Source organism: Corynebacterium meridianum, assembly GCF_016342265.1.
Classification (GTDB): Bacteria; Actinomycetota; Actinomycetes; order Mycobacteriales; family Mycobacteriaceae; genus Corynebacterium; species Corynebacterium meridianum.
Genome location: NZ_JAEIOS010000015.1, coordinates 1 through 230,686, shown reverse-complemented (window position 1 = coordinate 230,686; position 230,686 = coordinate 1). Strand labels below are relative to the sequence as shown.

The 230,686-nt window shown below is 65.8% G+C and carries 183 protein-coding genes, 1 tRNA gene and 1 pseudogene (1 of these 185 cut by a window edge); 79 read left to right on the top strand and 106 right to left on the bottom strand.

Going from position 1 to position 230,686, the window contains the following annotated elements; all coding sequences use genetic code 11:
• Positions 1–2,091 carry the 5' portion of an alkaline phosphatase gene (gene phoA / locus JDV75_RS11025; RefSeq protein WP_198739292.1) on the bottom strand. Its footprint begins 1,173 nt before the window's first position, so only the first 2,091 of its 3,264 coding nucleotides appear in the window; its start codon is at positions 2,089–2,091; the stop codon falls past the left edge of the window.
• Positions 2,092–2,352: 261 nt separating this feature from the next.
• On the bottom strand, positions 2,353–3,825 hold the full coding sequence (locus JDV75_RS11020) for a helix-turn-helix domain-containing protein (protein WP_198739291.1): 1,473 nt from the start codon (positions 3,823–3,825) through the stop codon (positions 2,353–2,355).
• 246 nt (positions 3,826–4,071) lie between these two features.
• Here JDV75_RS11020 and fepB point away from each other — a divergent pair, with 246 nt between their 5' ends.
• Genes fepB through JDV75_RS10995 form a run of 5 tightly spaced genes read left to right on the top strand, consistent with a single transcriptional unit; the run spans position 4,072 to position 9,109 of the window.
• Complete coding sequence (gene fepB / locus JDV75_RS11015; RefSeq protein WP_198739290.1) at positions 4,072–5,112, top strand: Fe2+-enterobactin ABC transporter substrate-binding protein; 1,041 nt, start codon at positions 4,072–4,074, stop codon at positions 5,110–5,112.
• A 16-nt stretch (positions 5,113–5,128) separates the two neighbouring features.
• Positions 5,129–6,190 (top strand): FecCD family ABC transporter permease, encoded by a 1,062-nt coding sequence (locus JDV75_RS11010; RefSeq protein ID WP_232958466.1) that lies wholly within the window; start codon positions 5,129–5,131, stop codon positions 6,188–6,190.
• 29 nt (positions 6,191–6,219) lie between these two features.
• Positions 6,220–7,245, top strand: a complete 1,026-nt coding sequence (locus tag JDV75_RS11005; RefSeq protein WP_336244337.1) for a FecCD family ABC transporter permease — start codon at positions 6,220–6,222, stop codon at positions 7,243–7,245.
• Positions 7,246–7,295: 50 nt separating this feature from the next.
• Positions 7,296–8,213, top strand: a complete 918-nt coding sequence (locus JDV75_RS11000) for an ABC transporter ATP-binding protein (RefSeq protein ID WP_198739289.1) — start codon at positions 7,296–7,298, stop codon at positions 8,211–8,213.
• Positions 8,210–9,109, top strand: a complete 900-nt coding sequence (locus JDV75_RS10995) for a siderophore-interacting protein (RefSeq protein ID WP_248097189.1) — start codon at positions 8,210–8,212, stop codon at positions 9,107–9,109. The genes JDV75_RS11000 and JDV75_RS10995 overlap by 4 nt, the downstream gene beginning before the upstream one ends.
• Positions 9,110–9,246: 137 nt before the next feature.
• On the opposite strand, the gene JDV75_RS10990 is transcribed toward JDV75_RS10995, so the two are convergent.
• Both JDV75_RS10990 and pta read right to left on the bottom strand, forming a co-directional pair.
• Positions 9,247–10,455 carry an acetate kinase gene (locus JDV75_RS10990; RefSeq protein WP_198739288.1) on the bottom strand — a complete coding sequence of 403 codons (1,209 nt, stop codon included), beginning with the start codon at positions 10,453–10,455 and terminating at the stop codon, positions 9,247–9,249.
• Positions 10,455–11,834, bottom strand: coding sequence for a phosphate acetyltransferase (gene pta, locus JDV75_RS10985; protein WP_418884403.1), 1,380 nt, complete (start codon positions 11,832–11,834; stop codon positions 10,455–10,457). Before pta ends, JDV75_RS10990 begins: the two co-directional genes overlap by 1 nt.
• Positions 11,835–12,304: 470 nt before the next feature.
• Here pta and JDV75_RS10980 point away from each other — a divergent pair, with 470 nt between their 5' ends.
• Both JDV75_RS10980 and JDV75_RS10975 read left to right on the top strand, forming a co-directional pair.
• Positions 12,305–13,669: an FAD-dependent oxidoreductase gene (locus JDV75_RS10980; RefSeq protein WP_198739286.1), complete on the top strand. Its 1,365-nt coding sequence runs from the start codon at positions 12,305–12,307 to the stop codon at positions 13,667–13,669.
• Between the two features lie 102 nt (positions 13,670–13,771).
• Positions 13,772–14,302, top strand: a complete 531-nt coding sequence (locus tag JDV75_RS10975; protein ID WP_418884402.1) for a GNAT family N-acetyltransferase — start codon at positions 13,772–13,774, stop codon at positions 14,300–14,302.
• A gap of 38 nt (positions 14,303–14,340) precedes the next feature.
• Here the strand turns inward: JDV75_RS10975 and purT are convergent, their stop codons facing one another.
• On the bottom strand, positions 14,341–15,564 hold the full coding sequence (gene purT, locus JDV75_RS10970) for a formate-dependent phosphoribosylglycinamide formyltransferase (RefSeq protein ID WP_198739285.1): 1,224 nt from the start codon (positions 15,562–15,564) through the stop codon (positions 14,341–14,343).
• A 192-nt stretch (positions 15,565–15,756) separates the two neighbouring features.
• On the opposite strand from purT, the gene JDV75_RS10965 reads away from it, so the two are divergent.
• The 3 genes from JDV75_RS10965 to JDV75_RS10955 all read left to right on the top strand — a co-directional run bounded on the left by JDV75_RS10965 (position 15,757) and on the right by JDV75_RS10955 (position 18,801).
• Positions 15,757–16,269 carry a phosphoribosyltransferase gene (locus tag JDV75_RS10965; protein ID WP_198739284.1) on the top strand — a complete coding sequence of 171 codons (513 nt, stop codon included), beginning with the start codon at positions 15,757–15,759 and terminating at the stop codon, positions 16,267–16,269.
• A 97-nt stretch (positions 16,270–16,366) separates the two neighbouring features.
• Positions 16,367–17,227, top strand: coding sequence for an ABC transporter ATP-binding protein (locus JDV75_RS10960; RefSeq protein ID WP_198739283.1), 861 nt, complete (start codon positions 16,367–16,369; stop codon positions 17,225–17,227).
• Positions 17,224–18,801, top strand: coding sequence for a hypothetical protein (locus JDV75_RS10955; RefSeq protein ID WP_198739282.1), 1,578 nt, complete (start codon positions 17,224–17,226; stop codon positions 18,799–18,801). Before JDV75_RS10960 ends, JDV75_RS10955 begins: the two co-directional genes overlap by 4 nt.
• 62 nt (positions 18,802–18,863) lie before the next feature.
• On the opposite strand, the gene JDV75_RS10950 is transcribed toward JDV75_RS10955, so the two are convergent.
• Both JDV75_RS10950 and JDV75_RS10945 read right to left on the bottom strand, forming a co-directional pair.
• Positions 18,864–19,298, bottom strand: coding sequence for a DoxX family protein (locus tag JDV75_RS10950; protein ID WP_198739281.1), 435 nt, complete (start codon positions 19,296–19,298; stop codon positions 18,864–18,866).
• A gap of 216 nt (positions 19,299–19,514) precedes the next feature.
• A complete protein-coding gene (locus tag JDV75_RS10945) occupies positions 19,515–20,804 on the bottom strand; it encodes an adenylosuccinate synthase (protein ID WP_198739280.1) in 1,290 nt (429 codons plus the stop codon).
• A 106-nt stretch (positions 20,805–20,910) separates the two neighbouring features.
• Here JDV75_RS10945 and JDV75_RS10940 point away from each other — a divergent pair, with 106 nt between their 5' ends.
• Positions 20,911–21,813, top strand: coding sequence for a diacylglycerol kinase catalytic domain-containing protein (locus tag JDV75_RS10940; RefSeq protein ID WP_198739279.1), 903 nt, complete (start codon positions 20,911–20,913; stop codon positions 21,811–21,813).
• 16 nt (positions 21,814–21,829) lie between these two features.
• Here JDV75_RS10940 and JDV75_RS10935 read toward each other — a convergent pair whose 3' ends face one another.
• The 12 genes from JDV75_RS10935 to JDV75_RS10880 form a co-directional block, all read right to left on the bottom strand.
• Positions 21,830–22,021: a hypothetical protein gene (locus JDV75_RS10935; protein ID WP_198739278.1), complete on the bottom strand. Its 192-nt coding sequence runs from the start codon at positions 22,019–22,021 to the stop codon at positions 21,830–21,832.
• A 188-nt stretch (positions 22,022–22,209) separates the two neighbouring features.
• Complete coding sequence (locus tag JDV75_RS10930; protein WP_198739277.1) at positions 22,210–23,364, bottom strand: FUSC family protein; 1,155 nt, start codon at positions 23,362–23,364, stop codon at positions 22,210–22,212.
• 175 nt (positions 23,365–23,539) lie between these two features.
• Positions 23,540–24,331 carry an ABC transporter permease gene (locus JDV75_RS10925; RefSeq protein WP_198739276.1) on the bottom strand — a complete coding sequence of 264 codons (792 nt, stop codon included), beginning with the start codon at positions 24,329–24,331 and terminating at the stop codon, positions 23,540–23,542.
• A gap of 3 nt (positions 24,332–24,334) precedes the next feature.
• A complete protein-coding gene (locus tag JDV75_RS10920) occupies positions 24,335–25,414 on the bottom strand; it encodes an ABC transporter substrate-binding protein (protein WP_198739275.1) in 1,080 nt (359 codons plus the stop codon).
• Positions 25,411–26,088 (bottom strand): ATP-binding cassette domain-containing protein, encoded by a 678-nt coding sequence (locus JDV75_RS10915; protein WP_198739274.1) that lies wholly within the window; start codon positions 26,086–26,088, stop codon positions 25,411–25,413. The genes JDV75_RS10920 and JDV75_RS10915 overlap by 4 nt, the downstream gene beginning before the upstream one ends.
• Positions 26,089–26,315: 227 nt before the next feature.
• A complete protein-coding gene (gene fbaA, locus JDV75_RS10910) occupies positions 26,316–27,350 on the bottom strand; it encodes a class II fructose-bisphosphate aldolase (RefSeq protein WP_198739273.1) in 1,035 nt (344 codons plus the stop codon).
• A gap of 335 nt (positions 27,351–27,685) precedes the next feature.
• Complete coding sequence (locus JDV75_RS10905; protein ID WP_198739272.1) at positions 27,686–28,885, bottom strand: glycoside hydrolase family 76 protein; 1,200 nt, start codon at positions 28,883–28,885, stop codon at positions 27,686–27,688.
• 73 nt (positions 28,886–28,958) lie between these two features.
• Complete coding sequence (locus JDV75_RS10900) at positions 28,959–29,657, bottom strand: TrmH family RNA methyltransferase (protein WP_232958465.1); 699 nt, start codon at positions 29,655–29,657, stop codon at positions 28,959–28,961.
• Positions 29,650–30,198, bottom strand: coding sequence for an orotate phosphoribosyltransferase (pyrE, locus tag JDV75_RS10895; protein ID WP_198739271.1), 549 nt, complete (start codon positions 30,196–30,198; stop codon positions 29,650–29,652). The genes JDV75_RS10900 and pyrE overlap by 8 nt, the downstream gene beginning before the upstream one ends.
• A 6-nt stretch (positions 30,199–30,204) precedes the next feature.
• Entirely contained in the window at positions 30,205–31,590 is a 1,386-nt protein-coding gene (locus JDV75_RS10890) for a type III secretion system chaperone family protein (protein ID WP_198739270.1), read from the bottom strand.
• A 150-nt stretch (positions 31,591–31,740) separates the two neighbouring features.
• Entirely contained in the window at positions 31,741–44,499 is a 12,759-nt protein-coding gene (locus JDV75_RS10885; protein ID WP_198739269.1) for a DUF7507 domain-containing protein, read from the bottom strand.
• 600 nt (positions 44,500–45,099) lie between these two features.
• Entirely contained in the window at positions 45,100–45,933 is an 834-nt protein-coding gene (locus JDV75_RS10880; protein WP_198739268.1) for a sulfurtransferase, read from the bottom strand.
• A gap of 447 nt (positions 45,934–46,380) precedes the next feature.
• Between JDV75_RS10880 and JDV75_RS10870 the strand changes: the two genes are divergently transcribed.
• Positions 46,381–47,640 carry a sporulation-delaying protein SdpB family protein gene (locus JDV75_RS10870; protein ID WP_198739267.1) on the top strand — a complete coding sequence of 420 codons (1,260 nt, stop codon included), beginning with the start codon at positions 46,381–46,383 and terminating at the stop codon, positions 47,638–47,640.
• Between the two features lie 827 nt (positions 47,641–48,467).
• Positions 48,468–48,647, top strand: a complete 180-nt coding sequence (locus JDV75_RS10865) for a hypothetical protein (RefSeq protein ID WP_198739266.1) — start codon at positions 48,468–48,470, stop codon at positions 48,645–48,647.
• Positions 48,648–50,048: 1,401 nt separating this feature from the next.
• Here JDV75_RS10865 and clpB read toward each other — a convergent pair.
• The gene (clpB, locus tag JDV75_RS10860) at positions 50,049–52,610 is read right to left on the bottom strand and encodes an ATP-dependent chaperone ClpB (protein WP_198739265.1); all 2,562 of its coding nucleotides are present in this window, start codon (positions 52,608–52,610) and stop codon (positions 50,049–50,051) included.
• Between the two features lie 379 nt (positions 52,611–52,989).
• Here clpB and JDV75_RS10855 point away from each other — a divergent pair, with 379 nt between their 5' ends.
• Positions 52,990–53,772, top strand: a complete 783-nt coding sequence (locus JDV75_RS10855; protein ID WP_198739264.1) for an L-threonylcarbamoyladenylate synthase — start codon at positions 52,990–52,992, stop codon at positions 53,770–53,772.
• A 92-nt stretch (positions 53,773–53,864) separates the two neighbouring features.
• The gene (locus tag JDV75_RS10850; RefSeq protein ID WP_198739263.1) at positions 53,865–55,019 is read left to right on the top strand and encodes an FAD-binding oxidoreductase; all 1,155 of its coding nucleotides are present in this window, start codon (positions 53,865–53,867) and stop codon (positions 55,017–55,019) included.
• Positions 55,020–55,023: 4 nt separating this feature from the next.
• On the opposite strand, the gene JDV75_RS10845 is transcribed toward JDV75_RS10850, so the two are convergent.
• Positions 55,024–55,848 (bottom strand): carbon-nitrogen hydrolase family protein, encoded by an 825-nt coding sequence (locus tag JDV75_RS10845; RefSeq protein ID WP_198739262.1) that lies wholly within the window; start codon positions 55,846–55,848, stop codon positions 55,024–55,026.
• A 208-nt stretch (positions 55,849–56,056) separates the two neighbouring features.
• Here JDV75_RS10845 and JDV75_RS10840 point away from each other — a divergent pair, with 208 nt between their 5' ends.
• On the top strand, positions 56,057–56,317 hold the full coding sequence (locus JDV75_RS10840) for a hypothetical protein (RefSeq protein ID WP_198739261.1): 261 nt from the start codon (positions 56,057–56,059) through the stop codon (positions 56,315–56,317).
• Positions 56,310–57,599, top strand: coding sequence for an alpha/beta hydrolase (locus tag JDV75_RS12250; RefSeq protein ID WP_198739260.1), 1,290 nt, complete (start codon positions 56,310–56,312; stop codon positions 57,597–57,599). The genes JDV75_RS10840 and JDV75_RS12250 overlap by 8 nt, the downstream gene beginning before the upstream one ends.
• 111 nt (positions 57,600–57,710) lie before the next feature.
• Here the strand turns inward: JDV75_RS12250 and adhP are convergent, their stop codons facing one another.
• From adhP to JDV75_RS10795, 8 genes are all read right to left on the bottom strand, one after another.
• The gene (gene adhP / locus JDV75_RS10830; protein WP_198739259.1) at positions 57,711–58,745 is read right to left on the bottom strand and encodes an alcohol dehydrogenase AdhP; all 1,035 of its coding nucleotides are present in this window, start codon (positions 58,743–58,745) and stop codon (positions 57,711–57,713) included.
• 194 nt (positions 58,746–58,939) lie between these two features.
• Positions 58,940–60,457 carry an acetaldehyde dehydrogenase ExaC gene (exaC, locus tag JDV75_RS10825; protein ID WP_198739258.1) on the bottom strand — a complete coding sequence of 506 codons (1,518 nt, stop codon included), beginning with the start codon at positions 60,455–60,457 and terminating at the stop codon, positions 58,940–58,942.
• Positions 60,458–60,865: 408 nt separating this feature from the next.
• Positions 60,866–61,321, bottom strand: coding sequence for a heat shock protein transcriptional repressor HspR (locus JDV75_RS10820; RefSeq protein ID WP_198739257.1), 456 nt, complete (start codon positions 61,319–61,321; stop codon positions 60,866–60,868).
• A gap of 51 nt (positions 61,322–61,372) precedes the next feature.
• Entirely contained in the window at positions 61,373–62,554 is a 1,182-nt protein-coding gene (gene dnaJ / locus JDV75_RS10815; protein WP_198739256.1) for a molecular chaperone DnaJ, read from the bottom strand.
• A gap of 124 nt (positions 62,555–62,678) precedes the next feature.
• Positions 62,679–63,362: a nucleotide exchange factor GrpE gene (gene grpE / locus JDV75_RS10810; protein ID WP_198739440.1), complete on the bottom strand. Its 684-nt coding sequence runs from the start codon at positions 63,360–63,362 to the stop codon at positions 62,679–62,681.
• A 20-nt stretch (positions 63,363–63,382) separates the two neighbouring features.
• A complete protein-coding gene (locus JDV75_RS10805) occupies positions 63,383–63,559 on the bottom strand; it encodes a hypothetical protein (protein WP_198739255.1) in 177 nt (58 codons plus the stop codon).
• Complete coding sequence (dnaK, locus tag JDV75_RS10800) at positions 63,560–65,398, bottom strand: molecular chaperone DnaK (protein WP_198739254.1); 1,839 nt, start codon at positions 65,396–65,398, stop codon at positions 63,560–63,562.
• Positions 65,399–65,454: 56 nt separating this feature from the next.
• On the bottom strand, positions 65,455–65,601 hold the full coding sequence (locus tag JDV75_RS10795; RefSeq protein ID WP_198739253.1) for a hypothetical protein: 147 nt from the start codon (positions 65,599–65,601) through the stop codon (positions 65,455–65,457).
• A gap of 676 nt (positions 65,602–66,277) precedes the next feature.
• On the opposite strand from JDV75_RS10795, the gene JDV75_RS10790 reads away from it, so the two are divergent.
• Both JDV75_RS10790 and JDV75_RS10785 read left to right on the top strand, forming a co-directional pair.
• The gene (locus JDV75_RS10790) at positions 66,278–69,754 is read left to right on the top strand and encodes a proline dehydrogenase family protein (RefSeq protein ID WP_198739252.1); all 3,477 of its coding nucleotides are present in this window, start codon (positions 66,278–66,280) and stop codon (positions 69,752–69,754) included.
• A 113-nt stretch (positions 69,755–69,867) separates the two neighbouring features.
• A complete protein-coding gene (locus tag JDV75_RS10785) occupies positions 69,868–71,283 on the top strand; it encodes an AI-2E family transporter (RefSeq protein WP_198739251.1) in 1,416 nt (471 codons plus the stop codon).
• Positions 71,284–71,351: 68 nt separating this feature from the next.
• On the opposite strand, the gene JDV75_RS10780 is transcribed toward JDV75_RS10785, so the two are convergent.
• Positions 71,352–71,993, bottom strand: a complete 642-nt coding sequence (locus tag JDV75_RS10780) for a nucleosidase (protein ID WP_198739250.1) — start codon at positions 71,991–71,993, stop codon at positions 71,352–71,354.
• A 98-nt stretch (positions 71,994–72,091) separates the two neighbouring features.
• On the opposite strand from JDV75_RS10780, the gene JDV75_RS10775 reads away from it, so the two are divergent.
• From JDV75_RS10775 to JDV75_RS12010, 3 genes and pseudogenes are all read left to right on the top strand, one after another.
• Positions 72,092–72,745, top strand: coding sequence for a hypothetical protein (locus JDV75_RS10775; protein WP_198739249.1), 654 nt, complete (start codon positions 72,092–72,094; stop codon positions 72,743–72,745).
• Between the two features lie 547 nt (positions 72,746–73,292).
• Positions 73,293–73,385 (top strand): annotated as a pseudogene (locus JDV75_RS12015) (DUF3887 domain-containing protein); the annotation flags it as partial.
• Positions 73,386–73,415: 30 nt separating this feature from the next.
• Positions 73,416–73,781, top strand: a complete 366-nt coding sequence (locus tag JDV75_RS12010; protein ID WP_232958507.1) for a DUF3887 domain-containing protein — start codon at positions 73,416–73,418, stop codon at positions 73,779–73,781.
• A gap of 124 nt (positions 73,782–73,905) precedes the next feature.
• Here the strand turns inward: JDV75_RS12010 and JDV75_RS10765 are convergent, their stop codons facing one another.
• From JDV75_RS10765 to JDV75_RS10735, 7 genes are read right to left on the bottom strand one after another with little or no spacing between them, the layout of a single operon-like run.
• Positions 73,906–74,856 carry a sulfite exporter TauE/SafE family protein gene (locus tag JDV75_RS10765; protein ID WP_198739247.1) on the bottom strand — a complete coding sequence of 317 codons (951 nt, stop codon included), beginning with the start codon at positions 74,854–74,856 and terminating at the stop codon, positions 73,906–73,908.
• A complete protein-coding gene (locus JDV75_RS10760; RefSeq protein ID WP_198739246.1) occupies positions 74,844–75,584 on the bottom strand; it encodes a CbiX/SirB N-terminal domain-containing protein in 741 nt (246 codons plus the stop codon). Before JDV75_RS10760 ends, JDV75_RS10765 begins: the two co-directional genes overlap by 13 nt.
• Positions 75,577–76,887: a sulfate adenylyltransferase subunit 1 gene (locus JDV75_RS10755; RefSeq protein WP_198739245.1), complete on the bottom strand. Its 1,311-nt coding sequence runs from the start codon at positions 76,885–76,887 to the stop codon at positions 75,577–75,579. Before JDV75_RS10755 ends, JDV75_RS10760 begins: the two co-directional genes overlap by 8 nt.
• Positions 76,887–77,840 carry a sulfate adenylyltransferase subunit CysD gene (cysD, locus tag JDV75_RS10750; RefSeq protein ID WP_232958464.1) on the bottom strand — a complete coding sequence of 318 codons (954 nt, stop codon included), beginning with the start codon at positions 77,838–77,840 and terminating at the stop codon, positions 76,887–76,889. Before cysD ends, JDV75_RS10755 begins: the two co-directional genes overlap by 1 nt.
• Complete coding sequence (locus JDV75_RS10745) at positions 77,837–78,616, bottom strand: phosphoadenylyl-sulfate reductase (RefSeq protein WP_198739243.1); 780 nt, start codon at positions 78,614–78,616, stop codon at positions 77,837–77,839. Before JDV75_RS10745 ends, cysD begins: the two co-directional genes overlap by 4 nt.
• Positions 78,613–78,870 (bottom strand): hypothetical protein, encoded by a 258-nt coding sequence (locus JDV75_RS10740; RefSeq protein ID WP_198739242.1) that lies wholly within the window; start codon positions 78,868–78,870, stop codon positions 78,613–78,615. Before JDV75_RS10740 ends, JDV75_RS10745 begins: the two co-directional genes overlap by 4 nt.
• A complete protein-coding gene (locus JDV75_RS10735; RefSeq protein ID WP_198739241.1) occupies positions 78,867–80,543 on the bottom strand; it encodes a nitrite/sulfite reductase in 1,677 nt (558 codons plus the stop codon). The genes JDV75_RS10740 and JDV75_RS10735 overlap by 4 nt, the downstream gene beginning before the upstream one ends.
• Positions 80,544–80,898: 355 nt before the next feature.
• Between JDV75_RS10735 and JDV75_RS10730 the strand changes: the two genes are divergently transcribed.
• The 4 genes from JDV75_RS10730 (at position 80,899) to JDV75_RS10715 (ending at position 87,585) form a co-directional block, all read left to right on the top strand.
• Positions 80,899–81,321 carry a hypothetical protein gene (locus tag JDV75_RS10730; protein WP_198739240.1) on the top strand — a complete coding sequence of 141 codons (423 nt, stop codon included), beginning with the start codon at positions 80,899–80,901 and terminating at the stop codon, positions 81,319–81,321.
• 279 nt (positions 81,322–81,600) lie between these two features.
• Positions 81,601–84,984, top strand: coding sequence for a heterodisulfide reductase-related iron-sulfur binding cluster (locus JDV75_RS10725; RefSeq protein ID WP_198739239.1), 3,384 nt, complete (start codon positions 81,601–81,603; stop codon positions 84,982–84,984).
• Positions 84,985–85,123: 139 nt separating this feature from the next.
• On the top strand, positions 85,124–86,182 hold the full coding sequence (locus tag JDV75_RS10720; RefSeq protein WP_198739238.1) for an ABC transporter substrate-binding protein: 1,059 nt from the start codon (positions 85,124–85,126) through the stop codon (positions 86,180–86,182).
• 128 nt (positions 86,183–86,310) lie between these two features.
• On the top strand, positions 86,311–87,585 hold the full coding sequence (locus JDV75_RS10715) for a pyridoxal phosphate-dependent aminotransferase (RefSeq protein WP_198739237.1): 1,275 nt from the start codon (positions 86,311–86,313) through the stop codon (positions 87,583–87,585).
• Between the two features lie 261 nt (positions 87,586–87,846).
• Here JDV75_RS10715 and JDV75_RS10710 read toward each other — a convergent pair whose 3' ends face one another.
• Positions 87,847–88,248: a hypothetical protein gene (locus tag JDV75_RS10710; protein ID WP_198739236.1), complete on the bottom strand. Its 402-nt coding sequence runs from the start codon at positions 88,246–88,248 to the stop codon at positions 87,847–87,849.
• Positions 88,249–88,375: 127 nt separating this feature from the next.
• On the opposite strand from JDV75_RS10710, the gene JDV75_RS10705 reads away from it, so the two are divergent.
• Both JDV75_RS10705 and JDV75_RS10700 read left to right on the top strand, forming a co-directional pair.
• Positions 88,376–88,981 carry a DUF8175 domain-containg protein gene (locus tag JDV75_RS10705; protein ID WP_198739235.1) on the top strand — a complete coding sequence of 202 codons (606 nt, stop codon included), beginning with the start codon at positions 88,376–88,378 and terminating at the stop codon, positions 88,979–88,981.
• Between the two features lie 102 nt (positions 88,982–89,083).
• Positions 89,084–90,403: a YibE/F family protein gene (locus JDV75_RS10700; RefSeq protein WP_198739234.1), complete on the top strand. Its 1,320-nt coding sequence runs from the start codon at positions 89,084–89,086 to the stop codon at positions 90,401–90,403.
• 140 nt (positions 90,404–90,543) lie between these two features.
• On the opposite strand, the gene JDV75_RS10695 is transcribed toward JDV75_RS10700, so the two are convergent.
• From JDV75_RS10695 to dcd, 7 genes are all read right to left on the bottom strand, one after another.
• Complete coding sequence (locus JDV75_RS10695) at positions 90,544–91,866, bottom strand: UDP-glucose dehydrogenase family protein (protein WP_198739233.1); 1,323 nt, start codon at positions 91,864–91,866, stop codon at positions 90,544–90,546.
• A gap of 105 nt (positions 91,867–91,971) precedes the next feature.
• Positions 91,972–92,103, bottom strand: coding sequence for a hypothetical protein (locus tag JDV75_RS12135; protein WP_255520546.1), 132 nt, complete (start codon positions 92,101–92,103; stop codon positions 91,972–91,974).
• 183 nt (positions 92,104–92,286) lie between these two features.
• Positions 92,287–93,267 carry an ABC transporter substrate-binding protein gene (locus JDV75_RS10690; RefSeq protein WP_198739232.1) on the bottom strand — a complete coding sequence of 327 codons (981 nt, stop codon included), beginning with the start codon at positions 93,265–93,267 and terminating at the stop codon, positions 92,287–92,289.
• Entirely contained in the window at positions 93,264–93,938 is a 675-nt protein-coding gene (locus JDV75_RS10685) for an ABC transporter permease (RefSeq protein ID WP_248097234.1), read from the bottom strand. Before JDV75_RS10685 ends, JDV75_RS10690 begins: the two co-directional genes overlap by 4 nt.
• A 7-nt stretch (positions 93,939–93,945) precedes the next feature.
• A complete protein-coding gene (locus tag JDV75_RS10680) occupies positions 93,946–94,584 on the bottom strand; it encodes an ABC transporter permease subunit (RefSeq protein WP_198739230.1) in 639 nt (212 codons plus the stop codon).
• On the bottom strand, positions 94,581–95,387 hold the full coding sequence (locus JDV75_RS10675) for an ABC transporter ATP-binding protein (RefSeq protein ID WP_198739229.1): 807 nt from the start codon (positions 95,385–95,387) through the stop codon (positions 94,581–94,583). The genes JDV75_RS10680 and JDV75_RS10675 overlap by 4 nt, the downstream gene beginning before the upstream one ends.
• On the bottom strand, positions 95,384–95,947 hold the full coding sequence (gene dcd, locus JDV75_RS10670; protein WP_198739228.1) for a dCTP deaminase: 564 nt from the start codon (positions 95,945–95,947) through the stop codon (positions 95,384–95,386). The genes JDV75_RS10675 and dcd overlap by 4 nt, the downstream gene beginning before the upstream one ends.
• 149 nt (positions 95,948–96,096) lie before the next feature.
• Between dcd and JDV75_RS10665 the strand changes: the two genes are divergently transcribed.
• From JDV75_RS10665 to JDV75_RS10655, 3 genes are all read left to right on the top strand, one after another.
• Positions 96,097–96,960, top strand: coding sequence for an ATP-binding cassette domain-containing protein (locus JDV75_RS10665; RefSeq protein WP_232958462.1), 864 nt, complete (start codon positions 96,097–96,099; stop codon positions 96,958–96,960).
• Entirely contained in the window at positions 96,957–99,104 is a 2,148-nt protein-coding gene (locus JDV75_RS10660; RefSeq protein WP_198739227.1) for a YhgE/Pip domain-containing protein, read from the top strand. The genes JDV75_RS10665 and JDV75_RS10660 overlap by 4 nt, the downstream gene beginning before the upstream one ends.
• A 77-nt stretch (positions 99,105–99,181) precedes the next feature.
• A tRNA-Gly gene (locus JDV75_RS10655) sits at positions 99,182–99,255 on the top strand.
• A 459-nt stretch (positions 99,256–99,714) separates the two neighbouring features.
• Here the strand turns inward: JDV75_RS10655 and JDV75_RS10650 are convergent.
• Complete coding sequence (locus JDV75_RS10650; RefSeq protein WP_198739226.1) at positions 99,715–100,359, bottom strand: hypothetical protein; 645 nt, start codon at positions 100,357–100,359, stop codon at positions 99,715–99,717.
• A 10-nt stretch (positions 100,360–100,369) separates the two neighbouring features.
• Positions 100,370–101,335, bottom strand: coding sequence for a YcaO-like family protein (locus tag JDV75_RS12405; RefSeq protein WP_418884405.1), 966 nt, complete (start codon positions 101,333–101,335; stop codon positions 100,370–100,372).
• A 413-nt stretch (positions 101,336–101,748) separates the two neighbouring features.
• On the opposite strand from JDV75_RS12405, the gene JDV75_RS10640 reads away from it, so the two are divergent.
• A complete protein-coding gene (locus tag JDV75_RS10640) occupies positions 101,749–101,898 on the top strand; it encodes a hypothetical protein (protein WP_198739225.1) in 150 nt (49 codons plus the stop codon).
• Positions 101,899–102,145: 247 nt separating this feature from the next.
• On the opposite strand, the gene JDV75_RS12400 is transcribed toward JDV75_RS10640, so the two are convergent.
• Together JDV75_RS12400 and JDV75_RS12395 are read right to left on the bottom strand one after the other, a co-directional pair.
• Positions 102,146–102,556: a DDE-type integrase/transposase/recombinase gene (locus JDV75_RS12400; RefSeq protein ID WP_198739224.1), complete on the bottom strand. Its 411-nt coding sequence runs from the start codon at positions 102,554–102,556 to the stop codon at positions 102,146–102,148.
• A gap of 437 nt (positions 102,557–102,993) precedes the next feature.
• Positions 102,994–103,242 carry a transposase gene (locus JDV75_RS12395; protein WP_418884401.1) on the bottom strand — a complete coding sequence of 83 codons (249 nt, stop codon included), beginning with the start codon at positions 103,240–103,242 and terminating at the stop codon, positions 102,994–102,996.
• Positions 103,243–103,665: 423 nt separating this feature from the next.
• Between JDV75_RS12395 and JDV75_RS10625 the strand changes: the two genes are divergently transcribed.
• Positions 103,666–104,748, top strand: a complete 1,083-nt coding sequence (locus JDV75_RS10625; RefSeq protein WP_198739222.1) for a DUF3039 domain-containing protein — start codon at positions 103,666–103,668, stop codon at positions 104,746–104,748.
• A gap of 888 nt (positions 104,749–105,636) precedes the next feature.
• Here JDV75_RS10625 and JDV75_RS10620 read toward each other — a convergent pair.
• Positions 105,637–106,068 carry a helix-turn-helix domain-containing protein gene (locus JDV75_RS10620; protein ID WP_198739221.1) on the bottom strand — a complete coding sequence of 144 codons (432 nt, stop codon included), beginning with the start codon at positions 106,066–106,068 and terminating at the stop codon, positions 105,637–105,639.
• A gap of 1,024 nt (positions 106,069–107,092) precedes the next feature.
• On the opposite strand from JDV75_RS10620, the gene JDV75_RS10615 reads away from it, so the two are divergent.
• A complete protein-coding gene (locus JDV75_RS10615) occupies positions 107,093–107,359 on the top strand; it encodes a helix-turn-helix transcriptional regulator (RefSeq protein WP_198739220.1) in 267 nt (88 codons plus the stop codon).
• A gap of 7 nt (positions 107,360–107,366) precedes the next feature.
• On the opposite strand, the gene JDV75_RS10610 is transcribed toward JDV75_RS10615, so the two are convergent.
• A complete protein-coding gene (locus JDV75_RS10610; RefSeq protein ID WP_198739437.1) occupies positions 107,367–109,013 on the bottom strand; it encodes a VanW family protein in 1,647 nt (548 codons plus the stop codon).
• Positions 109,014–109,182: 169 nt separating this feature from the next.
• Positions 109,183–110,415 (bottom strand): glycoside hydrolase family 3 N-terminal domain-containing protein, encoded by a 1,233-nt coding sequence (locus tag JDV75_RS10605; RefSeq protein ID WP_198739219.1) that lies wholly within the window; start codon positions 110,413–110,415, stop codon positions 109,183–109,185.
• Positions 110,416–110,599: 184 nt separating this feature from the next.
• Between JDV75_RS10605 and JDV75_RS10600 the strand changes: the two genes are divergently transcribed.
• The 3 genes from JDV75_RS10600 (at position 110,600) to JDV75_RS10590 (ending at position 114,578) form a co-directional block, all read left to right on the top strand.
• On the top strand, positions 110,600–111,085 hold the full coding sequence (locus JDV75_RS10600) for a universal stress protein (protein ID WP_198739218.1): 486 nt from the start codon (positions 110,600–110,602) through the stop codon (positions 111,083–111,085).
• A 70-nt stretch (positions 111,086–111,155) separates the two neighbouring features.
• Positions 111,156–111,353 (top strand): DUF2613 domain-containing protein, encoded by a 198-nt coding sequence (locus JDV75_RS10595; RefSeq protein WP_198739217.1) that lies wholly within the window; start codon positions 111,156–111,158, stop codon positions 111,351–111,353.
• A gap of 3 nt (positions 111,354–111,356) precedes the next feature.
• Positions 111,357–114,578, top strand: coding sequence for an alpha-(1->3)-arabinofuranosyltransferase domain-containing protein (locus JDV75_RS10590; RefSeq protein WP_198739216.1), 3,222 nt, complete (start codon positions 111,357–111,359; stop codon positions 114,576–114,578).
• 25 nt (positions 114,579–114,603) lie between these two features.
• Here the strand turns inward: JDV75_RS10590 and JDV75_RS10585 are convergent, their stop codons facing one another.
• Both JDV75_RS10585 and JDV75_RS10580 read right to left on the bottom strand, forming a co-directional pair.
• Entirely contained in the window at positions 114,604–114,930 is a 327-nt protein-coding gene (locus JDV75_RS10585; RefSeq protein ID WP_198739215.1) for a hypothetical protein, read from the bottom strand.
• A 496-nt stretch (positions 114,931–115,426) separates the two neighbouring features.
• Positions 115,427–116,581 carry an acyltransferase family protein gene (locus tag JDV75_RS10580; protein WP_198739214.1) on the bottom strand — a complete coding sequence of 385 codons (1,155 nt, stop codon included), beginning with the start codon at positions 116,579–116,581 and terminating at the stop codon, positions 115,427–115,429.
• Between the two features lie 73 nt (positions 116,582–116,654).
• Here JDV75_RS10580 and pgfA point away from each other — a divergent pair, with 73 nt between their 5' ends.
• Positions 116,655–117,845 (top strand): cell envelope lipid trafficking protein PgfA, encoded by a 1,191-nt coding sequence (gene pgfA, locus JDV75_RS10575; protein WP_198739213.1) that lies wholly within the window; start codon positions 116,655–116,657, stop codon positions 117,843–117,845.
• 10 nt (positions 117,846–117,855) lie between these two features.
• On the top strand, positions 117,856–119,352 hold the full coding sequence (locus JDV75_RS10570) for an MmpA family trehalose lipid delivery protein (RefSeq protein WP_198739212.1): 1,497 nt from the start codon (positions 117,856–117,858) through the stop codon (positions 119,350–119,352).
• Here the strand turns inward: JDV75_RS10570 and JDV75_RS10565 are convergent.
• Positions 119,300–120,415 (bottom strand): glycosyltransferase family 4 protein, encoded by a 1,116-nt coding sequence (locus tag JDV75_RS10565; RefSeq protein WP_198739211.1) that lies wholly within the window; start codon positions 120,413–120,415, stop codon positions 119,300–119,302. The genes JDV75_RS10570 and JDV75_RS10565 overlap by 53 nt on opposite strands.
• Before the next feature lie 84 nt (positions 120,416–120,499).
• On the opposite strand from JDV75_RS10565, the gene JDV75_RS10560 reads away from it, so the two are divergent.
• Entirely contained in the window at positions 120,500–121,237 is a 738-nt protein-coding gene (locus JDV75_RS10560; RefSeq protein WP_418884404.1) for a class I SAM-dependent methyltransferase, read from the top strand.
• Between the two features lie 192 nt (positions 121,238–121,429).
• On the opposite strand, the gene JDV75_RS12005 is transcribed toward JDV75_RS10560, so the two are convergent.
• From JDV75_RS12005 to JDV75_RS10540, 5 genes are all read right to left on the bottom strand, one after another.
• Positions 121,430–121,570: an LPXTG cell wall anchor domain-containing protein gene (locus tag JDV75_RS12005; RefSeq protein WP_336244334.1), complete on the bottom strand. Its 141-nt coding sequence runs from the start codon at positions 121,568–121,570 to the stop codon at positions 121,430–121,432.
• Positions 121,567–122,910 carry a DUF5979 domain-containing protein gene (locus tag JDV75_RS12000; RefSeq protein ID WP_336244333.1) on the bottom strand — a complete coding sequence of 448 codons (1,344 nt, stop codon included), beginning with the start codon at positions 122,908–122,910 and terminating at the stop codon, positions 121,567–121,569. The genes JDV75_RS12005 and JDV75_RS12000 overlap by 4 nt, the downstream gene beginning before the upstream one ends.
• A gap of 39 nt (positions 122,911–122,949) precedes the next feature.
• A complete protein-coding gene (locus JDV75_RS10550) occupies positions 122,950–123,336 on the bottom strand; it encodes an Ig-like domain-containing protein (RefSeq protein WP_336244341.1) in 387 nt (128 codons plus the stop codon).
• Between the two features lie 2 nt (positions 123,337–123,338).
• Positions 123,339–123,557: a hypothetical protein gene (locus tag JDV75_RS10545; RefSeq protein ID WP_198739207.1), complete on the bottom strand. Its 219-nt coding sequence runs from the start codon at positions 123,555–123,557 to the stop codon at positions 123,339–123,341.
• 429 nt (positions 123,558–123,986) lie between these two features.
• Positions 123,987–125,822: a phosphoenolpyruvate carboxykinase (GTP) gene (locus JDV75_RS10540; RefSeq protein WP_198739206.1), complete on the bottom strand. Its 1,836-nt coding sequence runs from the start codon at positions 125,820–125,822 to the stop codon at positions 123,987–123,989.
• Between the two features lie 326 nt (positions 125,823–126,148).
• On the opposite strand from JDV75_RS10540, the gene trmB reads away from it, so the two are divergent.
• Genes trmB through JDV75_RS10520 form a run of 4 tightly spaced genes read left to right on the top strand, consistent with a single transcriptional unit; the run spans position 126,149 to position 131,115 of the window.
• The gene (gene trmB / locus JDV75_RS10535) at positions 126,149–126,916 is read left to right on the top strand and encodes a tRNA (guanosine(46)-N7)-methyltransferase TrmB (protein ID WP_198739205.1); all 768 of its coding nucleotides are present in this window, start codon (positions 126,149–126,151) and stop codon (positions 126,914–126,916) included.
• Positions 126,917–126,968: 52 nt separating this feature from the next.
• Positions 126,969–127,655 (top strand): PIN domain-containing protein, encoded by a 687-nt coding sequence (locus JDV75_RS10530; RefSeq protein WP_198739204.1) that lies wholly within the window; start codon positions 126,969–126,971, stop codon positions 127,653–127,655.
• A 47-nt stretch (positions 127,656–127,702) separates the two neighbouring features.
• Positions 127,703–130,024, top strand: coding sequence for an MMPL family transporter (locus JDV75_RS10525; RefSeq protein WP_198739203.1), 2,322 nt, complete (start codon positions 127,703–127,705; stop codon positions 130,022–130,024).
• Positions 130,021–131,115: a lysylphosphatidylglycerol synthase transmembrane domain-containing protein gene (locus JDV75_RS10520; RefSeq protein WP_198739202.1), complete on the top strand. Its 1,095-nt coding sequence runs from the start codon at positions 130,021–130,023 to the stop codon at positions 131,113–131,115. Before JDV75_RS10525 ends, JDV75_RS10520 begins: the two co-directional genes overlap by 4 nt.
• Positions 131,116–131,460: 345 nt before the next feature.
• Here the strand turns inward: JDV75_RS10520 and JDV75_RS10515 are convergent, their stop codons facing one another.
• From JDV75_RS10515 to JDV75_RS10495, 5 genes are all read right to left on the bottom strand, one after another.
• Complete coding sequence (locus tag JDV75_RS10515; protein WP_198739201.1) at positions 131,461–132,927, bottom strand: hypothetical protein; 1,467 nt, start codon at positions 132,925–132,927, stop codon at positions 131,461–131,463.
• A gap of 195 nt (positions 132,928–133,122) precedes the next feature.
• A complete protein-coding gene (locus JDV75_RS10510) occupies positions 133,123–133,872 on the bottom strand; it encodes a sugar isomerase domain-containing protein (RefSeq protein WP_198739200.1) in 750 nt (249 codons plus the stop codon).
• A gap of 117 nt (positions 133,873–133,989) precedes the next feature.
• Positions 133,990–135,324: a PTS ascorbate transporter subunit IIC gene (locus JDV75_RS10505; protein ID WP_198739199.1), complete on the bottom strand. Its 1,335-nt coding sequence runs from the start codon at positions 135,322–135,324 to the stop codon at positions 133,990–133,992.
• A gap of 39 nt (positions 135,325–135,363) precedes the next feature.
• Complete coding sequence (locus tag JDV75_RS10500) at positions 135,364–135,648, bottom strand: PTS sugar transporter subunit IIB (RefSeq protein WP_198739198.1); 285 nt, start codon at positions 135,646–135,648, stop codon at positions 135,364–135,366.
• Between the two features lie 56 nt (positions 135,649–135,704).
• A complete protein-coding gene (locus JDV75_RS10495) occupies positions 135,705–136,148 on the bottom strand; it encodes a PTS sugar transporter subunit IIA (RefSeq protein WP_198739197.1) in 444 nt (147 codons plus the stop codon).
• 595 nt (positions 136,149–136,743) lie between these two features.
• Here JDV75_RS10495 and JDV75_RS10490 point away from each other — a divergent pair.
• From JDV75_RS10490 to JDV75_RS10465, 6 genes are all read left to right on the top strand, one after another.
• Positions 136,744–137,640, top strand: a complete 897-nt coding sequence (locus JDV75_RS10490) for an SIS domain-containing protein (RefSeq protein WP_198739196.1) — start codon at positions 136,744–136,746, stop codon at positions 137,638–137,640.
• Between the two features lie 31 nt (positions 137,641–137,671).
• The gene (locus tag JDV75_RS10485) at positions 137,672–138,631 is read left to right on the top strand and encodes a PfkB family carbohydrate kinase (RefSeq protein WP_198739195.1); all 960 of its coding nucleotides are present in this window, start codon (positions 137,672–137,674) and stop codon (positions 138,629–138,631) included.
• Between the two features lie 26 nt (positions 138,632–138,657).
• Positions 138,658–139,494, top strand: a complete 837-nt coding sequence (locus JDV75_RS10480; protein WP_198739194.1) for a class II fructose-bisphosphate aldolase — start codon at positions 138,658–138,660, stop codon at positions 139,492–139,494.
• 137 nt (positions 139,495–139,631) lie between these two features.
• Positions 139,632–140,468 (top strand): DeoR/GlpR family DNA-binding transcription regulator, encoded by an 837-nt coding sequence (locus tag JDV75_RS10475; protein WP_198739193.1) that lies wholly within the window; start codon positions 139,632–139,634, stop codon positions 140,466–140,468.
• A gap of 108 nt (positions 140,469–140,576) precedes the next feature.
• Entirely contained in the window at positions 140,577–141,743 is a 1,167-nt protein-coding gene (nagA, locus tag JDV75_RS10470) for an N-acetylglucosamine-6-phosphate deacetylase (protein ID WP_198739192.1), read from the top strand.
• 90 nt (positions 141,744–141,833) lie between these two features.
• Complete coding sequence (locus JDV75_RS10465; RefSeq protein WP_248097275.1) at positions 141,834–142,313, top strand: DUF3054 domain-containing protein; 480 nt, start codon at positions 141,834–141,836, stop codon at positions 142,311–142,313.
• A 719-nt stretch (positions 142,314–143,032) separates the two neighbouring features.
• Here JDV75_RS10465 and JDV75_RS10460 read toward each other — a convergent pair.
• Positions 143,033–143,260, bottom strand: coding sequence for a helix-turn-helix transcriptional regulator (locus tag JDV75_RS10460; protein ID WP_336244332.1), 228 nt, complete (start codon positions 143,258–143,260; stop codon positions 143,033–143,035).
• 3 nt (positions 143,261–143,263) lie between these two features.
• Positions 143,264–143,719 carry a hypothetical protein gene (locus JDV75_RS10455; protein ID WP_198739191.1) on the bottom strand — a complete coding sequence of 152 codons (456 nt, stop codon included), beginning with the start codon at positions 143,717–143,719 and terminating at the stop codon, positions 143,264–143,266.
• 623 nt (positions 143,720–144,342) lie between these two features.
• Here JDV75_RS10455 and JDV75_RS10450 point away from each other — a divergent pair.
• On the top strand, positions 144,343–144,612 hold the full coding sequence (locus JDV75_RS10450) for a hypothetical protein (RefSeq protein ID WP_198739190.1): 270 nt from the start codon (positions 144,343–144,345) through the stop codon (positions 144,610–144,612).
• A 119-nt stretch (positions 144,613–144,731) separates the two neighbouring features.
• Here the strand turns inward: JDV75_RS10450 and JDV75_RS10445 are convergent, their stop codons facing one another.
• From JDV75_RS10445 to JDV75_RS10400, 10 genes are all read right to left on the bottom strand, one after another.
• Complete coding sequence (locus JDV75_RS10445) at positions 144,732–146,282, bottom strand: carboxyl transferase domain-containing protein (RefSeq protein WP_198739189.1); 1,551 nt, start codon at positions 146,280–146,282, stop codon at positions 144,732–144,734.
• Positions 146,283–146,305: 23 nt separating this feature from the next.
• Positions 146,306–151,150 (bottom strand): polyketide synthase Pks13, encoded by a 4,845-nt coding sequence (gene pks13, locus JDV75_RS10440; RefSeq protein WP_232958461.1) that lies wholly within the window; start codon positions 151,148–151,150, stop codon positions 146,306–146,308.
• A 168-nt stretch (positions 151,151–151,318) separates the two neighbouring features.
• The gene (locus JDV75_RS10435; RefSeq protein WP_198739188.1) at positions 151,319–153,163 is read right to left on the bottom strand and encodes a FadD32-like long-chain-fatty-acid--AMP ligase; all 1,845 of its coding nucleotides are present in this window, start codon (positions 153,161–153,163) and stop codon (positions 151,319–151,321) included.
• Between the two features lie 109 nt (positions 153,164–153,272).
• Positions 153,273–154,253: a cutinase family protein gene (locus tag JDV75_RS10430; RefSeq protein ID WP_198739187.1), complete on the bottom strand. Its 981-nt coding sequence runs from the start codon at positions 154,251–154,253 to the stop codon at positions 153,273–153,275.
• 5 nt (positions 154,254–154,258) lie between these two features.
• A complete protein-coding gene (locus tag JDV75_RS10425; RefSeq protein ID WP_198739186.1) occupies positions 154,259–154,819 on the bottom strand; it encodes a DUF732 domain-containing protein in 561 nt (186 codons plus the stop codon).
• Complete coding sequence (locus JDV75_RS10420) at positions 154,819–156,807, bottom strand: alpha/beta hydrolase-fold protein (protein ID WP_198739185.1); 1,989 nt, start codon at positions 156,805–156,807, stop codon at positions 154,819–154,821. Before JDV75_RS10420 ends, JDV75_RS10425 begins: the two co-directional genes overlap by 1 nt.
• Before the next feature lie 456 nt (positions 156,808–157,263).
• Positions 157,264–158,289 carry an alpha/beta hydrolase gene (locus JDV75_RS10415; RefSeq protein ID WP_198739184.1) on the bottom strand — a complete coding sequence of 342 codons (1,026 nt, stop codon included), beginning with the start codon at positions 158,287–158,289 and terminating at the stop codon, positions 157,264–157,266.
• A 151-nt stretch (positions 158,290–158,440) separates the two neighbouring features.
• Positions 158,441–159,421: a decaprenyl-phosphate phosphoribosyltransferase gene (locus JDV75_RS10410; RefSeq protein WP_198739183.1), complete on the bottom strand. Its 981-nt coding sequence runs from the start codon at positions 159,419–159,421 to the stop codon at positions 158,441–158,443.
• Entirely contained in the window at positions 159,418–159,930 is a 513-nt protein-coding gene (locus JDV75_RS10405; protein ID WP_198739182.1) for a phosphatase PAP2 family protein, read from the bottom strand. Before JDV75_RS10405 ends, JDV75_RS10410 begins: the two co-directional genes overlap by 4 nt.
• Positions 159,923–161,950, bottom strand: a complete 2,028-nt coding sequence (locus JDV75_RS10400; protein WP_198739181.1) for a glycosyltransferase — start codon at positions 161,948–161,950, stop codon at positions 159,923–159,925. The genes JDV75_RS10405 and JDV75_RS10400 overlap by 8 nt, the downstream gene beginning before the upstream one ends.
• Positions 161,951–162,160: 210 nt before the next feature.
• Between JDV75_RS10400 and JDV75_RS10395 the strand changes: the two genes are divergently transcribed.
• Positions 162,161–163,570, top strand: coding sequence for a DUF5129 domain-containing protein (locus JDV75_RS10395; protein ID WP_198739180.1), 1,410 nt, complete (start codon positions 162,161–162,163; stop codon positions 163,568–163,570).
• A 1-nt stretch (position 163,571) separates the two neighbouring features.
• Here JDV75_RS10395 and glf read toward each other — a convergent pair whose 3' ends face one another.
• The gene (glf, locus tag JDV75_RS10390; RefSeq protein ID WP_198739179.1) at positions 163,572–164,774 is read right to left on the bottom strand and encodes a UDP-galactopyranose mutase; all 1,203 of its coding nucleotides are present in this window, start codon (positions 164,772–164,774) and stop codon (positions 163,572–163,574) included.
• Between the two features lie 373 nt (positions 164,775–165,147).
• Between glf and JDV75_RS10385 the strand changes: the two genes are divergently transcribed.
• Positions 165,148–167,274 carry an N-acetylmuramoyl-L-alanine amidase gene (locus JDV75_RS10385; protein WP_198739178.1) on the top strand — a complete coding sequence of 709 codons (2,127 nt, stop codon included), beginning with the start codon at positions 165,148–165,150 and terminating at the stop codon, positions 167,272–167,274.
• An 89-nt stretch (positions 167,275–167,363) separates the two neighbouring features.
• On the opposite strand, the gene JDV75_RS10380 is transcribed toward JDV75_RS10385, so the two are convergent.
• The 4 genes from JDV75_RS10380 to serS form a co-directional block, all read right to left on the bottom strand.
• A complete protein-coding gene (locus tag JDV75_RS10380; RefSeq protein WP_198739177.1) occupies positions 167,364–168,008 on the bottom strand; it encodes a TetR family transcriptional regulator in 645 nt (214 codons plus the stop codon).
• 301 nt (positions 168,009–168,309) lie between these two features.
• Positions 168,310–169,134: an HAD hydrolase family protein gene (locus tag JDV75_RS10375; protein WP_198739176.1), complete on the bottom strand. Its 825-nt coding sequence runs from the start codon at positions 169,132–169,134 to the stop codon at positions 168,310–168,312.
• Positions 169,131–170,099 (bottom strand): lysophospholipid acyltransferase family protein, encoded by a 969-nt coding sequence (locus JDV75_RS10370; RefSeq protein ID WP_198739175.1) that lies wholly within the window; start codon positions 170,097–170,099, stop codon positions 169,131–169,133. Before JDV75_RS10370 ends, JDV75_RS10375 begins: the two co-directional genes overlap by 4 nt.
• A 93-nt stretch (positions 170,100–170,192) precedes the next feature.
• Complete coding sequence (gene serS / locus JDV75_RS10365; RefSeq protein ID WP_198739174.1) at positions 170,193–171,452, bottom strand: serine--tRNA ligase; 1,260 nt, start codon at positions 171,450–171,452, stop codon at positions 170,193–170,195.
• Between the two features lie 100 nt (positions 171,453–171,552).
• On the opposite strand from serS, the gene JDV75_RS10360 reads away from it, so the two are divergent.
• The 9 genes from JDV75_RS10360 to JDV75_RS10320 all read left to right on the top strand — a co-directional run bounded on the left by JDV75_RS10360 (position 171,553) and on the right by JDV75_RS10320 (position 182,261).
• Positions 171,553–172,320 carry a GntR family transcriptional regulator gene (locus JDV75_RS10360; protein WP_198739173.1) on the top strand — a complete coding sequence of 256 codons (768 nt, stop codon included), beginning with the start codon at positions 171,553–171,555 and terminating at the stop codon, positions 172,318–172,320.
• Positions 172,321–172,399: 79 nt separating this feature from the next.
• On the top strand, positions 172,400–173,419 hold the full coding sequence (locus JDV75_RS10355; protein ID WP_198739172.1) for a septum formation family protein: 1,020 nt from the start codon (positions 172,400–172,402) through the stop codon (positions 173,417–173,419).
• Positions 173,420–173,449: 30 nt separating this feature from the next.
• A complete protein-coding gene (locus JDV75_RS10350; RefSeq protein ID WP_198739171.1) occupies positions 173,450–173,794 on the top strand; it encodes a metallopeptidase family protein in 345 nt (114 codons plus the stop codon).
• Positions 173,795–173,985: 191 nt separating this feature from the next.
• Entirely contained in the window at positions 173,986–174,789 is an 804-nt protein-coding gene (locus JDV75_RS10345) for an ATP-binding cassette domain-containing protein (protein ID WP_198739433.1), read from the top strand.
• Positions 174,786–177,278 (top strand): FtsX-like permease family protein, encoded by a 2,493-nt coding sequence (locus JDV75_RS10340; protein ID WP_198739170.1) that lies wholly within the window; start codon positions 174,786–174,788, stop codon positions 177,276–177,278. The genes JDV75_RS10345 and JDV75_RS10340 overlap by 4 nt, the downstream gene beginning before the upstream one ends.
• Positions 177,279–177,621: 343 nt before the next feature.
• A complete protein-coding gene (locus JDV75_RS10335) occupies positions 177,622–178,896 on the top strand; it encodes a glycosyltransferase family 4 protein (RefSeq protein WP_198739169.1) in 1,275 nt (424 codons plus the stop codon).
• A complete protein-coding gene (locus tag JDV75_RS10330; protein WP_198739168.1) occupies positions 178,893–180,500 on the top strand; it encodes a glycosyltransferase in 1,608 nt (535 codons plus the stop codon). Before JDV75_RS10335 ends, JDV75_RS10330 begins: the two co-directional genes overlap by 4 nt.
• Positions 180,497–181,393 carry an ABC transporter permease gene (locus JDV75_RS10325; RefSeq protein ID WP_255520545.1) on the top strand — a complete coding sequence of 299 codons (897 nt, stop codon included), beginning with the start codon at positions 180,497–180,499 and terminating at the stop codon, positions 181,391–181,393. Before JDV75_RS10330 ends, JDV75_RS10325 begins: the two co-directional genes overlap by 4 nt.
• Positions 181,380–182,261, top strand: a complete 882-nt coding sequence (locus JDV75_RS10320) for an ABC transporter ATP-binding protein (protein ID WP_198739166.1) — start codon at positions 181,380–181,382, stop codon at positions 182,259–182,261. Before JDV75_RS10325 ends, JDV75_RS10320 begins: the two co-directional genes overlap by 14 nt.
• Positions 182,262–182,915: 654 nt before the next feature.
• Here JDV75_RS10320 and JDV75_RS10315 read toward each other — a convergent pair.
• From JDV75_RS10315 to wecB, 6 genes are all read right to left on the bottom strand, one after another.
• A complete protein-coding gene (locus tag JDV75_RS10315; RefSeq protein ID WP_198739165.1) occupies positions 182,916–184,745 on the bottom strand; it encodes a LamG domain-containing protein in 1,830 nt (609 codons plus the stop codon).
• Positions 184,746–185,517: 772 nt separating this feature from the next.
• Positions 185,518–187,281 (bottom strand): heparinase II/III domain-containing protein, encoded by a 1,764-nt coding sequence (locus tag JDV75_RS12245; protein WP_198739164.1) that lies wholly within the window; start codon positions 187,279–187,281, stop codon positions 185,518–185,520.
• Positions 187,282–187,411: 130 nt separating this feature from the next.
• On the bottom strand, positions 187,412–189,610 hold the full coding sequence (locus JDV75_RS10305; protein ID WP_198739163.1) for a glycosyltransferase family 4 protein: 2,199 nt from the start codon (positions 189,608–189,610) through the stop codon (positions 187,412–187,414).
• Positions 189,610–190,599, bottom strand: a complete 990-nt coding sequence (locus JDV75_RS10300) for a hypothetical protein (protein WP_198739162.1) — start codon at positions 190,597–190,599, stop codon at positions 189,610–189,612. The genes JDV75_RS10305 and JDV75_RS10300 overlap by 1 nt, the downstream gene beginning before the upstream one ends.
• Before the next feature lie 62 nt (positions 190,600–190,661).
• The gene (wecC, locus tag JDV75_RS10295; RefSeq protein ID WP_198739161.1) at positions 190,662–191,921 is read right to left on the bottom strand and encodes a UDP-N-acetyl-D-mannosamine dehydrogenase; all 1,260 of its coding nucleotides are present in this window, start codon (positions 191,919–191,921) and stop codon (positions 190,662–190,664) included.
• Positions 191,922–191,973: 52 nt separating this feature from the next.
• Positions 191,974–193,125, bottom strand: a complete 1,152-nt coding sequence (gene wecB / locus JDV75_RS10290) for a non-hydrolyzing UDP-N-acetylglucosamine 2-epimerase (RefSeq protein ID WP_198739160.1) — start codon at positions 193,123–193,125, stop codon at positions 191,974–191,976.
• A gap of 502 nt (positions 193,126–193,627) precedes the next feature.
• Between wecB and JDV75_RS10285 the strand changes: the two genes are divergently transcribed.
• The gene (locus JDV75_RS10285; RefSeq protein WP_198739159.1) at positions 193,628–195,622 is read left to right on the top strand and encodes a glycosyltransferase family protein; all 1,995 of its coding nucleotides are present in this window, start codon (positions 193,628–193,630) and stop codon (positions 195,620–195,622) included.
• A gap of 2 nt (positions 195,623–195,624) precedes the next feature.
• On the opposite strand, the gene pheA is transcribed toward JDV75_RS10285, so the two are convergent.
• Positions 195,625–196,485, bottom strand: coding sequence for a prephenate dehydratase (gene pheA, locus JDV75_RS10280; protein ID WP_198739158.1), 861 nt, complete (start codon positions 196,483–196,485; stop codon positions 195,625–195,627).
• Positions 196,486–196,544: 59 nt separating this feature from the next.
• Here pheA and JDV75_RS10275 point away from each other — a divergent pair, with 59 nt between their 5' ends.
• The 3 genes from JDV75_RS10275 to JDV75_RS12420 are packed head-to-tail and all read left to right on the top strand — an operon-like array spanning position 196,545 to position 199,929.
• The gene (locus tag JDV75_RS10275) at positions 196,545–197,783 is read left to right on the top strand and encodes an amidase family protein (RefSeq protein WP_198739157.1); all 1,239 of its coding nucleotides are present in this window, start codon (positions 196,545–196,547) and stop codon (positions 197,781–197,783) included.
• A complete protein-coding gene (locus JDV75_RS10270; protein ID WP_232958459.1) occupies positions 197,783–198,544 on the top strand; it encodes a CPBP family intramembrane glutamic endopeptidase in 762 nt (253 codons plus the stop codon). The genes JDV75_RS10275 and JDV75_RS10270 overlap by 1 nt, the downstream gene beginning before the upstream one ends.
• 20 nt (positions 198,545–198,564) lie before the next feature.
• Complete coding sequence (locus JDV75_RS12420; protein ID WP_198739156.1) at positions 198,565–199,929, top strand: LCP family protein; 1,365 nt, start codon at positions 198,565–198,567, stop codon at positions 199,927–199,929.
• An 81-nt stretch (positions 199,930–200,010) separates the two neighbouring features.
• Here the strand turns inward: JDV75_RS12420 and JDV75_RS10260 are convergent, their stop codons facing one another.
• From JDV75_RS10260 to JDV75_RS10240, 5 genes are all read right to left on the bottom strand, one after another.
• On the bottom strand, positions 200,011–200,925 hold the full coding sequence (locus JDV75_RS10260; RefSeq protein ID WP_198739155.1) for a DUF5926 family protein: 915 nt from the start codon (positions 200,923–200,925) through the stop codon (positions 200,011–200,013).
• A gap of 35 nt (positions 200,926–200,960) precedes the next feature.
• Positions 200,961–201,704 carry a glycerophosphodiester phosphodiesterase gene (locus tag JDV75_RS10255; RefSeq protein ID WP_248097364.1) on the bottom strand — a complete coding sequence of 248 codons (744 nt, stop codon included), beginning with the start codon at positions 201,702–201,704 and terminating at the stop codon, positions 200,961–200,963.
• Between the two features lie 99 nt (positions 201,705–201,803).
• On the bottom strand, positions 201,804–202,757 hold the full coding sequence (locus tag JDV75_RS12130; RefSeq protein ID WP_198739154.1) for a CHAP domain-containing protein: 954 nt from the start codon (positions 202,755–202,757) through the stop codon (positions 201,804–201,806).
• 296 nt (positions 202,758–203,053) lie between these two features.
• Positions 203,054–204,013 (bottom strand): L-lactate dehydrogenase, encoded by a 960-nt coding sequence (locus JDV75_RS10245; protein ID WP_198739153.1) that lies wholly within the window; start codon positions 204,011–204,013, stop codon positions 203,054–203,056.
• Between the two features lie 198 nt (positions 204,014–204,211).
• Positions 204,212–204,808, bottom strand: coding sequence for a DUF6891 domain-containing protein (locus tag JDV75_RS10240; protein ID WP_198739152.1), 597 nt, complete (start codon positions 204,806–204,808; stop codon positions 204,212–204,214).
• Between the two features lie 127 nt (positions 204,809–204,935).
• On the opposite strand from JDV75_RS10240, the gene JDV75_RS10235 reads away from it, so the two are divergent.
• Positions 204,936–205,601 (top strand): HAD family hydrolase, encoded by a 666-nt coding sequence (locus tag JDV75_RS10235; RefSeq protein WP_248097372.1) that lies wholly within the window; start codon positions 204,936–204,938, stop codon positions 205,599–205,601.
• 11 nt (positions 205,602–205,612) lie between these two features.
• On the opposite strand, the gene msrA is transcribed toward JDV75_RS10235, so the two are convergent.
• A complete protein-coding gene (gene msrA, locus JDV75_RS10230; protein ID WP_198739150.1) occupies positions 205,613–206,290 on the bottom strand; it encodes a peptide-methionine (S)-S-oxide reductase MsrA in 678 nt (225 codons plus the stop codon).
• A gap of 257 nt (positions 206,291–206,547) precedes the next feature.
• Here msrA and JDV75_RS10225 point away from each other — a divergent pair, with 257 nt between their 5' ends.
• Positions 206,548–207,156 carry a superoxide dismutase gene (locus JDV75_RS10225; RefSeq protein WP_198739149.1) on the top strand — a complete coding sequence of 203 codons (609 nt, stop codon included), beginning with the start codon at positions 206,548–206,550 and terminating at the stop codon, positions 207,154–207,156.
• 96 nt (positions 207,157–207,252) lie between these two features.
• Here JDV75_RS10225 and JDV75_RS10220 read toward each other — a convergent pair whose 3' ends face one another.
• On the bottom strand, positions 207,253–208,164 hold the full coding sequence (locus tag JDV75_RS10220; RefSeq protein WP_198739148.1) for a LysR substrate-binding domain-containing protein: 912 nt from the start codon (positions 208,162–208,164) through the stop codon (positions 207,253–207,255).
• Positions 208,165–208,251: 87 nt separating this feature from the next.
• On the opposite strand from JDV75_RS10220, the gene JDV75_RS10215 reads away from it, so the two are divergent.
• Both JDV75_RS10215 and JDV75_RS10210 read left to right on the top strand, forming a co-directional pair.
• Positions 208,252–209,496 (top strand): MFS transporter, encoded by a 1,245-nt coding sequence (locus JDV75_RS10215; RefSeq protein ID WP_198739147.1) that lies wholly within the window; start codon positions 208,252–208,254, stop codon positions 209,494–209,496.
• 9 nt (positions 209,497–209,505) lie between these two features.
• Positions 209,506–210,876 carry a hypothetical protein gene (locus JDV75_RS10210; protein ID WP_198739146.1) on the top strand — a complete coding sequence of 457 codons (1,371 nt, stop codon included), beginning with the start codon at positions 209,506–209,508 and terminating at the stop codon, positions 210,874–210,876.
• Here the strand turns inward: JDV75_RS10210 and JDV75_RS10205 are convergent.
• Positions 210,866–212,395, bottom strand: a complete 1,530-nt coding sequence (locus JDV75_RS10205) for a TM0106 family RecB-like putative nuclease (protein WP_198739145.1) — start codon at positions 212,393–212,395, stop codon at positions 210,866–210,868. The genes JDV75_RS10210 and JDV75_RS10205 overlap by 11 nt on opposite strands.
• An 84-nt stretch (positions 212,396–212,479) precedes the next feature.
• Here JDV75_RS10205 and JDV75_RS10200 point away from each other — a divergent pair, with 84 nt between their 5' ends.
• Together JDV75_RS10200 and JDV75_RS10195 are read left to right on the top strand one after the other, a co-directional pair.
• Entirely contained in the window at positions 212,480–213,118 is a 639-nt protein-coding gene (locus JDV75_RS10200; RefSeq protein ID WP_198739144.1) for a DUF6474 family protein, read from the top strand.
• 543 nt (positions 213,119–213,661) lie between these two features.
• Positions 213,662–214,000, top strand: coding sequence for a histone-like nucleoid-structuring protein Lsr2 (locus tag JDV75_RS10195; RefSeq protein ID WP_198739143.1), 339 nt, complete (start codon positions 213,662–213,664; stop codon positions 213,998–214,000).
• Between the two features lie 246 nt (positions 214,001–214,246).
• On the opposite strand, the gene JDV75_RS10190 is transcribed toward JDV75_RS10195, so the two are convergent.
• The gene (locus tag JDV75_RS10190; RefSeq protein ID WP_198739142.1) at positions 214,247–214,885 is read right to left on the bottom strand and encodes a LuxR C-terminal-related transcriptional regulator; all 639 of its coding nucleotides are present in this window, start codon (positions 214,883–214,885) and stop codon (positions 214,247–214,249) included.
• Positions 214,886–214,976: 91 nt separating this feature from the next.
• Positions 214,977–216,266 (bottom strand): sensor histidine kinase, encoded by a 1,290-nt coding sequence (locus JDV75_RS10185; protein WP_232958458.1) that lies wholly within the window; start codon positions 216,264–216,266, stop codon positions 214,977–214,979.
• Between JDV75_RS10185 and JDV75_RS10180 the strand changes: the two genes are divergently transcribed.
• Positions 216,265–216,867, top strand: coding sequence for a DUF2020 domain-containing protein (locus JDV75_RS10180; RefSeq protein ID WP_198739141.1), 603 nt, complete (start codon positions 216,265–216,267; stop codon positions 216,865–216,867). The two genes, JDV75_RS10185 and JDV75_RS10180, sit on opposite strands and share 2 nt — an antisense overlap.
• Here the strand turns inward: JDV75_RS10180 and JDV75_RS10175 are convergent.
• Entirely contained in the window at positions 216,864–217,016 is a 153-nt protein-coding gene (locus JDV75_RS10175) for a hypothetical protein (protein WP_198739140.1), read from the bottom strand. The genes JDV75_RS10180 and JDV75_RS10175 overlap by 4 nt on opposite strands.
• 1 nt (position 217,017) lies before the next feature.
• A complete protein-coding gene (locus JDV75_RS10170) occupies positions 217,018–217,863 on the bottom strand; it encodes a class E sortase (RefSeq protein WP_198739139.1) in 846 nt (281 codons plus the stop codon).
• Between the two features lie 132 nt (positions 217,864–217,995).
• Between JDV75_RS10170 and yidC the strand changes: the two genes are divergently transcribed.
• The gene (gene yidC, locus JDV75_RS10165) at positions 217,996–219,309 is read left to right on the top strand and encodes a membrane protein insertase YidC (protein ID WP_198739138.1); all 1,314 of its coding nucleotides are present in this window, start codon (positions 217,996–217,998) and stop codon (positions 219,307–219,309) included.
• Here yidC and JDV75_RS10160 read toward each other — a convergent pair.
• The 5 genes from JDV75_RS10160 to JDV75_RS10140 all read right to left on the bottom strand — a co-directional run bounded on the left by JDV75_RS10160 (position 219,297) and on the right by JDV75_RS10140 (position 222,951).
• A complete protein-coding gene (locus tag JDV75_RS10160) occupies positions 219,297–219,857 on the bottom strand; it encodes a TetR/AcrR family transcriptional regulator (RefSeq protein WP_232958479.1) in 561 nt (186 codons plus the stop codon). The genes yidC and JDV75_RS10160 overlap by 13 nt on opposite strands.
• Positions 219,858–220,175: 318 nt before the next feature.
• Complete coding sequence (locus JDV75_RS10155; RefSeq protein ID WP_198739137.1) at positions 220,176–220,427, bottom strand: GlsB/YeaQ/YmgE family stress response membrane protein; 252 nt, start codon at positions 220,425–220,427, stop codon at positions 220,176–220,178.
• A 267-nt stretch (positions 220,428–220,694) separates the two neighbouring features.
• Positions 220,695–221,621 carry a universal stress protein gene (locus tag JDV75_RS10150; protein ID WP_198739136.1) on the bottom strand — a complete coding sequence of 309 codons (927 nt, stop codon included), beginning with the start codon at positions 221,619–221,621 and terminating at the stop codon, positions 220,695–220,697.
• Positions 221,622–221,742: 121 nt separating this feature from the next.
• Entirely contained in the window at positions 221,743–222,759 is a 1,017-nt protein-coding gene (locus tag JDV75_RS10145; protein ID WP_198739135.1) for an LLM class flavin-dependent oxidoreductase, read from the bottom strand.
• On the bottom strand, positions 222,760–222,951 hold the full coding sequence (locus JDV75_RS10140) for a hypothetical protein (protein ID WP_198739134.1): 192 nt from the start codon (positions 222,949–222,951) through the stop codon (positions 222,760–222,762).
• Between JDV75_RS10140 and JDV75_RS10135 the strand changes: the two genes are divergently transcribed.
• The 5 genes from JDV75_RS10135 to JDV75_RS10115 all read left to right on the top strand — a co-directional run bounded on the left by JDV75_RS10135 (position 222,950) and on the right by JDV75_RS10115 (position 229,980).
• Positions 222,950–223,945 carry a pseudouridine synthase gene (locus JDV75_RS10135; RefSeq protein WP_198739133.1) on the top strand — a complete coding sequence of 332 codons (996 nt, stop codon included), beginning with the start codon at positions 222,950–222,952 and terminating at the stop codon, positions 223,943–223,945. The genes JDV75_RS10140 and JDV75_RS10135 overlap by 2 nt on opposite strands.
• Positions 223,946–224,111: 166 nt before the next feature.
• Entirely contained in the window at positions 224,112–224,885 is a 774-nt protein-coding gene (locus tag JDV75_RS10130) for an ATP-binding cassette domain-containing protein (protein ID WP_198739132.1), read from the top strand.
• Positions 224,886–224,893: 8 nt separating this feature from the next.
• Positions 224,894–227,491: an ABC transporter permease gene (locus JDV75_RS10125; RefSeq protein ID WP_198739131.1), complete on the top strand. Its 2,598-nt coding sequence runs from the start codon at positions 224,894–224,896 to the stop codon at positions 227,489–227,491.
• A 678-nt stretch (positions 227,492–228,169) separates the two neighbouring features.
• Positions 228,170–229,249, top strand: coding sequence for a type IV toxin-antitoxin system AbiEi family antitoxin domain-containing protein (locus tag JDV75_RS10120; RefSeq protein ID WP_198739428.1), 1,080 nt, complete (start codon positions 228,170–228,172; stop codon positions 229,247–229,249).
• A complete protein-coding gene (locus JDV75_RS10115) occupies positions 229,246–229,980 on the top strand; it encodes a nucleotidyl transferase AbiEii/AbiGii toxin family protein (protein ID WP_198739130.1) in 735 nt (244 codons plus the stop codon). Before JDV75_RS10120 ends, JDV75_RS10115 begins: the two co-directional genes overlap by 4 nt.
• Positions 229,981–230,686 lie beyond the last annotated feature (706 nt).

The following is a 230,686-nucleotide window of genomic DNA, read 5'->3' as shown; positions in this document are numbered from 1 at the left end:
GGTGGTGACGTTACCGGTCTTCAGTCCCCTCGCCTTGGCCAGCTCGATGATGTTGGGCACCGGGGTGCCGTCGACCCTGATGCCGAGTCCACCGTTGTAGGTCTTGGTGCCGGTGGCCCAGCCGGTGGCCGACGCCGCGGAATCGGTGACGTAGGTGGGGCCGCCGAGCTCGGGGTCGAGGGCGAAGGTTGTGTAGTAGCCGGTATAGGGCAGCGCATCGATCCCGGGCAGCCGCCCGTTCGCGCCGTGGAGGTAGTCGCGGGCCGAGGTGATCTCACTGTCCCCCATGCCGTCGCCGATGAACAGGATCACGTTCTTCGCCTTCTCGTCGTCGAGCCCCTGTCCTTCTTTCGCGAACTGGGCGCAGTCGCCCGGGCCGGAGACGAACCCGTTGTCGCCGACCCTGTAGCAGGTGGCGAGGGGGTCCGCCGGCTCGTTGCGGTCGCCTGTTCCCGGCTTGTAGGTGGTGGCGGATTTTCCGGTGGGAACGGACGCCTCGATCGTGGTGACGTCATTGATCTGCAGGGCGTTGGCGACGGTGAAGAAGAGGTCGGTCTGGTCCGTCTGCCCGATCACGTTCTCCTCGCCGGGGCCATAGGCGGCGACGCGGAGCTGCGAGCCGTTGTGCTGCTGAGAGGCTTTCGGGTTGTCCGCGAGCTCCTGCATCGGGAGACTGCCGTAGGCGATGGTCTGCGAGGAGCCTTCCCCGGTGCGCAGGCGTGTGGTCGCGGCGACGGAGTCCTGTCCGTCGTAGATGATCTCGGTGGAGTGGGCGTGGTCGGCGGTGACGACGACGAGGGTGTTGCCGTCCTTCTTCGCGAAGTCGAGCGCGGCTTTCACGGTCTCGTCGAGGCGTTCGACCTCACCGATCATGCCGCAGGCGTCGGCGGCGTGGGAACGCTTGTCGATGGAGGCGGACTCGACCTGGAGCAGAAACCCCTTGTCAGAGCCCGGATCATCGAGGAGCTCGATGGCCTTGGTCGTCATGTCGACGAGCTCGGGTTGCCCCTCGGTGTCCTGGGCCTCGCACTCGAGAGGTCGGCCGGACCCGCCGTCGGTCGTGGCCTTGGAGGGGGCGTAGCGGGTGATCATGTTTCCGTCGTCGAACAGTCCGAGCACCGGGGCGTCCTGGCCGGCGGCGGTGACGGAATCGAGTTCCGCTGCCGTACGGATGACGGTGAAACCGTTGTCCTTCGCGTTGTCCAGCACCGTTTTCCCGGCGGTCCAGGTGGTCGTGGTGGGCAGGAACGGTGATTTACCCTCCCCCTCGTGGATGACCTCCTGTTCGAAAGCCTCGAGGCCGCCGCCGAGGGTGACGTCGGGCCGGGCGTCGATGATCTGCTCCGCGATGGACCCGAGTCCGCCGTTGTGCCGGTACTGGGCGGCGAACGCCTCTCCCTGGCAGGCCTTGGAATTCTTCTCCTCCTGCGGGCCGTAGCACTTCCGGTTGAAGGCGTGGGCGACGAATGCGGCCGGGGTCGCGTCCTCGATCTCCGAGGTGCTGACGTTACCGGTACGCATCCCGGCCTTCTTGGCCTTTTCCAGGAGGTTCTCCACCGGCTTCTGCTCCAGGTCGACGCCGATGGCACCGTTGTAGGTCTTGATGCCGGTCGTCCAGGAGGTCGCCGATGCAGCGGAGTCGGTGACGTAGTTGAAGGAACCGTCCCGGTCCACGGAGTGGTGGGTGTAGGCACCGGTGGAGGTGAAGGCGTCGAGCCCCTCGAAACGGCCGGCTGCACCCTTGAGGTAGTTGCGGGCTGCGGTGATCTCCTGCTGACCCATACCGTCACCGATGATGAGTATGACGTTCCTGGCGTGATCCTCGGTCCGCTTCTGTCCGACGGTGCCGAACTGGGCGCACTCGCCGGGTTTGAGTGCGCGGACCGTACCGTCGTCCGCGATGGGGTTGCACTTCTCCGGACCGTTGTACTGACCCCCGGGTCCGGTGACCGGGGCTTTCTCGGCGGCGGGGACCCGCTCAGGGTCTGCACCCGCGCTGACGGGGAGGACGACTGCGAGGGCCGTGGTGAGGAGGGCCCCCACGGCGGCACGTGTCGCTTGTTTCTGTGTTCGGCGTTCCTTGGCGGTCATGTGTCAGGCTTTCCGTGTCGGAGATGGCGGAACTGAGGGACGTTGCGAATCTCTCGTCGTTTCGGGACTCCATCAGTCGACCACCCCAGGGTTAACCGACCGTAAAAACGACCGGATCCGGGTGCCCAACATCACGTGAACAGCAGCAGAACTCGTGCCCCAGCGGACCACCATCGGGACACTGTTGAAAACACTACCCGATAATTCCCCACATGGCCACGCCCGGGGACCCGGCGCGGCACGTGCGGACCGGGACGACGGCTACGGGTTCATCCACCCCGGAACAACCTCCGGCCCTGGATGACCGGGAACCTCGGTGCGTTCGTCCATCAGGAAGGATCCCGGTCGGGAACCCGTCAATTGCGCGTACTGCTTGGGCGTCATACCGTGCTCGGCGAGGAACGCCCTGGTGAACGCGGCGGCATGGGAATAGCGGAGGGTGCGCGCCGTTTCCGTGGGACTCCTGCCCTGCGCCAGGAGTATGCGGGCGAGGGTCATCCGACGGACATAGCTGTGGCGCTGACGGCTGACCCCGTCGCCCCGGGCACGCACCCGCCCGCCGGATTGGTCGATCTCCCCTACAGGTGACTCCTGTCGGACACCGGGGACATTCCGGAAGATGTCGTCGTGACGGGCGCCCTCGACCGCTATGTGCGTGTACGTGGAGACCGCCGTACGCACCAGTTCGACGGGATCGAAACCGGAGAAATCGACGATGGTGGGCACCCGTGCCGCACCGTCGTATTCACCGGTGCCGGGGTACCGGAACCCGAGCGGGAGCAGTACCGTGCCCGCCTCCATCGCCACATGGACCGCGACACCGGCGGGAAGTACCACCCCCTGCCCCGCCACGATGCCGATGGTGCGCCGGTCCGTGGTGACCGTGGCCCGCCCGGTTACCGACCAGACGACGATGTCACCGCGATTGATGTTGAGCCAGGTCTCGTTTTCCGGCACACCGGGGTCGTCGATCCTGATTTCACCGACGGGGGCCCGTCCGGCCCCGGAGATCGCGGCGACCGGGGTGGTTCCCGTCTCGGCACGGTAGGCACGGATGAGTTCACTCGTGCCCGGGTATCCGGTGGCGTGCGCCGCGAACTGCAGGCCACGACCACGGGCTATGAGGGCGACCGCCTCGTTGAGCCGGACGCGGGTGATCCAACGGCTGACACTCAACGTGGTTTCCGCGCGGAATCTCCGCTGCAGTGTCCGTACGGACACACCGGCGATGTCCGCGAGTTGCGCGACGCTGTGGTTGACGGAGAGATCGGCCATGACCTTCTCCGCCACGGCTGACGCCTCCTCCGAGAGCGGTTGTGGAGCCACTGGCACCGGCACTGCACCGGACTGGGCGGCGATGATCTCCGCGACGAGGCTCCGCAGGAAATCGGTGCGTTCCAGGACAGGCCTCAGATATCCCAGATTCTGGGCGAACTCGAACAACAGACGGAGCCGGAGCTGCTCCGGCAGAGCGGCGACGGCGGTCCGGGTGGACACCGCGACCGCAAGCTCCCCCGGAAGCTCGACGGGAATGACCACAGCATCCTCGCCACCACGGATCCGATAGCGCAGACCGGCGGCGATGAGCATCACCTGCCCGGCCGACAGCCGGGTCGTCCCTGCCGCCGTGCCCACACCGGCCGTTCCGGCGCAGACCCACACGATGAGCGCGCGTCTGGCACGCCGGGAGGCCCCCTCGACCGGACCTCTACGGATCCGCTGTGGGACCGTCATCGTCCACCTCCTCTCCTCCGTCTGCCGCCGCACTCACCGCCTGCCGCGGATCGCCCGACGGTGATGTTAAAAACTTGACGCTTCGAGCCAACCAAAGCACGACACCCCATCCTAAGGTTAGGCCAACCTTCTGTTCACCTCCTGCCGTCCGCCTCCCGTACCGACACATTCCCTGTCGCCGGTGCGGACCTCAGTGGGTGACGACCACTTCGACAACGACAGGGGTGTGATCAACCAATGGTGAAGATGGCAAGGCACGCGACCACCGTGCTCACCGTGGCGGCACTGGGTGTGGCCACCATGACCGGATGCTCCGGTGGGGACGGAGCCACGACGCCCGACACGACATCAACGGCCTCGGGGACGACGGACAGTGCCGGTGGTTCCGGTGCTCCCACCGCAGAGACTGCGGCGGTGTTTCCCCGCACGGTGACCGACGCCAAGGGTGAGGTCACCATCGAGGAGAAGCCGCAGCGCATCGTGTCCACGTCCCCGTCGATGACCGGGACGCTGCTTGCGCTGGGGGTTCCGGTAGTGGCCACCGCCGCGGCACCCGTCACGGATCTGACCGACGACGACGGGTTCTTCATGCAGTGGGCGGAGGTCGCCCACGAGCGTGGGGTGGAGGTCGCCTACCCGCGGCTCGACATCAACCTGGACGCCGTCGACTCGTTCAGCCCGGATCTGATCATCGGTTCGGTCGTCGGCGGTGACGCCGTGAACGACGAATATGCGCAGCTGCAGGACATCACGACGACGGTGATGGTCGACTACATCGACATGTCCTGGCAGGAGCAGACCCGCATGCTGGGGGAGGCCACCGGAACCGAGGAGAAGGCCGAGGAGCTCATCGCCGACTACGAGGAGAAGGTGAAGCGGGCCGCGGCGGAGATCACCCCGCCCACCCAGCCCGCGATCGTCGGCTTCTACCGCGCGGCGGAAGGGCTCGCGGTCCCGGGCCCGGACACCCAGCACGGTCAGATCCTGCAGGACCTGGGCATCACCGTCACGGACGTCCCCGAGGAGACGTCGACGCAGGTACGACCCGACATGCGCATGGTCAGCCGGGAGAACATGGCGGCGGCACTGGCCGACGTCGGCAGCGTATTCCTCATGCAGACCGGAACCGAGTCACCGGTGACCGCGTTCGCCGGGGACCCGCTGGTTTCCACGGTCCCCGCCGTCGAGAAGGAAAACGTCTTCGTCTTCGGCGAGTACTCCTGGCGCCTGGACTACTACTCGGCTCTGCTGACCGTCGACTCCCTCGTCGAACAGCTGACCGGCTAGATCAGCACAGTTCACGATGCCGATTCCCCGGAACAGTGCCCCCACCGCCGATCCACGGAACCAGCAGCGGGCAGTCCACCACCGCGGCCGGATGTGGGCGGTGATCGCCGGGAGCCTCGGCGTGGTGCTCACGGCGACCCTCGCCGGGCTGTTCACCGGTTCGCATCCGGTTGAACCGTCGGTGGTCATCGGGGCGATCACCGCCTTCGACCCGACGAATCCGGACCATCTCATCATCGTGAGGTCACGGCTGCCCCGGATCGCGCTGGGGATCGTCGTCGGTCTGTGCCTCGGCCTCGCCGGCGGCCTGATCCAGGCCCTGACCCGCAACCCCCTCGCCGATCCGGGCATCCTCGGAATCAACGCGGGGGCGTCACTGGCCGTGTGCATCGCCATCGGATACGCCGGGGTCAGCACCGTGTCCGGGTACGTGTGGTGGGCGTTCGCCGGAGCGGCCATCGTGTCCGTGGTGGTGTACCTGCTGGGTTCGGTGTCCCGGGGTGCGGCGTCCCCGGCGCGGCTCGCCCTCGCGGGAGCTGCGTTCACCATGGCGTTGAGCTCCGTCATCTCGATGATCCTCCTCAGCAACTACACCGTCTTCGAGCATTTCCGGTTCTGGGCTATCGGTTCCCTGCAGGGCAGGAGCCTCGACGTACTGACGGCCGTGCTGCCATTCATTGTCGTCGGTTGTCTACTAGCCCTCCTCCTGGCCCGTCCCCTCAACGCGATGGGGCTGGGGGAGGAATCGGCGGTGGGCCTCGGTGTCCGGATCGGCCTGGTCCGGCTGAGCACCGCGGTCGCGGTGGTCATGCTGGCCGGCGCGGCCACCGCCGCGGCGGGCCCGATCTCCTTCGTGGGGCTCGCGGCACCGCACCTCGCCCGACGACTGACCGGACCGGACAACCGGGTGCTCATGCCGGCGATCATGGCGATCGGAGCTGCGCTGCTGGTGGCCACGGACGTCGCGGGCAAGGTGATCATCGCCCCCGCGGAACTGCAGACGGGTATCGCCACCGCACTGCTCGGCGGGCCGGTGTTCATCGCGCTGGTGCGCTCGCGGAGGGCGGTGAACCTGTGAATCCCGGAAACCGGAGGATAAGTGGCTCGGTGATCCACGCAGTACGCGTCGGGCCGGCGTCCGTCACCTATTCCCCGAGGGGCACGGTCATGGGTGTCCTCGGACTGGTCATCCTCGTCGGCGTCGTTTTTCTCGCTCTGCTGTCGGTCCGCGCCGAGCTGTCACCCGAGCAGACCCTGCGGGCGGTCGTCGGCGACGGTGACGCGCGCAGCGTCCGGTCCATCCAATCGCGGGCGCTACCCAGGGCGCTGACGGCGACGTGTGTCGGCGGCCTGCTCGGCGTGTCCGGTGCGGTGTTCCAGTCCCTGAGCCGCAACGTCCTCGGTTCACCGGACATCATCGGGTTCACCGCCGGCGCAGCCACCGCCGCCGGACTGACCATCCTGTTCGTGTCCCCCGACGTGTTGCCCGTCGCGATCGCCGCGACGGCGGGTGGCCTGCTCACGGCCGCGGTCGTCTACACGCTCGCCCGAACCCGCGGTTCCGCGAACGGGATCCGGTTGGTGCTCGTCGGAATCGGGGTCGCGGCGACGGTGTCGGCGGTCCTGGACTTCATGCTGCTGACCTCGGAGCTCAGCCTCGCGACCCAGGTCCAGGACTGGCGGGCAGGATCCCTGTCCGGTCGTGGCTGGGAACACGCCCGATCGGTGTTTCTCGCCGCCACCGTCCTCCTCCCCGGTCTTGCGGTGCTGCGGCGTGCCGTGGACACGATCGAGCTCGGTGACTCCGCGGCGTACGGTCTCGGTGTGCCGGTGGAACGAACCCGGCTCGCCGCGATCATCCTCGCGACGCTGGCGGCCTGCATCGCAACGGCGGTCGCCGGCCCCATCGCGTTCATCGCCCTGGCCGGCCCGCACATCGCACGATTCATCACCCGCATCCCCGGGGTCACGATCCTCCATTCGTTCATCACCGGCGCGGTGCTGCTCCTGCTCGCCGACCACGCGACCCAGCACATCGACATCGGCCTGCGTACCCCTGTCGGTCTCGTCACCGGTGTACTCGGCGGCGGGTATCTCCTGCTGCTGCTCACCCGCCCGAACACTAGGACCTGACAGATGCCACCCACCCGCCCCACACCGAAGACAGGAGACGGCAACCGAGGATGACGGAGAAGACACGACACCACAGGTCCGCCGACGGACGGTCACCGGATCCCGCGGAACCGGTCCGCCTCGCGCTGGAGAACGTCACCGTCGGCTACGACGGGGACCCCATCATCCGTGACCTCACCCTGGATCTCCCCCACCTGGAGTTCACCGCGATCATCGGCCCCAACGGTTGCGGCAAATCGACGCTGCTGAAGACCTTCTCCCGCATGCTCAGACCCAGTCAGGGCCGCGTTCTCGTCGACGGCAGGGACATGTCGCGGATGTCGACGAAGCGTATCGCGCGCGCCGTCGGAGTCCTGCCACAGTCCCCGATCAACCCGGAGGGCATCACCGTCGCCGATCTGGTCAGTCGGGGCCGCTACCCGCACCAGCACATCCTTTCCCAGTTCTCCGCCGCGGACGAACGTGCCGTCGATGACGCGCTCATCCACACCGGTCTGGCGGAACTCGCTGGGGCACGGCTCGACGAGCTCTCCGGCGGGCAGCGGCAACGCGCCTGGATCGCGATGGTGCTGGCCCAGGACACCCGGGTGATGCTCCTCGACGAGCCGACGACCTTCCTGGACGTCTCCACCCAGGCGGACGTCCTCGATCTGTGCGCCTCCCTGCACGCCCGGGGCCGGACCCTCGTCGCGGTGCTGCACGACCTGAATATGGCCGCCCGCTACGCCACCCACGTCATCGCCATGAAGAGCGGCAGCGTCATCACCCGGGGGCATCCGGAGGACGTGTTCACCCTCGACATGCTCCGCGAGGTGTTCGACCTCGACGCCCGGATACTGCGGGATCCGGACACCGGCAGGCCGCTCATCGTGCCCCGTACCCGGCGTGGCGCCGCACGCCGAGATGGGCCATCGACGGCCCACGATCCATCGGATAAACCGGACAATCCCCGAGAGGAACAGCCGTGACGAATGACCAGACCACCGACGCAGAGAGCCATGTCACCCCGGGCGCGGCGAACCGCTTCGACACCGGGCGGCCCCCGGTCCACCTGCGCAACAGTGAACACGACCGGGACATCGACGACCACACCGCGGTGATCACCTCGGTGTCCGGACCCTGCCCGTCGATCGTGCGGATCACCGCGAAAATACCCGGGTCGAGCGCCAATCCGGCGTGGAACAGCGCCAACGTCGCGATCCGGCTGTATCTGTCGGAACGGTACGGAAACCACACCCGCGTCTACACCGTGCGTGACTATCTCGCGGACACCGAGGAAATCGTCGTCGACATCGTGCAGCACGAACACGACTCCCCGATGATGCTGTTCAGCCGCGACGCCCACACCGGCATGGAGTTCTCGCTCACCGGTCCCAGGGTGCACTTCGGCGTCCCGCAGCACGACCCCGGTGAGCCGGTGGCACTGTTCGCCGACGCCACCGCCATCCCCGCGCTCGTGAGCATCTTCGACCACGCCGACGGGGAACTCACCGGCGAGCTGTATCTCGCCACCGGGGACAGTGCCGCCGTCGACGAGATACCCATCCCTGGCGGCCTCCGGTTGACCCACATCGATCCGGCGGACACCGACGACCCCCGGCCGTTGGAGACTCACGCGAGAGAACTGCCGGAACCCACCTCGTACGTCGTGTGGGCGGCCGGGGAGCGCGCGGAGATGGCCTCGATCCGCAGCTACCTGCGCAAAGAGGTCGGCATGGACAAATCCCGGGTTGCCGTCGCCGGCTACTGGCGCATCGGCGTGGGCAACGACGAGATCGACCGGGCCCGCAAGAGGTTCTACGAGAAGAGGCTCGCCGAGGGCGCGAAACTGGAGGACTTCAACGACCTCGACGTGGGTATCTGACGCCGGGAACAGGTGCCGCGTGCGGGATCGCGGGGCTCCCCGGGTGTCCTCCTCACGGAACGGTGTCTGCGCACCATCAGATCGAGCACGGTGGGGGACGGTGATGCACCGTCTCCCACCCACCGTGCCGCGTGGACTCAACGGCTGCGGTTGGCGAGCTCGACCGCGTAGCGGGCGATGGCCAGCTCCTCGTTCGTCGGGATGACGAATACCTTGACCGGGGAGTCGTCGGTGGAGATCTCCCGGGCGAGGCTGCTGCGTTCGGCGTTGCGCTCCGGGTCGATCCGGATGCCGAAGTTCTCCAGGTTCGCCATCGCGTCCGCGCGCACGTTTGCGGCGTTCTCGCCGACACCGGCGGTGAACGTGATCGCGTCGACCCGCCCGAGGGCGATCATGTAGCTGCCGATGTAGCGGCGCAGCTGGTGGATGTAGACGTTGTAGGCGAGGAACGCGTCCTCGTTGTGCTCCTCGATGAGCTCACCGAGTGCGCGGAAGTCGTTGACCCCGGAGATGCCCTTCACACCGGAGTCGCGGTTGAGCAGGCGGTCGATCTCGTCGATGGACATGCCCGCGGAGCGGTGCAGGTGGAAGACGATACCTGGGTCGATGTCGCCGGACCGGGTCCCCATGACGAGGCCCGCGAGCGGCGTCATGCCCATGGAGGTGTCGATGGCGCGGCCGCCGCGGACCGCGGTCGCCGATGCCCCGTTGCCCAGGTGCAGGGTGATCTGGTTGACCTCCTCGGCGGGCCGACCGAGCATCTCCGGGACATGCCTGGAGACGTACTCGTGGCTGGTCCCGTGGAAGCCGTAGCGTCGGATGCCGTGCTCCGCCGCGACGTCCTTGTTGATGGCGTAGAGCGCGGCCGCCGGTGGCATCGAGTGGTAGAAGCCGGTGTCGAACACCGCGACGTGCGGGACGTCGGGGAGGATCCGACGGGCGACCTCGATGCCGTTGATGTTCGCGGGGTTGTGCAGGGGCGCGAGGGGGATCAGGTCCCGGATCATGCCGAGGATCTCGTCGGTGATGATCTCGGGTGAGGAGAACAGGATGCCGCCGTGGACGACGCGGTGGCCGACGGCGGTGATCTCCACCTCTGCGGGGCCGCAGCCGTGTTCGTTCATCAGCTCGAACGCCATGTCCAGACCGACGTTGTGGTCCGGAATCGGCGCGGTGGTGGTGTGGGTCTCCCCCGCGTACTTCAGGGTGACCCGCCCCTCCGGTTCGCCGATCTGCTCGACGAGGCCGGAGGCGAAGGGCTCATCGGTGGCGTGGCGCTCCGGATCGACCAGCTGGAACTTGATCGACGACGACCCCGAGTTGAGGACGAGTGCGAGGTCGGACATTACTTTGCTCCTGCCTGGATCGCGGTGATGGCGACGGTGTTGACGATGTCACGCACGGTCGCGCCACGGGAAAGGTCGTTGACGGGTTTCTTCAGGCCCTGCAGCACGGGGCCGACGGCGAGTGCGTCGGCGGTGCGCTGGACCGCCTTGTACGCGATGTTTCCGGCCTCGAGGTCGGGGAACACGAGGACGTTGGCCCGACCGGCGACGGCGGATTCGGGCATCTTCTTCTTCGCCACCCCGGGGTCGATGGCGGCATCGAACTGGAGGGGCCCGTCGACGGCGACGGACGGATCGAGTTCCCGGGCGGCGGCGACGGCCCGGGCCGCGCGGTCGACGTCCTCGCCGCTGCCGGAGCTGCCGGTGGAGTACGACAGCACGGCGACCTTCGGGTCGATACCGAACTGTGCCGCCGTGCGGGCGGAGACCACGGCGATCTCGCCGAGCTCAGCGGCGGTGGGATTGGGCATGACGGCACAGTCGCCGAAGGACCACAGCTTGCCCTGCAGCACCATGAGGAAGATGGAGGACACGAAGCTCACGCCCGGCGCGGTCTTGATGATCTGGAGCGAGGGCTTGATGGTGTGGGCGGTGGTGTGGGCGGCACCGGACACCATGCCGTCGGCGCGGCCGGTGTGGATCATCATGGTGGCGTAGTAGGAGATGTCCCGCATGGTCTCGCGCGCCTGCTCGAGGGTGACGCCCTTGGCCTTGCGCAGTTCGGCGAACTCCTCGGCGAAGACCTCGGCGTCGGGGTCGGTCAGGTGGTTGACCAGGTGTGCGGCGGAGAGGTCGAGCCCGAGATCCGCGGCCCGACGTCGGATGTCCTCCACATCGCCGAGGATGGTCAGCTCGCAGACGTCCTGCGCCAGCAGCTGATGCGCAGCGGTCAGGATCCGGTCATCCTCGCCTTCGGGCAGGACGATGTGGGTTCGCTTCGCGCGCGCCTGGCCGAGCAGCCAGTGCTCGAACAGTGCGGGGCTCATCACCGGTTCCGGGGTGCTCTCCCCCAGCTCGGTGGCGATGGCGTCCAGCGCGGAACCGTCCGCCGGGTCGGCGACGGTGATGACGGTCGCGCCGTGTTCCTCCGCCTCTGCGACGGCGAGGTCCGCGAGCGTCGAATCCGGTCCCGTGGCGATGAGCAGAGGTACCCCGAGTGCCGCGGCACACCGGGAGTCGAAGGAGACGCTTCCGGTGCCGACGAGCAACGGGGTGCCCGCCCCCAGCGGATCCGAACCGATGACGCCGGACACCGTCACGTCTCCGGCGATGAGCGGGCGGACCTCCAGACCCAGGCGCTCTGCGAGGGATTCGGTGTCGATCTCGTTGAGGTTGCGGCCTGCTGCGGTGAGCAGCACGGGGCGGGGTGAGGAAGTCACGTGGAGTCCTTTCTGTGTGTCGCGCGGGCGCATGCGGCCACAGCGTGACGCGTCATGCGGCCGGGACACCTGCATTGTGGCACAGGCTGGCCTCTGTCATTGTCTGTGATTCACTACATAGTTTAGACGCGGAAACTCCGCCCGACACCCGTTACCGGGGACCCGGGCCGATTCGGAACGGCACGGCGCGGAGAAAGTCCCGGAAACACCCCTGCACACAGCCCCGTTTTCCCCGGGCGTGAGGTTCCACACCTTCCGGCCGCGAGGCACCCCTATCCCCCGCCGCCCGACCCTTGAGAAGCCCATCAGGTCTCCGATACGCACAACTGCGGTAAAAAAGTGACCCGGACTACCGCCATCGGCGGCCGTGAAGGATATCCTGGCATGATTCCGCACCGACCGCGTACAGTAGTCAGAGCTGTCTATTTTCCGTTCTGTCCTCGACGATTTCACCAAGGATGTCCACTGATATGTCTCGTCCCCTCCGGGTAGCCGTGATCGGAGCCGGCCCAGCCGGCATCTACGCCTCCGATCTGCTGATGAAGTCCGACACCGATGTCACCATCGATCTATACGAGCGCATGCCCGCGCCGTTCGGTCTGATCCGCTACGGCGTCGCCCCCGACCACCCGCGCATCAAGGGCATCGTCATGTCACTGCACAAGGTGCTGGACAAGCCGGAGCTGCGACTCCTCGGCAACGTCGACATCGGCAGGGACGTCACCGTCGAGGAGCTGAAGGAGTACTACGACGCCGTGGTCTTCTCCACGGGTGCGACGGGCGACCGGGATCTCGACATTCCCGGCTCCGATCTCCCCGAGCACTACGGCGCCGGAGAGTTCGTCGGTTTCTACGACGGCAACCCGGACTTCTCCCGCGAGTGGGACCTGTCCGCGAAGTCCGTCGCTGTCGTCGGTGTCGGCAACGTCGCACTCGACATCGCCCGCGTCCTCGCAAAGACTGGCGACGAACTCCACGTCACCGAGATCCCGGACAACGTCTACGAGTGCCTGAAGAACAACCAGGCCACCGAGGTCCACGTCTTCGGCCGGCGCGGCCCCGCCCAGGCGAAGTTCACCCCGTTGGAGCTCAAGGAGCTCGACCACTCCGACACCATCGAGGTCGTCGTCGACCCCGAGGACATCGACTACGACGAGGCCTCGATCGAGGCCCGCCGCAATTCGAAGACCACCGATCTCGTCTGCTCCGTCATCGAGCAGTACGCGATCCGCGACCCCAAGGGCGCTCCGCACAAGTTGTTCATCCACTTCTTCGAGTCCCCGGTCGAGATCGTCGGTGAGGACGGCCACGTCGTCGGGTTCACCACCGAGCGCACCGAACTCGACGGAACCGGCAATGTCCGCGGCACCGGCAAGTACACCACCTGGGACGTCCAGGCCGTCTACCGTGCCGTGGGTTACCGTTCCGATCCGGTCACCGACGTCCCGTTCGACACCGTCCGCAACGTCATCCCGAATGACGGCGGACACGTCCTCGACCCGGAGTCCGGCGCACCGATCGCCGGCTACTACGCGACCGGCTGGATCAAGCGCGGTCCGGTCGGTCTCATCGGCAACACCAAGGGGGACGCCAAGGAGACCACCGAGATGCTGCTGGCCGACTGGGCGAACGGCACCCTGACCCCGGCCGCCAACCCGGATGAGGATGCCGTCCTCGAGTTCCTCAGCGGCAGGGGCATCGAGTACACCACGTGGGATGGCTGGCACCGCCTGGACGCCGCGGAGCGTAAGGCCGGCGAGGCCGAGGGCCGCGAACGCAAGAAGATCGTCGAGTGGGAGGACATGGTCGCCCACGCCAAGGCGAAGCAGGACTAGCCTCACGCACACCGACTCCGCGTCCCGTCGCCACCCGTGCCCTCCGCGGGGAACGGGGCTTCGCGGTTTTCGGGGCATCCCACCGGGACCGGGGTGACGCGGGTGGCTGACAGTATGCTCGAGGGAATGAACACCTACTTCACCGTGTCCAATCTGAACCAGATGAGCGCCCTCGAGGTGCACCGCATCTACAAGCTGCGGGTGGATGTCTTCGTCAACGAGCAGCAGTGCCCCTACGCGGAGATCGACGACACCGACGCGCTACCGGACACGTTCCACATCCGGGCCAACGACCGTGCCGGCGCCCTGGCCGGCTACGCCCGCATCCACCCGGACACCGGTGCCGGGTTCCGGGCGAAGTGCGGCGGCGGGGTCGACATCGACGATGACCGCGTTCTCTGGCAGTTCGGACGGTTCTGCCTGGCCCCCGGCTCACGCGGTACCGGGCTGGGCGCCGCGATCATGAAGGATGCGCTGAAGCTCGCGAAGGAGCAAAACCCGGACGCAGATGTCGCGCTGACCGCGCAGACCCCGCTCCGGGACTACTACGAGAGCTACGGGTTCCGGGTCTGCGGTGACGAATTCGACTGGGACGGGATGATGCACCTGCCGATGGTGCGACCGGCGGGCTGAACGACCCCCTCCCCTCCGGAGCCCTCCGGGCTCCCGGCTCAGTACCGGTCGGAGGTGGCGTGGACCTCGACGGCCGCGGCCGCGGCGGTGGCCCGCTCGCGGGCGGTGGAGGTGTCCTCGGCGGTGGCCAGCGCGACGCCCATCCGGCGACGGGTGAACGCCTCCGGCTTGCCGAAGAGCCGGACGTCCGCCTCGGCCACGGCGAGTGCGGCCCCGAGGCCGCTGTAGCTCACGGCCGGGGCATCGACGCCGCCGTAGATGACGGCGGAGGCACCGGGTGAGATGAGGGTGACGTCGATCGGCAGGCCGAGGATCGCGCGGGCGTGGAGATCGAACTCGGAGAACCGCTGGGACGCCATGGTGACCATGCCGGTGTCATGGGGTCGGGGTGAGACCTCCGAGAAGTAGACGTCGTCACCCAAAACGAACAGTTCCACGCCGAACACCCCGCGCCCGCCGAGGGCGTTGGTGATGCGCGCGGCGACGGATCGGGCGTTGTCCGCGGCGGCGGAGCTCATCCGCATCGGCTGCCAGGACTCGACGTAGTCGCCGTCCTGTTGGCGGTGGCCGATCGGCTCACAGAACCAGGTCGCCGGTTGGCCGGTCGCCGGATCGATGGAACGCACGGTGAGCAGCGTGATCTCGTAGTCGAAATCGACGAACCCCTCGACGATGACGCGCTCGCCCGTGACCCGGGCCCCGGCCCGCGCATGCTCCCAGGCACCGTCGACGTCGTCCGCGGAGCGGATGACGCTCTGGCCCTTCCCGGAGGAACTCATGACGGGCTTGACCACGCACGGGTAGCCCATCTCCCCGACCGCCTCGACGAACTCCGCGTGGGTGGAGGCGAAGGCGTATGTGCTGGTGGGCAGGCCGAGCTCCTCGGCAGCCAGGCGACGGATACCCTCGCGGTTCATGGTGAGCCGGGTGGCGCGCGCGGTGGGGACGACCGTCGCGAGTCCCTCCTCCTCGATCCCGACGAGGGCGTCGGTGGCCAGGGCCTCGATTTCGGGGACGATGAAGTGCGGACGGATCTCGTCGACGAGTGACCGCACAGCCGTCGCATCGGTCATGTCCAGGGTGTGGTGGGAGTGGGCGACCTGCCCCGCAGGCGCACAGTCGTACCGGTCCGCCGCGTGCACCTCGACCCCGAGACGCTGGAAGGCGATCGTGACCTCCTTGCCCAGTTCACCTGCCCCGAGCAGGAGAACGCGGGTGGCTGAGCCGGTCTGCGGTGTGCCGATCATCTCGGGGGTGTACATGTGCCGTGTCCTCACGTCGCTCGGGGTCTTTCTCGTGGTGCAGTATCGCACAGGGACGGACGCCGCGGGGTGAGACGGCGCGCGCCCGCATCCCGTGCCGGTCGACCACCGGGTCCTCGGGCACACCGGTACCACCGTCCGGTGGAGCACCGGTGTGCGGCATCGCGGGACCGGAACCGCTACCATCAACCCATGGCCTACCATGCAGACTCGACCGATCTCGAGACCAAGGAAATTCTGACCTGGGAGGGCTTCGGTGCAGCCTCCCGGGAACTCGCCCAGATCGTGGTGGACAGCGACTTCGATCCGGAGATCATCATCGCCGTCGCCCGCGGCGGCCTTCTGCCGGCGGGCGCGCTGAGCTACGCGATGGGGGTGAAACTCGCCGACACGATGAACGTCGAGTTCTACACCGACGTCCACGAGACCCTGCCCGACCCGGTTCTGCTGGAACCCCTGCTGGACACCTCCGCGATCGCGGGTAAGAAGCTGCTCGTCGTCGACGATGTCGCCGATTCGGGTCGGACGCTCGCACTCGTCCTCGAGATCCTCCAGAAGGCCGGCGCGGAGTGTCGTTCCGCCGTGCTGTACGGGAAGTCGCAGTCGGTGATCCGTCCCGACTTCGTGTGGAAGCACACCGACGAGTGGATCGTGTTCCCGTGGTCGGCCGAGCAGCCCGTGGTCCCGTCCACCGAACAGGATTAGCCGTTCGCTGCGGGCGGACCGCGCCTCCCGTCAGCCCACGGGTTGATTCCGACGGGAACCCTTGCGTCCCCGTTCCGGAGAGACGCACACTGTCTCCATGACCCTTCCCACCGATTCAGCCCATCTCGATCCACTGAACCCGGATCCCACGTTGGTGGCGCTCGCCTGGCGCGGTGTCACCAAGCGCTTCGGGGACAACCCCGCCGTCGCGGATCTTTCCCTCGACATTCCCCACGGGAGTTTCTACGGGATCGTCGGCCCCAACGGCGCCGGGAAGACCACCGCGATCACCATCGCCACGGGCCTGCTCCGCCCGGACACCGGTGCAACCTGGGTGTGCGGCGCCGATGTCTGGGGTGGCGGCGCCCTCGAGGCGAAGCGGGCCTACGGCCTGCTCGCCGACGGCCTGCCGACGTTCGACCGGCTCAGCGGAGCCGAGTACCTCGAGTATCTCGGGCGACTGCGGGGGATGGACCCGGAAACCATCGCCGAGCGCGCCCACGGCCTGTTGGACGCCCTGGCCCTGACCGACGCCGGGGAGAAGCTCATCGTCGACTATTCGGCCGGTATGACGAAGAAGATCCTGCTCGCGGGCGCGCTGCTGCACCGTCCACGGATCCTGATCCTGGATGAGCCCTTCGAGGCGGTCGACCCGGTCTCCGGCCGGGTGATCCGCTCGATCCTCAACGCCTTCGTGCGCGGCGGCGGCACCGTCGTGATGAGTTCCCATGTCATGGAGCTGGTGGAGGGACTCTGCGACCATGTCGCGCTGATCGCCGGTGGCCGCGTGGTCGCCTCCGGGACCGTCGATGACGTCCGGGGCGGAGGATCACTGAGTGACGCGTTCATCAACCTGGTCGGCGGCGGCGAACTCGACGAGGGGTCCCTCGGCTGGCTCGGATCGACCGAGGCCCAGGAGGGGCCCGGCGCCGGGGATGACCCGGGTGATGCCCGGTGACCCGCACACTGATCCAGCTCCACCGCACCCTGCGGAAACGGTCCCTGAAGGCGCAGCCGTCGCAGTGGTTCATGATCATCTTCATCTGGCTCTACGGTGTGATCGGGGCACTGTCCCTCGGCGGGCTGACCCTCAACGAGCAGCTGACCGGGAACCAGTCCGCGCTCTCCCTCTCACTCGGTGTGGGTGTGCTGGCGTACTGGGTTCTCGCGTTCATCTACCCGTCCAGCGAGAACCAGCTGACCCCCGGCTGGTTCGCCCCGCTGCCGGTGGCGGCCCGGGAACTGCTGCCGGGTTTCATTCTGGCCGCGTTCCTCCAGTCCCGCGGTTACCTCGCGGTACTCAACTCGGTGATCACGTTCGGCTTCGGCACCGCCGGGCTGGTGCTCACGGGCCACGCGTGGGTCATTCTGTTCTGGTTCCTCGCCGTCGTCGCGGCTCTCGCGTTGAGCATCTGCGGCGCCGAGGCGTGGATCGTGCTCGGTGTACTGTCCGGTGGCCGCTCGCGGCGGGAGAAACTGTCCATGGCCAGCGGCGTGGTGTTCATCCTCATCATCATCGGCTTCAATCTGGTGGTGAACTCGGCGATCGGGGTGGACACCGCGAGGATCACCCGGATTCTCGGCTACACGCCCTTCGGCGGGGCGGGCGGTGCCGCGGGCAGCCTCGCGGACGGCGCCTGGGGAACCGCCGTACTGCAGGCGGTCATCGGCGTCGTTCTGCTCCCGATGCTCTGGGGGGCGTGGCACCGGGCCCTGACCAGATCGTTCACCCAGGTGACCGAAACCGGTTCCGGTGCCCAGACCCGGCCGCGGGGCCGGCTGATGCTGCCCGGAGTTCCGGCGACCGTCGGCGGAGCCGCCTACTCCCGCGCACTCCTGTACTGGGTACGGGACTCGCGGTTGCTCTACAGCCTGGTGTCCCTGCCGTTGTTCTCGGTGTTCTTCCTCGTTCTCGGGGCGACGAACGAGGACAGCAGCATGGAGTGGTTCGGGGCGTACATGATGGCCGCGGCAGCGACCCAGTACGTCGCCAACGCCTACGGCTACGACGGACCGGCGAACTGGGTGCACATGACCACCGGTGTCCCGGCTCGGGCGATGGTGCGGGCCCGGGCTGCGGTGGCGGCGACCATCTCCGTCCCCGCGGTGGTGCTCTACGACACCGCGCTCGGGGTGATCAGCGGGTTCTCCCCCCTGTGGGTGCTGACGACGGTGACGACGATCGGTGCCGTCCCCGCGGCGCTCGGCTTCGGGTCACTGCTCAGCGTGTTCAATCCGTTCCCCGCGGCCCGGCCCGGGACGAACCCGATGAAGGACCGGTCCGGGTATTCCGGTGCCGCGTTCATCGCGGCGTTCGGTGGTCTGCTCGGTGTCTGGCTGCCGCTGGTGCCGGGGATCATCATGATGGTGATCGGCCGGGGTGACGGCGTCGCGTCGCCTTTGTTCCTCGGCGGTGTCGCCTGGATCGCGGTCGTCACCACCGTCGTGTACGTGGTGGGTACCGGGGTGTCGGCCCGGAAGTTGGACAGGTCATGGCCGGAGATCTTCGCGAAGGTCCGCAGCTACGCCTGAGAACGTGAGGGCCCCGATCCGGCTACCGGATCGGGGCCCAAAACGTTTGGCGTGTGCCGTCGTCAGATGCGGTCTGCGGGGGTGCCACGTCCCGTGCGCCCGAGTGCGGCATCCAGGCTGTACCGTCCCGCGCCGGTCACGGCGAGGGCGACGCCGATGGCAGACAGCATGAGGGTGTACTCGATGCCGCCGTCGGTGTTGAAGAATCCGTTGGCCAGGTGCACCGTGACCATCGCACCCGCCATGACGACGGCGGCGGCGATCGCCGCGATGCGGGTCGCGATACCTGCGATGAGCGCGAGTCCGCCGAGGAGCTCGACGATGATGGCGATCCACGCCATGATTTCGGGGGCGGGGAGGCTCGACATGTTCGCGAATGCGGCGCCGGTCTGGCCGGGCCCCATCAGGAAGAGCTTCTGGAAGCCGTGCGCGGTGAGGATACCGCCGAATACGAGGCGGATGATCAGCAGACCGATATCGGTCGGGGTACGGGTCATGGTTGCTCCTTGGTTGGGTTGTCCCATCCCGGCATCCCGGAATGGGTGATGCTGTTCTTTTTTCACATCTTGTTGACACAACCACAAAACGGCGAGATCTATTCCCGCCTCCAGGGGATCCCTGAAAAAATACCCTGTGACCAGTCGCGGACACCGGACACGGACACGAAAGAACCCCGCGCCCGAGGGTGCGGGGTTCTTCCAGCGGAGTGCCGGTCAGGACTCCATCACGTCGTTGATCACGATGGTCTGGTCACGACCCGGGCCGACACCGACATAGGAGATACGGCAGCCGGACAGCTCCTCCAGGCGGTTCAGGTAGTCCTGCGCACGCTGCGGCAGCTCCCCGAAGGTCCGGCACCCGGTGATGTCCTCGTCCCACGCGGGCATCGTCTCGTAGATGGGCTCGGCGTGGTGAAAATCGGACTGGCTGGTGGGCATCTCGTCGAAGCGCCTGCCGTCCACGTCGTAGGCGACGCAGATCGGGATCTCCCCGATACCGGTCAGCACGTCGAGCTTGGTCACGAACAGGTCGGTGAAACCGTTGACCCGGCTGGCGTAACGCGCGACGACCGAGTCGTACCAGCCGCAGCGGCGCTTGCGTCCGGTGTTGACGCCGACCTCGCCACCGGTGGTCTGCAGGAACTCGCCCCACTTGTCGAACAGCTCCGTCGGGAACGGGCCCGCACCGACGCGGGTGGTGTAGGCCTTGATGATGCCCAGGGAGGAGGTGATCCGGGTCGGGCCGATACCGGACCCGACACACGCCCCACCGGCACTCGGGTTCGAGGACGTCACGAAGGGATAGGTGCCGTGGTCGACGTCGAGCATCGTCGCCTGGCCGCCCTCCATGAGCACGTGCTTGCCCTCGTCGAGGGCGCGGTTGAGCTCCAACTCCGCCTCAATGACCATCGGGCGGAGACGATCAGCATAGGACAGGAAGTAGTCGACGATCTGCTCCGGGTCAATGGCCTTGCGGTTGTACATCTTGACCAGGATCTGGTTCTTCACGTCCAGCGCCGAGGTGACCTTCTGGCGCAGAATCGACTCATCGAAGATGTCCTGCACCCGGATACCGACGCGGGAGACCTTGTCCGCGTAGGTCGGGCCGATGCCACGCCCGGTGGTGCCGATGGCACGCTTACCCAGGAACCGCTCCTGCACCCGGTCAAGGACCTGGTGGTACGGCGCGACGACATGGGCGTTGGCGGAGATCCGCAGCCGGGAGGCGTTCGCCCCGCGGGCCTCGAGACCGTCGATCTCGTCGAACAGGGCCTCCAGGTTGATCACGACGCCGTTGCCCAGGACGGGGACGGCGTTCTCGCTCAGGACACCCGCGGGCAGGAGCTTCAGCTCGTACTTCTCACCGCCGACGACGACGGTGTGACCGGCGTTGTTCCCGCCGTTCGGCTTGACCACGTAATCGACCTGGCATCCGAGGATGTCGGTGGCCTTGCCCTTACCCTCGTCGCCCCACTGGGCGCCCACTACAACAATTGCGGCCATGTTCTAACACGCCTCTTCCGATAGCTCGACAGCTTCGCCGCGGCGAGCGCGGCACAGACGTCTCACAATCCTACCCCTCACGTCCACGCGCGTATCATCTTTGACCATGCGAGTGCTCTTCCTGGTCTGTGGCGGCTCCGACGATCTTCCGGTCAACCGGTCCGTGCTCGACGACGTCCGGGGGCTCCACGGTGTCGACGCCCTCGAGGTGCTGGAACTCCCCGACGTCCCGACGCGCAGGGATCTCACCCCCCTCGACGAGGCGGCGCGCGCCGTTCTCCCCGTCGACCCCACCCCGAGCCTGGACGAGATCGCGAAACGGCCCGACGTCGACCACCTCGGGACCCCGGAACGTGCCCCCCAGGAGCCGGAGGAGGTGCTGCGGGTGGTCGTCTGCGGCACGGATGCGGCCCTGTCGGCGGTGCTGACCCGGTTGATGCGCTCGGACCGGATGTGGGTCGAGGTCGGGTACGTCCCGGTCGATCCGGGTTCCCCGGCGGCGGCCAATTTCGGGCTTCCCTCCGATCCCCTCGACGCCCTCGCCCTGGCGCTGGGCGGGCACGTCCACCCGGCTCCGCTGATCCGGGACGATTCCGCGGTCGCGGTCGCCGGCAGCGCGACGGTCTCCTGTTTCGATCCCGCGGCGGAGATGACCGGGGAGGTCATCGTCGACGACGACACCCTGCTCAACCACCGGGCGGGTCGGAGAGCTCCCCGCACCGGCCGCTACGGCGCCCGGCTCGTCCCCATGCTCGACGCCCCGGGGATCGCCGCCGTGGTCGCCGACACCCCCCTTGAGCCGGTGCGCGGCGGCTTCGCCGACCGGATCCTCCGGCGGGCGCGGCCGTCGGGGACGGTGGATCCCACCACCCTGCGCACGGGCCGGGCACTGCAGGCCGGCGGGCCGGACCTGCGGATCACGGTGGACGGTGTCTCCCGGCCCCGCCCCGCGGAACGGGTGACGTTCTACCGGCACCTGCGGGACCTGCAGATCGTCCGGCAGCCCTGACCCGTTCCGCCGGCACTCAGGAGGCCGGGTCCCCCTGCTTCTTCGCACGGGCGATGATCGCGACGAGCACGATCGCCGTGCTGACCGCCAGAACGGCGAATCCGCCGGTGAGCTGCCAGCCGTTGACCAGCAGGTTGGTGACGAGGACGAGCACCAGTGCGGCGGAGGCCGCCCACACGGGACGTGACTGGAGGACGTTCCGGTCCATGATCGTTGCACTTGCCTCTCTCCCCTGCACGGGGCACGGTGGGTTATTTCTGACCACGACAATAATCCGGCTGTCCCAGGCTTTCGAGGGTTTCATTCCCGCCGCGGAACGGACGCCGGCGGGCGGGTGGCGTAACCGGCTGGACCCCGTACAGCAGGTTTCCCGGCGCTCCACGCAGCCGGGTGGGGCTACACCTCGGGATCGACGTGCGGGTGCGCGCTGGTCGGTGCCAGCGCGGCCTGCGCCGACTTGCGGGACATGCCGCAGATCTGCAGAAGATCGACGATGATCGAGCGGGACTGGCCGAGGATCATCTGCGCGGAAAGCACCTTCTTGTCGGCGACCTCCGGACCTGTCATCGCGCCCAGCACGCGGAGCCGCCGGACGAGCTGGGGGATCCGCTCGGATGTGCCGACCCGCTCGCCGCGGGCGAACAGGTCCCCGAGCGCCGTCATGACGTCCGCGATCTCCTCGAGGACCGCTATCTGTCGGGCGCTGACGTCGTCCCCGTCCTCGGTGAGCACGAGCGCCCGGCGCGCGAGAACCCGCGTGTTCCGCATCGCGTTGTCCACCGGGTTGAGGATCCGCATGAGTGACTTCACCCGGCGCCGGTTCCGCCAGTGCAGCGGGGAGACCGTCGCCGCCTCCCTGCCGGTCTTCGCGGCGGCGATGAGATTGTTGATGTTCGCCTGGGTGCCACGCGCCTCCTGCAGTGCGGCGTTGATCCCCTTCGTGTTGCCGTCCGCAAGGTCGACGGCGACCTCCTTGAGGACGTGGCCGGCGATGGTGAGGATGGTGGCGATCTCCTGCCGTCCCCCGCGCAGCGGTGAGTTCGGGATCAGCGCGATGACGATGATGCCGACGGTGCCGCCGATGAATGCGTCGAGCATCCGGTCGATCCCGCCCGAGGTCCCGGGCGGGAAGATCGTGGCGATGAGCACGACGCCGATGGCCGCCTGCGTGGAAACGAGGGGGGATTTGTCCACGAGCACGGCCACCGTCAGCGCGAGGAGCACGATGAACGTCATCTGCCAGGTGCCTGTGCCGAGCCACGTGACCAGGAGGTCACCGATCCCGACGCCGAGGGGCACGCCGATGTTGAGTTCCACCGCGCGCCGCAGGCGGTCGCCGCCGGTGAGCCCGATGACGATGATCGCGGCCATCGGCGCAAAGAACACCGACTCGTGGCCGAAGAGGTTCACCGCGACCCACCAGGACAGGCCAGCGGCTATGCCGCCCTGCAGGATGGAGACCCAGCTGAGTCGGAGTCGTTGGATACCGGGGCGCAGCAGTTCCTTCACCGCGGTTGCCGGGTTGGGCACGGAGGATGTTCGCCTGGCCATCTGTTCAGGATAGTTTCTTTCGGGTCGACGGTGTCCCGGTCGGATCCCGTCGGGTGGGGCGACGGCGGGGCGGAGTGTCGGGGTCGGTCGTGGAACGGCCGATTGTACTCTACGCCACCGCCCCCACGGCGGCCACCGGGTGCACGACCGCTGACCGGCACCGGTGTCCGCACCGTCAGACGGCCGCCCCGGAGCCGGCGCGGTAGCTGTTGGCGCGCTCCCGCAGCGGCTGGACCACCAGCCTGTCGAGGGCGAAGGTGACGGCCGTGAGCACCACCGCGTAGGCGAAGATGGTCGGCGTGTCGATGTTGATCTGCGCCATGCGCACGGCACCACCGACGCCGGATGCGGTGGAGAGGAGTTCCGCCATGACGGCGACCCGGATCCCCTGCCCCAGCGCCACCGTCGTCGACGCCAGTACCGGGGGCGTGACCATCGGCTGGATCACCCGGGTGACGATCGCCGCGCGGGAGAGACCGAATACGCGGGCCATCTCGACGAGATCGTGGTCGATGCCCCGGATCGCCTCCTCCGTCGTGGCGGCGATCAGCGGTGTCGTCACGAGCGCCACGACAAGCACGGCGACCCACCCGTTGGCGCCCAACCAGGTGAGCCCGAGGATCACGAGAATGATCGGTGGGGTGGCCAGGAGTACCTGGAGCAGAGGCTGGCCGAACCAGGAGGCCCGGATCCACACCCCGCCGAGAACACCCCACGCGAGACCGACGCCGACACCGCAGATGAGACCTCCCGCGGCCCGCGCCATGGTCAGACCGAGCGCCGCCCAGAAATCCGTGTCCGCGATAAGCCCGGCCAGCGCCCGGGCGGTACGTACCGGGCCCGGCAGAACGTACTCGAGCTGACCGATGCTCACGGCGTGCCAGCAGAGGAGCAGTGCGGCGGCACCGGCGAGGATCCAGGCGGCCGCGTGGCGCGACCCTGTCGGTGGGGACGTGTCCGGGATCATCACCTACTCGGCGTAGAAGCTGTCATCCGGCAGGGTTCCGCCGTAGACGTCCGGGTTGACCGTGGCGAGGACCTCAAGGAACTCCTCGTACTGCTTCCGTGACTCGGACGCGGGGACGACCTCGAGGTTGAGGCGCGGGATGATGTCCCGGACGAGCGGCTCGGGCATATCGTACTGTTCGGCGATAGCCCTGATCGTGGCATCGTCACCGTCGTTGACCTTGGCGGTGGTGTCGGCGACCTCCTCGAGGACCGCCGCCGGGAGCTCCGGATGGGCGTCGACGAGCTCGCCGGGCATGATCAGGCCGGCCATCGGGAACCGGGCCGGCCCGCCGGTGGCCCTGCCGTACTCCTCCTGGAGGTTGAATACGCGCTTGAGGTTCTTCCCGGACTCCGCGGTCTTCTTCAGCGCGACGGTGGCGAGGTGCTCCGGAAGCACGGCCCAGTCGACCTCCCCCTTGGCGAGCATGCCGACCGCCTGCCGCGGATCGTTCACCGGCACGTAGGTGATGTCGGTTTCCTTGTCCAGGCCGTTCTCGGCCAGGAGGTAGCTGAACACGAGGTCGACCATCTCCCCCGGCATGACGACCGCCACCTTCTGTCCCTTCAGCCCGTCCCAGTCGCCTTCTTCGGCGGTGTCGGGGCCGAGGACGTAGAGCATCCCCCACACGACCTGCCCGATGAGACGGACGTCGACCCCCTTGTTGTAGAGGTTCGCGGCGGTGTAGGCGGGGGTGGCCGCCACCTGGGCGTCGCCCTGCATCATCGCGGCACGCAGCTGGTCGACGCTGTCCCAGTAGTCGACGTCGACCTCGTCGGCGTACTCCTCAAGTTCACCGTCCTTGTCGAAGTTGATCATCGGTGCGCCGAACGCCATTGTGCTGTGCAGGTAGGCGCGCAGGCGCGGGATCTTCGTCCGGTCGGTGTCCGTGGCGTCCCCGGAAGCCGCGGTGGACGCGGTGGCCGCGGACGTCGCGGATGTGCCGGCGTCGCCGGTGGGCTCCGGGTCCGATGAACAGCCGGCGAGCGTGAGCGCGGCCAGTGCGGCGACCGCCGTGACGCGTGTCCTGATTTTGTGGCTCATGGTGTTCCGCTTCCTTCTGTGGTCGGTGGATGGACTTGTACGGAGATCTCCCCCGGAGGATCGAAGGCCAGGCGCGCGGTGGACACCTCGGCGATCTCTTCGGGATCGTGGGTCACCCAGACGGTGACGGTGTCCCGGGTGATCACGTCGAGCAGCAGTCGCCGGAGGCGTCGGGCCAGCGGCTTGTCGAGTGCCGCGAACGGTTCGTCGACGAGCAGGAGCGCCGGTCCGGTCGCCATCGCGCGGGCCACTGAGACCCGCTGGCGCATCCCGCCGGACATCGCGGCGGGGAGAAGCTCCGCCGCCTCGCCGAGGCCGACGCGATCGAGCCAGGAGTCCGTGGTCGCGGCGCGTTCCCCGCTGGAGAGACCCGGGAGCACGAGTTCGATGTTGTCCCGGGCGGTCAACCACGGCAGGAGGCGCGGTTCCTGGAACACCATCCCGATACGCCCCTCCGGCCTGGCTACGTCACCCGAGAAGTCCTTGGTGAGCCCGGATATGACGCGCAGGAGGGTGGTCTTCCCGCACCCCGAGGGGCCGGACACACCGAGCACCTCCCCGGGGCGGACGTCCAGGCTCAGGTCCTCGATGAGGACGGTACCGCGGCGGGCCACGGTCACGCCGGCCAGGCGCAGACAACCGTCGTCCGACCGGGCGTGCACTGGTGCGATCACCGCTGGTCTCTTTCTCTCCGTGGGCGGGATGTACCCATCAGAGGCTACGCGGATCACGGCCAGTTTGTAAGGGTAGCGTTACCAGATGCACACCGGAACGTGTCCGACACCCACCTCCTGAACCGGTTCCGGGAACGCGGAAAGGCCCCGCCCGAACGGATGATGCCGTTCGGGCGGGGCCTTCGCAGACGGGGTGAACCGCCTACCGGGGTGTTTCCTGCGGGGCCTTACTTGGAGAGGGAGGTCCCGACGGAGTGCAGGTCCTGGCAGGTCTCTATGACGCGCTCGGACATGCCCTGCTCGGCCTTCTTCAGGTAGGAGCGGGGGTCGTAGACCTTCTTGTTGCCGACCTCGCCGTCGATCTTCAGCACGCCGTCGTAGTTGCTGAACATGTGGCTGACGATCGGGCGGGTGAACGCGTACTGCGTGTCGGTGTCGACGTTCATCTTGATGACGCCGTAACGCAGGGCCTCCTCGATCTTCTCCTTCTCGGAGCCGGAGCCGCCGTGGAAGACGAAGTCGAAGGGCATGGCGTTCTCGTCCAGGCCGAGCTTCTTCGCTGCGGTGCGCTGACCCTCCAGCAGCACCTCCGGACGCAGCTTCACGTTGCCGGGCTTGTACACGCCGTGGACGTTGCCGAAGGTGGCGGCCAGCAGGTAACGGCCGTTCTCACCGGTGCCGATGGCGTCGACGGTCTTGGCGAAGTCCTCGGGCGAGGTGTAGAGCTGGGCGCCGGCCTTGGCCTCGACACCGTCCTCTTCACCGCCGACGACACCGATCTCCAGCTCCAGGATGATGTGGGCCTTGCGGGCCTTCTCCAGCAGCTCCTGGGCGATCTCGAGGTTCTCGTCGATCGGGATGGCGGAGCCGTCCCACATGTGGGACTGGAACAGCGGGGCCTCGCCGCGGTCGACGCGCTCCTGCGAGATGGCGATCAGCGGACGCACGTAGGTGTCCAGCTTCTCCTTCTGGCAGTGGTCGGTGTGCAGGGCGACGTTGATGCCGTAGTTCTTGGCGGCCTCATGGGCGTAGGCCGCGAGGCCGACGGCACCCCTGACCATGTTCTTGACGGCCAGGCCGGAACCGAACTCCGCACCACCGGTGGAGAACTGGATGATGCCGTCGGACTCCGCCTCGGCGAAGCCCTTCAGCGCTGCGTTGATGGTCTCCGAGGAGGTGCAGTTGATGGCCGGGAAGGCGAAGCCTTCCTTCTTGGCCTTGTCCAGCATCTCGGCATAGACCTCTGGGGTTGCGATGGGCATGTGCTCTCCTTTACGTGGTGCGACGTTCTTCGTGTCGATCACACCGTGGGGCCACGACCGCGGTGTCGCGGTCCGCGACCGCCGGTGCGGTCGTCCTGCCCTCAATTATGCCCCCACCGGCGATTTCTCGCCGCCCCTCCGTGCCCGATTTTGTGATTTCGTGCCCGATTTCTTGTTTTCCATCCTGCGTTTCAGACAAATTCGCAGGTAGTGAGACTGACACCCTCACCCCGTTCGGGACGTGAGATCGACCACTGTCCGAACAGGCGACCGGCCGGACAGATCCACCGGCCGGACACGGGCCGACCGCGACCGCCGGGCCGGCCCGGTAACACTCAACCGTTGTAGGTGTACCCGGCCGCGGACACCCTCGCCGCGGCCTCGATGAGCATCCACCCGGACAACTGCACCGACAGATCCCGCTCCGGGATCTCGGAGCTGCGGACCGCACCGGCGATTGAGGTGCCCACAACCCCCGCGTTACGCGGGAGATTCGCATCCGTCGTCCAGTCCGCCCCGAACACGGGCAACCCGTCGATCTCGAGCCGGTGATTCCACACCGATTCCGCGGACGCTAGCACCAGGCGCGCGGCGATCTTGCGCGTCGCCCTGTTCAACGGCGTGTCCTCCGACAGCCGCAGGGCGATCTCCGCGAGGTAGCGCACCAGGATCCCCTTGAACAGGCCACCGTCCCCGCCGCCGGTGTGGGCGTCGATCACCCCGGCGGGCGTCGCCATGTCCTTGGCCACCGCGTGCACCAGCTCGCGCAGACGCGTGACCCAGAGCATGAGGTGCTCGACCTTCTCCGCGTCATCGATTCCGGTGATCGACTGCCCGGGTTCCAGCCCCGCACGTTCCCGCAGCTTCTCGGAGATCTCGAGACATGCCCCCAGGGTGACCCCCTGGCAGTAGGGATGGATGTCGCGGACGATCTCCGGCCCGTGCATCCGAAGTCGAACCCCGTCCATGACCAGACCCTGCTCGTTGATGAGGTTGTCGAAGATCCAGTCGGTGAGGTCGATCGCCTGCTCGAGACGGTCAGTCCGGGCCATCATGATCGCGGCCGGGCCGTTGGTGGGGACGTTGTAGAAGGTCTCGTTCGTACGCCAGGGCAAAACGCCGGTGAGATTGTCCGCGCCGGCGATGATGTTGTTCTCCAGCGGCCTGATCGCCTTCGGCACGCGGAACTTCCTGACCTCCTGCACACGCGCACCCGCCAGAGCCAGCCACGCCTTGTCGTCGTAGTACCGGTTCGCGGTTAGTCCCCGGAGATTGCGGATCCGCATCCCCCGCAGGGTCTGCCTGATCCGCTGCTGCCGGGTCGGCGTGGGACGCCGGACCGCGGCATCGACGAGGCAGTCCAGGTAGTGGGCCTGCCACCAGTAGTGCCAACGGAGGAAGATCTTGTCCTTCGTGGTCGGGGGCCACGCGACCACGGCCAGGTTGGTGCGGGGAAGCAGCCAGAGTCGACTCGCGTGCCGCTCATTGATCGCAGCTTCCGCGAGGTCAGCGCGGTGGGCCCATTTTTCTTGCACGTCAGGGTTAATCTCTCGGGGTCGGCGGCATGTTACTTGTCCCACTTCAGGTACCGTATCTGCGGTCACACAGCTACCAGGCGCGTTCCAGGTCCGCGTGTTGCGTGACCCACCTGTGCATGGCGATACCCGCAGCGACGCCCGCGTTGATCGAGCGCGTCGACCCGAACTGCGCGATGGAGCAGGTCATGACGGCTCCCCTCCGCGCGGCCTCGGTGATACCTGGGCCCTCCTGTCCGAACAGAAGCAGGCACCGCTCGGGCAGCCTGGCGGTTTCGAGCGGAACCGATCCGGGTGTGTTGTCGACGGCCACAACGGTGATGTCCCGGGCCTGAGCCCACGCGAGGAGGGTGTCGACGTCCGGGTGGTGCAGCAGGTGTTGATACCGGTCGGTCACCATCGCGCCGCGCCGGTTCCACCGGCGCCGCCCGACGATGTGCACGGTGTCCACGGCGAAGGCGTTGGCCGTGCGCACGACGGTCCCGATGTTCGCGTCGTTCTCGAAGTTCTCGATCGCGACGTGCAGCGGGTGCCTGCGGGTGTCGATATCCGCGACGATCGCCTCCCGGGTCAGGTACCGGTAGGCGTCGACGACGTTGCGCCGGTCCCCCTCCGCGAGGAGTGTCGGATCGAATCGGGGATCCTCCGGTACCGGTTCGCCCGGATGTTCCTCGTCCCAGGGGCCGACGCCGACGCGCCCGGCCCCCCACTCGGTCGGTCCGGGCCGCTCTGCGTCTTGTCCTCCCCGGGTGTCGGTCAGTTGGTCACTCAAGGCCGAGATCCGACAGGCCGAGCAGGTAGCGGTACTCGAGTCCGGCGTCGGCGATGACCTTGTCCGCACCGGTGGCGCGGTCGACGACCGTGGCAACCCCCACGACCTCGGCACCGGCCTCACGCAGCGCCTCCACGGCGGTGAGCGGCGAATTGCCGGTCGTGGTGGTGTCCTCGACGACGAGGACCTTCTTCCCGACGATGTCCGGCCCCTCGATCCGACGCTGCATGCCGTGCTTCTTCGTCTCCTTGCGGACGACGAACGCGTCGATCGCCCGCCCCTCGGCGTGCATGACGGCGGTGGCCACGGGATCCGCACCGAGCGTCAGGCCACCGACCGCGACGTAGTCCCAGTCCGCGGTGAGTTCACGCAGCAGCTGGCCTATCAGCCGTGACGCCCGGTGGTGCAGCGTCGCCCTCCGGAGGTCCACGTAATAGTCGGCCTCCCGGCCGGATGAGAGGGTCACCCGGCCGTGGACCACGGCGAGTTCCTTGACCAGTTCGGCTAGTTCTCCACGGGCTTCGGCGGACGAAAGGGTCACGGGTGTTCAGCGCTCCTCGGGGGTAGTCGGGTTGTCGGTGTCCGGGGCTTCGGCGTCGGCCCCGGAGTCGGTGAAGATGCTCGGACCGGTTCGGAAGGTCCGCGGTACGCGCACCCCGCCGGGCTGGGGGGCCGCGTCCCGTCCGTCGGCGATGGCGTCGATCTCATCGCCACCGACGGCGCGCGGTTCCACGGTACCGCGCTGCTCGGCACGGAAGCGGCTGGGCAGTTCCACCGGCTCGTCCGGGCGGTGCACCAGCGGCTGCGCGGGCGAGACGTCCGTCTCCTCCGCATCGTCTCCGGTGCGTTCCTGGTCCCGGTGCGGTGGCGGCAGCGGCCGGGAGGGATCCAGTCCCCCACTGTCCCGGAGCGGGGTCTCCCCGGCCCGGGGCGGAAGGGTGCACGCGGCGTCGGCCAGCAGTGCCATCGGCTCGAGGGCGGCCTCCCAGTCCTCCGGGGAACTCCGTCGGACAAGCTGGGCGATCACCCAGCGTGACTCCGTCCAGATCATCGTCACCGCGGCGGGCACCGCCTCCATCGCTGCGGTGACCCGCTCGTCGACGAACCGGCGTGCGACATCGGGCTCCGCGCAGAACACCGCGAAGTCCCCGAGCCGGAAGGAGGTGTCCCGGTCGTCCGCCGTGCGCGACATCTCGACGACGGCAGCACTCCCGCTGACGCGCCGGAACGCGAGGACCGTCTCCGGCCCGAGGTCCACGAGGTGGAACTCGTGTCCGGAGGTCATGCCGCTGACGACGTCCCTTGCCGCGGCTCCGGCACCCGCGGGACCGAAGCTCCATTCATCGGTGAGGAACGCGTCGCCCTTGCTGTAGTCGTAACCGTTGGCCGCGGCCCACCGGCGTCGGGTCCGGCGCGCGGACCCGGGCAGGTGCAGACCTCCGTGCGCATTCACGGCGCTGGAGACCCGGTTCCTTCCGGTGGGGGCATCCGCGGCCTTCTCCCGGCCCGGCGGGGCATCCTCCGGGACATCTGCTTCGCGTAGGTGTTCGTCCCGTTCCTCCGGGGTCAGGACCGGGACGTCGCGCAGCTGATCCTCAACCTCCACGTCGATCACGTCCATCCCGTCTCCGGTGTGGCCGGGTTCTCCGGGTTCGTCGGTCACCGGATCCACGATCTCCGCGCGGTCCGGCTCGGGGTCCCGGTCCCGGGCCGTCGGGTCCTCGCCGTGCTTCCCGTCCCGCACCGGCTCGGGTGCGGTGACGGACACCGCCGGTTCGGCGCCGGAGGTCTCGGAATCGGCGTCGGGCGCGGTGTCGGCACCGGCGGGAGCGTTCCGGCGTGCCAGGGCGTCGCGGCGGTTCGCGGCGAGCGTCAGGGCGACGGCACCGGCGGCGGACGCACCGGCAAGCAGGAGGAGAGTTTCGCTTAACATTTGGCTCCGAGTCTAGCGCCCCGGAGGCCCCGCCCCGTGCACATCCGCCGTTGTTTCCGGTGACGGATACGCCGGTGGGCCACGCTCCCCCGGAACGACGGGACCCGCCGCACCTCCGGGTGGAGGTGGGCGGGTCACTGTCGGACGGTGCTACCGCTCGTCGCGGCGCCTGCGGCGGGCCGCGGCCACGAGGCCGAACCCGGCCAGTGCGAGCACGCCGCCCACACCGAGGGCGACCAGAACGTTAGCTCCGGTGACGGGCAGCCCCTTCGTGGTGCCGCGACCCTTCGCCGCGTCGTCCGTGGCACCCGAGGTACCCGATGTTCCATCCGAGGTACCTGAGGTCCCAGTCGTGCCCTCAGGCGCGGTCGCTGCCGTCGGTGCCGTCGGATCCTGCGGTCCGGTGCTCGGCTTCGCGCCGGGTACCGGTATCGGGATCGGGATCGGGATGATCCCGCCGCCGGAGGACGTTCCCGAGGAACCGGTCTCCTTCTCCACCTTCACCTCGGCGAAATCGGTGGCCGAGACGGTGCGGTCGTCCCGGTCCGGATCAATCGATTCGGGGATTGTCCCCGTCGCGGTGGCCGGACCACCGTAGGTCCCGGTCGTCGCGTCCTCCTCGGTGATCACGTGGGGCGCCGAGGTGCACGTCATCGACTCGCCGGGGGCGAGCGTCGTGGCGGGGCAGCTGACACCCGGGACCGTGGAATCCACCACGGTCACACCGGTCAGGGGAACCGTTCCGGTGTTGGTGACCGTGTAGGTGAAGGTGACGGTGTCCCCGACCCGGTAGGTGTCCTTCGGGTCCACGACATCCTTGGTCACGGTGATCGCCGCGTCACGCTTCAGCGTCACGGTGGCGGTGGACTCGTTGCCCTGGACGGGGCGTCCGCCGACCGAACCGGCCGCTGTCGCGGTGTTGACGAGGTCGCCGCTCGCCGCGAGATCGGCGTCGGTGACGGTGATCTCCGCGGTGCAGGACTTCTCCTCACCCGCCGGCAACGTCAGTCCGTCACCGGTGAGCGCCTCGGCATCCCCGCAGTCGAGGGTGACCCCGCGGTCGGTCAGCCACCGGTCGGTGATCTTCAGATCCTCGATCGCGGCGTTGCCTTCGTTGCGGACCGACACCGTGAAGGTGACGGTGTCGCCCGGTGCGACGGGCCCGGTAGGCTCGGCGGACTTGGCGACGACGAGGCGCGGATCGGCCGCGGGGACCGACACCCCCGACTCCTCCGAGGTGACGTTGATTCCCTTCGTCGGGGTCACGCCGTTGACGGTCGCCGTGTTCACCACGGTGCCGGCCTCAGCCTGCTCCGGGGTGACGGTGTAGGCACCGGAGGTGCACACACGCGTCTCGCCGGGCTTGAGCGGCGTGGAGTTGTCACAGGTGATCTCCACACCCGCGGCGGCGAGCTGGGCGTCCTCCACGACGATGTCCCGCAGGGAGACGGCGCCCGTGTTGGTCACGGCGAACTGGTAGGTGATCTCGTCACCGGCACGGTACACCATCCCGTCCTCGTACCCGACGACGCTCTTGGCGACGGTCAGGCCCGAGCGGGCACTGACCGGTGTCGTCGCCTTCGCGGTGAGTTCACCGATCTTGAAGTCACCGAATTCTCCGGTGACCGTCGCGGTGTTGACGATGCCGCTCTCGGCGTCGACCTGTTCCTGGGTGACGGTGGTCTCGGCGGTGCATTCCACGACCTGGCCGACGGCGAGGCGTGACCCGTTGGTCCAGGCCTCTCCGCCGCGGACGCAGGTCAGTTCAGCGCCGCCGAGCATCGGATCGTTGAGCCGGACGTTCTCGACCGGGGTACCTCCACTGTTGCGCACGCGGATCGTCCAGGTGATCGTGTCACCCTTCTCGACGCCCTCCTCGGTGGAGGAGGACTTCGCAATGACGAGTCCCGGTATACCGGTAAGAACACTGACACTGTCGGTGGCCTCGACGGGCGTACCGGCGCGGGTTTCACCCCGGACGGTCGCGGTGTTGAGCAGAACCCCCTTGCGGGCGGTCTCCTCGTCGACCTCGAGTGCGTCGGCCCTGCAGTCCATGCTCTCGCCGCGACCGAGCTCGGTCTCCGGACAGCTGATGTTCTTCAGCTTCGGATCGTCCAGCGTGATGCCGGTGACGTCCACGGTTCCGGTGTTGGTGACGGTGAAGCCGTAGACCACCTCGGAACCGGGGGTGTACTGGCGGTCAGGCTCGGCGACCTTCTTGGCCAGGGTGAGTTCCGGCCGGACATCCAGCTTCGTGGACACCGTGGCGGATCCGGGTACCTTCCGACCGTGGTAGGAACCCTCGGCGGTGACGGTGTTGACCAGCGTGCCGTCGGTGGCCAGGTTGAGGTCGTCCTGCGTGACCTTGACCGTGGCCGTGCACATCACCCGTTCGGACACGGCCAGGTTGACGCCACCCGAGGTGATGTCACCGCGGTCGCCGCAGTCGAGGGCCACGTTCCGGGCGTCGAGCATCGGATCGGACAGCGTGACTCCCTCGACAGGAGTACCACCGGAGTTGGTGACGAGGATCGCGTAGGTGAGCTCGTCGTCGACCTTGAGCGGGCCGGAACTGTCGGCGGTCTTGAGCACCGTGATCCCCGGCTCCCCGACGGTCACCGTGACGGTGTCGGGCAGGGAGTCCACGCTGCCACCGGTGGGGGTGGTGGCGTGGGCCGTGGCGGTGTTGACGATCTTTCCGGTCTCGGCCAGTTTCACCGGTCCGGCGGTGCAGACGTGCTTCTCCCCGGGATTCAGGACCGTGTCGGTCCCGCAGTCGACGGAGAGGCTCCGGTCCGCGAGGACCTGATCATCGACGGTCGGGGCGGTGACGGTGACGTCGCCGGTGTTCTCGATCTCGAACTCGTAGGTGATCTCGTCGCCCGGGACGTAGGGACCGGCGGCATCCTTCACCCGCTTGTCCAGGGTGATAGCCGCACGGTCGGAGACCGTCCGCCCGACCGAAGCTTCGTCGGTGACCGGCGGATTGTTCTCGTAGTGGCCTTCCGCGGTGACGGTGTTGACGAGCTCGCCACCGGCGTTGATGTCCTCCTGGGTGACGGTCATCGTTCCGGTGCAGGTCCGGGAGGACCCCTTCTCCAGTCGGATTCCGTCGCCGGTGAGACCCGCCGCATCGACCCCGCAGTCGAGGTCGGCGCGGTGATAGGCGAGTACCTGATCGGTGAGGTGGACCCCGTCGAGGTCCGTGGAACCGTTGTTGGTCACGGTGACGGTGTAGTCGATGACGTCTCCGGCGACGACCGGAGCGGCGGCGGACTTGCCGCGAACCACCGCGGTCTTGGTGACGTCGATGGAGGACCGGCCCACATCGACGGAGGCCTCGGCGTCATCGGTGATGGCGCGGTCCGGGGAGGCCGGGATGGACCCGGTGACGCTGGCGAAGTTAGTCATGATCCCGCCGTCGGCCGGAACATCGTCGGCGGTCACTGTGTAGGTGACCCGACAGGTGCGGACCCCGCCCGGTGCGAGCGACGCGGTGACGTCGTTGCACGGGATCGTCCCACCGGCGGCGGCCACCCGGTCGTCGGTGATGTGGACGTCGTGGAGGGTGACGTCACCGGTGTTGATGACCTTCAGGTCGTAGGAGACGGTGTCGCCGATGACGTAGACGTGGCCGGGATCGCCGACGACTGTCTTGGTCAGTGTCATGCGCGCGTCATCGGACACCGGCACCTTGGCGCTCGCCGAGGGCGGCGTGAGCGATTTCGTGCCCGCGGTGCCGGTGACGGTCGCGGTGTTGATGATCTCCTCCTGCCTGTCGACGTCCTCCTGGTTCACCGTCGTCGTGACCGTGCAGGTCACGGACCCGGCGGGACGCATGCGGGCGCCGGCGTCGCTGACGATGGCCGGATCGGAGCAGACGAGCTTTCCGTCCGCGACCGCGGCGGCGACGTCGTCCCCGATGAGGTCGTCGGACAACCGGACTCCGGTGACCTCGGTGTTTCCGGTGTTGGTGACCATGATCGTCCAGACGACCGGGTCTCCGTCCACGAATCCGGTGCCGTCGGCGTTCGTCGTGCGTTCGGCACGCTTCTCCACCCTCAGATCCGGGGATCCGATGGTGACCGATTCGCCGTCGGACGCCGGGGTGACGGGGGTGCCGCCCGGAAGATCCGCGGTGACGGTTGCGGTGTTCAGCAGCTGCTGCGCGGTGTCCGCCGCGGAGACGGAACCGTCGTCGACGGTGTAGGCCTCGGTGACGGTGCAGTTGACGCTCGCTCCGGCTGCCAGATCGCCGTCGGGGCAGTCGACCGTGCCGTCGCCGAGCAGCGGATCACTGATCCGCACGTTGTGCAGGGTCACGTCACCGGTGTTGGTGACGGTGAAGCGGTAGTCGACGGTGTCTCCGACGACGTAGAACGGCCGCTTGGCGGGGACGATCTTGTCGATGCTGATGCCGGAGTTCTTCGAGACCTCCACGGTGGCGTCGTCGCTGTCGGTGACCGGGATGTTCCGGAACGTGCCTGCGACGGTGGCGGTGTTGACCAGAGGTTTTCCCGGATCAACGTCGCGGGGACCGTCCACCGTGAGTACACCGGTGCAGGTGATCTCCTGGTTCGGGGTCATGGCGATGCCGGTGTCCCCGGTCAGGTCCGTGGCACCGGGGCACCGCAGCTCGACGCCGCGGTCGGCGAGCCAGTCGTCGGTGAGTGTGACGCCCTCCAACGGGGTGGATCCGGAGTTGGTGACTGTGACGGTGTAGGTCAGTACGTCGCCCGGTGCCGCGGGATCGGGTCCGGCGACGGTCTTGTCCACCGTAATGCCGGGGACACCGGTCCGCGCGGTCACGTTGGCCTCCGGGGAGGTGACGGGGTCGTCACCGGAGGTCGGGGTACCTGAGGCGGTCGCGGTATTCACGATCGTCCCCGCGTCCGCCTCTGCCTCGGTGACGGTGTGTGTCGCGGTGCAGGTCCGTGGTTCGGAGCCCACCGCGAGTGGCTGATCAGCGTCCTCGCAGACGACGGATTCACCCGCGGAGAGGCGGTCATCGGCGACGGTCACACCATCGAGCCGGACGTTTCCGGTGTTCTGGACCTTGAAGACGTACTCCACCTTTTCACCGGCGAGGTAGATGTGCTCACCGGTGGCACCGTCCACGGGTCTGACGCTCTTGGTCAGACCGATGGCGGGCTCACTCACCAGTTTGACGCTCGCCGTGGCTCTGCCCTGGGTCTTCTTCCCACCCCAGTCGCCGGTTATCTCGACGAAGTTGGTGTAGGTGGAATCGTGGTTCATGTCCTCCTGTTTGACCACGGAGTACATGGAGCATGTCACGGACTTGCCGATGCCGAGGACGAGTTTCCCGTCCAGGATGGACAGGTCCTCACAGTCGATCGGATCATTGAAGTGGTGGTCCGGAACCCCTTCGACGAGCTGAAGGTTCTCGAGCGGGGTGTTTCCCGTGTTCCTGACGGTGATGGTCCAGGTCACGTTGTCGCCGATACGACGCGGGGTGTCCGGGTTGTCGGCGGACTTGTTCATGGACAGTTCCGGCACGCCTGCACTGATCTGTACCTTGGACTGCTGCTGCAGTTGGGCACCGTTGTCGCCGCGGAGCGCGGTGACCGTCGCGGTGTTGTCGATGCGCCCGGCCTTCGCTTCATCCCCGGTGACCGTGTGGGTCGCCTCGCAGAACTTCTCGGAGCCCGGTGCCAGGGTGAACGATTCGGTGGATGTGTAGGCCCCGTCGACGGTGTCCGCGCAGGTGATCGCCGGATCCGCACCAAGCAGGGGGTCGCTGATCCTGATGTCCGCCAGGGTCAGGTTTCCAGTGTTGCGCACCCGGAAGGTGTAGGTGACGTCATCGCCCTCGACATAGTAGGCTTTTTCGTCGCGGACGCCCTTCAGGAACGTGAAGCTCGCGTCATTGGCGACGGCAGCGGTCGCCTCCGCGAAGGCCGGGTCGACGGGTCGACCGTCTAGTTGGGCCCTCGCCTGCACGGTGTTGTCGAGATTGTTGCCATTGTCGACATCATCCTGGGTGGCGGTCACCGTCGCGGTGCAGGTCCGGCTGTCGCCCCGTGGCAGTGTGATGCCCTGGTCTGTGGTCAGGCCCTCGGCCCCGGAGCAGCTCAGCTTGGTACCGTGGAGTTCGAGGGGGGTGTCGATCAGTCGGACGTTCTCCAGAACGGTGGTTCCGGTGTTGGACACGGTGACAGTGAAGGTGACTGTGTCGCCGGCCCTCACCCCGGATTCCGGTGACGCGGTCTTGGTGACCGCGATTGCGGGTTCACCGGCAGAGAGGGTGAGCGGTGATTCCGGGGATGTGACCGCGGGGTCGCCGTTGAGGGGCGTTCCCGTCGCTGTGGCAGCATTGTCCACTCTTCCATCCTCGACGTCTTTTTCGGTGACGGTGTAGTCGCCTGCCGTGCAGAGCCTCGAGTCTCCGGGAGCGAGCGCACCGGTACCGCAGTCGATGGCCACACCGGCGTCGGTCAGCTTCCGGTCGACGATGGCGATGTCGTCCAGGCTCACGGCACCGGTGTTCGTCACCGTGAAGGTGTAGTTGACGGTGTCACCCTCGCGGTAGACGGAAACTCCGTCATCGGTCTTGCCCTTGACCAGGGCGAGCGAGGCCGCCCGGGAGAGGGTGACCGTTCCGCTGGCGGACTGGTCCGGGTTGGTGGCGTGCAGATCGACGGACTGGAATGAGCCGCTGACGGTGGCGGTGTTGGTCAGATCGTCACCGGAATTCACGTCCGTCTGGGTCACTCTGGTGACCGCGGTACAGGTCTGCCTGCCGCCCACGGGCAGGGTGGCGGTACCGTCGAGGAATCCCGCGGGGCAGCTGATGGTGTCGTCCGGCCGGCCGGCGATGAAGTCGTCGGTGACGCGTACGTTGTCCACCGGGGTGTCTCCCGTGTTGGTGACCGTGATGGTCCAGGTAACCGTCTGGTCCGCGACGAGCCCCGTGGTGGGATTCGCGGACTTCTCGATGCGCAGCCCGGGCGAACCGACCTTCACATCGGCGGTGTCCGTCGTAGTGTGCCTCGACCCGTCGGGGGCGGTGCCGGTTGCGGTGGCGGTGTTGGTGAAGATCCCACCGGTGTCCGTTCTCGCGGTGTCAACTTCCTCGGGGGTGAGGACGTGTCCTGTCGCCGAGCATTCTGTCGATGCGGTGGGTGCGAGCCTGGTCTCTTTACAGTTGACCTCACCGAGTGCGGCGTCCTCGACCGTGATCGGGTCGAGCGTCACCTTTCCGGAGTTGACGAGGGTGAACGTGTAGTCGACGGTGTCGCCGGCGACGTAGACGCTCTTCTCATCCACCACGGTCTTGGCCAGGGTGAGGCCCGCCTGAAGGGTGATCGGGACCGCTGCGGAGACCGGCCCGGCGGGAACGGTCCGATCATTGAAGGTGCCTGCCGCGCTCACGGTGTTGGTGATGGAATCGGCACCGTAGTTGGCGTCGATGGCCGCCTGATCGAGGGTGATCCGGGCGGTGCACACCGCGTTGCTCCTGCTGTCCATGCTGATACCGGTGCCGTCGACGAGGCCCTGGTTCGCGGGGCAGGTGATGCTTCCGTTGTAGTCGGCCACGAGTTTGTCGGTCAGGGTGACGTTCTCCAGCGCGGTGGTTCCGTCGTTGGAGACGGTGATCTTCCACTCGACGTCCTGGGTGCCTCTGATCGCCTTGGTGATGTTCTCCTTCTCAACCGTCAGGTGCGGGATACCGACGTTGACGGTGGCGTCCGAGCCATCCGGATCAGCGACTGCACGTCCCTTGGCCGGAGTCAGTGCCGAGACGTCGACGTGATTGACCAGCTTGTTCTTGCCGTCACTGACGTCATCGGCGGTGATCGTGTACTCGTCTGATTCGCAGTCTATGTCGCTGCCGGGATCCAGATCGGTGGTGGCGCAGTTCAGGTTGACACCGGCCTGCTCGAGCATGGGGTCGGTGACCTTGATGTTCTTCAACGTGACGTCACCGGTGTTCCGGATGACGAACCGGTAGCGGATCCTGTCACCGGAGGTGTACTCCGGCTTCGGGTCGATGACCGACTTCGTGACCGTCATGCCGGCGAGGTCGCTGACCTCCACCTCGGCTGTCGCGGTCGGGCTGTCGTCCCAGGTGCCGTAGCGTCCACTGGTTCCAGCGGTGTTGACGAGGGTCTTCTCGGCGTCGATGTCCGCCTGGGTGATCTTGTCCTGCCCGGTGCAGACGATCTGCCCGCCGTTCGCCGCGAGCGTGATGCCTGCCGCCGGAACAGCTGGGGTGCACTCGAGATCCACTCCCCGCACCTTCAGCACTTTATCTGTCACCGTGACGTTATTCAGTGGGGTGTTGCCGGTGTTGGTCACGGTAATCGTCCAGACAACGGGGTCATCCTTGCGGAGCTTCTTGCCGGCCGGGATGTCGTTGGTCTTCTCGATCTCGATCCCGGGTTTCCCGACCCGGAGCGTGACGGAGGAATCGTCGGTGACGACCTCATTGTCGCCGGGTTTCTTGCCGGTCACAGTCGCTGTGTTGTCGATTCTTTTCGCCGTGACATCGTCTTCGGTGACGGTGTACGCCTTCTGTGCGGAACAGGTCACCTCCTGGCCGGGAGCGAGCGTGGACGGACAGTCGTTCGGGGTGTCCCCGAGAAGCGGATCGGTCACGGCGACGTCGTGGAGGGTCAGCGATCCGTCGTTGCGGAGCGTGAACCGGTAGACGATCTCGTCGCCGGCGATGTACGGCTCGTGCTGGTCCTCGACGGACTTCTCGATCGAGATCGCCGCGTCATCGGGGAGGGTGACGGTGACGGTGTCCTCGACGGGGCCGACCGCAGTTTCCTTGTAGTTCGCGGCGATGGTTGCGCGGTTTGTCAGGGTCCGGCGGGCGTCGATGTCCGGCTGGGCCACTGTATGGGTGGACGTGCAGGAGTAGGTGTCGCCCGGGTCCAGGGTCGCGCCATCGGCGGAGAGGAGATCTCCGCGTGCCGCTGCGGCGTCACCGGTGTAGGGCGTGCCGGCCGCGTTCTCGATGACGCAGGTCAGGCCCAGATCCCCGGCACTCCAGTCGTCTGTCAGCTTAACGCCGGTCAGGACCGTGTTACCGGTGTTCTCACCGGTGACGGTGAATGAAGCCCTGTCGTTGACGACGAGAGCCGCGGTGTCGCCACCGTTGACGCTCTTGTCGAGGGTGATCTCCGGACGCGGAGCGAAGAGCCCGAAGTCGATGTTGTCGATCAGCACCCGCCGATCCGCGGGAACGGTGAGACCGGTGACCTCAATGCTGCCGTTGTTGGACGGGTTGCGTCCTGACTGGGTCACCTCCATCCCGTTCGGGACGACGATCTGGACCGTGTAGTTTCCGGGGACGAGATTGTCGAAATCGTAGTTTCCCTGCTCATCGGTCACGGCAGTGGCGATGACGGTGTCACCATCAAGGAGTCGGACGGTGACACCCGCACGTGGATCATCGTCGGGGGCCCTGCCGCCGGTGTTCTCCACGTCGTTGTACACGATTCCGGTGATCTGCCCGGAGTAGACCTCGGCGTGGACTGGGTCCGGTGCCGGAATCGGCGGATTCGATGTACCCTCTGCGGGGAGAACGGTCATCCCCATCCTGTTTACGTAGATGTCCCGATTGTGGTTCCCCTCAGTTTGGAGGACGACCTTGATCTGGGATGATTCACCCGATTCCAACTTCCCTCCTCGGTACTTCAACGCCGTTATCCGCTTGCCGCCGGGCGCATGCTGCGCCTCGATGGCCTCAGGGCTGAGTACCTTCCAGGTGGTCCCGGCGCTCGGATCGGCATCGATAGGCCGTCCACCGTCCTGGCGCGAGAAGGCACCACAGGCGGCACGTTCGTCGTCGTGGGTCGCCGATTCGGGACACGCTGAGACGGTTGCCGGATCATCGGTGGTGTAGTAGATTTCCACTTCCGGCTGCCCCTCAGCGAGCCGTGCCGCGGATTTCAGGGTGTATGTGCCGTGGTATCTGCTGCCCCGCCCATCGCCGTCGTACGGTAGAACATCGATGTACTCAAATGCCGGGTAGGACAACGCACTGTCGTTCGACACCGTCGTGATGAACGCCACGTCCGAGTTCAGTGGAACCTCATCTTCCACCACGGATTTGTCCGCGCTGAGGACATCGATCCGCGGCACGACGATCGTGCCCCGGATCGAGTTCCCGTTCCAGGGGTAGTACGCCTCCGGATCGACGTATCCCCTGTCTATCCAGCGATCTTCTGCCCCGGCGGAAGGGTCCTTCAGGTGTCCCATACCGGTACCGAAGGATTCCACCAGGATGGGGAACTCCTGTCCGGGAAGTGCCCAGGCGGGGGTCTCGACCTCTGCCGAGAACACCGGTGGTTCATTGTTCCGCCAGACAAGCCAGTCGGACTCCCGTTTCACGCGTTCCGCAAAACCCACGGGCAGAGCGGGATCGTTCAATGGGTCACCGGAGGTGTTCTCCTTGTCACCGAACAGCCAGGAACGTTCAAGATAGTGGTCTTTGCTGACCCCGCAGTCGTTGTAGTCCTGGGACAGTTCCGTCCCACGGACGTAGGTCACCCCCGGGGGAAGATCGTCAGCATCGACGTTGAGACACTTGGACAGGAATACGCGGGTGTAGAAGCGGTTGGGTTCTCCACTCTCGTCGGTCCCGTTGAGCGCAGATGTGACACCATCCGTGAATTTGATTCTCGGGTAGGACCGGACCTCGACCGATTGCCTGCCCCGTCCGGGTGTGTTCTTCTTCGTGTTGTTGTACGGACCGTACCAGCCGGGCATATTCATCTGTCCGACGGATACCGTCGGTTTCGTCGGCTGGTAGATGACGTCACTGACCGCGGGCGAGTATTCCCCGTCACCGGATGCCACCCGCATGTAGTTCCGTGTCACATAGTATCGGCCATCGTTGATCTTCTCTTCATTTCCCGAGATCTTGTCCGGGTTGAATCCATCGACATCGTAGGTGAGAGCTGTAGGGTTGGTGAATATCCCGTCACCGTCAATCTCGATGAGGAACCCGCTGATGTCACGGTAGTCGGTTCCCGGTCCGAACACATTCGCCAACCGCCAGGACCCCAGGGCCTCGTCACCGGGGAGAACGAAGTTGTCCTTCGAGCAGTCCGGTTCACCGTTGCCGTCGCCGACCAGGTCCCTGTTGGTGAAGTACACCCGCGCATTCGGATACACCTCGTTCAGCCGAGGGCGGCCCTTCGTGTTCCAGCCGACATGGATCCTCTTGTCGCCCCCGAAGATCTGGTAGCCAGGTTTCCATGCCACACAGATCCGCGGGTTGTCCCGGGCCTGCAGAGGATTGATCTTGAGCTGGACAGGCGCCCGACGGAGTGCACCCCGCTTACCGGTGGCTTCATCCACCGGGCCACGACCGTAATTCTGGTCGACCTTGGTCGAGATGCAGTCCTCGCCCTCAGCGCACTCATATTCACTGAGATTCAGTGTATGCCTGACCCAGTTGTTGTTGGGGTAGTTCGCGTTCGACCCCTTTTTGAGTCCCGCTTCAGTGTTCTGGGTGGAGAAGTCTCTTCCCATGTTGGATCCGGGATCAACCTCGTCGTCACCGAAGTCGGCGTTTCCCGCGAATTCGGGAAACGCCGACTCTTCACCGGAGGGGCCCCTGACCTTCATGGGGTTGTGTTCGCCGTCGATCGCAAGGAACTTCGAGGAGATCTCGATGCCGTCCTCCTTGGGCAGGTTCTCTGTGGGGATGAAGAACCGGAAGGAGGGGTACCGGGAGTAGGAGACGCTGGGCAGGAAGTAGGAACCGCTGATCTCACCCACGACGTAGGGGCTCCCGCCATCCAAGTCCGCGCGAACCGGATCACCGCCGTCGAAGGAGGCCAGTACCTGACCGGGATCCACGCCCTCCGGAAGCGAATCGGCATCGAGAACGTACTTCAGCAGCTGTTTCGGGAGCTTCGCCCCGTTCTTACCATTCAGACCCGCCGCGCTGTATCCGGGGTAGTAGAGATGGGTAATGCCGGGCTGCGCGCTGATCGCCCGGTAGGATCTGCCGTTGATGACCACGTCGGAGGGTGCGACACTGGTGTCTGCCACACCGAGGTCGAAGCGCTCGATCCTGAGGATGTTCAGGTCCTTGTCGGAATCGAGGGGGACCGGATCGGTGGAAATCGGCGGAACGGCGGAGTCATCGTCCGAAACGACCGGCGTGACCGTACCGCTCAGGTGGAACTTACCCTTCAACCTGTAGGTCTCCGTGTAATCGAAGGGACTCGCACTGACGTTGACCGGTACCGTAACCGAATAGGGTTCACTGTTTTCGAAGGTGACCTCCACCTTGCTCGAGGAGATGGGTCTGATGACAACTCCGTTCTGTCCCGAGGTCGTCACTATCTGGGTCGGTATGTTCCGCATCGATGCGGGTTCACCTGTTCCGACATCGATCCAGTTCAGGTTGATGAGGAACGTCGCGGGACCGTTCGATGCCGTCTTGCTCAGCGTGAGAGAGTACTGCGCGGAGTCACCGGCGCATACGTTTCCGTCGGTCGTCGTCTCATCGGACTCCTCCTCGGGAAAACCGTGTTTCACGTTGATGCCGCAGGGGTACGAAACATCAGGCCCCTGCCCTTTTCCTGCGGAGACCTGGGTGAGGGTCACACCGAGAGCCGAGCCGTTCTCCCCGGGGACGACGGTATTTCCTTCCGGTAACGCTGTAGCCGCGAGCGGTGCGACCACCGGTGCGTCGACATCCGAAGGCTCGAGAAGCAAGTCGGGGACTTCGAGGACATTATCGTCTCCGACCGTTGAATCACTGTCGCCAGCCGGGACTGCCTGAGGTTCGGCTGGCGACGACGGACCGGCGGTCTCCACCGGCTCTGCTTCGGATCTGGCGGGCATCGCCAGTAGCGCGAGCATCACGCAGATAACCGCGATCAGAGCGGCGATGCTCCGCACAGCGTGACGAATGGGCATGCTTAGCCCCGGCGATCCAGTGAACGATGGATGCAACGTTGACATAGATAAGACCCCTGATCTTTATCGAGTGAGACTCCCGGGCACCGGATTCTTCGGTCACAGGATGAGGAAGAAAACAGATAGAAGACCCTTATTCAAGGACTACTTTATCCACAGGAATGCCACAGGCGACAAACCCAATACCCCTCAAAACAATATCTCCCAGAATAATTGTGAAGTCGGGAGAGCCGAAAAATCCGATCACCTGCACCGAATGCCTCAGAAGAATCCCAGAAAAAGGCTATCTCCGTTCACTCGCCTCCACTAGGATCACCAATTCCGAGACACGGACAGCCCGGCATATGGAAAACGAGGGCCCCAATCAGTACCACGGCCGACGCTCCATTTTCTTCCCCCGGGATGGACGACCTCCACACATCCGACAACCACCATGCGGGTGGAACATCTGCGCCCCTTCTCCCCGTTCCAATCGCTTCACCGCCCCTGGGCCCGCGGACCTTACGCGCTGCCGTCCCCTACCCATGCACGACCCGGAAACAAAAAGTACCCCATCCGATCAGCGAGGATCGGATGGGGCACTCAGATTTCCAGAGAGAATCAGACCGTGGTCGCCACGGGGTTGGACGGCGTTGCACACCACTGCGACCAGCCACCGATGTACACCGCGGCCCCCGGCATACCGGCATGATGCATCGCTTCGACCGCCAGGGCGGAGTGAAGGCCCGATCCCGAGTAGATGATCACCTTGGTCGGATCATCCATTCCGACGGCCTCGAACTCCGCACGGATCTCCTCCGGACTACGCAGAGTATGATCCTCGCGGGTAAGTCGGCGGGTCGGGAGGTTCACCGCTCCCGGGATGTGACCGGCCTTGAGGTCGAGGCGCTCCTTACGACCCTGGAACCGGTTCTCCTCCCGTACATCGAGCAGCAGGCCGTCGAAATTCTTCACCTCATCAATGGTCGCCACGGGCAGCTGTCCCGGGTTCACCCGGAGTGTGCACTTCTGCGGCAGGTTTCCCGGACCGCCGGCGTGTCGGCGCCCCTCTTTGATCCACGCCGCGAGACCACCGTCGAGGATCCGGACGTCCGGCACACCGGCCCAGGTGAGGATCCACCATGCACGCGCCGCCATGAGACCGCGGCCGCCGTCATAGACGACGACGCGGTGCTTGTCGTTCAGACCCCACCTTTCGAACCACTTCTGCAGGACCACCGGATCGGGCAATGGATTCCGGCCCAGTTTGCTCGACGGGGCAGCGGCCAACGCACGCGCCGGATCACAGAAGATCGAGTTCGGAATGTGCTTACCGCGGTAGTACTCGAAGCCGGCATCTTCGGGGCCGGGCAACCACATCGACGCCAGGAGCGTCGTCTTGATTCCGGTCTGCATTCCATCGGCGAGTTCAGTGGGCGTTATCAGAAGACTCATACCACCCAGGGTAGTCAAGTTCCGGTGTCGGGGGATGGGGTGCGGAGGTGGAGCCGGGCCGGCGTAAGAGCGGGAATAGTGAGGTACGGGGTACGACGGGTGGAGGGGCCGGGATCTGTCTGATGGTGGACCCGGCGCTCAGATCGTTGGAGTCACCACTGGAGCACTAGTGGTATATCTGGGAATCAACGCACCCAAGGGCCTGAGATTGCCAGAACTGTCTCACAGATCCGAGATGGCGGACGACGGGACTGCGTCTATGGTTTTTCGTCGTGCCTGAAAGCTGCGCAACAGATAACGCCTGAACAATTTGGGAACATGTCGTCAATGTAAACAATATGTGGAGACGGGTAATTACCTCGCCCCACATCATCCTTCGGGCACATCGATCAATAATTACAGATCAACACCGGATCGAGGAAGCTGCGAAGGTACGGGCGATATGAGATGATTGATAAAGATGCGACAATGATCAAAGTAAAATCATCGGCAAGGCTAGACGCGATAATTCAATCTGCGAATATCCAATCCAGGTTCATTTCAATTGGCAGAGCAATCATCGCTGTCACACAATTGATCTTCGTTCTCTTTACCTCACAAGAGGCACGGTTTGCGGCGATTGGTCCACAACCGTTCGGCCCTCACTGCCAAAGTTGGAGTCAGGCCGGTCTGTACTGTGTGGTTGGTAAGGAGCATTTGTCCCTGGCTGACGTGGTGATTGCGTTTGGGCTGATCCTGGTGATAAGTGGCTTCTATCCGCGTTGGACCGGAATCCTACATCTCTACATCACCTACACAATATCGACTGCAATCACGCTTCCGGACAGTGGAGAATCTGTAGCTCTCATTTTTGTTGGCGTTCTTACGGTTGTGAGTTTAAGTGACAAAAGGCGCAATTGCTACCTCACAAACCTTGATATCGACAGCATTCCGCCCCACTTACAGGGAATCAGCAGAGGCGCGATCATTTTCGGGCGCATCCAGTTGTGTTTTCTTTACGCCGGTGCTGTGTTTGCCAAGCTCGGTATTGCCGACTGGGAAAATGGAACCGCTCTCCACGATATAGTGAATAATGCTTCTGCTGGTGACTGGTTCCAGGTTCTCGAAACATCTGGAACCTTCGAGAAAGGCTGGGTTTTGGCAGTGGCTACATGGATGCCTACGGTACTGGAATTGTTGATTGCGATCAATGTTATCGGCACCGCCAATATGCGGCGATCCGCATTCACCTTAGTTGTTACCCTGCAAGGCGGCATTATCCTTAGTATGGGTCTCGTCAGTTTTTCTCTAATTATGATTGGCTGCTGCCTAGCCATAATTACACCGCCTCCTCGCTACAGTCACATTTCAGTTCTCTCCACACCTACGGAGCCCGCTGTCCTGGATGATTTCGTGGCGGTCAAGGCCGACATTCGCCCGAACCGCTTCATCTCTATCTTCGGATTCCATCAGGCATTCACTCGCCCCGTGGTGTGCTGTGACGGGGTGGTGACACAAGGCCGTTGGGGAGGTGATCTGGCTCTGGTGAAGATCGGCGAACCACTAGCCGTACGGATGCGTTACAAGTTGACGAAGAAACTACTCGGCCACAGTACAGAGGTAGTGGTTCATGACGGAAGCGATAAGATTTGTGCACGTTTGGGCCCACTGAACGGGTCGCCGTTCGAAGTCGAGGTCATCCCTGGCGGCAGCTCGGCTCCCGGATAGTTTCAACCTACCGATTGCCTGGCGGGAGACCACTGCAGCAAGCGCTTCACCGTATGGTTGAATTCGGAAATAACATTCTCGCGGCCGCGGAATAGGGGTGAGGTCGTCATTCGAACAGCAGGGCGTCGGAGAGTCATCTTGCTTTTTAAGTCTTGCTGCGTCGCCCAAGATAACTGTTTTCATCGGGATCCTCCCGATGAATAGAGGACCTTAGTCTTTAGTAAGGCTGGCCCTACTTTTATATGTAATAACATTTGTAGTCCCACCTACTACGTACGATAGGTGGGACTTTCATTTCTATGTTGCCCGAAGTGCATACGAGAAGGGCCCGGACCATCGCTGAACTGCTCCCCTGAGGCGGCACGATTCTGGCGAAAAATAGCACGCGCGCTGTGGCGGCAAGTGACTCATCGACCAGGAACCCACCGGGAACAGGCACCCACGAATTCGACCGGTTTACACCTCCCCCAACCATCGTAGACCGGCTGCGGGTTCTTACGGACCATGATCGTGCCCCGGTGTGAATAGGTGCAAAAGCCTCTCTCGTAAAATGCCGATTGACTGATACCTCGAGAAGGTCTGCGCCGTGAAGAATCGCACTAGCCCTACAGCCGTCTGCCCCCTGCCCTGCACCACGAGCTGACCGAATTCTTTGGTGCTGACCGCCACTTCACCCACGGCATACCGCGGTGGCCATTTTACGCGGGTGACGATATGACCAACCACCACTGGCACAATCAACACCACACCGTAGTCAACATGTGCAGCATGGTCAGAAAAGGTGCGCATCATCATGGGTAAAACCCGCCACAGCACCCACCGAAAAAATGGACGAAAAGCAGTACAGTTCAGGCTGGGAGCGGATCGAAACGGTACGTGCGTCGGCAGCACAGGCCCGGATGTCGGCGGAACTTGATCGGGAGCTGCTGAGCGCTGATGACGTGACAAACGACCTGATCAACGATGGTGCGGGCGCGATGGATCGTTCCTGGACGCGCCACTCCTGACGAACCCGCGTTTATACACGCACTTGCCGAAGGCCACCTGCTACATCGAGCGGAAAAATCCATGAAGGATAACTTGCTTATTGATGTTCCGGCTCCGGATCATCAACCGGTTTCATGCCTTCAGCTTCCGGATCGAAACCTTCGGGGAAGATCATGAGCGGACTGTGGATCGCATCCCGCCATTGGGTGACGCCGTCAAAGGTGCAAGGTGCGAGAGCGGCTCCCTTTAAGTGAGCACCCCAAAGGATCGCCACGCAGATCCGCCCCCCCCTCCGAATGGGCGCCCCACAGCTTCATCCCTTTCAGACGAGCATCGGGCGCATGATCTTCCGGAACCACCATCCCGGAAAGATCCACACCAGCGAAACAACCCTGATCACCATCTACCAGACACGGTCCTGCTCCCCCGTTCTCACCTCTGAAACTGGCTTCCACGGAGATCCGATCGGCATGCAAGATGGAACATCTCCTGGCATCGTCGGCGATTCTCACCTTCCAGTTCTGCGATCTTAGATTCTTCTCCGGAATCGTGAGTGGCCGCAACCACTTCCTTTTCGGACTTTTCGAGGAAAACCATTAATCAATCCGGAAAACCATCTCGGACACTGCGACCGCTCGAACCGTAACGTCATTATGCGAAAGATGCCGATCGAGACCGCGAGTTTCTGTGAGAGGTCATGTCGTTGCTGAACCGACAACTGCTGACTTTCACGAAGTGATTCCGCCTCCAGCCTCTCGTACTCGCGAACCAACTCGGATTCCAATCTCCGGTTCTGCCGTCGATCCTCCCGCTCCTGTTGTTCAAGGGATCGGCGATGGGTCGCCCAGACGGATGGTGCAACTCCACCGCCGGTGAACAAACCCGCGGCAAGCTCCCCCGAAACATGGTTCAGAACAGCCGCCCTGCTTTCTCCGCCGCATCCTGGGCAGCTGTTTTCAACGGAATCGTCGTGCGAAACACGACACAGATACCGACGACGAAAGGTATTCCCCCGGCAGCGTATCCCCCCAAAAAACGCCACCACCGGCCCTGCTTCATTTCGCGGAAGATGCTCTCTCTCCCCCCCCGTTGCCGATCAGCGCTGCTGAAAGAAGCGCGAAAGGAAGTCCCAGCCAGAGGTTACGCCGACTGCGGTAATACTCCCAGTGCGTGATCCTCCTTCACGTTGAGTCACGATCATCAGCGGAGTTCGTTACGCCGGGCCGTTCCCCCTGTGGTAAAGGATTTCACTTTAGTCGCACAGTAGACCTGCTCACCCACCATCCGGGTAGGTAAGGACCACTGCCGATGAAGTCGGTCCCCTCCTATCGCCACGGGCTGACCAGCCGTACACCGGCCCGGATGCACAGATGCCCCGCCGGCCCCTGTGGGGCGGGCGGGGCATCACATACGGCGTTTGGTCAGCGTACCGGAGCGACGTCCAGCGTCTCGCCGTCCTCGGCGAGGGTGACCTGCACGGTGTCGCCGTCGACGATGGTGCCGGCGAGGAGTTCCTTCGCGAGCTGGTCGCCGATGGCCTGCTGGATCAGGCGGCGCAGCGGGCGGGCACCGTAGGCGGGGTCGTAGCCGCGCTCGGCGAGCCACGCCTTCGCCGGGTCGTCGACCTCGAGGACGAGGCGGCGGGCGGCGAGTCGTGCGGCGAGCTGCCGGACCTGGATCTCCACGATGTGGGTGAGCTGTTCCTCCGAGAGCCGGTTGAAGGTGACCACATCATCGAGGCGGTTGATGAACTCGGGTTTGAAGGTGTGCTTCACCGCGTCCATCATCTGTTCCTTCGTGCCACCGGCACCCAGGTTGGAGGTGAGGATGAGCAGCGTGTTGCGGAAGTCCACGGTACGGCCCTGGCCGTCGGTCAGCCGACCCTCGTCGAGGACCTGGAGCAGCACGTCGAACACGTCCGGGTGCGCCTTCTCCACCTCGTCGAACAGCACGACGGTGTAGGGGCGACGGCGGACGGCCTCGGTGAGCTGGCCGCCCGCGTCGTATCCGACGTATCCGGGAGGTGCACCGACGAGCCGGGCGACGGAGTGCTTCTCGCCGTACTCGGACATGTCGATGCGGACCATGGCGCGTTCATCGTCGAAGAGGAACTCGGCCAGCGATTTCGCCAGCTCCGTCTTACCGACGCCGGTGGGGCCGAGGAAGAGGAACGAGCCGGTGGGCCGGTTCGGGTCGGCGACCCCGGCCCGGGAGCGGCGCACGGCGTCACTGACGGCCTCGACGGCCTCGGACTGGCCGACTACGCGGTTCTCCAGGACGCTCTCCATGGCGAGGAGTTTCTCGGTCTCGCCCTGCATCATCTTGCCCGCGGGGATACCGGTCCACGCGGAGACGACCTCGGCGATGACGTCGGGCGTGACCTCCTCGGTGAGCAGCTGGTTCTCACCGGGATTGTCCACGCCCTTCTCCGCTTCGGCGACCTCCTTCTCCAACTCAGGGATGCGCCCGTATCGCAGTTCGGCGACGCGACCGTAGTCGCCGTCGCGTTCGGCGATCTCGGATTCCTGGCGCAGGCGCTCCAGTTCCTCCTTCGCACCGCGGACCTTGTCGATGGCGGACTTCTCGTTGGTCCAGCGGGCCTTCAACTCGTTCAGTTTCTCGCGTTCGTCGGCGAGTTCCTGCCGGAGCTTGTCCAACCGGTCCCTCGAGGCGTCATCCTTCTCCTTGGACAGCGCCATCTCCTCGATCTCGAGGCGGCGGACGACGCGCTCGAGGGCGTCGATCTCCTGCGGGGAGGAGTCGATCTCCATGCGCAGGCGGGACGCGGCCTCGTCGACGAGGTCGATGGCCTTGTCGGGGAGGAATCGGGAGGTGATGTACCGGTCGGACAGGGTCGCGGCGGCGACGAGCGCGGAGTCCTGGATGCGGACGCCGTGGTGCACCTCGTAGCGTTCCTTCAGTCCGCGGAGGATGCCGATGGCGTCCTCGACGGAGGGTTCGCCGACGTAGACCTGCTGGAAGCGGCGCTCGAGGGCGGCGTCCTTCTCCACGTACTTGCGGTACTCCTCGAGAGTGGTGGCGCCGACGAGGCGCAGTTCACCGCGGGCGAGCATGGGCTTGATCATGTTGCCTGCGTCCATGGCGGAGTCGCCGGTGGCTCCGGCGCCGACGATGGTGTGCAGCTCGTCGATGAAGGTGATGATCTGTCCGTCGGAGTTCTTGATCTCGTCGAGCACCGCCTTGAGGCGCTCCTCGAACTCGCCGCGGTACTTCGCGCCGGCGACCATGGATCCCAGGTCGAGGCTGACCAGGGTCTTGCCGCGCAGGGACTCGGGCACGTCGCCGGCGACAACGCGGCGGGCCAGGCCCTCGACGATGGCGGTCTTGCCCACGCCGGGTTCGCCGATGAGCACCGGGTTGTTCTTGGTGCGGCGGGACAGGACCTGCACGACGCGGCGGATCTCGGAGTCACGGCCGATGACGGGGTCGATCTTGCCTTCGCGGGCGAGCCTGGTCAGGTCGGTGGAGTACTTCTCCAGGGCCTGGAACTGCCCCTCGGGATCCTCGGTGGTGACCTTGGTGGAGCCGCGCACTGTGGTGAAGGCGCCCTTGATGGCGTCGTAGGTCGCGCCGTGCTTCTTCAGCAGGTCGGCGGCTTCGCCGGCGCCGCGGGCGATTCCGGCGAGCAGTACCTCGGTGGAGACGTATTCGTCGCCGAGTTCGCCGGCGAGCTCCTGGGCCGCGGTGAGCGCGTTGAGGGCGTCCCGGTTGAAGTTCGGGTTCGCCAGGTTCGCACCCTGGGCCTTCGGGTAACCGGCGACGAGGGTCCTCGCCTCGGCGAGGACGGTGTCGGGGTCGGTGCCCGCGGCCTTGAGGACCGGGGCGGCGATGCCGTCGGTCTGGTCGAGGATGGCGACGAGCAGGTGGGCGGGCCGGATGTCCGGGTTGCCGTTGGCGGAGGCGGCCTGCAGGGCGGCCTGCATCGCCTCCTGGGTCTTGGTGGTGGGGTTGAAAGAACTCATGTTCTCCGTCTGTCCCTTCTTTTTCCGTGTCGTTTTGTCGTGAGCTTTTTCTGTCGCCGGTCGACCCTGGTCTATTTCCCGGGGACCGGCCTTTCACTCCGTACAACGTCACAAGGGTTGAGTCTGTTCCACTCAACTCAAACTTTTTTCGGCTCGCCACCTTTATAGTCGAGGACTCAACTTTGCGCCGCCCGCCCCACGCCGGCCCGCCACTCGCCCCACAGGAACGACCCGCACCTCCCCTCCTCCGATCCCCCACATTGCCCACCGAGCATCAATCCCATATAGTAGGAATCACATTCCACATATTGAAACACCGGCGCGGTCGCGACCACCGCCGCGCCCATCGCAGTGGCCCGAAGAAAGGACACCGAAGAAAATGGCAGAAGCAACGCCCAAAACCCAGTGGACCGGCGAGATCATCCCCGAGGCCTTCGAGGCGATCTCCGTCGACGGCGGTCTGATCGTCTGCGCCACCAAGGTCGGCTACATCCTCATGGCCACCGACGGCGAGGGCCTGGAGCGCAAGTTCGACGCCAAGCAGCGCAAGCGCAACAAGCCCGCCGTCGTTCTGTGCGCGAGCATCGACGAGCTGAAGGAGCTGGCCCAGGTCAACGACGAGGTCATCGCGTTCTACGAGCGCCACTGGGAGCAGGACATCCTGCTGGGCTGCATCCTGCCCTGGCGTGAGGACGCCATCGCGAAGATGCCCGACGACACCGTGCGCGAGCTGGCCCGTGACGGCCGCGGCACCAGCTGCTTCGTCATCCGCTTCGGCCGTCCCGCCGAGCAGATCGCGGCGAAGAACTGGGAGCAGGGCAAGGTCACCTTCGCATCCTCCGCCAACCCCTCCGGCATCGGCAACCGCGGCCAGGTCGCGTTCATCGGCGAGCGCATCGAGTCCAAGGCCGACTACATCGTCGCCGCCGACGACTACGTCGCGTCGATCCAGCCCGACAAGGACGAGGACTCCCGCCACGAGCAGGGCGTCATGGTCTCCCTGGTGGACAAGGACGGCAACCTCGTCCCCGAGCAGAAGGGCGAGCGCTCCGTCACCCCGTGCCCGGTCCTGATCCGCAACGGCCTGGACGGCGACCGCATCATGAACAACCTCTCCGAGTTCTTCCTGAGCTGGGACTACCGCCAGGGTGAGTACTACTAGGCCACCCCGCACGCACTCCCCGCACCACGGATCCCACCGAAAAATGGGTGACCGGTGCGGGGACACGTGTTTTCTGGGGCACAATGACACGTGTGCACCATGAGACCCTGAAGCCGGTGGCGATCCGGCTGCGCATCCACGCGGAGAGCTTCCGCGAGGGGGTCAACGCGCGTTTCTTCCGGGAGCACCCGAGCGACCGGGAGCTGTTCCCGGTCGACAGTCACGACGTGCACGCGGATCTGCCGACGGTGCTCGACTGGGTCCTGACCAACACCCCCGTCGACGGATCCCTCCCCGGGCGGGTGCGCACCATTCTCGCGCAACTGGGACGGGAGAACCGGCGGTACCGGATGCCCACGGCGCACTACGCGTCGCTGGCCGGCGCCGCGCGGGAGGAGGTGGGACGGATCATCGCGAACCTCCCGCCGGAGCTCGTCGCCGGTGCCGATACCGCGATCGCCCGGTGCTTCGGGGTGATGGCGGAGGCGGCCGCGGAATGCGACGTCGCCGGAGTCCCGGATTCCTGGCCCGCCGAGGTCGTCGAGGTCGAGCGGCGGTGCGCCCGGGTGTCCGTCGTCCGGTTGATCGCGCAGTCGCCGCTGCCCTATGCCGCGGGACAGTATCTTCCCGTCACCAGTGACACGACGACCCGTGGGCTGTGGCGGCACCTGTCGCCGTCGATTCCGGCCAACGACTTCGGCCAGGTGGAGTTCCATGTCTTCGCGGACCGGGATGACACCATCGGACGCCTCCTGGCGTTCCCGGAACCGGGTGACCGCTGGCGGATCGGTTCTCCGCTCGGGGCACTGTCGGCCGATGGGTCCCGCGACATCCTTATGGTCGCCCACTCCACGGGCCTCGCCCCGTTGCGCGCGCTCATACTGGACATGCTGATGCACGGCGGGGACCGTCGGGTGCACCTGTTCTTCGGGGCGGACAGCCCCGGCGAACTCTACGATCTCCGGGGCCTCTGGCAACTGGTGGCGGGAGCGCCATGGCTGTCGGTCACCCCTGTGGTCACCCGAGAGGTCGACCCGTGGTGGGTGCGCCCCACCGAGCACTCGACCGCCCCGCGCGGCCTGCACATGCGGCAGACCGGCTCCCTGGCGGAGGTCGTGCCGGGCTACGGCACCTGGGAGGACCGGGACGTGCTCATCGCCGGTCCGGACGACATCGTGACGGACATCGCCGCCGCGATGCGGGCTGCGGGCACCCCGGCGGAGAACATCCGGCACGACCCGGTGTGATTCGTCAGAACCGCCGGTTCGCGCCGAGCACGGGGATTGACCTCCGTGTCTTCGCCACCGTGTCGGCGTCGATGTCGGCGTAGATGATGACCTCGCCGTATCCGGCCTCGACGAGGCGCAGGCCGTCCGGGCCGATGACCGCCGAGTGCCCGATCCCGGTCGGCCCGTCGTTCCCCCCCGCGGAGTCCTCCCCGCCGGGGCGGGCCTGCCCCGCGGCCAGCACGTAGCAGGTAGAGTCCAGCGCGCGCGCCCCGGTGAGCACCCGCCACTGCTGCAGTTTCCCCGGGCCGTCCGACCACGAGGTGGGCAGAACGATCACCTCGGCACCCTCGTTCTCCGCGAGAGCGACGAACTGCTCCGGGAAACGGACGTCGTAACAGATCGCGAGCCCTACGGTGAGGCCCCCGATGTCCACCGTGATCAGTTCTTCCCCGGGGCGGACGGTGTCCGATTCGCGGAAGCCGAAGGCGTCGTAGCAGTGGATCTTGTGGTACCCGAGGTGGTGTCCCCCACCCGTCAGCAGCGCGGTGTTGTGTACCCGGTTGACGGTCTTTCCGTCGACCTCGACGGTGTCGGCCGGTGTGAAAATGCCGACGACCACCGTGACCCCGAGTTCCTCGGCGAGCTCACGCACCGACGTGGCGAACGGGCCGTCGAGCGGTTCCGCGACAGTGTCGAGGCGCCCCGTCTTGAATGCCCGCATCGTCGCCTCGGGGAAGACGACGAGTTCGGCGCCGTTTCCGGCCGCTGTGCGGACGTGCCGGAGAACGGCCCCGAGGTTGGCGGCGACCTCACCGGTGGACTGCATCTGGATCAGGGCTACTCGCATGGCTCCACGATAGGGGTTCCGGAGGACATCCGCTGCACTTCGACACCGCTGCCACCGCACACCCGGTGGAGCAACCGCTCCCGCGCAAGGTTGTCCACAGCCCGACCCGGGTCGGGCACCCCGGGACACCCGGATCACCGAATCTGTGTTCATCGACCCGTACTCCGCAACTTCCCGCCACCGGCTCCCGAACGAAAGGCCCCTCCACGTGAACCGGATCTTTTTCTCCGAGGACGCGATCCATCCGCTGCGGACGCCCGACGATCCCCGGGTGGTTCTCCCGGAACTGCCTCCGGGGTCGATGACAGCCGCGGTGTTGTCCCGGTTGGTCGCCTCGTGGTCGGGCGTTCTCGACCGGACGTCCGCGGAGCTCGCCGACCTCCGCTCCGGTGTCCGGGATCTGGCCTCCCGACTGCGGGATGCCGATGACACCGGAGCCGAGGAGATCGACGGGATCGGTCGTGCCTAGCCATCCGCTCGCGTTACCCTGGTCGGGGACGCTCGAGGCGTCCACCACCGACCTCGACCGGGGCGGACGGGCGATCATCCGGTCACACGACATCAACAGGCGGCAGTGGGCGACGGCACTGCACCGTGGTCTGCGCGGCGACTCTTTCGCCGCGGCGCAGGAGACGGAGGATCGGATCACCGCCCTGCGGGTGGACACGGTGGAACTCATCGAAACCGCCGTGTCCGTCCTTTCCCGGGTCGCGTTCCTCCAGTCCGCGCTGGAGGATGAGTACGACCGGGTAATCGAGACCGCCCGGTCGTCCGGCCTGCAGAAGGTGGCGGGCGTGGTCATCGCCCTCACCGATGAGCGGCTCGAGGAGGCGGAGGTATTCAACCTCATGCTGGGCTGGATAAGACGGGAGGGGATTCTCCTCGACCGGCACTGCGCAGCCCGTCTGGAGCTGCTTCTGCCCGCCCTGCCGCTCGACGAGCGGAGGAACCGGTGCGAAGCGACGCTGGAGGAGCTGTACACCCCGGCACACGCGAGGTTTCCCCTTCCTGCTGATCCCGCCGTATCTGCGACCCAACTGCATGAGATGAACATGATCGACGCCGATGACCGGCTCCGGGATCTGACGGACCGGTATCCCGGGATGATCGTCCTGGAGACCGGGGACAGGCACCTGGTCGCCGCGTTCGGCGACATCGACTCCGCCGACTCCGTCGTGACGATGGTCTCCGGTGTCGGTTCCGGTACCCCGGAGTCGGTGACGGGAACTCTCGACCGGGGACGCACCCTCCACCGGGAGATCGGCGGTGCGGTCATCGTGTGGAACGGGTACCGATCCCCGGAAACGGTCATCGACGGCGGACAGGACATCGCGGCGCGGTTGGGGGCGGTGAAACTCCAGACTTTCATGGACGCGCTCACCGAGCGCCGGGGACTGTCGGTGCACCGGACCGTGCTGGCCCACAGCTACGGATCCCTGGTGACTGGACTGGCCGCCGCGGAAAGAAACGGCGGGCTCGACGCGGATGCCGTCGTGTTCCTCGGTAGTCCGGGGGCCGGGGTAGCCGGGGTGGACGAGCTGCGACTGAATTCCCCGGATCCCCGGATACTCGCCGCCAGGAGCGCGACGGATCCGATCAGCCTCGTGAACTCGGGTACCGCTGGCCTGCACGGACGGGATCCGGCGAGCGCCGCGTTCGGTGCGGAGGTGATTCCCGCGAACGGCGGCCACAACGACTACTTCGACAGTCCCGCTGTGCTCGAGGCATTGCGGCGGGTGCGGTCGCGCTGAAGAACCTCCGGGAGCTGAATGGGGCCGGCCCCGGGCCTGCCCACGATGGGGCGGCACGGGGCCGGGTTGCCTGCGATCCGGATCAACTCACGTCCGGTCGGCCGGGCGCATTCAGTAGCGGATGGCCATGCGTCCGTCGATCCTGCCCTTGCGCAGGTCCTCGAAGACGCTGTTCACATCGTCGAGCTTGCACTCGGCGATGGTGGGCTTGACCAGGCCGCGGGCGTAGAAGTCCAGAGCCTCCTCGAGGTCCTGGCGGGTACCCACGAGGGAACCGCGGATCGTGAGAGCCTTGAACACGATGTCGAAGATGCGGGCGGGGAACTCTCCCGGGGGCAGGCCGTTGAACACGATGGTTCCGCCCTTGCGAGCCATGTTGATCGCCTGTCCGAAGGCGGCCTCGTGGACGGCGGTGACGAGCACACCGTGGGCTCCGGTTCCGGTGAACTCCATGACGGCCTCGGCCGGATCCTGCTCCCGGGCGTTGATGGTGAACTCCGCGCCGTGCTTCTTCGCCAGTTCAAGCTTCTCGTCGGCGATGTCGACCGCGATGACGCGCATGCCCATGGCCACGGCGTACTGGACTGCGATGTGGCCGAGTCCACCGACACCTGAGATCACGACGTACTGTCCGGGGCGGGTCTCGGTCATCTTCAGGCCCTTGTAGACCGTGACGCCGGCGCAGAGGATCGGGGAGACCTCGAGCGGATCGGCACCCTCCGGGATCCGGGCGCAGTAGCGGGTGTCGACGAGCATGTACTCGCCGAAGGAACCGTCGACGGTGTAGCCGCCGTACTCGGCGTCGTTGCACAGTGTCTCCCAACCGGTGCGGCACTGCTCGCAGGTACCGCAGGCGGACCAGAGCCAGACGTTGCCGACGATGTCACCGAGTTCGACGTCGTGCTCGCCGGGGCCGAGCTTGACCACTTCACCGACCCCCTCGTGTCCGGGAACGAAGGGCAGCGGCGGCTTGACCGGCCAGTCCCCCTCGGCGGCGTGCAGGTCGGTGTGGCAGATGCCGGAGGCCTGGAGCTTGACCAGGGCCTGGTTGCGGCCGGGCTCCGGGAGATCGACCTCGCGGACGGTGACCTCGGGACCGAACTCGTCGACGACGGCGGCGGTGAACTTTTCGGGTGCGTTACTCATGTGGAACTCCTCCTGTGGGGGTGGACACGGTGGTCCGTTTGCAAAAAAGCCATTTGGCAATTATTTTCAACAGTGGGGGAACATACCTCCGGTCAGGTCACACAGTGCGAAACACCGTGCGGACCTGACCGGAAGAATGTGGTTGGCTGATGCGCGGCGCCGGACGGTCATCGACCGACCGACACCGCCCGGACTCAGAAGAGTCCGGTGGGCTTGGTGCCGTAGGACACCAGCATGTTCTTGGTTCGGGTGTAGTGGGCCATCATCATGGCGTGATTCTCCCGCCCGATGCCGGATTCCTTGTACCCGCCGAACGCGGCGTGCGCCGGGTAGGAGTGGTAGTTGTTCACCCACACGCGGCCCGCGTGGATCGCACGCCCGGCGCGGTAGGCGGTGTTGTTGTCACGGGTCCAGACACCTGCACCGAGGCCGTAGTTGGTGTCGTTGGCGATGTGCATCGCGTCGTCGAAGTCGGTGAAGGTCGTGACTCCGAGGACCGGTCCGAAGATCTCCTCCCGGAAGCATGACATCGTGTTGTCGCCGCGGAAGATCGTCGGCTGGATATAGTAGCCGTTCAGGCCGTCGATCTTGGCCACGCCGCCGCCGGTGAGCACCTCGGCGCCCTCCTGCGGTCCGGAGGAGAGGTAGCCGGTGATCTTCTGCATCTGCTCCTCGGAGGCCTGGGCACCCAGCATCGTGTCGGTGTCCAGCGGATTGCCCATCCGGACCTTCTCGACCTTGGCGACGACCAGCTCCATGAGCTCGTCGATGATGGACTCCTGCACCAGCGCACGGGAGGGGCAGGTGCATACCTCGCCCTGGTTGAGCGCGAACATCGCCATGCCCTCGACAGCCTTGTCCAGGAAGTCGTCCTTCTTGTCCAGGACGTCGGCGAAGAACACGTTCGGCGACTTCCCCCCGAGCTCCAGGGTGACGGGGATGATCTTGTCCGCCGCAGCCTTGTTGATGAGGCGGCCGACCTCGGTGGAACCGGTGAAGGCGATCTTGGCGATGCGATCAGAACCCGACAGGGCCACACCGGCGTCCGATCCGAGGCCGTTGACCACGTTCACGACACCCGCGGGAAGGATGTCGGCGATGATCTCCATCAGGTGCATGATCGAGATGGGGGTCTGCTCCGCGGGCTTGAGCACCACGCAGTTGCCTGCGGCCAGCGCGGGAGCAAGCTTCCAGGTTGCCATCAGGATCGGGAAGTTCCACGGGATGATCTGCCCGACCACACCAAGTGGCTCCTGGAAGTGGTAGGCCACGGTGTCGTCGTCGATCTCCGAGAGCCGGCCCTCCGCCGTACGGGTGACACCGGCGAAGTACCGGAAGTGATCCACCGCGAGCGGCAGGTCGGCGGCGAGGGACTCCCGTACCGGCTTACCGTTGTCCCAGGTCTCGATGACCGCGAGCTCCTCGAGATGCTCCTCGATGCGGTCGGCGATCCGGTGCAGGATCAGCGCACGTTCGGCGGGCGGGGTGCTCCCCCAGCCCGGTGCCGCGGCGTGGGCCGCGTCGAGCGCCTTCTCGATGTCCGCGGCCTTGCCCGCGGCGAAGCGGGTGTAGACCTCACCGGTGATCGGACTGATGTTGTCCAGGTATTCCCCGTCGACCGGGGCGACCCACTCGCCGCCGATGAAGTTGTCGTAGCGCTCCTTGGGGGAGACGATGGAACCTTCGGTTCCGGGATTGGCGTAGACAGTCATTGGGGTCCTCACTTTTCGGGCGATGATGGCCGACGCCCCCGACATCCCGGTAGCGGATCATGCCCGCCGGTGGGTGACGGTCGGTTTCGGCCGCGTAGTGCCCCCACACTAACCGGATTTTCCTGTGTTCCGCATCACTAGATGCGCTACCGGACACGGTGAAGCACATCACAACAAGGTCCTGCCGGAGGAATCCCGTCACCTACGAGCCATTTCCCTTCCAGGTGTGAATTCTGCCAATACATTCGTTGCAAACACCTAGAACGGGGGTGTTTTTGATGTTTCTTACCCTCTGTTCAGGAATCATCGGTCGTCGGATCTGCCGTTTCAGACGGAAGATCCAACCCCCCAAAACAAAAGCGGTGCCGCCCGGACCATCACGTCCGGCCGGCCCCACTCCCGCAGCGCTCAGGACTGGCGTCTGCGGCGCTTCCGGCGTGGTTCCCAGATGACCACCGCAGTGGACTCGGGAACCTCCACGAGCTCACCCCTGACCCGGGGTGCCCTGCGTTCCCGCTCGAGGGCATCGCTCAGCCGCTGGTTGTCGGCCCGCAGGGCATCCACCTCCCGGCGTAGCCGGTCGTTGGACTGGGTCAGGCCGATGATCGCCTTGATCCCTGCGAGGTTCACCCCCTCCTGCTGACTCAGCCGCTGGATCTCCCTGAGCAGGGCGACGTCGGAACGGGAGTAGCGGCGCCCCCCACCCCGGGTCCGTATCGGGGTCACCAGCCCCATCCGGTCGTAGGTGCGGAGGGTCTGTGCGTGCATCCCCGCCAGTTCCGCGGCGACGGAGATGACGAAAACCTCTTCGTGTTCCGGGGAGGTGCCGTCCTGCGGTTGGAAACGCTGTTCACTGTGTGGCATTGCTCCCTCACCTCCTCGTCTGGATGTCATGTACCGGTCCGGGCGGGCCGACTAGGCCGATCCCGCCCAGTTCGAGCGGGGATCGAACCCGGATTCCTTCTCCGCCTGCGCGTAGGCGCGCAGTGCGCTGGTCGCCGCCGGGCCGAGGTTCTCCGGGACAGTGACCTTCACTGTGACCATGAGGTCACCCTTCGTCCCGTCGCGTTTCGGGATACCGCGGCCACGGACCCGCAGGGTCCGGCCGTCGGGGGTTCCGGCGGGAACCTTCACGCGGACGGGTGAGTCGAGGGTCGGAACGGTGATCGTGTCACCGAGCGCCAGTTCCGCGAAGGAGACGGGAATCTCGACCTCGAGCGTGGTGCCGGACCTGGTGAACACCTCGTCGCTGCGGACGTGGACGGTGACGAAGAGGTCACCGGAGGGCCGCCCGTTGGGTCCGGCCTCACCCTGTCCCGCGAGCCGTACCTTCTGCCCGTCGATGACGCCGGCGGGGACCCGGACGGTGATGGAGCGGGTGCGGTTGACGGTTCCCGTACCCGAGCAGTCCGGACACGGATCGGAGATGATCTGGCCGTTGCCACCACAGTCCTGGCACGGGGCGGAGAACCCGAAGGCACCGCGGTTCTCGCTCGTGAAGCCGGTTCCGCTGCAGCTGTCGCACCTGCTGGTCTTGCCGGACCGCGAGCCGGAGCCGTGGCACCGGGTGCACGGAGCCGGACCCTTGAGCTCTACGGGGATCGTCGCCCCTTGCGCAGCTTCCCGGAAATCAAGTGTGATGTCAGTTTCGACGTCGGCCCCCCGCGACGGTTGAGCTGCGTGGCGAGGACCGTGGCCGCGGTTGAAAAAGCCACCGAAGATATCACCCAGACCCCCTTCCGAAGTAAATCCTCCATCTCCTCCAAAGAGATCCGAGACGTCGAAGTCCCCCTGCGCCTGGCGAAACCCGCCCGGAAAGCCGGACCCCGCTTTCCCGCCGAAGCCGCGCAGTCCTCCGGACGCGAGCATGGCTTTCATCTCGTCGTATTCCCGGCGCTTCTTCTCGTCACCGACGACGTCATAGGCCTCGGCGATGCGCTTGAAGCGCTCTTCGGCGTTCTTGTCACCGGGATGGTTGTCCGGGTGGTTGTCGCGGGCGAGTTTGCGGTACGCCCGCTTGATCTCTTCGGCTGATGCGGACGAGGAGACACCCAGGTCCGCGTAATAGTTCTTCTCAGCCCATTCACGCTCTGCCATTGGGCATCTCCTCCTTCCGTGTCGTGCACGGGTTCAGGGTCATTCTAGTTGTTCGGTGGTGTCCGGGTTCCCCATCAACGGGCCGGACACCCCGGGGCGGTGCCACCACCGCCCCGTCGCCACGTCACTGGGTGGCGGTGTCGTCGCCGACGGCGTCCTCGGCAGCGTCAGCCTCGGGAGCGGACTCCCGGGGATCGGTGATGATCACCATCGCGGTGCGCAGCAGCCGGTCCCCCATCGCGAAACCACGGCGCAGGACAGTTCCGATGACCTTGTCGTCGCCCTCGGAGAGGTCCTGGACGGCTTCGTGCCGCTCGGGGTCGAACTCGTCGCCCTCGGCGCCGAACTCGGCGACGTCGAGCCGGTTGAACACCCCGCGGAGCTTGTCGTTGACGGACTTCAGGGGCCCGGTGAGGTCGCCGTGCCGTTCCGCGAGTTCGAGATCGTCGATGACATCGAGCAGCTGGTTCACGACGGAGGCCTTCGCGGAGGCGATGACCGCCTGCCGGTCCCGCTCGGTGCGACGCCGGTAGTTGGCGTATTCCGCGGTCACCCGTTGCAGGTCCTCGGTCCTCTCGGCGAGTTCCGCCGAGAGATCCGGTTCCCCGTCCGCTGCGGCTTCCGCGTCCTCCGCGGCCCCGTCTGCCGCGACGGTGGCGGGCGCCTCATCGAGCTCGGCGTCGGCGGCTGCTTCCGCCTCGACGGTGGCGTCGGCCGCTGCCTCGGCATCGGCCACGGCCGACTCCGCGATCTCCGGGGACGTGGCCTCCGGATCGGTTGCCTCCGGATCGCCGGGGTTGTCCGGCATTGCTGCTGCGTCCTCCTGGCTCACTGGGTGGCCTCCTCGTCCTCGTCGCTGTCATCATTCTCACTGTCGATGACGGCCTGCTCCTCGTGCACCGCGCGCTCGTGGGCGGAGTCCGCGGCCTCCTGGAGATCGTTGGCCACGGCGTCACCCTCGAGAACCTCGTCCGGGTTCTTGTCGGTGTCCATCGGTTCGGTCATCTACTTCTTCTCCTCGTCGTCCTCGTCGACGACCTCGGCGTCCACCACGTCGGAGTCGGCGGTGTCACCGGCGTCGGCCTGGGTGGCTCCCGCTGCGGCCTCGGCCTCGTAGATGGCCTTACCCATCTCCTGGGACTCGGTCGACAGCTTCTCGACGGCCGTCTTGATGGCCTCGATGTCCTCGCCCTTGAGCGCCTCCTCGACCTCCTTGGCGGCTGCCTCGACCTTCTCCTTGGTGTCCTCGCCGATCTTGTCGGAAGAGTCCTCCATGAACTTGCGGGTCTGGTAGACCATGGACTCCGCGGAGTTCCGTACCTCCTGCTCCTCGCGGCGCTTCTTGTCCTCCTCGGCGTGGGCCTCGGCGTCCTTGATCATCCGGTCGATCTCCTCCTGGGACAGGCCGGAGCCGTCCTGGATCTTGATCGTGTTCTCCTTGCCGGTGCCCTTGTCCTTGGCGGTCACGTGGACGATGCCGTTGGCGTCGATGTCGAAGGTGACCTCGATCTGCGGGACGCCACGGGGTGCCGGGGCGATGCCCGAGAGCTGGAAGGACCCGAGCAGCTTGTTGTGCGCGGCGATCTGACGCTCACCCTGGTAGATCTGGATGCCGACCTCGGGCTGGTTGTCCTCGGCGGTGGTGAAGGTCATGGACTTCTTGGCCGGGATGGTGGTGTTGCGCTCGATGAGCGTGGTCATCACGCCACCCTTGGTCTCGATGCCGAGGCTCAGCGGGGTGACGTCGAGGAGCAGCACGTCCTTGACCTCGCCGCGCAGCACGCCGGCCTGCAGGGCGGCGCCCACGGCGACGACCTCGTCCGGGTTGACGCCCTTGTTGGGCTCGCGGCCACCGGTCAATTCCTTGACCAGGTCGACGACGGCGGGCATACGGGTGGAACCACCGACGAGGACGACGTGGTCGACATCGTTGATGGAGATGTCGGCGTCCTTGATGACCTGGTTGAAGGGCTTCTTGGTGCGGTCGAGCAGGTCGGAGGTGATGCGCTGGAACTCGGTGCGGGACAGGGTCTCGTCGAGGAACAGCGGGTTCTTCTCGGAGTCGACCGTGATGTAGGGCAGGTTGATGGAGGCCTGCTGGGAGCTGGAGAGCTCGATCTTGGCCTTCTCGGCGGCCTCACGCAGACGCTGCAGCGCCATCTTGTCCTTGGTCAGGTCGATGCCGTGGGCGGACTTGAACTTCTCGACGAGCCAGTCGACGATGCGCTGGTCCCAGTCGTCACCACCGAGGTCGTTGTCGCCGGAGGTCGCCTGGACCTCGACGACGCCGTCGCCGATCTCGAGCAGGGAGACGTCGAAGGTGCCGCCACCAAGGTCGAAGACCAGGATGGTCTGTTCCTTGTCGCCCTTCTCTAGGCCGTAGGCGAGAGCCGCGGCGGTGGGCTCGTTGACGATGCGCAGGACGTTGAGCCCGGCGATCTGGCCGGCCTCCTTGGTCGCCTGGCGCTGCGCGTCCTCGAAGTAGGCGGGGACGGTGATGACGGCGTCGGTGACGTCCTCACCCAGGTAGGCCTCCGCGTCGCGCTTCAGCTTCATCAGGATGCGGGCGGAGATCTCCTGCGGGGTGTAGCTCTTGTCGTCGATGTCGACGCTCCAGTCCTCGCCGATGTGGCGCTTGACGGAGCGGATGGTGCGGTCGACGTTGGTCACGGCCTGGTTCTTGGCCGACTGTCCGACGAGGACCTCGCCGTTCTTGGCGAAGGCTACGACGGACGGGGTGGTGCGGGAACCCTCGGCGTTGGCGATGACGGTGGGGTCGCCGCCCTCAAGAACGGAAACAACCGAGTTCGTGGTTCCGAGGTCGATACCTACTGCGCGTCCCATGTGATGGTTCTCCTTTGTGTGTCTGTGTCGTCTATCGGCGGTTGACTGCCCCCGACTCAACTTCCGGAGAAGATGTTAACAATCTCCTTGAGTGCGGGCCACTCAACCTCTTCACCCATCACAACGGCCTCCGGTGCAAAGTTGTTCCCGGTACGCTCAACTTTTTGAAAGTGATCTGGAACATAATTCGGAAAAGTGGTCATCACCTGGACTTTTGCCGAAGCATGACGGAGGAGTCGAGCGGGCATCCACCACACCAACTCTCCCACGGCATCCCGGGATCCGGCCCGCACAGGCCATCCACGCGCCGATATCCGGGACCGCCACGCGGTTCCGCCACACCTCCCGGGCGCCACGGCCGGCCACGTCGGACCCCATCGAGCCGCCGCGCCGCGGCCACAGCGCGGGCGGGTGGACGATTCCCACACTCCACCGACCGCGTATCCCGGTTTCGCGGAAGCCCTTCCCCCCGAACCGGGTGGCCACCTAGGATAGGGACACAGTCTCCGGCGGGGAACGCGCGGGATGCACGACCCCCTCCCCGAGTCGGACCCGGCCCGGTACCCGAGCAGAAAGGCGGTGCGCGGCAGTGGTTTCACACACCCCGTCCGTACGGCCTCCCACGCGCGGGGCCTCCACCACCGCCCAGGCGTGCGGCGGTCGCCGCCGCCCCGTCGGTGACCGCCCGCCGGTCTGACCCCGCCCCACCCGATCACCCACATCGGGCCCCGGTTTCCCCGGACGAACCTCTGACGGCGGTCCGCACCACCGCAGTTCCCCGACACAGCGGGGCCCGACTCCCCGAGTCACCCACCGACCCGCCGCACCGACGGCCGTCGGGATGCCGGTGACCGTCCACGAAAGCGAGTACACCCACTCATGTCCCTCCCCCACGCACCCACCAACACCGGCGACGTCGAGAAGGTCAGCTCCGCCGCGATCACCCGTGCCGAGGCGTGGCTCAACGCCACCGGCTCCGACGAGTCGCGGAAGGAGGCGAAATCCACCGAACAGCTCGCCGCCCTGGTGCACGACACCGACGGCATCGACTTCACGATGGGTTTCGTCGACCGGGTCGCCCGGCCCGAGGACAACCACGTCTCCGCCCGCGAGCTGGCCAATCTCGCCAGCCCGCTCAAGGGTCGCGGCGCGGTTCCGGACTTCGTCGGACCGGTCGACCGCGGCCTGGTCACCGCCGGTTCGATCGTCGCGCCCTGGCTGCCGGACATCGTCATGCCGATAGCCCGGAAACGATTGCGTCAGATGGTCGGCCACCTGGTTCTCGACGCCGAGGGTTCGGCCCTGAACAAACTGCTCGACAGGTCCCGCGAGCAGGGATTCCGGCTGAACCTCAACCTCCTGGGTGAGGCCGTCCTCGGCGACCGGGAGGCGGAGTCCCGCCTCAACCGGACCCTCGACCTGCTGGACAATCCGCGCGTCGACTACGTCTCCATCAAGGCTTCCTCGGTGTGTGCGCAGCTCAACCCGTGGGACATCGAGGGCAACACCGAGCGGTTGAAGGAGACCCTGCGACCGCTGTACCGCAGGGCACTGTCCCGGGATCCGCACCCCTTCATCAACCTGGACATGGAGGAGTACAAGGACCTCCGCCTGACGATCAGGCTGTTCACCGAACTGCTCGCGGAGGAGGAGTTCCTGCCGCTGGAGGCGGGCATCGTCCTGCAGGCCTACCTGCCCGACACCCTCGGCGCGCTGCAGGAACTGGCGGAGTTCGCCGCGCGACGCCGCGCCGCGGGCGGGGCGAAGATAAAGATCCGCCTGGTCAAGGGCGCGAATCTGTCCATGGAGCGCGTCGAGGCCGAGATCCACGACTGGAAGCAGGCACCGTACCTGACCAAGGCCGAGGTCGACGCCAACTACATCCGGCTTCTCGACTGGATCCTCCAGCCCGAACACGCCGACAACGTCCGCATCGGCGTGGCGTCGCACAACCTCTACACCGTCGCCCTCGCCCACGAACTCGCCGTGGAACGCGGCGTGGAGCACCAGCTCGACGTGGAGATGCTCCAGGGCATGGCCCCGTCCCAGGCCCGCGCCGTGCGGGACGTGGTCGGGGACCTGATCCTCTACACACCGGTCGTGCACGACGAGGACTTCGACGTCGCGGTGAGCTACCTGGTCCGCCGCCTCGAGGAGAACGGAGCGAAGCAGAACTTCCTCTACGCACTGTTCGCCCCGGAGATCACCGGCGACGACGGACTCACGCCGGTGCAGAGCCAGCGCCAACGGTTCCGGTCCTCGGTAGCGGAGCGCTGGTCCACCGCCGCCGGTCCGCGCCGGACGCAGGACCGCACCGCCGAGGCCGCGGAGAACGCCGGCACCTCCTCGGGCTCAGTGCCCGGCCACTTCATCGGCGAACCGGACACCGACCCGTCCCTGCCCGCGAACCGCGGGTGGGCCATCGAGGCGCTGGACCGGGACCCAGGCGAGGTGGTCTCCGGGGTGATCACCTCCGTGGACACCATCGACGCGTCCGTGGCCCGGGCCGCGGACGCGGGCCGCGAATGGGGCTCGAGAACCGGTGCCGAGCGCGCGGAGCTGCTGGACCGTGCCGCCGCGGCACTGGCGAACGCCCGCGGTGAGTTGATCACCGTGATGACCCACGAGGCGGGTAAAACCGTAGCCGAGGCGGACCCGGAGATCTCCGAGGCCATCGACTTCGCCCGCTACTACGCGGAGTCCGCACGCGCGCTGGACCGCGTGCGCGGGGTCCGCTTCGAGCCGTACCGCGTCGTGGTGGTCACTCCCCCGTGGAACTTCCCCGTCGCCATCCCGATGGGTGGCGTGTTCGCGGCGCTCGCCGCGGGCGCCGCCGTCATCATCAAACCCGCACCCCAGGTGGTGCGCTGTGCGGAGATCGCCGTAGCCGCCCTGCGTGAAGCGGATATCGGTGGGGATCTGCTGCAGCTGGTCAACGCCGACGAGGACGAGGCCGGCAAGCGCCTGGTGAGCCACCCGGACGTGGACTCCGTCATCCTCACCGGTGCCTCGGAGACCGCGAAACTGTTCCGCAGCTGGAAACCGCGCATGGTCATCAATGCGGAGACCAGCGGCAAGAACGCCATCATCGTCACCCCGTCCGCGGACCCGGATCTCGCTGTCGCGGACGTCTACCGCAGTGCGTTCGGGCACGCCGGGCAGAAGTGCTCGGCGGCGTCGCTCGTGATCCTGGTCGGATCGGTGGGGAAGTCGAAGCGCTTCCTCAACCAGCTGGTCGACGCGGTCGAGTCCCTCCACGTCGGCTACGGCACCGACATCTCGACGACGATGAACGGTCTCATCGAGCCTCCCGGCGAGAAACTCGAGCGCGGCCTGACACAGCTCGACGAGGGCGAACGGTGGCTGGTCAAGCCACGGCAGCTGGACGACAGCGGCCGGCTGTGGTCGCCGGGCCTGCGCGACGGTGTCGAACCGGGGTCCTGGTTCCACACCCACGAGTGCTTCGGCCCCGTCCTCGGCATCATGCGGGCGGACTCCCTCGAGGAGGCCGTCGAGTGGCAGAACTCCACCGGCTTCGCGCTGACCGGCGGGCTGCATTCCCTGGACACCGACGAGATCACCTACTGGCGCGAGCACGTCGAGGTGGGCAACGCCTACATCAACCGCGGCATCACCGGCGCGATCGTGGAGCGGCAGTCGTTCGGCGGCTGGAAGAACTCCTCCCTCGGCTCCGGGGCGAAGGCCGGCGGCCCGAACTACATCGGGCAGCAGGGCACCTGGTCCGAGGGGGACCTCAACGAGCTGCACTCCGGTTCGGTCAGCACACCGATCGCCCAGATGCTGCGCGAGTTCAAGGCGCAGCTCGGCCCGACACTCACCCCGGCGGACAACCACTGGCTGCGCCGCTCCGCGGAGGCGGACGCCTACGCGTGGCGTACGGAGTTCGGCGTGGAACATGACCGCACCGCGCTCCTCGCCGAGTCGAATGTCTTCCGCTACCGGCCACTCCTCCAGCCACTGCGGGTGCGCGTCGGATCCGGTACAGCGGTACGGGACCTGCTCCGGATGAAGCTCTCGAGCCGGATCACCGGGACGGACATCGACGTGTCCGCGACGGCCGCGACCGCCGCGGAACTCGGTGCCCTCGGCGCCGGGATCCGGGCCCTGTCCGACGGGGACTTCGCCGCGGAGATCGCGGGCACGGCATCCGTCCGCGTCCGCGCTCTGGGCGAGGTTCCCGACGAGCTCTACCGGGCGGCCGCCGAATCGGGCTCCGTGATCCTCGATCAACCCGTGCTGGCCGACGGCCGTCGGGAGCTGCTGCCGTTCCTCCTCGAGCAGTCGATCTCCACGACCGAGCACCGCTTCGGGTACATCAGGGGCCTGTCCAACTGACCGGAACCCGACCGGAGGGGAGCACCACTCATCGGGTGGACGACTCCCCTTCCTCAGTTCGCGGTCACCGAACTACCAGCCAACCGGTCTCTGTGGCATAGTTTCCAACCACTATGAACGAACATCACAACCCCCGGGTCCCGGGGAACTCCGACGATTCCACCTCTGAGCTGGAGTCCACCACGTCGATCGGTTCATCCGCGTCGACGTCATCCGAAGACACCATCTTCAACGCCATCAACCGCGACACGGACCACACGGCGTCGGTCGTCGGCGAACGATCCGCGGGTTCCGTTTCCGCAGAGGATCCCGACCAACTCGACCGTGCCATCATCATCGGCCGGGACGGCCGCTGGGTCGCCGGCTGGGCCCTGCGGTTCATCATCGTGGCCATCGCCAGCTGCATCGCGTGGCTCGGACTCGGAATCATCTGGACCGGTGTCCTGCCGATCCTGCTCGCGATCCTGCTGTGCACGGTGCTGTGGCCGCCGGTGCGCTGGCTGAAGGAACACGGCGTTCCGGGCGGCATCTCCTCCCTCCTCGTTCTCGTCGGATCCCTCTGTGCCATCGGCGGGGTCTTCGCTGCGATGGCGCCGCGGGTCGCCGAACAGTCGAAACTGCTTTTCAAGCAGAGCGTCACAGGCCTGGAGAAGCTCCAGGAACGGCTCGGTGAACCGCCCTTCAACATCAACACCGACCAGATCGACGACGTCCTCGACGACATCTCGGCGAAACTCCAGGACGGTGCCTCGGGCCTGCTCTCGGGCGGAGTGGCGAACAAACTGGCATCCGGTGTGTTCGCGGGTGTTTCCACCGCGACGTCCGTGGTGGTCACGCTCTTGCTGATGCTGGTGCTGTCGTTCTTCTTCCTGAAGGACGGCCACGCCTTCCTTCCGTGGGTGCGCCGAAACGTCGGTAAGTCCGCGGGCTGGCATCTCACCGAGGTCCTCACCCGCACCTGGAACACGCTCTCCGGGTTCATCCGCGCCCAAGCCCTCGTATCCCTCATCGACGCGATCTTCATCGGCATCGGCCTCGTGATCCTCGGTGTCCCCCTGGCGCTCGTGCTCGCCGTCATCACCTTCTTCGGCGGGTTCATCCCGATCGTCGGTGCCATCTCCGCCGGTGCGATCGCAGTCCTGGTCGCGCTGGTCTCCAACGGCCTGACCACGGCCATCTTCGTCCTGATCCTGATCATCGCGGTCCAGCAGATCGAGGGCAATATCCTCTCCCCGCTGCTGCAGAGCAAGGCCATGAACCTGCACCCCGTGATCGTGCTGCTGTCCATCACTGTCGGTGGCGGACTGTTCGGCATCGTCGGCGCGTTCCTCGCGGTTCCCGCTGCGGCGACCATCGCCGTGTGGCTGCGTTACCACGCCGAGATCGTGAGCCTGCGCTCCGGTGAGCGGACGATCGACGAGATCGAGACCGAGACCGCGGCCGGATCCAAGGCGCTGATCAACATGGGTCCGGCCATCCGGTCGATGCGCCGACGCCTCAGTCGTAAGGGCGCCACCGCGGTCGACTAGACCCCTCGCCACAAGGGAAAGTGTCCCCGCACCGGTGACCGGTGCGGGGCACTTTTCTGTGCGTCAGGTCAGGGCCGGGCGACCGGGACCGGGACCGCCTGCACGAGGGAGTCGGCGGCGGCGAGGGTGTGCAGGGCGTCGTTCAGCTGGCGGGAGCCCTCCGCCACGGCGTCGGCCCACGTGCCGACGGATTCCTCGTTCGCGCCGTCGCTGATCTGTTTGAGCAGGGTCACCGGGATGCCGTAGCGGTGACCGATCCGGGCGAAACAGTAGCCCTCCATCTCCACGAGCTCCGCGCGCTCAGCGAGCCGGGTCCGGATGACGGTGTCGGCGATGAAACTGTCGCCCGTCGCGAGCCGGGCGGTGGGCAGCAGCCCGGACGTGTGCAGGGTCAGCGCGTTGATCTCCGGCCTGCCGTCGATCTCCTCCAGCAGTTCGGAGGAGAAGTCGTGCTTGTACACCTCCCGCACCTCGTACACGCCGTTCGGGCCGTCGATGAGCCCCCCGCAGGTGCCGAGGTTGATGATGGCGCTGGGCACCCGTCCGTCGAGACGCGCCTCGGTCAGTACCTCGGTCAGGCCGATCGCCGCGCGCAGCACGCCGACGCCCGTGACGAGCACGGGAAGATCGGTGTCGATGGCCTGCGTCTCGCTGTCGGTGGCGAAGACGAGGAGGGGCCGGCCGTTGGTGATTGTTCCGCGAAGTTCCATGCCCCACACTCTAGGTCACGAAAATGACCCGGGGCGGTGCGCCGGGGCGGTTAGAATCGACCGGTGTGCCGCGGACCTGCGGTACGGGAAGGACAGACATGTACCCCGTCAAGAGGATCGCCGTCATCGGTGCCGGGCCGGTCGGCATCCAGACCGCCGAACTGCTCGTCGGGTGCGGCTGCAACATCTACGTCGACCTTTTCGAACGCATCCCCGCACCGTTCGGGCTGATCCGCTACGGGCTGTCCGAACACGCCCCAGGGGGCACCCTCACCGAGAAACCCGATGCACCGGCGACGGCCCGGCTGAAGCTCTTCGGAAACGTGTGCGTCGGCGGGGACATCACGGTCGCCGAGCTCCGCCGCCACTACGGTGCCGTCGTGGTCTCCCCCGACGTCGCCTCCGGCGCGGGATTCTCCGCCACGCGGGAGGCGGGGCGCCTGACCCCCGGTGTCTACACCACGGGCACGGAGGATCCGCTGGCCGCGGCACGGGTCGTCACCACCCGGATCGCGACCGATGCCTGGGTCGGGACGCTGGGCACGCCGCTACTCGCGGACGCGGGCCGGATCCGCGAGCTGCTCGACGCTCGGGGCGTGGCCTACACCTCGTGGGAGGGCTGGTGGCTGCCCGAGACGACGATCGCGGGCCCACCCACCGCAGCTGCTCTCGCGTCCGCGGCGACGCTGGCCGGCTCCATCGACTGGGACGGCATCGCCCGACTCGCCCGAGGCGTGCCGATCTGCGAGTGACCGGTCCCCTGCATGACCGCGGAATCCCGCCCTTTCCCTGGGCTGCGACGTGATCACCGCTCTCCGGGTCTTCACGTGTCGGCCTAATGCAACTGCGCCGATCCCGGGATACCCGAGGTGGTGGCCCCGCATCACGGGTCCAGCCACCGGGGAGTCCATCCCGGCCGCTGCACCCCGTCGCCCACCGCAGAATGTGTGCGACACGTCGATCCGTTACACCTGTCTTACGCTTCACCGCGCGTGTGCCCGCGTCCCATAGTCCGAGCGCACCTCTCACCGTGACCGTGCCCCGCCACCGTAGCCGTGTAAAGATTTCCTTGACACCTCCGGGATGTAAAGATAACTTTTACACATGTCGGAACCACTGAACACCACCACACTGGCCACGCTGCTCACCCAGGTCGCGTCCCTGCTCGCCACGGAACTCCGGGAGATCGACACCCCCGGCACCGAAAGCATCCCGAGGAACACCCCACCCCGGGACGTCACCCACTCCCTGGCCACGGCACACACCATGCAGCTGCTGTCCACCGAGGCGCTGGGGACACTGGTCCACGCAGCCCGGGAACGGGGCACCACGTGGCAGAGCATCGGAAACGCCCTCGGCATCAGCCGCCAGGCGGCGTTCCAGAGGTTCGGCAACCCCATCGACCCACGGACAGGAAACCCCATGAACAAACCCACCCCGACCCAACAGCAGAAGGCGGTCACCCACGCCGTGACCTTCCTCGACGTCCTCACGGCCCACGACTGGGAGGGCGCGGCGCACCTGCTCGGCCCGAAACTCGGCGACGAACTCGACGCGAAATCCCTGGCGGACGCCTGGGCCCAGGTCGTGGCACTCGGCGGCGAACTCGAGGCCCGCCACCCGGCGCAGACGGTGAGCCTCGCCGACGAGGTCCTCGTCGTCGAACAGCTCCTCGACTTCGAGGCGGCCGATCTCGTGGGACGGATCAGCTACAACCGGGAGGGCGAGATGGTCGGACTGTGGTTCCTCCCCGCCGACCAGGCGCTCAGCAAGGATCAGTCCCGCTGATGTAACCGCTGTTCGTCACCGCAGACTGTGCATGGAGGAGGTCAGCCGCCGCCCCGTTGAATCCGGGCGACGGGTGACCTCCTCCACGTCACCGCGTCCGCGACCCCGGGACACCGGCATGGCCTCAGCTGGCCGTCCCGGCCCCCACGCATCCCCGTTCCACGGAGCCGGGAACCTCGGGGGCGGCCTCATCCATGACCCGGACCCTGGTCTGTTTCCGCATCCGACGCACGCCGCAACAGGTCAGGCCCACGCCGAGGGGCAGCAGCACCCCTTCGACGGTGGGGAGCACCCACGTCGCGGTGTCGAGGGCACCGACCACCCGGGGCGCATTGACGAGCATAAGCGCCGTGCCGACCGCGCCGCCGAGCAGACCGGGCTGCATGCGGCTGACGAGCCACGCCGCGAACGGCGCGGCGATCACACCGCCGACGAGCAGTGCGGCGACGGCGGGCAGGTGGGCGAGCAGCTCCTCCCGCATGCCGATCGCGAACCCGGTGGTCGCGGCGGCGGTCACCAGGAACTCGGAGGTGTTCACGGTTCCGACGACCCGGCGCGGTTCGGCGTGCCGGAGGCTCATCAGGGTCGAGGCGGTGACAGGTCCCCAGCCACCCCCGCCGGAGGCGTCGATGAATCCGCCGGTCAGGCCCAGGAGTCCGAGGACCCGTCCCCGGCGGCGGGTGTCCGTGGCGACCGCGTGGTGCGGGGCGCCGCGGGAGAAGCGCAGCAGGAGGTGCAGCCCGATGGCGGTGAGGATCCCCGCCGTGACGGGGGCTGCGGCAGCGGTGGAGAGGTTCGACAGGACGTAGGCCCCGAGAAACGCGCCGACCGCGCCCGGGACGCCGAGGCGCAGTGCGAGCCGCCAGTCGACGTTGCCGAAGCGCCAGTGGCTGATCCCGGAGGCCAGGGTCGTCCCCAGCTCCGCGGTGTGCACCACGGCGGACGCCTGCGCGGGGCCGAGGCCGGCGGCGAGGATGAGCATGGTCGTCGACGTCGCGCCGAAGCCCATGCCGAGTGCGCCGTCGACGAGCTGCGCGATCGCACCGGCCAGGGCGATGAGAATCAGGGTACGCATGCCGGTGTCCGGTCACTGGTCAGGGCGTCGGAGTAGCGGGTGGCGACGATTCCGGCGAGGTCGCGGCCGAGCGGTGCGCTGACCGAGATGTCCGGGCCCCCGGCGCGGGTGGCGGGCAGGCGGTCGGTCAGCCGGTCGAGCAACAGTCCGTGGGTGACGAACAGCGGGAGGACGTGCAGGGAACCGGCGACGCGGGCGCGGTCGAGGATCGCCCCGGGGCCGCCGCCCGGTCCGGTGGCCGCGATGACGTCGACCCGGCGACCGGTCCGCTCGGCCAGCTCCGCCCCGAGTCGCGCCAGGTCAGCGGTGGCCCGCGCACTGGATGTTCCCACCGGGTGGAGGACGGTGTCGCGGCGGTCCGGACGGTCCACCGTGAGGCGCTCCGCGAGAACATCGACGAGATCCGGGCCGGTACCGAGCCCGTCCGCGAGGGTGATCCGCAGCCCGGAAACTGCCGTGGCCGCGCGCACCGCCTCGGGGACGTCGGTCGTCGCGTGGAACGCGCGGGTGAACAGCAGCGGCACGACGACGGCCTCCCTAACGCCCTCGACGGCGAGCCGGAGTGCGACGTCCGGGAGGGTGGGTGTCGACAGGTCCAGGTGCGCCGGGTGTGCGGGCAGGTCCAGGAGGTCACCGGCGGCCGCGGTCAGCTCGGCGATACCGGCGTCGGCGTAGGGGTGACGGGATCCGTGGGACAGGGTGATCAGTGCGGGACGCGGGTCAGTCACGGCCACCACCGCCGCCGGTGCCGTCGACCAGGCCGGCGGCGAGGGTGTCCCCGGAGGCGGGGTCGATGAGCAGGAGGGAGCCGACGGCACCGCGGGCGGTGAAACCGTCGACGGGCAGGGCCTCGGCGACCTGGATCTCGGCGCGCACGATGTCGTTGAGGGCGAGTTCGTCCGGGGCGTCCCGCACCACGTCGTCCACCGGAGCGTCGATGTCGATGCCCGCGGTAATCCGGGTGACCCGGCCCCGGACCAGTGACGTCCCGTAGCGCAGCTTGAGCAGCTGGCCCGGGCGGACGGCTTTCTCGGCCAGGCCGACGAGTGTGGCGGTGAACTCGCGGACGTCGTCGGGCCGGTCGGCGCCGGCGATGAGGTCACCGCGGGTGAGGTCGATGTCGTCGGCCAGGCGCAGAACGACGGAGTCGCCGGGTAACGCGATCTCCGCCTCCCCGTCCGGGGTGTCGATGCCGGTGACCGTCGTGGTGCGCCCCGTCCCGAGATGCACGGTGTCGCCGGGTCGGATCCGTCCGGCGGTCACCCGGCCCGCGTAGCCGCGGTAGTCGGTGGCGTGATCGCGGATGACGGTCTGCACGGGGAACCGGAACCCCAGCTCGCCCACCTCGGGGCCGGCGGGCACGGTCTCCAGGATCTCGAGAACGGTGGGGCCGGTGTACCAGTCGGTGTTGGTGCCGCGCTCGACGACGTTGTCCCCCAGCAGCGCCGAGGTGGGAACCACGAAGGTACTGGTCACACCGAGGCGGTCGGCGAGGGCCGTGAACTCGGCCTCGATGGCGCGGTGCACGGACTCGTCGAAGCCGACGAGATCGATCTTGTTCACCGCGAGGACCACCGTGTCCACGCCGAGCAGGGCCGTGGCGGTGAGGTGGCGGCGGGTCTGGGTGACGATGCCGTTGCGGGCGTCGACGAGCAGCACGACGACACGGGAGGTGGACACACCCGTGACGGTGTTGCGGGTGTACTGCACGTGACCCGGGGTGTCGGCGAGGATGAAGGTGCGCTTCGCGGTGGCGAAGTAGCGGTAGGCGACGTCGATGGTGATGCCCTGCTCGCGTTCGGCGCGCAGGCCGTCGACCAGCAGGGAGAGGTCGACGTGTTCCAGGCCCTTCGCCCGGGACGTCGCCTCGACGGCGGCGAGCTGGTCGGCGAGCACCGATTTCGTGTCGTGCAGGAGGCGACCGACGAAGGTGGATTTGCCGTCGTCGACACTGCCCGCGGTGCACAGCCGGAGGGTCTGGCGGTCGTGCAGCGCCTCGGTCGGGGCGGGGGCGGTGAGGGTGCTGGTCATCAGAAGTAGCCTTCCTTCTTGCGGTCCTCCATGGCGGATTCGCTCAGGCGGTCATCGGCGCGGGTGGCGCCACGTTCGGTGAGGGTGGATGCGGCGATCTCGGCGATCACGGCGTCGACGGTGTCGGCGTCGGAGTCGACGGCGCCGGTGCAGGACATGTCGCCGACGGTGCGGAACCGCACGCGGCGGGTCTCCGGGGTCTCGCCCTTGCGGGGGCCGCCCCACTCGCCGGCGGTCAGCCACATGCCGTCGCGGTTGAACACCTCGCGGTCGTGGGCGAAGTAGATCGGCGGGAGCTCGATGTTCCGGGCGCCGATGTACTCCCAGATGTCGGCCTCGGTGAAGTTGGAGATGGGGAACACGCGGATGTTCTCACCGGGCAGGTGGCCGCCGTTGTAGAGGTTCCACAGTTCGGGCCGCTGGCGGCGGGGATCCCAGCCGCCGAAGCTGTCGCGGACGGAGAAGATGCGCTCCTTGGCACGCGCCCGTTCCTCGTCGCGGCGGGCACCGCCGAGCACGGCGTCGTAGCCCTGTTCGGCGATGGTCTCCACGAGGGGGACGGTCTGGAGGGGGTTGCGGGTGCCGTCGGGGCGTTCGCTGAGCTCACCCCGGTCGATCCAGTCCTGCACCTTCGCGACGCGCAGCCGAGCGCCGGTGCGTTCGACGAGGCGGTCGCGGAACTCGAGGACCTCGGGGAAGTTGTGGCCGGTGTCGACGTGCAGCAGTTCGAAGGGCACGGGCGCGGGTGCGAAGGCGCGGCGGGCCAGTTCGTGGACGACGACGGAGTCCTTGCCCCCGGAGAACAGCAGGGCGACCTTGTCGAACTGTCCGGCGACCTCGCGGAGGATCTGGATGGCCTCGTTCTCCAGGTCCCTCAGGTGCGGGGACAGCGGCGAGTCGGTGCCCCTGTCGGTGCGGGCGTCGGGCGTGGTGTCGGTGAGGGTTGTGGTCATGTGTGGAGTCCGCATTCTGTCTTGTTCTGTCCGGCCCAGCGGCCGGCCCGGGGGTCTTCGCCTTCGGCGACGGGCAGGGTGCAGGTGGCGCATCCGATGGACGGGTAGCCACGGGTGGTCAGGGGGTGCCGGATGAGGTCGTGCTCGACGATGTACCGTTCGGTCTCCTCGAGTGACCAGGTCACCAGGGGCGAGATCTTGAGCCGGCCGGTTCTGTCGAGGGTGACGGCCGGGGTGTCGGCGCGCAGCGGGGAGTCGGCGCGACGCAGCCCGGTGACCCATCCGACGTAGCCACTCATCGCCGCGGCGAGTGGCTCGACCTTGCGCATCCGGCAGCAGGCCGTGGGGTTGCGGCGGTAGAGCGCGGGCCCGTAGGTGGCGTCCTGCTCGGCGCGGGTGAGGATCGGGGTCGCGGTGACCAGCGGGAGCTCGTACCGACGGCGGACCCCGTCGGCGACGTCGAGGGTCTCGTCGAAGTGGTAGCCGGTGTCAAGGAACAGCAGGTCGGCGTCGGGCAGGTACCGGGAGGCCAGCTCGGCGAGGACGGTGTTCTCCATGGACATGGTGACGGCGACGGGGCTGTCAACGTGCTCGGCGACGGTCGCGAGGATCGTCTCCGCGTCGGCGTCGTACAGGGCGTCGGCGTGCGTGTCGACGAAGGCGGCGAGTTCGGCGCGGGTCCCGGGGTCGAGCGGTTCGGTGGTCGCCGCCCCGGCCGGTGAGACCTCGGGGTCGCGGTGGGCGCGGGGGCGGGCGAAGCGGCTGAGGTCGGTCACGGTATCCGCACCCCCGGGGTGTGTCCGTGGTGCTCGAGGGACGCCGCGAGCGCCTCCGCGGTGGAGGGCGCGGGCGCGGGCCGGTTCGCGGGATCATTGCGGCCGTGGAACATCACGGAGAACACCCGACGGCATTCCTGGCAGGCCCACGCGAAGTCGGTCTCCTCGTCGGGGAAGAGGTCGGTTCCGCCGCAGTACGCGCAGTACTGCGGGAAGCCGCGGTTGGGGTTGGGCGTGTCGACGCGGTAGCTCACTGCAGGTCCCCCTCGTCGGCGCGCAGGACCCATTCGCGGAACTGCTCGCCCTCGGTGCGCTGCTCGCGGTAGCGCTCGACGAGCCGGACGACGTAGTCGCCGAGTTCCGCGGAGGTGACCTTGTGTCCGCGCAGCTTGCGGCCGAAGTCGGGGTCGAACCCGAGGGCACCGCCGAGGTGCACCTGGAAGCCCTCGACCTTGTTGCCCTCGTCGTCGTTGACGAGCTGACCCTTGAGTCCGATGTCCGCGACCTGGGAGCGGGCGCAGGAGTTGGGGCAGCCGTTGAGGCTGATCTTCAGCGGGACGTCCATGTCGACGAGCCGGTCCTCCAGTTCGTCGACGAGCTGGATCGCCCGGGCCTTGGTGGTCACGAGTGCGAGCTTGCAGAACTCGAGGCCGGTGCAGGAGATCACGCCGCGACGGAACTCGCTCGGCTCCGGGTACAGGCCGGTGGCGTGGAGAGCCTCCTTGAGGGGTTCGACCTGCTGCTCCTCCACGTCGAGGAACAGCAGTTCCTTGTCCACCGTCGTGCGGATCCGGGTGACGCCGTGGGCCTCGGCTGCGTCGGCGATGGCGATGAGCTGGTCGCCGGAAGCGTGGCCGACGGTGGGCTTGACGCCGACGTAGAAGCGGCCGTCCTTCTGCGGGTGGACCCCCAGGTGGTCGCGGTTGCCGGGATTGACGGGCGCAGCGGGGCCGTCGAGGAGCGGGCGGCCGAGGTACTCGTCCTCGAGGACCTGACGGAACTTCTCCACACCCCACTTCGCCACGAGGAACTTCAGCCGCGCACGGTTGCGCAGGCGACGGTAGCCGTAGTCGCGGAACACCTTGACCACGGATGCCCAGACCTCGGGCACCTCGTCGAGGGGGACCCACACGCCGAGCCGCTGGGCGAGCATCGGGTTGGTCGACAGCCCGCCGCCGACGTACACGTCGAAGCCGGGGCCGTGTTCGGGGTGGTTCACGCCGATGAAGGAGAGGTCCTGGATCTCGTGGGTGACGTCCTGGCGGGGCGAGCCGGAGATCGCGGACTTGAACTTCCGCGGCAGGTTGTGGAGTTCCTCGCGGTGCAGCCAGTCCGAGGTGATGGCCTCGATGGCGGGGGTCGCGTCGATGATCTCGTCGGCGGCGATTCCCGCGACCGGGGATCCGAGGATCACCCGCGGCACATCGCCGCAGCCGCAGAGGGTGGACAGGCCGACGGCGTCGAGCTTCTCCCAGATCGCGGGGACGTCCTCGATGCGGATCCAGTGGAGCTGGATGTTCTGTCGGTCGGTGAAGTCACCGGTGCCGCGGGCGTAGTCGCGGGAGATCCCACCGACGGTCCGCAGCTGGGTGGTGCTGACGACGCCGCCGTCGAAACGCACCCGCATCATGAAGAACCTGTCCTGCAGCTCGGCGTTGGTGGCGTTGCCCGTGTGCTCGCCGCCGAGGTCCTGGCGACGCTGCGTGTACAGGCCGACCCACTTGAACCTGGGCGCGAGGTCCTCTTCGGCGATGGAGTCGAAGCCCTGCTTCGAGTAGATGTCGATGATCCGCTGCCTGCAGGACATCCCCGGGTCCTCGGCCTTGATCCGCTCGTCGTCGTTGAGGGGATCGGTGCCGTCGATCTTCCACTGGCCGTCCGGCTTGCGCTGGCGGGCGGGCCGTTCCTTGACGGTTGTCGGTGCCATGGGATGCTCCTTGGAAAGCCCGGTTCCGGTGGTGCCGGGGCCGGGGCCGCGATGGGGGTGCTGTTGGTGCGGCCAAGTCTGACACAGCAAACGCTTGCATGACCATAAAACCGGCGTTTTCTCTGGACCGATTGGTCTATTTTTACACTTTTTAACGCTCTTACCAGCCTCATTAAAAATCATTGTCTCGTGAATGAAATAGACCGGCCTGTATGAATTAGGGTCTGTTCCGGGTATCTCACGGTCGGGACGCGCGCCCACCGTGACATCCCCGACCTCCCCCGCCGGTGTCGCAGACGGGAAGCCGACTATCTTCGGAAGTGCCCCCAACTGCTTTCCCACCACAGGAGACCCCATGTCCAGGAAACTCCTCGCCGGCGTCCTGCTTCCCGCGCTGTTGCTCGGTACGGCGACCCCCGCCCATGCCGGGGACACCTCGACCGCGGGCTCGTCCCTCGGACAACTGTCCTCGGCCATCACCCCGCGACACCCCTCCGGGATGCCCGCCGAAGCGGTGGTCAAGTTCGGCGTGATGACCCGGGAGGAGCTCGACCGGTGCCGCGAGGAGAACGCCGGCGAGCCCGGCCTCGCGGTGACCACCAGGGCGATCGACTGGATGGAGGAACCCTGCCCCGCAGGCCCGATCACCCCGGAGGAACTATCCGAGGCCCGCACCGCCACAGGAATCCGGTCCGTCGTCACCGCACCGCTTCGCCTCGTGCTCGGCCTCCTCGAACTGGTTGCCTCACTGTTCAACGGTGCGGGAAGCTCCGAGTAGACCCCAAGGCTGATCGCCCCCACCACCCGCGCTCCGCGCCCCGGAGCCTGTGGTGGAGCACGCGTTATTTTCAGACCTGTCGAACCGGTGCCGGACGTTGCCTGAACAGAGCTGTTCCCGCGCCCGGCGACGGGCCCCCAGACGTGGCACGCGGACTCCGTTGGGGGATGACCACGTCACCGCTTAGAGTGGAAACCACCACGCCCGAACGCGGCCAGCCCACCCGTCACAGGCGTTGACCACCCATTCTCTCTGCCCACGTCAAGGACCCCTCCCGCGATGACGCTCGCCGCAGCCCCAACGATGACCAGCACGACCGTCGTGCTGGGACTCATCGGTTTCCTGCTGTCACTTCCCGCGTGGTTCTACTTCCTCCGCGGCGCGAGCCGACTCTTCCGTCTCGTCCGCGCGGGGCAGCCTCTTCCGGGCCGCGCCGACCGACCGGCACGGCGCGTCGGCACGCTGTTCAGGGAAGTCGTCCTCCACAGCGAACTGGCCCGGAAACCCGCCATCGCGGCGGCGCACTGGCTGGTCATGGTCGGTTTCCTCATCGGCTTCGTCCTCTGGTTCGAGGCCTACATCCAGACCTTCCGGCCACGCGGCGGCTGGCCCATCGTCAGCGAATGGGGCATTTACCACCTCGCCGATGAACTGCTCGGCATCGGCACCGTCGCCGGCATCTGTTTCCTGATCGGCGCCCGGCTGCACACCGGCACCCGCGAACGCATGTCCCGGTTCTACGGGTCCAACGCCCGCGCCGCGCACTTCGTCGAGGGCGTCGTCCTCATCGAGGGGCTCGGGATGATCGCCGTGAAGTCAGCGAAGATCGCCACCTACGACGACATCCACCCGCACCTGTGGTCCGATTTCCTGACCATGCACATCGCGCAGCTCCTCCCCGCGAGCGCCGTGATGGTCAGCGTGTTCGCCCTGATCAAACTGCTCTCCGGAACGATCTGGCTCTTCGTCGTCGGGCGGCAGCTGTCCTGGGGCGTGGCCTGGCACCGCATCACCGCATTCTTCACCATCTTCCTCCAGCGCAACGCGGACGGTGCGCCGGCACTCGGTGCGCTGGCACCGATGGTCTCGCGCGGAGAGACCGTCACCCTCGACAGCGTCGACGAGCTCGACCCCGACACCGACCCCATCGGAACGGGCACCCTCCGGGACGCGTCCTGGAAGATGCTTCTCGACGCCACGACCTGCACCGACTGCGGCCGCTGCCAGGAGCAGTGCCCCGCCTGGAACACCGCCAAGCCACTGTCCCCGAAGTTGCTGATGACCGACATCCGCGACGCGATGGTGACCAACTCCCCCTATCTCCTCGACCCGTCCCTGCTCGAAGCCGACACCTCCCACGACGGTGTGGACGTACTCAAGCTCGTCGGCGAGGGCCGGACCATCGAGCCGGACGTGCTGTGGAGCTGCACCAACTGCGGGGCGTGCGTCGAGCAGTGCCCGGTGGACATCGAGCACATCGACCACATCGCCAACATGCGCCGGTTCGCGGTCCTCGCCGAATCGGAGTTCCCGTCCGAGCTCGCGGGCCTGTTCAAGAACCTCGAGGCCAAGGGCAACCCCTGGGGCAGGAACTCCGCCGATCGCGCCACCTGGATCGACGCCGCACGCCGCGACGGCATCGAGGTACCCGTGTTCGGCGAGGACGTCACCGACTTCAACGACACCGAGTACCTCTTCTGGGTCGGTTGCGCGGGTGCCTACGACGATGAGGCCGTGAAGACGACCCGCGCCGTCGTCGAGCTCCTCCACACCGCGGGCGTGAAGTTCGCGGTGCTCTCCAAGGGGGAGACCTGCACCGGCGATCCGGCCCGGCGCGCCGGCAACGAGTTCCTGTTCCAGATGCTCGCCCAGGAGAACATCAGCACCCTCAACACCGTGTTCGAGGGTGTGCCGAAGGGCCAGCGCACCATCATCACGACCTGCGCCCACTGCTTCAACACCCTGTGCAACGAGTACCCGGACTTCGACGGCCACTACGACGTCGTCCACCACACCCAGATCCTGAACAAGCTGGTCCGCGAGAAGCTCCTGACCCCGGTGCCCCGCCGCCCCGAGGACCGTCGGCCGATCACGTACCACGACCCCTGTTTCCTCGGCCGCCACAACAAGGTCTTCGACCCGCCGCGCGAGCTGCTCGGTGCCACGGGTCACGATCTGCGGGAGATGGACCGTAACCGGAACGAGGCCTTCTGCTGCGGTGCGGGAGGTGCCCGCATGTTCATGGACGAGACCATCGGGACCCGTATCAACGAGAACCGCACCAGCGAGGCACTCGCCACCGGCGCCGAGGAGATCGCCGTCGGCTGCCCCTTCTGCACCGTCATGCTCACCGGCGGGGTGAAGGCCCTCTCCGACAAGCCCGCCGCAGATCAACCCAAGGTGCGCGATGTCGCGCAGATGCTCCGCGACTCCGTCCTCGTCGACGGCAAACTGCCGGAGCCCCGCGAAAGGGCGTTCCTCGCACCACCCCGTCGGGGCACGACGGATCTGGGCCTGACCTCGGTGAAGCCGCGGAAGGAGGGCACCTGTGGCGGTGTCTCCGCAGGACGCGGCGATCGGAAGAAGTCCACCGCGCCCACGAACGCGCCCACGAAACCGATCCAGCCGACCGCTCCTGCTTCCGCTCCGAAGGCTCCGGGGACTCCCCCGGCCCCGGCGGTACCCGGTGTGACGGCCCCCACCGCGCCGAAGGCACCCACCGCACCACAAGCACCCGGCGGGGCCACGGCGCCGGCCGCTCCGAAGGCGCCCGGCGGAGCCACGCCGCCGACACCGCAGAGCAGTGTGCCCGCCGCACCCGGTGCACCCGGCACTCCCCCGGCTCCAGCTGCGCCCGGGACCACGAAACCGGCTGTTCCGAAGGCACCCGGAGCACCGAAGACCCCCGGAGTCCCCACCACGCCCAAGGCTCCCGGCGCCGCCGTTCCACCGGCGCCGGGGTCGATCCCGCCCAAGGCACCTGGAATCGCCGGTCCATCCGCGGCGCCGAAGCCCGCAGGCTCCGGCGTACCCGCCGCACCCAAAGCCCCCGCCGCTCCCACCGCACCGAGACCCGTCGTTCCACCGGCAACGGGAGGCCCCAAACCCACCTCACCGGGCGCCCCCACGGCACCGAAGGCACCGGGAGCTCCCAAACCGGCTGTCCCGCCGGCTCCCGGCGGAAACACACGGGTCATCCCGGCAGCACCGAAAGCCCCGGGCTCCGCTGTTCCACCGGGTACGGGGCCAATCGCACCAAAATCCTCCGGGATACCCACTGCACCCGAGATAGTCACGCCCCCGACGGCAGCTGCACCGAAACCGGCTGCACCCCCGGCACCGGGCGGAAACGCACCCACCGCACCGGGTGTCCCAACAGCACCCACATCAGCTGTGCCCCCGGTACCGGGTGAGTCCGGAGCCCCCAAGGTCCCGGGTGTTCCAGGCGCCCCGAAGGTTCCTGGGGTGCCCGCTACACCGGCTGCCACGCCACTGAAGCCGGGCGTCCCCAAGGCCCCCGGTACCGGCACCACGGGCACTCCCGCCGCGCCGAAGGCCGCGGGAGCGCCGAAGCCTCCGGGTTCAGTTCCCGGAGCACCGGAAGCGGGAAATCGGCGGAATATGACGAACCCGGATGCCCCGGGAACGGAATCGGACGCCTGAGCACCGCTCGATTCTCCGTCCCCGGGACGGGTTCCCCCGTCGCGGCGGTCAGCAGCGGGACGATTCGTGCGCTGTTAACGTCGGGGTAAATCTCAGACGCTGACCGACCGCACTTTCGCGGCCCTGTGAAGGATCCCCCGTGATACCACCGTCCCGATTCCGACGCGCCGGCATTCTGTTCGTCGCCGCATCCTTTAGTTTCTCCCTGGCCGGGTGCGCCGCAGCAAGCGACACCCCTGCATCCGTACCGGGCACCGCGGAGGCATCCTCGGCGATTTCTTCCCCGCAGGCATCCGACGGCAGGCAGATCAGCATCGTCCATGCGCTCGGAACGACGAAGCTCGATGCGCCGGCCAAGACAGTGGTCGCTCTCGATGGCCCCTGGGCGGACGCGGTGCTCATGCTGCACGGAACACTGGTCGGATACACAGAGACCTACACACATGGCACCGCTCTGGGTGGATACCTGGGGGACCTGCCGGAACGATTCGGCGCTGACGCGACGATAGTGGGCACTCCGCGGGAGCCGGACTTCGACGCGATCGCGGCCCTGAAACCCGACCTGATCGTCGGGTCCGGGGAAACCAGTGGGGAGCACTACCAGCGGCTCTCCGAGATCGCTCCGACGGTATTGTCGGAGGGAGCCCCGACCACCTGGAAGAGTCGCTACCTGGTCCTCGGGAAGGCTCTGGGTTCGGAAGGTGAGGCCTCCGCCATGCTCGCACGGTACGAGGAGGAGGCACGGCGGATCGGCGGGGAGATCAACGCCGGGGCATCGGATCCGACGATCTCGGTGCTCCGTTTCCAGAACGGCCCGACGCGGATCTACGCGGCGGGTTCCTTCCCCGGTACGGTGCTCACCGACGCCGGCCTGGCCCGACCGAAGTCGCAGCGCGGCAACCAGGATTTCATCAAGGTCACCGCCGAGCAGGTCGCGGACGTCGATGCCGACCGGATCTTCATCACCACGAGCCCGCTGGGCGGAGAACGCTCGATGGAGAGTTTCCGGGCGACGGAGAGCTGGCCGGAGATCGAACGCCGGACCGTCGCCGCGGATGACGCCGCGTGGGTCACCTCGGAGTCGCTGCCGGGTGCGTACTCGATCCTCGAAGAACTGGCGCGCACATTTCACGTTGATGGCCCCACTGTTCCCGACGGTTTCGCAGGGTACGCCGGAGAAGCGCAGGATCTCCGATAGCCCGAGGTGACTGGCGGCCACCGCCCCCGCACACACCCCTGAATCAGTCACCGCCGATCTGCTATATGCAACAAAACGCCGGGGCTGTTTTCCCGAAGCTCCCCGGTTCAGTCGTCGTAGATGGCACGATGGTGTCCATGACTGATGCGACCCCCACTCCCAGTGACCTGACCAACGGCACCCCACGACGGCAGATCAGACACGCCCGCCGCCTGGACAACGTCGCGTACGAGATCCGCGGACCTATCAGCGCCGAGGCCGAACGGCTCGAGCGCCAGGGGGTCGAGATCCTGAAGCTGAACACCGGAAACCCGGAGATCTTCGGCTTCCACGCACCGGAAGCCGCCGTGAAGAGCATCATCGACAACATCGGCCCAGCGCAGGGATACTCCACCGCCAAGGGGATACCCGAGGTCCGGGAAGCCATCGTGCGTCGGTACGCGGAGATTCCCGGGTTTCCCGAGTTCGACGCCGACGACGTATTCCTCGGCAACGGCGTCTCCGATCTGATTCTCATGGTGACCACGGGCCTGCTGAGCCCCGGCGACGAGATTCTCATCCCCATGCCCGATTATCCGCTCTGGACGGCGGCGACCAGCCTCGCTGGTGGTACCGCGGTCCACTACCGCTGCAACGAGGACGCCGATTGGAATCCGGATCTCGACGACCTCCGTTCCAAGGTGTCGGACAAGACCCGTGCCATCGTCGTGATCAGCCCGAACAACCCCACCGGTGCGGTGTACTCGAAGGAGACCCTGGAGGGCATCGTCCAGATCGCCCGGGAGAATGATCTGCTGCTGCTGTCCGACGAGATCTACGACAGAATCCTCTATGACGATGCCGAGCACATCAGCGTGGCCACCCTCGCCCCGGACCTGTTCACCATCACCTTCAACGGGCTGTCGAAGGCGTATCTCGCCGCGGGTCTGCGCGCGGGATGGATGGTGCTCACCGGCCCGAAGGACCACGCGAAGGAGTACATCGAGGGGCTCGAACTCCTCGCGGGTACGCGCCTGTGTTCGAACGTGCCCGCACAGTTCGCCATCCCCGCGGCTCTGGAGACCCACCAGGACATCTTCGATCTCACGGCTCACCGGGGCCGGCTCCTCGAGCAACGGAACGTCGCGTACGAGGGGATCAACTCGATCGAGGGCCTCAGCACCGTGAAGCCGATGGGGGCGCTGTACAACTTCACCCGCATCGACCGGAATGTCCACGACATCCACGACGACGCGAAGCTCATGCTCGACCTGCTGCGTCAGGAGCACATCCTGATGGTCCAGGGAACCGGCTTCAGCTGGGATGAACCCGATCATTTCCGGATGGTCACACTGCCGGCGAAGGACCAGCTGTCCGAGGCCATCGAGCGGCTGGGCAACTTCCTCTCGCATTACCGCCAGTAGGCGGCGAGGTGGCCCGCCCACCGCCAACTCTTTCCGGGAGTCGGCGCAGTGCGCGGGCCGTTTTCTCTATCATGGACACCATGTGGCCGGTCGCCTGACCGGCGTCGGCGGCAGCTCCGCCCACCAATCGTGCACCACCGATGACGAGATGAGGACCAGCGTGCGGAAAAGTTCCGGTTACGACAGTTCCACCCTGACCCCACGGGGTCTGTTCGCCACCCTGACCACACTGACCGTCGCGGGATTGATCGCAGCCAGTGCCTACATGTACATCGGTGACGAGGAGGCGGGCGCCGCCACCTCGGGGCAGCCGACCACCGACACCGGTACCAGCGCCCCGTCTTCCACGACGGAATCAACGGAATCGTCCACCACGGAGTCCACAACATCCGGGGCCTCGTCTTCCTCCACTGCGCCCTCCTCCACAGAAACCGCGTCCACGACAGCGACGACAGCGTCATCGACAGTGAAAACCAGCGCCTCCACATCGGAATCGGATGACACCGCAAGCCCGACGTCGTCGTCCGAATCGAGATCTGTCGCGTCCTCCAAGAGCCCGACATCTTCCTCGAGCACCTCATCGAAGCGTTCGTCCAGCACACCGACGTCCTCATCATCGACCGGGAGCTCCACCACGAAGGCGAGCGATCGAAAGAGCAGCACCAGCGGCACCACCACATCGACGAGCAGCAGTACCGCGGCCGAACCCTCGGAGAAACCCGCCGCCTCAGCGCTGGCTGGAAAGTCCTACGCCACCGACATCGACCCCGCTGAACGACGCACCGCAGACGTGGACGGCACCACCGTCTACTACCCCGAGGATCCCGCCGGCGACGTTTTCACCGACGACGGTGAGGCACTGACCCCCGAGGACGACAACTGGCTGACCGCAGCCCCGAAGGTCGAATGGCAGCGACTCAAGGAGAACAAGGAGACCGACACCGTCTGGGACTTCCCGTTCAGCGCCTCGGACGGCCCGTGGCAGGTCACCGACGGCGTCGCCCACGGCTTCAGCCGTACCCCCCAGGGCGCCGCACTCGCGGCCTGGCACATCTTCCAGGGTGTCAACCGGGGTGGAATCGACGCCGTCCGTAGCGCGCGCGCCTTCCTGCCTCCCAGCACGAATCCGGCGCGTCTCGATGCCGCGATCGCCGATCCGTCGATAATTCCGGAGACCCCCGACTACTCCGCGCCCATCCCGGTGGCGTACAAGGTCGAGTCCTTCACCGACAGGACCGCGGTGATCACCTTCGCTACCGCGCAGGACAATGATGTCGTCTCCGTGGTCACGATGATGGTCGAGTGGATCGACGGTGACTGGCACCAGAGCGATCAGTTCATCCGCAGCCTCAACCTGACCGATGTCAACGCGATCGAGGAATGGGCGCGCTGGTAGAACGGCGCCCCCGCCCGCCACTCCGACCCCGGTCCGTGGCGGGCATTTCACTGTTGCACTGAACACCATTCACCTCCCTAACTTCCCACCAAGGAGCACGCGATGGGGCGGCACCACCGATCCGACACCCCCGGGGACCCCAGCGAGCACATCGCCGGACATCTTGCCGCGCACGGAATCGGCCCCGACGGAAACCCGCTGCCGAAACGACGCGGGGAGAAGCGCCCCTTCACCGTCGCCCAGTGGATCCTGAGTGTCTTCCTGATCCTGACGTTCCTCGGTACCGTGGCGGGGCTCGTCGTCCTCTGGCCGTCGTCGGAGAAACCGAACGTCGCCCCCTCCTTCCAGAACATTTCCTCCCTGTCGAAGGACAAGGTCGGGGGCACCGTCTCCCTCCTCACGGACGGTTCCTGCAACTCGCCCTCGGTGGGCCGGGTGTTCGAGTCCTCCCCCGTCATCCCGCTGGAGCGGTCCGACCGTGTCTGCGAACAGGCGATCATCGACATCACCTCCGGGGTCAACGAGGGCAAGCGGACGATGCTGATGCTCTCCGGGCAGCCGGGTGATCCCGATCTCGCGGTGGGAGAGAAGATCCTCCTCTACGAGGAGACCACCGCCGAGGGTGCCTCCGGGTACACGTTCGCCGACTACCAGCGCGGTTCCACGCTCCTCATCTGGGGGCTGGTCACCGCCCTCGGTGTGGTGCTGCTCGGTTCCTGGTTGGGGGCGCGGTCTCTCGTCGGTCTCGCGGTCACACTGGCGGGCGTCGGAGTGTTTCTGCTTCCCGCGCTGCTGCGTGGTGGCCCGCCACTGGCACTGGCCGTCGTCTGCGGATCCGCGGTCCTCTTCGCCGCGCTCTACCTGGTGCACGGCGTGAACTGGAAGACGTCCTCCGCACTCGGGGGCACGCTCATCGCTCTCGGTATCGCGGCCGTCCTCGCCCAGTTCGCCATCAGGGGTACCCAACTCCGTGGTCTGGGGTCCGAGGACAACCTGATGATTCAGCTCTATCTGCCGGATGTCTCCGTCACGGGGCTGATGCTGTGTGGCTTCATCATCGGTTCGCTCGGTGTGCTCAACGACGTGACCATCTCCCAGGCGTCGACCGTCAACGAGCTCGCCGCCATCGATCCGCACGCGACCCCGTGGCGCCTGTTCAAGGGTGCGATCCGGGTCGGGCGTGACCACATCGCCTCGATCATGTATACCCTGGTGCTGTCCTACACGGGTGCTGCTCTCCCCCTGCTCCTGCTGCTCACCGTAGCGGACCGGCCGTTCGGGGAGCTGCTCACCGGTGACATCATGGCGACCGAGCTGCTGCGTTCCGCCGTCGGCGCGCTCGCGCTGACCATGTCCGTTCCGATCACCACGGCCATCGCCGCTTTCACCTGCTCGGGACGGGGTCACGGCCACAGTCACTGAACCGCGAGCCGGTGTTCATGCGGGACGGACCACCCCATGAGGTTCCGGCGACCGCTTCCGGACTCCGCGGGGACCGTGGGCCGGCGCAGTTACCTCCGCGGGAGGTGTCCCGCGCGTGAAGAGGCGGCGGAACCGGTCCGTCACCGGCTGCGGCCGATGCCCCGGTAGTCCCAGCCCGCATCCACCCAGTCCTGCGCCGGGAGACAGTTCCGGCCGTCGATGATGAGTGCCCGGCGAACCAGCGACCGGGCCACGACGGGGTCGAGCTCGATGAACTCGCGCCATTCCGTGGCGAGTACGACGACCTCGGCATCCTTCAGGGCGTCGAGCGCCGTCGACGTGTAGGTGATCTCGGGGAGGATCCGCCGGGCACCGTCCATCGCCTGCGGATCGTGGACGACAACCCGCGCACCACTGCGGGCGAGTGATCCCGCGATGACCAGTGCGGGGGAATCCCGGATGTCGTCGCTGTCGGGTTTGAAGGCCGCACCGAGAACGGTGACGCGGTGGCCTGCGACATCGCCGTCGTCGAACGACGCGGTGACCGTGTCGATGACGGACTGGCGCTGGCCGAGGTTGATGCGGTCGACGTGGTCGAGGAGCCCCGGGATCCCGGTGGCGCCGAGCTGTTCGGCCCGGGATGCGAACGCGCGGATGTCCTTGGGCAGGCAGCCACCACCGAAGCCGAGTCCGGCGCCGAGGAACCGCCTGCCGATGCGGGTGTCGTAGCCGAGGGCGTCGGCGAGCTGGGTGACGTCGGCGCCGGAGCGCTCACAGATCTCGGCGATGGCGTTGATGAAGGAGATCTTGGTGGCGAGGAACGCGTTCGCGGCGCCCTTGACGAGCTCGGCGGTCGCCAGGTCGGTGAGGAGGAAGGGGGTGCCCTCGTCCAGGGTGCGGGCGTAGACCTCGCGGATCCGGTTCTCCGCCGTCCCCCCGGGTGCCACGCCGAGGACGATGCGGTCGGGGTGCAGGGTGTCCTTGACCGCGTGCCCCTCGCGGAGGAATTCGGGGTTCCAGGCGATCTCCACGCTCGTTCCGGGACCGACGAGTTGATCGACCATGCGCTGGAGGTCGGCTGCGGTGCCCACCGGGACGGTGGACTTCCCGATGATGAGGTGGTCACCGTCGAGATCCCGGACGAGGGCGGTGACGGCACTGTGCACCTGGCTGAGGTCCGCGGAGCGCCCCTCGGAGTGCTGGGGGGTGCCGACGGTGAGAAAGTGGACATCGGCGAAGCACGCGGCCTCCGCGGTGTCGGTGGTGAAGGAGAGTCTGCCGTCCGCGAGGTTCCGGGTGAGTTTCGCGGCGAGGCCCGGTTCGTGGAAGGGAACCTCACCCGAGTTGAGTGCGTTGATGCGTTCGGGGCTGATGTCCACGCCGAGGACCTCGTGGCCGAGTTCGGCCATGCAGATCGCGTGGGTGGCCCCGAGGTAACCGGTTCCGATGACGGTCAGTTTCATGTCACCAGTTGTACCCCCCGTGGGTTAGGGGAAGGTGAACACTGTTTGAATGACCTGAACCGGGGTCCGGACGGTGTCCGGGCCCCGGTTCAGGGTGCGCAGAAGTCAGTCTTTGGGCATGCTCTTGCGGTAGCAGTAGATCGTGTACAGCGCCATCAATACGATGATCGCGGTGACTACCGCGACGACGATCACGCTCAGGGTGGGGTTCCACCAGCTTGCGTCTGTGGTCGGCATGTTGCTCCTCCTCTCCTGCGTCGGTCCTCCCCGGTCCAGCGACGGTGCAACGCTGGCGGCTCCGGGTGCAGCGGCGTCGTTGCCTACAGGTTACGGTGCCGACGCCACCGGCGGGGCGGAATCCCCCCGCGAATCACCACTGATTGTAGCGGCAGGTGACACCCGGGGGCGAACTCCGCGTGCTCAGGAATTCTCGGCGACGAAGTCCCGGGCGATGGTCTCGGGATCAGCCTTCTCCGGCCCGATGTTGCGGATGTTCATCTCGAGCAGGGCCTCGGTGGTGAGGTCGGCGTTGATCTTGGTGATCGCCTCGCGTGCCTCCCCGGAGACGGCCTTGCCCTGCATCAGCGGGAGAACGTGCTGGGGAAGGATGAGGTTCTCCGGATCCTCGAGGGTGACCAGCTCGATCTCCTCACCGTCGGTGTCGAAGGTCGGCGAGGTGGTGTAGACGTTGGCGACGTTCGCCTTCCCAGTGGTCAGGGCCGCGATGGTCAGCGGTCCACCGGAGTCGGAGATCGGGATGATGCTCATCTTGTCGGCCTTGATGTTGTACAGCTCCTCCAGCCCGGAGGGGCCGTAGGGGCGATCCTTGAGTTCGGGGTTCGAGGCGATCCGGATGTCGTCGAGGTTGCCCAGATCGGCGAGGGTGACGAGCTTGGCCTGGTCGGCGAGCTCCCGGGTGACCCGGTAGGAGTCCTTCGACTCACCGGGAGCCGCCTTGCCCGTGGCCAGACCTGCGGGCAGGGCCTTGTTCAGGCCGTTGAGCACCTGTTCCTCCGTGGCGCCGACGGGCAGCTCCTGGTTCTCGGCGGCCATGAAGTACTGGGCGAGGTTGCCGGAGTACTCGGGGACGATGTCGACGGATCCCTCCTGCAGTGCCTTGAGGTAGACGTCGCGGGAGCCGATACCGGACCGGACCTCGACCTCGAAACCGGCGTTGCGGAGGGTCTCGGCCCAGATCTGTCCGATGATCTCGCTCTCGGGGAAGTTGGCGGTGCCGATGACGATGCTGTCCGTGGCGTGCGTTGACTTCGCCTCTCCGTCGGAGCTTCCCTCGCTCAGCGGGTCGGAGGAACCCGAGCACGCGGCGAGGGGGAACACCAGGGCCAGCCCTGCGAGGGCGGCGCCGGCGCGGCGGATGAGCTGGTTGTTCGGGAGGGTCATGAGGTGACGCCTTTCGGTCGTAGTCGATGTTGCAGGAAAGCGAGTGTCACGTCGGCTGCGAGGGCGAGCACGGACACCAGGATGGCCCCGACGAGCATCTGCTCGTAGTCGCGGAGAGCGAGCCCGTCCAGCAGGTAGCGTCCGAGTCCGCCAAGCCCGATGTAGGCCGAGATCGTGGCGGTGGCCAACACCTGGAGTACGCATGATCGTACCCCGCCCACGATGGTGGGGGCCGCCAACGGAAGCTCGATGCGGGTGATGATCTGCCCCTCGTTGTGTCCCATCGCCCGGGCCGCGTCGACGACCGGCCGGGAGACCGTCGCCATCCCGGATACCGTCGCCGCGAGGACGGGCGGGATCGCGAGGATGAGCAGCACGATGGTGGACGGGACGATCGGCAGTTGGATACCGAAGCTGATCTCGAGGGTCAGCCAGGTGAGCAGCCCGAGGGACGGTATGGCACGCAGCGCGCCGGTCGCCGCGATCACCCCGGACGCCCCCTTCCCCGTGTGCCCCAGGTAGAGCCCGAGCGGGAGCGCGATGATGAGGGCGAGTGCGACGGCGAGCACGGAGTACCAGAGGTGCTCACCGAGGCGCTCCGCGATTCCGCCGGCTCCGGGCCAGTTGGCCGGGTCGGCGATGAATGAAACGGCACCGTTGAAGTGATTCACCGTCGCATCACCTCTGCGCCCAGGGCATGAGCAATCGGCCCGCGAGGACGAGAACGGCATCGAAAACGAGCGCCAGGATCACGGTCCCGGCGACCCCGGCGATGATCTCGGTGGGAAACGAACGGGCGAAACCGTTGGTGAACAGGGTGCCGAGCGACTGCACACCGGTGAGCGCGCCGACGCTGACCAGCGAGATGGTTGAGGCGCTGACCACCCGGAGTCCCGCGAGGATGATGGGCCCGGCCAGCGGGAGCTCAACGGTGAGGATCTGCCGCCAGGCGGGGTACCCCATGGCGACGGCGGCCTGCTTCTGCGGTTCCGGCACCGAGTCGAACGCGTCGGCGGTGGTGCGGATCTGCAGCGCGAGCCCGTAGAGCGTCATCGCGACGATGACGTTGAGCGGGGAGAGCACGGATGTGCCGATGATGAGCGGCAGGACGACGAACAGGGCGAGGGACGGAACCGCGTAGAGCAGGCCCGACGCGGTGACCAGTACCTCCCGGGAGATGCGGTTGCGGCTGGCGATCCAGCCCAGGGGCAGCGCGATGATCAGGGAGGCGATGATGGCGGGCCAGCTCAGGTTCGCGTGCGCGAGAGCCAGCTCACCGATGCGGTCGAGGTTTCCGGCGATCCAGCCCCAGTTCACCGAACCACCCCTTTGACCCGGCCGTGCCGGTCAACGGCGACGGTCGTGCCGTCCCTTTCCCGCAGGGTGAGTTCCCGGTCCTGCGTGCCGACGAAGCTGGCGACGAAGTCGCTGGCGGGGTCGGTGACGAAATCCTCGGCGGTGCCCGCCTGTGCGATCTGCGCCCCCATCTCGAGCAGGACGATGTTGTCCCCGAGCAGGAACGCCTCGTCGATGTCGTGCGTGACCAGGACGATGGTCTTGGAGATCTTCGCCTGGAGATCGAGGATCTGTTCCTGCAGATCCCTGCGGACGACGGGGTCGATGGCACCGAAGGGTTCATCCATGAGGAGGATGTTCGGGTCGTCGGCCAGCGCACGGGCGACACCGACCCGCTGCGCCTGTCCGCCTGAGAGTTCGCTGGGGTAGCGCTTCGCGAGGGATCCGTCGAGCCCGAGGAGCTCGAGCAGTTCCCCCGCCCGTTCCCGGGCCTGTTTCCGCGGTACACCGTTGAGCCGGGGCACGGTGGCGATGTTGTCCGCCACGGTGCGGTGCGGCAGCAGCCCGGAATTCTGCATGACGTAGCCGATGCTGCGCCGGAGTTTGACGGGGTCGACCCCGGCGAGATCCTCGCCGTCGATGAGCACCCGCCCCTCCGTGGGCTCAACCATGCGGTTGATCATCCGGAGGAGGGTGGTCTTCCCGGAGCCGGAGCTGCCCACCAGCACGGTCGTGGACCGGGCCGGTATGTCGAGGGTGAAGTTCCTGACCGCGGGTGTGGTGGCCCCGGGGAAGGTCTTGACGACGTGATCGAACTGGATCATTGGAAGTTTAGATACGCCTTTGATGGAGTTGGTCCGCGTTGACCCTGGTATTTCGACCCCAGCTGGGAGGAACCGTAGGGAACCTCCGCGGGAGACGACATACAGAACAACGCCAACTGCCCCACTTTCATTCCCGGCCACAAAATAATCGGCAGATTCGCCACGTTGGACAACTCCAGGGTGATGTGTCCGGAGAAGCCGGGGTCGATGAATCCGGCGGTCGAGTGGGTGAGCAGACCGAGGCGCCCGAGGGAGGACTTGCCCTCCAGTCGTCCGGCGAGATCGGCAGGCAAAGTGAACTTCTCGAGGGTCGCGCCGAGGATGAACTCGCCGGGGTGCAAGACGAAGGGCTCGTCCTCGCCGACCTCGACGAGACTGGTCAGTTCATCCTGGCGCAGTTTCGGGTCGATGTGTGTGTACCGCGAGTTGTTGAACACACGGAAGAACCGGTCCATGCGGACATCGATGCTCGATGGTTGCACGAGTTGCGGGTCGAAGGGATCGATGACGAGGTCGCCGGAATTGATGCGGGTACGGATGTCACGGTCGGAGAGCAGCACAGCACCGAGTCTATCGTTTGGCGTCTCGACTGGAGTCAGATGCGAGTTGATCTCGGAAAAAGACCCTAAGTGGAAGTTCACCCTCCGGTTGTACTACTGTAGCGTCAGTTCCATTCACGTCACCCCCTTCTGCCCCATCGGGAGCGCACATGTCCTCCGAAATCCCCGAAACCTCCGAACCTCATCCCCACCGGAACGACGATGAGTCGACCGGAAAGGCCACGACGTCATCACGCACCGTCGGACAACGCGCCACACCCGAGGGCGGCGAACCCCACCCCGCGGTCATCGCACACGACATCTCCGTCCGCGGCGAGGAGGGCCCCGTCTACGGTCCCCTCGATGTGGAGATCCCCGGTACCGGCCTAACCGTGCTCTCCGGCAGGGGCGGCGGCGGGCGCACCGCCCTGGCCCTGACGATCTCCGGACGGATGAAACCCCGCACCGGCACCCTCGAGGTACTCGGGGAGACGAAGCCTTCGGTGATCCGCAAACGCGTCGCCATCGCCGGAGTCGACGACATCGACCTGCTCGACCGCGACGTCCGCATCCGCGTGATCCTGACCGAGCACCGTGCGTGGTCCACACCGTGGATCATGTGGGCGCCGCGGGCCGACCAGGACTACTACGAATCGGTCTGCCGACCCGTGTTCGGCGAGCGCGATCTCCCTCCCCTCGACGCCTACGTCTCCCAGATCTCCGGCCTCGACCGGCTGCTCATCCGGATCGCGCTGGCCCTGCGGCCCGCGAACGGTGCGGAGATCGGCATGCTCGTCATGGACGACCTCGAGCAGGTCCACGAGTTCGACGACCGGCTGATCCTCGTGACCGTGCTGAGCCGGCTCGCGGAGGACATCCCCGTCGTCGTCAACGCCGTCAACCGGCTCCCCGACGATTTCCTGCCGGACTACACACTGATCGAACTGTTCACGGATGCGTCGCATCTCCAACCCAGTCACGCCGGTTCCGACCTGGACCGCATCCATCGCATCGCCAAGGAGGCGGAACTATGATCGCCGGATTCACGCTCGGCACGGAACTGCGTCGGTTCCTCCGCTCCAAACTCGGGCGCATCGCCATGGTCGTCCTCATGCTCATGCCGCTGATGTACTCGGCGCTGTACCTGTGGGCATTCTGGAATCCCTTCGGCCACGTCGACAAGATGCCTGTGGCCTTCGTCAACAGCGACCTCGGCACCGAAGTCGACGGCGAGAAGATCAACGCCGGAAACCAGATCGTCGACCAGCTGAAGAAGGAGGACCGGGTCCACTTCGACTTCGTCTCCGAGCAGGAGGCCGAGGAGGGCGTGCGGGACGGCAGGTACTACTTCTCCGTCCAGCTGACCCCGGACTTCTCCGAGGCGGTGGCCTCCCCCACCACCGGCGACGCCCGCAAGGCCGTCATCCAGACGACCTACAACGACTCCAACGGCTACCTCTCCACACTCATCGGCGAGAACGTCCTGCGCACCATGCTGCCCGCGATCTCCAACCGGATCGGCGAGGAAGCGGTGGACAAGGTCCTCATCGGCATCCAGTCCGCCGGCGCCGGCCTGGAGAAGGCCGCGGACGGTGCCACACAACTGCATGACGGCGCGGAGAGGCTCAACGACGGCGCGGTCCAGCTGAACGAGGGCGCGGTGAAGCTCGACGGCGGACTGGACTCCGCGCTGGCGGCGACGACAAAACTCAGCACGGGCGCCGCGAAGGTGGACGCGAACGTCGTCAGGCTCGGCGCGGGCGCGGACAAACTCGCCGCAGGAACCCAGCAGCTCAACGACCAGGTCGAGGGCGCGACCACCAAGCTCACCGCCCTCACCAGGGGCGTGGATCAGCTCGGCGGTGGCGTCGACCAGCTCGCCGACGGCGCGGTCCGCATCGACGCCGGGGTGCAACAGCTCAACGCGTCACTGTCCCAGGTGACCGACATCCAGACCACCACGTCGGCGAACATCCGGCAGCTCGCCGACCAGCTCCGCCCGATCCCCAACCCCGACGTGCAGAACGTCGTCCGCCAACTCGATCAGGTCGCCTTCGACATCGACCACAACGCACTCGGCCAGAACGCCCCTGCGACCGCTCAGCTCAACGAGCTCGCGAACGGCACGAGCCAGCTCGCCTACCAGCTCTCCGACCCGCAGGCCCCGTTCCGCTCCGGTTTCAACCAGCTCAGCGAGGGCACGTCCGTCCTCCCCGGCAAGCTCGGGGAACTGCAGAACGGCGTCACCCAGCTCAACGACGGTATGCAACTGCTGGACACCGGCCTGAACAAGCTGCACGAGGACGGCACCTCCCGCCTGGTCACCGGCACCGGGGAACTCCAGAACGGCCTGCAGAAACTCGATGACGGCGCCGGTCGCCTCGTCGACGGCACCACCAGGTTGGTCGACGGCAGCAACCGGCTCAGTGACGGCTCGGACGAACTGGCGACGAAGCTGACCGAGGGCTCCCGGGCTGTGCCGAAGTGGGACACCGAACAACGCAGGGGGGTCGCCAGTGTCCTCGGTGGACCGGTCAGCCTGAGGACGACCAACGATGTGGGTTCCCACACGTTCGGCGCGGGCCTCGCCCCGTTCTTCTTCTCGCTGGCGATGTTCATCGGTGGCCTGATCATCTTCATGATCATGCGACCGCTGCAGAACCGGGCAGTCGCCAGCGGCGTCGCACCGCTGCGCGCCGCCCTCGACGGATTCCTCCCGGCATCCCTGATAGCGATCGGTCAGGCCACCGCCATCTTCCTGGTCACCCGCTACGGAGTCGGACTGGAACCGATCTACCCGATCGGTCTGCTCGTCTTCTGCGTCCTCGTGTCACTGATGTTCACCGCAGTGAACCAGCTACTCAACGCCGCGCTCGGCCCCGGGGCGGGAAAGGTCGTCGCGATGGCGCTGCTCATGCTGCAGCTACTCGCCTCGGGTGGCCTGTACCCGGTGGAGACCGAGCCCGCACTGTTCCAGTGGCTGCACCCGATAAACCCGATGACCTACTCGGTCAACGGTTTCCGGCAGCTGATGTACGGCCACGTCGACAACCGCCTGCCGCAGGCCGTCGCGGCGGTGATCTTCGTGTTCCTGCTCAGCATGGCGCTGACCGCGGTGGTGGCGCGCCGCGACCGGCGGTGGACGATGAAACGCCTGCACCCGCCGATCAAGATCTGACCGCTGGCGACCATGTTCACGTCCCGTTCAGACCGTGTTATCATGGTCCGGTAGTTACGCGAGAGCGTGACACCGATGCCGATGTAGTTCAATGGTAGAACTCCTGCTTCCCAAGCAGGTGGCGCGGGTTCGATTCCCGTCATCGGCTCCATTTAAACGCCCATTCTGATACGAAGCCCGGCCAGGTCGGTCCGCGGATCGAAATGGGCGTTTTCTGTCAGTCCGGGTTTCCGGCTGTCGGGCGGCGAGTTTGGCGGTGCGGTTGGGTGTGTGACCGACGACCGCGGACAGGCGATGTGCGGGGATTCGATGCCGTTTGCGGCCCCCGCTGAGGGAGAGCGTCAAGGCGTATCGGCGCCCGTCGGAAGGTTTGGGGCGGGCGTCAGATTGTCCGGTGGTGATTGACCTACGCCGCTAACCAAAGAGGCCATGTCAGTCATGGCCGTAAACATGCCCACCGGAACGGTGACACCGGACGATCACCACCGTCATTCTTCCCGCGCGGCGGCGGAAAAAGGGCGGTACGGGCGCGGTCCTCACCCCAGCGCGACAAGCGACGGTAACGCCGCCGGGCTCCTCCGAACGGGGCACGGGCGGGCGGGAGAACCGGTTACGCGGGCACGTCGGCGGCGTCGCCCGACTGCGCCGCGGCACCGATCTTTCTCGCGACGGACAGGAGTGTCAGGGCGTAGCCCGCGCAGCACCCCGACAGCATTCCCCCGGCGATCGCCCACTCGTTGAAGAAGTCCGTCGTTCCCGCGCTCCACGCGAGCACGGTGGCGGCGAGGGAGACCGGGACGACGAACCAGTCGATGGCCCTGCGGTATGCGATGAGCATGGAAATGAAGTGGAGGGACACCGAGGTGAGCACGAGGGGTAGAAACAGCCACCACAGATCGAAAAACCCCAGTATGTAGGCGACGGTGATGGCGATTCCCTCGAGAGCCGAGGTGATATTGACGAATCTCGTGGCGGCCCGCGAAGGAACGGCCTGCCCCGGCCAGCGGCGGGAAAGCAGCCGGGCGACGAGGGCGATACCGACGGCCACGCCGAGACCGGCCGCCGTGACCTGCCACGAACGGGCGAAGAAAGTGAATGCCGCGTAGAAGACCGTCAGCGCCCCGAGGAACAGGGTGACTGACATCAGTGTCCGGCGGGCCTTGCGGGGGTCTGTGCCACTCACCTGCTCGTCCCACGTACCGCTCGCCGTTTCCGCCTTCGCGTTCCCCACTGTCGCCTCCTTCGTGTTACCCACCTATTCCTCCTTACCGGAACGGGTGCAGATCGGTGCGGTATCGGCCCGTTCCCCGGCCGCGAACCGGACCAGCCGGTCCGTCGGAGGGCTCTCCGGCAGTCCCAGCCGAAATCGACGGGGAGAAGCGTGGGTCCCACAACCGTGACGGTTTTGAGGCCGAGACTACCCTCGTAGGGCAAGGTTTGGACGCGAGCGTACCCGCCCGTGTCGTAGCCCAGCCTGTCGAGTCTGTCGGGCAGTTTGCGCAGGAAACTTCCCCGAACGCGGGCCAGTCCATCCGGCCACACCGCGTACCCCCGCACGTAGATCCCTTCCACGCCGAGATTTCCCCCGTGCCCACAGATGCCCCGATAGTTCGGGTTCGTTTCGGGGCAGCACAGCAGGGGTGGTCGTCGATGTCGTGCACGAGCCGAGAATTCTCGGACAGCCGTTTGATCCTGTCGGGATCGCACGTGCACATGGACATCCGGTCGGGGGTGTACGTCCAGGCCACGTTGATCACCACATCCAACGCTTTCAACGGACCCGGATCGCATGCCGTGCCGATCGAGCTGATCGTGTCCGCGTGGACCGGGGCGATCCCCACAGGCACGCCGAACGAACTCGTCAGCGGGCACGCCTCCACCTTCACCCCCGGCAGCTGCGCCCGGACGGGGAGCCGGAGAGCTGGGATACATCGACGGGCGCGGCGGGCCAGCGTGGGTACCACGAGGCGACGTAGGCGTCCCGTCCGATGAGTTCGAGCAGACCGAAAGGCTGCGACCTCGGCTGCGGTGGATCCGGCCGCGCATCCCGATGACGTGGAGAGCACCCACCGGTGGCGATTGACATGACCTCCGTAGTACACGTATTCCCGCGCTATCCACGACGGTTCACCGGTCCGCAGGTCGTAGACCTGAACCCATTCGTGCGGCTCTTCCGGACCGTACCTGAATACCCCGGGTCCGGTAAAACTCCTCGAGGATGGCTGAGAAATCGTTGGAGTGATGACCGGGTTGAGGTTCTTGCGGGGCCCGACATAGACGAAGCCGGAGGACTGGGTGGCACCGAAGCGGCGCTCTACGCCTCCGGGGAACGCGGTCCGACGCTAGGTCCGGTACGACGAGCGCTGCTCCTGCCAGGTCAACAGCCGCACACCCGCGCGGTTGAGTGGTGCCGGTGAGCCAGGACAGGTAGGCGCTCACTGGCCTGTCCAGGTAGCTTCCTTCCCCTCTGCGTCAGTTCGTTCGTCGGGAGCCTCAGGTCCGCTACACGGCGAGCCTGCAAGCCACGCTGGGCGGGTCCGGATCCTCGGCGACCACCGGCCTGGCGCCCTCCACACGCGCGAGGGACGGGCCGGAAAAGGACCGTACTTTCCTCCGGGTAGTCTTTGGCGGTGCCGAGGCTCACGTGCCCGTTCTGGAGGCCTCCATCGGATCCCGCTCGTCCGCGTACTGCGCCGCCGCGGCGAGGGCCTCCAGGATCCGGCCCCGGTTCGGGTACGAGCAGCTTGGTGCCGCGGTGGGCTGCGTCGAACAGGCCGATCGGTTGGGGAGCTAGCCAACCGGTCCCGCATGGCCTCGAGAGAGTCGGGAACCATGGATTACTTCCAGGTGAAGGCAGGTCTGCTGCAGGTTTAGGTGACGGTTCCATGCAGCCTGGAAGGCTGCTTTACTGTTGATTGTCCCATACTCGATCGGTGTGACCCGGTCAAAGCGTTTTTGTCGACCGCGCCGGTGGTGGCGGTGTTCGATCCAGGCGATGATCGCAATGGTCAGCTCCTCGTGTCTGGCCCATGTCCTGGCGCTCAGGACACTTGGCGTTGCAGCAGCGAGAACAACGACTCCATCGCTGCGTCATCACCCGCAGTGGCTCTACCCAATGAACCTTTCAGACCGGGACGGACAAGCAGCCGACGGTATCTACGAGACCTAAACCGCGACCCACGATCAGAATGGACAATGCAACCGGTAACGCTTCGCCTGTTGATCTGACGGGGAGCAACGGCTGTATTTGGAGTGGTGACAGCCAGCCTGGAGCTCATAGGAGGCGCGGCCGAGTAGCCGACGATCCGGTTCGACAACGTGGCCTTGGCAGCGCAAAAGTACAGTTTCCCTTCCCGGGTGGGGTGTTCGGTGATATCGGTGACCCACACCTGGTTCACCCCGCGAGCAGCACCGATGAAATCGGTGGCGAGTCCCGCCGTGATCGTCAACATGAGCACCGAGATCACCATGGACCGCCGGGCCGGGACGCTTCGCGTTCTTCCCCCGCTTCCTGCCACAGGAAGACCACACAGCTGATGAGCCGAACACAACCGCCAGGCAGTGCGCTCACACATCACTACCCCAGCTGCTTCAGCCTCATCACGCAGATACCGGTAGGACCTTGCGGGTCGTCTGCGTCAGCTGCACGCACAGCTGCCACACGGCCCTGCACGCACCCTGTCAGATGCGGTGACCGGGCCGAGCCAACCACCGGTAATACCGGGCCCGGCACAGCTTTCAACACCCGACACGTCAACGTCACAGGACGCCAGCTGTTTCACGAGCGGGAAGTACCTTCTTCCCGGTGGATTTGCCTGCGACAATTACGCTGCCGCCCGCCGCAACACCCCGTTTTCTTGCTCCAGCAGCCGGTTCCGACGCCGCAAAATCACGTAATTCCTGTGACTCTGAGCGGCACACACCCTTTCTGTTCCCCGGACTCCATGCGTTCTTGACGCAGCCACTTATCCAACGTGCCTACACGAATCCCGAAATCCGTGGCCACCTGAACCAACGTCACACCCGGATCACGCGCCAAAGCAACACGCACCACGTCATCGCGGAATTCTTTCGGATATCGCTTAGGCGCAACAGCTCCCTTCCAGCCAGCACCGAGACGAGCCAAACCAGTTGTCACCTATTCGCACAGCAGACCCATCAGTATCGTGCCCACGCCATCCACGCGAGACCCGGACCGGATAGAAAATGCATACTCATACGCACGTTATCTTTCCGACATGAGCGTTCTTTCAATTCATTATCCATAAGACCACGGATTCATTACATTCAGTTGATTCGAAGCGTAGTTTCTACAGCCCGCGTGCCATTTTGGTTTCTTCTTCGACATTAGACATTCTTATCATTCCGATTCAGGAATTTCCCATACGGGGAATCAGCCTGAAGGGGCTCACCGAGCTTTACGCGGAAACTACAGTTCCATGCGTTTCCGAAAAACCAGACCATCTGCACCTGCCCGCACAGGTAAACAGGTAATACCATCAGCAGAAATTTTACCCGGCAAAGCGGAGGGAACCGTATCGGATTGGTAGAATTACCGACTATGAAACAAGTGAGACCCACACTCCGGGTGCTCAGGCAGCTGCCTCGGGATTCTTTCCCCGACCCGTCCGTGTCGGACCGAGTATCACAGCTGCCCACAGCGTCGAAGGAGGCTCGTGAGCAGATCCTGTCCGGACTAAAGCTCTACCCTCTGAGACACCCGTTACTCGACAACGCCCGCTCTTACTTCGACAGGGGTGACCTCCCCGATCTCCACCGGGAGGCGACTCAGGCACGAAGTTCAAAAGGCGGAAAGACCTTACCCGTATACGAGGTGCGCAGCCACTCGGGCGCGGCCTGGCGGGGTGGTGTGATACGCGACGACGAAGGTGACCCATGGTTGGCGCACGCCAATACGCACGATAGATTCCACGCCTCAGCCAAGGATGTATTCTCCGACAAAATTCATTACGCACCCAGCAAAATCGACTACCTCATCAGGAAGAACGAGGAAGCGGCCGCTAAACGGGATGCAGAGAATGTCGAATGCCTGATGGCAATGGCTAGTGAGCTCAAAAAAGCTGTACTAATCATGCCCAACCGACACAGTGCCACGATCACGCTCCCAAATAGCACCCCTTTCGAGATCGCATTCGAAATACGGACCGACCATGGCGCAAAGGAAACAGCTTCGGCACACAGAGAGCTCGCCGAGATCGAGCTCACAATGGAGATCGGTACCAGTGACTACGAGCTACGGAGCCGATTGCTGAGACTGTATATCCCATACCTGCAACCGGATCCGGACCGTAGGGAGGCAGTCTACGATCAAAACTACTCGAAGATCCACTTTATTCTTGTCCTGACCCAGGCACAGCTAGCCCAAGCTCTAATAGAGTCAGAGACTAGCGATGAACCGATACCGGCGACCATCCCGGAGCCGAAAGAACAGCACTACTTCGAACAGCGCAAACTCGCCGAAGCATTCATTCTCGGAGAACCGCTCCGCTCCCTGTGCGGCCATTGGATCGTGCCGACCAAGGAGGGAGAGCTTATCCAAGATCTCCCGGTGTGCGAGAGATGTGAGTCCATCGAGCCCAATGTCCAGTCGCTTCTGGACATCGTCAGGAAACTTGAATCCTAGAGATACATACCGATTGGGTTGCGATAGGCATAGGCATGCGGAGGAAGACCTTGGTCTGTAACTAAACAGGATCAGCCACATCGACGAGTACCCTGAAAAAGGGTGGTACGCCGAAGAATTGTCGGGAAAGAACAAGGGGTCATCGGGCTGTCCATGCAGGCCGGCGTGGCACACCGAGCGCCGACATGCCGGCTACCTTGACCCATGACGCCGGCGGTGGTCTCAATGTATCGTCCATCGTCTGGGTGACAGTCCACGAGCTACGGTGCGCCAAACTCCAGCGCATCGGGCGATCCTTCAACTGGTGTGCACCAATCAAGCCGACGGTTCACGGTCCGCAAGTTGCCGGTGGCGTAGTAAATGGGTTCTGCTCGCGGGACCACGATCGACGCTGATATCAAATCTCGGTCGGATTCCGAACAGCAGGTGACAGTGGCACATCCGTGTTCGGCGCATCCTGGACCGTACCGGGAAACACGGTAGCTGCGGACGTCCAGCCAAGATGCCTCCATTCCTGGCGGACGAGAGAATCCGGATCCGGGGCCGGAATCATGTGCACACATGGCTCGTTACCCCTCTCGGAGTATCTTCCCGGGTCGACTATCAACAACGGTCCTGTCGACAGCCGCACGATCATCGCGCCGACATCAACGATACGGTGACCCATCGTTTCACCCGGTCACAGCACTCACGAGGCCAACCATGAAGTTAAACCGTTGATCAATTCTCTGGGAACCGGGTGGGTTCACGCGCACATCCACAAGAGTGAAGATGCCGGGAAAGCGACCCACGTGCACTTCATGACGACAGGGGTTTCCTCGAGCCGAAACCACTACCGGGGACCCTGACTCCACTGATTCATATTTGCAATTTCAGCAGGGAGTACAGCTAGAGATTGTCGAGTTCCGCCATATCTTCATCGGTGAGCGAAATCTGCCGCGAGGGGCACAGATCCGTAGCCAGAGCCTTCGCGACATCTTTGGAGGCCTGTTCGCGACGCATCTTGAAGTCCATGAGATCCTCGTAGGAAATACGCTGATGTGTGCCGACGCGACGGCACTTCAGCACCCCATTGCGGATGAACTTCAGCAGATGAGGTCGACTCATGCCAAGCACTTTGGCCGCCTGATTGGGCGAAAACTCGGAGTCCTGCGCGAAAGCGGTGACCACCGCGCCACGATGGTTTGCGTCGATGACTGACTGCAGAAAGCCACGCAGCTCGGAGTCAAGGGGTAGGTTGTTCAGGAGGTCGACCACTGCGTCAACCTCAGACTGTGCGACCTTGGTGGGATCGACGTGGATGGGTGCTTTGGTAGCCATACTCTCTCCTTCTCTGTAATAACTGTAACAGAGATCGACGGCGTAGAGAAACCCCTGAGATCAAAGATCCACAACGGCCCCTCCACAGGCACGGCTTTACAGCTACCACCTTCGGCGAACAGTGTCGAGACCGCTCGGGACAGTCCGCGGAGACCGACACAGCGCTGGGTCCGAGAACAGTGATCACGGGCCATGCCAGGGATCGGCACCAGCCAGCTCCCCCACACGACCGGGAACGCCGGTTGCTCGACACGTACCGGGCCATACCGCCGACACGTGCCCGCGGAAGGTAAGACATCCTGCAGCTCAACGACGGTTGGCAAGGATCAACACGCCGCCCGCCAACCGCCCCAGCAGGTGGCAGAACGCTCAAACACCCCACATCACCGCCGACTCGATGAACTATCGGTGGCAACAGCGGAAAAGACCGGCACCGCCACGCCCGAGGAGGCGTTGCGACGGAACTCCCACAACGACGACATCATTAAGCTGTAACTGACCGAAGCCACTTGAGCATCCCGCCGATGAAGTGCAGGCGCCAGCTCCACACGGTCAACACGCCCCGTTCCGCACGGACCGTCAAACACCCGACGAGCCCACCGATGGCGCTGTGAGCAGTGGTCGACAATGTCAACATATGGAGATCCGGGCCCGATCCCGGCACGCCCAGATTTTGCGGAGCAGGCCCATAGACGAACCGCCACTTCACAGGACGCCGGACATCGGCCCGTTTCCACCCCGGAAATGGGCAAGACACGGACAGGACCGGTCGCTACCGCCATACTGCGGCACCGCACCACGTTTCCGGAACGCGGCGGATCCGGAACACCCGCATCCATCGCACACAGACCGGGTGTCAGATACCGGGAACAGAACGCAACCCCATACAGTCACCCCCATTTGGGGGGCGTTGAGCCCATGCAACTATCCCTATTTGCATCTGTTTCCAGCGGGACAGCTGAAACTTGACAATTAATCACAATTGCAGCCAAAAACTGTTGCGTCATGTGTGATACTCGGTGCTATGTCTAGTCAACCGCGAAGCCGCCCCGCCGCACTGGGCATGGAGATCGCCGCCAAATTGCGCGAAGCACTCGCCAGACGCCAGGTGACCCAGGCCGAACTCGGCAAACGGGTCAGCATCTCCACCAGCCAGATCAGCCTCTATCTCCGAGGCAAGCGGTCGATGTCGCTCGACGAGTTCCACAGCATCTGCGCCGCGCTCGAGCTCTCGGCCGACGAGGTGTTCAGCCAGGCCTTCCTGCTCACCAGCGGCCGGCAGCCCGGCTGACCCGAGATCAGCCGCACCGGATGATCGGCGAGGGATCGTAGACGGTCGTCCGTGTCTGCCGGTCGATCTCGGTACCGTTCAGATCCCGGATGATCCGGGTGTCCGAGGTGGTGAACCCGGGAGCGCCAGACGAGGGGACACAGCTGTCGTCGGTGAGCGTGATCCGAGTCGGCGGAGTCTCGGCCCACCGACCACCCGGCACGGATTCCACCTCGACCGTCTTGACCCCGGTCATCCGCACCGTGATCGAATTGTCCCCGGTACTCGTGTTGATCATGACGGGGTAGGGGGAATTGTTCCGGAACTGCAGGTCGATCAGCCCCTCGAACACGGTCGCCTCCCGACCTGCCGGATACCGTGAGATGTAGTAGCTGTGGGGAGTGTGCGCGACGTCGTCGAAGCCCGCGAAGTACGCCGCGTTGTAGAGCGTCGTCGCGAACTGGCTGATCCCGCCGCCGACCGCCGTGTCGGCGTGCCCGTTCAGGATGATGCCCGATTCCACGAATCCCTGGGCGGTGCCCCGTGGCCCCGTGTAGCCGTTCAGGGAGAACACCTGGCCGGGCGCCACAACCGCACCATCAACCATCTCGGCGACGCGGCGGATGTTCACGCCGGACGCGTAGGAGAACCCGGCCGTGGTGAACTCGCTGACGGTCTCATCGAAAGTGGCCTTCTCCGCGTCGGCAGTGGTGAAACCCGCCGGCTCATCGGTGTAGGCGACGTCGAACTCCTTCGGTTCGGTACCCGTGATGCGGTCCCGGAGTCCGGTGACGAGGGCTTCCCTGTCGACGGCGCGACCGTCGGAGTGCGGTGTCACCGTGCGGGATCCCCCGGTGAAGGTGATCCGGGCGTTCTTCATCGGCACCTCTGTGCCGGCGAGGTTCTCCATCAGGATGTCCCGGGCCGCATCGACGTCGACGTCGGTGCGTAGCGCCGTACCCTCCGGCCGGAAGGTGACCACCTCGCCCATCCGATCGACGGGGATGACACCGTCCACGCCATCGACGCCGTGGGCGATGACGGGACCGGACACCGCCTTCATGGCGGGACCGTCGGCGACCGTGGACACCGCCTTCACACCGATGACGGGATCGACCTGGTTCGCGGCGACGTGGACACCGTCGGGGTTCAGCCAGTCCGCCGCGACCTGTTCCCGGAGTTCCTCCGGTTCGACGTTCTGTCCGGCTGCCGGCTGTGTCACCCGGATCTCGCCGGCGTCGATGGACACTCCGCCCTCCGTCGGTGGGATCGCGAGTTCGGTGGTGAGTCGGTCGATCTCGGGCGTGAGTGCGGCATCATCCACGTCGCTGACGATGCCCACCTCGCGCTCTCCGACGAGGCCACGGATCCGGTCGATCGGGTTGAGGGGCGGCTCCCCCGCCTCCGCGACCGTAGCCCGCCAGTTCGGATGCAGGCCGGCGGCCACGGGATCCAGCGTCGATTCGGCGGCACCGGCGGTCACCGTCACAGGCGCGGCGAGTGAGTCGTCGAGCTCCTCGGCGAGGCGCAGCTCCGCGTCCTGCGGGGTCATTCCCCCGATGGGTACACCGGCCACGGTCACACCGCGCGGGACCTTGCCCTTGCTCAGGAGATAGTCGGCACCGTAGACGGCGATGAGGAGGACGAGGGCACCGAGGACGGCACCGAGGACGATGGCCCCTGTCCGGCGGCCGGAAGATGAATCTGCGGCGGGGGCTGGGGTATCGGGATCAGCGGAATGCACAACGCTCACACTATCCACCAGCTGACGGCACTGCGACCCCAGACAGAGGCCGAGACATCCCCGTTACGTTTCCGTTACGCGGTCGTGATGCACTGTTTTCTCAACCGTCAGAGGGACCGAGGTTCTGCACCTGAACACGGAGCGCTGACGCCTCCAGCTGCTCCACCGGGAACCCCCCGTCGGTGACCGCACGATCGACGGTGTCGACCGCGGCGACCAGATCGTCGGCGGATATCCACAACGCGATATCCGCCCCGGCCCGCAGTGAGGCGAGAACGGCCTGCGGGGCATTCATCCTGTTGCTCACCGCCTTCATTCCGGAGAGGTCGTCGGTGTAGATCACCCCGGTGAATGGTTTCCCGCCCGGATAGTCACCACTGCGCAGCAGCTCGTAGACGGCCGGATTGAGAGTCGCGGGCAGTCCCTCCTCCCCCAGCCCGGGGACGATCATGTGCCCGACCATCACCGCACCCGGCGAGGAATCCAGTACCGGCCCGTAGGGCTTGAGATCCAGTTCCCTGAGCTGTTCGAACTCCGGGGTGAGCACCTGGTCGTAGTGGCTGTCCCCCGTCGCGCGGCCGTGGCCCGGGAAATGCTTGAACACGGGCGTTATCCCCGCCTCCCGGAGTCCGTCCGCGAAGGCGGCGGCGTACCGCGCCGCCCGCTCGGGATCGGGGGAGAAACTCCGGTCCCCGATCACGGCGCCGGCGGGCGCACCGCTGGTGTCCAGAACGGGTGCGAAGTCGACGGTGACCCCCACGCCCGCGAGTTTCGCCCCCAGCTCCGCGGCGAGTGCCCGGACCTGTTCCGGGGTCATGGTCTCCGCCATGGTCCGGGGCGCGGGGAATCGCCCGAAGATGTCGGGCTGGCGCACCACCCGGCCACCCTCCGCGTCAATGCTGACGGCGAACGGTCGACCGACCGCCTCCCGGAGCGTGCCGATGTTCCGGTCCGTTCCGGTGAGCAGCGCGGGGTCGGTCCAGGAACCGATGAAGATCCCCCCGGCCCCCTGCTGGAGCGCGAACAGTGCGTCGTCGTAGTCCCGGACCCCGACCGTCATCAGTGAAGCGACCTTCTCCCGCTGCGTCGCGGGAAGATTGGCCCGGGCCTGGGCCAACGGATCCGGGACCGGGGCCGGGGGCAGCTCAACCACGGGAGGCACGGGCGGACCGTGGAACTCGCCGGTCTCCACGTGGCGGTGCGCGGTAGGTTCCGGGGCCGGCCCGGGGACGACGGTGGCCGCCGTACACGCGGACAGTGCCAGCACGGCACCCCCGACCGCGATCGTGGCCCCGCTGCGGACACAGCGCAGGATCAAGGCTTCGCACAACATCAGCGTGCCCCTCCTTCACCGTGTTTCCGTCCCCACTGTGTGCTCACAGTGTGCCGGAGTCCGACCCGTGACGCGAACCTCACTCCGATCGACAACCGTACCCACCCGACTAGGATTGTGGGCCACGGACCGCGGTGACCCACCCGATCCCACGTACCCACAGCCGACCCGAGGAGCACCAGCCATGCCGGAGTCCGACCCGACCACCATGCTCATCGCCTACGACGGATCAGATGAGGCCCGACGGGCGCTGACCTACGCCGCGGAGCTGCTCTCACCCCGGCACGTGCAGATCATCACCGCGTGGGAACCGATGCAACGGCAGGCCGCCCGCGCAGCGGGTGCACCCGGTGTCTCCGTCGTGGACTGGAACGCGGACGATGACGGCGATCCGGCACACGATGAGGCGTTGGCCATCTGCCGCGAGGGCGCGGAGATCGCGGAATCCCTGGGCCTCATCGCCCACGCGCACCTCGTCGAGTCGACGGGGGCGATCTGGTCGGCCATCGTCGACGCCGCCGAACAGCTCCGCCCCGATGTGATCGTCACCGGCACGCGGGGAAACACCGGCTTCCGTTCGCTGTTGCAGTCCTCGACGGCCGACAACGTTCTGCACCACGCGGGGCTACCGGTATTCATCGTTCCTCCGTTGGAGGAGAAGGACGATTAGCTGGTAGTCTCTGCTTTTGTCTCCGACACATCCCGGCCCACCCCACGAGAGATCACGGCAGTAACCACCCATGGCATTTGAATCAGACTCCGACACGCGGCGCACCCTCGGTCCGGCGGTGGCCAGCGTCGTCGTCGGCGTGATCCTCGGCGGCGTCGCCGTCATCGGTGTGGCGAAGCTCTCCGGACAGGACCAGATCCCGCAGGACCAGATCATCAGCAGCGATGAGGCTCTCCTCGGCGGTGCGGAGTACGGCACCCGCGAGTAACGCGTGCGTACCGCGGCCCGCACTCATCTCCTCGGCTGGTTCCTGCTTGGCGTCCTCGCCTTCCTGCAGTCCCCGGGCCTGACCGTAGCCGACACCAAACACGACCTCGCCGTCGATCCGGCTGCGTTCCTCGCCCGCGCCACCGCAGCCTGGTCGGACATCTTCCCGCTGGGGCAGCTGCAGAACCAGGCCTACGGCTATCTCTTCCCCCAGGGCCTGTTCCACCTGGTGACGGATCCGCTCCCCGACTGGATCGCACAGCGACTCTGGTGGACCGTGGTCCTCGGGGTGGGCTATTCGGGATTCCTCCGGCTCGTCCGGGTGCTCGACGTGGGCAACCCGCCGTTCCGGGTGATCGCAGCTGTCCTCTACGCACTGTCCCCGCGGATGCTGACGACCCTCGGTGCAATCTCCTCCGAGGCCTGGCCGGTCGCACTCGCCCCCTGGATCCTCGTGCCACTGGTCGCCGGGCGTTTGACCGGATCGCGGATCGCGGCTTCGGTCCTCGCGGTGGCCTGTCTGGGAGCCGTCAACGCCACGGCGACCCTCGCGGCGTGCGTCCCCGGCGGGCTCGCCCTCGCCTGGTGTGTGCTGCACCGCCGACCCGGCGTGGTCCGGTTCGGTGTGCTCTGGCTCATCGGCTGCGCCGGGGTTTCGGCGTGGTGGATCGTCCCGTTGCTCGTGCTCGGCCACCACGCTCCCCCCTTCACGGATTTCATCGAGAACGCCTACGTGACCACCCGGTGGCTGAATCCCACGGAGATGCTGCGGGGAACGACGAGTTGGGCCCCGTTCGTCGACACCGAACGGGTGGCCGGAAATCTCCTGGCGACCTCACCGGTGTTCGTCCTGTTCACCGCCGGCGTCACCGGGCTGGGCCTCGTGGGGCTCTGCCACCCCATCCCACGACGCGGTCTCTGGATCGGCATGCTGCTCACGGGGGTGGTGATTCTGGGGGCGGCGCACGGACCGCTCGGCCCCGAGGTCCGTGGGTTCCTCGACGGCCCCGGCGCGGCACTGCGCAACATCCACAAGTTCGATCCGGTTGTCCGGATCCCGCTGCTCGTCGGGTTCGCTGCACTCGGGCGGGCGCTGCCGATGCCGTCGACACGCGCGCAGCTGCTGGATCCGGGCCGCCGACACGCGGCCGCCGTCCTCGTCGCGCTCATCGCACTCGGGGCGTGCGCACCGGCCCTCAGCGGCAGGCTGGCCCCCAGGGGCGGCTGGGATGAGGTGCCCGCCCACTGGCGGGAGACCGCGGACTGGCTGAACGCCCACGCGCGGGACACCCGGACACTGATCCTCCCGTCCACGTCCTTCGCCAGACAGGACTGGGGCTGGACCCGCGACGAACCCCTGCAACCGCTGCTGGATGTCCCGTGGGTCGTGCGGGATGCGGTGCCCCTCGTACCGCCGGAGGCGATCCGTGGTCTCGACGGTGTCGATGCGGTCCTGAATTCCCCGACCGTCGACCCCGCGGACGCGGTCCGCGCCGTCCGCAGACTGGGGGTCGGGATGATCGTGGTCCGCGATGATCTGCCCGGAGCCCCGGCCGGTGACCTGCTGGACCGCCTCCGGGACAGTGGCGCCGCGGTACACGAATTCGGGCCGGTCACCGTATTCGAGGTCGATCCCGGCCTGCACATGACCACGACCACGGATGCACCCATCCGCGTCGCCGGGGGCGGGGAGTCCCTCGCGCTTCTCGACGCCCTCACCGGCCCCGCCGCACGCACCCTCGTCGACGGTGACGCCGAGATCGTCACCGACACCCCGCAGCTGGTCGCCCGCAACTACGGCACGGTGCGGGACGCGGTCTCCGCTCCGCTCGCCGATCCGGCCGAGGGGGCGGACGTGCGCAACCCGGTGGCGGACTACCCCTCGGCCGGACCGTTGACCCGCGTCACCGAGCAGGGCGGTACCGTGCGGGCCTCATCGTCCGCGTCGGACGCCACGAGCTTCGGCGGCGCGGCACCGGGGGCGTCGGTCACGGCCGCCGTCGACGGTGACCCCACCACCGCCTGGTACCCGACCCCGGGCAGACAGGCGGGCGAATGGATCGAGATCACTACCGACCTGCAGGTATCCGAACCTGTACTGCGGATCACCGCCACCGGCGACGATCTGGATGTGACCGTCACCGCCGGCGATGCCGGCGTCGATGCCCGTCTGGTGGCCGACGAGGCCACACGCATCCGCGTGCCCGGGGGCCCGACCGACACCGTCCGGGTGACCCTCGGCAGGTCGCGGGATCGGGCGGGCATCGCCCGGATCGAACTCGACGGATATCCCGTTCACCGGACGGTCACGGTGCCGGACACGTCACCGGGCGTGCGGCAGTTCCTACTTCAGCGGATCACCACCGGCGAGGATGTCCTCGATCGCACGTTCACCGTGCCCCGGGACATGACCGTGCGGCTCGACTCCCCCGACTGCCGGAACCCTCGCCCGGTCAACGAGGATCCCAACCACGGGATCACGCTCGCCGATCAGTCGCAGGAACGCAGTACGCGGATCGATGACGGGTTTGTGTCGTGCGGAACGGTACAGCTCGACGCCGGTGACCACCATCTGCGCACCCGACAGGAATGGGTGCTGCTCACCGATGAGGAATTCACCGGCGGGACCGCGCCGACCGCCGTGGGACGTGATCTCGCACCGTCGGACACCGACCGGCTGCTCGTCACCGGGCGGGCCGCGCTCGACGGTCTCACCGCCACCGTCGGCGGTACAGCGGTGGACGCGGGCGTGATCGACGCCGCGACGCGATCGTTCCGTGTCCCGGCCGGGGTCGGAGGTGCCGTGGAGCTGCACTTCGCCGGTGACACCCCCTACCGGGCGGGGCTCATCAGCGGCGGCGTGGCGTGGCTCTGCGCCGTGGTTCTGTGCGTGCTCGCGGTGCTCCGCGGGCGTACGAGCTCCGCACCGGACGCTGGCGCAGACGCGGATCGGGCCGGCGTGCCACTCATATTCGGGGGCGCGGTCGCCCTGTGGCTGGTCGGTGGTTGGGCCGGGCTCGCCCTCGGGATGGTGACATGGGTGGTGGTGCGGTACACCCTGATCCGACCGTCCGTTCTCGCCGGTGGCGGGATGGCCCTGGCCGGGATGTGGCTCGCCCACGCCCCCTGGCCACAGGGCGGCTACGCCGGTGACGTGCCCTTCGTTGGGCTCGCGGCCCTGGCATCGGTGGCGGCCGTGGTGTCGGCGGCCAAGGAGCACAGCTGAACCACTCTCCGGACCGGAACGCCGTTCATGGGCGCACTGGTGGCGGGGATGGAAATGCACGTCGCGTGAAGTTCGCCGCATCCTGATCGATCGACGCCAGCACATCAATCAGGTTCCCGTACAGCGCAATGTGGTTCATCCCGAAGATCGGTTCAAGGTGAGCCATCCGGTTCCGCAATCCCTTGAGCCGTAGAGTCGCATCGTAGATCTCACCTCTCGTCAGGGCTGTGACATCGACATCGGGGAAGGCCCGATGCAGAACAGGACGCCAGAGATGCTGCGCATTGGACCTGTGCAGCAACCCGACCCAGAGTCCCATCGATGTCGAGGCGACGAAGTCACCGGCCGTCATCTCGCGAGCTGTTTCCGGGCGCCGTCGGCCGAAATCTCTCCGCGCCCGATTCAGCTGCCCGGAGCTGGGACAGCTGAGGGGTGATTCGGGATCCGTCGTTCCACCACCGCTCACCGTATTCTCCGGTGAGCACATCATGGACCGAGTTGCGGAGCGCCACCTCAAAGTAGGAGAACGGACCGAACCACACCGAGCCATCTCGATGTTCCGCACGTACAGATCCGCCGCCTGTGACACATCTCCGGAAGTTGCGCCCACGTAGGTGGACATCAGTGCAGGTCCTGCGGACCTGAAGAGAGATTCCGCATCCGAAGAAGACAAGTTTGGCGTCACATAACGATATCAACGTAGCTACATGCCCGGTACTGGCCAGGCATTGGTGGCCCTCAGCACACGCAAACGCCCCCGGTCAGGCGTTTTATCTTCGCGCCCCCGGGGGCTCACTCGGCCAACTTTAGTCAAAATGAGCATAAGCTGCAGATTTTGATGATGGAGATCACTCATACTGTGGCGTGTTCGAGGACAGCCTGCGGACAACTCCCTTGTTTTCCCGAATCTTCCGCCGCGTCATCGCCCGCGCCGGTTCCTCCACGAGCACGTACAAGGCGGCGGACACCGGGACGGTCACCGCGAGGGTCAGCACCGCGATCAGCGCTGTGTGCCCGGTGAACGGAGAGATGCCCGTGAGCGGGAACATCAGCTCGAGCACCGGCAGGTGCACGAGGAAGATGGAGTAGGACCACCGGCCGAGGGCCTGGAACGCCGGGGTGGTCAGCAACCCATCCCGGGGCGCAAGGGCGTACGGCAGGACGGCAGCTGCGGTGAACACGGTGCCCGCCAGCACGCGGAGCACGAACTCACCCGGCTGCGGGTGCACGAGACCGACGGGTCCGTACCAGGGTTGAGCGGCGATCCACAGCGTGACGACGGCGAGCACCCACCACACCGGCCGGCTGCCCAGGATCCGGAGCACCCGCGGCGTGAGTCGGCCCTCGACCTCCGCGGCGATCATGCCGACCGCGAACCAGCAGGCGAACGCGGGCGGGAGGATCTGTAGGTTGGCCACGCCCGGCGCGGGGGACGCGGCGACGAACGGCAGCCAGGCCCACCCTAGGCTCACCACCGCGACGAGAACGATCACGGGGATACGGGCCCGTCCCGGCAGCGCACCGGCCACCACCGCGAGCAGCGGCAGCGCGGCGTAGAACGCGACCTCGACGCACAGGGACCACAGGTGCGTGAGTCCCGGCGCGAGCCCACCCGGGACGTAGATCTGGGCCATCGTCAGGTTCGCGACCTGCTGGGCACCGGTAATGCGGTAGGCGTCGGGAAGGAGCATCAGCACGGCGGCGACAACCACGAGATAGGCGGGGAAGATTCGCCCCAGGCGGCTGGCCAGGTAGCGGGTCCAGGAGACCTCCCGACCGGCCCGGGGGCCGTAGCGTCGCCAAAGCAGGAACGCCGACAACGTGAAGAAGACCGGGACAAAGAAGTCGAACCGCCCGAGTATCCCGCCGATGAAGCTCGTGGGGGGCAGACCGGTCTGGAAGGCGACGTGGGTCAGCAGAACCCCGATGGAGGCGACGGCACGCAGCCCCTCGAGCGAGGCGTTGAACCGGGTAGTTTCCGGGTACGATCCTTCTGTGCCCATGGCGCGGCCGCCTTTCCGCCCGCGTCACCCGGGCACATGTTCTTGCACAGATCCTAGTTGGAAGGGGGTCGCGATGACCTCGCGGGTCTCCGGTTTCATCGCCCTCACACTCGGCGTGGCGCTCGTCGCCGTCGCCGTTCTCCTACCGTCTTTCCTCCTGCCGCGCCTGAAGGTGATTCCGCTGGATGCGGGCGGCAAGACGGTGACCCGCGAGGTGGACGCCACCCTCCTGGATTCCCGCGCCTTCGGCTCCCGGGAGGTACTCCCCGAGCATGCGGACGACCCGGTGTGCGAAGGTGACGGAGCCCCGGTGTCCTGCTTCATCGGCCACGCGACTCCCGTCTACGGCAACCGCAGTATCAGCGTCGTCGAACCGGCCGACGCCGATGTGGTGACACTGCGGGCGGGCAACGTCCTCATGCGGACCGACCGACCGGAGCCGGACAACATCATCTCCGCGACGGTGGACACGATCACCCTGAACCGGCGCACCGCGCTCCCGGTGGAGGAACCGGTGTCGAGTTTCCACGCGACATCTCCGCGGCTCGGTCTGGACGACATGCGCAACGGATTCACCCGAGAGGGCGTGCAGTACCAGTTCCCCTTCGACTCGGACGCCCGCTCGTACCCCTACTTCGACACGACGGCACAGGAGGTCCAACCCATCGACTTCGTCGACGAGGAGGTCCGCCCCGGCCACGAGGACGTCGAGGTGATGCGCTACAACCAGCAGGTCGGCCCCGTGAACATGTTCACCGCCATCAGTGGGGTGTTCAATCTGGACGGTGAGGTCAGCGAACACGAGAAGGCGTCGCTGAACGCGCTGCGTATGACCACGCCCGCCCGCGACTGGTACACCGCCTCCGAGCTGGAGGAGCGGGGCCTCTCCCCGGACGAGCGGGTGACGATGACCCGCTACTACGCCAACGACCGCACGGTGTGGGTCGAGCCGTCGACGGGCGTGATCGTGCACGGGCGGGAGTACCTCAACTACTTCTTCGCGCGCGATGATGCAGAGGCACAGGCCATGGCGCAGGCCCGTTTCGATGACCCGGACGCAGCCGTGAACCCGAATCGCACGGCACTCGCCATGACGGCGGAGTGGAACGAGGCGACGCAGGAACGCCAGTGGGCGAAAGCCCTCGACGGCCGGTCGAAGCTGAATCTCCTGGGTTCGGTCGGCTGGGGTGTCGGCATCGCCGGGGCGCTGCTGATCCTCCTCGGCGTCTGGCTGCTGCGTCGACGCCCGCAGTCCCGGCCGTAGACTCTGGGGCGTGACCCGCCGTATCGTCCTGACCGCCTGGTCGGTCCTCTGCGTCGGTGTCCTGCTGTGGCCGCTCGCCGGAGCGGGTGCCCTGATCCAGCGGGACATGGTGGTGCTCCCCCACCCGGCGCTGAGCCTGTCGGCCCTGGGCTTCGGCGACCTACCGGCGCGGGGAACCCCACAGGACGGGATACTAGCCCTGGCGGGCCTGATCTTCGACGCCACAGTGCTAGCCCGGGTACTTCTTCTCCTCGCCGGCCTGACCGGTGCCGCGGGGGCCGCGGCGCTTGCGCGGCACGTCACCGGCGACGACAGGCTCGGCCCGCAGCTCGCCGCGGTGACCGTGACCATAGTCAACCCCTTCGTGGTGGAACGCCTGGTGCAGGGACACTGGTCCCTGGTGATCGCCGCATGGCTGCTGTCCGGAATCGCCTGGTCCGGACTCACCGGGAATCTGACGGCGCTGACCGTGGGACTCTGGGCGGCATCGCTGACGCCCACGGGGGCCGTGCTGGGGATCGTGGTGGCAGTCGTGTGCTCATGGCACCGACAGCGGCAGGTGAAGGCCGCCGCCGGGATCGGGCTCCTGGTTGTTCTCCCGTGGCTGGTCCCGGCGCTGCTCGGCGGGGCAGGCACGGGCGCCGGGGGCGCCACCGCGTTCGCTCCCCGGGCGGAGCATCTCGTGGGGACGGCCGGCGCACTGCTCGGGCTGGGGGGAATCTGGAACGGGGCGGCGGTTCCGGCATCCCGGTCAGCGGGGTTTGCGGTGTTCGGGGTTCTGCTCGCGGTACTGCTGGCCACCGGGATACGCAGGTGCCCACGACCACTGCTCGTAGTCGCGGGCATCGGCTTCGGGATCGCGCTGGGGTGGTGGCTCCTGCCCGGCGCGGCCACCTGGTCGCTCACCCACGTGCCCGGCGTCGGGCTGCTGCGGGACGCCCAGAAATACGTCGCTCTGGCCGTTCCCGCGTTCGCCGCGCTGGCCGCCCTCGTCGCGGAGCGCCGGGCGCTCATCGCGGGGGCGGTAGTCCTCCTCGCTGTACTCCAGGTTCCCGATGCCCCCCGCGCGGTGGGAGTCCTGGGACCGGTGCCGGCGGATCCTGCGTGGGCCCGGCTCGCGGAGGCCGCGGATGGCCGTGACGTGCTGATCACCGACGCGGGGACGATCATCACATACCGCGGGAGAACCGTCGTCGACCCGCGGGCGAAAGCCGTCCCCCTGGTGGAACCCGGCGTACTGCGCGTAGACGGCGAACTCACGGACAATCCGAATCCGAGGTGGGTCCGGGGAGTGGAGTCGTGGCGGGCCGGCGACATCGACGCCGTCCACACGGCCGGGATCGGGGTCGTCGTAGACGACGGAGCGGTCCACGATCTCGGCGGGGGTCCGCGCCGGGGCTGGCGCTGGTGGCTGGGGCTCGGGTTGACGGGAGTGTGGCTCGCCGTACCGGTGCTCACCGCGACGCTGCGACGCGCTCCAGCAGCTCGGCGAACTGTCCGCCGGTGAGTTCCCAGGAGAACTCGGTGGCGCGCTTCTCAGCGGCGGCACCGAGCCTGGCGCGCCGGGACGGGTCATCGAGAAGCACCGCGGTCGCACGGATGAGAGCCTCCTCATCGTCGACGAGGATTCCGGTGACGCCGTCGATCACGGAATCGTTGAGGCCCGCAGAGCTGCGGTACCCGAGGGTGGGGACACCGTGCTGCGCCGCCTCGATCACCGCGAGTCCCCAGCCTTCTTTGCGGGACGGCATCAGGTGCAGGATGGCGCGGGCGAGAAGAGCGTGCTTGTGTTCCTCGCTGACCTGGCCGTGCAGGACGACCCGGTCCTCGACACCGAGCGCCAGTGCGTGGTCCCGGAGCTCCTGCTCCCACCACCCGGAACCGATGACATCGAGGACCACGTCGCGCGTCGGCGCGAGCGCGGCGATCACGTCCATCGCGTGTTCGATCTGCTTGTGCGGTACGAGACGCGACAGTGTCACCAGATGTGTCGTACCGGTTTCCGGATATCGGGCGAAGTCCGTCGGCGCGGGATCGACTCCGTTCCGGATGATGCGGATCGCCTCGGCATCGACCCCGAGTTCCACGAGTTCACCCGCTGACGGCTCGGACACCGTGACATAGGGACTCGACCGGTGCACCCGAGGTGCCACGCGACGTTCGAGGAACCAGCCGACCCTGCTGAGTACCGGTCCCGCCACGGGCCACTGCTCCCGGTGACAGTGGTGGGTGAGCAGTACCGTCGGTCTGCCACCGAAGATGTGGGCGAAGAACGGGATGCCGTTCTGGGTGTCCACGATGACGTCGGCACCCCGCAGCGGCCCCAGCCCGATCCGTCCGGCGAGTAGCGCAGACCAGGCACGGGGATAGACGGTGAGCTTTCCGCCGGCGCGGGTGAAGCGTATCCCGTTCCTGACCTGCTTGCGGGGCGCGGCGTCGTGCGCTGCGGTCCGGTAGACGACCTCGTGTCCGTGCCGGACGAGGTACTCCCCGACGCGCTCCAGGTAGCGCTCACTGCCGCCGCCCTGGGGATGGGTGGTGTCGCGCCAGCACAGGAACAGGATCTTCATGACCACGCCAGTCTAACCGGCAGCCACCGATACACTGTCACCGTGCTGTTCTCCTCCTCGTCACGACTCGCCAGGACCCGCCACCTGGCGACTCTCCGCCGGTCGGTCCGTCTCCTCCGGGACTTCCGCTTCGAGCAGACCCGACCGGAAGTGTTCTACGGGCACCTGGCGGAGGACACCGCCCGACTTCTGGAGGCGCTCCACGCCGACTGTACGGGTACGGGTCTCTCCGGGCGTCGCATACTCGACGTCGGGGGCGGCCCCGGTTACTTCTCCCGGGCTTTCGCCGCACGGGACTGTGCCTACGTCACGGTAGAACCGGACGTCGGGGAGATGGCGGCGGCCGGGATCGAGGTCGATGCGGCCGTCCGTGGTTCGGGTACGGCGCTGCCGTTCCGGGACGGGGTCTTCGACCTGACCTACTCGTCCAACGTCGCCGAGCACATTCCGGATCCGTGGGCGATGGGCGACGAGATGCTGCGGGTCACCCGCACCGGCGGACTCTCGGTACTGAGCTACACGGTGTGGCTCGGTCCTTTCGGTGGCCACGAGACGGGTCTGGTCCCGCACTACATCGGTGGTGGATTCGCGCGCGACCGGTACACCAGGCGACACGGCCATCCGCCGAAGAACGTGTTCGGCCGGTCGCTTTTCGACGTCTCGTGTGCCGCCGGTCTGCGGTGGGCGCAGTCCACCGGGGCCGAGATGTGCGGCGTGTTTCCGCGGTATCACCCGAGGTGGGCGTGGTGGATGGTCCGGGTACCGGTGCTGCGGGAGTTCGCGGTGAGCAATCTGGTGATCGTGCTGCGGAAAACGCGGTGACCGCCCCGGCTCTGTCCCGGTGCATCGGTTCGGGGCGTGATCCGCCGGGGTAGGCCCATCCTTCGGGTGGTGTCCGGGATGTTCTCCCTGTGTCTACCTCGGAGTACCGGATCACCGAACTGATGGAGCCGGCCGGGGAGGTATCCTCCCGGGCCGGCTCGATGGCGATCACCTGCCGGTGATCATCCGGATTCAGCTACGGCGGCGCTGCACCAGCAGCAGTCCGAGCCCCATCAGGAAGAAGCCGATAAGGACGAGAAGCAGAACGTCTGCCCCGGTCTGGGCGAGCATGCCTCCCCGTTGTTCCTCCTTCGGCTGTTCAACGTGGTTCACGGGGGCAGGTGTGCCGGTGTGAGCCTGTGCTTCCACGGTCCCCGCATTGGAGGATCCCTGGGCGGCGACTGATCCGCCGGAGGAGAGCGCAGGTAGCACGATGAGCGATCCCAGTGCCGCCGCACCGACCGGCGGAAGGATCCAGTTGCCTCCTCCCGAGGACATCGAAGCGGAGCCACCGACGATGGGCGGTTCTCGGTATAGGTGTTGGTCACCGTCACATCATCACTGCCATCTACAGCGCCAACCACAGTCGACGACTCCGGCGACACATCCACAACATGCCCCGCAAACTCAGCCGAATCCCCGTCCTCGACCACGGTGCACCCGGTACCCACCGGAAACTCCGGCGACTGCACCGTCTGCCCCGCACCAACCTTCAACACACCCGAATCAGCACCACACGTATACGAGAAGGAAAACTCCCTACCCGCATACTCGGCACTATCCAGACCCACAACATCCTTCGTGACACTAAACGACGCAGTCCTGGGCCTGTAGGTGTTTCGGATGGTCAGCGATGAGACGCGGTTGTCACCGATGGTGACGACCGCCTCCGTTTTGTCGTCCGAGATGGCGACCCTGGAGTCGCTGGCCGCTTTCTCGAAAACGGGAGATTCCCAGGTGTAGTTCTCGGTGTCGTCCGGTGCCTTCTCCGTCACCGTGGCTTTCGTTCCCTTGAGAAACTCCGGGAGGGAATCAAGTTCCGCCTGCCCTTCATTGAGCGTGACCACCTCATCGTGTTCAGTTCCGTCGAGACCAACCCAGTGCAGGTTCACCGAGTATGTGTCACCGACGAGTGGCCCGGTGAAACCGACGGGGACTGCCCCGACTCCGCTGACGACGTTCTTGGTCAGCGAGATCTTCCCGTACCCGGGCCTGCCGTCGGCGTAGCCGCCGACCATCGCCTTCGCCGTGGTCTCCGAGTCGAAGTCGACACCGTCGATTCGGGCGGTGTTGTTGACGAGGCTGCCGTTCGGGAAGGTGTCCATCGGGAACTGGGTGTAGATGTTGATCTGGTAGACCTTGCCCTTCTCGGTCTCCGGAATTCCGATGGTGACGGTGGAGTCGTTCCAGTCGATCGTCCAGTCATCGGCGGGCAACGGGGTCGCGTTGCCACCGTGGGCGGCGTACTCCCATGTACCACCGGAGGCGTCTTCGTCTGCCCGGGTACGGACGCGGATGTCGGTGCCACCCTTCCGCTCGAAGTCGTAGGTGTTCGAGGTCTCGAACGGGACCTGGGTGCCTTCCATCTTGTCGACGATCTTCAGGGATCCACCCGTTCCGTTGACGACGATGCTCCAACGGATGATTCCGAGGTTCTCGGTCCAATTGGACACCCCGACGAAGTTGCCTGTCTTCGAGTTTTTTCTCCTGGATCACCTCGGGCTGGTTCGGATTCTCGACCGGGGGAGAACTCCTTTATCGATGACATCTTCGTCGAGAATGCTCGGGACGTTCACCGTGGCGGAACCGATGTTGAAGGACCGCGGAATGATCTTGGTGTCCGCGACCCCGTAGACGAGCATGGTGTACCGACCGCCGACATCCTGCGAGTTCGTTTCGGCGAAATCCGTGAAAACACAGGTGACGGCGTGTGCATCGGCGGCGTTCTCACACTTGAGAACCACATCATCCGTGGCGTTGGTGAGATCAACCGCGTTGCTGATCGTGTGTAGCCACCCCGGCAGGTTGAACACCAGGTGGTCCCCCGGTTGTACGACCTTGTCGGGGTCATCCTGCGAGTCCTTGGCGCTGAACTCGATACTCAGGGGAGTGCTTCATCCGAGCGCAACGGCTCCGAGGCGGCGGTTCCAGAGGTCCGCGTGAAATCGACACTGGTGACGTAGTCCGCGGTCCGGTCGGAGCCGGTTTCAGCGTTGGTGGTCGGGGCCGAGATGAACGTCAGAGCCAGTGCCAACACCGACACGAGCGTCACCAGGATCACGATCGACAGGGGCCGTCCCCGCATTTGTCGAGTATTCATGTTGTCAGGTTTCTCTTTTCGGTCAGGTGAACGTGCTTCGCTTTTCTTTCCGGCGGTTCTCCGGAGGAAATTCGACTGGAATGCGACCGATACCTCACAGAATCCTGGCAGCAACCCTGCGAAATTCTATCAAGAGTTTCCTTACAGCAAAACAAAATCATTTCACCTCGAAAAACACCGGGGGTACCCACAAGCAGGGCGTCACCACATCATCAAATAGCTCGGAATCGTGACCAGGAATACCGATCAAACCCATTTGAAATATCTGTGTACCTGAAATCAGTTCTCGACCGTTTCTAAACCCTCAGAATTGATGGGTATCAGGGTAATCGGCCACGAGGCCGCTCCCCACCCACGACACAACAAAGCCCGGGGGCCGTCGACAGCATCCGCTGTCGACGGCCCCCGGGCGAGAGACCTCCGGTGGCACTACTTACCGGAGTGCTTCGCGATGCGCTCCTTGAGCGCCTCGAACTGTTCGAAGACCTCCTTGGGGACGGCCGGGCCGAGCTTCTCCAGCCAGGCGGCGTTGTCCTCCATGTCCCGGGCCCACTGCTCCGGGGGAGCGGTCAGGGCTTCCTCGACATCGGCGCGCGGGGTGTCCAGGCCGGCGAGATCGAGATCCTCGGCGCGGGCGGTGTGGCCCGCGACGGTCTCGTCGGCCTCGACACGACCCTCGATCCGGTCGACGATCCACTTCAGCACACGGCTGTTCTCGCCGAACCCGGGCCACAGGAAGCGGCCGTCATCGCCGCGGCGGAACCAGTTGACCAGGAACACCGGCGGCATCTTGTCGCCGCCCTTGTTACCCATGTCGATCCAGTGCTGCAGGTACTCGCCGGCGTTGTAGCCGATGAACGGGAGCATGGCCATGGGATCGTGGCGCAGCGCACCGACCTTCGCTTCGGAGGAGGCCGCGGTCTGACCGGAGGACAGCAGAGTACCGATCATGGTCGCGTGATCCCAGTCGAAGGCCTGCGTGACCAGCGGAACGGTGTCGGGACGACGGCCTCCGAACAGAATCGCGGAGACCGGGACACCACGCCAGTCGTCGAACTCCTCGGCCGCGACCGGACACTGGGAGATCGGGACGCAATAGCGGGAGTTCGGGTGGCTGGACGGCTCATCGGAGTCCGGGGTCCAGTCGTTGCCCTTCCAGTCGATGGCGTGATCAGGCTTGTTCTCCAGGCCCTCCCACCAGACGTCGCCGTCATCGGTGAGTGCGACGTTGGTGAACAGGGAGTTGCCCGGTTCCATCGTCTTCATGGCGTTCGGGTTGGAGTCGTAGTTGGTGCCGGGGGCGACGCCGAAGAAGCCGTTCTCCGGGTTGACGGCGTAGAGGCGGCCGTCCTCGCCGAACTTCAGCCACGCGATGTCGTCGCCGACGACCTCGGCGGTCCAGCCGTCGATGGTGGGCTCGAGCATCGCCAGGTTCGTCTTGCCGCAGGCGGAGGGGAACGCCGCGCAGATGTAGTAGGCCTTGCCCTCCGGGGAGGTGAGCTTCAGGATGAGCATGTGCTCGGCCATCCAACCCTCGTCGCGGGCCATGACGGAGGCGATACGCAGGGCGTAGCACTTCTTCGCCAGGATGGCGTTTCCGCCGTAGCCGGAGCCGTAGGACCAGATCTCACGGGTGTCCGGGAACTGCGTGATGTACTTCGTGTCGTTGCAGGGCCAGGCGACGTCTTCCTCGCCGGGCTCCAGCGGCGCGCCGACGGAGTGCAGTGCGTGAACGAACTCGCCGTCGTCGCCGATCTTGTCCAGGGCCTCGGTGCCCATGCGGGTCATGATGCGCATCGACATCACAACATAGGCGGAGTCCGTCAGCTGGACGCCGAGCTTCGGGTCGGGGTCGCTGATCGGGCCCATGCAGAACGGGACGACGTACATCGTGCGGCCCTTCATGGCCCCCCGGAAGCACTCCGTCATCTCGACCTTCATCTCGGCCGGATCCATCCAGTTGTTCGTGGGGCCGGCGCCCGACTCATCCTCGGAGCAGATGAACGTCCGGGACTCGACGCGGGCGACGTCAGCGGGATTGGAGCGCGCCAGGTAGCTGTTCGGGCGCTTCTCCTCATTCAGCTTGATGAGGGTGCCGGCCTCGACGAGCTCAGCACCGAGCCGATCCCATTCTTCCTGGGAACCGTCGGCGAAGATGACCCGCTCGGGCTGGAACAGCTCCACCGCCTCGGAGATCCATCGGATCAGTTCCTCGTTCTTCGTGGGCAGTGCACCCTCAAGGCGCGGGATTGTTGACTCGGTCATCTTTACTCCTGACATCTTCTGTCGTTCGGCAGAGTTCTCAACGTCCAGCGTAGCCCGGGCACCAGCACCTCGCAGCGACTCCCGTTGAGACACTGCCCACATTTGTCATGACCAGTTGGACACCCCCGAAATACGCCCACTGACGAGGAACTATGCGCCCGGTTAGGGTAACCCGACACACCCCCGCACAGGGGTGCTGATACTTCCGCGGATCCTGGTGCGCGGTCGCCTCACCCGACCGATCGGTCTGAGATCCGCGGGAGGAACGCCCCGGACGCTGCGGCGTGTATTGAAGTTTGTCCGGCCGAGCAGGCAAACTGAGGGAGATGTCTAGCACTGATAATTCCCCTAACCCGGACGATCTCGGGGAGCTCCCCTCCGGTCGTCGCCTCCAGTCCGTCTTCGACGACGGGCTCGATTACCCACGCCTGGGAAACGTCACGTTCCGGCGGGGCACCCTCACCGACAACCAGCAGCGCCTGTGGAACGAGCACTGGCCGCGACTCGGCAGGGTCCTCGCAGACGAGATGATCGACACCGACGAATGGTTCGGGCGCAGCGCCCCTACGATCCTCGAGATCGGCTCAGGGACCGGCACATCCACCGCTGCGATGGCGGTCCAGGAACCGGACGTCAACGTCATCGCGGTGGAGCTCTACAAGCCGGGCCTGGCGAAACTGCTGGGTGCGGCCGTGCGCGGCGGCATCGACAACATCCGGATGATCCGCGGCGACGGTATCGAGGTGCTCAACCGCATGATTGCCCCGGGGTCACTCGCCGGGGTACGGATCTTCTTCCCGGATCCCTGGCCGAAGGCACGGCACCACAAGCGCCGCATCATCCAGTCCGGACCACTGCACCTGATCGCGAGCCGGCTGAAACCCGGTGGCGTACTGCATGTCGCCACGGACCACGCCGACTACGCGGAGTGGATCTCCGAGCTGGTCGATGTCGAGCCGCAGCTGGAGTACCGCGGATGGCCGTGGCCGGACTGCCCGCAGCTGGTTGATCGACAGGTGATCACCAAGTTCGAGGGCAAGGGACTGGACCGCGACCATGACATCACCGAATTTCTCTGGCAGCGCCCCCTGTGAGCGCGGCTCCTCCCGTTTCCCATTGCCCCGATAATCAGCGAAAGATCCTGCCATGAATAACGCCCACCACGATCACACGCACAACTACAGCGAGCACACGGACACCACAGCGAACCCGGGCCCGGAGACTCTCCTGCTGGTCTGGGACGCACCGAACCTCGACATGGGTCTGGGGGCGATCCTCGGGGGACGGCCCACCGCCGTCTACCGCCCCCGTTTCGACGCCATCGGCCGCTGGCTCCTCGGACGTGCGGACGTCCGCTCAGAGGAGCTGGGGTTCCACCTGGAGCCTGAGGCCACGGTGTTCACCAACGTCGCACCCGGCGGATCGGATGTCGTACGCCCCTGGGTCGAGGCGCTCCGCAACGTCGGTTTCGCGGTGTTCGCGAAGCCGAAGACCGACGAGGACTCCGACGTCGACCCGGACATGCTCGCCCACATCCGCCGTCGGCACGAGGAGGGCATCCTCCACGGTCTCGTGGTCGCGAGCGCTGACGGCCAGAACTTCCGCGAAACCCTCGAGGAACTCGCCGACGAGATGCCCGTCACCGTGATCGGCTTCCACGAGCACGCCTCGTGGGCGGTGAGCTCGGACACCATCGAGTTCATCGATCTGGAGGAGATCCCCGGTGTGTTCCGCGAGCCGCTGCCGCGGATCTCGCTGGATTCGCTCCCCGATGGTGGCGCCTGGCTGCAGCCCTTCCGGCCACTGTCGGCGCTCCTCTCCGGCCGTTCCTGATCCGACTGTTCCGTACCCGAGACCGAAGACAAGGAGTCGACGCCACCGTGTTCACAACCTGGGGACGACTCGCCTACCGGTACCGCCGCGCGGTTCCGCTGGTGGTGCTCACCGCGATCTGCGCGCTCTACGTTCTGTTCGGGCTGCGCCTGGACGAACGGATGAGCCAGGAGGGCTGGGACGACCCCGGATCCTCCTCGTCACAGGCGGCCGCCATCGAACTCGAGACGTTCGGCCGCGACAACAACGGCGACGTCGTTCTCCTGGTCGACGCCCCGGAGGGGACCACGGTCGACGATCCCGCGGTGTTCACCGCGGTCGCGGAGCATCTCGAACGGCTCCGGGCCGAGCATCCCGATGAGATCAGCCACGTCACCGGGTACTTCGACAAGACCCGGAACCGGCAGCTCGTCACGGAGGACCACCGCACCGCGTTCGCGGCGATCGGCCTGAAGGGTGACGGTGAACAGACGCTGAAGGACTTCCGTGCGGTCGAGGACGCTCTAGTCCCGGACGGTCTGCCCGACGGCTTCGAGGTGTCCGTGGCCGGATCGACCGCCGTCGCGGACGCCCTCGATGAGGGCATGGCGGGCGATGTCTCCCGGGCCGAGGTCTACGCGCTGCCCGCGGTGGCGCTGCTGCTCATCATCGTCTTCGGGTCGATCATCGCTGCCACCATGCCGCTGATCGTCGGTGTCCTGTCGATCCTCGGATCGCTCGGAATCCTCTCCATTCTCGCCGGATTCACCCAGGTCAACGTGTTCGCCCAGTCCGTGGTGACGCTCCTGGGCCTGGGGCTGGCGATCGACTACGGACTATTCATGGTCTCCCGGTTCCGCGAGGAACTGGACCGCGGGGCGGACATCCCCGACGCGGTGGCGACGACAACCGCCACGGCCGGCAAGACGGTGGTGTTCTCGGCGGGCATGGTCGCCGTCGCACTGTCCGGCCTGCTCATCTTCCCCCAGGCGTTCCTCAAGTCCGTCGCCTACGGTGCGATCAGCGCAGTGGGGCTCGCGGCGCTGCTGTCCATCACCGTGCTGCCCAGCATCTTCGGTCTCCTCGGGCGGAGGGTGGACAAGTTCGCTATCCGGAAGACCTCACACGCGGGTGAGGACGTCACCCGGAGCTTCTGGGGCCGTGTCCCGGCCTGGGCTATGCGGCACTCGAAGATCGTCACGCTGGTCATCGTCGCCGGGCTCCTCCTGCTCACCCTGCCGTTGGCGGGGGTGAAGTTCGGCGGCATCAACGAGACGTATCTTCCCCCGGCCAACGAGGTCCGGCAGGCCCAGGCCGAGTTCGATTCGACGTTCCCCACCTTCCGCACCGAGCCCATCAAGCTCGTCGTCACCGGCGCCACCAACGAGCAGCTGGTGCAGGTCTACCAGCAGGCCAACTCCGTTCCCGGCCTAACCGGCCGATTCAGCCCCAGTTCACCCACCAAGGACGGAACCACGGTCCTGACCGCCGGGATCACCGACCGCAGCCTGAACGGGTCTGTCGTCGATGAGCTCCGGAAGGTCGACGCCCCGGAGGGGGTGGAGGTCTACATCGGTGGCACCCCGGCGCTCGAGGTCGAGTCCATCGAGGCGCTGTTCGAGAAACTCCCCTGGATGGCGCTCTACGTGGTCATCGCCACGTTCATCCTCATGGCGTTGACCTTCGGCTCGCTGATTCTGCCCGCGAAGGCGGTGATCATGACCATCCTCGGGATGGGGGCGACCCTCGGCATCCTCACCGCGATGTTCGTCGACGGTATCGGTTCCTCTTTCCTCGGTTACTCCGCGGGCCCGCTGATGAGCCCGGTCCTCGTTCTCATCATGGCCATCATCTACGGCCTGTCCACGGACTACGAGGTGTTCCTCGTCTCCCGAATGGTCGAGGCCCGGGAACGGGGCGCGACCACGGATCAGGCGATCCGCTACGGCACCGCACACACCGGATCCATCATCACCGCCGCCGCGGTCATCATGATCGTCGTCTGCGGCGCCTTCGGCTTCTCCGAGATCGTCATGATGAAGTACATCGCGTTCGGCATGATCGCCGCCCTCATTCTCGACGCGACGATCATCCGGATGCTCCTCGTCCCGGCCGTCATGCACCTGTTGCGTGAGGACAACTGGTGGGCGCCCCTGTTCATCAAGAGGGCCGCGGCCCGGCTCGGCCACGGTTCGGAGGTCCCCACCGCGGTACCGGCACCCGGTGACCTCCCCGTGGGACACGCGGTCGTCATCGACGACGGCGAAGCCGCCCGCCACGGCCGGACGGTCCGTGAGGATGACGCCCTGATACCCTTCCCCGAGCTCCTCGCCCGCCTGGAGGCCGACGACGGCCGGATCCCCCAGGTGGAACGGGGCTCTGACAGATGATCCGGAAGCTGAGCAAGCTACGCCGGAACCCCTGGGTCAGGTGGCTCACGCCGCTCATCTTCGTCGTACTGGCGATCTTCTTCCTCCGTGGTCGGACCGACTTCTTCAGCCAGGGGCTCGCGGCCGTGCGTCGGGCGGAACCGCTCGGGGTCGGGGTCGCGTTGCTCGCGGCACTCGCCTCGCTGTACGCCATGGCTACCGTCCTCCGGCTGCTGCTCCGTGCCGGTGGCGTGCCCGTCCGGCGCCGCGACGCGAACGCACTGACCTTCGCGTCCAACGCCTGGTCCTCGTCGTTTCCCGGCGGACAGGCGTTCTCCACCGTCCTCCAGTACCAGACCATGCGCTCCTGGGGCGCCGGAGTCATGGTCTGTTCCTGGCAGATAGTCCTCTCCGGGGCACTGTCGGCCATGTGGCTCGTCGCCCTCGGGGTATCCGCGATCGTGATCCTGGGCGCCGATCTGTCACTGCTGTCCCTGATCGGGACCTTCGCCGTCATGTCTCTGCTGGCGTGGGCCGTCTACTGGGCCTCCGACAATCCCCGCTACATAGCCAGGTGGGTCCGCCGCTGGTGGCCCCGCCTGAACCGACTGCGGCGACGGGACCGCAACGCGGGGCTCGACGACATCCTCGGCCACGTGCACCAGCTCCACGATGTCCGGCTCACCGTGCCGCGGTTCGCGGTCATCTCCCTCTGGTCGCTGCTCAACTGGTGTTTCGACATCGTCTCCCTCTGGGCGAGCGTCTGGGCGGTCACCGGTGTGTTCCCCGCCGTCTACGCGGGCCCCGACCACACCACCGTCGCCGGGGTGACGCTCGCGTACGTGACCGCCAAGATAGCCGGTACGGTCCAGGCGACGCCCGGTGGTCTCGGGCCCGTGGAGGCCGCGATGACAGCGACCCTCGTCGCCGTCGGTATGACCGGTGTCAACGCATTCGGGGCCGTCTTCGTCTACCGCATGATGTCCTTCCTCGCTGTCACCGCCATCGGCTGGCTCGTCTATCTCGTCTACTTCACCCGACGCGGGGTGAGCAAGAAGTCTCTCGCAGCGGGGGCCATCGAGCCCGTGGAAGACCGCAACCGACTCCGCTGACGCCCGCTCCGCCGTAGTGCCCGCCCCGGGGTAGGGGCGCACATCGTCCGCCCGTCCACGCCGCCCGCGGCTCCACCACGGTCTTTCGTCTCAGGCAGGCTGCCATACACCTCAGGGTTGACCTCACCGGGCTTTTCCACTCCCGCGGCCTGGACGGAATTCCGCACCCCCTGCGTGAGATCCGGTCCCGACGGGCAAAACGACCACAACCCGCGTGCCCACCTTTCGGTTGGTGCACGGGGGTTGTGGTCGTTGTGTATTCCACGGTGGTCAGCGACCACCGGGAGTCACCGCGGCCGACGTCCTGAGCCGTCGCCCGCGGTGACCGAGCCGCTCACCGTCGGTTTACTCCGGGGTGTAGAGCCGGATGTTGTCGACCGTGGCGGAGCCTTCGTAGTAGTTCAGGTGCGGGATACCGATGACGAAGTTGTCGGGGTAAGCCGAGCCTGCGGGCCACATCTCCTTCTTGAACGAACCGTACTGCCCCTCGTCGAAGGTCAGTGTCTCGTTGAAGCGACCGTCGTACTCGTCGGGGGTCTGGTTGTAGTGCCAGATGGCGGTTTCCCGACCGTTGGCCTCGCTGACGAAGGGACGCTCGTAGCGGTAGGTCTGCTGACCGACGTTCTTGAAGTTACCGCTCATCTCCTGGACGTAACCGGTCTTGGTGCGCTCGATGGCGAACTTGTAGGTCTCCTCCGGCATCAGCTCGGGCTGCAGCTCGACGGCGGACACGATGGTCGCGTTCTTGTCGGAGCCGTCCCGCACGCCACACTCGGTGGACATGATGAACTGGTTGTAGGCGAAGGCCTTGTCGCGCCACGCCGTACCGTCGAAGAAGATCTCGTTGACACCGTTGCCGTTGGACTCGGTGTAGGGGAAGATCTCCTTGGTGGCGGGGTTGCAGGCCTTGTAGACCCTGGCCCAGCTGCCGTTGACGGAGTAGATGTCCATGCCGACCTTACGGTGGCTGTGGATGAAGATGTTGTTGTGCGGCGCGGGGTGCGCGTAGTCCATGATGGACAGCAGGTAGTAGCCGTTCTCCGCGGTGACGTTGCCCCAGGGCTTCGCGCAGCCATCGACCTTGTCGGCACCGTCCTGACTGTAGTCACCCCTGCGGGTCCAGGGGAAGTTGGTCTTGCACTCCCCGGGGACGTAGCCGTTGGTCTTGCCGTCGTAGTCCCACCCGTTGTTGTCCCCGCCGGGCCGCTTGCCGCCGAAGTCGAGGGTCTTGAGCTCGTACTCGACGCGGTACTCGCTGGGCAGCGGATCGGTGGCCGTGAGGATCAGGCCGCCGTCCCACGGGACGTTGATCTTGGCGGCGCCGTTCTCGACCTCGAGGGTCGGCGGAGTCGCCTTGGTGCCGTCCGGATTGATGTCGCGGGTACCCATCTCGACGGTCAGCCAGCCCGTGTCACCGATCTTGGCGCTCTTGCGCAGCAGCTTGAAGCTGTTGAGTGCGCGGTCGAACCAGGGACCACCGAGATGCTGGAAGTAGATGCCGTCGTCGTCGAACTCGTCGACGTTCCACATGTTGTCACCGTAGGTGTCCTGGACCCACGGGACCGCGTCGAGGTTCGGGGCGGTGTCGAAGGTCTCCTGGTACTGGAGCTTCCAGCCGTCGCGATGGGCGTCACCCTCGTCCTTGGTTCCGGGAGCGGAGCTGCTGACCCCGTTCAGTGAGCCGAACAGGTTGCCGAAGTCGATGTCACTCGATCCGACGGAGCTGCTTGATCCGGCGAAACCGTAGAGTGGAAGACTCACAGCGCTGACAGCCAGAATGGCGATCGTCTTCTTCAGCGGGAGTTTCTTCATGGTTTTCTCCTTGCTGTTCCGGTGCCGTTGGGGGCACCTTTGCGGATGACCGGTCTCCTTTTTGTGGTTCGGTACACCGGTCGGGGAAATACTTGGGGTCTGGTCTACCTGCACAGCCGCCCGCCAGCTTTCCGGCGGGAAAGGCGGCGGGCGGTCTGTGCTGGCCTGGCGCGGGCCGTCCGTGGCCGGTTCGCGCTAGTTGAGGTAGAAGATCCGGTCGGCGTTCTCGGCCATGTGCTTGGCGTTCCACTCGGCGCCACCGTCGAGGTTGGCGGCGAGGAACACCGGTGCGGAGAAGCCCTTGGCGAGCAGCTTCTCGATGATCGCGGCGGAGAGGCTGTGCAGGATCGCGGTGGAGGTCACGCCGGACGCCGGGGTGAACTTCTGCGGGATGCCCTCGAGGGAGAGCACCGCGTCGCCGGGATCAACCTTGTTGTCCAGGACGACGTCGGCGTGATCCAGAAGCTTCGTTCCGTCCGGGACACGGGAGTCGACCGCTGCGGTGTACTTCTGCGAGGTCAGCGCGACCACGAAGACACCGTTCTCCTTGGCGGAGCGGGCGAGCTCGACCGGGACCGCGTTACGGCCGGAGACGGAGACGTCGATGAGGACGTCGCCCTCCTTCAGCGGGGAGTTGTTGAAGAGGACCTCACCGTAGCCGGGCATCTGCTCCATCTGGGAGCCCAGGGTGGTGGGACGCGTGGTCAGCGCCTCGATGCCGGGGCCGTAGAGGGGGTTGATGAGCATCAGACCACCTGCACGGTAGACGATGTCCTGGACCGGCAGGGACGAGTGGGAGGCACCGAAGGCGAAGATACGGCCGCCGGCGATGACCTTGTCGGCGATGGTGTCCGCGGCATCCTCGACCTTGGGGAGCTCTTCCTCGCGGATCTTCGCGAGCAGGGCGGTGATTTCGTCGAAGTAGGTGTTGAGAAGGTCTGACATGGTTTTTCTCTTCCTTCTTTCTGGTTGAGCTTGGGGGGTGTGAAACGGTGGGCGGGCGGATCAGATACCGCCCTGGCCCGGTGCCAGGGGCGGAACCCCGGGCACCGGAGGGGGTTATCAGACTCCGAAGAGCTTTCCGATTCCGTCCACGACGATGCCGGGAACGATGGCGTCCGGGACGGTGAAGCCGAGGCCTTCCGCGCCGAACTCGGTGAGGTCACCGAAGACCTGCATGTTGAAGGCGTAGGAGATGAGGATCCAGCCGATGAAGCCCCAGAGGAAACCACCGAGCCAGGCGGCGGTGCGGCCACCGGTGGAGTTCGCGAAGATCGCGGCGGTACCGGAGGCGAAGAAGGCGACGATCATCGACGGGATCGGGACCGGCCAACCGAGCGCGACACACAGCGCCATACCGGCGATCTGGCCGATGAGGCCGGAGATCAGACCGACGAGCAGGGCGTTGGGTGCGAAGGCGAACAGGACCGGGACGTCGAGGGCCGGGATGGCGTTCGGGATGACCTTCTGCGAGATGCCCTCGAAGGCGGGGACGATCTCACCGATCAGCATGCGGACACCGTAAAGGAGGATGAGCATACCGGCGGTGAACTGCAGAGCCATCAGCAGGGCGAAGACGATCCAGTTCTGGCCGTCGGAGATACCGCCGTCGTCGACAGCGGCCTGGAAGGCGCCGGTGCCACCGGAGATGACCGCTGCGGTCGCGGACAGCAGTGAGACGATCGTCATGACGATGGTCGTGGACACCGCGACGTCACGGAAGAAGGAGAGCTTCTCGGGGAGCTGGGTGTCCTCGGTGGACTTCTCCTTGTTGCCGACGACCATGCCGAGGTAGCCGCAGAGGACGTTCAGCAGGGTCTGGCCATGTGCGAAACCGACCTCGTCGCCGCCGGTGATCCTGCGGACGAAGGGCTGCGCGATCGCCGGGGCGACCGTGTAGTAGAAGCCGACCAGGAGCGACGCGGTGAAGACCGTGAGGAACGGGTTGAAGCCGAGGGAGTGCATCAGGATCGTGAATGCACCGGCGTGGACCCAGATCATGTGGCCCGTGAGGTAGACGTAGTGCCAGGGGGTCACACGTGCCAGGAACAGGTGGAACATGTAACCGAACAGCATGGTCAGGCCGATTTCGGAACCGATGGTACCGACACCGGAGGTCTGGACCGCGGAGACGACGGCCTCATCGAATGTGACGAAGGTGGTGATTCCCGAGGTGGGGAACGCCATCTCGAACATGCTCTGGATGGGGGCGAGGCCCTTGACCAGGACGCCTGCGCCGCCACCGATGATCAGCAGTGACAGTGCCGTCTTCACCGTTCCGGTGATGACGTCGCCGGTGGGCTTCTTCTGGACCATCAGTCCGATGAACGCGATCGCGCCGACGATGACGGCGGGGATCTGGATCAGCTGAACGATGAAATCTAGAACGGGATTCATGATGATTCTGAACCGATCTGTGTGGAATGGGCGGGGGGATTACTTGGAGTTGAACTCGTTGATGGCGTCGAGCACCTTGGTGCGGACCTCGTTCTTGTCGATGAGGTTGTCGATGAGCACGACGATGGACTTCGTTCCCTGGACGTTGCTCGCCATGCCGCTGGTGGTGACGACGATGTCGGAGGGCTGGGACTTGAAGGAGCCGAGGTCGATGGCCTGAACCTGGGCGTCGATGTTCTCGCCCTTGAGGAGGGTACGGATCTGGCTTGCGAGCATCATGGAGGTTCCGAGGCCCATGCCGCAGACGGTTGCGATGGAGATCATTGTGGTGTCCTTACTGTTAGTGTCTTGAGATGTCTGGTGTGGAGCGGGTGAAGCTGTCAGTCGTCGGAGAGATCGGTGAAGATGGCGGCGAGCTCCTCGTCGGTCTCCGCGGCGCGGACACGGTCGATCAGGTCACCGTCGGAGAGGACGTTGGCGAGTGACTTGATCATCTCCATGTGCCCCTTCTTGTCGCCGGCGGCGAAAGAGACGAGCACATCGACGGGGTCGTTGGCGGGGCTGCCGAACTCCACCGGGGTGGACAGCGTGACGACAGCGGTGCCTGCGCGCTTGACGCCCGCAGCGGACTTCGCGTGCGGCATGGCCAGCCCCGGCATGAGCACCATGTAGGGACCGAACTCGGTGACACCGTTGATCATCGCTTCGGCGTACTCGCTGGTTGCGATTCCCTCGCGCTCGTAGAGTCCACCGACCAGGCGGATGGCCTCACGCCAGTCGGCGGCAGTCTGTTTTGCGGCGACCGCATCGGGTTTGAAGGTCATTGTGTCCTCATCCTCCGGTGATGTTTCTGTGATTGTTTTCAGTCTCCGGAACCCGCCGTGCGGATTCCATCTTCAAAAATCAAGAGTGCCGACTGTGGGCCAGCCCTCTCAATACGCACTGTGTGCCTGTCACAACACTGATGGTATTGAGCGATTTTGCTCGCCGCAAGCCTTATTCTCCATTTTCAATCAACAGTCTCAGCCCCCTCCCCCCACCGCAGAGACGTTCTGGACAGGTTCCACCCCCACCCTCTCAGGCACAAAAACACCTGATTTATGGCACCATACCAGCGTTTATCACATTTTTATAACCTGTATCACAGGAGACAGTATCGAGCGTCGAACGTCACCACGAGGCTGAAAACGGGCCAAAAACACCACCCCCGAGTGTGAAATATCTCTGATCGTTTAACGATTGGGTGGACAGGTTTTCAATCATCTGCAATCATCAAGGGTGACAATCCGCTGAGTTTCCCTCACCGACCGACTGACCCACCGTCAGTCGTCGCACACCACGAAGAGGATGCGGATCGCCGTTACCGCCACAGAGCAACGATTCAGCCACCCGAAGTCTTTTCGTTAGGAGACGAACAACATGAGCAGTGCACTCGGCACCCACATGGAACAGGAACTCACCAGCCAGCCGGACACCTGGCAGAAGGCACTGGACATGGAGCAGGAGCGCTCCGTCCTCCCGAAGTCCGGCGAGCGCGTCGCCGTCGTCGGCTGCGGCACCTCCTGGTTCATGGCACAGGCCTACGCCGCTCTCCGGGAGAGCGCCGGACACGGCGTCACCGACGCCTACACCGCCACCGAGGCCCGCCTCGACCGCGACTACGACGTCCTGATCGCGATCACCCGTTCCGGCACCACCAGCGAGATCATCGATCTGCTGAAGCAGGTCGGCGACCGCATGCGCACCATCGCCGTGCTCGGCGACCAGAACTCCCCCGTCGCGGAACTCGCCGATCACGTGATCAACCTCGAGTTCGCCGACGAGCAGTCCGTCGTCCAGACCCGCTTCGCCACCACCGCGCTGACCTTCCTGCGCGCCTCCATCGACGACCGCTCGGTCATCGAGCGCTCGATCGCGCAGGCCCGCGAGGTCCTCGCCGCCGATCTCGACGAGAAGCTGGTCAACGCCGAGCAGTACTCCTTCCTCGGCACCGACTGGCGTCTCGGCCTCGCCACCGAGGCCGCCCTGAAGATGCGCGAGTCCTGCCAGGCATGGACCGAGTCCTACAGCTCCATGGAGTACCGCCACGGTCCGATCGCCATCGCCTCCGAGGGCCGCATCACCTGGAACTTCGGCCCCGCTCCCGAGGGTCTGGCCGCCCAGGTCGCCGACACCGGTGCGACCTTCATCGACGAGGACATCGACCCCATGGCTGACCTGGTCCGCGTCCACCGCATCGCGCTGGCCACCGCCCGCGCCCGTGGCCTCGATGCGGATCACCCGCGCAATCTGACCCGCTCGGTCATCCTGAAGTAACCACACTGGCCCCGACACGAAGGATCAGCACGTGAGTACACGACCCACCGCAGACACCGGCGCCACCGCCGCCGTCGTCGCCATCACTCCGAATCCGGCCCTCGATGTGACGATCACGCTGGACCGCCTCGTCCCCGAGAAAACGCACCGCATCGACACCGCACAGCGCAAACTCGGCGGCAAGGGGGTCAACGTCGCGGCGGTCGCCGCTGCGGAGGGTTACCCGGCGGTCATGCTCGGCCCCGTCAACGATGACGCCCCCGGACATGTCCCCGCCGAAGGAAAGGCCTCCCCGGAGGCGGCGTTCACCCCGACGCCGGTGCGACTCCGGGAGACCTTCGCCATCCACACCACCGACGATGGTGCCACCAGCATCATCAACGAGAAGGGCGAACGGCACCCGGCGGAGATCTGGACGCAGCTGGCGGATCAGCTCGAGAGCACGCTCGTGGCACACCCGGGTAGCACCGTCACGGTGTCCGGCTCCTGGCCACCCGGCGCGGACGAGAGCGTCCTCGAGACGATGATCGACCGCACACGGAAGGCCGGCGCCCGGATCATCGTCGACTGCGCCGGCGCACATCTGAAGGCCGCATGCAGCGCAGGGGTGGACGTCGTCAAGCCTAACGCCGCCGAGCTCTCGGCGACGACCGGGACAGATGATCCCGAAGCCGGCGCACGGCAGCTCCTCGACCTCGGTGTCGGGCTGGTCATCGTCTCGATGGGTGAGGAGGGACTGCTCGCCGTCGACCGCGACGGAAGCACCCGCGCGCGACTCCCCGAACCCCTGACGGGCAACCCCACCGGTGCCGGTGACGCCCTGGTCTCCGCCCTGGCGACCGGCCTCATCGACGGTCTCGGGCGGGCGGACCTGCTCCGCCGAGCCACCGCGTGGTCGGCGGCCGCCGTCCTCGAGGACACGGCCGGCGTCATCAGTGACCGGTGGCGGGAGCTCGCGGACACCGTGATCATCGACGAACGCACCAACTGACACCCCACACGAAGGAACCCCACACCATGACCAGAATCAACACCTTCGACATCGTCAAGGACGCAGCCGGGAAGAAGATCGGCGCCCCGGCCTTCAACGTCATCCACCTCGAGACCGCCGAAGCCTTGGTCTCCGCCGCGGAGCGGGCCGGCAAGCCGGTCATCCTGCAGATGAGCCACAACTGCGTCCGCTACCACGGCGACAACCTGGAGCCCATCGGCCGCGCCATGATCGCGTTGGCCGAGGCCTCCTCCGCGCCGATCGCCGTCCACCTGGACCACTGCGAGTCCGTCGAGCTTGCCAAGCAGGCCATCGATCTGGGCTTCGATTCCGTCATGTACGACGGCTCGACCCTCAGCGTCGACGAGAACATCGCGAACACCGCGGAGGTCGTCCGCTACGCCCATGAGCGTGGCGCGACGGTAGAGGCGGAGCTCGGTGAGATCGGCGGCAAGACCGCCCACACCCCGGGTGTGCGCACGAGCCCGGACGAGGCGAAGCAGTTCGTCGCCGACACCGGTGTCGACGGCCTGGCCGTCGCCGTCGGCTCCGAGCACGCCATGCAGGAACGTACCGCGTCCCTGGACATCGACCTGATCGGTGAGCTCAAGGACGCCGCCGGCGTCCCGCTGGTGCTCCACGGTTCCTCCGGTGTCCCGGACGAGGAGATCCAGCGCGGCATCCGTGCCGGCATGACGAAGATCAACGTGTCGACGCACCTCAACGGCCACTTCACCCGCGCCGTGCGTGCATTCCTGGACGACAACCCGTCGGTCACGGATTCCCGCAAGTACATCAAGGCGGGACGTGAGGCACTGAGCGCCGAAGCCGAGCGACTCATCGGCGTCTTCACCGAAGTATAGAATCAGCTACACGGCCAGTCGTCCGGCCGCCGCTCACGGGACAGGAGCGGCGACCGGACGCCCCCACTTTTCCCTGTCCCTGCGATGCGCACCCTGGTTGCGCAGGATTCACGCACTTCAGTGCAGGAGGAACCGCGATGATCCGCAGCGAGCGACTCACCACGATTCTCGACACCATCGCCGACACGGGCACGGTCACCGTCGAGCAGCTCGTCGATGATCTCGACATCTCCCCGGCCACCGCCCGCCGTGACCTCGATGCACTCGCGGAGCGTGGCCTCCTGCGCCGGACCCGTGGTGGCGCACGGAGCAACATCGTCGCCTTCGACACGCCCGTCCGACAGAAACGGATGCAGCAGTTGACGGAGAAGACCACCATCGCCCGGTACTGCCTCAACTATCTCGAACCCGGTTGCGTCGTCGGCATGTCGGGCGGCTCCACGGTGGGAACCATCGCCCAGCAGCTCGTCGAGTGGGCGGCGGAGCAGTCCCCCAGCGACCTTCCCACGAACTACCCGGTCGTCACCGTCGTCACCAACGCCATCGACATCGCCTATCTGCTGGCGGGCAGCACGAACATGAAGATCGTGCTCATCGGCGGGGTCCTCAACGGCAACTCCTACGAGTTGACCGGGCCCCTCGGCGCAACCGTGCTGGGCCAGCTGAGCATGGACGTCGCCTTCATCGGTGCCAACGGCATCGACGAGAACGGACCCGGCACCGTCGACGAGTTCGAGGCACAGACGAACCGGATGATGGCCACCCGGGCGATAACCCCGGTGGTCGTCGCCGACCACGCGAAGTTCGGACGTCGTTCGTTCTCCTCGCTGGGTGGAATAGACACCGTGAGCACCATCGTCACAGACTCCGATGTGGATCCGGCGTGGACTCGGCGGCTGACGCAGCTCGGCTACAGCGTGATCATCGCCCACCAGGACGCCGGCGCGCCCTCCGCACAGCGTTCCGCGATCTGACAGGTCGGTGATGCCCATCGAGATCCGTTTCCGCCCCAGTTCAGCTCCCGGCCGGACCATCTTCCCGGCTCACCTAGCGCAAAAACCCGAAAAGGACCGTTAAGAATCATGTCCACCCTGATCATTCACTCGGCCGCCCTCTATGACGGCACCATCGGAGGAACCGCCCCCGACGGAGCCATACGTATCGAGGACGGCGTCATCACCCACGTCGGAACCACCGCCGATTCCCGGGACTGGCCCGCAGACGGCGCCGAGATCGTCGACGCCCAGGGCGCACCCGTCGTCCCCGGCTACGTTGACGTCCACCACCACGGCGGCGGCGGGGTCGCCTACGACGATGGCCCCGAGGCCACCGCCACAGCCCTGGCGAAGCACGCGGCCCACGGCACCACCCGCGCGGTGCTCTCCTACGTCACCGACTCCCTGGATCTGATGGAGAAGCGCATCCGCGAGGGCGCGGAGATCGTCCGCACCAACCCGCGGGTCATCGGTCTGCACCCCGAAGGCCCCTTCCTCGATCCGGGACACAAGGGAGCACACCCCGTGCACGAACTGAAGGACCCCACCGACGAGAATGTCAGGCGGATCCTCGACGCCGGTGAGGGCACCATCGTCCAGATGACCATCGCCCCGGAGCGCACCAACGGCACCGAAGCGGTCAAACTGCTCGTCGAGAACGGCGTCGTCGCGGCCGTCGGCCACACCGATGCCAGCTACGAGACCTCCCGCGAGGCCTTCAACAACGGTGCCACGCAGCTCACCCACGCGTTCAACGGAATGAACGGCATCCACCACCGCGCCCCCGGCCCGGTCATCGCCGCACTCCGCGACGAGCGCGTGTGGGTCGAGGTCATCAACGACGGCATCCACGTGCACCCGCAGGTGGTCCGGTCCCTGTTCCTGGAGGCCCCCGAGCGCGTCGTACTCGTCACCGACGCGATGTCCGCCACCTGCAACCCGGACGGCGACTACATGCTCGGCCAGCTCAAGGTGAACGTCCGTGACGGTGTCGCCCGCCTCGCCGAGGGTGACTCCCTCGCCGGGTCGACCCTGACCATGGACCGCGCGGTAGCCAACGCCGTACATGAGGTCGGCGTCCCCCTCGATGTCGCCGTCGCCGCGGCAACCGGACACGCGGCACGCTGCATCGGAATGAACGACCGCTACGGCCGCATCGCGAAGGGCTACCCGGGAGACGTCCTCATCCTCGACCCGGAGAGCCTGCTCCCGACCCGCATCTGGGCCGACGGTGAAGCCGTCGAACCGGCCTGATCCGGAGGGTAGAGTCAGGGGTGAGATGCCCGGCGTCGGACACCGGCGCCGGGACCTTCCGCCGAGAGGCCCGCAGTGAGGAGCATCGCAGTGACCAGACCCCTGAACTCCCCCGTCGCCTTCATCACCGGCCGTCGGCGTGCACTGAGCGCCGATCTGACCGCGATCCTCCTGTTCGCCCTCCTGGCCCGCCTGGCGCACCGGGGTGACGGCCTCGAATTCTCGATCGGGGGTTGGCTCGCCACGGCGTCGCCGTTCCTCGTCGGCGTCCTGCTGGCCTACGGCATTCTCTCGGTGAAGCACCGGGAGCCCCTGCCGATCAATCCGGGGGGGATAACCGTGTGGCTGGTGACCCTCGTGACCGGGCTCGCCATCTGGGGGGTGTCCCACACGGCGATCCCCCACTGGTCCTTCATGATCGTCGCGGGCGTGATGTCGGCCCTGCTTCTCCTGGGCTGGCGGATCCTGGCTCGTCGCATGGGGTGGGTTCGGGTGGGAAACCGCTTCCGCGCCGCTGACCGCCAGCTGCGCAGGCGCCGCGTCCGGAACGAGAAACGCCAGTTGAGGTAACATCCCAGCCCCGTGCGGTGTCCCTAGCGCCGCAGAAGTGGCTCGACGTACGCGCGGTACGCGAAGGCGAGAATCCCCGGAATATCGGTCAGGAGATCGACGGCGGTGGACAGGGCGCTGGACAAGGGTGTTCTCCTCCGGGGTGATCGGGCGACCGGAGAGGGCGGTCTCCGGCGGGGCTGGTGCCCATCCACACTACAACGCGGTGTCCGCACCCGTGGTCTCCATTCGAGCGGGGACGCGGGCCGAGAGCGGTCGTGTCCGCCGGGACGCCCCGCGAATCAATCCTGGCGCGGCGCTGATTCGTCGCGGGCGTGTTCACTTCACACATGTGCCGGATAACCGGGCCCAGTTGCCCGGGGAGTTTTCGTCGAAAGGTGGCCCGGCCCGGGACGCTCATCTCCGAACCCGACTTCACCGTGGATGCAGGGTGTCGGTTTCAAAGGGGTACGACCGACAGATCCCCTGCCCACCGGAACCGGTTCGGCGAAACCACCACGAAAGAGGTCCCCTCCCGCCGGGTTCATGTCCTCGGGCGCCGGCAGTTCCGCGAAGATCCTGACCGCCCGTACCGAGCCGGGATCACCACGGTACCGGGCGAGGCGGCTCGCACCCAAGGGCACTGCGACACCGACGGGCGAGTTTTCCCCAGCCCGAGCCGACGTCCCCCCCGTTGGGCGGGGACTGGTCATAACCGACTGATCCGTCCATGAGAGAGTTCACACCTGGACGGCCCCCCGGTCCGCCCCCCTGCCGGGATGTGGGATGAATATGTCCTCGATGCGGCAGGAGAAGCGTTCGGCCAGCTGGAACGCCAGGGGCAGGGAAGGGTGGTAGCGGCCCTTCTCAATGCTGATGACGGTCTGCCGTGACACCCCCAGGGCGTCAGCCAACTTCTGTTGCGACAGCCCGTGCTGTTCACGTAGCTGCCTGAGCCTGTTGTCCACGATCTAGCTTTCCCGCAGCTTGCGGAGACCGAAGGCGACGGCGAAGACCCCCATCAGGAAAGAACCGACGTATATCGCCATCAGGGATCCGGACACAGAGAAGTCCCAGAACACCGATGCGACACCGAGCACTCCAACCGAGATCAGCGCCGTATGAAAGGTGTCCTGTGCGGCTTGCGCGTACCAGTGGTTCTCGATCGATTCCCCGGGCCGCTCCACGGCACCCGCGATGGACCCGCGGTCAACCATCAGCGCCCATGCTCCGGCGGTGGACACCGGGGCGATGCACACGCTGGACACGGTGACTGCGAGCAGAGGGTTGCCGGTGAATCGCGTCAGCGCCACAACGCTCCCGAAGCCGACCGCGACGATGATGCCGCTCACCAGGGAGAGCGCGATCAGGGTTTTCGGGGTTCCGCCGAACTTCGCGCGGCCGAATCGGGTGCGGGTCCCGTTCATGGTTTTCCACTCCTCGGAGTTAAGTTTCCTTGACATCACCGAGACTAGGCCAGACTACCGTCGTGGTCAAGGGTCTTTGACAGTCACCGGGGCGCCGCGCCGCCCGGACGAGCTCGGTGCCCCACCATCGGGTCGAAGATCACCCCCGAGAAAGCACCGCTGTGTACGGCTGGAACCGCGTGCCGAAGCTCCGTCCCGGCCGGAAGCCGACCGGCCTCCCCGCCAGCCATCCTGAATGTGACAGTATTCGTGCAGCCAACCCCACCCGGCGAACGATGCGTAGGCTCACACATGGTGCACCGGGTGGTGCGCGCGACCGGGACGCCGCCGAATGAGCGGCGCCGGGGAAGTGGAAGTACGCATCCTGCGCGGACCGGACAGCCGGCCGAGAAAGCCCCCTTCCGTCACGATGCCGGTCAGCGGCACCCGTCGGGTTGCCCACCGGAGTCGACTGGTCGGGCCGACCGAGAACTGCCCGGGGCGAATAGCGGCCGGGGCATATCTGGCCGACGGGCTGCGCGACGCCTGGATGTACCATGCAGTTCGCGCTCTGAAACACAGTCCACCGCATCCGATCCACCGGCCCCGGTCGTCCACAGTCACCGCCATCGGGAAGGAACCCCGTGCCCACCGCCACCACCCCGAGTACCGCCCACGACCCACTGTCCCTGTCGGGGTACGGTGCGGCGATGGACAGCCCGACGGTCTGGCTCAGTGCTCTGGTACTCGTGGTTCTCACGGCGACCGCCGTCTATTCCGTGGAACGGGCGGGGTCCACGCCAACGACGGCTCTGCTGTGCGCGGTTCTGTGCCTACTCACCCCGGTGATCGGCCCCGCCGTGTGGCTACTCGTACGCAGGGTCATCGTTCCGCTCACGCACCACCGCGACTGAGGGACCGCCCGCTGCGGGATGAATGCGGGCAACGGGGCCCGGAACAGGCTGCCCACAGACTGTGAAGTGGCGGTTCCCGCTGGTCACAGGCATGGTGCCTGCCCCCTCCCGGAGCGCTGTCACATCGGCATGATCGTGTGTTTCTTCTGCTCCACGGGAACCCGCTTGGTGGACAGCTGCCGCAGGGCCTGCCGGAGCGCAACACGGGTCTGGTTGGGTTCGATCATGGCGTCGATGTAGCCGCGTTCAGCCGCGACGTAGGGGCTGGTCATGTTCTCGTCGTAGAAGTCCATGAACAGTTTCTTCATGTACTCGCGCTGCTCCGGCGGGGCGGCGGCGATCTGCCTGCCCTGGATCATCACGACGGCTGCGGCGGCCCCCATGACGGCGACCTGGGCGGTGGGCCACGCGAGGTTGATGTCACCGGAGAGGGACTTCGAGCCCATCACGGCGTAGGCGCCGCCGTATGCCTTGCGGACGATGAGGGAGATCTTCGGCACCGTGGCCTCCACGACAGAGAACCCGAGCTTCGCACCACGGTGGATCAGGCCGAGCTTCTCCTGCTCGACGCCAGGCAGGTAGCCGGGGGTGTCGACGACGAACACCAGCGGGATGTTGTAGGCGTCGCAGATCCGGATGAAGCGAGAGGACTTGTCGGCGGCGTCGGCGTCGATGCAGCCGGCGTAGAACATGGGCTGGTTCGCGACGACACCGACACTCCGGCCGTCGATCCGGGCGAAACCGGTGATCATGTTCGGCGCGTAGTCGGCCTGAATCTCCAGCAGGCCCTCGTCATCGAAGACCCGGTCGAGGAGATCGTGCATGTCGTAGCCGGCGTTGGTGTCGTCCGGCATGAACGAGTCGAGCGCCATGTCCCGTTCGGTGGGTGTGTCGTCCTCGGCGGCGTACACGGGCGCCGGTTCGAAGCAGGAACTCGGCAGGTGGTCGAGGAGCTCGTGGACGTAATCGTAGGCGTCCTCCTCGTCGGTGGCGACGTAGGAGACGTTGCCGTTGAGCATCTGCTCGTAGGCGCCACCGAGTTCGGCCGATGAGATAACCTCGCCGGTGACGCTCTTGATGATCTCGGGACCGGTGACGTACATCTCGGCGCGGTCCGCCACGGCGACGACGAAGTCAGTGGTCACGGGGGCGTACACCGCACCACCGGCGCACTTGCCCAGCATGATCGAGATCTGCGGGCTGCGTCCCGAGAGAGGCAGCTGGCGGCGGGCGATCTCGGAGTACATCGCCAGGGAGGTGACGGCGTCCTGGATGCGGGCACCACCGGAATCGTTGATCCCGATGACGGGGCAGCCGATCTTGATGGCCATGTCCATCACCTCGCAGACCTTCTTGCCGAAGGTCACGCCCACCGAACCGCCGAACACGGTCTTGTCGTGGGCGTAGACCGCGACCGGTCGGCCCCCGATACGGCCGTAGCCGGCGACAACACCGTCGCCGTACGGGGCGTCCGGGGTGTCGGGGGTTCGCCCGAGCGCCCCGATCTCGACGAAGGACCCCTCGTCGAGAAGCCGGGAGATGCGGTGGCGGGGCGTCGTCAGACCTTCGGCGTCACGCTTGGCACGGGCTTTCTCACTGCCCGGATCCTGTGCCCGCGCGAGTTTGGCGTGCAGATCCGCGAGCTTTTCAGCGGTAGTGTGGCCGGTCACGTCGCCCCTTTTTCTCTTCTGTCCTAGTTGTCGTCGCGGGCGAGCTCTTCGATGCGCCGGGTGAGGTGCGCGCCGACGGTCCCGATGACCGGCTCGTCCACGATGGCGAGATGGTCGCCGCTCAATTGAACGATCTCCAACTCATTAACGATAGCGGACCATCCGCCGTCGGGGTCAATCCGCGCGAGGCGCGGCTCGAGCTCGATCGCACCGTCGTGCATGCGCTCCGCGCGGAACAGCAGCACCGGCACCTGAACGTCGGCCCAGCGCCCCAGATCGACCTTGTCCAGGATGCGGTTGTCGACGAAGCTGGCGCGCTGGTGCTCGAGGACACCGGCGGACAGTCCGTGCTCGGTGGCGTCGGTGTTGGCGAGGAACTCTCCCATCATCGCCAGCAGGGCTTCCTCCCCTGCGCTCTCGAGGAGATCGAAGGGGACCGGGAAGTCGAGACCGTAGGTCTTCTTGGCGAACGCCTGGTAGCGCTTCCACCGGGCCTTGGTCTCCTCCATCGTGTCCGGCACCGGTTCGGAGGGCTGCACGGTGTCGAGGAGCACGATCTGCTCGACCTCGATGTCGGAGCCGACGAGCTGGTGCGCCACCTCGTAGGCCAGAGCGCCGCCGAAACTCCAGCCTCCGAGGATCACGGGCCGGCCGTCGGAGTAGCTGCGGATCTCGTCGATGTACGCGGCGGCCCGTTCCTCGAGTGAGCCCTCGCGGCGCTCGACGCCGTAGACGGGAACATCCTCCGGCAGGCGACGCATCAGCGGCTGGTACACCACCGACGAACCGCCGGCCGGGTGGAACATGAACACGGCGGGCTTCTCGGAGCCCTCCACGCGGGGCCGCAGGACACGGATGTTGCCCTCGACCTCGGTCTCGAGGCCCTCGCGCACGGCATCGGCCAGCGGTTCGAGGGTCTGTGCCCCACGGACCTGCGCGGCGGTGATCTCCGTACCCGAGCGCTCGGTGAGGCGCTCCGCGATGGCGGTGGCGGTGTCCTCGTCGATCTCGGGCAACTCGCTGGTCACCCCGGCCGCGGCGGTGCCGGTCAACGTCGCCCAGGTGGCGAACACGAGGCGCTCGGAGGCGTCGCGGGGGGCGACACCGACGCCCTGGCGCTGGGTGTCCGCCGTGGCCCCGGACTGCGCGGCCGGCGCCGCCGGGGCGGGGTCCGGTTCCGTTCCGGTGGTTGTGGTCTGCCGATCGGCCACGAGCTGCTCCACGAGGACCACGACGTCCGCGACGGACGCGTCGCGCAGTGCCTGAACCTGGAGCGGCGGAATCTGGAAGTCGTTCTCGATGCGGTTCTTGATGCGCATGCCCATCAGGGAGTCGAGGCCGAGGTCGATCAGCGGGAGCTCGCCCGGCAGATCGTCGACGTCGTAGCCCATGGACTCGCTGACGATGGTCCGCAGCCGTTCCTCGACGCTCTCGCCACTCTCCGGAGCCCAGCGCACCGCGTCGACGATGATCTCGGGCAGGCCGGTCTCGGAGGGGTCGGCGGCCTCGGAGTCGGAGTCGTAGCTGCCGACTCCCGCGCCACCGGGCACCGGGCCGGTGCCGTCACCTGTGTGCGCGGCGGCGAAGCCCTCCGCGAGGAGGGTCGCGGTGTCGCCGAGCATGCGGTGGACCGTGACGTCGACGCCGCCGAGGTGACGGCGGGCGACCGTCGTGATCTCGCCCGAGGGCGGCAGGGTACCGCGCTCCTCGAAGGCGACGACCGTCGTCTCGGGGTTCAGTGATTCGGCGGCGGCCTCGACGAGCGCGAGGGTCGAGGGCACGGTCTCCGCGAGGATGGAGAACGCCACGGAGCCGTCCGGCAGGGCCACCCGGTTGCCCGGGATCCCGGACACGGAGGTCGAGGACGGGCGCGCGGCGGTCCAGTAGCGCTGGTGCTTCCAGCGCACGCCGGGGGCGTCGATGCGCTCGCCGTCGCCGACGAGCAGGCCGAGGTCGATCGGCTGGCCAGCGACGTAGAGCCGGGACAGCACGTCCCGCAGGGTCTCGGCCGGGGGCACCTTGCGCTTGAGGGTGTGCAGCAGCTGTGCGTCGGGTTTACCCACCGAGAATGCGGTGTTCATCATGCCCATCAGGGCGACGGGGTTGGGGCAGACCTCGACGAGGATGTCGTGACCGTCGGCGAACACCCGGGAGATCGCGTCCAGGAACCACACCCGACCACGGGTGCAGCGCACCCAGTAGTCGGTGTCGTGGACGACGGACCCCGCCGGGTAGATGACGCCGCGGTCGACGGAGCTGTAGAGCGGGATCTTCAGCGGACGCGGCTCGATGTCGGAGGTCTCCGCGGCGAGCTCACCGAGGAGCGGTTCGACGGCGCTGGTGTGGCCGGCGCCGCGGACGTTGAGCAGCCGGGCGAACTTCTCCTGCTTCTCCAGCAGTTCGACGAAGCGCACGACGGCGTCGCGGGGGCCGCCGACGGTGGTCATGCCGGGGCCGGCGTAGACGGCGGGCTCGATGCCCGCGAAGTCGGGGTTCCCGGCGATGAAGGTGTCCAGCTCGTCGACGGAGAACTCGACGACGGCCATCGCACCGAGCTGGTCCTCGGGCAGGGACTTCTCGCCCTCCCCCATCAGGCGCGAACGGTGGCAGGCCACCCGCATGGCGTCCTCGGCGGTGAGACCACCGGCGGCATAGGCCGCGCCGATCTCGCCCATGGACATGCCCGCGACGGCGGCGGGCGTCGCCCCGAGGTGCGCGAGGAGATCGGTGAGCGCGATCTGGATCGCGGTGATGGCGACCTGTGCGGTCTCGGTGTCGTAGGTCTGCTCGTCGTCGGTGATGATGTCGGTCAGCGACCAGCCGGACTCGAAGCCGATGATCTCGTTGAGTTCATCGAGCCTCCCGCGGAACAACGGTGAGAGTTCGTAGAGGTCCTTGGCCATCTTGCGGTGCTGCGACCCGAAGCCCGAGTAGACGAACACGGGGCCGGGCTGGGCCGGGGAATCGGCGACGGCGATCCCGGCGCCCTTCTTACGCTCGGCGACGATGCCCAGGCGCTTGACGGCCTCGGCGACGGTCGACGCGGTGACCACGGCCGCGGAGCGGCCGTGGTTCTGCCGGGCCAGGGAACGGGCGATCTTCGGCAGATCGGAGTCCGGGCGGCCCTCGAGGAACTCGGCGAGCACACCGGCGGCACGCGCGCGACGGGAGGGCAGCAGACCGGAGACCGGCAGGAGCACGGCCTCGCCGTCGTCGAGCTGGGCCTCGACCGCGGGGCGGTCGATGTCGTAGTCCATCGGGTCGAAGGTCTGCACCACGGCGTGGGCGTTGGTGCCGCCGAAGCCGAAGCCGGACACACCCGCGGTGGGGCGGCCGGAGTAGCACGGCCATTCGCGTGGGTCCTCGACGACCTCGAGGTGCTCGGCGTCGAAGTCGATGTAGGGGTTCGGTCCGCTGTAGTTCAGCGACGGCGGGATCACGCCGTTGCGCATGCCGAGGACCACCTTGATCAGGCCCGCGGCACCCGCCGCGGACTCGGAGTGCCCGAAGTTCGTCTTCGCGCTGCCGAGGAGGGTCGGGTCAGCGGCGTCGCGGTCCGCGCCGAGCACCGCACCCAGCGCGGTGGCCTCGATCGGGTCGCCGAGGATCGTGCCGGTGCCGTGGGCCTCGACGTAGTCGACGAGCGCCGGGTCGATGCCGGCATCGGCGTAGGCGCGCTCGAGGACGTCGATCTGGGCTTCGGGGTTCGGGGCGGTCAGCCCGTTGGAACGGCCGTCGGAGTTGACGGCGGTGCCCTTGATCACGGCGAGGATCTCGTCGCCGTCGGCGATGGCGTCGTCGACCCGCTTGAGCACGACGAGACCGGCGCCGTCGGACCGGATGAACCCGTCGGCGTCCTCGGAGAAGGCGTGGATCTTGCCCGTGGGGCTGATCACCCCGAGCTCCCCGAAGGCCGTGGAGATGAACGGTGAGGAGAGGATGTTCACGCCGCCGGCGAGGGCCACGGTGGCGTCGCCGTCACGCAGGGCGCGGACGGCGTGGTGCACCGCGACGAGGGAGGATGAGCAGGCGGTGTCGATGGACACCGAGGGCCCGCGGAAGTCGAAGGCGTAGGAGACGCGGTTCGGGATGATGGAGCTCGCCGTTCCCGTGAGCGCGTAGGGGTGCGCCTCCGCCGGGTCGGCGGAGATCAGCATGCCGTAGTCGTTGTTCGTCGAGCCGATGTAGACACCCACGGGTTCACCACGCAGCGAGGACACGGGGATGTGCGCGTGCTCGAGGGCCTCCCAGGCGAGTTCCAGGACGATGCGCTGCTGGGGGTCCATGTTGGCGGCCTCGACCGGCGAGAACCCGAAGAACTCGGCGTCGAATGTCGCGATGTCCTCGAGGTAACCGCCGGTGGTGTTGACCTCGGCGAGTTTCCGCGCCATGACGTCGTCGCCGGAGTACTCGGACCAGCGGCCGATGGGCAGGTCGCCCACCCCGTCACGGCCGCTGACCAGCAGGTCCCACATCTCCTCGAGGTTTCCCGCGCCCGGGTAGCGGGCGGACATGCCGATGATCGCGATGTCGTGACTGCCGGGTGTCCCGCTCGTCGACGTGGCGCGTACCCCGGCCTGGGCGCGGGGGCTGCGCTGTACCGCGACGGGCCCCTCGATCACACGGCGGGCGAGCGCCGCGATGGTCGGGAACTCGTAGGCCACCGTCGCGTCGAGCTGGGTCCCGACGAGGTTCTCCAGTTCACCGGAGAGGACCACGACGTCACGCGAGGACAGCCCGAAGGTCTCCATCGGCTTGTCGTCGGTGATCTCCCCCTCGGGCAGGCCCGTTGTCCTGACGACCCAGTCGCGCAGCCACGTACGTAGTTCTGCGGTGGTCATCGACGAGGACTGCTGACTGTGATCCATGCGGTGGCTTCACTCTTTTCGTGTGGTGATTTCGGTCTTCATGAACTATCTCCGCCGCCGTTATGAATGTTTCACCTCCGACAGCGGACGGACCCCCCGTGGTTTCCTCTCCGTCGGTGCGACGGGGCGGATTCCACGGAGGGTCCCTGACGGTATGGCTGATGATCCCTATGCGAGATAGTCGCGGCGACAGACCCTCCGCGCAATCTTACCGCTGGAACTGCGCTTGATCTCGTCGGGTCCGACGATCACGATGTCCGCGGGGACCACGCCGTGCGAGGTGGACACGGCGGTGCGGATCGCGTCGATCGCCGCGGCGTCACCGTCGGAATCCCGGCCGAGATCGCGTTCCGCGATGATGACGAGCTTCTCCACCTCGTCGCCGGGGACGGCGAACGCCGCGATGGCGGCCGGGCGGATGTGGTCCGAGGCGTGGTCGACGGTGTACTCGATGTCCTGCGGGTAGTGGTTCCGGCCCGCGATGATGATGAGGTCCTTGCGGCGGCCGGTGATGTAGAGCTCGTTGTCCACGATGACGCCGAGGTCGCCGGTCGCCATCCAGCGGTCGTCGTCCGGGGCGCCCTCGGCGCGGGAGTTCTCCGGCAGGCGGCCGGCGAGGGTGTTGCGGAAGGTCTCGGCGGTGTCGGCGGGGCGGTCGAGGTAGCCGGCGGCGGTGTTGTCGCCGTGGGTCCACATCTCGCCGACGGTGCCGTCGGGCACCTCGCAGCGGGTCTCGGGATCGACGATGACGAGGTGCTGGGGGCGGGCGACCTGGCCGTTGGACACGAGGGCCGCGGCGTTGTCGGCGGGGCCGTCGACGAGTTCCACGGTGCCCTCGTTGAGGCGCTCGCGGTCGACCCAGGTGATCAGCGGGCGGGTGTCGGTCTGCGGGGTGGAGACGATGAGCGACGCCTCGGCCAGGCCGTAGGAGGGGCGGATGGCGTTGGTGTCCAGACCGTATCCACCGAAGGTCTCGATGAACTGGTTGATGGCCTTCGGGGTGACCGGCTCGGAGCCGACGATCAGGCCGTCGACACGGCTGAGATCCAGGGTCTGGCCCTCTGCGGGGCGTCCGTAACGCACCGCGAGCTCGAGGGCGAAGTTCGGGACGATGGTGTAGGTGTGTTCGCCCTCCTCGCCAGCGGAGATCTGCTCCAGCCAGCGGCTGGGCTGCTGGATGAAGTCACGGGGGTTCATCATCTCGATCTTCAGGCCGAGGATCACGCAGAACGCGGCGAGAATGATGCCCATGTCGTGGTGCAACGGCAGCCAGGAGACGACGCGCAGCGGCAGTTTCAGGTCCGCGGCGGCGAAGATCTGCAGCACGTTGGTCATGATGTTGCGGTTGGTGAGCACCACGCCGGCGGGCGTGCGCGTCGACCCGGAGGTGTACTGCAGGAAGGCCACGAGATCCAGCGGAGAGGAGGTGGAGGACGCGGCGAGCTGCTTGCCCGCCTCGGTCTCCATGGGGTTGACGAAGCTCTCGGCGAGGGAGTCCGGGAGCGCGTCGATCGTGAGGATGCGGGGCCGTTCGGCGGCGGGGCGAGAGGCGAACAGCTTGCGGACGGCCGCCGCGGAGGCGGAGTTCGTCAGGATGAACTTGGGTTCGCAGTCGGCGAGGACCGCGGTCAGGTGGTCACCGTGGCCGGGTTCCGTCGGATCGTAGAGCGGGATCGGGGCCATGCCCGCGTACATCGCACCGAGGAAGCCGAACATGTACTCGGGGCTGTTCCCGGCGAGGATCGCGACCCGGTCCCCGAGGGTCCCGATCTGCTGGAGCCGGGCGGCGACGGCCTTGATGCGGGTGTTGATCTGCTTCCGCGAGTAGTCGGTGTAGTCACCCTCACGGTTGGACGAGTAGTCCCAGAACCGGAGGCAGTCACGGTCCGCACCGCCGGAGGCGGCCTCCACCATGTAGAGCGTCTCGCACAGTCCGGCGAGCGTCAGCTGCTCGGGAAGGTTGATCTGGCCCTTGTCATCAAAGAACTGGCCGATGGCCGCCTTGAGATCCATTGTTCTCCTCGTTCGTCGGTGAGGTGCGCACTGTCCGGCACCGTAATCTGCATCGTAAGTTTGGTCCAGTGTATTACTTTGCCGGCGAAACCCCCGTCGACGCGCGGTATCAGGGCACCGGAGGCACCGAGTCGACCACACCGGACTCGGGTGCCTGAACGGGAGCCGGGGCACGGTCGACGAGCCCGGAGATCCAGCCGATCAGCCACTGCGTGGTGGTTGATCCCGGGAACACGTTCGGATTCGTCGCGTATTGGGCGTGCACCCCGTTGTTCTCGATCAGCCCCTGGGCGCGCTCCACCGCGTTGCCGACGCCCAGCGGGGCATCGCAGATGTGGTCGTTCGGGGCACAGACCTGGAAGGTCCGGTCGTCGAGGACACCGAAGCCGCCGTCCCGGGGTCCACGCATCGTGGCGCCCGGGGTGACCAGCTGCACGGCCGGGTTGAGCAGTTCCAGGGAGATCTCGGCGCCGACACCGGAGACCGGGTTACCGGCGGCCTGCCCGACACCGGGTTCACGCCGACCGTCCGCGATCAGGGCGACACCCCTGACCCGCTCGGCGGGCACGGCTCCGTAGCCCTGGCCGATCTCGCTGGCGACGTCGCCGACGATGACCGCGCCCTGGGAGAACCCGGTCATGATGAAGTCGGTGAGCGGGCAGTCTCCGTGGGTGATCCGGAGTTCGTTCTCCAGCGTCGACGTGCCCTCGTTCCGGGACTCGTCGTACGTCATCTCGTGGTCGGCGTTGATGTTGCGGAACTGCGCGGTGTACGGCAGCGTCCACACCTTCACCCGGTCCGCCGGATACCTGTCCTGCAGCGGACGGGTGACCGTCAGCAGGAACGAGTTGGGGTTGAACGACGGGTTCGCCGGATCGTCCGTGGGCGACGACTCCCACGTACCCGGTGCGGCGATGACCTCGACGTCGGGACACCAGTCCGGTTGCACCGGTCCAGTGGCCGCGGGCCCGCCGGGCTCCCCCGGTTCCTGGCCCGGGATGACCCCCTCATCGTTGACCCACCGCCACGTTCCGACGGCTATCAGGCCGACGACGATGATGACGGCCAGGACTGTCAGCGTCTTTTTCATACCGTCTAGCAGTACGCCGACTTCGCGGCGGAGGCAATCCGATCAGCGATCTCCGGGACCGGCGCGGAGGCCCGTTCCTGTTCGACGAGCTGACCCGCGACGGCCTCCAGGGTGTAGTTCTCCACGCCGCTCGCGGCGGAGCGGCACACCTCGGCGGCGGCCCCGATCATCTGGTCCTCGACACCGTCGACGGAGATTCCGCCGTCCTTGAGGGCCTTCAGGTAGTCCAGATCGGCGGGGCTCCGGTCCTGCGCGAGGCTGGGGATCTCATCGATCTCCTTCGCCGCGCCGTCCCGGGGTTCAGGCACCGCCGGTGCGACGGGTGCGGGAGCGACCTCCCGGCGTTCCGGGCTGGCGGAGGAGAGCGACGCTTCCCGGGATTCCCGGGCGGCCTTCTCCTCGTCCGATTCCTCGCGCCCGGCGGTCGGGGAGTCCGCCCTGGGCAGCGTGGAGGCGGACGCCGTGGTGCCGGCGTCGGCGGTGTCGTCGCTCTCGGACGTGGCTCCGCCACATCCCGCGAGCGTGAGCGCCGCGACAGCCAGCAGCGGAAGGGTGTACCTGCGCATCAGTTCATTTCCTCGACGATTTTGCCGTTGACCTGCTTGATCGTTCCGTGCTGGAAGGACTGCCTCAGGCCGCCTGCGGGGATTTCCTCGAGATCACCGGTCGGCCACCCGAACTTACCGTTCTCCCACCCGGTCGTGCCCCAGTGGTCGCGGATGTCGCCGTTGTAGACGACGTGTGCGCCGGTGGCAGGGGACCAGTAGATGGTGCCGTTCTCGAAGTTCTGCAGCGCACCACCGGCGATCAGGAACTCGTTGGAGGTCGGTGCACCCAGCTTCGAGGCGGTCGCCTTCATCTCGCCGTACTTGCGGGCGATGAGTCCGCGGGACCAGTAGGTCTCGTTCTTCGGGGTGCGGATGACGTAGCCGCCCTGGAACTGCTGGATCCAGCTACCCTCGAGCTCCTTGGCCTCGGCGACCGGGTAACCCAGCACGCCGGTCTCCCAGCCCTGGCCGCCCCAGGACTCGAACATGTCGGCGGGGATTTCCCAGGCACCGGTCTCGGGGGTCCAGTAGATGGAACCGTTCTCGAAGTGGACGTACCGGCCCTTGCCGTCCGGCGGGGTCAGTTCGTTGGTCTTCGGGAACCCGAGGAAGGATCCGGGCCCGCCGAGCTCCGCGTAGCGGGCGGCGATGCGGCCGATGATCACGTGTGCCCCGGTGTCCGCGGACCAGTACGCCTGGCCACCGCGGAAGTCCTGCGCCTTACCGACGTCACCGTCGCCGGCGACGACGTCGTACTCGTTGTTCACGCAGTTGCCCCACGCGCCGGAGGCGGTGGCATCCGCGATCGCGCCGATGGTGACGCAGTCCGCGCCCCGGTCCTCGTCCTTCAGGGCGAGGGTGTCGGCGATGTACGGCCACGCCTGGGTCAGCTCGAACTGCCAGTACGGCCAGTTGTGCACGCCGGAGGGGCGGAACATGGCGATGACGGGGACGCCGGCGTCCTTGGCTGCCTCGACGAAGGTCTGCGAGGTCATGCGGGCGATGACCTCGAGCCCCTTGCCCGCCTCGTTGGAGGGGCCGGTGGCGACGGATCCGGGCTCACCGAAGTCGTCGCGGCCGGAGCCCGCGGAGACGTAGACGGTCTTGCCCTTGAGCGCCTCGATACCCAGCTTCGGGTCGTTGTCGATCCAGCGCTGGGAGCCGGCGGGGCCCCACATGGCGTCGGCGCTGTAGCCGCCGCCCTCCTGCAGCGCGCCGGAGATCATCGCCGGCATGCCGGTGGAGGTGGTGTCCAGGTAGCCGGAGAACGAGCCGACGAACTTGAACAGGTCGGGGCGGTGCTCCGCGATGTTGACGGCGGCGGTGCCGCCCATCGACAGTCCGATGAGTGCGCGCTCCCCGTTGGCCCGGTAGCCCTGGTGCAGAACGGCCGGGAGCTCCTTCGTGAGGAAGCTCTCCCACTGGTAGTTCTTGCCGTTGTCGGGGCGGTTCCAGTCGGTGTAGAAGGACGCCTCGCCGCCGATGGGCATGATGACGTTGACGTTCTTGTCGGCGAAGAACTGCTCGGCGTTGGTGTTCAGCGTCCAGCCGGACTCCTCGTCAACGGCACGCAGGCCGTCGAGCAGCCACACGCTCGGGAACTCAGCGTTCGGCTGCGAGTACCAGTCGCGGGCGAGCAGGATCTGGACCTGCATCAGCTGCTCCGGCATCGCGGCGGACTTGATGAACAGGGCGATACGGTGCGTACCCAGCCATTCCTGGCGTACGACGTCGACCCCCTCCGGGAGACCCTTGATGTCGGGGTACTCCGTCTTGACCGGGGTGCGCTCCGGAACGTTGTCCTCCTTCAGGTAGTCGGAGATGCCGCCGGAGGAGCCGAATGCACTGGACAGGCCGTTGAGACCGGAACTCTGCGCCAGGATCGTCGACTGCTCGGCCGAGGCGACCGGGGAGAGGAGGCCGACGCCCAGGGCGATGGCGGTGGGGACTGCAGCGAGGGCGATCCGGTGAAAGCGCCGGCTGCTGTTGGATGCGGTGTCGCGCATGAAGGTGTCCTTTGTATCGGTTCTTGAGATCAATGGTCGCCGGAAAACGGCCGACCGGTGCCACCGGTGGTGTTGACCGGTGCCCCGTCGCGCTCCGGGAGTTCCCCTCCCCCGGAACGAACGGTGACACCGCCACCGGTTCGTTCTGTGGATATGTCGTCGCTCAGGGGCCGGATCGTTACTATCCGCTGTACCAGCGACCGACCCAAACCCTAAAGATCGACTTTAAGTTTAAGCAGCGCCACGTTGTTCGTCGACATTGACGCCACGACACGCCGACGTTACCCCACCCGCCACCCCGGCACACGTCGCACCCCGCGCCCGACGGAACCGGCGGCCCGCCTGCCGGAACGGGCGGAGCGGGCGCACCGCCCTCCACCCCGGACAACGGAAAATCCCCACCCCGGACGGTCTCCCGCCCCCGATGGGGATCATGCGCATGCGCGGTGCGGAGCGCTACCAGGCGTTCATGACGTCGAGGACACGCCCCTTGGTCTTGTGCATCTGATCGTTCCAGATACCCCAGTTGTGGACACCCGTCGGCGGGTAGTCGACGGCCGGGTTCAGGCCGATCGCGCGGGCCTTGAGCTCCCAGGCGACGGTGGTGTTCCGGGCGACCCACTCGAGACCCCAGCCGACGATCCGGTCCCAGAGGGGGATGTTCCAGTCGCCGCCGGACCACATGCCGGTCGCCGCGGAGATGTAGATGTCCTTGCCGCGCAGACCCTCCATGTTCCAGTAGGGGTCGTTCTCGAAGCGGCGGGGGCTGATCAGCGCGCCGTACATGGAGTTGAGGTTCAGGCTGCCGGTCTCCAGGAGCGCGATGCGCATCATGGTCTGCATACCGGGCGCCGTCGTGGTGAGGTACCCGGAGAAGCTCATGGCCTGCTGATACATCTCGGGGTGTCGCGCGGCGATGTTCAGCGCTGCGGTGCCGCCCATGGAGAGACCCGCGATGGAGTTGCGGTGCGGGTTGACGCCGAAGTGCTGCTGCAGGTAGCCGGGCAGCTCAGCGGTGAGGAACGTCTCCCACTTGATCACCTGCGGGTCGGAGGACGAGAGGTTGCCGGGGGCGATCCAGTCGCTGTAGAAAGTGCCCGCGCCACCGATCGGCATGATGAGGTTGATGTTGCTGTCCTCGTACGTGGCCGGCGCATCGGAGTACATCGTCCAGCCGGTCTGGTGCGGATCCGCACGCATGCCGTCGAGGAGATAGAAGCCGGCGTCGCCGCCGCGCTGGGAGGGCTGCACCAGCACAGGGATGGTCCGGTTCATCGCGGGCGACCAGACGTCACAGCGCTGGACCCCGTGGCCGGAGGCGTCCCACTCGCAGGTGCCGGTGGCGTCCGGCCGGAGCCAGTCGCGGTTGGCGGCTTCGGCGGTTCCCGCGCCGACGACCATGAGGGTGGCTGTCACTGCGGTGGCGGCCACCACGGATGTGACCTTCTTCCCTGCGCTGTGCAGGCGGGAGGCGATTGACATGGTTCTCCTAGCGGGACGCTTCTTCCGAAAAACAGGCGGTCGCCCAATTCTGCGACCCATCGGACTATCCCCGGGCTTGATCGTTTCGTTACACGATTACCGTACACGGGCCGCGGCGGTACGGCGCGGCCCCGGGTGCACCTGCGGGTATCTACAGGGCCGGCATCACGTAGACGGCGATCACGATGCACGCGACCCACAGGACGGCGAGCGCCTGGAGCGTCCGGTCGGACAGCGCGAGTTCGTCGGGCGCCCCGCCCTCGCCGCGGTCGATGTCCGCGGCGTAGCGGAGGATGGCGACGGTGAACGGAACCATCGAGATCTGGTACCAGACCCCGCCCGCACCGTCGAGGGAGCGGCTGACGTCGAAGCCCCAGAGCGCGTAGCTCATGACCACGGCCGTGGCCGACAGGGTCCAGACGAACCGGAGGTAGGTGTCGGTGTAACCCTCGAGGGACTTCCTGATCTTCGCCCCGGAGGATTCGACGAGGAGGATCTCCGCGTAGCGCTTGCCGGAGGCCATGAACAGCGAGCCGAAGGCCGCGACGAGGAGGAACCACTGGGACAGTTCGATGCCCGTCGCGACACCACCGGCCATCGCGCGGAGCATGAACCCGGAGGAGACCAGCGCGATGTCGATGACGGGCTGGTGCTTCCAGCCGAAGCAGTAGCCGAGCTGGAGCGCGATGTACACGGCGACGACGATCGCGAGGTTCCCGCCCGCCGAGGCGAGCAGGGAGATCAGCACCGAGGCGAGCATGAGTCCGACGGCCATCGCGTAGGCGAGCCGCACGGGGAGCACGCCCGCGGCGATGGGGCGGAAGCGCTTGGTCGGGTGCGCCCGGTCGGCCTCGACGTCGCGGGCGTCGTTGACCAGGTAGATCGAGGACGCTGCGAGGCAGAACACGAGGAACGCGATCGCAACGTCGGCGATGGTGCGGCCGCTGAGGAGCGCGGCGGATCCGGCGGCGGCGGGCGCCGCGATGACGAGGACGTTCTTCACCCACTGCTTGGGGCGGAGCGCCTTGATCATGGCGTCGGGGAGATTCTTCGGGGGCCGGCGTTTCCCGTCCCCCTCGATTCCCCGGGTGTGGGGTTCGGACCCGAGCAGCCCGTCGTGCGGCTGGCTCATGAGTTGTTCCTTTCACGCTTGTCGACTGCCCGGCAGACTGCGCCGGCGGTGGCGGCGCCGAGGGCGGCTCCCGCCGCGACATCGGTCGGGTAATGCACTCCGAGCACCATACGCGACAGCATCATCACCGGCACGCCCGCCAACGGCCAGGGCGACCGGACGATCCGGCCCACCGCGACGAGGGCCGCGGTGGTGGAGGTCGCGTGCGACGACGGGAAACTCAACTTCGACGGCGTGCCCACCCCGACCCGGATCCGCGGATCGTGGGGGCGCTTCCGACGCACGACCCGCTTGATGACGATGGAGGCCGCGTGGCTGAGGAACGCCGATCCACTCACGGCCAACCAGGGCGCGCGCCGCTCCCGGTCCACGGCCGCGCCCACGGCACCGAGCGCGACCCAGCCGAGGGCGTGCTCGCCGAAGTGACTCAGTCCCCTGGCCACGGGCAACGTCGCGGGGATGTCATAGAGCGTGTCCTGGATCTTCACGAGTACATCGGATTCACGCATGGAAGACCTTCCCCCAGTTGTCGCGGCTGGTGAGCTCCGCATGGGCGGCACGGTAGGCGGTGCGCAGATCATCGAAGCGCTCGAGGACCTGCCGCTGCAGACGGTTGGACTCCGCGAGGAGTTCCTTCGCCTTCTCCCGGTCGCGCTGCCGGTAGACGACACCACGGCCGTCCGCGGTGGTGACGGTCGCCCCGTCGACGCGGGACAGGGAGAACCAGCGGGCCTCGATCGGGGCGAAGTTCGCCTGCGGCACCTCGTGGTGCGCGGGATCGTGCGGACGCACGGAGTGCAGCAAGCCCTTGGCCAGCCAGACGGCCTTCTTCACCGGGGCCAGGCGACCGCCGATGTCCTTGACGGGAACGCCCGGCGCGCCCGAGGGTTTCGGCAGCTCCGCTGCGGTCGGCAGGACCACGGCGTCCGGGTAGTCGCGGCGCAGCCGGTTGATGCGCGGCAGGGAGGTCTCGAGGATGTCGAAGAGGTGGTCGGGGCCGGCGAGGAAGTCCTTCATCGCCTCGTTCTGGATCGCGACGGTGGAGTACTCGAGGCACAGCAGATGCTTCAGCGTCGCCTTCTTCATGCTGCGCACGATGCCCTCCGGGCCGCCGTCGTGGTCCATGGCTGCGACGATCAGCCGGTTGCGCAGGTGAAAGTAGGCCTGCCAGTCGATGGCGTCATCCTTGTCGGACCAGGCCATGTGCCAGATCGCCACGCCCGGCCACGTCGCCGTCGGGAATCCCGCCTTCGCGGCACGCAGTCCGTACTCGGCGTCGTCCCACTTGATGAACAGCGGCAGCGGTTGTCCGATCCGCTCCGCGACGACCCGCGGGATGAGGCACATCCACCAGCCGTTGTAGTCGACGTCGATACGCCGGTGCAGATCCCGGGAGTTGCGGTCCTTCGGCCCGTCGGCCGGCCGGCCCTGATGGGACAGCGGGAACTCGGAGAAGTCGTGGTCGTAGCGCACGTGCGGAGCGGAGGTCCACATGAAGATCGAGCGGTCGATGACCTCACCCATCGAGTGCAGGTGACTGCGTTCCTGGAGGTTGAGCATCTGGCCGCCGACGAGCATGGGGCTCTTCGCGTAGCGCGCGACCTGGAGGGCGCGGAGCACGGAGTCCGGCTCGATGGCGATGTCGTCGTCCATGTAGAGGATGTACGGGGATTCTTTCGCTCCGGCCTCCCCGCTGCCGTCGACGCCGCCGAGGGCCTCGAACATGATGCGCGAGTAGCCGCCCGATCCCCCGAGGTTGCCCTGGCGGAACTCGAAGAAGCGGTCCCCGAAGTGTGCGGTCACCGCGGCGTAGCCGGGTTCGTCCGCCGGGTGCCTGCTGCCCTGATCGGGCATGATCACGGTGTCGATCACCGCGTCGACCTGCGGGTCGCTGGCGAGTGCCTCGAGCGCGGCAACGGCGTCCGCGGGTCGGTTGAACGTGGGGATGCCGACGGTGACCCGAGGTTCGAAGGGCCCGACGGTCGTGCCGTCGGGCATGGTCTGCGGCGCAGGCGCGCAGGGCGCGAACCAGCCGGCGCGGGTGATCGTGGCATCCGTCTCCGCGGTCACGTCGAACCACAGCCAGCCGCCGTCCTCGAACGGATCCAGCGACAGCTCGAACTCGGCGGCGCCGTCGGCGACGAGCTTCCCGTCGACCGCGATCCGGGAGCCGTCGATCTTCGAGCGGTAGACGTCGACGCGCGCCTCACCGGTGACCTCCACGCGGAGGATGACGGTGGACAACTGCGACCAGCGGCGCCAGTAGGACGCCGGGAACGCGTTGAAGTAGGTCTGGAAACTGACCTCCTGGCCGGCGCGGACGCTGAAGCTCGTGCGGTCCGGCCACGTCACCCGCTGGGTGTTGGTCTCCGCCTCGAGAAGATAGAGCGTACGGACGTCGTGCGGCTCGCCCCGCCTCGGCAGCAGCACCCGCTGCAACTGCTCCACCGCCCCGGAATCAGCTGGCACCTGGGGATCCAACGGAGCAGCAGGCGTTTCCCGGGGGGTGGGCGCGGAAGATTCGCTCATGACGTTTCAACGTCCTTTCGGCCTGTGGTCTGGTACCCGTCTCAATGTAATCGTTGGCGCGGCTCGACTGCGTTTCCCACGCGGTGACGGTGCCCACCGGTGGGGCGGAGACCCGCGCCGCGGTCCCACACCGGGCGGTCGAACTCCCGCTCCCGGGCGCGGTGTTGCTGCGGGCGACCTCGTCCCGGGGACTCTCCTACACTGTTGGCCATGATCGTCTCCGAGCTCCCCCAGCCCCGGTTCGCCCGACCGGTGGCGGCCTTCCTCACACTGTTCGTCACACTGCTCCTGCCGCTGGCGGCGGCCACCGCACAGACCACAACCGTGCGGTCGGTGGAGGTGCCGCTGCGCGGTGGGCAGCTGACCGACGACGACGTCCGGCTTCTCGAGAACGAGACCCCGCCCCTGTCGCTGCCGGCGACGGTCGACCGGGTCGTGTACCTGGTGTTCGGGTCGAACGAGTCCAACCTGAACGACTCCCTGCGCCACTACGCGGAGAACGAGGACCGGTCGCTGTTGTCCGAGGCGGAGGACAAGTTCGCCCCGGGTGCGTTGATCGTGGCGGTGGGCATGGATCCCCGACGTGTCGGGGTGGCCTGCGGCGATGACGTGTGCAACGCGATCGACTTCTACGGCGCGGGACGCATGGACGGGATCCTCGACGAGATGCGGGTCCCGCTGCGGCAGTCGGGTGACCCGAACATCGCGGCGGCACTGCTGGCCGGTGCCCGGGCGTCCGGGGACACGACGGTCGTCGCGGAGGAGAAGGAGGATTCCGGTGTGTCGGGATGGTGGATCTTCGGCGGGATCTTTGGTGTGGCCACCGTGGGCACCGCCGGGGGCCTGTTCTGGGCCCTGCGCAACCACCGGCGGCGGATGCGGGAACACTACAACCATGTTGTGGACAACTACGCGCGGGTTGCGGCGCAGCTGGATTCGATCAACGTCCGGGCCCATTCGTTGTCCTCCCCGCTCGCCGATGACGCGCTGCGCCGCGACTGGGAGGACGTGCGCACCCGGTTCCTGGCCATCGACACCACGGTGCAGCGCCTGAGCGGGATCGGCGACGAGGTCGGCGACCGCGAGCTTGCCAGGCGCTGGCGGGAGATCACCGAGGCGTACGAGACGGTGCGGCAGATGGAGAACGCGGAGGCGAACATCGATGAGTTCTTCCGGATGGAACACGGCGACGGCACCGTACGCCGGCGACACCTGACCGAGATGCACGAGGACCTGACGGAGGCCCGGACGACGGTGTCCGATGACGGCCTGCGGGAAGATCTGTCGGAGATCGACGCCCGGGTCCTGGAACTCCGGGACGCACCGGACGCACCGGATTTCATGGACGCCTACGCCCGGATCATCACCGACTACCGGATCGTCATCGAGGCCGTGCGTAAGCGCGAGTTCGATGACGTGGAGCCGGACGACGGCAACCCGGCGCCCCGGATCTGGGACGATTCGTGGCGCCCGGGCTACGGATACTACGGTTTCGTGCCGTTCGTGACGGTGAACTCGTGGCACGAATCAGCGACGGGCTCCGCAGCCGGGTCCTCCGGCGCCACCACCGGGTACTCCTCGGGCGGGTTCTCCGGCGGGGCCGCCTCCGGGGGCTGGTGAGCTACTCCCCCGTGAGCAGCGGGGAGAGCTTGTTGTCGAAGAGGTTCATGGCGCTCGCGATGGCCATGTGCATGTCCAGGTACTGGTAGGTGCCCAGGCGTCCACCGAAGAACACCCGGTTCCCGGCGGTCTCCTCGTCCGCGCGCCTGCGGTAGGCGAGCAGCATCTCCCGGTCGTCGGGGGTGTTGATCGGGTAGTACGGCTCGTCGGCGTCCCCGGCGAAGCGGCTGTACTCCTTCATGATGACGGTCTTGTCGTCCGGGTAGGAGTCCTTGCGCTCGGGGTGGAAGTGCCGGAACTCGTGGATCCGGGTGTAGGGGACGTCGGCGTCGTTGTAGTTCATGACCGGTGTGCCCTGGAAGTCGCCGGTGTCGAGGACCTCGGTCTCGAAGTCCAGGGTCCGCCAGCCGAGCTTGCCCTCGGAGTAGTCGAAGTAGCGGTCGAGCGGCCCGGTGTAGACGACCGGCGCATCGGGATTCGCCCCGCGGACCTCGTCGCGGACCTCGAACCAGTCAGTGTCGAGCCGGACGTCGATGAGCTCGTGGTCCGCCATGCGCTCGAGCCACGCGGCGTAGCCGTCCTTCGGCAGCCCCTCGTAGGTGTCGTTGAAGTACCGGTTGTCGAAGGTGTACCGCACGGGCAGGCGGGTGATGTTGCCCGCAGGGAGCTCGGTGGGGTCGGTCTGCCACTGCTTCGCCGTGTAGTCCCGGATGAATGCCTCGTAGAGCGGACGCCCGATGAGGGAGATCGCCTTCTCCTCGAGGTTGGAGGCCTTCTCGGAGTCGATCTCGCTCGCCTGCTCCGCGATCAACGCCCGCGCCTCGTCGGGGCTGTAGTAGCGGCCGAAGAACTGGGCGATCAGGCCGAGCCCCATCGGGAACTGGTAGGCCTGCCCGTCGTGCATGGCGAACACCCGGTGCTGGTAGCCGGTGAACTCGGTGAACTGGTTGACGTAGTCCCAGACCCGCTTGTTCGAGGTGTGGAACAGGTGCGCGCCGTACTTGTGGATCTCGATCCCCGTAGTCGGCTCGGCCTCCGAGTACGCGTTGCCGCCGAGATGGCCGCGGCGTTCGATGATGAGTACGCGCCTGCCGAGCTGGCTGGCGGTCCGTTCGGCGACGGTGAGTCCGAACAGGCCGGAACCGACGACGATGAGGTCGTAGGGGGCGGCGTTCGTGGAGGTGGTGGTCGAGGGATTCGTCATGGGCACCAGAGTAACGCCCGGGCTCCGGCGCGGGCCGGGGGCACGCCGTCCCCGTCGACCGCCGGCGTGGCGGAACGGGGTGCGGCGGAGGGCGGTGCGGACCGGGCCACGGTGGGATCCGGGGTGCGGCGCAACGTTCCCCGGGTGGGTGGCCGACGGGTGGGGTGCGACCATTTTTCGCGGGCGACACGCCGCCCCCGTCACAACAATCACAGCAACAACACTGTTACCATCGGCCACGTACGTAGTCTGTCGTGCTTTTTGCCCCATTGCCAAGCAATGACATCTTTCGACATATGAGGCCGTCCCGGTAACTCCACCGCAAGTTGAGCGGCCGACGGTCCCACCTGTCCCATCAAGGAGAACAAAGAACGTGAAGCAGCGACGCCGCATCACCACGCAGTCCAGACGCCCGACCCTCGCGGTGATCCTCTCCGTCGCACTGATCGCCTCGGCGGTGGTCGGCGTCGGCAACCAGTCGATTCTCCGGACCGACACCGTCGGCACGGAACCGGTCACCGCAGCGGTTTCCACCGAGAGCTTCGCGGCCGGCGAGAACGTCGTCGTCCCGGATGCGGCGATCATCAGCCAGGGCGAGGAAACCACCGGCCCCCGGGCGGTCAAGGAGTTCACCCGCGACGAGGAGTTCTCCATGTTCGCCCTGACGTGGCACGGGGAGAAGGACATCGCCGCATTCTTCCGCGCCAAGCGCGCGGACGGCTCCTGGAGCCCGTGGTACGACGCGGAACCCGCCGGTGACCTGCAGAAGCCGACGGGTCCGAACGGAACCGAACTGATCTACGTCGAGCCGACGCACACGATCCAGGTGTCCACCGCCAACGTCGACATCGCCGCGGACACCGGAGCGGCCGAAGCGGCCTCCGCCCCCGCCGGGGCAGCCACGACGGCCGAGGTCACCGGCGCGGAGGTCGCCGGGGACACCCCCGCCGCCGACGCGATCACCCCGCCCGCACAGCCCGCGACCTTCACCGGCGGCGTCCCGGAGATCGACGGCACGCCGGCGAGCGATACCGGATTCACCACGAGTGTCGGTGAGATCGCGCCCGTCGCCGAGGTCATCGACCCGGATGCGATCGAAGCGGTGTTCGTCGACGGAAAAGCCTCCGAGGGCACATCCGTCGACCTCGTGAACGCCGAGGAGGACGCCCGGGGCATGCCGAAGGTCATCTCCCGCAAGGGCTGGGGCGCGGACGAGTCCAAGCGCTGCGGAAACGTCACCTACGACGACCAGGTCAGCGCGCTGACGATCCACCACACCGCGGGGTCGAACAACTACACCCCCGCCCAGGCCGCCGCCATCGTCCGCGGCATCTACCAGTACCACGCCAAGACCCTGGGCTGGTGCGACATCGGGTACCAGTCCCTCGTGGACAAGTACGGCCGGATCTACGAGGGCCGCTACGGCGGCATGAACCGCGCCGTGCAGGGCGCACACGCCGGTGGCTTCAACGAGAACACGTGGGCCATCTCCATGATCGGCGACTACTCCACCGTCACGCCGTCCCCGGAGACGCTGGCCTCCGTGGGTGAGCTCGCCGGATGGCGCGCCAAGGTCGCCGGATTCGACCCCCTGGGCTCCGACATCCACTACTCCGAGGGCACCTCGTACACGAAGTACCCGTACGGCGCGAAGGTGACGCTGCCGAACATCTTCGCGCACCGGGACGTCGGTGACACCTCCTGCCCGGGTGACGCCGGGTACGCGCAGATGAACACGATCAGAGGCCTCGCCAACGTAAAGTACAGGGCACTACTGGCCGGAGAGGACACCTCACCGAAGACCACGAGCCCGGAGAAAACGACTTCTACGCCAACCACCACGGAGAAGGCGGACTCAGCTCCGGCTCCGGCAACCACAGCCACCACGGACGGGGATCCCGACAAAGCCGGGAACACCCCGGAGCCGCGTCCGGAACCCGAGCCCGCCCCCACGCGTCTCGGTAGCAGTGGCGGAAACCTCGATTCCATTCTGAAGGTGGCCGGTGCCCTGTTGTCCGTCGTCGTCGCGTTCCTCGGTTCGCGTGAAGATGTCAAGGAACGGATCTCGAAGATCGGCGACACGACGGTGATCGCGGGTCTGAAGCTCTCCGACGTCCCGGCGCTGGTCGACAAGGCTGCGGCACTGGCCCGGAATCCGAAGGTCAGGAATGTCGTGGAGCGCGTGACCACCGTGGCGGGCCCGGTACTCGGTTCCCCGCGTGGTGGAACGCAGGTCGCGACCCCCGTCGGTGAACGGAACTCACACATCGAGGTCACACCGTTCGACGGAGGACTGGTCGTGTCCTCCCCCGAGACCGGTACGCACGCCATCTGGGGCGCGATCGGTGACGCATGGGCGGCGCAGGGCTTCGACGCCGGCCCGCTCGGCATGCCCGTCAACGAGGAGTACCGGGACGGAGAGCTGATCCGCACCGACTTCCAGGGCGGGTGGATCACCTTCGACCCGGCGACGGGTGACGTGCAGATCCACGAATCCTGATTTCCCGGACACGGACGAAAAGGGGCGGCCCTCCCGGGGCCGCCCCTTTTCTCCTGTATCCCGCCGGTGTTCCCCGACACATGGATAAGTCACCTGCGTGCTTGTTCGCCGAGCATCTCAGTGGCCACGGTGCGCAGCAACTCATCGACGGAGTACGAGCGCGCCCCCTCCTCCAGGAGACGGGCCGCCCGCTCGGGATCCCAGGGCAGCATGTCGGGCAGGGAGTCGCTGGAGTAGAACGTTTTGCCCGCCGCGGACGCGGCACTGTCCACCTGGCGGGCGATGACCTCGCCGACGACGATACGGCGCAGCGACTGCACGCTACGGACGATGACCTCGCCGGGGACCCCTGCGTCGTAGGCGGTCCGGGCGAATTCCCGGTACAGCGCACCGAACACGATGGACGTATCCTCACCGGAGACCATCATCTCCTTGGCGAAGGGGAATGCCTCGAGCTGGTCGATGATCTCGCCCGCGATGGCGACGATCCGGTCCACCGGGTCATCGGGGAGTGCCGTGGGTGTCTGGGCCTTGAGGGTATGGAGGAAGGCTTCCGCGATGAGGGCGTTCTTGCAGTCGAAGTGGTGGTAGAGCGCCATGGCGGTGACGCCCACCTCCTCAGCCACGCCGCGCATGGAGAACCCGTCCGCACCGTTGTCGCATATCTGGCGGGCGGCGATCTCGATGACCTTGTCCCGGGATACCGTGAGTGGACGACCTCGTCGGCCGCCCACGGCTCTGTCTCTTGCGTCCCTGGCGTTATTCACCGTTCCCCCATCTTCCGGTGGCGGTGGACCGCGGAGCAGACTGATCCCGGACCTGCCACCACACCGTAGCTTCGTACACGTCACAGTCGGAACGGAAAGCCACACCAGCTCCCGTTCAGCCCCTGACCGATGGTCGGATGGCCGCGCGCGGTTGGCCGGGCGTGGCGTTGTTCCGGCAGAAGTACTATCTGCGCAAATCTGATTTCGTTTCACTGCAATGGAGCTACTATAAAACGGGTGTCATCATCGACGGCGTTCCCGCAGGGGTTCAGTACCAGCGCTCCAGAACGGCCGCCAGCCCGTCTTCGTCGTTGGTGACGGTCGTTTCGTCTGCGGCGATCTTCAGTTCGGGCGCCGCATTGCCCATGGCGACGCCTCTGCCCGCCCAACGGAGCATCTCCGTGTCGTTGGGCATGTCGCCGAAACAGATGGCCCGCTCGGCGGGGATCCCCAACGTCCGGGAGATCTCCCGGAGACCGACGGCCTTCGTGATGCCCGGCGCGGCGACCTCGAGGAGCCCCTCGCTGACGGAGTAGGTCAGGTGCGCCATCTCCGGAGGAATCGCGGGGGCGAGTCTCCGGTACATGTCCCCGCTGTCCAGTCCCTCGTTGCGCAGCAGCAGTTTGATCGCGGGTTCGGCGAGCAGCTCATCCTCCCCGGCCTCACCGAAGTCGATCGCGGGCCAGGCGTGAGCCCATTCGGGGGCGATGATGAAGAGTTCCGGCTGGGGGTCGAAGGCGCTGTTCCCGGCGCGTTCGACGGCGACACCCACTCCCCCGTCCGCGGCGAGGATCGCCCGGGCGGTATCGACGATGGTGCGCAGCTGATCGGGGAGCAGCGGGTGGGTGTCGACGATGCGGTCCGTCGCACTGTCGTAGAGGACGGCCCCGTTCGCACAGACGGCCATCGGGCGGACGGGCAGCTGTTCGAGGACGGGGAGCAGCCACCGCGGCGGCCGGCCGGTGGCGAGCGCCAGGACTCCCCCGGCGTCGATGAACCGGCTGAGGCACTCACGCGTCCGGGGGCTGACCCGCTCGGCACTGGTGATGAGGGTGCCGTCGATGTCACTTCCGACGAGGAGTGGGCGACTCACCGAAGTCCCCGGAGGAACACACCCAACCGGGCGAAGGCGCGGTGGATCCGGGCGGGGAGCGCACGGCCGTGCTCGGTGATCTTCTCAAGGGCGAAGTCCGCACGGCGATCCGCACGTGCGGCCGCCCGAGCCGCTTTTTTGTCTGCACGCGCCTGCTTCTTCTCGGCGGTGATCACGGCGGCCTCCTCGAGGGTGGGCGCGCTACCGCCGAGGGACGCGGGCATCCAGGGCGCGCCCGCGAAATCGCCGTACTCCGCGGCGTAGTCGGCGCGCACGCCGTCGAGAAGTTCGGCGACGGCGTTTCGGAGGGTATCGGTGACCTCGACCGGATCGCCCGCGGCGGAGATGGGTTCGCCGATACGGATCCAGACGGGGATGTGCTTGCGCCCCAGGTTGCGCGGCACGCCCTTGCTTATGATGCGCTGCGAGCCCCACATGGCGACGGGGATGAGCGGTACCTCGGCGGCGGCGGCGATGCGGGCGGCACCGGTCTTGAACCGGTCCATCTCGAAGCTGCGGGAAATGGTGCCCTCGGGGAAGATCCCGACCAGCTCACCGGCGTGCAGCCTGGCGACCGCCTCGTCGAGGGCACCACGTCCGGCGGAGCGGTCGACGCGGATGTGGCGCATCCGGTTCATGAACCACCCGATGACGGGCACATCGTAGATCTCGCGCTTCGCCATGAAGCGCACCAGCCTGCGGCCACGGAAGTACCCGGCGACCCCACCGAAGATGAAGTCGTAGTAGCCGGTGTGGTTGTAGGCCAGGAGCGCGCCGCCCTCAGCGGGGACGTTCTCCACGCCCTCGATGGTGATGGTGATGTCCTGGGCCCCCATCAGCGCGCGGACCGCTGCGATGATGCGGGAGTAGAACGGCTCGGTTGCCTCGGTCGGGTGGTCCGGCACGCGGACGAGGTCCACCGGATAGCGGAAGATGCCTTCCCGGATGAACTCACGCTGGGTCATTGGGGGTCCTGTCTGTATTCGGCTGGAGTCTCGTCTCGAAATCCGTTCCGGCCGCGGGCGGGTGCATTTCCCGCGGCCGGTCAGCGGTGGTGTCTACTTCACCGGTTCGAGGACCTCGCGGCCCACGAAGGGCTGCAGGGCCTCGGGGATCCGGACGGATCCGTCCCCCTGCTGGTTGTTCTCCAGGATGGCCACGAGCCAGCGGGTCGTGGCCAGTGTCCCGTTCAGGGTGGCACAGGGCTGGGTGCGCCCGTCGTCATCGCGGTAGCGGACCTTCAGGCGGCGGGCCTGGAAGGTCGTGCAGTTCGAGGTCGAGGTCAGCTCACGGTAGGTGCCCTGCGTCGGGACCCACGCCTCGGTGTCGAACTTCCGCGCCGCGGAGCTTCCGAGATCGCCACCGGCGACGTCGATGATGCGGTAGGGAACCTCGACGGCGGCGAGCATGTCGCGCTCCATACCGAGGAGCTTCCGGTGCTCGGTGGTGGCGTCCTCCGGCTTGCACCAGCTGAACATCTCGACCTTGTCGAACTGGTGGACGCGGAGGATCCCGCGGGTGTCCTTGCCGTAGGAACCGGCCTCCCGGCGGAAGCAGGAGGACCAGCCGGCGTAGCGCAGAGGCCCACCGGAGAGGTCGATGATCTCGTCGGAGTGGAAACCTGCGAGCGCGACCTCACTGGTGCCCACGAGGTAGAGGTCGTCCTCCTCGAGGTGGTAGATCTCGTCGGCGTGACTGTCCAGGAACCCGGTCCCCTGCATGGTCTCCGGGCGAACGAGGACCGGCGGGATCATGAGGGTGAAGCCGGCTGCGGTGGCGCGCTGTGCGGCGAGGGTGAGCATACCGAGCTGCAGGAGCGCACCGAATCCGGTGAGGAAGTAGAAACGGGAACCGGAGACCTTGGTACCGCGTTCGACGTCGATGAGCCCGAGGGACTCGCCGAGTTCGAGGTGGTCCTTCGGTTCGAAGTCGAAGCTAGGGGGTTCACCGACGTGCTCGAGCACGATGAAGTCGTCTTCCCCACCGGCGGGGGCGCCCTCGACGATGTTCCCGATGCGCGACTGGAGTCGTTCCACTTCCTCGGCGGCCTGCTTCTGGGTCGCCTCGGCTTCCTTGACCCTGGCCTTCAGTTCGTTGGAGCCGGCCAGCAGGGCGGGGCGGTCCTCGGGGGCGGCCTGGCCGATCTTCTTGCCGAAGGCCTTCTGCTCGGAGCGCAGGCTGTCGGCGGCGACGATCGCCTCCCGTCGGGTGGCATCGGCGGCGATCAGCTGATCGACGAGACCTGGATCCTCGCCGCGGGTGCGCTGGGAGGCACGGACCACGTCGGGGTTGTCGCGGAGGAATTTGAGATCAATCACGCGTGCCAGCCTACCGAACAGTGCAGCACGGCGACCCGGGTGGTGGACCATCACCACAAAGACGGCCATCCGGTTATGACCACCGGAGTATACTGAGCGCATGGTCACCTCCGCGAAGTTTCCGGCACTCCCTGCCCGCCAACTCACCGACGGGCCGAAACCGAAGCACGCGCAGCTGCGGGAGATTCTCGAGGAGATCTGCACCACCGACCTGGAACCCGGAGACATGCTGCCCGGCGAGCGGGTCCTGGAGGAGACCTTCGGTGTCTCCCGGATCACCGTCCGGCGGGCCATCGGGGATCTCGTCGCCTCCGGACGCCTGAAGCGGGCCCGCGGGAAGGGCACCTTCGTCGCCCCGGCACCGCTCATCTCGCGCCTGCACCTGGCCTCCTTTTCCTCCGAGATGAGCTCCCAGGGGTTGCGGGCCACCTCCGACGTCCTGCTCTCCAAGGTGGACACCGCGCCCGCGGAAGTCGAGGCGTTCTTCCGGGCCGGTGAACGGCCCCACCCGCACCTCCGCCGCCTGCGTCTCGGCGACGGCCGCCCCTACGCCATCGACGACAGCTGGTACAACAGCGTCCACGTGCCGGATCTCCTGGACAAGGACGTGCACACCTCCGTCTACGGCATCCTCGACAAGGAGTACGGCCTCCCGGTCACCGAGGCAGAACAGATCGCCACCGCCATCAACGCCGACGCAACCACCGCGGGGGTCCTGGACGTGGAACCCGGCACGGCACTGCTCAAGATCGTCCGGATGTCACTCTCCGGGGAATACCCGGTGGAGTGGTGCTCATCCCTCTACCGGACCGACCGGTACACACTGAAGACACACGTGGAACGGGCCGCGGAACAGCCCACCGACTGACCCGGTCGACGACTACCCCGCACCTTCACCAGGGGGTCTGTGTGCACCCGACCGGCACACCCGGCATGATGGAGGAATCATGACAGCAACCAGATCCTGGCGTTCAGCCACCGCGGTACAGGCGGGACTCATCGCAATGCTCGTCGCCGCCGTCGGCGTCGGGTCCTACAGCCATGTCGCCGCAGAGACCGCCGCGGACGCCGGTACCGATGCTGGAGCCGTGACCGGCACGGCATCAAGCAGCACCGGGGAGACGAGCAGCACAAGACCGGCGGCCGCCCCGTTCACCACCGCCGACGTAGGAGACTGCCTCAACTGGGATGTCGCCGCCGACGGTACGGTGTCGAACTTCCAGAAGGCCGACTGCGCCACGGACCACCGGTTCGAGGTCTCCGCCCGCGAGAATCTCGGAACCTACCCGTCGAGCGAGTTCGGCCCCTCCGCCCCGGCACCCAACCTCACCCGCCAGGCGCAGCTGCGGGAAGAGCTCTGCAAGACCCCCACCATCGACTACCTGGGCGGACGCTTCACACCGCACGGCCGGTACTCCATCGCCCCGATCCTCCCCCCGGCCAGCGCCTGGGAGGCCGGCGACCGCACCATGCTCTGCGGCGTCCAGGTCACCGACGACGGCGGCAAGACCCTGACCACCCGCGGCCGGGCCGCCGAGCAGGACCAGTCCCGGATCTTCCAGCCCGGCGAATGCGTCACCATCGGTCCCGCGGGTGCACCTCGGGCAGTGGACTGCGCAGAACCGCACCAGCTCGAGATCACCGCGGTCATCGACCTCAAACCCGTGTTCCCCGAGGGCACCCCCACCGTCGCGGACCAGGACGCGTTCCTCAAGGACGCCTGCACCCAGGCCGCCCGGGATCACCTCGGAGGAGACGATCCCTTCTACCACTCCACCCTCGAATCCTTCTGGACGGCCATCGACGCCAACGCCTGGAACGGAGGGGCAAACACTGTCAACTGCGCCCTGTTCAAGGCGAACGCCGACGGTGGGTTCGCCACCCTCGAGGGCACCGCCACTGGCCCGTTCGTGATCGACGGCGCACCACCGGCACCACAGCCCGAACGCGATCCCATCCGCCAGTAGCCGAAAACCCGCCCAGACAAGGACACCTCCGTGATCGACGTCTCCGACGAACGCTTCAACGAGCTCGTGGACATGGGCTTCGAGCGCATCCCGGACGTGTTCCTGGACAACCTCCGGAACGTCGCCATCCTCATCGAGGACTACAACCCCGACTCAAAGACCATCCTCGGGTTGTACCACGGAGTCCCCCTGCCCGAGCGCCTGGCCAACCACACCGGACTGCCCTCCTCGATCACGATCTACAAGGAGGCGATGCTCGACTACTGCACCAGCGAAGAAGACCTGATCGAGCAGGTCCGCATCACCGTCGGCCACGAGATCGGCCACCACTTCGGACTCGACGACGATGAACTGCACGAGCTGGGGTGGGGGTGAAGCGCCCCGACCGTGGGCGACTCAGCCCCCGAGACGCACTGCCGTGATTAGATGAATCTGTACCCGAGAGGTACGACCACAGCTTTTCACCGCTGGCGGATCAGGGCGACGGCCCGGAGACACCACACGACACCGTGGCCGACACCTCACCGAGCTCCGTCAGCAAAGGCGTGATCCACCCCGTGAACTCCGTGCCCGACCCCTCCGGCCCCGCCCACGACCCGGTGCTCACCGCGAGCCACCTGACCCAGGCGTTCGGCACCGGTGACGCCCGCGTCACCGCGCTCGATGACGTGTCGGTGTCCATCCCCCGCGGCCGGTGGACGACCCTCATGGGTCCGTCCGGGTCCGGCAAGACCACCCTCCTGCACTGCCTCTCGGGACTGTCGGTCCCCGACTCCGGCACCGTGACCCTGCACGGCACGGGTGCGGGAAACCGACGGGAGCGAAACACCGTCCTGAGCTCGCTGTCCGAGAACCAACGGGCGAAGCTCCGCCGCACCCGAATCGGCGTTATCTTCCAGGAATTCAACCTCGTTCCCGTGCTCACCGTGCGGGACAACATCCGGCTACCGATGCGCCTCGCGCATTCCCGCATCGACCCGACCTGGTACGACGAGATCACCGGACGGCTCGGGCTCGACCAGCGCCTGAAACACCTCCCGCACCAGCTCTCCGGCGGCCAGCGGCAACGCGTCGCCATCGCCCGGGCACTGCTGGCCCGCCCGGACATCATATTCGCCGACGAACCCACCGGTTCCCTCGACTCGGAGACCGGAGCGGAGGTGCTCACCCTGTTCCGGCGGTTGGTCGACGAATTCGGTCAGACCCTGACTGTGGTGACCCACGACCCCGCTGCAGCCGAGTGCGGCGACCACCTGATCACCATGCGCGACGGACACGTCACCGGCACGGACGGACATGCGCTACGGGCCCCGGCGACACGTCCCGGGCGGCACTCCCGGCACGCGGCCGACGGTGGTGCCTCCGCGTGATCCGGCTCGCACTCGCTCAGCTCCGCCGACGTGGACTGCGTTACCTCTCACTGTTCTTCTCCATCTTCGCGGCCGTCGCACTCACCGTCGCGACCGCCGCGATCACGACGACGCTCCAACGCACGGTGGGCGAGATCTTCGACCGGCCCTACGCGAACGCGGATGTCGTGGTCACCGTCCGGTACTCCGCCGGGGACGCCGATCCGCTGACGTCCGTCCGCTCCGTTCCCGGCGTCGCGGATGCGGTGTTCGACCGGACCTTCCGGGGCGCGATCGCCGACACGGGCACCGTGTACCGCTCCACCTACGTCCAGTCCATCACCGACGGCCCCCTGCAGTGGCGTTCCCTCACCGAGGGCGGTTTCCCGACATCCGACAACGAGGTCCTCGCCACCGACGACGATCACGCGATCGGGCAGAAACTCTCCCTCGAGGCCCCCGGGATCCCGGATACGACCCGGGTGAGGATCGTGGGACGGGTGGAGAAATCCGCCCAGGAACAGCTCATCGGCTCAGACTCCATCCTCGCCACACCGGCAGCCGTCGATGCCTGGTCCGGTGACTCCCGGACCGGGGAAATCCGGGTTATGGCGGCGCCCGGCACCACGCCGGAGGCGCTCGCCGGAGCTATCAGGACCGCACTGCCACAGGGCAGCTCGACCGCGGTCACCACCGCCACGGCACACACCGCGGAGCTCTCCGACCGGTACCTGTCCAAACGTGACCGCTACTTCCTGCTGCTCGCGGTGTTCATCGCGGTCGTCGCAGCGGTCGCCGGCCTGGTGATCCTCTCGGCGTTCTCGGTACTCACCGGGGAACGCCAACGCGAGTTCGCGCTCCTGCGCTCCACGGGTGCGTCCACAACGCAGATCCTCACCTCCGTCATCGTGGAGGCCACGATCCTCGGCGCCCTCGCAGGAGTGCTCGGCGCACCCGCCGGGCTGTGGCTCGCCCGTATCGCGGGTGAAAACGCCGCCGCCCTCGGGGTGCGGGTGCCGCTCGCGGATGTGGCACTGCCCGGGGCCTGGCAGGCGGTCATCGTGTTCCTCGGAGTGGTTACGGCGGTGCTCGCCGCACTCCCGGCGGGACGGTCGGTTGTCCGACGCCCCATCACGCAGTCACTCGCCTCGCCGGACGTCAGCCAACAGAGCACCCTGCGCCGCGTACTCACATTCGTCCTCGGTGCAGCCACCACCGCGGCCGGACTCGCCGCCGCGACCGTGGTGCCCGGTCTGACGGCGAAGCGGGCGGTGGTCGGTTCGGTGGGAGCCGCCAGCCTCATCGCGCTCGGCATCCTCGTCATGCTCGCCGTCCTCCTGCCTGCCCTGATCAACCGACTCTCCCGCGTCATGGGTGTGCTTCCGGCACCGACGCTCCAGCTCGGCGCAGCCTTCGTCGGCCGACAGCCGCAACGCTCGGGAGCACTGGTGGCGATCATCTTCGCCGGGGTCACCCTCGTCTCCGCGGTGCTCCACGGGCAGGACATAATCCGGGACCATCTCACCGCGGGTGCCCGGGGAACCGGAGACATCGATGTGACGGTGACGGCGCTCGAGGATTCGGTCCCGGATGATCTGGTCACCGCGATCCGCAGCACCGCCGGCGTCGTCGCGGCGATCGCCCCGGACGCGGCCCGGGTCGACAACCCGTGGGGTAACTCGGAGAACGTCCTCACCCTGGATCAGGCCACTGGCGGGCAACTGCTCCGCGGTGGGGTGGGTGCCGCACCGGGGGAGATCATCGTCGGTGACTACTCACCGATACGTGATCGTGTGAAGGAGGGCCGCCAGGTAGAACTGACCATTTTCGACCAACCGGTCACCGCCACGGTCCGCCACGGGTCCGGGCGCACGAGTTTCATCGCACCGGGTCTCGTCGACGGTGCCCGCGCCCGTTCACTCGCGACGAAGGGCGTTTCGGTGGACAAGGCACCCCCGCTCCCCCGCCCGGCGATCCTGATCCGCACCGACGGGCCCCCGGATCAGGTCGCGGACAATCCGACGCTCAGCGCCATAGGTGACGTCATCGCGCAGAACGAGGCGCGCGTGTCGGTGGCCGAGAGCTTCTCCACCAGGGCCGAGATCGCCGCAACCGCCGACCGGATACTGACCATGTCAACACTGATGACGCTCGTCGCCGGACTGATAGCTGGTGTCGGTGTCGCGAACACGGTGACTCTCGCGGTCCGGGAACGCGCACGGGACAGGGCGCTTCTCGGGGCACTAGGTATGTCGCGGGGCGGCCAACTGATGATGCTGCTGACCGAGGTCACGGTGCTCGCCATTCCGGCCGCCTTCATAGCCGCCATCGCCGGAGGGGTACTTGGAATCTGGGTGGGGGGAGCCGTTACTTCGGGGAGCTACCAATCCGGTATTCTCCCCGCACCGGATGCAGCCACCATCGGGGCCCTCACCGTCAGCGCACTCCAGACCGTCTGCGTGTTCACCCTTGTGGCAGCTGGTCGTGGTCGTCCGAAGCTGCCGACCTGATGGATATCGCTGTCTTCAGCCGGTCGATCAGAGGAAGCTCCGTGTAACAAAACCAAGAAAAGAACCGACTAGCTACCCATGGATAGGTATCCATTAAGAAAATTCCGCTGTCTAGCAGCCCCCAGCCGATACCCTACTACCGCAGGAGAAATAGGATCACCAGAAGTAGCGCGGTAGAATAACGCTCAAAACTGACTGCGGACAGCACTTTTCGCTTCCCAATTTTTCCCGGAGAGGGTTCTCAGTTGAGCTACAAGATCCCCGAGTCGGCGCTCCGAATTGGCACTTCGCTCGCCTCGGGAATCAAGAGTATTCACCGCGCTGCCGGGGGAATCTAGTCCGAATGCACATTCTCCTCATCTCTCAATACTGGGAACCTGAGCAGGGGGTGGTCCAGCGACGTTGGCGGTGGATCAGTAAAGCACTGATCGACAGAGGCCACGAATTGACTGTCATCTGCCCCCCTCCGCACTATCCCGGTGGAAAGCTGATCTCCGACGATCCTGCACACCAGAGCGGAGCGGTCGATATGTCAACCGACGGTATCCGAATCTATCGGTCGTCGTTTCGCGAGCACACGTCTTCCCTGATAAGCCGAATCAAAGATCAGGCCGTCATCATGATGTCCCAGCTGCTGATGGCACGAAAGATCATTCGAGATGCGCGGAAAGCAGGAACACCAATCGATATAGTCTGCTGCACTGTCCCCGCACTACCCTCAGCAGCCGTTGGTATTGCCGTCTCCAGGTTGAGGCGGCTGCCACTAGTCGTTGAGCTCAGGGACGCTTGGCCCGAGATCCTAGAGTACATCGATGAGTGGAAGGACCCGCAGCCAACCGGTGTCCCAATCATCCGCAAGACCAAAATCGCGGTTTTCCACCTGCTCCTCCTTGCCGCAGGCAAGGTCCTCTCCCAGATCCTGAGGCGAGCAGAAGCCATCATCACCACTACAGAATCACTCGCTGAGCTCAGACGAGCGGATGCCAGAGGCGAGGTCGTCGCCGTGAGGAATCGAGCACATTCGGAGACGTTCCGCTCCTCCACCGCCGGCCAGCCGGGTAGTGGTCCTCTTCGGGTTCTCTATGCAGGCACTGTAGGACGCGCTCAAGGTCTGGAGAATGCAGTTGAAGCTCTGTCGATCGCACGGGAAAAAGGAGCAGAGGTGGAAATGCGGATTGCCGGAGGTGGAGCGCATCTCGACTCTGTCATGAGTCTTGCGGAGGAGAAGAAACTGCCCATCAAATTCCTCGGTCGGATCCCCTTTGAAGCCATGATGCACCACTATGAGTGGGCTGATACTGCCCTCGTGCACCTTCAATCGTGGACACCCATGAAATACACGATCCCCTCCAAGCTCTTCGAAGCAATGCAGGTGGGTAAGCACATAAGTGCTGCTGTCTCCGGCGAAGCGGCGGAGATCGTTCTCTCATCTGGAGCGGGCGATGTGGTGACTCCGATGTGCCCAGAAGAACTAGCCCAACTCTGGTTCGACCTTTGCGCCGATCGGACGCGGCTCGATGTGGCCGGGCGTGGTGAAGCTTGGTTCGAATCCGATCATGACAAGCACGATCTCGCTGATTCCTGGGTGAAAACAGTCGAACGGATTGTCCCGCAATGAAGGTGTCGCATACCCACGCTCCCAGGCAGGCTGCGGCTCTGCTCGGGACCATTCTCGCCCAGTTCGTGGAGGATCCGGTCCACACACTCTCACTAGTGTCAAGACGACTGTCCGAGGATCCACGCACACGGCTGGTGGGACAATTCCTCAAACGGGAAACCGGTGATGCGCCACGGACACCACCAGCCAGTCGCTTCTTCAGCGTCTTCTTCATCGATCCGCGACGGGAATCCGCACGTGATGCATGGCGAAACGGATCACTCACATCCGCTGGCGACCGCGCCCATGGAATGCTCGGAAGTCTCTACCGCGATGAGCGGGATGTTCTCACCGGGTTCTTCTCCCCGAAATCCCCTGCCGATCCCCGACCGGGCGAGCCACCTGCGACGGACATGCTCTATGTCCTGACCAACTCATTTCCGACAACTGTGTCGGGGTACAGCTGCCGTACACATTCTCTGCTTTCGGCGCTCACACGCTCCGGCATCTCGGTCGCGGCCGCAACCCGCACCGGGTACCCCGCTTCAGTGGGGCGGTGGTCTCCCGGTGATGTGGATGTGATCGACGGAATAACCTACTTTAGAGATCTACCGTGGCTCCCCCCCATGGCGTTGTCCCGGAAGCTGAATCACCGTGCCATTCACCTGGCAGGTCTCGTGGACAGACTCCGCCCCGCAGTGATCCAGGCGACGACAGACTGGGAAAACGGACTCGTCGCACGGGCGGTCGCACAGGCTCATTCGATCCCTTGGATCTACGAGATGCGTGGCGAGAGAGAAAAAAGCTGGGTCGCCACCTTCCCACCGGAACAGCAGATCGCAGCCGAGCGTTCTGAACGATTCAAACTCGTCAGGGCCCTCGAAACGAGCCTGGCCAGGGACGCTGATGCGGTGATCGTCCTCTCTGAGGTCCAACGAGGAGAACTGATAGATCGGGGGGTATCGCCCTCCCGAATCTCCGTAATCCCCAACGGTGCCGACACAACCACTCGGGCGGTGTCCCGATACGACCGGGACACTGCCCGAGCCAAACTTGGACTCCCCGGCAATTTCATCTTCGGCACCGTGACATCGCTGGTCGACTACGAGGGACTCGACCTCCTCATCACCTGTCTGCGCGATCTACTTGAGCGGGGTATCGAAGCCCACCTGGTTCTTGCCGGATCCGGGGCCTGTCTCCCGGAACTACGACGGAGAGCCTCCCTTCTGGGAGTTGCCCGCCGATGTTCTTTCCCTGGTGGGGTGGATCCACGGGAAGTCGACAACTGGTACCGGAGCCTCGACGTGTTCTGTATGCCGAGGAAGAACACCTCGGTGACGAGGTCGGTCACCCCCATGAAGTCTCTTGCAGCAAGCGCCCTGGGAATCCCGGTGATCGCCTCCGATCTCCCGGCGCTACGTGAGGTCGTCCCTGTACCACAGGCTGGTACGCGATTGCCCGCGGGGGCGGTGGAAGACTGGTCGGTAACGCTCGCGGAATACGCCCGTGGAACAATGTCATTCGACCCTAATGCGGCGCACGCTTTCGCACAGTCACGTACGTGGGACACAGCAGCCCGAAACCTGACCACCATTTACAGGGAGATCCTGGGGGAACGCAGATGAGTGCCAGACGTCGGATACGGACCCGGCACGGCAAGAATCGTCCGGGGACGATTCCCGCTGAAGTCTTCGCGCCACTCAAACCGGTCACCGGCCGGCCCCCTGTGAGCGGATATCTATGTCAACTGTGGCAACGGCGGTTTTTCATCCGCGCGGAAGCCCGGGCAAAGGCATTCTCCGGCTCCCGGAATCTGATCCTGGGAAACCTCTGGCTGTTGTTGGGGCCCCTCCTCGACGTCCTTATGTACGGGGTGATCTTCGGAGTGGTTCTCAAAACCTCCCGGGGGATCGAGCATTTCGTCCTTTTCCTGGTCATCGGTGTCGTCCTGTTCCGCCTCGTGTCAAAGGACCTCTCCGATGGGGCAGGAATGATTAGGTCCAAGAAGAACGTCATCAAGGCTTTCGCGTTCCCCAGGGCGGCACTGGTGCTCTCCCACTCTCTGCGCACCGCTTACGACTCGATTCCGCCCATCCTGGTTCTTTTCGCGGTGATCTTCTTCTACCCACACGGTCCCGGCCCGACCAGAACCTGGCTGCTTTTTCCTTTTTTGTTCATCCTGATGAAGACATTCGGTACCGGTCTCACATTCCTCGCCGCGTGGAGCACCCATCTCATACCCGATGTGGCACGACTCATCCAGGTGTTCACACGCTTCTGGTTCTATGGGTCCGGGGTCTTCTACAGCATCGACAACTTCGTGGATCAACCAACTCTCCTACGCGTGATGCAGATCAATCCCGCCTACCAGGTTCTCACCGTCGGACGTGATCTTCTCATCTACGACACCATCCCCGACCGGTCTTTCTGGGTGTCACTAACAACCTGGGCGGTTTCGACCCTCGCCATCGGTTTCCTGCTGTTCTGGAGTGCGGAGACTCGCTATGCCAAATTCTGAGTTCACCCAGCCCGGGGCTGTTTCCCCGCACCGACCCGATGTCCGTACGACCTCCGTCTCGGTACAGGATATTTCAGTGCAATACCGGGTGAGATCCAATCAACCGGGCACCGGAACCCCCGACCGGATCCTGAGTTCCCTCGGCTACCGACACCGGGTGACGGTACAGGCCCTCAGCGGTGTCACGTTCACCGCCGACAAAGGCGATTCAATCGGTGTGCTCGGTTTGAACGGCTCCGGAAAATCCACGTTACTGAGGGTTATCGGAGGACTGGAGACGCCCAAGACCGGGCGGGTGTTGGCGAGTAGCCAACCGACGCTCCTGGGGGTGTCGGCGGCTCTCGAACCTGCCCTGTCGGGACTCCAGAACATCCGCCTCGGTTGCCTGGCGATAGGCATGACACCGGACGATCTTCCAGCCGCTATGGAGGAGATAGCTGAGTTCATCGATATCGGAGATGCCCTCTACCTACCGATGAACACCTACTCATCCGGGATGGCGGCGCGCTTACGGTTCGCCATCGCAACCGCGGCAAACCCGGAGATCCTTCTCATCGATGAAGCTCTCGCCACCGGCGATGCCGCTTTCAAGAGCCGGTCCCAGAAGAAAATGGATGCAATGCGGGAGAACGCCGGCACCATGTTTCTGGTGTCCCACCAGGCCAAAACGGTCGAAGAGCTGTGCACGAGAGCACTCTGGCTGCATCAGGGACATCTCATCGCCACAGGAACCGCATCCGAATTGGCCCGGGAATATCGGCAGTGGGCCTGGAGTATGTCTAGACGGGAATACAACAAAGCCAACAGAATCCTGTATCCACGGTTGGAGGCTGTCGGATTGATGCAGCTCGCGCAATCCGCAGATTGAACGCACGCAACCGGAGAGAATCAATCGCGCGGTTCACCACCTGTTTCAGGGGTTTCCGTCCGCATGCGGACGGCGGTGGGGCCTCGATCTTCAGGTTTAAACCGGGACAAGACACCCACGTACGGTGATGGCTTCCCCTGAATCCGCTCACCACAGGAAATCGCCTTGATAGCTCCCCCACATCTTCAGGCGACTTCCCAGATACACATCACACAGACCCAATCAAGGCAGCTCTGTGCCTGCATCTCGCGTCCAGACCATCTGATTGTCGCAGGCGTCTCGAGACACGTCTGCGGGGCTGTGTCCCCACCATCGCTGGCGAGGACACGCATTGCTGGCGCCGGCTCGCCTCAACACGAAATCATCTGAGGTGCACGAGCAGGAGACGCCGAGCGGAGTGTGACTGGATCGGTCCCTCCTACAGTTTCTACCATTCTCGTACCGTCGTAGATTGCATGGACAGAAGATCACCCGAAAACAATACTGTCCGAAGCATGTTCTCTTCCTGCTACCGGGATCGTTCACGGCGACCAAAAGCACCTGCCGAAACCTCGGGGCACCAAAGGGCGAGTCATTCCGGAATAGAGCAAGAACACGCCCTTTGATGTCCCACTGAAACCTGATGCTCTCCATCGGGTTTCAGTGGTCACTTAGTCAGAACTTGATGAACCGTTGGATGTTGCCGATGTGGTAGAGCCATCCCAGAATCGGTATGGATACCAGCGAAATCACGGAGAAGATTCTTAGTAGGACTCCACCGAACCTGTTACCGGCGCCCAGCCCCGATGACAGGTTCGCTGCCGGTTTCTCCGTTGTGGTTTCCGTCGTTCCCGGCGCAGTGGTCGTGACGGTTTCCGTGCCCGTTTCACCCGGAGCAACCTTCGTCGTAGTGACGGTGACCACGTCGGACTCCGTAACAGTGGTCGGAGCGATTTCCGTGACCGTCATCGGAACGACCGTGGTCACGGTCCCAGGGGTGATTACGGGCGCGGTCACAGTGATGGGAACCGAGTCAGTGACCGTCACGGTCGTGGGAGTCGTCTCGGTGATGGTGGCAGTCATGGTAGATGACGCGGTTTCCGTAACGGTTGTGGTCACCGGAGTGGGGGTGGCCGTCGTCACCGTCGTCGGAGAAGGCACCGTGACAGTGGTCGGAGAAATCTCGGTCACCGTGGTCGGAGTCGCCGAGGTGACGGTCGTCGAGGACGTTTCCGTGGTCGTGGTCGAGGACGTCTCGGTCACCGTCGTCGGAGAAGGCACCGTGACAGTGGTCGGAGAAATCTCGGTCACCGTGGTCGGAGTCGCCGAGGTGACGGTCGTCGAGGACGTTTCCGTGGTCGTGGTCGAAGACGTCTCGGTCACCGTCGTCGGCGTAGGTTCAACCACTGTAACGGTAGTCGGCGAAGCCTCGGTCACTGTCGTGGGTACCGCTGTGGTGACGGTTGTCGTCGTGGTCACCGGAACGGTCTCCGTGACGGTGGTGACCGTGGGCGTTGCCGGAGTGGTGCTCTCCGGCTGGGGGTACTCGATGTTCACGAAGTCGATCTCGAACCGGCGAACAGCGAATGGATCGGTATCCGCGGCAGGTACCGCCCAATCCTGGTCTTCAACCCGCTGATTGAGGATCAGTCTCCAGGGCCGGGCCATAATTCCGGACCACAGGCCCTGCGACATTGAAGTGGACTTGTGGTTGATGTGTTTCCCGATTTCACCGGTCTCTGGATCTTCATCGACATCAAAGCCATCGATCGTGAACGTGAGGTCCTCATCATTCACGTAGACCTTCCAGGTGTAGGGAGTGTTCCACACACTGGGGTAGCCGCTCGTCGGCAACGGCGCGTCCTGCTCCACTCCCTGCCTCGGGAGCCACAGCTGCCGACTATCGCGACCAATTCGCTTCTTTTTCGCGACATTGCAGCCCAGATGGACGGTGATCGGAGCCCGCTCGTAGGAGCCTGGGTAGGAGTAGTGCTCGAGCATATCGATCTCCCCGTAATAGGGAGTAGTGTCATCCCCGGTGCAGTAGGGTTGATCATTCTGCAACCAGATCGCACTCCGTACCCCCTTCTGTGCAGGTTCGAAGATCTCGGCCTTGACCTCAACGGAGAAGTCACCCCCCTCAAACCACGGGCTTTCGACCCGGGCCGTGGTGTACCGCGTCATCTTCTCCCCACATGGTTCCTCCGACACATTATCGTCGGTCAGTGCGTCATCGAGAGAATCCACGCAATGCCGGGCGGTGGTGATGATCAGTTTTCCATCCTCAACCGACACCGCATCCGGAGTGAATACCATCTTCGGATTTCGATAGTCGTTCCTATTTAGAACCCTCCACCCATCAAGGGATTCCGGGCTATCGAATTCCTCATGATACCCCTCTGGAGACAGGATAGAGGGCTCAGCGGCAAAGGCAAGCGGCGTCACGACGCCTGAGAGGAAAACACCTGAAACCAAAGGTACAGCTAATATATTGCGAATTTTCACGGGACCATCCAACCAAAAAGTGGGCAGTAGTAAAATTTAGTCTACCGCATCACATAGTAGCGCGGCCATGACACGATAGAAAAACCTCGAGATTACACCCGAAATCGCAGACGGTCACAGCCATCACCGAAAATCATTCGCAAAACTCCAGATAGCTTTACCGGTCGCCATACCATCATTCCCCACCACGGATACCTCTTTTCTGGATAGATACATCAACCCAGAACCTCGATACCACTGGGACCACGACATCAGGGAGCGTCGCATTATTGAATGCACCCACGACCCGTCAGCCAGAATGTGTTTCCGTTCCCCAATCGCCAGGGGTGATCTTGGGAACTAACCCTTGAAATCAGACTAAGATCAATTGACAACGATCAGTGAAGGTTAGTCGGAAACCCGTGCCCGCGAGACATCTTATAATCAAAAGAAACAAACCAAACCGCACAATATCGGCCCAAATAAAAAGAGGTTTGATCGCATGGTGGGCCTGCCGGACCCATCGCCTCAACATTGCAGACGGGACAATAGAATCTGCGGTTGCCAGCTTAAGCGCGCCACCCACACCGGCAGACTCGATAATTCCATCTGCGCAACCGGAAGCAAAAGGTAAAAGATCTACAGCAACCATGCGCGAACCATGCGCGCGTCATTGTTTATCTTGGGCAAAGCCTGATCACCGGATCCGCCCATATCGGACGCCCTACCGATTTGTACAGATGATGAATCCCAGTCTCGATCGGAACCTGGATAACCGGTACGCGAATACGAATCACCCCAGGTGGTCATATTTCCGGGTGAGCAGGGGACGCGTCACCTCGACATTCAGGCCTATGTCTCCCGCACGGAGAATCTGCACAGCTTCGCCATCGGGGAAACGTAGACTCCAGCCCATACGGGCCCCGCCAATCTCTTCAACCGCCAGACCACGTTCGAGTGAGAATACCGCTGTCATTTCCGGTTCCCTTCCTGTCGCCCCGGTCTTGATGACCGGGCAGGTACGGAAAGTGCCCAGATCAGTGGCGATTCGGCCGGCGGACCCGTCCTGAGCACCGCTTACTTCGACCTCGACGTCTTTCTGGAGCACCCGGACAACAAGCTCGCGGTCGCCATCACGGAATCCGACCTGCCGATCATCACAGTGGCTGTCGGAAATGGTGAAATCCGGAGAAAGCAACCATCTGGTCGAGGCCGATACGTCGCACTTCGCGTTCACTACGTCATGAACGATGACGATTTGCCTCGAAGGCACGTGGACGATGGATCTGATGCGGGAAGCTTCAACATACGAGATGCCACCTACGACCAGAGAGTGGACGGGTTCGTGCTCAGTTCCGAAGTACGATGTGGACTGGCGCAGTATGGGGGAGCCGTTCTCCCACCGGAACCTTCCCGCGCCCTCGAGCACGACACCGTTGTGGCTGCTCTCCCCTTGCTCAGAAATCCTTTGGTTCCGATCCTCGTATCCGCTGAATCCGGGATCCTCGATCACTGTCCCACCTGACGAGTACCACGTGATCGATGTGTGGTCTCGATGCCCATGGATACGTCGGAATGTTCCGTAACGAACGGTGAGCAGAGAGTCCGCGGCGGGTTCCCCACGCTCCCAGCCTTCCCAACCTGAACGGTAGAACGCCCATCCATCACGGTAGATCCGGTGGTTACCGGATGGCCGGTGCGCCCCGCCCCGAGTCGACTGGGTTCGGACCAGTTCCGGAATCAGTGAGCTCCACGGCCCCGACTGCGTATCCCCCAAAGGCACCGCGTGCCCGTCAGGCCGGGTTGCCCACTGGAGGAATTCGGGAATCAGCTCAACCCGCTCGAAGACGGGTGGAAGCTCCACGGTGAGACAGGCTAGCTTTTGCTGGACGAGACGAAGTCTCGTGTACATGTAACCCGCGTAGTGCACCGCCTGTTCAGAGACGACCCCTTCATCGTCCACGTACTCCTCGATAGCATCTACGATTCTGTCGATCGCCGTCCCCGCAAAGGCCTCGTCCTCCAGGACATAGGACACATCGATAAGTGCGATACACTGGTCCAACCCGTGATTCCAGGCACCGTCATAGTGTTCATCCTCCGCCAGCCATGCTGCGTGGACCCGGAGCAATTCAAGGTACTTGGCGCGATCCAGCACTCCGATGTCTGCCGCAGCCGCCAACGCCGAGGCCCTCAGAGCCGTCTGATGGCCGTGCCACGGTGCTGTGTCATCGGGAATGCCGCAGTCTCGCTGCCACCCGGCGACGAGGTGTTCCGCTGCGCCGGGGATCTCCGGGTCCCCTGTAGCGATATAGGCGTTGCTCAGCTCATTGAGAAAACCAAAACTGTGGAGCCGAAAATGCCATGTCGGATTGGAATGGTCCAGTCGCCATGCACCTTCGATGTTCGCGTCGATGCTTACATCTGGTGCGATTCCGACCATTCCCTCTCGAAGCTGGCGGACGTACTTGGTTACATGTCCGCCGTCAAAATCCCAGAAGCTTCCGGGGCTCTTCGGCTCTTCCGTGGCCCCAGCGGCCACCGGACGGTGATTCACTTATCTGTTCTCCATAATCATCACGGTTGTTGCTGACGCACGCAGAACTGCTTTGGATCATGCCTCGATGACAGCGCTACAGACCAATTTCTTCCCTCAGACCGACGATCATCCGATCCGCGGAATCGATCTACGGGGTGAGCACGTTCGCCCACTGATCGTATACTTTCATCTGGTCCCACCGGGCGGCATACTCACGCGCACGTTCGCCGAGATCCTTCACCGATCCCGAGCGCTGTATCGCGAGAATCGCCTCAATCACCTGATCGGTTCCACCCCGGACGTGGGCGTCCGAGAAGATCTCGACCGCTCCCTCACGTTCCCAGATCATGGGGACCGCTCTACTCGCCATCCCCTCAGCTACCGCCAGATGGAAAGTCTCGTTGTGACTCGGTGACAGAATGAAGCCGATCTTCCGGAACCATGAGGCGACGGCAGGGCTGAAGGGATCGAACGCGACCCGACTGGACAGCACTTCCGAATCCGCAATTCGTCGGTAGAATTCGAGATAAGCCTGCTTCTGGTACGGGTCTTTCCAGTGGTACGGATAGTTCCACGGATTCTGTCCCTTGATGTGGAGACTGAAGCGGTCGTCGTGTTCCAGTAGCTTCTCCAGTACATCAAGCGCACGATCCGGACGTTTACCGAAGGGAACCATTCCGATCATCCCGAGCCTGAACTCAGCCCCAGCGAGCTTCGGACGGTCGAAATCGATCCAATCGATGACGTTGGTGATGACGGAGGTGCGACCTGGATCGAGTCCGAGCGTTGTCACCGCTTTGGCCTGATAGAACTCCGAGACGAAAACGATATGGTCGACGGCATCACCGGCCACTTCCCTGATCCACGGTCCTCTGAGCTCAAATCCATGAAGTCGGGTCACCAGGCGGGTGTGTTTCCGCTTGTGTTTGGCGAACCAACCGACGGATGGCCCTGCCCACTCACAGAAAATGACGTCCGCCCATTGAGCCAACTCTTCACTGCGGGCCTCGTCGTGGTCTCGCAGCGATGTCCACGCATCCACTTTCAGTTCAAAGCGCCTGTCACCGCGGAGGCTCTCCATGAGCTCACCCATGAATTTGAAGTCATGTGATGCCACGAGGAGTTTAACGGGCTCCGGTTCTCCACCGGTCACCTCAACTCTTCCGGCCGGAACAAGGACACCGGCGCGGGTGAACTCCCGTCTCAACCGCGTTTCCGCAGCTTCCATGGAGAAGCGCTGCGCCAGCTGCGCCGCCGCTCGGCGAGCGGACTCAAACTTGTCGAGGTTATCCTCGATGTTTTGTGCGATCTCCTCAATATCCACATCCGCATCAACGAAGAACGGATAATCTGTGCCGAGGTATCCGCAGTTATCAGCGGTTCGGTTGACAATGGGTATCAGTCCGGCCGCCGAGTACTCCAGAAGTTTCGTCGAGATTTCGGTACTCGAATTCAGGGCCGCGGTACGCCAGCCGACACCAACGTCGGCTACCTCGAAGTACCTGAATACCTCGTCGCGGGGGACGCCCCCGACCCAACGAACCCCTGACTGAGGATCGTTCGTCAGAGACTCCAGCTTTTCGCGGAGGCGCTGGACGAAGTCGGGATCACTTTTTTCCCTCTGGAACTTGTCACCCAGAACTGTGAGGCGACAATCCACGTTCCGGGCACGGAGCGCCGCGGGCAAATCGAGCATTTCCTCGACGCACCAGTCTTTGGCGAGTTTTCCCGCGTACACAGCTTCGAGTGGTGTTGCTCCATCGAGACGCGGTGCTTCCGAACGCCGTGCATAAGCCTCGGGCGGGATCATCGGAGGCATCAGGAGGGTCTTTCCGGCAGCCTGCCCGATGATCTGCTCGAGATAGCTACGGGTTGACTCGGTCTGCGCGAACATCCGTCTCGCCCGCTGCGCGATGGTCCGGAGCCGACCGAGGTTCACCTTCGAGGTCTTTGTGACCGGGTAGGGAAGATCGGTGACATACGCCCACAGCACCCTCGACACCTCGGCTACACGGGCTGATTCAAAGCAAGCCGCGAGGCCGCGAACCACCACTACGTCAGGATTGACCTCGCGAACCAGATCCCTGAGTACCTTTGCGGCTTCAGGGGGAGAGAGTTCCCTGTATGCGGATTCGTCGGCCACATCAACTACCGCATACTCTCGAACGTGGATATTCGGGATCGACTCGATTCGGCTGAGTAAACGCCTGTTGACCGGCTTTGTCTTGAGCTGCAGATAAACATCATCGAATATGCCGCTCAGTACCTCCGTGATGGATACGAGCCAGACAGAGGAACCGTCGATGATGCCGGGATTGATATCTCCGTAAACTACCGCAGTACTCATTACCGTTCCTCCATCGCTCGGGTCGTGTACGCCTTCAAAACATCGACAACCGGCAATTTGACGCCTATTCCGTATTTAGCGTCGACCTCACGGCCGGCATCAATAACCAGATCCGCCGCATCGCGCAATGTCGCGGAATTGTGTCTGACCACAGACTCAGCGACGACAACGACCATCACGCCGGAATTACGGGCTTTCCGCATCCCTTCCAGGAGTGCACAGAAAAGTTCGGTTCCCTGAGTATCCAGGAACCCAGACCATGGACCTGAATCAGTGGCCCTCTCCTCGACGATCAGGTAGCTCTCGGTACCCTGGTGGAACGCTCGCGTGCCGGGGATGACCGTGCGTACCTCTGCCACAGATTCCAGGGAGCGCGAAAGAGCGTTGGATGCCACGGTGGCGATACGGCGGGTAGACGATCCCCGTCCACTGAGAGCCAGCGCGAGGTTGCGGTCCGATGATTCGTCACTACCCACCGCAGCGGCAATGCGCCCGACAGCGGCAGCGTCTTCTTTCTCGACCTGTACGGAGCGAATCGCCTGCGGAGCAAAGATCTCGACCTCGCCCGTGTCGCCAGGCATTCCACCGCGCCAGACGGAATCGTCCATCGGATTACCTGAACCCGACCGAACCGTCTCCTTGATCGCCTGAGTCTCCGCCTGAAGTTCCGCACGGATTTCTTCTTGAACGTGGCGGAGCTTTCCGACGGATCCGGCGATGTTCCTCACAGGCTCTGTCCGGTACGCGATCTTGCTCTGGATCACCTGCATATCCTGCATCTGCTGAATCGCAGCCAGCACTGCCGAGTTTTTCTTCCGCTCAGAGCGGAAAAACGCCAGAAGGCTAAGCAGGACGCAACCGATACTGACGAAAAACACGATGGTTGAGAAGTAATTCCCCAAGAGTGCAAGGACGGCGGCCACACCAAACGTCAGGAGAGAAAGAAGGAGCCAGAGATCCGGCCGTCGTAAAAATCTAGCCCATTTCACTGAATAACCTTTCCACTTCGCCGAGTGTCCGTTGTTTCACTTTTCGTCAGCATAGCAATGAATCATCCACAAATTCCAGCGATCTTACCCCGCGTATCAATGACCTTCTTACCTTCCAGCGCGCCGAGCGTGATGTCGAGAAACTGTGAATGATCGACAAGTAGCACCACAATATTCGCCCTACTCAGCGCAGTTTCCAGATCGGTCAAAACTACATTCTCCAATGAAGCCAGAACAGGCGGGATATCCGATATATGCGGTTCCACGGCATGTATTCTCGCCTCCGGAACTTTCTCAGCGACGCTCCGGGCGATAGCCAGAGCAGGCGACTCCCTCAAGTCGTCGATATCCGGTTTGAACGACAATCCGAGTAGCGCGATCTGCGGAGTGGAATCGACGCCCTTGGCTGACGAGACGATCTGGTCCACAACCCACCCGGGCTTGCTGTCATTGACTTCTCTGGCGGTACGAATCAGTCGGGCGCGCTCTGGCACAGAGGACACGATGAACCAGGGATCTACCGCGATACAGTGCCCTCCGACGCCCGGCCCAGGCTGAAGAATGTTGACGCGAGGATGGTGGTTCGCAAGCTCTATGAGCTCCCAGACATTGATCCCAAGATCAGCGGCGATGAGTGAGAGTTCGTTGGCGAATGCGATGTTGACGTCACGGAACGAGTTCTCCGTCAACTTGGCCATCTCGGCGGTGGTGGCGTCGGTGATCAGCAGTTCCCCTTCGCAGAAACGTGAATAGATGTCACGCGCCAGATGAGCCGCTTCGGAATTGAGCCCACCAATTACCCGATCATTCGCGGTCATTTCCCGGACAATTTTTCCGGGAAGCACCCGCTCCGGGCAGTGCGCAAAATACACGGACGTAGCGTGGCCCGGCTCCCGGGTGAGGTCAGGTCGTCGCCCGAGGATATGTTCCGCCATCCGCCTCGTCATACCCGGCGGCGAGGTGGATTCCAGAATGACAAGCTCACCACCCCGTAACTGATCTGTCACTCCATCTGCGGCGGAGAGGATGTAAGAGTCATCAACGGCATAGCCCTCCTTGAACGGGGTGGGCACCGCGATTATGTATACGTCAGCTTGCTCAGCAGCGGTCTGTGCGCGTAGATGCCCCCCATCGATCGCCCTTCGGAGGAGGTCTTCGAAATCAGGCTCGAAGAACGGCACATTTCCGCTGTTTATCTTTCCGACAATCTCTTTATTTATGTCCACACCGATAACGGAGTTTCCCGAAAGTGCGATAAACGTGGCTGTCGGAAGGCCAATATAACCTAAACCAATAACACATACTTTTTTATTTTCAACCATAGCCGTAGACCCTTTCGTTCTTAACTCTATCGTTAAACTTTCTTTTTAAATTCTAGGAAAACGGTCTGAAATCATCCAATCTCGAACCAATTCCCAACAATTCAGCAATCGCGGCGACACTACGGTCGGCCGCCTTCCCGTCACCGTAGGGATTGACGGAATTCGCCATTTTCTCGTACTCGACAGGATCATCGAGAAGCTTGGAGGAGTGATGGACAATATCTTCTTTTCGGGTGCCGACCAGCCGCACCGTACCGGCATGTACCGCCTCAGGCCGTTCAGTGTTGTTCCGCATGACGAGAACCGGCTTCCCCAGACTTGGCGCTTCTTCCTGAACCCCTCCCGAATCTGTGAGTACGAATGTCGACATCGCCATCAAGCGGGTGAATTGATCGTACGGGAGTGGATCCGTGACCAACACATTCTCACAGTGCTCAATCTGGGGAATGATTGCGGCACGAACTTTAGGGTTGAGGTGCGCCGGAAAAACGAACGTGATCGCCGGGTAGCGCTCGGCCAGCTGACGTAACGCCTGTCCGATGTTCTCCATGGCTTCAATGTTCTCGCGACGGTGCGTGGTAACCATGACTACTCTTTTTCCCGTGTCCCGAGCCTCCTCCAACCGATTGTCGGAAAAGGAAACGTCCCAACGTTTCGCCGTCAACAGTGCATCTATCACGGTGTTTCCGGTGACGACCGCAGTCGATGGATCAACACCCTCCACAATGAGATTGTCCCGAGATTCGACAGTCGGTGCGAGGTGCAACTGAGCGATCTGGCCGATCATCTTTCGGTTTCCCTCTTCCGGGAATGGTTCCTTCAGGTTGCCGGTACGTAGGCCGGCCTCCAGGTGCACCACCGGCACCTCACGGTTGAAAGCAGCCAGGGCCGCGGCCATCGCCGTCGAGGTATCCCCCTGGACGACCACGGCGCGCGGTTCCCGACTGGCCAGAATCTCATCGAGCCCCTGAAGGGTACGTGCCACTATCATGTTCAGACCCTGGTCCGGTCGCATGATGCCGAGGTCGACATCCGGACTGATGTTGAACATGCCGTTGACCTGATCCAGCATCTCCCGATGCTGTCCGGTACTGACCGTGACGGAGCGCAGCCTTTCATCTGCTTCAAGACATTTTATGAGGGGAGCCACCTTGATCGCCTCAGGCCGTGTACCGAAAACCGTCATCACAGTGGGTCGATTCAATGTTGTCCTTCCAATTAACCGGTCGCTTCGGCTACATCACGACCAGGTCTCCTATATTTGTTGCTCTATCATCGAATTCCATCTGCATGATCGTAGGAAAGGTAGGCGACACAGAATCCGCTAAGCAAAATCAGCATACAGTGCTAACACAGAGACCGGAGGGAAAGTTCACATCTATCTCCACAAAAAGAGTATCTATTCCACAAACAGCAAAGGTGTTCCCCATCACAATGGTCTTGAACAGGGGAATTACCTTTCCATCCATCGACGATAAGACCGGCCATCCCCCAGGTACCATAGAAATAGTGGGCCCTATCCCCAGCCCCGAATTTGTTACGCCAATCTCCACCACAATCTCTGTCACGCTCGTTACGTCATCTCCAGCACGCGAGACACACGGGCCATGATAGAAATAGGATGATCAACGTATCCGATACGTCCTCACCCCTGCTGCCCAGCGCAACACAACTGACGCGCACCCGATCCCACGAGAGTCTCCACAGTGACTAGAACGCCCCTCACCGAACGGATCAAGCGGCATGCAAAGGACGGTGACCTCTGGTCCGTCAGCCGCAGGTACATGCGCAAGAAAATCCTGGAGCGACACGACTCCATCCTGTCACTCCCCTCCCTTGCCGAGAGGTTGGGGTCAGCGATGGCAGAAAGCCCGTTGACACCCATGCTCCCGGCGGGTATCAGGAACGCCCTCCCGGAGATGGCCCGACACGGGCGTCCAGATCCGGCACTGCAGATGAACTTCGTCGGCAAGCTTCGCCCCTGGAGCCAGGTACCACGACGGGTTCAGCGTGATATCAGGGCAGCTGTGATCCTGGATGATTTCTCCGCCCGGGCCTTCGAGTTTGAGTGGAACCAAATCAACCTGAAGCCTGGATCCTGGCGGCAGCAGTTCGACTCCCATCACCCCGACATCTTGTTCGTCGAGTCGACCTGGAATGGAGCTGACGGCTCGTGGTCGGGGGGTATGATGCGCTCACTTCTTCCGTGTCTGAGGGACATCGTGTCTCACGCGAGATCACAGAATATCCCGACAGTGTTCTGGAACAAGGAGGATCCACCCCACTACCGAGATTTTTTACCGGTAGCACGTTTGTTCGACTACGTCTTCACCACCGATGCAGAACGCATCCCTGCGTATATCGGCGATCTCGGCCATGATCGCGTCGCGGTCCTTCCCTTCGCCGCACAGCCCTCCATGCACAATCCACGCCGTCCATTGAGGGGATACGCCAGCAGGGATGTCGCCTTCGCTGGCAGTTACTTCCGGCACAAATTCCCGGAACGCAGGGCACAGATGGATCTGCTGCTCGGCGCGGCGGTCGACGCCAGCAGCGACATGACATACGGGCTCGAGATCTTCTCTCGATTCCTGGGGTTGGACGAAAGGTACCAATTTCCGGAGCCTCTCAATGAACACGTCATCGGTAGCGTGGACTACGACCGAATGGTATCCGCATACCACCTGTACAAGGTCTTTCTGAACGTGAACTCCGTCGTGGATTCTCCCACGATGTGCTCACGACGTATCTTCGAACTCATAGCTTCAGGCGCAGCGGTCGTGTCCACGGAGAGTGCGGCGATAGAGAGGTTCTTCCCGGCGACAGAGGTCAGCGTCGTCAGCGACGCAGCAACCGCAAACTCAATGATCCGTGCACTGGTGAGAAACCCCGTACTCCGTGAACGGATGGTCCACCGGGGCCAACGTCGGATCTGGCGTGAACACACCTACGGGCACCGGGTGGACACCATCCTGCAGCGCTGTGGACTGGGCGACAAGGCAAAGACCCGGCCAACGGTGTCGACACTTGTCTCCACAAACCGCCCCGGACAACTCGACCACGTATTGGATACCGTAGCGTCGATGAATGGTGTCGAGGGACTGCAGGTGCAGTTGTGTCTGCTGACCCACGGCTTCGAGGTGGACGAGTCATTCCCCGAAAGAGCCGCGGATCTGGGACTCACAAATACCGTCCTACTCCATGAGCCCGCAGAAACCTCTCTCGGGGCGTGCTACAACAAACTGGTTCAGGCAGCGTCCGGCGATGTCGTCGCAAAGATAGACGATGATGACCTCTACGGTCCCCAGTACCTCAGCGATCAGATTTACGCACTTGACTACTCGGGAGCCGATGTAGTCGGTAAACAAGCTCACTACATGTGGATTGAGGCCTCGGACTGCACCTCAATCGTGTCGCCGGAGAGAGAACACAAGAATACCCAGTTCGTTGCGGGTCCCACTATCGTGACGTGGCGTTCAACGGCTCTCGCAACACCGTTCGCCGATCTCGACAAGGGTGAAGACACCCAATTCCTCAAGGACATAGTTGATTCAGGCGGAGCCATATATTCCGCGGATCGCTACAATTTCGTCCGTGTTCGCGGAAGTCACGGACACACGTGGAACCTCTCCGATTGGGAACTGCTCGCAAAGAGCGATGTAGTGGTGAACGGTTGCCCTCGAGACCAGATTTTCTTCTGAGGCTAAGTTCGTGCGGGACTTACCGTCGCAGGCCACGATCCAAGATAAGTGAGATCATCTGCGATCCCACTGAGAACCTGAAATGCCTCCGTAACCTTCGGTTCCTCAATATGTCCCGCTATGTCGATGTGGAATCGGTACGTACCCAACGCAGTCCGTGTCGGACGAGACTCAATCCGGGCGAGGTCGATCCCCCGTGACGAAAAAACCGTCAACGCCGATACGAGTGCCCCCGGTTTGTTCGGGAGGGTGAATACCAAGGCGCTCCGGTCGTTTCCTGTCGGAGGCGGTGGGGTGTGAAGGCCCCCTACAACGACGAACCGTGTTCTAGCGCCTGGAACATCGACTACTTTTTCCGCGATCGCCTCTAGAGCGAAGATCTCCGCTGCACGGTGGGGCGCGATAGCGGCATCAGATCTTCCCTCCGCAACGGCCTTCGCTGCTGCGGCGTTGGAGGAGGCCGGAATGAACTCTGCCTCGGGAAACGCACAGTCCGTCCAGTGTCGTACCTGCTGTCGGGCCACCGGATGGGTAGTGAAGGTACGTACCTCGCTGGCTGAGGTTCCCGGACGGACCATCACCGAGAAACTGATTTCGATCTCGGTCTCCGCGAAGATCCGCACACCTTCACCGTCGGCCAACGCATCGAAGGTGTGTGTGACAGGCCCGTCGACCGAGTTCTCGATTGCGACACACGCGTACTGCGCTGTGCCGGACCGCACCGCGTCCAGTGCTTCATGAGGGCTATCCACGGGGAATTTCGCGACCTCGCCTGGCCCGAAGGTTCCTCGCCTTTGGAATTCCAGCAGCGCTGCCTCGGTGAATGTTCCTTCGGGTCCCAGGTAGGCGACGACTGTACTCATGTATTGCAGTGTAGTGGCCTACCCGCGTTCGCCCACCCTGGCGGGGTAACCTGCTCTGCATGGCCAACAGCCCCCTAGCCCCGCTCGCGGATCGGCTTCGCGCCGTTTCCGGGGATCTCACTCGAACCGTGGAGAAGCGCCTGTCAGACATTACCGAGCGCTCTGCATCTACCCACGGATTCGTCTCCGTTGATCCAGAGCTGGCGCTACGCCGTGCCCGTTTCCTCGATTCGGTTCCCACAGACCAGCGAGGCAGGCTCCATGGTCTGGTGCTTCCAATCAAGGATCTCATGACCGTCGCCGGTTTTCCGTGTTCGTATGGTTCCGTCACCCGGACGGAAATGCCCCCGGAGACGGACCTATGGGCCGCTCAGCTCCTCAAGGCCGGCATCATCATTCCTGGCAAGACCCAGACTTCCGAGATGGGTATGACGGCTTACTGCGAACCGGTCGGGATGCCTGCCGTGGCGAACCCGCTGTGGCCGGGGCGGACACCGGGTGGTTCCTCGGGAGGCGCGGCCGCGGCGGTGGCGCTCGGTCTTGCGGATGTTGCCCACGCCTCTGACGGCGGCGGTTCGATCCGGGTACCCGCGGCCGCAACGGGCACCGTGGGCGTCAAGCCACCGCACGATAGTTCCGGAGGTTCCCCCACCGCGCAGGGGTTCATCACCCGCTCGGTCGCGGACGCGGCATTCGTGTTCGGTGTTTCTCCGGTGAGACGGTCCCTGCGGATCGGTGTGCTGGTGGAACCACTGCACGGTGACGGGGCGGTCAGTCCGGTGATGGTGTCAACCGTGTGCACGGTTGCTGATCGCCTGTCTGATCTGGGTCACCGGGTCCACGAGGTGTCCCGCCCGTACGGAGAACGGCCCTTCGCGGCTTTCGCCGATGTCCTGGCTTCCCGCTCCATCCACATCCCCGGTCCGGCGAGCGACATCATCGAGTGGCTGCGGGAGCGAGGATCGGCTCTGTCCGAGTCCCGGCGTGCGGAGGCCGTCGCCGATTTCGATGCCGTTCTACAGACGATTCTGTCCGCGTGGGACATCGACGTTCTCCTGTCCCCGACGCTGGCCCACGATCCGCCGGAGATCGGCCACTTCTCCCGGTTGGAGCCGCCGGAGAACTTCGCGGAGCAGACCCGCTGGACACCGTGGGCAACCTTGTTCAACATGACCGGTGGTGCCGCGGTCAACGTACCGGTTGCGGTGGCGGGGCGTCCGCCCGTGGGTGTTCAGCTCGGGTCCGTGCGCGCGTCCTTCGGTGAATTGCTCGGTGTGGCCTCCCAGGTGCATCCGTGATGACGGAAACACCTGACACCCGGATGACGGTGCCCCGAATCCGCATGGAGATCGGTGTCGTGCTGCTGGTGACCTTCGGCATGGCGGGTGTGCGTTCGGCGCTCCGGCTGCTTGATGCGGTTCTGGCACCGGAACCGTTGAACACGCAGAAGATCACTCTGAATGCGCCGAAAGCCGGTGTGCACTGGCTGGATCTGGCGCTGCAGCTGTGCTCGGCGTCGGTCCTCACCGGTTGGGGCCTGCTGGTTGTCTTCCTGCTGTCCGGATCCGGTGTGCGGATTCCCAGACTGCGTGGTGGTGACTGCCTGCGGGGTGCCGGCTTGGCTGCATTGATCGGTATTCCCGGACTGGTCTTCTACCTGACGGCGTTGCACCTGGGGCTCAGTAGGCATGTGGTGCCCACGACTCTGGATTCGGTGTGGTGGCAGGCTCCCGTGCTGCTCGTGTGGTCCTTCGCGAATGCGTTCGCCGAGGAGACCGTGGTGGTGTTCTGGCTGCTCACCAGGTTGCGCCAGCTCGGCTGGTCGACTCCTGCGGTCATCGGGGCGTCCGCGCTCCTGCGGGGGAGTTATCACCTCTACCAGGGGTTCTCCGCGGGTCTGGGGAACATCGTGATGGGGCTCGTGTTCGCCTGGTTCTTCACCCGTACCCGTCGTGTGTGGCCGCTGATCGTGGCGCATTTTGCGATCGATGCGGTGGCGTTCGTCGGCTACAGCACACTTGTTGAACCACTGGGCCTGGCTGGACTGTTCGCTTCATAGTCTCCGCTAGGGTGGTTTCCATGGATTCTCGAGGCCCGTCCCATCATGGTGATCTACCGGACGACATCGCCCGCGACAGTCGGGGCAGGCCCATACTCGATCGATTCGGGCGGCCCGTCCGGCGACGCAGATCCGACGGTTCTTCCCGACCGCGACCGGAGGCCGGGCGGCACGCGCGCGGGGGGCAGTCCCCGCGCGAACGACAGCAGGATCGCCCGGTACGGCCACCCCGCAGGGACAGCGGGGAGCCCCGCTACACGCCCCGACCGCAGGAACGTCCCCCGTACTCGCGGCCGACCCCGCCCCCGGAGCGCCCCGTCCAGTACCGTCCGGAGGCCCGGCCCGCCCCGACTTATCGTCGTGAGACGCCGGTTCCGCCGCCTTCCCAGCCTCCGGCGCGCCCGGTACGTCCGGAGCGGCACGGCGGTGAACGGCGGGAATTCGGGCCCGGCCCCCGAGCCCGCCGGCCCCGACGTCGACGTGGCTGCGGGATGGGGTGCATGACGCCGTTTCTCCTCATCATCGGGGTGGTTCTCACGCTGACCGTCGTCATCGGGTTGTGGGCCGACGCGAAGCTGAACCGTGTCGAGGCGACCCCCGCGCAGCAGGTGGCGAACACAGCGGGCACGAACTGGCTGCTGGTCGGCTCCGACTCGCGGCAGGGGCTCACCCAGGAGGAGATCGACACACTGGGCACCGGTGGGGACATCGGGGTGGGGCGCACGGACACGATCATGCTGCTGCACTACGGCCGCGGATCGAAGCCGACGCTCGTCTCCATCCCCCGTGACTCCTATGTCAACGTCCCGGGTTACGGGATGAACAAGATCAACTCGGCATTCACGTTCGGTGGCCCGCAGCTGCTCACGGAGACGGTCGAGCAGGCGACCGGGCTCCGGATCGACCACTACGCGGAGATCGGTTTCGGTGGTTTCGCCGGTCTGGTCGACGCGGTCGGCGGGGTCGAGATGTGCGTGACAGAGGCCATCAACGATCCGCTGGCGAACATCGATCTTCCCGCGGGGTGCCAGAAATTCGATGGCCCCGACGCTCTCGGGTATGTCCGTAGCCGTGCATTCGCGATGGGGGACCTCGACCGGGTCTCCCATCAGCGGGAGTTCCTCTCCGCGCTGATGGAGAAGGCAACGGATCCGACGACGCTGCTCAATCCGTTCCGGCTGGGTCCGTTGATCAGCCGCGCGAGCGGTACGTTCACGGTGGGCACAGGCGACCACATCTGGAACCTGGCCCGACTGGCTCTGGCTATACGCTCGGGTGTCGTCACCGAGACCGTCCCGGTCGGGGGTTTCCAGGACACCGCGGTGGGCAATGTCGTGCTGTGGGATGACACCGCCGCTCGGTCCCTGTTCGATTCACTACGGTGAATCGGCGGCTTCAACGGGTAAAGAAGACCCGGTCACCGTTTCTCCGGTGACCGGGTCTTCTTTCATGTCTCCCGGATGCTGCTACCGGATGGTGACCTGGCGGGACTTGATGTTGTCGAGCTGCTTGCGCTCGTCGGCGGTGAGCTCGGCGTCGTTGGCGAGCTCCCGGTTGATCTTCTTGTCCAGAGCCTCGAGCGGGGTGGTGAATTCGGCCGGGGCGATTTCCCGGGGGAGATCGAACACCGGCACGGCGAGACCGTGGGTGCGGAACACACCGGCGAACTTGGTTCCCTCGCCGAGGTTGAGTTCTCCGGCGGCGGCGATGCGGGCGAGGGCGGCGATGAGCTTGTCCTCGTTCTCGAGACGGACCCACCGGACATGGGCCTTCTCACCCGGGTCGATCCACCAGATCGTGCCCTCGACGTCGGCGGCGATCTCCTCGGAGGGCATGACCGCCGCGTTGGCCTGCTCGATGCCCTGCTTGAGGCGCGGATCGAGGGTGTTTCCCTCGGCGAGCCACCAGTCGAAGGTGTCGTGTGCGGTCGCGTCCAGGGTGGCGGCGGGATCGATCAGCTCCTTGAGGTCGGGCTGGTTGCCGTCCGCGACAGTCGACTCGAGGGTCTGTCCGCTCTCCGCGTCCTTCACCCAGTTGATCGCGTAGGCGAGATCCCGGCCGGGGTTGTGGCTGTGTGCCTGCACCTGGAGCGCCACGAGGCGCTCGATGCCTCCGTCGGCGTCCTCGCGGACGACTGCGGCGACGGCACCGGGCAGGACGGTGCAGAGGGTGACGGGCTCGTCGAGGCCCGTCACCGTGAGCTTGGCGGTAGCCGAGGGAACGAACTCCTGCAATGCCACCAGGTCCGCCTCCATGGCGAGACCGTCGTAGGGGCGGGGGTCCCGGTCGAGTGCGGCGCGTTCAGCGGCGCGGGCGGCGAGCTTCGCCTGGCGGCGGCTCATGCCCTCGGGCAGATTCTCATTCTTCTTCTTTTTGGCCATGCCTAGAAGATACCCGCAGGGACCTGCCCCGGGTGCTACCACCCGAGCACCCGCCTTGCTGTGCCGGGTCGATTGGTGGCCATCCACCGCACGCCGTGGTCCGCAACCCAGGCCATGTCGGCCGGATCGTCCACGGTCCACATGTACCCGGGAAGCCCGCGGTACCCGATCCGGGACGGCTTCTCCCTGGCTCTGCCCACGGAGATGCCCCAGCCGGCCACCGCGCCGCGGGCGTACACCACAGGGTCGTAGACGGGGCACCGGTCCCGGCGGAGGTGGATCCTCTGGATCGCGGGAGCGAGCTGCCGCATCCGGAGGATGGACAGGGTGGAGAAGGAGATGATCCGGATACGGGGGTCTTCGAGGAGCCCGAAGTATCTCAGCCGCAGCGCGATCTGCTCTTCGAGCTCCCGTCCGAAGCGGAGGGGATGCTTCGTTTCGATGAACAGTTCACGGTCCGGATACTCTGAGATGAGCTCCAGGAGATCGTCGAGTCGGACCGGCGGTTGCGGGTCGCTCGGGGTGCCGAAGTTGAGGCGGTCCAGTTCCGCGAGACTCAGGGCGGACACGCGGCCGGATCCGTCGCTCACGCGGTTCACCACGGGATCGTGGATGCACACGGCCGTTCCGCAGGAGCTGAGCCGTACGTCGCACTCGATGCCGTCCGCGCCGAGTGCGAGCGCGGATTCGAACGCCGGCATGGTCATCTCCGGGTGGTTCTCGCAGTCACCGCGGTGCGCGATGATTCGGGTTCTGGACGTTGATGGTTCGTTGGGCACGCGTTGATTCTTCCATTCCCCGGAGCGGAACGAGAAGGACCGGGGCGGGAGGTCCTGAGACTCCCCACCCCGGTCCGTCTAGTCTTTCCAGGCTACCGATCAGCGGTGTGCCAGAGCTCCGAGTATCGCCGAGAAGCCCGGCATGGCACCGAGAAGCCCGACGAGAACGGCGATGAGTGCTCCCGCGAACGCGAGGATAGCTCCCGGCTTCATGGTGCTGTCCCCCTCCTTGTCCGAGGAGCTGGATAGCAGGTCGCCTCCTCCGATGGAGTTTTCGCTGGAATTGAAGGTGTTTCCACTGGAGTTGGTGATGTCTCCGACGTCTACCTTGATCCCGTCACCCGGCGTGCCGCCCTGATCGTCGGTTCCCTCACCACCGGTATCGCCGCCCTGGTTGTCGCCACCACCCGCAGAGTCACTTGTGTCCCCACTGTCTGCTGTGTCACTGCCATCGGTTTCACCCCCGCCGACCTGGCCCTCACCGGCCTCACCCTCGTCGTCTCCGGCTTTGTCGCCTTCCTCATCCCGGATGTGGATGTAGCCGGTCGGAAGCTGATCACCGCTGTAAACCTGAACCGCAGTCTTCGGTGGTGCCCACGAATCCCACGAAACCTCAACGGAGCCATCATCGTTGACCTTGTCCACGATGCCCACATGTCCGAGGTTCGACTCTGCGCCGAAATACGTCGTGGTCCATTCAGCGTCGAAGTAGGCGATAGCCCCGACTGCGGGTTCATTGTTCTTCTCGCCTGGGGCGTTCTCCCACCATTCCACCGCGTTACCCCAGCTATGTCCCGGGTCTTCCAGTCCCCGCTTGGCCATGACGTAGGCGGCGTACCGGGTGCAGTTGTGTTTTCCTCCGATGTAGTACTTGTCAGCCCAGGTATCGGTGTACGGTCCGTAGCCCTCGACCGTAACGCAGTCATAGGAGTTCTTGTCACAGGTTGTGTCGATGGCCGCCGATGCGGGCGCCGCAATGGCTGCGAGTACGGTACCTGCCGAAAGAAGAGAAGCTCCCATTCTCATTCTGCGGCGCTGCCTGGTGTTTCTCATGGTGGAATCCTTCCGGTGGACGAGGCTTTTCAGGTTGGACAACCATCCCCTACAGCCTCAAGTGTTATATGCAAAACAAACACTTCGCCAGTAAAAACTAGAACAGGGGCTAACGGGTGACCTGATGAAGGGTCACCCGTTAGCCCCTGTTCTACACAGCGGATCTCCGATGTGAACTGGCACAATTCAGAGATGTACAGCCGGAAGATCGGTGTCGGCCGTGAATGACGGTGCCGCGCATCTGGCCGGCCGACCCAGGAAGCACCGTGGTCGGAAACCCGGACAGCGCGCAGTCGCTACTTCTCCTCTGCCGGGAAGAACTTCTCCTGGATCTCCCGGAGGGTGTTGGCCGAGTGCTTGAAGCGGTCCATCTCGTGCTCGGTGAGCTCCAGCTCCACGACACGGCGGATACCGCGGCGGTTCACGATCGCCGGGGTGCCGATGTAGATGTTCTCCTCGCCGTACTCACCGCGCAGCAGCGCGGAGACCGGGACGGCGACGTCCTGGTTCTGGAGGATGGCACGACTGATGCGGGCCAGGCCCATGCCGATGCCGTAGGAGGTGGACCCCTTGGCGTCGATGATCTTGTACGCCATATCGCGGGTGTCCTCGAAGATCCGCTCCAGCTTGGGTTCGAGTTCCGGATCCTTCTCCAGCTGCTTGCGCATGGAGACACCGGCGATCGTCGCCGAGGAGAGGACGGGCAGCTCGGTGTCACCGTGCTCACCGATGATGTAGGAGTGCACGGAGGTCGGTGCGACCTCGTACATCTCGCCCAGCATGTAGCGGAACCGGGCGGAGTCGAGGACGGTGCCCGAACCGATGACGCGGTGGGCGGGCAGGCCGGAGTCCTTCCAGCAGGCGTAGGTGAGGATGTCCACCGGGTTGGAGGCCACCAGGAAGATTCCGTCGAAGCCGTTGGCCATGACGTCATCGACGATGGACTTCATGATCTTCATGTTCTTGTCGACGAGCTGGAGGCGGGTCTCACCCGGCTTCTGGGCAGCGCCGGCGCAGATGACGACCATGGCGGCGTCCTCGCAGTCCGCGTAGGTGCCCTTGGTGACCTTCGTCCGGGAGGGGGCCCAGACAACGCCGTGGTTGAGATCCATGACGTTGCCCTCGAGCTTCTTCTCATCGATGTCGATGATGGCGAGGTGATCACAGATTCCCTGGTTGATGAGGGCGAAAGCGTAGGCGACTCCGACGTCGCCGGCGCCGATGAGAACAATCTTGTTACCGACACTGACCTTCATGGATACCTTCTCCCTGCCGGCCCCGGTGGTACCGGCTGATGGGCGCCGACGAACCGGCGCAGTACGTTCTTCCACTTCCCATAATGCCCGTTTGTGTTGCTTCATGTGGAAAATGTGAGGAATCTATCCCTCAAACGTGCCCGGCCATCCCCAAAAACAGCGTCACTCCGCCGATCGCGCTTCAGTCGCGGAACCCGATCAGGCGTTCGCGAGCTCCGGGACGTGCCACTTCCACAACACCCGGACGGTCACCTTGCCGTGATTCGGTGCCGACGCGGCCAGACCGGCCTCCCGGAACGCCCGGGTGAGCTCGAGACCGATCTCGGCCTCGTCCTCGGTGACACCGGCGAAGCTGACCGGTAGGCGCCTCCTGCGCAGGAAGCTCAGGTCCTGCCATTCGTCGCGGCGGATGAGGACCGCACCGCGGCTCTCCGGCGGGATGTCCATCGCCCTCCAGTTGGTGAACATCCCGGAGACGATCCCCGCATCCCGCAGCGCGGCGAAGGCTGCGAGCAACCGGTCGGCGTCGGTCGTCTGGTCCGCCCACCGCCGGGCGGTACGTTCGCAGTTTCCCCAGACGTGCCTCGCGAGCACCTCGGAGACGTCGGTCACCGAACCGCGGGTGTCGCGGCAGTCGAGTCGGGAATTCAAAAGCTGCTCGACGAGATGCTCGGTGGCTTCCTCCAGCTCGACTATGGCCCCGTTGAGGATGCGCTGCCCCAATTCATCGAGGACATCATCGATCTCCCCGCTGTCGATGAGGTGCTGCGCCTTCTCGGTCGTCTGGTCGTTCACGTCGTTGCTTCCTCCAGCTGCCTGTCCATGGAATCGGTTCCGGATCGGCCGGGACCGGAGCCTCACCGGGTCACCGCCGCGGGACACCATACCTGCCGGAACACGGATACTGCTAGCGTCACGTGGCGTGAGTTACAGAGCGATCATCTTCGACCTCGACGGCACTCTCATCGACCACACCGGCGCAGCCCGGACGGCCGCCCGGACGTGGGCCCGTGAGCTGGGTTTCCGCGGTGATCACACGGATCGTTGGTTTGAGATCGAGCGACGCTGGTTCGACGCCTACGAGCGGGGCGCCGTCAGCCACCTGGAACAACGTCGCGGACGCACGCGGGAGTTCACCGGCGAGCACACGCTCACGGACCCCGAGTGCGACGAGCTCTTCGGTCGTTTCCTGTCCCTGTACCGCGAGGCGTGGACCGCTTTCCCGGACGCGGAACCCGCACTCCGGCGGGCGCTCGGGACCGGCGTCCGGGTCGGCGTCCTCACCAACAGCGTCGCCGAGGTCCAGGCCGAGAAGCTCCGTCGCACCGGCCTCGATTTCCCGGGGGTGCGGCTGCTCGCATCGGGTGATCTGGGCGTCGCCAAGCCCCGACCGGAGTGCTACCGGAAGGCCCTGGAGCTCCTCGGGGTCGCACCGGGTGAGGCGGTGATGATCGGCGACAGTTTCGCGAACGATGTGGCCGGTCCCCGCCGGGCCGGTATGGCGGCGGTGTGGCTGAACCGGGACGGGTTGCCCGCCGTTGACGGGGAGAACGGACTGTCCTCCCTGGACGGCTTCCCGCCCCCATGACGATCCCGCGTCTACTCCGGCAACCCGCAGGCGACGCCGGTGGAGTGGTGGGGGCAGTAGCCTCCGGGATTCTTGTGCAGGTACTGCTGGTGATGGTCCTCGGCGCGGTAGTAGTCTCCCGCAGGGGTGTCCGCGAGCGGGAGGATCTCGGTGGTGACGGGGCCGTAGCCGGCGCCGGTGAGCCGTTCGCCGTAGTCGGCGACCATCGCGCGGATCACGTCGGCATCGACACGGGCACGCTCGGGACTGCCGGTGGTGTAGAAGGCGGAGCGGTATTGCGTGCCCACGTCGTTTCCCTGGCGGAAACCCTGGGTGGGGTCGTGTGCCTCGAGGGCGGTTGCGATGATCTGCGGCAGCGTCACACGCGCCGGATCGAACACCACTTCGACGACCTCCGTGTGTCCCGTACGGCCGGTGCAGACCTCCCGGTAGGTGGGGTTGGGTGTGTAGCCACCGGCGTAGCCGACGGAAGTTGATTCCACCCCGTCGAGTTCCCAGAAGATCTTCTCCGCACCCCAGAAACAGCCGATCCCGATGAGGACGCTGGACTGCCCGTCCCGCCAGGGGCCCGTGATCGGGACACCGAGAACAGCGTGGGGCCGCGGGTCCTCCAGGACCGGGTGCCGGCCTCCCTTGAGTGCATTCTCGGCGGTGACCATCTCGGGTTCGCGACCTATCAACCATCCCATGTCGGTGTCCTTTCTCGGTGCGTGTTCATGACCACCACCCTAGGCGGCGGGGCGGGGGAATGACGCACCCGCGGAATTACCCCTAACCGGGGGAATTGGCGCTTAGCGGCAGGCGACAGGCGCCGGGGAGCGATGTTCGTCCGAACGTACTTATAACAATTTCGTGCTAGATGTGTGACGTTATTCTGTCTTGACCTATCATGGGGGCCACGGCGCGGACCTGTTCCGCGCTCCGTCTTATACGAAAGGATTTTCACATGACCACCTACTACGAGCTCCCCGAGCTGGATTACGCCTACGATGCCCTCGAGCCGCATATAGCCGCCGAGATCATGGAGCTGCACCACTCCAAGCATCACGCCAACTACGTCAAGGGCGCCAACGCAGCCATGGAGGCACTCGCCAAGGCCCGCGAGAACGGCACCATCGGCGACGAGGTCACCGCACTGTCGAAGAACCTCGCCTTCAACCTCGGTGGCCACACCAACCACTCCATCTTCTGGAAGAACCTCTCCCCCAACGGTGGCGGCGAGCCCACCGGTGAGCTGGCCGAGGCCATCGAGCGGGACTTCGGTTCCTTCGAGAAGTTCAAGGAGCACTTCTCCGGTGCCGCGCTGGGCCTGCAGGGCTCCGGCTGGGCGGTCCTGGGTTACGACCACATCGGTGGTCGCCTCGTCATCGAGCAGCTGACCGACCAGCAGGGCAACATCTCCGCCAACCTGACCCCGCTGCTCATGCTGGACATGTGGGAGCACGCCTTCTACCTCCAGTACAAGAACGTCAAGGCCGATTACGTCAAGGCCGTGTGGAACGTCTTCAACTGGGACGATGTCGCTGAGCGTTACGCCGGTGCCGCCAAGAAGTAGGGCACCACGAGATCTGACCGCCCACCGCTTTTGCCGGTGGGCGGTTTTTTTCGTGCCCGATCCACCGCACGTCACCCGCCGTGCCCCGCCGGCGGCTCAACCGCCGGCGGCTGAAACGAATTCCCGGAACCGGTCCACCGGCGGCGCGGGTGACGCCGCGGCACGCCAGACCAGCCCGAGTTCGCGGTGCGCCGGCGGATCCAGTGGGCGGAGCAGCAGGCCGGCCGGTGCGAGGTACGGATCGTTCATCGGCAGCAGTGCCACCCCGAGCCCCGCGCTGACCAGTCCGGCGACGGTGCTGAGCTCCATCGACTCGAACACGAGGTTCGGCCGGAAACCGGCCTCGATGGTCAGTTCCTCGAGCAGCTGCCGGGTACCGTAGCCGGCGCGCATCCCGATGAAGGGTTCCCCGGCCGCGTCCGACAGCGGAACCGGGCCGTCCTCCGCGGCGAGCCGGTGCCCCTCCGGGACAGCGAGGGCCAGTGGCTGGCGGTGCAGACGGAGCCAGCCGAGCGCGGCACCGTCCCCGCGGCTTTCATCCGGGCGTGGCCCGACGAGCGCCAGATCAGCGTCGTCCCGGAGCACCCGTTCCACGAGCTGTCGGACGGCACCCTGGTGGAGTTCGAACTGCACACCGGCGTGTTCCGCCCGGTAGGCGCGCAGCAGCCCGGGGACGAGCCAGGTCCCGAGGGAGTGCATGAAGTCGATGCGGACGGTGCCGCGTTCCGGGTCCATGAGTCGCTCCATGTCCGTCCGTGCGGCGGTGAATAGGGCGCTGATGCGACGGGCGTGGCCGAGGAAGGCCCGCCCGCGGGTGTTCAGCGTCAGCGTCCGCCCGGCGCGGTCGAACAGGTTCGTGCCGAGGTCCTCCTCCAGCCGGGCGATTCTCCGGGAGAGCGTCGGTTGGGGGATCCCGAGTTCTTCCGCGGTGGCGGTGAGATGGCCGGATTCGGCGAGCCGGATGAACGCTTCGAGGTCATCGAGCCGGGGTGAGGAACGGCGTGGCACGACCGACTCCTTCCATGCGTTAAATGCATCGTTTACCTACTTTATCCATATTTTACTAATTAGCCGGTGCGCGGCACGATGGACGCCATGAGCACCACCTCCCCCGCCGCCGACTCCACCGAGCTGCCGGAGGGCCTGCGACGCGGCGACGCCGACTACCGGCGGGCCGTCCTGGCGATGCTCGCCGCGGGCCTCGCCACCTTCAACGCGCTCTACTGCACGCAGGCGATGCTGCCCACGCTGACCACCGAGCTCGGTGTCACGCCCACCCAGTCCGCCCTGACGGTGTCGGCGACGACCGGTGCACTGGCACTCGCCATCGTGCCCGCCTCGATCCTCTCCGAACGCTTCGGCCGGGGGCGGGTCCTGGTGGCGTCGGTGATCGCGGCGGTGGCGCTCGGGGCGCTGCTCCCCTTCGCCCCGGGGATCTGGTGGCTGATAGCGGGCCGTGGGCTGCAGGGCGCGCTGCTGGCGGGTGTTCCCGCGGTGGCCATGACGTGGCTGTCCGAGGAACTCCACCCCGAGCACCTGTCCCGCGCGATGGGGATCTACGTCGCGGGCACGTCCCTCGGCGGGCTCATCGGCCGGATCGTGCCCGCCGGGGTCCTCGAGTTCGCGTCCTGGCGGTGGGCACTCGGTGCCGATGCCCTCGTCGCCGCACTCTTCGTCCTCGTGATCCTGCGGACACTGCCTGCGCAGCGTAGGTTCACCCGCAAGGAGCTCCACGTCCGCAGTGAGTTCGCCGCGATGGCCGGCCACTGGCGCAACCCCCGGCTGGCCGCACTGTTCGTCACCGCGTTTCTCGTCATGGGCGTGTTCGTGTCCTTCTACAACTACCTGGGCTTCCGGATGATCGACCGCTTCGGCCTCTCCGAGGCACTCGTCGGTGCACTGTTCGTCCTGTACCTGTCGGGGACGTGGTCCTCCGCACGGGCGGGCGCCTGGGCCTCCCGCTTCGGACCCGGCAAGGTGCTGGTCGGGATGGTCCTCGTCGCCCTGGCGGGCATCGGGATGGCGGTCTCCGGCAACCTGGCGGTCACCGTTGTCGGGACCCTGCTGTTCACCGCCGCCTTCTTCGCGGTGCACTCCACCGCATCCGGGTGGATCGGCCGACTCGCCACCGCCGACCGCGCCGAGGCATCGAGCATGTACCTGTTCTGCTACTACCTGGGTTCCTCGCTGGTGGGCTGGTTCTCCGGAACGGTCCTGGTCCGCGACGGATGGTCGGGGCTCATCGTCTGGCTGCTCGCACTCCTGGTGGTCCAGCTGCTCATCGCCGTCGCCCTCACCTGGGACCGGATCCGCCGCCACGCGGCGCGGAGGCGGGGTTAACCTGGCGGTATGCCCACGCCACCCGCCGACACCCCAGCGGTGCAGCCCGCATGGTCCCGCCGCCGGTGGATGCTGCGCGCCAACGCTCCCGTCGCCTGCTGGCTGCTGCTCCTGATCGTCGCCACCGTATCCGCCCGGACCGGTGGGGTGGGCACCTGGATCCCGGTGCACGCCCTCGGGATCGGGGTGATCACGACCTCGATCATGGTGTGGTCCCAGTACTTCACGGCGCGGTTCACCGGAAACCGACCCACGCGCGCGCACCAGGTCCGTCAGCTGTACCGGATCGGTGTGGTGAATGCCGGCACCGTGCTGCTGCTGGCGGGTCAGCTCCCGGCAACCGCGTCCCACCGGCTGTCCCTGACCGGCGCAGGGTTGGTCGCCGCCGGGGCGGTGCTCCACGGATGTTCCCTGGCAGCGCAGTACCACGCCGCGGAGCGGACCCGGCGATTCCGGCCCATCGTCGCCGTGTACGTGCTCGCCACGGTCTGCCTGCTGGGTGGCGTCACCGCGGGCACGCTCCTGATCGTCGGCGTGCCCGGCGCGTGGGCGGCGAGACTGTACACCGCCCATCTGCTTCTGAATCTCCCGGGCTTCGTCGGGTTGGCCGCGTTCGGCTCCCTCACGCTGATGTTCCCCGCGGTCTGGCGTACCCGCGGCGGTGATGATCGCACGGTCGCGGCCGCGGTCGTTCTGGGCTGCGGTCTGACCACCTCCGTGACCGGTGCGCTGGTCGGGGTGGCACCGGTCCTGGGGGCGGGCCTGGTGGTCTACGCCGTCGGGTGGGCGATCGCCGCCCTGCCGTGGCTGGGGAACGTCCGGGATGTCCTCGCGGATCCGCGCGACCGGCTGACGTTCGCCGCGTTCGCCGTCGTCGCCGCACCGGTGTGGTTGATCGTCGGTGTCCTCACCGCCGCCGCCGATGCCCTGCACGGGGGAGATGTCGCGGTCTCCCTGCCGGTACCGCCGCTGCTCGTGGGTTTCGGTGCGCAGCTGCTGATCGGGGTCCTGAGCTTCCTGGTTCCCTCCGTCATCGGTGGCGGGCCGGCCGCCGTCCGGCGGGGCATGGGTCTGCTGGACACCCTCGGGCTGCTGCGGTCCACGCTGCTCAACGGTGCGCTGGTGCTTCTCCAGCTCCCCCTCCCCCGGGACACGGGGCCCGTTCCCGCCGTGTTCGTCGCGTTGAGCCTCGGTGCCTTCCTCCCGCTCGCGGTCACCGCGGTGGTCGTACAGAGACACCGTCCGCAGGAGGCGCACGATCCGGGTACTCCGGCAACCGCAACGGGCCGGTACCGGCCGGCGTACGGTCAGATCGTGGTGGGGCTGATGGTTCTCGGCGGGCTCACCGGGCTGATTCTCGCGGGCGCATTCAGCCCATGAGGGGCGGGGTGCCCGGCGCGCCGACGGCCAGCCAGGCGCGGACGACGGACGTCGCCCGGCAGTCGTCGCCGTTGTAGCTGAGCAGCCGCCTCCTGGCTTCGGCCACCGCGGCGGGATCGGCATCGGTGTGCCCCGCGGCGATCCGGTACATGTCCACACTCGCCTCGCCGTCCAGCTCCGTCTCCGCCCAGGTGAATCCGGCCTGGGGCGCCACCGTCTTCAGCCCGAGGCCGCGGGGCCCGATGAGCTGGGCGCGGACGGCGGCGAACACGTCGACCCACTCATCCGAGGAGATGAACGCGGCGATCTCCGCCTCGGAGGGCACGCGGTGCCCCTCCGGGCTCACGTGGCCGCCGAAGCGGCGGGCACTGCTGGACAGCCAATGGTTCTCGCCGTGCCTGGCGTAGCAGAATGCCGCGAAACTGAGGCCCCGGGCGTGGGCGTCGTCGCGCACGGAGCACAACCAGGCCCAGAATCCCGCGAATGTGTCGGCCTCCGCGGCCGTTCCCAGGCCACCCCAGGTGACGAAGGGGTGGTAGTCGCGCCCGTCGAACGCGCCCCAGAGGTAGGCACCCTGGTCGAGGTATGCCTCCACGTCGATGTCGATCTCCACGTCGAACCGGGGGGCGCTGACCCGTTCCACGCGGCGCAGCACCGGGATCCGGGCCCGCCACGCCGCCGCGAGTGCGGAGGCCTCCCCGAGGTCCGCGTCGATCAGCTCACCCACGGTGTCGATCCCGCGCAGCCGGTACCGCTCCGCGCGATCCCCGGGGAACAGCAGCGAGATGTCGTCCGCCGCGGTGAGTCTCGGGCCGCAGTCGAACCAGAAGCGGCACTCGCCGCACTCCTTCAGCCGCCGTGGCCGATCAGGCAGGGAAGCGGCGAGAGCGGTCGACAACGCCGCCTGGTAGTGGCCGGTGTCCACCAGGAACGCCAGCTCCCGGTCCTGCCCGATGGCGGCCCCGCGTCCACTGTCGAGGCCGAACCCCGCCAACGCCCGGGCGGAGAGTCCCAGCCGGTAGCCGTCGACCGCGTGGTGCCGGAGCCGGTAGGCGCCGGTGGACGGGGCACCGAGCCCCAGCCGCGCGGTGGCGATGAGCGGCTGCTTCCGACCTTCCTCCGGGCGGGCGATGCGGTGGTTGGACACGATCACCGGGAGATAGCGCCCGTCACCGTCGCGGACGAGAACGTCCGGGGTGGCCCGCCAGCGGCGTCCGTCGGAGACTCCGGTGAACACCGCCCCGGTGATGATCGTGGTCTGCGCGGCGAGCGCCTCCAGCGTCTCGAGCTCGGCGTTCTCGTCGTCGGAGTCGATGTGCACGCGACTGAACCTCGGTGGATCCCACGGTTCCGGCGCAGTGGGCAGCAGCGCGAGGACACGGCTCTTGCCCGCCTCGGCGCGCTCGATACGACGCAGCGCGGCCTCGGTCGGTGACTGCCCGGCGAACCGGTACCGCTGTACCACCCGGTACCGGCAGCCGACGAGGTCCGACGGTTGCAATTCGATGTCCAGCTCCACAATGACAGTCAGCTTAACCCCACCTGCGGGTAGGCTAGAAAAGAAACGACCGCGACCACGTTAACGGGAGATCAGACAGACACCATGGGCATTTTCGAGGCGATCCGTAAGAGCCGGGCCAGAACCAAGGCGGAGATCAAGGCCGCGCAGGCCCGGGCGAAGTCTGAGGTCAAGCAGACCGCCAAACTCAACCACCGGCGCTCCAAGCTGCTGGCCAAGCAGGAGAAGGAACTGCTGAAAGCCGAGAAGAAGGGCCTGAAGGCCAAGCGGCGCCACGAGAAGAAGATGGCGCAGAACCAGCTGGCTCAGATCAGGCAGGGGCGGTTCAACACGCAGAGCGTGCGTCGCTATGCCGCCGCCGCCCGGATGGTCGTTCCGCTGGCGCTCCCCCTCATCTACCGGGGTGTCACCCTCGCGCGGGAGCAGGTGGAGAAGCAGCAGGCCCGCCGCAACGGCGTCACCACCGAACAGCTGGCCCGCTACTCGGGCCACGGGGCACCGTTGAAGGCCCGTATCGACGGCATCCGGGACAATCTCGAGTCAGCCCCCGTCGCCTCCGGTTTCCGGATCGACGCCAAGGACCGACTGGATGAGCTCGTCAGTGCGGTGAACAACGCCGAGTACCTGGCCCCCCACCAGCGCCGGCGGAGCCACAATACCGTCGCGCGGGAGCTGGATAATCTCGCCGCACAGATCCAGGAACGCCTGCAGAACCGGAGCTGATCCCGAGTCCCTCCCCTTCAGGCTGCCGCTCACCCGCACCTTCCGCGGGACAGCGGCAGCCTTTTCTGCGTACCGGAACCCAACGATTGAGCCGGACGGCGAAGTCCCGGTGGGGACCACAAATGGTGCGCCACGACGATCAATTAATTTACGACGGTGGCTCAGATTTCATCCATGGATTTCATCATGAAATTCTTAATATCTCTCAGGCGTAGCAGGCCCGCATTTAATTCCGGACGGCTATAGTTCGCACGTCGTGCGGGAATCAGTAAGTTCACGTGATCACCGGCCACATTGTGTAAATTACCGGAATCGTATAACCTCCAATTAAAGCGGCGAGTACAGCTGTATATCCTTTTACAACTTCGCGATACGATCTTCTTTCCCGGCACCGGACAGTTCCAGCCGAACCGGGCCGATAGAGCGAACAGGATTGCTGCGTATCCCGCCTCCACGCGCCCGGATATCCGAGTGTATCCGGGCAGAACATCATCGGATCTCCGTGGACCGATCACGAATCACGACAATGAAGGAGTCAACGGTATGGCACGACGGGAAATCACCCAGTACTTCGACGATCTGACCAAGACCCCCCTCTCCGAGGACGAACTGCACGTCGTGCACTTCTCCCTCGACGGGACGGACTACTCCGTGGACCTGAACGAGGAGCACGCCAACGAGCTCCGTGAGTCCCTGCAGCGCTACATCGAGGTCGGGCGTAAGCGCACCACGGGCAGCGGCCGCCAGCGCCGTCGCTCCAGCGGCGGATCCCGGAACCGCACCAAGGAGATCCGCCAGTGGGCCCGGGAGAACGGCTACGAGGTCGCCGACCGCGGTAAGATCCCGGACAACATCGTCGAAGCCTTCAACGCCGCCAACTGAGGCATTGCGGAAGCAGTTCCGTCCCTGGTCCGCCGGGTGACGGAAAAAGAAACGGTTGACACCGGTTACGCCGGGTCAACCGTTCTCCTTTTTTCGGAAACCACCGAATAGGTATTGCGGTTCGGGATTATTTCCAGAGGTTCTTCACCATTTGTCCAGTCATTCCCCAGTTGTCACAATCCGACCGCCTGACATGAGTTCGCCCCACCGGAAATAGATCGCTGGGGCGAACTCATGCCGGATTCGCTACAGCACTCCCTGTTCCCGGGCCGCTGCAACCGCGGAGGTACGTGAACGGACCCCGAGTTTGTCGTAGATGTGCACAAGGTGCGATTTCACGGTCGCTTCGGAAAGAAAAAGCACCTTTCCGATCTCCCGGTTCGATGAACCCGCCGCAACCAGTTTGAGAACCTCGAGTTCCCGTGGCGTGAGTGACGTCCGGGGGGTACGTACACGTGTCATCAGACGATTGGCGACAACCGGGGACAGCGCGGAATCACCTTCCGCCGCGGAACGCACCGCGGCCAGCAGTTCGGAGGGCGGCGCGTCCTTCAACAGATAACCGACGGCACCCGCCTCTATCGCGCCCATGATCTCCGCGTCGGTGTCGTAATTGGTCACCACCAGAACGTTCGGGGGATTCTTCATCGTCCGTTTGATCTCGGCGGTCGCATCCGCGCCGGTGGACACGAGCGTGCCCTCCGCGCCGGCGCCGAAGCGCAGGTCCATGAGGATGACATCCAGGCCCCCGGCCTGAGCGGCCGCGATCGCGCCCTCCGCGGTCGCCACCTCACCGACGACCTCGATGTCGTCGGTCTCCTCCAGCACGGCACGCAGACCCAGCCGGACAATCTCATGGTCATCAGCGAGCAAGACTCTGATCATCGTCTACTAACGTCTCTTCCCTTGTGTCTTTCACGGTATGTTCGCGGTGTTCCCGTACGGATCCGGGGTTGCCCACCGGCCGCCCTCCGCGCTACCGGACGGTCTCCTCCGGATGTTCACCGGGATCCTCGACCTGCGTGAGCGCCGTGGCACGCCGCTCCGGAGCCTGGGTGTCCTCCGCCACGGGTATGGCGATGGACACCGCGGTTCCCTGTCCCGGCGCAGATTCAACAGTCAGCGTACCGTGTTGCTCTGCAGCACGTTGCCGCATGGCGTCCAGACCGATGTGTCCCAGCCCCCGGGGCCGTTCCCCGACCGCCGCCGGATCGAAGCCGCACCCGTCATCCACGACATCCAGTCGGACCTCATCATCGCCGTAGGTGAGCGTGACGTGACAGCGGTCCGCAGCGGCGTGTTTCGCGACGTTGCCCATCGCGCCCTGCGCGATGCGCAGCAGTGACGCCTCCGTCCGCATCGGGAGCTGGTGCTCATCCCCCTCCACGGCGATCGTCACCTCTGTGCCGACGATCCCGTTGGCGACCCTGTGCAGGGCACCCTCGAGCGATGTCCGTGACAGTGCGGCGGGCTGCAGTGCGGCGATCATCGCCCGGGCCTCCCCGAGGTTGTCCGCAGCGGTGGTCCGCGCCTGGTCGATACGCTTCAGGATGGTCTCGGCCTCATCATCCCCGATCCCCGTCTTCTTCAGTTCCTGCTCGGCGACGTAGAGCAGCATCTGGATACTGGACAGACCCTGGGCCAGGGTGTCGTGGATCTCGTGGGCGATGCGCTGCCGCTCCGCGGCGATACCCGCCGCACGCTCGGTGTCCGCGAGCTGGGAGCGGGTCTCCAGCAGCTCCGCGATGAGCTCCTCGCGTTCGGCGGAGACCTTCCACAGCGTCTTGAACGCGTAGTCGATGCCGATGGACACCAGCGCCGCGACGGTCGGCCCGAGGATCGCGCCCGCGGTGAGATTGGTCCACTGCGAGAACACCGACACCGCCGTCGCCCCGATGACCGCGATGACCCCGCGAATGTCATCCAACACCTGCAGGTAGAGGAAGTACAGCGGGAACACCAGGTAGATGGCGGTGGGCTGCATCGGTATGAGCAGCACCCACAGGAGCGTCAGCGCCAGCAGCCAGATCTGGCTCTTCCCGCCCGACATGGTGTCGCGGAATCGCGAGCCGAGAATGTAGATCCCGGAGAACGCGGCGCACAGGGCCAGCGTGATGAGCAGCTGCAGGGCCCCGGACTTCACCGCGGCGAACGCCACCACGACCAGCAGCACCCCGGTGAGGATGTGGATACCCTGGCGGATGCTCTTCTCCCCGGGCGCGCCCGAGGTGCGGTCGACGGTTTCGGTCCCTACGCTAACTCCCATGCGCCGTACCTTACTTGCACTGTCCAGTCTGCTGCCGCTGCTCGCCGCGGTAGGTTGCGGAAGCCCGGCGGAGGAGCCGGCCCCGGTGACCGCGGCCCCGGCCCCCGGTCAGAATCCATCAGGGGACGCGCCGTCCGCGGACCCGGCCGCGCCAGCCGGGGATTCCGGTCTACCGGTCGATGAGATGCCGGTGATCCCGGGCGGCCGCGAATCCCGGACGGACTGCCCGTACCTCGACACCCGGTGGGTGGCGGACACGAACGGCCAGCGCGTGACCGGCGTCGGTATCGACGAGCGCTTCGACACCCCGGCGTGTGTCTACTGGTCGTATCCCGAGGAGCCGCAGTTGACCGTCATCGTCCGCCACATGGACTCGGTGGATGCCGCGACGGCGGTCGTGGACTGGGCGGCCCCGATCGCCTCCACCGACCCCGCGGAGGAGCCCGAGGGCTGGTCGGGTGGTCGGTTCGGTGGCAACGGGCACGCCCTGTACGCGGTACAGAAGGGGACCACCGCGGTGGTGGTGTTCTCCAACCAGGAACAGTCCATCAAACCGCAGCTTGTCGCAGAGCGGGTCATCGATCGCCTCGGGCTGGACTAGACCGAAACGTCGTTGTAGGGCATCAGGGTGGACACCCACGGGTAGACGACCTCCATCAGCAGGAGGAACACCGCCACGAGGAGAAGCAGCGCCACCAGGATCTTCACCGGCCGGGGTCCGGGAATGTGCCGCCAGATGAATCCGTACATGTCAGTTCTCCTCCAGCTCTACCGGACGGTAGCCGTCCTGCTTGGGGTCGGTGCGCACGAGCATCGCGTGCACGATCATCCGCTGTGCGTTGGAGAACCGCGGATGACAGGTCGTCATCGTCATCAGGCCCTCCATGTGCGGATCGGCCACCAGGTCGGGTTGCCCCGGGATCGGGTCGATCACCGACACGTCACCGGGGACGGTGATCAGCCTGCCGTCGACGGCGGCGTAGTCACCGGTGGCGACGCGCTCAACCTGGTCGGGCGTCAGGCACTCCGCGGCCGCCGCGCGCCGCTGCTCGCCTGTTTCCGCATCGACGGGAAGGATGCGGTAGATGTCCCACGAATCGCGGGTCTCGACGACGACCGGGTCGCAGGTGCGGAGATTCCCGAGATCATTGAAGGGAGCCCCCTTGCCGACGCGGTGGCCGGCCACGGCGAAGTTCCCGGGCTGACCCGGCATCTGGGTATCGGTGTACCGCCCCGGTCCCGCCAGTAGGTCGGCGTCCTCCGTACCTTCGACGATCGCGAAGTGGAAGTCGGGTCCGAAGGAGGGGACGTACATGCGGGCGAAGGCCTCGCCCAGAGCCAACTCCCGACGGACCCGGGGATTCTCCCGCGGACCCTCGGCTGCGTCCGGTGTCCCGGCCCAGCGCTCCTCGAGGTTCGACGCCACGCGGTCCTGTTCACGGCTGGCCTCCAGGTTCGTCCAGTAGGACTCGTAGAACGCGAACAGGAGCAGCAGCACCCCGGCCGTCAGCAGCAGCTCCCCGAGAAACTCCGTGACGCTGAAACGGCGTGACGGCGGCGAAGACTGTGGTGACGGGTCGGGCGCGCGGTGGCTCATGGGCAACCATCTTAGCGGCAGTGCTCCCCGGTCCAGCGGGTACTCCGTCCCCGTACTGGGATACGATCATGGGCGGCCCTCCTGCCTGCCCGGGCAGGCTACCCAGACAGTACGAGGAAAAGACCCCGCGCCATGCTCGAAGCCCTGATCTATCCGGTCTCCGGCGTGATGAAGCTCTGGCACATCGCGCTCCACTCCTGGATCGGACTGGATGATTCCCTCGCCTGGCTGCTCTCCCTGTTCGGACTGATAGTCACGGTCCGGCTCATCATCCTGCCCTTCGCGTGGACGCAGTACCGGTCCAACCGGATCTTCATCAACATGCGTCCGAAGCTGCGCAGGCTCACCGAGGAGTACGAGCTACGCACCGACGCGGAGGCCGAGGACGAGCTGAACGCCAGGCGCAAGGAGCTCTACAAGGAGCACCGCTACTCTCCCGCGGGCGGCTGTGTGCCCGCACTGATCCAGCTACCGGTGTTCATCGGGCTCTACCAGGTGCTGCTCCAGATGGCACGCCCCTCCGACGGTCTAGACTCGGTCCGGCACCGGCCCATCGGGTTCCTCACGTCGGATGATGTCGAGGCATTCCTCCACGGCCGGATCAACGGGGTCCCCATGCCGGCGTATCCGGCGATGTCGACCGAACAGCTCGCGGCGCTGGACACGAATCGGGAGACCGTGTTCGACTTCGTGCTGCCGTTCCTCATCGCCGCCGCGGTATTCACGTCGATCAACATGCTGGTGTCGATCTACCGCTCGCAGATCACCCTTGACCATGAGAGTGCGGCGGCCCGTCGGATCCAGAAGACCATGATCGTGATCGCCGTGGTGGTGCCGATCTTCCCGCTCAGCTTCGGCCTGACGGGCCCCGCCCCCGCGGCCATCGCGCTCTACTGGTTCGCGGGCAACCTGTGGACGATGTGCCAGACCATCATCCTCAACCTCGTCCTCGACCGGCGGCACCCCCTCACCGAGGAGTTCGCGGAGTTCCGGAACGAGTCGAGGAACCGGGTCCGGGAACAGCTCCGACGGGACCGCGCCGTCCGGAGGTCCATCCGCCGCCGCCGGTTGCTCATGCTGGTCATGCCCCACCGGATCGGGAGCCTGCACCGCATGAACGCCGACGCCCGCGCAGAGCGGAAGGCAGAGATCGACGCCCTGACCGCCGACAAGCGGGAGGCGAAGGAGAGACGACGCGCCGCGGTCCGGGAACGTGACCGGGAGAAGATTCGCCGGAAGCGGGAGGAGAAGGCGCGCAAGAAGAAGCTGCGTGCAGGCGGGGAGAAGGCTGCGGACCCCGCGCGGGACGACAGCCAGGAGAATGATTCGAACGCCACGGACGGGGCGACCACAGCCCCGGAAGACCCGGCCGATCCGCCGGTCGACGGCACCGGGGACAGCGGCGACGACCGGGCCCCCGACGGCCCTTCGGATCAGATGGAGTAGTCCGCCGGCGGAACCATAAGGAGCTGTTTGGCCAGTTCCCGGGCAGTCTGCAACGGTTCGACGCTGCGATTCAACCGGGCTCCGGCGAGACCACCGTCGAGGAAGATCAGCAGCTGGTTGGCCTGGGTCGTACCGGGGTAGCCGTTGAGTTGCGTCAGCAGGTCCACCATCGTCTGCAGCGTCCACCGGCGGTGTTCCTGCACCGCGGACACGATGCCGCGCTCACTCTCGGTTTCGGGGCGCGGGTACTCGTTCGCGGCGTTCTGGAAGTGTGAGCCCCGGAAATCCTGGCCCGGTTCCTCGTCGATCGCCTGATCGAAGAACGCGAGGATCTTGTCCACCGGATCCGTCATCTCGGCCGTCCGCCGCGCCCAGTCCGCCCGGGACTTCTCGTCGAGGTCCTGCAGGTAGGCGATGACGAGGGCGTCCTTGGACCCGAACAGCGAGTACAGCGAGGCCTTCGCGACATCAGCCTCACGCAGGATGCGGTCGATTCCGATCACCCGGATCCCCTCCGTGGTGAACAGGTTGGTCGCACTGGCGAGCAGCCGCTCCCGGGGGCTCGGCCGGTTGCGGCGACGACCGGTCCGTCCTCTTGAGGTAGACCGACCGGTTGGTTTATCGGGCTTGGTTGTCGCGGCTGCGATGACGCCCACATCCTTCCTGCGCTCGTCAACGGTGTCCGGCCTCCGCCCGGCTGCACAGACGCAGGCGGCGGGACCCGACACACTCGGCCCCGGGTCAGACCTGTCTCCCTCAACAATACCCCGGCCACGCGGAGGCGGGATACGACCCCACGGAAAAGCGGCCGGCCCCCGGGGATCCGGGTACCGGCCGCTGTTTCAGGGCTTCAACAGCCCCGCGAACTACTTGCGGATCGCCTGAACGATCGACAGCAGAATCACCGCGCCGACGAGGCAGGTGAGGAAGCTGAAGATCCAGCCGCCGCCACTGACGCCGACGAGGGTGAGCAGCCAGCCACCGAGAAGACCGCCGACGACACCGACGACGATGTTGAGGAGCAGGCCCTGCTGGGCATCGGTTCCCTTAATCTTGGAAGCGATCCAGCCGGCGAGTCCGCCGATGATGATCCAGCCGAGGAAAGAAAGACCGGGCATTGTAATCTCCTTAAATTTCTGTTGTCTGCGGAACCTGTCCGGCACCGACGGTGCGATCACCGCACCAGGGGCGGTACCGCCGGGAAACCGCAATGATGAACACCATTTAATATATGTGCCGAACGGTTCCGGGTAAACCTCCGAAACCGTTTGGCATCAAAGTGTTTCTCTACTGCAACCCCAGCGTTACCCACCCCCGGACGGATAAGAAAACGTGGAGCCCGGTCATGGCGGTGGGGGTACCCCCGACACGAACCGGGCGCCGCCCTACCCCTCAGCCTGCCCGCGGACGACCATCATCGGGCACGGAGCGGACTGGAGGAGCGCCCGGGACGTCGACCCGAGCAGCATGCCCTTGAAACCACCGCGCCCGTGGGAGCCAACGACCAGGAGCTGAGCCCCCTGCGCGGCGTCCGACAGGGCCCGCACCGGGCGGTCCCGCGTGACAACCTTCCGGACCGACACATCGGGGTACTCCGACGCGAAACCGGCGAGCCGCTGCGCGAGCAGCATCTCCTGCTCCTCCTCGATCGACGCCCACTGCTCCTGTGTGGCGGACAATCCGGCGAGGGAGGCCTGCACCTGCATGTCCATCCACGTGTGAACCGCGATGAGCTCGGCGCTCCGCGCCGATGCCTCGGCGAACGCGTACTCCACGGCCTTCTGCGATGTCCCGGAACCATCGACGCCGACGACGACCGGGCCGTGCCGGTTCTCGTCCCGGACACCGGAATCCTCCCGAACGACGACGACCGGACAGCTCGCGTGGCTCACCACGGCCGCGGACACCGATCCCATGACCATGCCGCTCAGGCCCCCGAGGCCACGGGAACCCATCACGATCATCGTCACCGACGGTGACATCTCCAGCAGCATGTCGATCGGGCTGCCCTCCGCCACCACGTGACCGATCTTCAGGGCGGGTGCGAGTTCGTGGGCGATGGCACGGGCCTCGTCGACCTTCTCCATCGTCTCCGCCTGGAGCTCATCGAAGATGGACTGCGGCGGCACCATGCCCTCCGCGTAGAGGAACTGGGGCATCGTGTAGCTCGCCGCGATGCGCAGGGGTACCCCCCGCTTGTCCGCGGTGTTGGCGGCCCAGCGGACCGCCACCTTCGACGCCTCCGAACCGTCCACCGCCACGACGACGATGTCCTCGCGGCGCGCATCACTGCCGTTGGTGTGCTGGGTCATCCCGATCACGACCTTTCTCGCCGGACCACATCCGGCCTCTGTCCGGTGCCCGTATCGGACACCATTTCCACCCCCCATCCTACCCGCGCATCATCGCCGGAGGAGGAAGGTGAAGTGCCCGTCACATGCCGCCTGCGCGTCGGGTCGCCCACTCTTCACCGACGAGCGCGAGGGACGCGCGACGAATGGTGGGATCATGCGCGTAGGTGACGGTGAGGATCTCGTCGAGCTCCAGCGGACCGGCCCAGTCGATGAGCTGATCAACCACCTCGACGGCTGTGCCGCACGCCGTCACACGGAGGGAATGGGCGACGCGCGACTGCAGGATCGGATGCAGCTCCGCGGTGTCCCCGGGCGCCACGAGTGGCCCCCGCCGACCGGTGAGCACACCGGCGAACGAGTGCTGCAGGGTGAGCAGCTGACGCCGGGCCTCCGCCGTCGTGTCGGCCGCCATGACATTCACCGCGGCGCTGATCCACGGCTCCGACACCTGGGCGGTGGGGGCTCCGGGATTGAAGTTCTCCCGGTACACGGCGAGCGCCTCGCGCAGGTGATCGGGGGCGAAGTGGCTGGCGAAGGAGAAGGGCAGTCCCAGCTCCGCCGCGGCCCGGGCCCCGCCCGTCGACGAGCCGAGGACGAACAGGTCGACCCCGACCCCCCGTCCGATGACGGCGGTCTCCCCCGGAGCTCCGGTGGTGGGGCCGAGATAGCCGTGGAGCTCGGTCACCTCCCGGGTGAAGTCCGCGAGATCCGCGGATCCCCGACGCAACCGTTCTGCGGTGCGGGCGTCGGTGCCCGGCGCGCGTCCCAGTCCACAGTCGATCCGCCCGGGATACATCACCGCCAGTGTGCCGATATCCTCGGCGACCTTGAGCGGTGCGTGGTTGGGCAGCATGATCCCCCCGGATCCCACGCGGATCCTGTCCGTCGACGCCGCGACGGCCCCCATGAGAACGGTCGTCGCGGAACAGGCGAGAGCGGGCGAGTTGTGGTGCTCCGCCAACCAGTAGCGCCGGTAGCCGTGCCTCTCGGCGGTCTGCGCGGCAGAGCAGGTGGCCCGGATCGCCTCCGCCGGACCGGACCCCGCGGAGACGGGGACGAGATCCAGGACGGAGAGGTCGGGCAGACGGTGACGCATCTAGGCGGTTGTCGCCTCCGTGGTCGTCTCGGCGACCGCCTTCGCGGCATCCGCGGCCTCCGGAACCCGGGGCGCCTCGGCGTTCGCCGGGTAGAGGAAGTGGTAGAGAACCCGCAGTACATCGCCGATGATCCTGCCGATTCCGTGGCTGAAGAACTCAGTGAGCTGAGCCATGAGAGTATTAATGTCCATGGGCCAAAGGATAGTACAGCGCCGCCGCCGACAGGCACCTCTGCCGATCCGCGACGGCCTCAACCCGTCCCGTGCCCAACTGCCCGAGGATGCGGCACCCGTGACAGCCCTCGCCTTCATCACGCAGCTCATCACCACGCAGACGCACCGCGCCACCGGCGACGATGCCGCCGCCATCCACGCACGTTTCACCGCCGGTGAAGTCGTCGATCCACAGGGTAGGCGCCTCCCCCCGGACAGGGTTCTCACCCCCGGACAGGACGTCTGGTTCTACCGCACCCCCGCACCCGAGACTCCCGTTCCAGGCGACTGCCGGATCATCCACCACGACGATCACCTCCTCGTCGTCGACAAGCCCCACTTCCTCGCGACGATGCCGCGCGGACGCCACATCACCGAGACCGCGGTGGTCCGGCTCCGCAGGTCCACCGGAATCCCCGATCTCACTCCCGCGCACCGCCTCGACCGACTCACCGCCGGTGTCCTCGTGCTCACGTGCGATCCGGCCGTGCGCGGCGCCTACCAGCAACTGTTCTCCTCCCGGGGAGTCCACAAGACCTACCGGGCGACAGCCACCCACCTGCCCGAACTGGCCGATGCCGTCGCCCGCGGCCCTGTCACCTGGGAACACCGGATAAACAAGACGAGGGGACGGCTGCAGGCGTACCTGGAGGACGGGGCGCCGAACGCGCGCACGGTCCTCAGCGCGGTGACCCCCGTGTCCGACGCCGAACAGTCGACCCTCGAATCCGTCCACGGGCCACTCCCCCGGCAGGCGCGCTACACCCTCCACCCGGAGACGGGACGCACCCACCAGCTCCGGTTGCACATGCTCACCGCGGGAGCACCGATCCTCGGCGACCCGCTCTACCCGGAAGTCCTCCCCGAGGATGCGGAGGACTTCCGCATCCCGATGCACCTCACGGCGACCGCCATCGAGTTCACCGATCCGATCGACGGACAACGCCGCTCATTCAGCTCCGAACGCGAGTGAACGCCCTCCCCTCGACCGACGCCGCGGCCCGGAACCAGGGACTCCCCTAAGGGTCTTCCCTGTACCCTTCCGCAACGGCAGGGTTTAGGCTTGGAGTGAGGCCTCCGGACAAAAGGAAAGCCCAGCATATCAGCGCCTTGCGCGTGAAAATCACCAAGGAGAGAATGTGAGCACTTCCACCGCCACCTCACCCGCGGAACAGGCCCCGAGCGGCGTGCCGGCAGCCCGGGCGGAGAATCTGGTCAAGCGATACGGTTCCGGGGACACCGTCGTCAACGCACTCGACGGTGTCTCAGTCACCCTCGAACGCGGTGAATTCACCGCGATCATGGGCCCCTCCGGCTCCGGGAAATCAACCCTGATGCACTGCATGGCCGGACTCGACGGTGTGACGGAGGGTGCCACGTTCATCGGCGACACAAATCTCGCGAACCTCCCCGACCGGCAGATCACCGCACTGCGGCGCGACCGCCTCGGCTTCGTGTTCCAGTCCTTCAACCTCGTCCCCACCCTCACCGCGGCGGAGAACATCACCCTCCCCGTCGACATCGCCGGCGGCACCGTCGACGCCGCCTGGTTCGACGAGGTGACCACCAGACTCGGCCTGTCGAAACGCCTCGATCACCGCCCCACCGAGCTGTCCGGCGGCCAGCAGCAGCGCGTCGCCGTGGCCCGCGCCCTGATCGGCCGCCCCGAGATCATCTTCGGTGACGAGCCCACCGGAAACCTCGACTCCAACTCCTCGTCCGAGGTCATGGACATTCTCCGGGCCGCAGTCGACGATCTCGACCAGACCGTCGTCATCGTCACCCACGACGCCAAGGCCGCCAGCTACGCCGACCGGGTGATCTTCCTCGCCGACGGCAGAATCGTCGACGAACTCACGGATCCCACCGCGGAGAGCATCCTCACCGTGATGGCCGACATCGAGAAGCTGTGAGCCGCACCATGAGCACATCCACCCACACAGGTCTGCGGAAACCCATGCGGACGATCTCCCTCCGGACGATCGCCGCGCACAAGCTCCGGCTCGCACTGACGATCCTCGCCGTCGTCCTCGGCACCGCGTTCATCGCCGGCTCGTCGATGTTCACCACGTCACTGTCCAACAGCTTCGCCAAGATCATCTCCACCCAGTACGACGACGTCGACATCGTGATCTCCAGCGAACGGAACGTCGGGCGTCAGGTCAGCGTCGACGACGTCAACAAGCTCCGCGAGCGCGACGACTTCACGAGTGTCGAGCTCATGGTCGAACCCGCACCGATCATCCTGGCCGGAACCGACGGCAAGGCCATCCAGACCGGCGGAGCCCCCTCAACCGCACTCTCCTACAATCCCGATGACGAACCCACGGACACCGTCACGCTCCTCGAGGGTGACTGGCCCGCGGACACCGACACCGTGGCCGTCAACGCGAGTGCCGCGGAACGCGGAAACATCAGCATCGGTGACAGCGTCACGGTGGTGACCCCCTCCGACCAGTTCGAGGTGACCGTCGTCGGTACCTTCGACTTCCCGACCGCCACCGGCGGATGGATCGGCGTCCTCCTCCCGGAGGACCAGTTCCTGCCGATCTACGCACCGGACGGCCGGGTGAACGCGGCCTCCGTCGTCCTCGATGACGGGGCCGACACCGCAGCGGTGGTGGATGAACTCAGGAACGAGTACCCCGACTACGTCATCGATGACGCACAGGTCCTCGTCGAACGACAGACGGAGGAACTGAAGAACGCCCTCAGCTTCATCAACTACTTCCTCTGGGCCTTCGCAGCCATCGCACTGCTGGTGGGCACGTTCATCATCTCGAACACCTTCGCCATGATCGTCGCCGAGCGGACCCGCGAGTTCGCGCTGCTCCGCAGCATCGGTGCATCCCGGTCCCAGATCACCCGGTCGGTCATCGGTGAAGCCGTCGTCGTCGGTCTCATCGGGTCCGCACTCGGCATCCTCCTCGGCATCGGTCTGGCCAAGGGACTCTTCTTCGCCCTGGAGAAGAAGGGGGTCGGAATGCCCGACAGCGGACTGTCCCTGACCCCGACGACCCTCATCGTGCCACTGGTGGTGGGTGCCGTCGTCACCGTACTCAGCGCCTGGGCGCCGGCACGCCGGGCCGGATCGATCCACCCCGTCGAGGCGATGCGCAGCGGGGACAGCTCCTCCCAGAACTCACTGCGGGTACGCACCATCGTCGGCGGGCTGATCACAGCCGTCGGCGCCGGCCTCTGCATGTTCGGTGCCTTCACCACCGGTATCGATGAGGTCAAGCACCGACTGATCTTCGTCGGCGTGGGCGCGCTGGCAGTCATCATCGGCGTGTGGCTCATCGGTCCCGCACTGTCCATCCCCGTGGTCGGCGGACTCGGCCGCGTGGTCGGCGCACCCTTCGGTGCCGTCGGCAAGCTCGCGTCGACAAATTCCCGGCGTAGCCCCCGCCGAACCGCCGCGACCGCCTTCGCCCTCACCCTGGGCCTGATGATGGTGAGCTCCATCGGCATGCTGGGCGCGACGATGCGCAACAGCATCGAGACCATCGTCGACGACGTCGTCACCTCCGACTACCTCGTCACGGGACAGAACTCCTCCGTGTTCAAGATCCCGTCATCGGTGGAGCCGAAAATCACGGAGCTCGATGAGGTCGGTGCCGCACACAGCGTGTACCTCGCCCCTCTCCTGGTCAACGGCGTCCCGATGTCCAAGACCTTCGGTGGCCCGCCCCGGACCTCGGTGGCGGACCTCAACCTCGACGCCGGCGAAGGCATGAAGGTGACCGTCAACTCGGGATCCGGCAACCTCAACGACGAAAAAGGCGTGGTCCTCTACGACGGGATCGCGAAGAACTTCAACCTCGGTGTCGGCGACAACGTCACCCTGTCGACGCTCGACGGCTCCAGGACCCTCGACGTCCCGATCCTGGGAACCTACGAGGAGATGCAGGCCGGCGGACCGGGAATCGTCAGTACCGCGGCAGCCAGGGAACTCCTCCCGATCGACCAGATGAGCGTGGAGATGATCCTCGTCGACGGGGCCGACGGAGTGGACTCCGCCGCCCTGGGACAGGCGCTGACGAACGCGATGGAGGACTACCTCGTGGTTCAGGTCATGTCGAAGGAGGACTACGCCAGCTCCCAGGCGAACCAGGTCGACCAACTGCTGGGCATCCTCTACGGTCTCCTCGGTCTCGCCGTGATCATCGCGGTCCTCGGTATCATCAACACCCTCGCGCTGTCGGTCACCGAGCGCAGACGGGAGATCGGTATGCTCCGGGCCCTAGGCACCCAGCGAAGCCAGATCCGCACGATGATCTACCTCGAATCCGTGGTGATCGCGCTGTTCGGTGCGATTCTCGGTGCCGCGGTCGGACTCGGCCTCGGGTGGTGCTTCACCCGCACCATCGGCGAGGACGCCCTCGAGACCATCATCATTCCGTGGGGCCAGCTTGGTGTGATGCTCGTGGGTTCCGCTGTCGTCGGCGTTATCGCGGCCGTCTGGCCGGGACACCGCGCGGCGAAGACGAAACCACTGGACGCCATCAGCGATCGCTGACCGGTCCACAGCTCCTATGGGAACGGATCACCGGAGATGGAATCCGGTGGTCCGTTCCCGCGTTTCGTACTCCTGGTGCCCCGGCACGTCTGATCCTCCGGGACCGTAACACCCCCGCACCTAATCCGGCCCATCCGGTACGGGAGGCAATCCGGGAAGAAGAGTTGCCACGGGTCCCGGGGACCCGCCGAGCTGCTCGTGCCCTCCGTTGGTCGAACGAGCGATGGAGGTGGTCTGCCTCCGACCAGCGGAGTCGCCCACCTGTCGACCAGATGGGAGGGTCGTCGGCCGAACCTTCAGGAGGCTCAGCCAGTCACCGGCTAATCGGGACAGAGTGTCGGGAACGCTGTTGAACCTGCGCATCCGGTGTCGGTGACTGCCGTAGATGCTCTCGGGTGGGAGACGATTGTCCCCACCCCACTCATCAAAATGATGAGGTGACATCCGGGTTGCTCGGTGGCACCGGGCCGGACGACGCGGTTTTCGGAGGTTCCTGCTTCCACTGGCGCAGCGGCACCGTGTCGGATGGCAGTTGGTCCGATTCGGGGCTCAAAAGTAGCCGCCCCATGGTGCATGTGTAGCTTTTATAGCTCACAGAAGTAACATGAAGATACGTTTACTACACCCAGGATGCAGTAAACGTAACTTCATCGCCACGTTTGCTGCTATGTTTACTGCCTGCGCTTTTCCGAGGTCCAACCTATACTTGCCGCCTACTCCTACCTGCAGCATGGTCTGGTTACCTCTGCACAGGCAGCGAAGGAGGGGATCGACACAACGACGCTGACCCGTCTGGCGCAGCGGGATTTTCTGCGTCGCATCCGTCGGGGGGTCTATATCCTGTCCAGTGTCGCGGAGGATCCACTCACTGAAATTCGGGCTGCGTGGTTGTCGACACGTCCAGCCGTACTGGCCGATGAACGTGTGAACGAGGGCAACCCGATCGTTGTTTCCCACGCCTCTGCGGTGAGCATGCTGGAATTGGGGGATATCACCCCTGCGTCGCATACGTTCACCTCGTCGAAACGCAAGCAATCCTCGGCCGCAGACATCACCCACCGCACCGCCGACCTGACCGATACGGACTGGATCGTTCTTGCGGGCATCCCCGTGACGACTGTCGCCCGAACGATCCGCGACATGGCCAAAGATCATCTCGACGGGGACCAGCTACATCACATCATCACTGACGCGATCCACGATCATCGCCTCAACCCGTCTACGCTGGCCCGGGTATTGGAACCGTACGCCCTTCACTATGGCTGTGATTCGGGAGATGATCTGGTTTCGGAATCACTGCGTCGGTTCCCTGAGCATGAGAGCGTAACAGAGTCGACGGAATACACCCTGAAATCAGTGAATTTTCAATGGGGCGATAATTCAGCGATCGCCGCGGCGCTGGCTTCACTGGCGCAACAGGCTGGCGGGCTCCGGCTGGAGGCGGCGAAGGCACCGGGACCAGTGTCGCCACAGTTCCAGGATGCTCTGGCGAGAATAGGGGATTTGAAGCGCATTTTTGACAGCACTGTACTCGCACAACAGATGGCCACCATCGTTGATCTCGGCGAGCGGTACCGGCGCGCCTCCACGATGAAGTACGCAAATCCGCCGATGGGCTGGCTGGAGCGGATACACGACACCGGAGACTCTCCGGGGAAGGGGACCCCCGGCCTGAATCGGGGGAGCATCGAAACGTGCGATGACGCAGCAGACAGCGACAACGATCCCCGTCGTGTCCGGGATGAGGACAGGAAATGAACTCCACGAGCCCTACCGAGCTCGTCCGCAGGCGAACCCAGCTTATGGCGAACCTACGTAATGAAGCTCGCAGGCAATCAGTAACCGCCGAGAATGTACAGCACCAGTTCGCCTTCGACATGTTCCTGTCCAGACTGTTCTCCCATGGCGACTGTCCGTGGGTTCTCAAGGGAGGAACGAGCCTTCTGCTGCGCATAGGTTCGGGCCGTCGCAGCCGTGACATCGATCTCGCCAGGCGGACGCAGACAGATCCTGGGAGAGCCTTGAAAGAGCTGCGGGTACTGGTCGATGATCCCGGTCCGACGGATCCCGACTTCCACTTCGAGTTGAAGGAACCGGTCAGGGACAACCGCGATCCGGGGGACTCTACTCGGGGGTCGTTCAAGGTTGTGCTCAATCTCGGGACTCTGCCGATCGTGTCGTTCAGTGTGGATATATCGACACAGCAGCACACGGATGCCCCCATTGAGAATGTCGAGTTGAACCCGGTGCTCGACTACGAGGGCCTTCCTGCGGGCACGGTCATTCGAATGGTCCCGGTCGAAAACGTCGCCGCCGACAAACTGTGTGCCTGCTACGAAAGTCACCGGAATGAACCGTCGACCCGATATCACGATCTGATTGATCTCGTTCGTATCGTCACCAGTCAACGCATGAATGCCGCGCTCCTGCGGGAGCTTATCGATAGCGAAGCCGGTGCCCGGGGCCTAACACCCTCCCCAGCACGATGACCAGTCCCGGCGGCGGGTGGGAGCTGGCGTATCCGAGACAAGCCAGCAAAGCAGCTGAGTTTCGCGCAGCGTTCCACCGCCTTGAAGCAGCACTCGAGGTTGTCGGAACCTGTCTCAATCATCCTGGGCCAGAAACCGGTGATAGAGATCTGGGATCCACAGAAGCATTCGTGGCTAGCCTAGCCTTCTCACCGCACAGGCGTCAGGCGCCGACGTACCGATACCCGACAACCGTGGAGCCGAATACTGCGTACCACCGACCCCGAGAAAAACACCTACTAAGCTCGGAGAGGAATTTTCGTGGATGCTGATCCCGAAGGGATGGGCATATTTCTCGCCGATGTACCACCCTCTGGTTAGTACATCGACCGGGAACCATACTGAACATCCGTAACGCCAACCAGACCGGAGGGACACCGGCCTGAATCGACCTGTACCGGGACCGACCTCCGGAGAAACAAGGCGCGAACTGGCTATACCCAGAAACCATTCCCTCACGATACTCCCGCGGATGTCTGTGCCGACCCCTTTTCGCCTCGGCCATCCTGTATACCCGGCCCCGGGGGGCGGTTGAATCACAAAGAGCACCGGCCCGGGCGGACATTCCTGTCAACCCGGGCCGGTGCCCTTATTGTTCTGTGAAGTTGTAGTGTCGGCGGTGTCCTACTCTCCCACACGCTCCCGCATGCAGTACCATCGGCGCTGG

Bases quoted from the DNA above. Each gene is read 5' to 3' on its own strand.
- JDV75_RS10960 (WP_198739283.1), top strand. From the start codon at position 16,367: ATGACCCTTCCCACCGATTCAGCCCATCTCGATCCACTGAACCCGGAT.
- JDV75_RS10855 (WP_198739264.1), top strand. From the start codon at position 52,990: ATGGCAGAAGCAACGCCCAAAACCCAGTGGACCGGCGAGATCATCCCC.
- JDV75_RS10755 (WP_198739245.1), bottom strand. From the start codon at position 76,887: ATGACCAGCACCCTCACCGCCCCCGCCCCGACCGAGGCGCTGCACGAC.
- JDV75_RS10515 (WP_198739201.1), bottom strand. From the start codon at position 132,927: ATGAAGAAACTCCCGCTGAAGAAGACGATCGCCATTCTGGCTGTCAGC.
- JDV75_RS10690 (WP_198739232.1), bottom strand. From the start codon at position 93,267: ATGACCCTCCCGAACAACCAGCTCATCCGCCGCGCCGGCGCCGCCCTC.
- JDV75_RS10795 (WP_198739253.1), bottom strand. From the start codon at position 65,601: ATGACCACTTTTCCGAATTATGTTCCAGATCACTTTCAAAAAGTTGAG.
- JDV75_RS12010 (WP_232958507.1), top strand. From the start codon at position 73,416: ATGAACAAACCCACCCCGACCCAACAGCAGAAGGCGGTCACCCACGCC.
- JDV75_RS10480 (WP_198739194.1), top strand. From the start codon at position 138,658: ATGACCAGAATCAACACCTTCGACATCGTCAAGGACGCAGCCGGGAAG.
- JDV75_RS10490 (WP_198739196.1), top strand. From the start codon at position 136,744: ATGAGCAGTGCACTCGGCACCCACATGGAACAGGAACTCACCAGCCAG.
- JDV75_RS10965 (WP_198739284.1), top strand. From the start codon at position 15,757: ATGGCCTACCATGCAGACTCGACCGATCTCGAGACCAAGGAAATTCTG.
- nagA (WP_198739192.1), top strand. From the start codon at position 140,577: ATGTCCACCCTGATCATTCACTCGGCCGCCCTCTATGACGGCACCATC.
- JDV75_RS10885 (WP_198739269.1), bottom strand. From the start codon at position 44,499: ATGCCCATTCGTCACGCTGTGCGGAGCATCGCCGCTCTGATCGCGGTT.
- JDV75_RS10605 (WP_198739219.1), bottom strand. From the start codon at position 110,415: ATGTTGTGCGAAGCCTTGATCCTGCGCTGTGTCCGCAGCGGGGCCACG.
- JDV75_RS10330 (WP_198739168.1), top strand. From the start codon at position 178,893: ATGAAGGTGTCGCATACCCACGCTCCCAGGCAGGCTGCGGCTCTGCTC.
- yidC (WP_198739138.1), top strand. From the start codon at position 217,996: ATGCTCGAAGCCCTGATCTATCCGGTCTCCGGCGTGATGAAGCTCTGG.
- JDV75_RS10820 (WP_198739257.1), bottom strand. From the start codon at position 61,321: ATGCCACACAGTGAACAGCGTTTCCAACCGCAGGACGGCACCTCCCCG.
- JDV75_RS10270 (WP_232958459.1), top strand. From the start codon at position 197,783: ATGACGGAAACACCTGACACCCGGATGACGGTGCCCCGAATCCGCATG.
- JDV75_RS10245 (WP_198739153.1), bottom strand. From the start codon at position 204,013: ATGAAGGTCAGTGTCGGTAACAAGATTGTTCTCATCGGCGCCGGCGAC.
- wecC (WP_198739161.1), bottom strand. From the start codon at position 191,921: ATGGTTGAAAATAAAAAAGTATGTGTTATTGGTTTAGGTTATATTGGC.
- JDV75_RS10435 (WP_198739188.1), bottom strand. From the start codon at position 153,163: ATGGATCTCAAGGCGGCCATCGGCCAGTTCTTTGATGACAAGGGCCAG.
- JDV75_RS10195 (WP_198739143.1), top strand. From the start codon at position 213,662: ATGGCACGACGGGAAATCACCCAGTACTTCGACGATCTGACCAAGACC.
- JDV75_RS10935 (WP_198739278.1), bottom strand. From the start codon at position 22,021: ATGGACCGGAACGTCCTCCAGTCACGTCCCGTGTGGGCGGCCTCCGCC.
- JDV75_RS10275 (WP_198739157.1), top strand. From the start codon at position 196,545: ATGGCCAACAGCCCCCTAGCCCCGCTCGCGGATCGGCTTCGCGCCGTT.
- JDV75_RS10920 (WP_198739275.1), bottom strand. From the start codon at position 25,414: ATGAGCCACAAAATCAGGACACGCGTCACGGCGGTCGCCGCACTGGCC.
- JDV75_RS12400 (WP_198739224.1), bottom strand. From the start codon at position 102,556: ATGTTGACGATCACGGCGGGACTCGCCACCGATTTCATCGGTGCTGCT.
- JDV75_RS10545 (WP_198739207.1), bottom strand. From the start codon at position 123,557: ATGAATACTCGACAAATGCGGGGACGGCCCCTGTCGATCGTGATCCTG.
- JDV75_RS10805 (WP_198739255.1), bottom strand. From the start codon at position 63,559: ATGACCGAACCGATGGACACCGACAAGAACCCGGACGAGGTTCTCGAG.
- JDV75_RS10305 (WP_198739163.1), bottom strand. From the start codon at position 189,610: ATGAGTACTGCGGTAGTTTACGGAGATATCAATCCCGGCATCATCGAC.
- JDV75_RS10190 (WP_198739142.1), bottom strand. From the start codon at position 214,885: ATGATCAGAGTCTTGCTCGCTGATGACCATGAGATTGTCCGGCTGGGT.
- JDV75_RS10665 (WP_232958462.1), top strand. From the start codon at position 96,097: ATGTCCTCCGAAATCCCCGAAACCTCCGAACCTCATCCCCACCGGAAC.
- JDV75_RS10400 (WP_198739181.1), bottom strand. From the start codon at position 161,950: ATGAGCGAATCTTCCGCGCCCACCCCCCGGGAAACGCCTGCTGCTCCG.
- JDV75_RS10260 (WP_198739155.1), bottom strand. From the start codon at position 200,925: ATGGCCAAAAAGAAGAAGAATGAGAATCTGCCCGAGGGCATGAGCCGC.
- JDV75_RS10475 (WP_198739193.1), top strand. From the start codon at position 139,632: ATGATCCGCAGCGAGCGACTCACCACGATTCTCGACACCATCGCCGAC.
- JDV75_RS10625 (WP_198739222.1), top strand. From the start codon at position 103,666: ATGAAACAAGTGAGACCCACACTCCGGGTGCTCAGGCAGCTGCCTCGG.
- JDV75_RS10215 (WP_198739147.1), top strand. From the start codon at position 208,252: ATGAGCACCACCTCCCCCGCCGCCGACTCCACCGAGCTGCCGGAGGGC.
- dnaK (WP_198739254.1), bottom strand. From the start codon at position 65,398: ATGGGACGCGCAGTAGGTATCGACCTCGGAACCACGAACTCGGTTGTT.
- pgfA (WP_198739213.1), top strand. From the start codon at position 116,655: ATGACCTCGCGGGTCTCCGGTTTCATCGCCCTCACACTCGGCGTGGCG.
- JDV75_RS10420 (WP_198739185.1), bottom strand. From the start codon at position 156,807: ATGCGCGACACCGCATCCAACAGCAGCCGGCGCTTTCACCGGATCGCC.
- pheA (WP_198739158.1), bottom strand. From the start codon at position 196,485: ATGAGTACAGTCGTCGCCTACCTGGGACCCGAAGGAACATTCACCGAG.
- JDV75_RS11000 (WP_198739289.1), top strand. From the start codon at position 7,296: ATGACGGAGAAGACACGACACCACAGGTCCGCCGACGGACGGTCACCG.
- JDV75_RS10185 (WP_232958458.1), bottom strand. From the start codon at position 216,266: ATGGGAGTTAGCGTAGGGACCGAAACCGTCGACCGCACCTCGGGCGCG.
- JDV75_RS10620 (WP_198739221.1), bottom strand. From the start codon at position 106,068: ATGGCTACCAAAGCACCCATCCACGTCGATCCCACCAAGGTCGCACAG.
- JDV75_RS10660 (WP_198739227.1), top strand. From the start codon at position 96,957: ATGATCGCCGGATTCACGCTCGGCACGGAACTGCGTCGGTTCCTCCGC.
- JDV75_RS10140 (WP_198739134.1), bottom strand. From the start codon at position 222,951: ATGGACATTAATACTCTCATGGCTCAGCTCACTGAGTTCTTCAGCCAC.
- JDV75_RS10500 (WP_198739198.1), bottom strand. From the start codon at position 135,648: ATGATCTCCATCGCAACCGTCTGCGGCATGGGCCTCGGAACCTCCATG.
- JDV75_RS10725 (WP_198739239.1), top strand. From the start codon at position 81,601: ATGACGCTCGCCGCAGCCCCAACGATGACCAGCACGACCGTCGTGCTG.
- msrA (WP_198739150.1), bottom strand. From the start codon at position 206,290: ATGGGATGGTTGATAGGTCGCGAACCCGAGATGGTCACCGCCGAGAAT.
- grpE (WP_198739440.1), bottom strand. From the start codon at position 63,362: ATGCCGGACAACCCCGGCGATCCGGAGGCAACCGATCCGGAGGCCACG.
- JDV75_RS10580 (WP_198739214.1), bottom strand. From the start codon at position 116,581: ATGGGCACAGAAGGATCGTACCCGGAAACTACCCGGTTCAACGCCTCG.
- JDV75_RS10595 (WP_198739217.1), top strand. From the start codon at position 111,156: ATGGCATTTGAATCAGACTCCGACACGCGGCGCACCCTCGGTCCGGCG.
- fepB (WP_198739290.1), top strand. From the start codon at position 4,072: ATGGCAAGGCACGCGACCACCGTGCTCACCGTGGCGGCACTGGGTGTG.
- JDV75_RS10335 (WP_198739169.1), top strand. From the start codon at position 177,622: ATGCACATTCTCCTCATCTCTCAATACTGGGAACCTGAGCAGGGGGTG.
- JDV75_RS10410 (WP_198739183.1), bottom strand. From the start codon at position 159,421: ATGAGCCAGCCGCACGACGGGCTGCTCGGGTCCGAACCCCACACCCGG.
- pks13 (WP_232958461.1), bottom strand. From the start codon at position 151,150: ATGGATCACAGTCAGCAGTCCTCGTCGATGACCACCGCAGAACTACGT.
- JDV75_RS11020 (WP_198739291.1), bottom strand. From the start codon at position 3,825: ATGACGGTCCCACAGCGGATCCGTAGAGGTCCGGTCGAGGGGGCCTCC.
- glf (WP_198739179.1), bottom strand. From the start codon at position 164,774: ATGACGAATCCCTCGACCACCACCTCCACGAACGCCGCCCCCTACGAC.
- JDV75_RS11010 (WP_232958466.1), top strand. From the start codon at position 5,129: ATGCCGATTCCCCGGAACAGTGCCCCCACCGCCGATCCACGGAACCAG.
- JDV75_RS10115 (WP_198739130.1), top strand. From the start codon at position 229,246: ATGAACTCCACGAGCCCTACCGAGCTCGTCCGCAGGCGAACCCAGCTT.
- JDV75_RS10360 (WP_198739173.1), top strand. From the start codon at position 171,553: ATGGTCACCTCCGCGAAGTTTCCGGCACTCCCTGCCCGCCAACTCACC.
- JDV75_RS10615 (WP_198739220.1), top strand. From the start codon at position 107,093: ATGTCTAGTCAACCGCGAAGCCGCCCCGCCGCACTGGGCATGGAGATC.
- JDV75_RS10210 (WP_198739146.1), top strand. From the start codon at position 209,506: ATGCCCACGCCACCCGCCGACACCCCAGCGGTGCAGCCCGCATGGTCC.
- JDV75_RS10880 (WP_198739268.1), bottom strand. From the start codon at position 45,933: ATGAGTCTTCTGATAACGCCCACTGAACTCGCCGATGGAATGCAGACC.
- JDV75_RS10925 (WP_198739276.1), bottom strand. From the start codon at position 24,331: ATGATCCCGGACACGTCCCCACCGACAGGGTCGCGCCACGCGGCCGCC.
- JDV75_RS10765 (WP_198739247.1), bottom strand. From the start codon at position 74,856: ATGCGTACCCTGATTCTCATCGCCCTGGCCGGTGCGATCGCGCAGCTC.
- JDV75_RS10225 (WP_198739149.1), top strand. From the start codon at position 206,548: ATGACCACCTACTACGAGCTCCCCGAGCTGGATTACGCCTACGATGCC.
- JDV75_RS10735 (WP_198739241.1), bottom strand. From the start codon at position 80,543: ATGGCACCGACAACCGTCAAGGAACGGCCCGCCCGCCAGCGCAAGCCG.
- adhP (WP_198739259.1), bottom strand. From the start codon at position 58,745: ATGAGTAACGCACCCGAAAAGTTCACCGCCGCCGTCGTCGACGAGTTC.
- JDV75_RS10865 (WP_198739266.1), top strand. From the start codon at position 48,468: ATGGACGAAAAGCAGTACAGTTCAGGCTGGGAGCGGATCGAAACGGTA.
- JDV75_RS10150 (WP_198739136.1), bottom strand. From the start codon at position 221,621: ATGACCCAGCACACCAACGGCAGTGATGCGCGCCGCGAGGACATCGTC.
- JDV75_RS10540 (WP_198739206.1), bottom strand. From the start codon at position 125,822: ATGACCGAGTCAACAATCCCGCGCCTTGAGGGTGCACTGCCCACGAAG.
- JDV75_RS10430 (WP_198739187.1), bottom strand. From the start codon at position 154,253: ATGAAAAAGACGCTGACAGTCCTGGCCGTCATCATCGTCGTCGGCCTG.
- JDV75_RS10785 (WP_198739251.1), top strand. From the start codon at position 69,868: ATGAACGAACATCACAACCCCCGGGTCCCGGGGAACTCCGACGATTCC.
- JDV75_RS10585 (WP_198739215.1), bottom strand. From the start codon at position 114,930: ATGACGGCCGGTGACTTCGTCGCCTCGACATCGATGGGACTCTGGGTC.
- JDV75_RS10425 (WP_198739186.1), bottom strand. From the start codon at position 154,819: ATGCGCAGGTACACCCTTCCGCTGCTGGCTGTCGCGGCGCTCACGCTC.
- JDV75_RS10930 (WP_198739277.1), bottom strand. From the start codon at position 23,364: ATGGCCAGGCGAACATCCTCCGTGCCCAACCCGGCAACCGCGGTGAAG.
- JDV75_RS10790 (WP_198739252.1), top strand. From the start codon at position 66,278: ATGTCCCTCCCCCACGCACCCACCAACACCGGCGACGTCGAGAAGGTC.
- JDV75_RS10325 (WP_255520545.1), top strand. From the start codon at position 180,497: ATGAGTGCCAGACGTCGGATACGGACCCGGCACGGCAAGAATCGTCCG.
- JDV75_RS10600 (WP_198739218.1), top strand. From the start codon at position 110,600: ATGCCGGAGTCCGACCCGACCACCATGCTCATCGCCTACGACGGATCA.
- JDV75_RS10320 (WP_198739166.1), top strand. From the start codon at position 181,380: ATGCCAAATTCTGAGTTCACCCAGCCCGGGGCTGTTTCCCCGCACCGA.
- JDV75_RS10455 (WP_198739191.1), bottom strand. From the start codon at position 143,719: ATGAACGGGACCCGCACCCGATTCGGCCGCGCGAAGTTCGGCGGAACC.
- JDV75_RS10395 (WP_198739180.1), top strand. From the start codon at position 162,161: ATGATCGTCTCCGAGCTCCCCCAGCCCCGGTTCGCCCGACCGGTGGCG.
- JDV75_RS10405 (WP_198739182.1), bottom strand. From the start codon at position 159,930: ATGCGTGAATCCGATGTACTCGTGAAGATCCAGGACACGCTCTATGAC.
- JDV75_RS10145 (WP_198739135.1), bottom strand. From the start codon at position 222,759: ATGCGTCACCGTCTGCCCGACCTCTCCGTCCTGGATCTCGTCCCCGTC.
- JDV75_RS10370 (WP_198739175.1), bottom strand. From the start codon at position 170,099: ATGACCCAGCGTGAGTTCATCCGGGAAGGCATCTTCCGCTATCCGGTG.
- JDV75_RS10495 (WP_198739197.1), bottom strand. From the start codon at position 136,148: ATGACCTTCAAACCCGATGCGGTCGCCGCAAAACAGACTGCCGCCGAC.
- JDV75_RS10530 (WP_198739204.1), top strand. From the start codon at position 126,969: ATGAATAACGCCCACCACGATCACACGCACAACTACAGCGAGCACACG.
- JDV75_RS10890 (WP_198739270.1), bottom strand. From the start codon at position 31,590: ATGTTAAGCGAAACTCTCCTCCTGCTTGCCGGTGCGTCCGCCGCCGGT.
- cysD (WP_232958464.1), bottom strand. From the start codon at position 77,840: ATGACCACAACCCTCACCGACACCACGCCCGACGCCCGCACCGACAGG.
- JDV75_RS10775 (WP_198739249.1), top strand. From the start codon at position 72,092: ATGTACCCCGTCAAGAGGATCGCCGTCATCGGTGCCGGGCCGGTCGGC.
- fbaA (WP_198739273.1), bottom strand. From the start codon at position 27,350: ATGCCCATCGCAACCCCAGAGGTCTATGCCGAGATGCTGGACAAGGCC.
- JDV75_RS10990 (WP_198739288.1), bottom strand. From the start codon at position 10,455: ATGTCCGACCTCGCACTCGTCCTCAACTCGGGGTCGTCGTCGATCAAG.
- JDV75_RS10155 (WP_198739137.1), bottom strand. From the start codon at position 220,427: ATGCCCGGTCTTTCTTTCCTCGGCTGGATCATCATCGGCGGACTCGCC.
- JDV75_RS10565 (WP_198739211.1), bottom strand. From the start codon at position 120,415: ATGAAGATCCTGTTCCTGTGCTGGCGCGACACCACCCATCCCCAGGGC.
- JDV75_RS10125 (WP_198739131.1), top strand. From the start codon at position 224,894: ATGAGCACATCCACCCACACAGGTCTGCGGAAACCCATGCGGACGATC.
- purT (WP_198739285.1), bottom strand. From the start codon at position 15,564: ATGTACACCCCCGAGATGATCGGCACACCGCAGACCGGCTCAGCCACC.
- JDV75_RS10730 (WP_198739240.1), top strand. From the start codon at position 80,899: ATGTCCAGGAAACTCCTCGCCGGCGTCCTGCTTCCCGCGCTGTTGCTC.
- trmB (WP_198739205.1), top strand. From the start codon at position 126,149: ATGTCTAGCACTGATAATTCCCCTAACCCGGACGATCTCGGGGAGCTC.
- JDV75_RS10180 (WP_198739141.1), top strand. From the start codon at position 216,265: ATGCGCCGTACCTTACTTGCACTGTCCAGTCTGCTGCCGCTGCTCGCC.
- exaC (WP_198739258.1), bottom strand. From the start codon at position 60,457: ATGACTGTCTACGCCAATCCCGGAACCGAAGGTTCCATCGTCTCCCCC.
- JDV75_RS10940 (WP_198739279.1), top strand. From the start codon at position 20,911: ATGCGAGTGCTCTTCCTGGTCTGTGGCGGCTCCGACGATCTTCCGGTC.
- JDV75_RS10200 (WP_198739144.1), top strand. From the start codon at position 212,480: ATGGGCATTTTCGAGGCGATCCGTAAGAGCCGGGCCAGAACCAAGGCG.
- JDV75_RS10700 (WP_198739234.1), top strand. From the start codon at position 89,084: ATGGGGCGGCACCACCGATCCGACACCCCCGGGGACCCCAGCGAGCAC.
- JDV75_RS10510 (WP_198739200.1), bottom strand. From the start codon at position 133,872: ATGTCAGACCTTCTCAACACCTACTTCGACGAAATCACCGCCCTGCTC.
- JDV75_RS10415 (WP_198739184.1), bottom strand. From the start codon at position 158,289: ATGTCAATCGCCTCCCGCCTGCACAGCGCAGGGAAGAAGGTCACATCC.
- JDV75_RS10695 (WP_198739233.1), bottom strand. From the start codon at position 91,866: ATGAAACTGACCGTCATCGGAACCGGTTACCTCGGGGCCACCCACGCG.
- JDV75_RS10355 (WP_198739172.1), top strand. From the start codon at position 172,400: ATGACAGCAACCAGATCCTGGCGTTCAGCCACCGCGGTACAGGCGGGA.
- JDV75_RS12130 (WP_198739154.1), bottom strand. From the start codon at position 202,757: ATGAGAAACACCAGGCAGCGCCGCAGAATGAGAATGGGAGCTTCTCTT.
- JDV75_RS10715 (WP_198739237.1), top strand. From the start codon at position 86,311: ATGGTGTCCATGACTGATGCGACCCCCACTCCCAGTGACCTGACCAAC.
- clpB (WP_198739265.1), bottom strand. From the start codon at position 52,610: ATGAGTTCTTTCAACCCCACCACCAAGACCCAGGAGGCGATGCAGGCC.
- JDV75_RS10780 (WP_198739250.1), bottom strand. From the start codon at position 71,993: ATGGAACTTCGCGGAACAATCACCAACGGCCGGCCCCTCCTCGTCTTC.
- JDV75_RS12135 (WP_255520546.1), bottom strand. From the start codon at position 92,103: ATGCCGACCACAGACGCAAGCTGGTGGAACCCCACCCTGAGCGTGATC.
- JDV75_RS10170 (WP_198739139.1), bottom strand. From the start codon at position 217,863: ATGAGCCACCGCGCGCCCGACCCGTCACCACAGTCTTCGCCGCCGTCA.
- JDV75_RS10980 (WP_198739286.1), top strand. From the start codon at position 12,305: ATGTCTCGTCCCCTCCGGGTAGCCGTGATCGGAGCCGGCCCAGCCGGC.
- JDV75_RS10175 (WP_198739140.1), bottom strand. From the start codon at position 217,016: ATGTACGGATTCATCTGGCGGCACATTCCCGGACCCCGGCCGGTGAAG.
- JDV75_RS10870 (WP_198739267.1), top strand. From the start codon at position 46,381: ATGATTGATAAAGATGCGACAATGATCAAAGTAAAATCATCGGCAAGG.
- JDV75_RS10520 (WP_198739202.1), top strand. From the start codon at position 130,021: ATGATCCGGAAGCTGAGCAAGCTACGCCGGAACCCCTGGGTCAGGTGG.
- JDV75_RS10505 (WP_198739199.1), bottom strand. From the start codon at position 135,324: ATGAATCCCGTTCTAGATTTCATCGTTCAGCTGATCCAGATCCCCGCC.
- JDV75_RS12420 (WP_198739156.1), top strand. From the start codon at position 198,565: ATGGATTCTCGAGGCCCGTCCCATCATGGTGATCTACCGGACGACATC.
- JDV75_RS10135 (WP_198739133.1), top strand. From the start codon at position 222,950: ATGGGCCAAAGGATAGTACAGCGCCGCCGCCGACAGGCACCTCTGCCG.
- JDV75_RS10675 (WP_198739229.1), bottom strand. From the start codon at position 95,387: ATGATCCAGTTCGATCACGTCGTCAAGACCTTCCCCGGGGCCACCACA.
- JDV75_RS10845 (WP_198739262.1), bottom strand. From the start codon at position 55,848: ATGCGAGTAGCCCTGATCCAGATGCAGTCCACCGGTGAGGTCGCCGCC.
- JDV75_RS10950 (WP_198739281.1), bottom strand. From the start codon at position 19,298: ATGACCCGTACCCCGACCGATATCGGTCTGCTGATCATCCGCCTCGTA.
- JDV75_RS10945 (WP_198739280.1), bottom strand. From the start codon at position 20,804: ATGGCCGCAATTGTTGTAGTGGGCGCCCAGTGGGGCGACGAGGGTAAG.
- dnaJ (WP_198739256.1), bottom strand. From the start codon at position 62,554: ATGGCAGAGCGTGAATGGGCTGAGAAGAACTATTACGCGGACCTGGGT.